Source organism: Pseudomonas imperatae (assembly GCF_057128625.1).
Genome location: NZ_JBSKHP010000016.1, coordinates 1 through 176,996 on the forward strand (window position 1 = coordinate 1; position 176,996 = coordinate 176,996).

Below are 176,996 nucleotides of genomic sequence, written 5' to 3' on the forward strand. Positions count from 1 at the left end.
TTGGAATATCGCAACGACCAGAAGCCATGGGCTAACTCACCAGCAACTTGAAAGTGTTTTTACACACTCTGGGCCGATTGCTGTCTTTCATGAAGGGCCGCAATGGGTCGATAGCGGCCATTCTCGACCGGCCGCAATCAACCCATAGCGGACATTGTTGAATCATGGTTTTCTGATCAAACGGCTGAAAGAAATTGAGCTCAGGCATTGAAGCCCACAACAGCTGCATTGCCTTGGCGAGATCCGCCGGCGCGTATCCACTGAGGGTAAGCCCGCACTGCTGTGCGGGCGCTTGAAACGATCAGAAATTTTCCAGAACGATCTTGCCCCTAGCCTTACCGCTTTCAATGACCGAATGGGCGCGCTTGAGGTTCTCGGCGTTGATCGCACCGAAGTGTTCGCCGAGGGTGGTTTTGAGAACACCATCATCGATCAGCTGCGAAACACGTTCGAGTAGCTGATGCTGCTTGAGCATGTCCTCCGTCTTGTACAGCGAACGCGTAAACATGAGCTCCCAGTGCAGCGAAAGAGACTTGCGCTTGAGCGGCATGACATCCAGCTGGGCGGGGTCATCGATCAGTGCGAGCTTGCCTTGTGGCCGAAGCACTTCCACTAGCTGAGGAAGGTAGGTGTCGGTATGCGTCAGGCTGATCACATAGTCGACTGGATTGAGCTTGAGCTCCTCCAGCTGAAGGGGAATCGACTGAGAGTGATCAATGACATGATGGGCCCCCAGCTCCTTGACCCAGCCTTGGGTTTCAGGCCTTGAGGCAGTGCCGATGACAGTCAGTTGTGTAAGCTTGCTGGCAAGCTGAATCAGGATTGAACCAACGCCACCAGCAGCTCCGATAACCAGCAGGCGTTGATCCTTGCCACCATTCTCTTCAATACCTAGGCGGTCGAACAGCAATTCCCAGGCGGTGATAGAGGTAAGCGGCAAGGCGGCGGCACTGGCGTTGCCCAAGCTGCGAGGTTTGTGCCCCACGATGCGCTCATCCACCACGTGAAGCTCGCTGTAGGTGCCGGGCCGGTCAATGGCACCGGCATAGAACACTTCATCACCGGGTCGGAACAACTTAACCTCAGCACCTATCTCACGGACAACGCCGACAGCATCCCAGCCGAGCACCTGTGGATGCTCTCCGCCACGGCTTGCCCGGACTTTTGTATCAACCGGGTTCACAGCAATAGCTCTGACCTCCACCAGAAGATCCCGAGCACCGGGTTTGGGCGTGGGTAGTTCCGCGTCATAAAGTGATTGCGGATCTTGGATAGGCAAACCGGATTGGGTGTAAACGACAGCCTTCATTGGCTCTACCTCTTTCGAATTCAATAAGTGGGTGCAGGCTGTTCGCTTCGACTCACACAACAAACAACCTGAGGGGAACCAGACCTTCTCACTCGGAATGAAAACGTTGTGGAGCGTCCGTGACCAGGTGGGCTCGCTCCACTCAACCATCATTTGCTAGGAGGGAAATCAATCTCTGTCACGGCCACGTTGTTCAGGTAGTTGGTCAGTGTGAGCAGAGAAACCTGGGCGATCACATCGACGATCCTGGTGTCATCTAGTCCAGCCTCTCGCGCCGCCGCCAATTGAGCATCGCTTAGCTGGCCTCGGCTCAACGTCACCACCCTGGCCAAGGCCGCAACACCGTCGAGCGTTCCGGCACGTGCAGCCAACAAGGCATTCGCATCCAAGCCTGCTTTGCCGCCAAAGAAGCTGTGAGCGGCAATGCAGTAGTCACACCCATTGACTTCCGATGCCGCCAGCGCCACTACCTCACGTTCGCTGGGACTCAAACTGTTCTTGTTCAGCGCCTGCGAAAGCGCGAGATAGCCGGCGAGAGCAGCAGGTGAGTGGGCGAGGGTCGCGAAAGCATTTGGAATGAAACCCAGGCCCTTTTCCACACCTTGTAGGGCGGCTTGGGCAGCCGTAGGAGCTTGGTCGAGCGTCAGTGCATGGATGCGAGTCATGATGCTGTTTCCTTCGCGGGTTATCACTTGGCGTTGTAGCGTGGAGCAAGCTGGTTGCTGGAGAGCTCGCTGAACATGGCTTGCCGGCTGGCTTCATAGCGTTCGAACGATTGCAGGTCGTGCATCGAGGGGATGGAGATCAGCACACCGTCGTCAAAGTCCTGCAGGGCGCCGTCCACCAGATCATGGGCAGACATCACGATGCCCGGATCCAGATTCTCGATAGGCAAGCCGCCGATCTGCCAGAAGTCAGTCGCGGTGGCCCCTGGCAGTACCGCCTGGGTCTTGATGCCTTTGTCCGCAAGTTCTTTGTTCAGAGACTGGGTAAATGCGGTCACATAGGCCTTGCTACCGCCGTACACGCCGTTCAAAAGCTCCGGTGCCAGGCTGACGATGGACGAGATGTTGATAACGGCACCTTGCTTGCGTGTCACAAACCCTGGGATGGCTGCATAGGTAAGCCGGGTTAGAGCGGTGACGTTGAGGGTAATCATTTCGGCCATACGCTCCACGTCACTTTCCAGCAGGCTGGTGTGGGTGCCAATGCCGGCATTATTTACCAGCAGGGTAATCGTGGCGTCTTCACGCAGTTTGCGTTCAACCTTTGCCAAGTCCCCTGCGTTTGCCAGATCTGCCGGAAACACCTCTACGTTCTGGTTGGTTTCCATGGTGAGCCGGCTGGCAAGCGTGTTGAGGCGCTCCCGATTACGAGCGACCAGCACCAAGTCATAACCCCGACGTGCCAAACGTTCCGCGTAGATTGAGCCGATGCCGGTTGAGGCACCGGTGATGAGGGCGGTGCCTTTGGATTGCTGTGTCATGGTCATGCTCCATTGTTTGGATGTGGAGCCATGATGCAGAAGGTCGCTTTCGTCTTAAACGACACATATGATGCGCTTTTAGGACATCGAGCAATGGAGCTCCAACCATGCACCGGGTCGGCTATCTCATCACTGAAGGTTTCCAGGTCATGTCGCTGGCAACCCAGGCCGTATTTGAATTCGCGAACATCGTAGCGGGCGAAACGGTTTATAGGATTCAGAATTTTTCCATCGAGGGCGGCACAGTGCGCTCGTCGCTCGGGATGTATATGGACACGCTACCGCTGGGAGCTCCTAGTTTGGCCGACACCTGGATGATCACGGGGACACTGACCCCGCTGACGCCGCCGAGTGAGGAGGTGCTGGCCAGCGTGCGAGGATTTGCCGACGGCGCTCGACGCACTGCGGGTCTATGCACCGGCTGCTTCGTCTTGGCTCAGGCAGGTGTACTGGAAAATCGTCGAGCCACTACGCACTGGGCCTACGCAAAAAAACTGCGTGAGCTGCACCCGAACATCCAAGTCGAAGAGGATCGGATCTTCATTGTGGATGGGCAGATCTGGACGTCCGCTGGCATGACTGCCGCCCTGGATATGGCGCTTGGCATGGTGGAAAAGGATCTGGGAATCGAGATGGCCAAGTCGGTGGCTAGAAAACTCGTAATGCATCAGCGCCGTTCCGGCGGACAATCCCAGCACTCTGAGTTGCTGGCACTTTCGCCTAAATCAGATCGCATTCAGAGCGCGTTGGATTACGCACGTAAGAATCTGGCCCGTCCGCTGAGTGTCGAGGAGCTTGCAGATGCTGTGCATCTAAGCCCCCGCCAGTTTACTCGTGTGTTCACCGCCGAGACTGGACAATCACCCGCCAAGGCCGTGGAAAGTCTGCGCCTTGAGGCTGCCCGCTTGATGATCGAGCAGAGCCGACACAGTTTGGATGTCGTAGCGAAAGAAACTGGCTTCAGGGATCGCCGGCATATGCGTGAGGTTTTCATTCGTGGCTATGGCGTACCTCCCCAAGCTGTGCGAAGGGACGCCAGGCGTCTGGTATCGGCTTGACGGCAAGGGCCACCTGGGTGGCCCCTTTCCCTTAAGCGGATGTGAAGGCAGCGAGATGGTGAGCCGCAGCCACCGGATACTGCATGTGCGGCCCGTGGCCTGCACTGGCAAAGCTCACAAGCGTCAATGTCGGAAGCTGGCGGCTCAAGGCATACCAGTTTTCAACCGGGAAGACGATGTCGTGATCAGCGCCCAAATGAAGCACGGGGACAGTGGTGCCTTTCAGCGCATTCAACACCGCCTCAGCCGGGAAGACCGGGTTTTTGGGGCCCTCTCCAAGTTGCTGGGCGGCCCAATCGACCGGGACTTGAGGGCTACGCTCCTGCGTCCTTGCAGAGAGACGCTCCCAAGCCCTTTCAGCTGCTGCTCGGCTGACACCAGAGGCTGGTTCGAAGAACAGATTTACGAAATCCTCGAAGTCATTTTCTCGACGAGCCATTTCGTAGAACAGCGCTTCACCGGGTTTTGCCAGGAGCCCAGGAGGAGTGGTGCCAATCAGCACGGCATGGCTTATCAACTGTGGCACTTGGGCCAGTACAACCTGAGCTGCAATGCCTCCAAGTGACCAGCCACCGATGACGACCTTACCGAGCTGCAGCGCTTGAATGAGTTCGATAGCGTCCTTCGCCAGTGCTCCAGGGTTGTAGCTGGGAGAGCCGCCTGATTGGCCCAGTCCGCTGTAGTCAAAAATGGTTACTTCAAAACCGAGTTCGGCAAGGTTATCCAGAAACAGCGGATCCCAGTCGTCCATGGTGCCGCGATAGCGAACGAGCAGTACGAGGGGCTGGCCGCTGCCGATGGTTCGATATGCCAATCGACGGTCATTCAAGTCGATGAATTTAGTCGGGGCATTAACGCTGAGCGATGTAGCAGTCATGGTGGGCACATCCGTGATGGTGGGGTTTGAGCAATCCTGACCTACCACCTGATGGCCTTAAACGTCGTTTAGAGGCGTGATTCGAGACATATGCTTCGCGGTCTGCAGCCCATCGTAATCGCGGGCGTTACGGCTGCGGGACAGAAGAAGATGACGACATGAGCGACTGCTTTTGACCGATTGTTGCCTGTCACGAAGGGCCGCAACCGACCCAAAGCGGCCGGTCAGCACCGACATAAATCGGCCAGAAGCTGCCCTTCCCCCCGACGGCAAGGCTCAGCCACGCGCTGTAGCCGCTGCCAGTGATATTCAAAAAATCTTGATGGGTATGGTGGTAACCAACCGCAATTCGTCATAGTTACCGTCGACCTGCCCTCCTCTTGCCCTGTGGTGAAACCACGCGGGGCGTAATGTCATGTTTTTGAGCGCGCCGGACTGAACAACGTATTTGACGCTAACACCCACCTCCCAATGGCTCGCACCGTCCAGGCTCCGAACCCCATACCCCAGGTGCGCTCCATTGCGATCACCGTCGTAGTGAGTGCCATCAATATCCCAACCGCTGGCATACCACGTAGTGAAACTGAGCCCCGGTGCTCCAAAGGCGGCCATATCCAAGCCATACCGAACCATGGCTGCTTTTTCGTTAGGGCCGTTAAAGTCAGAGTAATATTGTACCGGGTTGTAGTTCCCTACCGTTTCCTGGGGGTAATCGAAAAACTCATTACCCAATACTTGCTGGTAGCCCACGCCGAGTAAATGCGGACCGAAAGTCAGCGTTTGCGAGATACTAGCGGAACTGTTGTCAATATAGCCCAACTGGCGACTGCCTTGGTCATGAGTACTATAGTAAGCAAGTTTCGTTTGCAACCCCCATTTACCGACCGCTCTAACGGCCGTTAGCCCTGCATGGTACCGATCCCATGCATTTTCATAGCGATTGAAATATAGACTGCCACTCACCCCGTTCCAGGGCAACGTGTCGAGACCTGCAATGAACACGCTATCCCCCGCGTATTTAGGGTTGCCGTAGGTACTCACAAACCGGTCCGCATTAGAGCTGGTTCGACCCAGTACCCGATCAAACCAAGCCATCTGCGCGTTCATACCTGGAATATCAGAGGACTTGACTTGTATACCTTGAAAGGTGGGTGGAATTGCCCGGTTGTCCTTGGGCCAAAGCACGGGGGTATTTACGCTGAATCTTCCTGCTTTAATTTCAGTCCCGCTCACCCGCATCCGTATATCAGCTACCCCAAGGTGGCCCCAATTATCGACAGGCGTACCATTGTTCTCTACAGGGATTCGATCGCCGCCACCCGCCACGCGCCCTTTACCGCGCTCCAGCAGTGTTGCGCCATAAAAAGATGCATCAAAGCCAATACCTATAAGACCCGGTGTCCATCCGGTGACAAGGTTGAGCATCGCGCCCTGCACCCAAGAAGTACGCCGACTTGTAAGCTCTTTCTGGCTCCCTTTCGGAATGCTCAGCGAGCTGCCACTAAGCGTCCGCTGTTCGGCGAAGAAATTGCGCAGGTCCAGTGTCAGGTGCGCGTCGTCGATAAAGCCGTTTTCAAGAGTCTCGGACGCCTGTGCGCACGAGAAACACAGGGTAGGGAAAAGCACAGCTATAAGCTTTCTCATTACCGCTCCTACTGCATTAGATTAAACGCATGAGGGCAGATAAAAGCGGACGCAGCATTGCCTCGGGCGGCACTCTCCGCAGACATCTTCGTTATTATTTTTGTGGGCGCGACAAGAATTCGACGTGACCGGAGAGTTCACTATAAAGATCCTGCGCGCCGATCCAACTCAAAAAAAATGATCATAATAGACAGGTGTTATCAAAAGCTGCGAAAACCAATCGTTATCGCGATAGCTAAAAGCGATATCAGCCTGGCACCAATGCTGCCTCATTTTCAGTTGAGTTAGGCGTAAACAAGGAAGGATTTCTTTACATGAAGCTTCACCAGTTACGAGCGTTACTAGCCGTTGCAGAGAGTGGCAGCATCCACGAAGCCGCCAAGGTGGTGCATATTTCGCAACCTGCCCTCTCCAAAAGCATTAAGGATCTAGAAGAGGATCTGGGCGTCCCCCTGCTCATACGCTCCAACCGTGGTATCACCGTCACCGGTTACGGGGAACGTTTGGTGGATCGCGCACGCCTGATCGTGGGGGAAACCCGCAAAGCGAGAGAGGAAATCACTTTCCTGAAAGACTCGCAGGGCGGGCGAGTATCGATAGGGGTAGCACCGGTAACCCCCACCCCGGAATTTGTCAGGTGCATCCAGCAGTATCGCCGTCGTAACCCCACCATCAACCTGCAAATCACCGAACTGCGACCTGCGCAGCTGATGAGTGGAATGCGTCAGGGTACGCTCGACATGGCCCTGACCAGCCAGCCGCCAAATCGGACGCTGGAGGGGTTCGATTGGCATCATTTGTACCATCAGGAAATGACCATCGCCGTCCGCGATGGTCATCCCAGAGCCAACGTCAGGCGCTTGAGTGAGCTGCTTGAGGAGGAATGGTTAATCCCTGACCCTGTCGACGTGTCTCTTGCGGCAGACATGTTCCAAGAGAGTGGACTGCCCCTGCCACCACGCATCATCGAGTGTTCGTCGCTGCTCCTGTATGCCGAGCTGGCCATGTCCCTGGACGCCATCAGCTTCTGGTCGCACCGGGCCTTCAATCTTTCGGTGATACGCAAAAACATGGTGCCCTTGCAACTGGATGACCCCATCCCCTCTACGGATATCTCAGTGGTTTCAAGGCCAACGTCCTTGATGTCCCCTCCGGTACGTAACCTGGTCGAGGACCTTATCTGGGCCTACCAATCAAGAGGCGCTCAATAACCGGCCGCTATCAGAATCGAAATTGATGATTACTCAGTCCGATTATCAGCGGGCATGCTGGCCTACCTTCGAATTCAAGGAGATACACAATGGGTAGCCCAGCAAAACTGATTCCGGAAATTGTGGAGTGGCAAGACGAATTCGCCAAGATTCGCCAAGACTTCCACCAGCATCCCGAACTGGGTTTCGAGGAACAGCGAACCAGTGCAAAAGTAGCTGAACTGCTGGCCCAATGGGGCTATGAGGTTCATCGTGGCATTGGCGGTACTGGCGTCGTTGGGGTATTACGCAAGGGCAGCGCGCCGCGTAGCATCGGGATCCGTGCGGACATGGATGCGCTGCCTATCAACGAAGTCGGGACCTGTGGTTACCGCAGTAGCACCACGGGAAAAATGCACGCCTGCGGCCACGATGGCCATACCGCCACCCTGCTCTGCGCAGCCAAGTACCTGGCCCAGCACGGTCAATTCAACGGCACCCTCAACCTCATATTCCAACCTGCCGAAGAACTGCTCGGCGGTGCTCGCGCCATGCTGGATGATGGGCTGCTGGAGCGCTTCCCCTGTGATTCGTTGTTTGCCTTGCATACCGCACCCGGACTCGCGCTGGGGCATGTGCTGATTTGCGAGGGAGCCCTGACCGCCTCTTCAGATCGGGTGAGCATCACCTTGACCGGGCAAGGTGGGCATGGCGCCATGCCGCACAAGACTCGCGACCCCATCATTGCTGCGGCCGCGCTGGTGGGTGCGCTGCAAAGCATCGTCTCGCGAAATGTACCGGCCAGCGAGGTGGCGGTGATCACCGTGGGCGCGATCCAGGCCGGAGAAGCCGCCAACGTAATTCCGGACGAGGCGCTGCTGCGCCTGAGTGTAAGGGCTACCAAGCCAGACATTCGAGATCTGCTCGAGCAACGCATCGGCGAGACCGTCCACGGTATTGCGGCGGCGCATGGGGTATCCGGCAATATCCATTACGAGCGCCTGGTACCCGTGCTGGTGAATGAAGCAACGGCCACCCAGCGCATCCTGGATGTCGCCCGGGACGTGTTCGGCGCCGAGCGGATCGTGACGCGGGTGCCCAGTGGCTTCCTCGGCAGCGAAGATTTCGCCTGGATGCTGCAGGAACGTCCCGGCTGCTACGTCGCGCTGGGCAATGGCACGGCCGGCGCCAATGGCTGCTCGGTGCACAACCCCGGTTTTGATTTCAACGACGAAGCCATCGTCTACGGCGCTAGCCTGTGGGCGCAACTGGTTGAAACGTCATTGGCTGCACAATAAGGAAAAGACTTATGCGCCCTTCTCGCCGCGCTGTTGTGGTGGTACTGCTCATGCTGGTGATGATGCTGAGCATCGTCGATAAAACCATCTTTGCCTTCGCTGGCCCGAAAATCATCGATGAGCTGCAACTGAGCCCTGTCACCTTCGGGTTGATCGGCAGTTCTTTCTACTGCCTCTACTCGATCAGTGGAGTAGTGGTAGGTTTCCTGGCCAATCGCGTGCCAACCCGGTGGATCCTGGTGGCGATGGCCATTGTCTGGATGATCTCCCAGGTGCTCACCGGCCTCAGCCAGACACTGATGGCATTGGTCATCGGGCGCCTGCTGCTGGGTGCAGGTACGGGACCTGCAACCGCCGTCAGCCAACACGCCTGTTTCAAGTGGTTTGATGCGCAGAACCGGGTAGTCCCCTCTTCTCTCATCCAGGCCGCGATCATGCTCGGGGCGCTAACAGGTGGCATTGGCTTGCCCCTGGCTATCAGCTGGGTGGGCTGGCGCGGCGCCTACTTCATGCTGGCCGGCGCCAGTGTCATCTGGATGGCCGCCTGGATGATTTTCGGTGCCGAGGGCAATCGCGGCATCGCCGTGCAGCATGTCCCACCGGGGGAAGGCAACTACCGCCGTCTGCTGATGAATCGTACCTACCTGTGGATTACCCTGCTGGGCTTCCTGGGGTACCTGCCCAACGCCCTCGCCTACAGCTGGATACCCGTCTACATGCAGAAAGGCCACGGGCTCACCCCCATGGAAAATGGCTACCTTGCGGTGCTGGCGACCAGCCTGATCCTGGTGGTGAACCTTGTCGTGTCACTGCTGGCCCGAAGGGCCGCCCTGCGGGGCGCATCGCTGCAGGCCACCCTGGTGGCGATACCCATGGTTGCTTCGGTGTTGGCGGGCGTGGCGTACGTCGTACTCGTGCTTCATCACGGCAGCCGGGCATCAAGCATTGCCATCTACTGCGTGGGTGGGGTGCTGATCAACATTCTGCCCACGTTCAGCAATGCCATCGTGGCGCACATCGCACCGCCGCAAAAACGTGGCTCGATGTTAGCCATCCACTTGGGGGTTTCGACAAGTGCGGGCATCCTCGCGCCGTGGATTGTCGGGCAGATGGTGGCGCATTTTGGTGGAGACATCGTCCATGGCTTTGAGGTGGCGCTTGCCGGATTCGGCGTCGCCATTGTCGCTGCGGGCATGATTGGCTTGCGCATGGTGCAGCCTGAGAAGGCTCGGCAGGCATTGGCAGCGGGCGAGGAAACATCTGCCTACCCGCTGAACACAGCGCCAATTTGAAATCAGCGGCTTCAAGCCGGCAGGGTAGCGTGACCCGGGCGCTATCGCACCCTGGCATGGCCGCCATGCCAGCGCCGTATTGGCGGCTGGCGGCGGTGCCTTCTAGAGTGAGCGCCTTGAGCACAACAAGGACCCTTTCATGCTGCCTCGACGTTCGCCACACTGCCTGCTGGCGTTGGCGCTGATGACTCCACTGGCCGCAGTTGCGACCCAGCCTGCCGCCAGCAAGGCGCCTACCCCCTTCACCCTGCAAAGCAACCAGCAATGGCTCAAGCGCCTGCCCTTCGACAATACCGCTGACTTCGACGCAGCGCGCCGAGGGCTGATCGAGGCGTTCGACGGCACCGTGCGCAACGCCGACGGCCAGCCGGTGTGGGACCGCGCCAGTTATGATTTTCTGGATGGCGCGCAGGCGCCAGGGTCGGTGAACCCCAGCCTGTGGCGAATCGCGCAGTTGAACAACATCGCCGGGCTGTTCCAGGTCAGTGACCGCATCTTCCAGGTACGTGGCCTGGACCTGGCCAACATGACCATCGTGGAAGGCGACAGCGGCCTGATCGTCATTGATCCGCTGCTTTCGGTGGAAACCGCCCGCGCAGCAATGGCCCTGTACTTGAAGCATCGGCCAGCCAAGCCGGTGGTGGCGGTCATCTACACCCACCCGCATATCGACCATTTTGGCGGCGTGCGCGGGGTCATCGACGAGGCGGACGTCAAGACCGGCAAGGTCCAGGTGATCGCCCCGCAAGGGTTCTTCGAACACGCGGTCAGCGAGAACGTGCTGGCCGGGCCGGCCATGAAGCGCCGCGCCCAGTACATGTACGGCAGCCTGCTGCCCCACGGCGACCAAGGCCAAGTGGATGCAGGCCTGGGCAAGGGCGTGCCGAGCGCACCCACCGTCAGCCTGATCGCCCCGACCCGCGAAATCACCCAGCCGTTGGAAACCATCGTTCTGGATGGCGTGACCATTGAGTTGCAACTGACGCCGGGTACCGAGGCACCGGCGGAGATGAACCTGTACTTCCCGCAGTTCAAGGCACTGTGCCTGGCGGAGAACGCCACCCATACCCAACACAACGTATTGACCCTGCGCGGCGCCCTGGTGCGCGACCCCAAGGTGTGGGCCCGTTACCTGGACGAGGCGCTGGTGCGCTACGGCGACCGTGCCGAGGTGGAATTCGCCCAACACCACTGGCCCACCTGGGGTGGCGCCAACATCCGCGCATTCATGGCCGACCAGCGCGACCTGTATGCCTGGCTGGACAACCAGACCCTGCGCCTTATCAATCAGGGCCTGACACCCGACGACATCGCCGCGCGCCAGGCCACCCTGCCCCCCAACCTGGCCAACAAGTGGTATACCCGCGACTATTACGGCTCGCTGAGCTTCAACGTACGCGCCGTCTACCAACGCTACATGGGGTTCTATGACGGCAACCCTGCCCACCTTGACCCGCTGCCTCCGCAGGCCGCCGGCCAGCGCTACGTGCAAGCCATGGGCGGCGCCGAGCAAGTGCTGGCCAAGGCGCGCCAGGCATTCGCGGCCGGGGATTACCGCTGGGTGGCCGAACTGGTCAATCACCTGGTCTTCGCCGAGCCCGGCAATACGCAGGCGCGCCAACTGCAGGCCGACGCCCTTGAGCAATTGGGCTACCAGAGCGAAAACGCCACCTGGCGCAACGCCTACCTCACCGGCGCCCAAGAGCTGCGCCAGGGCATAGCCCCGCCAGCTGCCAGCGGCAACGTGGTCGACATGGTGCGGGCGCTCACACCGTCGATGTTTTTCGACTACCTTGCGGTGCGGGTGAATGCTGAAAAAGCCGCCGACACCAACCTGACCATCAACTGGCGCTTCACCGACCTGGACGACAGCTATGCGTTAACCTTGCGCAACGGCGTGCTCACCCATCGCGACCACTGCCAGCACCCGCAAGCCGACGTGACGGTGGCCATGAGCAAGGACACCCTGGACCGGATTGCCTTGAAGCAGACCGGCTTCCTCAAGCAGGTGCTGACGGGCGGCATTGCCATCAGCGGCGAACGCTTCAGCTTTTTGCGCTTCATGGCGCAGCTCGATGAAGCCGATGGCCGCTTCAACATCGTTACCCCATAGAACGCCGGTGTTCAGCGCACGCCATAGCTGCGCAGCGCCCCCGGCGAGAAGTACGAGACGCTGGCCGGTGTGTCGAACGCATACGGCCGGCGCTGCTCGTTGGTCAGCCCTGAAACGTGGTAGCGACCGTTGTTCAGGTCGTAGGTCACCTCCACCGCGTTCAGCGCCGCCCCCGCTGCCACATGGTAGTAGGTGTGGGCTTCGGCGGTACGCCACAGGTGCCCCTGGCGGTCGTAGTAATCTGCCTCGACGATCGCCCAGGTGTCTTCGTCCAGATAGTACCGACGCTGCCCGTAGAGATGCTGCGCCCCAGGCTTGAGCGTGGCCACCAGCTCCCACACCCGGTGCAGTTCATAGCGCGTGGCCTGTGCTGCCAGGTGGCCAGGTTGCAGCAGCTGGGCATAGCGCAACGTGGGCGAGGCCAGGCGGTAGCTGTTGTACGGCACGTATAGCGGCTTCTTGCCCAGCAGGTGCCAGTCATAACGGTCTGGCGCACCGTTGAACATGTCGCGGCTGTCGGCAGTGCGCAGCCCGGCGGTGCCCGGCGCCGTGCTGTCATAGTCCAGCCCCGGCGCACGACGCACCCGACGTTGGCCGGCACTGTAGACCCAGGCCAGGCGTGGCTGAGCCACCTGATCCAGGGTTTCATGCACTACCACCGCGTCACCGGCCACACGCGACGGCGCAGTGACCTGCTGGCTGAAGTAATACAGCACATTGTCCGCCTCCCCTGGCGCCAGCCCTTGCACCGCGTCGCTGCGGGCAAACCGCTGGCGGGCGCTGCTGATGACGAAACGGCCGGTGCGCTGCGGTGTGGCGCTGTCCGCGACCTGGCTGAAACTGGCATTGCGGCTGCGCGTCAGGTGATTCCACAGCACCTCCAGTCCCGTGGTCGGCAGCGGGAATGCCACTGCGCCGCTGAAGCCCTGCACGCCATTGCCATCGTCGCTGAGCCGCGCACGCACAGCATTAATGGCGGCCCAGCGTTGCAGGGCGGCTGGCACGCCAACGCTGCGGTGGCTGCGGTAGACCGGCAGGCGCCAGGTGTCGGGATAGCGCTGGAGCAGCGCGATCTGCCCGGCGCTGAGTTGCCCCTGATAGGCCTGGTAATTGGCGGCGGTGATGGTGAACAGCGCGGTCTCGTTGGCATAAGGATCCAGGGGCGTGCCGTTGGCCGACATGGCTGCGGCCTCCTGGCCAAGGCCACCCTCCCACGGCGGGATGCGCCCGTCGGCGCTGCCAGCACGCTCGGCGCCCACCGGGGTCAGGTCTGCCTGCAGCCGTGCTGCCTGGCGAGCGTCCACCGCCGCCATCGCAGGGTCTGCCACCATCAGCACCGCGGCCATGCATATCAGTCGGTTCATCGGCATTGCTCCTGTTCAGAATGTGACACCCAGGCCAAGCGCCACATAATCACGGTCACCGCGAATGCCGTAGTCGCCATCCACGTAGTTGGTGTATGAAATGCTCGCTGTGTAGGTAGCGCTCAGCGCGGCGTCCACGCCCACGCTGATGGCCTTGTTGCCCTCGCTGAAGGCCGAGCCCTCGGCTGGCGAAGTGCCCTTGACGTCGTGGGACCAGGACAGACTGGGACGCAGGTCAACGCCTGCGAAAATGTTGGGGTAGGTCCAGGTGGCGCGCAGCCGATAGCCCCAGGCGAACGGCGTCACGAAGCCGTCGTCATTGCAGTGATCAGGGGTCTTCGATGACGCCAGGCATAGCGCATTGTTCGCCAGCTCGCCACTGCCGAAGGTGCCGGAACGGCCATAGCGCGGCCCATCGCGTCCCTCCAGTCGAGCGACATGAGTGACGCCGGCCTCCCCCACCAGCACCAGTTGGTTGGCGCCCATCACTTGGCTGAAAACGTGAATCGCGGAAACCTGGGCCTGCGTCACCGGCTTGCGGCGGTAGCCGTCGTATACCGTGCTGTCCCGGTCCGGGCGCAAGCCGTCGGCGTTGAGCGGTGAGCGGCTGGCGTTGATCAGAGATTGGATCAGGTCATTGCCATTGAGCTGCACCGGCAGGTTGGGGCGGTAGCTCAACTCGCCTTGCAACGCCGTCCCCGTACGCAAGGTAGTGGCGAACGAAACGCCCAGCAGGTGGATATCCTCGGGGTACTGGGCCAGATACCGGGAGGTCCCCAGACGCAGGGCCGCTACCAGCGACTGGCCGTTGGCCGATGACAGGAAGGCCGAACAGCCCCCCCTTGCCACGCCGATGTTGCTGCACAAGCCGGAGGCAAAGCCGGTGTTGCTGTAGTACGGGCTGCTGACAGTGCCCAGGTATGGTACGCGACTGTGGTAGTTGGCGGCGTAGACGCCGAACTCGGTATCCAGGGCGCCCACATACCAGTGCAGCGCAGCGCCGAACTGGCCGCTGTCGCGAGGGTCGTCGTCACTGGCGCGGGGAATGCGAATGCCTTCCTCGGTCAGGTTGACCCCGAACGGTGTCAGCCCTGCCAGCGCCGCGGCGTTGCCACGCAATTGCGCGCCCACGTCCAGGCCGCTGCAACCCGGGGGGATGAAGTCGTTACTGGAGAAAAACGTGCCGCAGTTATCCAACTGGGTCTTTTCCCAGCCCAGTTGATAGAACGCATCGAATGACAGGTTTTCAGTGATGTTCTGCGTCAGGTAGAACAGGTTGACCGGCACCAGCGCGTCCTTGACCTCGGCACCCGGGCGGCGAATGGCGGACTGGTTGAACGGATTGATTACGTTCAGGCCGCCCTGGATGAAGGTGCTCTCGCCCCAGTTCACCACCTGCCGCCCCAGCCGCGCCGAGCCGGGCTGGCCGCTGACGTCGTACCGGTAGTAGCCGAAGGCGTCAAGCCACTGGGCACCGCTGGATCGGGCAGCAGTGTCGCGACCTTGGTTGTCGACGTCCTTGAAGCGCTGGCTTTGCTCCTGCAGCACGGCGTCATACCAATAGGTGCCACGCAGCACCAAGCCCATGTCACCGCGACGCAATTCAAGGTCATGAGTGCCTCGGTACAGCCGCGAAAACTCGTCGCCGGCGCGGAAATTGCGCCTGCCATCATCGCTGTTGGCGCTGTTTTCCAGCGCCGCGCTGGGGTGAGTGGTGGAGAAGGCGGTGCTCACTGACAGTGACGAATCCAGCTGGCCCTCGACCTCGCCCCACTGCCATTGCAGGGCGTTGGCGGACGGCGTCAACAAGCCTAATGAAAGCAGGACAACGGGCTGGCGCAACGCGCCGCGCAGGGAGAATGCCATCACTCTTTTTCCTCGTATTCTTGTGCTTATTCGAGAGTGAGAACTGATGATGGGCGCGACAGGCGACTGTCGTTCAAGCGTATCCGGTGGTCCGGTGGAAGATCATTCACCTCACTGCTGCAGGGTTCCCCGGGATAGGGGGTTCAGCGATACTAGGAGCCCCGTCCGCGTGCCACAAATAGCGTCTTCGGATGGGCGCCATAACGCTTCGGCATAGCCACGGAACGCACACCCATGACCCTCAAGCAGCTTCGCTACCTGATCGCCATTGCCGAGGCCGGCAGCTTCTCCGCCGCCGCCCGGCGCGCCTATATCGCCCAGCCAGCCCTGAGCCGGCAGATGGGGCTGCTGGAAAGTGAGCTGGACATGCAGTTGCTGGCCCGGCAGCACGACGGTATCGACCTGACCGATGCCGGGCGGCAGTTGTATGAAGTGGCGCGCACCGTGATCCAGATGCTCGATTCGGTCAAGGACGAGCTGCGCTCCAGCCGCGGCGCGCCCATGGGCCACGTGGCCATCTCGATTCCAGCCACGGCCTCGGCGCTGCTGTTGCCCAGCATGATTGCCCAGGCCGAGCAGAAATTCCCCGGGGTCAGTTTGACCGTGCGCGACGGCCTGAGCCACGAAGGAGGCCAGGCCATCGAACTGGGCAAGGTCGATTTCGGCGTGGTGCCTAACGCCGAGGAACTGCAGGACGTAGTTGCCGACCCGGTGTTCAGCGAGGACCTGTATTGGGTGGGCCCGCCCGGCATTGGTGGCCCCATCACCTTGGCCCAAGCGGCGGCGACACGGCTGGTGATGCCGCCGCGTGCCCTGCACCTGCGGCGCCGATTGGAACAGGCAGCCATGGAGGCCGGGGTGGCGCTCAACTGTGTCTACGAGCAACAGTCGGCACCCGGCATCGCCAGCCTGGTGCGCGCCGGGCTGGCAGCAACCATCAGCAACTGGCCGCCGCTGGAAGAACTGCTGGCCCCCACCAGCGCGCGCCTGATCATCGAGCCGCGCATCACCCGCACCGTGTCCATTGCCCATTCACTGCACAAGCCGCTTTCGTTCGCTGCCGCCTGCCTGCGCGACCTGGTGCGCGGATTGCTGGTGGAGGCGGTAAGCGATGGGCGCTGGCAAGGCACCCTCATCGAACGCAGCGAACCGTAGGAGTCGGCCTTGGCCGCGTTCCAGATGCAGCAATCGTCTTGTGGGGGCTGGCTCGCGAGCTTTTAGGGCCTCAACGGCTCGCTGGCAAGCCAGCTTCCACACCTGTCGCAGCAACTGCCTTGAAACCGCAATGGAGGCGACGCGGTCGACAGCCCCTAGCAAGCTGCCGAAAGTGCGGTCAGGGCACGCGGCCTGGCGGCCGCTGCTAAGGATGCTGGGGGGCAGCACGGGGCTGCTGCGTGGCGGGGGGGTGACACAGGCGCTGGCGACTGCGCCCGGGGTTGAGGTAGCGCAGCCCCAGCAGGCCTGCCGTCACCAGCACGGCACCGCATACCAGGAAACCTTGGGCAAACCCGGCAGGGTGCGCGGCACCGGCGCCCTGTACCAGCAGGCCGGTGATGACAGGCGCCGCCAGGCCAGCCAGGGACGCCACGGCGTTACCCATGGCGAGGATACCGGCACGCTGCTGGCTGGGGGTGAACTCCGCCAGCATCGCTGGCCCCACCGAGTACATCACCAAAGCCAGCCCCCCGCTTAAGGTCAGGCACACAATACGCGCCGGTACCGCCAGCGTTGGCACGAAGAGCGCTGCCGACAGCAGCCCGCTGGCGATCAGACACAGGGACACGAACACCCCTCTTGCCTGGCGCGAGGGCACCCCCCGCCGCACCAACCGCTGGGACCACCAGGCCATGAACAGGCTCAGTGGCGTGGTCACCAACACGAATAGCACGAACAGCCGCCCGGTGTTGATCGGATCAATGCCAAGGCCGCTTTCCAGGTAGCTGGGCACCCAGGTCAAGGTCAGCGCCAACGACCAGTTGGCCGCAAAATGACACAGGTAATTGCACAGCACCGTGGCATCGGCCAACAGCCGGCGGTAAGGCAGGGGCTGCTCCGACGTCCCATGCGGCCGGTGATCAAGGCTGCCTTCACGCCCCACCCGCCACCAGAGCAGGCACCATACCGCCCCCAGTACCGCCAGCACGGCGAAGTTGGCACGCCAGCCAACATGCAGGCTGACCCAGGGAATCATCGCCCCCGCCACCAGCAGGCCCAGTGCACTGCCCGTGTGCAACAACGCCACCGGCAGGCTACGCCGATCATTGGCGAACCATTTGTACAACGCGTGAGTGGCCACCGGCGAACAAGGCCCCTCGCCCACCCCCAACAACACCCGGCAGGCCACAATCGCCCACATCGAATTGACCAGCAGCATAGGCAGTTGAAGCAACGCCCAGGAAGCGCCCATCAATAGCAACAGCATGCGCGTAGGGCGGCGGTTGGCCACGAACCCGCCCGCCACCGCCGATAGCGCGAACAGCCAGTGCAACGCCCCGCCCACCAGGCCGAACTGGCTTGGGCTTAGCCCCAGCTCGCGGGACATGGGCACGGCCACCAGGCCGATGACGACCTTGTCGAGAAAGTTGACCAGCATCAGCAAGGCCAGCAGCACCGCAATGGTCCAGGCGGAGCCCGGGCGAGGAGGACGTTGTTCGTGGGTCATGGCAAGCTCTCGTTCTTGTTGTTATCGGGGTAGCCTGGCAGTCACTCAGGCATGAGAATGCCCTTGGCGATGGTGTTGCGCTGAATCTCGCTGGTACCGGTCAAGATCCGCATCATGCGCGTGGCGCGGAAGAGCCACTCCACCGGGTGCCCCTGGATCAAGCCGGCGCCGCCATGCACCTGCACGGCGCGGTCGGCGATCCTAAATGCGGCTTCTGACACGAACAGCTTGCACATGGACGCCTCGGTGCGAATATCACCTCCCTGGTCATGGTTAGCCGCCGTCGCGTACACCAACGCGCGCGCCGCCTGCAACTCAGTGGCCATGTCGGCGACCAGGTGGCTGACCGCCTGGAACATGCCGATCGGCTGGCCGAATTGGCGCCGGCTGCGTGCGTGCTCGACACTCAGGTTCAACGCCAGGCCGGCCCAGCCCAGCAGGGTCGCGCCGTGCAGCAAGCGGTTGACGGTGATACGCCCCATAGCCAGGCGGAACCCGGCGCCCTCCTCGCCGATGCGGTTTTCCACTGGCACTCTCACCGCTTCAAGGACGATATCGCCGTGGCTGCCGTTGCCGGACATCACGCCATAATCACTGTTGACCTGCACGCCGTTCGCCTTGAGGTCCACGAAGAACGCCGAGATCCCCTGGGCGCCGCGCGCAGGGTCGGTCACCGCCAGCAACACGGCGACGTCCGCATGGGGTGCGCCGGAAATGTAGCGCTTGGCACCGCTCAGTACGTAATGATCACCCTCGCGGCGCGCCTGGGTCTGGATGGCACTGGCGTCAGACCCGGCCTCGGCCTCGGTCAGGGCGAAGCACACCGCCTTCTCGGCCCTGCACACCGGCTGCAGGAACACCTCGATCTGGTAAGGGCTGGCAACCTTGAAAAGATGTCCAATGCGCGGTGGCCCCGATAGCTCGCCCAGCACATGGGGCGCCAATTGGGAGCCGGTAAGTATCGCGCTTTCCTTGACCTGGCACAGCTCAGCGGTGGTCAACCCCGCCCCGCCCAGGGCCTGGGGCAGCATGAGGGTATAGAAACCGCGACGACACGAGCGCGTCCATACGTCCTGGAGCACCGCGCGGGGCACGGGCTGGCCCCAACTCAGGCCCTCGAAGCGCTCCAGTGGCAGGATTTCGTCACGGATGAAACCGCCGACGGCCGCGATGAGTTCGCTGACCTTGGCATTGGGCTGCTGCATGGGAAGTCTCCGTCGAATTAAATGCGGCGTTCGCTGTGCTGCCAGTAGGCGTCGCGGATCAGGCGGCGCACGACCTTGCCATTGGGGTTCTTCGGCAGCTCGCTGACGAAGTCCACGGCACGGGGTTTCTTGAAACCTGCCAGGGCGCGGGCGCAATGCTCGATAATGGCCTCGGCACTAAGGTTGGCCCCCGGCTTGAGCACGACCACCGCCTGCACCGCCTCGCCCCATTGCTCATGGGGTACGCCGACCACCGCGGCTTCGAACACCTCGGGCAGGCTGTAGAGCACCTGCTCCACTTCGGTGGGGTACACGTTGAAGCCACCGGAAATGATCATTTCCTTCTTGCGGTCGACGATGAACACGTAGCCCTGTTCGTCCACGGTAGCCAGGTCGCCCGTGAGGTAGTACCCGTCGCGCATCACCTCGGCGGTCAAATGCGGCGCGCGCCAGTAACCCTGCATCACGTCCGGCCCCTTGACCACAATCTCGCCGATCTCCCCGGGCCGCACATCCTGGAAAGCCTCGTCGACCACCCGCAGGTCGGTATCGAAATAGCAGCGCCCGCACGACGCAAGGCGGCGTTGGTCGTTGACCTCCACCAAGTGGTCCTGTTCGGTCAGCACCGTGACCAGCGAGCACGTCTCACCCGCGCCGTAGCCCTGGGCCAAAATCGGCCCGAACAACTCGATAGCACGCTTGACCAGCGCCGGAGCCATGGGCGCGGCGCCGTACATCACCAAGCGCAGGCTACTGAGGTCAAAGCGCTGCACCTCGGGGAAATTGACCAGCCGATTGATCATGGCCGGCACCAGGAAAAGCCGGGTGACCCGCTCCCGTTCGATGGTCTGCAGCAACAACTGGTCATCGTAGCGCTCCAGCAACAGGTTGCAGGCACCAACGGCCAGCAGCGGCATGATCTGCATGCCGCTGGCATGGGTGATTGGCCCGACATGGGCCATCACATCACCGGGGGCCGCGCGGCGCGTCGGGCTGGCGATGCTTTTGCGGATCAATGCCTTGCGGTTACCGAAGCTGAGCATGGCGGCCTTGAGCACGCCGGAACTGCCCGAAGTGTAATGCAGCACTGCCAGCGCCTCGTCGGCCGGGTCGCTGTACACCGGGGTCGGGCTACCCAGTGCCAGCAGGTCGGCGTACGGCAGGTCGCCACCCTGCCCCAAGGACACGATCAGCGTCAGCAACGGCAGCTCGGCGCGGCGCTCGGCCACGGCCTGGGCGAAGCCCTCGGCCGCGATGAGCACGGTACTGCAGGAGTCGACCAGCACCTGAATTACCTCGTCCAAAGACAGTCGGGCGTTGATCGGCACCTTGACGCAGGCGCTCTTGTAGCAGGCGATTTCCGCCTCTACCAGTTCCGCGCGGTTGGCGGCCAGTATGGCCACATGGGCGCCCCGCGCCACGCCACGCGCATCCAAACCGGAGGCCAGAAGGTTGCTGCGTTGTTCGAGCTGGGCGAAGGTCAGGCGCTGGAAGCGGTCGACCACGGCCAGCGAGTCAGGCCAGAAAAGCGCACTGCGGCTGATCAGATTTCCAAGGTTCACGTCAGGAGTCTCGTCGCCAGGAAAGGATTGACCGATCCTAGCGACTCATGCACTGGTGGGGCCAATACCCCTTCCTGATGCGCGCCATGCCGTTTCTGGCTGGCCGGCGACAGTGCCGTCCTGAACGATGGCCGCTGGTGTCTACCTCAGATAGTCGCTGGCAAGCTTCACCCAGCAGTCGGCGCCCAGGCGGATAAGCTCGTCATTGAAATCGTAATGGGGGTTGTGCACCGAACAGCCGTGGTATTCCCCTTCCCCATTGCCGAGCATGAAATAGCACCCCGGGACTTCCCCCAGCATCCACGCGAAATCCTCGGTGCTCATGATGATCGGCGCGTTGCTCCAGATGCGCTGTGGGTCCAGCAAGGGTGCGAGGCTGTCATGCAACAGCTGCGTTTCGACCGCGTGATTGACCAGCACAGGAGCCAGGTGTTCGATGGTCAGGTCAATCCGTACCCCAAACAGGTGCTCATGGCCTTTGGCAATCTGCTCAAGGCTGGCGCACACCTTGTCCAGCGTGACCTGGGCATCGGTGCGCACCCCCACCAACATCGTTGCCTCGTTGGGAATGATGTTGTACACGGTGCCAGCCTGCACGGCACCGATGCTGATGACTGCACGCTCATGCACCGACAGTTGCGTGGTCTTGATGCCCTGTATGGCGTTCACCAGGCTGGCGACGACACTGATGGGATTGATCGCCCGCTCTGGCATCGCACCGTGACCACCCTTGCCGTGAACCCGCAAGGTGGCCCTGGATGACGAGGCCATGGTCGGGCCCGGCTGAATCAGCGCCGAGCCCACCGGATAGCCTGGCATGTTGTGCAGGGCGTAAACGGCGTCACAGGGAAACCGGGTAAACAGACCATCGGCGATCATGCTTTTTGCGCCGCACAGCCCCTCCTCATCGGGTTGGAAGATCAGGTTCAGGGTGCCGCGCAAATCCGCCTTGAGTGCCAGGCGCTGCGCCGCCGCCAGCAAAATCGCCGTATGACCATCATGCCCGCAGGCATGCATGCGTCCCGGGATTTGGCTTGCGTGCTCGAAAGTGTTGTTTTCCTGCATGGGCAGCGCGTCCATGTCGGCCCGCAGGCCCAGGCGCCTGCCGCCGGGGGCGCCATGCAGCACGCCCACCAGGCCATGGCCACCGACGTTGCGATGAACCTCATAGCCCCAGCGCTGCAAGCAGTTGGCGACCATGTCCGCGGCTTCGGGCGTGTCTGCGCCAATCTCGGGGCGGCGGTGCAAGGCGTGGCGCAGCGCGATGAACTCATCCAGTTCGCCAGCCGGTGTTGTGGTGTGTAAGGTCATGTCGGTAAGTCCTTTTTTAATTAATCGCGGCCGGGGTGCTCTTTGATCAGGCACAGGCACACCAGGCTGATTGCCCCGCCGATGTACAGGTAAAACAGCGGCGCCATGGGGGTGCCGAACGCGGCGATCAACGAGGTGGCAATCAAGGGAGAAAACCCACCGAACAGCGTCACGCCAAAGCTGTAGCTCACCGAGCACCCCAGCGCCCTGTTATGCCGTTGGAAGGCTTCGGTGATCAGCGCGAAAAACGCACCTGACCCCAGGCAGCTGGGTAGCGACTGGATTGCCATCATGACCATGGCCACGGTCAGGCTTTGGGTATGTGCCAACACCCAGAACGTCACGCCGGACAACGCCAGCGAACTTGACATGGTGCAGGCGATCAGGCGCTTGCGCAGTTGATACCGATCGGCCAGGCGGGCGGCCCAGGGCGCGATGAGCGCACCGCAGGCCGCCGCGACGCACGGGATGACCATGGCACTGCTGGCCGGGTAGTGCAGCGCCGTGACCAGGTAGGAAGGCATGTAGAAAATAAACAGGTACATGCCGATGGTGGTGCTGGCCATGAGCCCCGTCGTGAGCAGGGTGTTGCGCACGTCCAGCCGCGCATGCAACGCCTGCTTGGCGGTCACCTGCGGCGCCGCTTCAAACGTTTCCGGCAAATAACGGCGGATGAACCAGCCCACCGGCCCGATTACAAGGCCTAGCATGAAGGGCAGGCGCCACCCCCAATCGTTCAAGGCGTCGCTGCTCAGTGAGCGAGTGACCAGCAAGCCAACGCCGGCGCCCAGCAACGCGGCGTAGGATTGACTGGCACCCTGCCAGGCCAGGTTGCGGCAGCGCCGTGCCGGGTTGCTGGCTTCCATCAGGAACACCGACGCCGTACCGATTTCCCCGCCCGCGGAGAATCCTTGGGTCAAGCGGCCCAGCACCAGAATCAGCGTGCCGAGAACCCCCGCCTGGGCAAACGAGGGCGCGAAAGCGATCATCGCCGTGCCCAAGGTCATCAAGCTGATCGTCAGGCTGAGTGCCGCTTTGCGGCCCCGCGAGTCGGCAATACGACCAATCATCACCGCGCCAAGGGGGCGCATCAAAAAGCCGATACCGAAGGTCGTCAGTGACATCATCAGCGATGCCAGCTCTGACTGCGCGGGGAAGAAGTTATGGGCTATGACCACGGCGAAAAAGCTGTAGATCGTGAAATCGTACATCTCCAACGCGTTGCCAAGGGCACACGCCAAGGTGGCACGTCGGGCAATGACGCTCGGGCCTGCGGCATGGTCGTGGTGTAGCAGCGCTGCTTGCGCGTGCGAACTGCTCATGCGGTGTCTCCAAGGTTGATAGGGGTGGCAGGACGACTATCGCGCAGCGGTTTGGAGACAACACATGCCCGTTTTTTTGGCAGTTACCAAAATTGCATATTGCCCACAGACAGGACACGGCGTCGTGGTGGTAACCGCGCTTTGGCGGTGCATGCCAGCTAAGTGATGCGTCATGGGTGGGCGCCGAACCAGCCAAGAGCGAGCTCCAACGTAGCACTTGCGCCCGGGCCGACGCTTGGTTGGACACTGGGGCGGGCTGCTGCTGGCAGAAAATAGCCAAACGGCATCGGCCTGAAAAAATGTAAATATTGTGACAACCCACGCATCGGCAACTCTAGGCCCGTCTACCAGCCCAGAGGAATCAACGATGCGTCGACCTGCCGCCATGCGTACTGCTGTCGTCACCTTCACGGCCCTGCTAACCGGCCCGTTTGCCCAAGCTGACGGCTTCCCCGGCCTGGCCAGGGTGTTACCGGGTTTCGGGCCCTACGGGTTCGACAAAGGCTACGATGAGCAATTTAGGCTTTATGGCACGCTGGACGTATTCGCCGGTTATCACGACTCCGATCATCACGCTGGGTACATGCTGGAAGGCGGCGGTGCATGGACCAACAAGGTCGGGCTGTATTACCGCACACCCGTGGCGCCCGACACTGTGCTGGAACTGGACGCCGAGGAGGGCCTCAACCTCAATGGCCAGGCGTTCGACCAGCACTGGAAGGACATCAGCGCACCGCGCCTGGCGGTCGTCGCGCTGCGCAGCAAGGCCTACGGCAGACTGGAGGCGGGCAAGACCTACGGCACCGGCACACCGACCACCGTGGACCCGTTCTTCGCCGTGTACGGCTCGCCCTACACCTACCTTGCCAGCGCCCCTTATGGCAAGGGCAGCTACTACAGCGATGCCAGGCCCAAGCATACCCTGGCCTACACTACCCCCGCCTGGCTGGGGCTGACCCTGCGCACGGCCCTGCAGTTTGGCTTCAACGACGCAGCCGACGCCGGCAAAACCGTGAGGGGCAAGGGCGTGATGCTGACGCACACCACCACGCGAAGCCTGTTCATGATGTCCTACAACGATGTTCTCAGCGACCCTTGGGACGACCAGGGGGTCAGCCGCCAAACCCATAACTACTTCAAGAGCACCACGCTGTTCTACGACTTCGGCCCCGTCTCGGCTGACCTCAACTGGCAGCGCCAGACTGTGGACTACCCCACCACGCCCACCATGACGGCGATTACCCTGGGCATGGTGGCGCCGGTGGGCAAAGCCGATGTCGCCCGGCTGGTATGGGTGCACCGTCACCTCAGTGCTGATGAGCAGGACGCAACCGGTGCGATGCTGGGCTACGACCACTTCATCAACCGGCACTGGGCAATTTACGGGCGCCTGGGGGCGATTAAAAATCAACCCAGAGCTTATGTGAGTTACGCAGGCATTCCGTTGGAGCAAGGCGGCGATGACCCGCAGAACCTGGCCATCGGCACTTACTACCACTTCTGATGCCACCGCCTGCCTGAGTCCTGGCGCCTGGGGGCTACTGCTGGCGCAACACACGCTTGAGGTTCAGAAACAAATCCCGGGCGGGAGTGGTCAACGCATTGCGATCTATGCTGACCAGGAAGATCGGGTAGTCCGGTATGCTCTCCCCCAGCTTGACCTCGACGACGTGATGGGGCTGACCGCCCGGGAAGATGCCCATCTGCCCCAATTCGCTGAGTGTGATGAATGCCCCGGTTCTGAGCACCATGCGGATGGCCAGGATGATCGATGAGCACTCGATGATGGTCTGCGGAAGGCGAATGTCGTTGGACTCGAACATCTGGTAGAACTGCGACGAGGCATTGTCGACCTCGTCCAGGCTTACCCACTTGGCATGCTGCAACTGACGGAGCGAATGCACATGGCGCAAAGGGTTGTCGCTATCGCAGAACACCCGTCCGCGAATCTGCCCCACCGGTTCCCAGTCAAGGTTCAGCCGCATCGCGTTCTGTTGCGACGTCAACGCGAAATCCAGCGACCCCTCACGTAGACGGTGCAGGATTTGACTGGGGCGCAATTCCACCAGCTTGATCCTCATGCGCGGGTTCTTTTCCTGGAACTGAGCCACGCACTCGTCCACCCCTGCAATCACCGCCGTGAGTGAGGTTACCCCAATCGTGATCTCTCCCACCGTAGTCTCGGTGATGTTCTCGGCCTCGATCTGAAGACGCCGTACGCTTTCCACCGCCAATTGCGCGTGGCGGATCAAGCGCTTGCCCTCGTCGGTCAGCGACATGCCCTTGTACGAGCGCTTGAGCAGGCTCATCCCCAGCAAACGCTCCAGCTCCTTGATGGAGCGACTCAAGGCAGGCTGGGTCACATGCAGAATCTGCGAGGCCTCCTGGATGCTCCCCGTCTGATCGATCGCTACCAACGCCTTGATCTGTTGCAGTTTCACTCATGGCTCTCCAATTCTTGTTGTGTGGGTTGCGCCAGGCAAAAAGCGTACCTCAATTAACAGGTTGGCGGTGCCCAGGGTACAGTGACGCGATCAAAAAGCCCGCAACGGGACGGGACAAGTATTGGTTGCAGCGACTGCCGCAGGGTTCGCGGGCGCTGCTAAGCCGCGTATCTACAGTGTGGTTCACGACCCGCGCAGCCTGCGGTGGCGCCCATTGCAGTTGATCGTGGCATTGAATCGAAGAACTTCAGAAAAGCGACGTCAAGACCGCCCCTTGCAAAGACCTTCTCTCGTTCAAGTCCTCATCTGGAGTACACTGGATACCCCCCACAGCCACCCGGGCCTGCAGTCAGAAATCGCCATTCTCGATCTCGGATCCACGTGGTGCGACTGGGGGTACCAGTGGGGGTATCTTTTCGATTTTTCGCGCCAAAACCCGCGTGCTAGAGCCTATTCAAAATGTTTTTTGGGGACCCCGATAGCCTGTGACCAAGTGCCACTGACTTCCATAAAACCGTTATAAAACAATAAGCTTGACTGGCAGCAGCAGGACCGGCGCACGCCTGCCCAGCTGCTTCAGGTTGCGCTTGGCGCCTAGCCTAGCCGGTGGTAGGCGCGGTTGAAGTACACCAGCCCCTGCCCCGCACCGCCTTGGCGGATGCCGTGCAGGGTGCAGTAGAACACGCTGTGGGTGCCCACCTCATGCACCTGTGCAATGCGGCAGTCGAAGCTCACCAGGGCTTCGTCCAACACCGGCGCACCGCTTTTCAGGGTGCTCCAGGCGGTGGCGGCGAAGCGTTGTTCCATGCTCAGGCGGCGGTCGGCAAAGGTGGCCGACAGCGCCTGGTGGGCGCCGGCCAGCACGTTCACGCACACCGCGCCGTTGGCCTTGAACGGCGCATTGGCCTGGGATGCGCGGTTCATGCACACCAGCAGCGTGGGTGGCGTGTCGGTGACGCTGCACACCGCCGATGCCGTGAAGCCATGGCGCCCCGCCGCGCCGTCGGTGGTGATGACCGACACGGCGCCCCCCAGCATTGCCATTGCATCGCGAAAGCTGCTTGCATCCACCATGCTCATGCCTCCCTCGTTGGCGTGCTCAAACCTTGACGTCGCGGCCGGCCGGCAATGCCACCACCAGCTCAAGCAACAGAATGCCCGCCAGGATCAGCACTGGCAGGTTCCAGTCGCCGGTACGCTGGTAGAGCGCGCCGATCAACAATGGCCCTGCCACCGCAATCAGGTAACCGACGGTCTGCGCCATGGCCGAGATGCGCGTGGCGGTATCGATGCTGGCCGCCTTGCCGACGAACAGGAAGGTGCCCAGCGACAACCCCGCGCCCTGGCCAAACCCCAACAGGCAGGCCCACGCCAGCACGCTGCCCACCGGCATGTACAACAGCCCCAGGGTGCCGGCCAGGCACAACAACACCGTCAGCACGATATGCGGCCGTTGATCCCGACTGCGCGCGGCCACCAATGGCGTGACGAAGCTGGCCACCATCAGGCAGATCTGGGACAGCGAGAACACCAGCGCTGCCTCGGCCAGTGTGGTGCCGCGGTCCTTGAGCAACGTGGGCATCCACGGCAGGAACACGAACAGGTTGAGCACCTGCAGGCCGAAGAACAAGGTGATCGCCCAGGCCGTGCGGTCGCGGTAGACGTTGACCGGCGCGCTGGCGTGCCCCCCATGGCCAACGACGGCCGCCTTGTGACGCAGCTGCGGCAGCCATACCAGCAGCGCCAGCAGCGCCGGCACTGCCCATAGCCCCAGGGATGCAAAGGCCCCGGGCTGGCCTGCACCCAAGGCTTGCGACAGCGGCAGCGACACACTGGCACCCAGCACCGCCCCGGCGCCGAGCATCAGCGCATACACGCCCATGACCAAGCCCATGCGTTGGGGGCCGAACCGCTTGCGGGCCAGGGCCGGCATGATCACGTTCATCACCGCGATGCCGGCACTGCCCAGCACTGTACCGGCGATCAGCGCCAGCTCGCCGAAACCGCGTAAGCCGCAGCCCAGCACCAACAAGGCCAGGGCGCCGAACAGGGCGCGCTCCTCGCCCAGCCAATGGCGCAGCTTGACCCCGGGTATGGAAAACAATCCCAGCAGCACCAGTGGCAAGGTGGTCACCAGCAGCGTCGAGCTGAAGCCCAGCTGCAGGGTCTCCAGCAGCGGCCCGACGGTGGCAAAAATCAGACGTAGGTTCAGCGACACCAGAATGAAACCCGCCCACAGCAGCCATGACTGCACCGCAGGTGCGGCAATCGCTGGCGCCGCGTTATCGGAAATACCCATGACTTTGCTGTTCATAGCGCTGCAAGCTCCACCATGACCAGGCCCTTGAGCCGCCCAGCACAAGCTTCCTGCAACGCCAAGGGGGCGTTGTCCAGGCCCTTCACCAAGGTATGCGCCAGCTGGATTCGGCCTTCGCGCTGCCACGCCTGCGCCTGCTGCAACCAGGCGTCGAACAGCGTCGGCGCATGCTCGTCGGCGCTGAAACCACGCACGGTCACGCCCTTGAGAATCAACTGGAAAGTGTCCACCTCCACCAACGCCTTCAGCGTTGCGTTGCGCGGGTTCAACTCGGCCGTCAACGCACCCAGCAGCACGCAGCGTGCACCGTGGCGGGTTTGTTCAATGGCAGCCGCCAGTTGCTCGCCGCCGACCATGTCGACGATCACGTCGATACCGTCCGGGGCGGCCACCGCCAGTTGCGTGCGGAAGTCGCCGCCGTCGCGGGTCACCACGACGTCGTAACCCAGTGCTTCGCGCATCCATTGGGCCTTCTGCTGGCCGCTGGTGGTCCCGATCACCCGGCCGGCGCCCAACAGGCGGGCAATCTGCCCGGCCATGGAGCCGATGGCGCCGGCGCCGCTGGTGACCAGCACGGTGTCGCCGGGGCGCACCTGGGCACATTCGCGCAGCGCAGCAAAAGCGGTCCAGCCGTGGCCCAGCCAGGCGGCCGGGTCGACGTCGGCGGTACCTACCCGCTTGCACTGGGCGGCCGGCACCACGGCGTATTCGCGCCAGCCCAGCGGGTGCATCACCAGGCTGCCCACGGCCAGGTCGCAGCCCGGACCTACCTGCACCACTTCGCCAAGGGCGCCATCGGCCAGGGTGTCGCCGGGGTTGAGCGGCGGGAAGGGAATGCCCTTGACCTCCTCGGCGCCCTGCTCCGCCATCAGGCGGGTGGAAATGGACACGCGGAACCAGCGGTTGCGCACCAGCACCTCGCCGGGGCCCGGGGTGCGCGCGGTGGTCTCGACAATGGCAAAATGTTCGGCCTTGAGCTCACCGCTGGTGTGGTCTATCAGAATGACCTCGCGGGACAGGCGGGTGTGTTCAGACATCGGTAATTTCCTTGTTTCAGTGGGTAAACGGCATCCGCCGCTGCGGCGCAGACCGCAACGGCAGTGCGCCCGAACGCTTCGCGGCCATTATAAAATCCGCGCCCTGCCTGCTCTGGGCGCATGCTTAGGCGATTCGGATTTAGGTTTTGGCAAAACGCGCAGGGGTCAGCGCGCCTCCAGGCCCACGGTGCGGCGCACCAGGCCGGCGCCCTCGCGGTAGTCGAAATCCAGCACCAGGCGGTCGCGCAGCAACGGTTCGCTGAGGGCGTGCTGCTCCTCGAACACCAGGGAGCGCATGGCGTGCTCGCTGGCGGCCACGTCCCACACCAGGTTCATCAGCAGGTTTTTCTCGCGGGCGCCGACCCGCTGGGTGTCGAGAAACCAGGCAAACTTCTGGCCGAACGCCGCATTGCTATCGAGGTCCTTTTCCGGGAAGCGCAGGATCAGGCCCTGGCCGCACAGCTCGCGCAGCAGATGCAGGATGCGCGGCAGCTTCTCCATGGCAAACACCCGGCCTGCCGCCAAGGCGTTGGGGCCGGGCAGCAGAATGTCGCCTTCGGACATCGTCGCCGTCTCCATGGATGCGATGCACATGCCCCGCAGGATCTCGGCGAACTGCACGATTTCGCTGACCCGCTGGCGCACCACCGGAATACCTTCCAGGCCCAGCACTTCCAGGATGACCTTGGCCAGCCCGGCGTACAGCTCGGCCTTGGTTTCCAGGCGCACCAGGGTGTACCAGTGGCTGTAGGAGGTGAACAGGTTGAAGAACCCCGCATGCGCCAGTTCCGGGGTATTGGCCGCCATGATCCGCCAGCGCGGGATGAACACGTTGTCGAACACCACCATGGCCTCGGCCTCCTCGCCCTTGGAGGTCAGCGGGTGGTCATACGCCGTGGCTCCGGGGCGCGAGACCGCTTCGCGACAGAAAATCTTCACGCCTTCGGCGTTGGTGGGCACGTAGGCCCAGAACGACTCGGCGCTATTGGCCGGGTGCAGGCTGCCAACGAAGATCTCGTTGGACTGCGGCGCGACGGTGCCCACCCCCTTGATGCCACTGATCCAGATGCCACGCTCGTTTTCACGGGTGATGCGCATCACCGCCCGGTCTGGCGCCGGCAGGTCCAGCGCGGTGCCGGTGGAGCGGGCGCGGTAGCCCTGGGGGTCGACGATGGCCTCGGACAGGTACAGGCTGTTGCGCTCGGCGTAGTCGTGATAAGCGGCGATGTTCTCCGCGTACTCGGGGCATTTCTTCTGGAAGGTGGGAATGTAGCCGAGCATGCCCACCGAGAAGCTGGCAATCATGTCCAGGCTGCGGCAATGGGTGCCCCAGGTTTTCTGCGCCACGTGGCGAATAGCGCGCCGGCGCTGGGCCAGGTCGTCCTTGCTGCGTGGCGCCATGTAGGCCGACGACGCCAGGTAACCGTCGGCGCGCCGGTAGGTCAGCAGGTCATCATTGGCGCCGGCCAGTTGCTCATCATAGATCTGCGCCACCTGGGCGATACCGCCGGCGGTGGAAAAATGCGTGGTGACATCTTCTACCTGTTCGCCCTGGTAGATCACCGTACGGTCGTCGCGCAGTGACTGCTTGAATGCCTCACCACTTTTCAGGAATTTGCGCTGGTCTTGCATGCTGTGCCCCATGGTTGCGTGCGGTTGCGGGAATGGCAGATGCCTGGGCCGGGCCCAGGCGCAATTGAGCCTCAGTCGACCGGAATGCCGGCGCGGCGAATGGGCGTGATGGGAATGCCCAGGGCCACCATCTGGCGGTAGGGGTTCATGAATTCGCGCTGCTCGGTGATCTTGCCGTTGTGCAGGTAAAACGTATGGAAGAAGTGGTTGGCGTAATGGCCGGGCTCATAGCCGGGGAAGTTGATGGCGCCCTCGCCGTCGCATTCGGCGATGAAGTAGTTGGGGTCCTGGGTCTCGAAGATCTGCACGTTGGTCCACTCCCAGTCCGGGAAGCACTCCAGCGACCAGGCGCCATGGCGCTTGAGCACCGCGTGGCTGCGCGAGACGATGGGGGCCAGGGTGTCGTTGGTCCACAGCCCGGCCGAGCCGTTTTCGGCGAACAGCTGGTAGCGGGTCAGCCGCCCCTCACCGCGTCGGCTCATGTAGTCCTCGACGGTCGCGCGGTTGAGTTCGCGCAGGGTACTTTGTTCGGCGGGCCAGGGGTTGGTGACTGCTTGCTTGCTCATGGTTGTCTCCTTGGGGTTGAAAGTGTGGTGTTGAGGGGGGCTTACCACTTGCTGAACGTGCCGTGGGCGACGATGACGCCGCTGCCGCCGACCTGGATCGGGCCGATGCGCCCGAGGCTGCCGTGCACCTGGGCGCGCATCAGCGAGGGGCGGCCAATTTCCACCCCCTGCACAATCTCGATGGCCTCGCCGAAGGCCAGGCGGTCGTGGCGAATCAGGTGCAGTGCCAGGGGCCCGGCGGCGGAGCCGGTGGCCGGGTCTTCGGTGACGCCGTAAGCCGGCGAAAACATGCGTGCGCGCCACTGCCGCCCGTGCCCGGCGAAGCAATTGATGGCCACGTCCGGCAATGGCGCCAGCAGGCGCAGGTCGGGTTTCAGGGCGGCCAGGCTGGCCACGTCCTTGAGGCCCACGAACACGTGACGCGGGCCGTTGACGTACATCTCCACCGGCAAGGTCGAGCGCTCAAGGCCCAGGGCTTCAAGCACCACATCGGCGTGCTCGTAGGCAGACCAGGTGGGCACCGGCTGGTCCATCTGCACCGCAGCCAGCGCCCCGCTGGCGTCACGTTGCAGCTGGAACGGCACGGTGCCCATGCCGGTCTCGAACTTCAGCAGCGGGCCGGCGAAGTCCTGGCCCAGCACCACGGCGGTGCCCAGGGTGGGGTGGCCGGCGAAAGGCAATTCGTTCACCGGGGTAAAAATCCGCACCCAATAATCGCCGTCCTTGCGCGGCGGGAACACAAAGGTGGTCTCCGACAGGTTCAGCTCGCGGGCTATGCGCTGCATGTCCTCGGCGCTCAGGCCCTCGGCATGGGTGAACACCGCCACCGGGTTGCCGCTCAAGGGCTGCTCGGTGAAGGCATCGGCGATGACGTAATCGTAGGTGTGCATGGTGTGTCCTTTCACATCAGGGCTGGAATGGCCGTGGCCAGGCCACGGGCGTCGCGGGTGATATGCAGCAGCGCCTCGGCCAGCAGCGCCGGGCCACGCTCGGTCAGAATCGACTCGGGATGGAACTGCGTGGAGCAGAAGCCCGAGCCGCGCAGGGCGTGCACTTCATGGCTTGCGGCATCGCGGCAGACCTCCACGCGCTGGCCGTGGTACAGCAGGCTGGGGTGCGGGTGGCGAGCACAGAAGGTGTTGTAGAAGCCCACTTTCTGCAGCGCACCGAAGTAGTCGATAGGCACCTGTACGCCCTGGTTGGGCTGCGCCAGCCGGCCGACGGGCAGGCCCAGTTCCAGGCACAGCAGCTGGTGGCTCAGGCACACCGCCATGAACGGCTTGCCGTGCGCCAGCGCCTGCCTCAGTGCAGCGCGCAGGCCATTGATGCGCCGGTCGCTGGGGTGGCCGGGGTCCCCCGGCCCCGGGCCGAATAGCGCCAGGTCCCAGTTGCCGGTCTGCACGCGCCAGTCATCGACGCTGGCGATAGACACTTTCACGCCCAGCGCCCGCAGCTGCTGGCCGAGCATTTCGGTGAAGCTGTCTTCGGCATCGATGATCAGCAACTCGCGCCCGGCCAGCTCGCGCGTAACGCTGCGACGGGCCTGGAAGTCGGCCAGCCAGAAGGTCGAGATGCCAGCGTTGCGCTGGGCCAGCGCGGCGGCGATGGCGGGCGACTGTTCCACGTCCAGCAGCGACGACTGGGTGAACGCGTTGAGAATGGCCTGGGCCTTGACCCGGCTTTCCTGCGCCTCGCTGGCGGGGTCGGAATGGCGGACGATTGTGGCGCCCACCGACACCCGCAGGGTACCGCCCTGATCGATGTCGGCGGTGCGAATCATGATGGTCGAGTCCAGCGCCACCTGCCCCGAGGCCTCGCGGCCGAACAGCGCCAGCACCCCGGCGTAATAGCCGCGGCCACAGGCCTCGTGACGGGCGATGACCCGGCAGGCGTTCTGCACCGGGCTGCCGGTGACCGCCGGCGAGAACAGGGTCTGCCGCAGGATGGTGCGCGGGTCGGCGTCGGAGCGGCCTTCCAGCACGTATTCGGTGTGCGCCAGCCGCGACATCATCTTCAACCGCGGGCCGATCACCTGCGCACCGTCGGGGCAGAACGAGGACATCATCTTCAGCTCCTCATCCACCACCATGTACAGCTCGTCGCTCTCCTTGCGGTCGTCCAGGAACTGCAGCACGCCGGACAGGGTGGCGCCGCCCACCGGGTAGCGGTAAGTGCCGCTGATGGGGTTCATGCACGCAACGCCAGCCTGCAGCGACACGTGGCGCTCGGGCGAGGCGCCGATCCAGGTGCGCTCGCCGGTGTGCACCAGGAAGGTCCAGTAGGCCTTGCTTTCCTGCTGGGCCAACTGCTTGAAGGCGGTGAGCGCGCTGCCCAGCGAATACTGCTCGATGCTGGCCTGCCAGGTGCGCTTGATGACGAAGTTGGCGCCCTCGCCGTTGCTGATTTCGTTGCCGATGATGCCCCGCACCAGCTGGGCGTAGGCGTCGTCGTCGATGTCGAACGCACCGGCGCCGATGGCCACCGGCGTGCCGGGCCATTCCTGCAGGGCGAGGTGCAGCGCCACCGTCTGCGACTCTTGCACCTGCATCAGGCGCAGGCTTTCACCGTCGTCGATGCAGTCGTAGCCGCGTTCACTGACCTGCCGGTACGGCACCAGGCTCAGCAGCCAGGGGCCGACGTGGTCGGCGGGCGGCAGCGGTATCTGGTCCAGCCGCTGGCACTCGAAGGTGGCGCCGCGCAGGATCTCCAGGGTGGGCACGCCGCCCTGCCCTGCACGAATCAACAAGGCGAACGCCCCCAGCGCCTGCGGCGCCTGGCGCAGCCGGGTGAGCAGCGAGGCATTCATGCCAGCACCTCCCCGGTGGCGACAATGCAGGCGCAGGCCTGTGCGGCATAGTTGAGGGTCGCAACGTGGTCCTGGCGGGAAAAATCAGCCACTGCGTCGCTGACGATGAACGTCTCGATGTCATGGCTGAACGCCTCGATTGCAGTGGCCAGGATACCGATGTGTGCGTACACGCCGCAGATGATCAACTGCTGCTTGCCGTGCTCGCGCATCAGCCGCAGCAGGTCGGTATTGAAGAAGGCGCTGTAGCGCCACTTGGTCAGCAGCCAGTCGCCGTCGCGCGAGGCACAGCGTACGTCGAGGTGGCGGTCCTGGGGGTCGACCTTCATGCCTTCACCCCAGAAGTCGCGCAGCAGGCCGCGCTGCTGCGGGGTCATGCCGCCAGGCTGGGCGGTGTAGGCCACCGGCATGCCCAGGGCACGGGCCCGGCCAATCAGGGTTTCGACGTTGCCCACCAGGGCCGGCGCCAGGTCCTGGGGTGGCAGCGGGCGCAGGAAGAAGCGCTGCATGTCGTGCACCAGCAACACGGCGCGCTGCGGGTCCACCTGCCACGGTGCCACGTTGGGCGCGATTTCATCGCGGTGCGGCAGGCGGTAGGACGAGATAGAGGGAATTCCAGCCATGACTCACTCCTGTTGCAAGGGAAAGGGTTAGGGTTGGCGCTGCGCTCAGGGCTGCAGGCGCGAGGCAGTCCACTGCCCCTGGGCCCACTCGTATTTGAGGCGCTTGTAGAGACGGTCCGGGGCGAACTGCCAGAACTCGACGAGGTGCGGGCGCAGGATGAACCCGGCCCACTTCGGTGGCCGCGCCAGGCCGCCAAGCGCGCCGGCGGCCAGGGCCTGCTCGCGCAGCGCCTGCTCATCGGCCAGCGGCGCGCTTTGCGTGCTGACCACCGACATGGCGTGGGACTGTGGTGGCCGCGCGGCCCACAGGGCATCGGACTGGCCGGCGCCCAGCGCCTCCACCGGCCCGCTGACGATGACCTGGCGCTGCACCTGCGGCCAATGGAACACGCAGGACGCCCAGCCGGTGGCCTGGAGGTCGGCGCCCTTGGGGCTGTTGACATGGGTGGCGAACACCAGGCCGGCGGCCGACACATCAAGGATCTGCACGATGCGGTTGGAGGCAATGCCCTGGGCGTTGGCCGTGGCGAAGGCCACGGCGGTCGGCTCGATGACTTCGGCGGCCTTGGCCTGCGCCAGCCAGGCGTGAATGGCCTGTACCGGGTGCTGGGGGGTGGCGTCGAAAATGCTCGGTGCTGCGCTGTTCATCATTGGTGCCTCATGAGGGGTGGCATGGCCTGGGCGCTGGGCGCCAGGGCCTGGTTGGCGTAGCTGATAAAGTTGAATTCGGGGCGCAGGGCGATGTGCGAGGTCAGCGTCTGCACGTCTCGCCAGGTCTTCTGCAACTGGCTGGTGCTGTAATGGGCGTGCGCGCCGCTGAGGCGGAACACGCGGTTCATGGCGTCCAGCAGCAGCTGCGCGGCAAAGGCGCCATCACGGGCGTTGCGCGCTACCTGCAGCGGGGTCAGTTCGCCCTGGTCGGTGAGCTCGCAGGCGTTGCGCAGCAGTAACCGACAGGTATCGACCGTGCTGCAGGCGCTGGCGTAGGCAATGGCCAGTTCGTTGGGCAGCGTGCTGGCGCCCAGCACCTGCGCCCACTGTTCCAGGCAGTGGCTGGCCGCGCCCAGGGCGCAGGACAGGAACAGCGCGGGGTCCGAGCCCACCGGCGAGGCCTGGTACTGCGGCCCTTGGGCGTGGCGGGCGCGGCCCTTGACCAGGTCGCTGCGGGCAAAGGTCATGTGGCTGGGCACGTGCACGTCGTCCAGGGTGATGGAGCGGCTGCCGGTACCGCGCATGCCCAGGGTCTGCCAGTCGTCCAGCACGCGCCAGGCATGGGACGGCACGGCTGCAAAGCGTGGTTCGCGCTCCTGGCCCTTGGGCTCGATCAGCACCAGGGCCCAGCGGGCGAAGTCGATGCCCGACAGGTAATGCCAGGTGCCGGAGAGGCGCCAGCCCTCTGCCGTGGTCTCTACCGTGCCGGTGCAGCGGAACGAGGCCGACAGGCGTACATCGAGGCCACGGCTCCAGATTTCCGTCTGCGCAAGGGGGGGCAGGTAGGCCGCCATGCGCCCGGTGACGGCCTGGATCACCGCGCACCAGGCGGCAGAGGGGCAGGCACTGCCAAGGGCGATGACGCGTTGTGACAGTTCGGCAAAGGTGCCGGGCTGGCCGCCCTGTTCGCGGGGCACGAAATGGCGGGCGAAGCCAGCGGCGGTCAGCGCGTCCACCACCTCTTCGGCCAGGGCGCAGCGCTTGTCGGCGCTGGACGCATGCTGGGCGGCCACGGCGCAGGCGTGATCAAGGGGTACAGGGGTGCGCAGCAAGCTGTGCTGGGGCATGGTGCAGTCTCCAGGGAAAGTCGAGGTTTATTCGGTGGGCCGGGCCTGGGGCACAGGCCGCAGTGGTTGGCCGCCGGCCAGCAGCCAGGTCAGCATCAGCGCCAGCCCGGCCAGCAGGCAGGCGAACAGGCCGGCGTAGCCCACGTGGTCGAGCAACACCCCCGCCAGCATCGGCAGCAGCGTGCGGCCAACCACGAACAGGCTGCTCTGGATGCCGTAGTCCAGGGCCGCCAGGCCAGGCCGGGCATGGTCCATCATCAGGCCGAACACCAGCCCGCCCGAGGCGCCCATCATCAGCGCCACCACCAGGGCCGCCACGGTGAGCGCCGTGGCGCCCGGGGCCAGGCCGGTGACCAGGGCCATCAAGCCCAGCGCCAGCAGGTTGCAGGCGGCGAACAGCGGTAGCGCGACCTGCGTGCCGCACCGACGTGACACATAACCGCCGGCCAGGCTGGCCAACGCCGCCGCCACGCCACCGCCGACACCGACGATGCGGGCGATGTGCTCCGGTGCGAAACCCTGGTCCAGCATCAGCGGCTTGAGGAACACCCACACGGCGCCGATCAGCGGGTAATACAGCACCAGCAGCAGCGCCCACCGGCGCTGGCCAGGCATGGCGAACCAGGCCAGCCAATGGTTGGCGCCAAGGGTGGGAGCCTGGGTAGCTGAGCCATCGAGGGCAGGCTCAGGCAGCAACGGCACCACCAGCACACCCGACAGCACCACCACCGCCAGCACTATCAAGGGCCACGCCCAGCCCAGCTGGCTGTGCAGCATCAGCATCAAGCCACCGCCGACAATCGCCCCCACCGACACCGCCGCCGAGCGCACCGCGCCGGCCCGCAGGCGCTCGGCCTCTGGCAGCAGGCGGATGGCCAGGGCGTTGATCGGCAGGTCGGCGCAGGTGCCCAACAGGCTTACCAGCATGGCCAGGCCGAACAGCACGCCATAGGGCGTGCTGCCCAGGTCATTGGCCGCCAGCACCAGCAGGCTGGCGACGTAGCCCAGGCCCAGCAGCAGCGCCCAGTTGCGGTAACTGGCGCGCCCCAGCGGCCAGCGTTCCAGCGGCGCCGCCAACAGGAACTTGGCCAGGGCCGGCAGGCCGGTAAGTTGCATCAGGCCGATCTGGGTGCCGCTCCAGCCGTGCTCGCGCATCACCAGCGGCAGGCCGATGAACAGGTAAACCAGCGGCGCGGTCAGCACCAGGTTGAGCCAGCCGAGCAGCAACTGCCGCGGCCACCACGAACGCATCTGCATGTTCATTCCTTATTTGCGCCAGGTCAGCCGCAGGCCGACTTCGCGTGGCGGGCTGTAAACCGTGTAATAGCCGGCGTTGTAGCCGACCGCGTCGTAGCGTTTGTTGGCCACATTGTTGGCGTAGGTGGCCACCTCCCAGTCACCCTTGCGGTAGCCGGTCACCAGGTTCACCAGGCCGTAGCCGTTGCGCTCGTAGCGGTTGGCGGGGTCGAGGTAGATTTTGCTGGTGCCTACCACCCCGGCCTGGGCGTACCAGCCGTTGGGCGCGGTGTAGCGCACGTCGGCGTGGCCGGTAAGCTTGGGGGCGAAGTTGTTGTAGTTGCCGGCGTAGCTGGCGGTGCCGTCCTGGAAGCTGTCGTAGGTGGTGCGGTTCCAGGCCAGGCCACCGAGCAACTGCCAGCCCTCGGCCAGCAGGTAGTCCAGGTCCAACTCCACGCCCTTGGCGGTGGCCCGCGCGGCGCTGGCGGTGTAGATCAGGCCGACCGCCGGCTGCACCTGCACCTGCATGTTGTCGATTTTCATCAGGTAGGTGTCGATGGCATAGCGCAGGCGCTGGTCCAGCACCCAGCCCTTGAAGCCGGTTTCATAGCTCCAGATTTCCTCCGGCGCGTACGAGGGGTAGTCCAGGGTGGAGACGAAGACGTTGTAGCCACCCGCCCGCACGCCGCGGCCGGCGGTGATGTACCACTGGTTCTGCGGGTTGAACTGGTACTGCAAGGTGAGCTTGGGCGAGAAGTACTCCCAGTCCTCGCTCTTGTGCGTGCCACCGGCGGGGCTGATGGCAGCGGTCATGCGCTCCACCCGGGCGCCGGCCGACAACGTCCAGGCGTCGGTAAGCGGCAGGTTCCAGTTGCTGAACAGCGCCACCGACGAGGTCTTCAGGTTCGCGCGGTAGTCGTAGAACGTCGGGCTGCGCAGGGTGAAGTTGCGCAGGTCGTTGTCGCCCCGGTCACCGTACAGGCCCACCAGCCAGTCGGCGCGGCCCATCTGCCCTTCCACGCGGAACTCCTGGGACAGGGTGCGCATGTGGTTGTCGCGGCCGATGTACAGGGTCTGCGCCGGGCGGAAGTCGGTGTCCTGCAGCACGTCGTCGTGGTAGTCGTTGTAGGCGGTGATGGAGCGCAGGCGCAGGCCCGAGTCCAATTCGTGGGAGGCATTGACCGATAACGTCTGGCCCAGCGAGTGGTTCCAACTGGGGGTGCCCGAGGCCACCTTCGCCCGCGGGTCGCCAACGTTGCCCCAGCGCGTGGCGCCGTCGTCGTAGTCCTGGCGCACGTAGCGGGCGACTATGTCGGTAGCCTCCGAAGGCGTCCAGCGCAGGCCCATGTTCAGGTCCTGGTGGTCACGGTCATCGTCCTTGCCGCCGGTGTAGGTATTGCGGATAAAACCATCCTGCTTCAGCACGGCACCGGAAATACTGCCGTACAGCGTGTCCGCCACCAGCGGCGCGCTGAGCGCGAAGCGCAGCTCGCGCTTGTCGCGGCTGCCGATGTCGGTGGACACCGTGGCGCGGCTTACCTCATCCATCGGCTGGCTGTGGATGGCGATCACCCCCGCCTCGGCGTTGCGGCCATACAGGGTGGACTGCGGACCGCGCAGCACTTCCACGCGGTCAACGTCGAGGAAGCTGTTTTCGAACCCCTGGGCCATCATGGTCGGTACATCGTCCACCAGCATCAGCATGGACGAGGCGTAGGAATGGATGCCGGCGGTGAGACCGCGCATCACCGGGGCTTCCATGCCGGCCTGGCCGAAGGGCTGGAACGACAGGCCGGGAATGCGCCCCTCCAGCTGTTCCATGGTGGTGATGCCCGACTGTTCGATGTCCTGGCCGTCGATCACCGCCACGCTGGCGGGGACTTTTTCCAGTGGCCGGTCAACCTTGTCGGCCGACACAGTCACCGCCGGGAGCACCGTCACCGGGCCGGCCACGGCCGTGTCCTGGGTGCTGTCGGCCAGCGCGGCAACCGGGTGGGCCAGCGCCGACAAGGCAAGGAAAAGGGAGCGGCGCAAGGCGCCGGAGTGGTAGTTCATGCAGTGACCCAAGGCAGTAAGGGGGGCTGATTTGTGTGGTGGCCACTATAGGAAATAAATACGAATACATCTCATTCGTTTCTTAGTCGATACGGATTCTCTGTTTGGCATTTCGGATCCGACACGCCATCATCAGCAGCATTGGAAAGGAGTCACCATGAGCTATCGCTTCACGGCCGCGGATCGGTCGGCGCCCACCCGCGTGGGCAATACCCCCTGGGTGCGCTCGCAGCTGCCCGCCGAGTTGGGCACCTGCTACACCGACCAGTTGCTGTTCGAGGACGGCCTGGCCGTGGTGTACGCCAACTACCACCCACGCCATGACCTGGTGGAAACCAGCACCCAGGAGCGCCAGCGCTCGCTGACCGTAGCCGTGGCCCTGGACGGCCAGTCCAGCAGCACCGGGGCCAACGGCCAGCGCTTCGACTTCATTTCCGGGCAAAGCACCATCGCCGCCTATGGCTGCCTGCGCGGCGAGCGCCACTACCCGGCCAACCAGGCCATCCGCCAGGTGCGGCTGATTGCCCAGGAACCGCTGCTGCACAAGTACGGCCTGATGGGCCTGCTGGATGGCAGCGGCCAGGGCAAGAACACCCACCACCTGTTCTGCGGCAAGCACGGCGCCGCTACCCAGCGCCTGGCCGAATCGTTGATCCACCTGCATGACCACGCCGGCAGCCTGCTCGACACTCACATCACCGCACTGGGGCTACTGTCGGAACAGGTGCGGCCCTTCGTGCCGCAGGAAAAAGTGACCAGCAAAGCCTGGGCGCACGACCAGGACATCATGCAGCGCGCACGCGGCATCCTCATGAGCCAATACGACAGGCCGCTGACCGTGGGCTACCTGTGTGCGGCTGTCGGCACCAACGAGTTCAAGCTCAAGCAGGGCTTCCGCACCCTGTTCGGCACCAGCCCGCATCGCATGCTCACCGATATCCGCATGGCCAAGGCCTGGGAGTTGCTGGAGACCGGGCTGCAGGTGTCGACGGTGGCGTACAGGGTGGGGTTCGCACACCTGTCCAGCTTCAGCGCAGCGTTCGAGCGCTACTACGGCCGCACCCCAAAATCGGTGCGCCCCGCCACCTCGTAGCAGCCGCAGGCTGCGTCCGGGCCTACGCGGTGGTTGCCGCCTTGAGCAACCAGACAAAGTGAGGGGCGCGCATAGGGTCGCCAACGAAGGCGGTCTTGGTCGGACGATCCATATTGACAGGAGGTTGTGGGTAGCAGCTCGAGTAGGGAGAAGAACCTGTTGGTCATCGGCGTTCAATCCTGCCGCATTGATCCTCTGCGGCAGGCGCCGTCAATGCATCACCCCCATCAACCTATACCACCCACTCGCCCACCCCAGGCGTTCGTCTATGAAACGGCGGATGGCGCTGCCGCTCTGCACCCGCGCCGGATTCCAGGGGTGGACGGCCCAGTTCGACCCGCCCCCGGCGACGGCGGGATCGGCGAAGGCATAGTACTGCATGGTCAACGACATGTTCTGGTCGGCCTTGTGAAAACCACTGACCAGCGCCGACTCCGGCACGCGCACCCCCTTGTCAGCCAGCCGATTGGCGGCCAGGCGGTACACCGGTTGCTGCCAGGGGGTTTCGCTGTGGTTAACCCAGTAACATTGTTGCGCGCCATACGCCTGGTTGCCGGTGAGTTGGCCGCCGTAATCGGCGGCCTGGGCGCACGCGGCATAGGCAGGGAAGCCGCCATGGTCGCTGACGGTCTGCAAATGGGCCACCATTACCTCCTGTAGTTTGTCGTTGTCGCTGCGGGCCAGGGTCAGCAGGTAGTCCTCGCCGCGCGCGAACGTCGTGTGGTCCAAAGCAATGCCTTGCCAGCGGCCTTCGGGCAATAGCAACGTCTTGCCGCCCAATGCCACATCGTTGGTGTACCACTTGCCGGCCACCTCCTCCGCGCTGCCCGGCGCGACGGCGGGCTTGTCACCCATCCAGCGACGCAGGGTGAAGTGATCGCCCTGGTAGCCCCCCTGGAAGGAGCTTGGATCAAGCCCTGTGATGCTTTTCAACCACGCCATGGCGCGCGGGTATTCAGCGCTCTTGGGATCATAGGCCCACTGCCCACCCGGCTGACGCGAGCAGTTTTGGCACGGCGACGCCCCATGGCTATAGACCTCCACCGGCACAGTATCGGGCACCCCCTGCACATCAGGCCCTGAATAGCCCACCGCAATCACCTTGCGTAGATCCGTGCCGGGACGCAGGGCAATCTTCCAGTTCACCGCCTCATAGGCCATCAGCACCAGCACCATCGGCGCATTGCTGCGTTCGACCTCTACGGTAATGGTGCGATATTCGGGATGCGCGGCCTCGAATTGCTCCTTGCAGTCCATGATGTGGGGGGACGGGTTATCGTGAGGCGTGCACACCTCCAACCATTTGATGCGATTGGCCCCCGAGGTCGCGGCGCCATAGACGCCGATCACATGCAGCTCGGTGTCGCTGCCGTAGGTGGTGGGCCCGACGGTGACGGGCCGGTCGAGCTCGGCGTCACGGGGCGACTGTCGCACCTGGCTGGCGACGGCGGCCGTGGCCGCCGGTTGCGCCGGCGGCGGGCTGTAGCGCCCTGCCCCCAGCGACGCCAGTGGCAGGCGCCAAGGCGCGGCCATGATCCATAGCGCCGTCATGAGTACCGTACCGCTGAACAGCCAGCGCCAGGGCGGCGAGCGCTGCCACAGGCTGTGCGCCTCGGCCATGCCTACCTCCGCTGCCCTTCCGTGGCGTGGGCGCGCACCGCCACCTGCTGTTCCTCGTCCATCAACAGCTCGACGCGCAACTGGCCAGCCTTCTTGGCCTCGATCAGCGAGTCGGCGAGCTGCTCCTCGATGGCGCGGATCAAGTCACGCGACGAGGTCAGGCGCTTCTGCCGTTGGTAGCGCGCCATCAGGGTGAGAATGATGTCGGGGTCAATGCCCTGGTCGGCCACTTGCAGGCCGTAGCCATGGATCATGTTTTCGATTTCCAGGGCGCAGACACGGGCAATGTCCAAACCTTTGAACGGCTGGAAGACGAAAATGCGGTCAATCCGGTTCAGCACTTCCGGGGCGAAGCTAGCTTCGTGCAAGGTATTGACCGCGGCGTCGCGCAGGCCGTCGGGGTCAGTGGCGAACTGCGCGGATACCTCGGCCAGGCGCTGGGTGCCGGCATTGGTGGTCAGGATGAAGATCGCCTGGGTCGTGGAGATGGCCTGGCCGTCGGAGCGCTCGGTGATGAACCCGTCGTTCCAGGCGGTCAGGAATGCCTTGAGCACGTCCGGGTGGGCCTTTTCGATTTCATCCAGCAGCACCACGGCGTCGGGTGAGTCCTGTAGCCCGGCCGTCAGCTTGCCGTAGGTGTCGGAGCCCACGTAGCCTTTGTTCATGCCCAGCAATTGCGACAGCGAATGGCTGCCAGAAGCAAACTGCGACATGTCCAGATGCAGCAACGGCCGCTCCAGCTCCTTGGCCAGGGTCTTTGCCAGGTAGGTCTTGCCAGTACCCGGCGGCCCCGCCAGCAAAAACACCCCCACCGGCTTGCCGCGCTGGGACAATGCCAACCGCCGGCGGATCTGCGCGGCAACGTCGTCGCATACCGCATCCTGCCCCACCACGCGCCGCTTGAGGGCCGCGGCCAGGCTCTTGGCGTCGATGAAGGTGGCGGCGTCGAGCTTTTCCAGGCCATCTTCCAGGGCTTGCTTGTTGGTGAGCCTGTCCAGAATATCCATAAGCGCCTCTCGGTTTAAAAAGCCCGGCAGACGCCCGGTGGCGTGCAGCCAGCCCAGTATCAGCAAGGTCCAGCCCAGCAGCGCTGCCGCGCCCAGGTACCAGCCCACTTGATGCAGCGCGGCGAGCATGGCGGCCACGGCGGCGGGTTTTGGCCAGTGGCTTTCGATGAACTGGTACAGCATCACGAAAACCATCAAAGCGAAGAACAACGGCATGTAGCGTGTCAGTCGGTTAAGCATGCCACCCCCGGGTCAAAGGCCCACGCGCAACGCCAGGCTTTGCCCCGGCGCCAGCACTGGCAGCATGACGGGACCGCTGACGGCGCGAATGCCCAGGGTGATACCCCCACCACCGTCCACGGCGCCGGTTACGGTCAGCAACCCATTGCCATCAACGGGCACGGCAAAGCGCGCGGGAGCGTGGCGCAAAGGGCAATCAATGCTGAAACCGGCGGAGGACAGCCGCACGACGTCACCGTCTTCCGAGGCAAAATCCCACACCTCGACCCACACCAAACGCGTGGCATCGCGGGCACTGGCCGGCTGCGCGGTGAGCGTGGCCTTGAGTTGGGCGCGCTGGGCGGCGTCCAAATGCATGCTGTCGAGCGCCTGATCTGTGTCCGGGGGGGCGACGGCTTCCAGGGTCAGCGGTGCCAGGTGCTCGTAGGTGCGCTGCAATTCAGTGCGCGTACTCGCCGAAAGGTGGTCCGAGGTGGCCGGCCACCAGGCGCTGAGCAACGCCCCCGTGCCCAACACCGCAAGCATCGCCAACACCGCCAGGCGGACGCGGGGCAGCGGTTGCTTCACGGTGGGGCCGCGCACGGGCGGCGCCTGGGCGGAAACGGGTTCCAAGTGTTTGCGGCTCACGGGCATCATCCTTGACAAACCTCCGCCCGCGCGCGCTGGCGGAGGCGTGCCTGCCTTGTCAAACCAAGGGGGTTCAACTCACTTTAGAGGCTTTGCGCGAAAAGGGAAATAAACGGGCTGGCGGACCAGCCACCTAGGAAAAAGGCGAGGTCTTGGGCCGTGGTGTCTATCGGTTCTACCGTCGACAGCGGTCCCGGATGCTGCCGCGATAACCCTCCTGATAACTGTGGAATTTTTGATAGCCTCATTGCAAGGGCACTCAAGCAGGTGGTTCAGATCACCCTCCGTCATTCAGACGCGCCGTCGCTTTGCGCCATGAACTGCCCCGCGCAACCAAAGCCCTAGCCGGTGATCGACCTTGTGATCGAGTTAGCTGTCACTGACCAGATTTCCACTCCAGGCGCTCACGGAACTGAGGGGGTTCCCGTCAACGCATCAGGTCGCTGATCCAGCATCGATCCATATATGGCCGATTCCATGACGATTCTCAGGGCAACGACAGGGTCAAGCACACCCTTCACCTCATGAATGATGCTGGCTGCAGCGTGGGCCGTTATGGCAGGCCAAAACCTGGTACTGGCCGGCCCCAAATGAGCAGGCCAAAGTCGTTTGCCAGGCGCCACAACCTCAGGCGCATCCCCAGTCAAACACATTGAGGCGAACGGCCACAAAAGCGTCAGCAATTGCCGCAGGGGTAGTTGCGGATAATGTTCTGCTGCAACAGAGGGCATCCCCTCTTTTTCGGAGCCTATTGCCGTTGTGACATGTGTGAATAGGTCCAGTACACGAGGCAAATATTTGGTATCCATACCCGCAGCCTCGGCGCCTCTACCCGCTACAGACCAGAGCCTCTCATTGAGGTTGGCATTACTGTCTGGGACCAGAGCGTCATACAGTGGCCTACCTTGAAAAAACTTGCCTGTGCTGGCTGCAACGCTGCGGAGCTGTCCTAACGCAACGTCGTCCTGTTCAGCGACAAGTTTGGTGAGCAGCGCATATTGGGCGGCAAATCCCGCAATCACCCCACTTGCTGCCAAATACGTTTCCGCGTGCAGGCGCCCATTCACAGTGACCCGCCCCCGGAGGTTGTTCAGAAAGGTACCTAAAGCAAAATTACAGGCAGCAAAATCGCTTTGCCCGTCCCATGGGTAGCTCGCGCGAGGGCGGTTCTGGGGAGGTATACGGCTGTTATTTTGATCCGAGTCTTCCATGCGGTTCGGTCCAGACGAGATTGAAAAGTGCGCTGAGTATGCCAAAGCCTGTTGCTCCCAAGATGAATCTTGACGTACCTGCGTTTCACCCCGTCGGCCAAGGCTCAGCCACGCGCCGTAGCCGCTGCCGCCAGGCTGCGCTGGCCCCTGAGTACGCCAAAAATATTTCCAGTGTGGTCGAGGGCCAGCGCAGCCTACGGCAGCGGCTACAGTGCTAGGGCTGGCCGTACGCCAGGGTCTACGGTGATGGCTCCCTGCCAATCTGCTTGCCTTAGAGCTAGGGCCAGAAATTCGCGTAAACGTTGTGGCACCAGGCTTGGTCGACACGCCTCTGACCGCAGAGTGGACAGGTGCCCAAGAGTTGTGGAGAACTCGCGCGCCTATGCGCAGGGCCGCTAGCCCAGAAGACATCGCAAAAGCTGTCGTAATGCTGATCGAGTCAGACTACCTGACTGGGGAAATACTGCTATCAGACGGCGGGTTGAATCTGACCTAGCTTTAACGTACTCCAGTGGAGCATGTGAGTAGACGGGGCATCCTGTTTCGCCGAAGTGCGTCCTGGGCGGGGCTCGCGTTTTTCCGCCAATCCCTGCCACGGTTCCTCGCCTTCCCCCTGTGCGGCGCTTTGTGCGACAAATTCCCGCCCATCAGGAGCCTGCGTATCAGTCAAATCTATCCGGCGTCGCTCGGCGTGTTGGCGATGTCGCTGTATGGGGTCTTCGGTGGTATCGGCTGGCTCATTGCACTGTCGGCGCGGTGCGGCGTGCTGACCACACGGATACTCGATGATCGCCTGTGGCGCGTTCATCACCGCACTGAGCCATAACCTGCAGGGTTATGCTTTGGGTTTTCTGTTGATCGTCGCCTTCGATAAAATGTTCAACGTCTACATGCGCACGGTCCGGCAGCGGGCAATACCTCCCCAGGATTTCGGCAAGACCGTCGGCGTGATTACGCTTCTAAATAACATGTCCCAGCCGCTGGCAGGTTTGTTGGTGGCCGTGTTGGCCGCGCCTATTGGTACCCAGTAAGTCATTCTGATTCTCGCTGTGCTGACTGCGCTGCTAGGGGCATTCGCAACGTGGTGCTTTGCCCAAGGGGGCGGTCGTGCCGAGCTTTCGAGCCTCGAAGTAGAGCAAAAGGCTGGAAAGTAAATTGCGTGACCATTTGTTGAAGATTTTCAGGCAAGCGCTTTTTTCTGGATTGAGCTGGAGGACGGCGCTAGATTTGGTGGACCGTGGCTGGGTGAAAGCGCTGTCTATTCGTGACCCTAATAAAGCCGAAATTGACAGCGTAAGGATTATTCCTTACCATCCATTTCGCAGAGTCCCGGAGAACTTTCATGCCTGCCATCCACGAAATCGCCACGCTTACCTCGAAAGGCCAGGTCACCCTACCGAAATCTGTCCGCCAATTGCTCGGCCTGAATGCGGGGACCAAGATCGCGTTCGATGTCCGTGGAAGTGAAGTTGTGGTTAGCCGGGTGGAGGCCGATCATGAAGACCCTGCCATCGGCGCGTTCCTGAACGTGCTGGAGGCTGATATCCGCAGCGGGCGCAACCTCACCGCGCTGCCAGAGGACTTGGCACAGGCCATGCTGGCCAACGCGAACCACAGTGTGAACCTGGACGAAGACATTGACGGCGAGGTCGCACTTTGACGCAGCGCCATGGATGGTCACTGTTGTTCCATGAAGGTGTGACTTTACAGCTACGCAAACTGCAAGAAGCCGCCGCCCGGGCTGAACAGAACGACCCGCAGGGTTTTGAAGGCAACGCTAACGTCAAGCTGTTCCGCGCCCTGAGCCACCTGATCATGGAGGCTATCCCCGCCGACCCGGCCCGCGATGAGTTCCGTCAGGGTAATACGCTGGGCACCGCCTACCGCCATTGGCGGCGAGCGAAAATCGACAGGCGCTTTCGTCTGTTCTTTCGCTACGATTCAAGGTCCAAAATCATCGTCTACGCATGGGTCAACGACGAAAATACCCTGCGCTCCGCGGGTAGCAAATCCGACCCTTACGCTGTGTTCGAGAAGATGCTCGGACGAGGTAACCCTCCTGATGATTGGGATGCGCTGATGGCAGCGACGCGTAGCGATTGGAGCGAACCCAAGGCATAAACCGCGCAGCACCCGTTGACCACGCCCCGTAGCAGCGGCCACCAGGCCGCGTCCCAGGCACCACCGTTCGCCAGGCACACCGCTAAACCCCAGGCAATCAATCCGCCCCTCTTCCGAAAACCACAAACACATGCGTAAATACGCATATACGCACCACAACCTACGGAAGCGGCAACATGAGCATGTCCCCCCCCGCCGTATTCAAATGCCTTGGCGACGAGACCCGAGCGCGCATCATGCTGCTGGTGCGGGCCGAAGGCGAGCTTTGCGTCTGCGAGCTGATCGCCGCCCTGGAGGACAGCCAGCCAAAAATTTCCCGGCACCTGGCCCAGTTGCGGGCTTGCGGGCTGCTGGCAGACCGGCGGCAGGGCCAGTGGGTCTACTACCGCTTGCACCCGGAGTTGCCGAAGTGGGTGCTGGAGGTCTTGCAACTGACCCTGGAAGCCAACCTGCCTTGGGTCCACGGCGACCGCCGTCGCCTGTTGTCCATGGAGGGCCGCCCGGTTCGCCAGCAGGCTTGCTGCTGAAGGCCTGTAACTGACAGCAGTGCATCAGGACGGCGGGCTTTACTGAATATTTGGATATCCGTATATTCATATAATGATATCCACCCCCTGCCCCGGTACCTCGCATGTTGCCCGCGCTGCTCATCTTCGCCCTTACCATCATCCTGGTCATCTGGCAGCCAAAAGGCCTTGGCGTCGGTTGGAGCGCCACCTTTGGCGCGGTGCTGGCACTGCTCAGCGGCGCGGTGACACTGGGGGATATTCCACAGGTGTGGCACATCGTCTGGAACGCCACCGCGACCTTTATCGCGGTCATTATCATCAGCCTGCTGCTTGATGAAGCCGGGTTCTTTGAATGGACCGCGCTGCATGTGGCGCGCTGGGGCGGTGGCAGCAGCCGGCGGCTGTTCGCCTTTATCATTCTGCTGGGCGCCGCTGTATCGGCGTTGTTCGCCAACGATGGCGCCGCGCTGATCCTCACCCCCATCGTCATCGCCATGCTGCTGGCCCTGCGCTTCTCGCCGGCCGCCACCCTGGCCTTTGTCATGGCCGCGGGGTTTATCGCCGACACCGCGAGCTTGCCGCTGGTGGTGTCGAACCTGGTGAACATCGTCTCGGCTGACTATTTCGACCTTGGCTTCGCCCGCTACGCCGCTGTGATGGTGCCGGTCACCCTGGTGAGCATCGCCACCACGCTGGGCATGCTGCTGTGGTTTTTCCGCGCCGATCTGCCCCAGGTCTATGACCTGGCGCAACTGAAAGCCCCACGGGAAGCCATTCGTGACCGCGGGACGTTTCGCGCCGGGTGGTGGGTGTTGGCCGCGCTGCTGATCGGCTTCTTTGTCCTGGAGCCATTGGGGGTGCCCATCAGCGCGACCGCCGCCGCGTGTGCGCTGGTGCTGTACCTGATTGCCGCCAAGGGCCACGCCATCGACACCGGCAAGGTGCTCAAAGGCGCCCCCTGGCAGGTGGTGGTCTTCTCCCTGGGCATGTACCTGGTGGTCTACGGCCTGAAGAACGCCGGCCTCACCGATTACATCGCGCAGTTGCTCAATGTGTTCGCCCAGCACGGTGTATGGGGGGCTGCCCTGGGCACCGGGCTGCTGAGTGCAGCGCTGTCCTCGATCATGAACAACATGCCCACCGTGTTGGTGGGCGCGCTGGCGATTCATGCCGCCGACGCGCCTGGCGTGGTGCATCAGGCCATGGTCTACGCCAACGTCATTGGCTGCGACCTGGGTCCCAAGATCACCCCCATCGGCAGCCTGGCCACCCTGCTATGGCTGCATGTGCTGGCGAAAAAAGACATTACCGTCAGTTGGGGCTACTACTTCAGAACCGGGATCGTGCTCACGCTTCCCATCCTTGTCGCCACGCTGTGCGCACTTGCCTTGCGGCTCAGCCTTTGAACCCAGGACGCCCGTCATGAAAGTGCTGTTCATGTGTACCCACAACAGCTGCCGCAGCATCCTCTCCGAGGCCTTGTTCAACCACGTGGCGCCGGCTGGAATAATGGCCGTCAGCTCCGGCAGTTTCCCCAGTGGCCAGGTCAACGCCCGGGCGCTGCGCATCCTGGCTGCCGCGGGCATTGCCACCGACGGTCTGCACAGCAAGGCCTCGGATGCCTTTGAGGGCGCGCCACCGGACATCGTCATTACCGTCTGCGACCGCGCCGCCGGCGAAGCCTGCCCGGTGTATTTCGGCCCTTCGCTCAAGGCCCATTGGGGGCTGGCCGACCCTTCTGCGGTGAGCGGCACCGAGCAGCAGATCGAACAGGCGTTCCAGCAGACCCTGACCAAGATCCGCGAACGGGTAGGCGCCTTGCTTGCCCTGCCCCTGGATGCCCTGAACCGTGACGAGCTGAGCGCGGAGCTCGCGCGCATTGGCACCCTGTAAGCCAGACTATGCCGCAGCAGCCTACGGAAACCCTTGTACCGGGGCGCCTGCATCGCGGCCAAGGCCGGCTCCTACCTCGTCCAGCGTAGGTGCGGACGACGCGGCTTCACTCAGCGCCCAACCCCTTGCGGCCAATGTCATTGAGCTGGCCTACGGTGAAGCGGTCTTTCCAGCTCACCTCGTAATCCTCGGGCGGAAAGTCGTACGGCGAAGCGCCTTGCTCGAACGCCTTGAACACGTCCCGCGCGTAGCGCTGGTTCTTCGGGCACATGGGCGCCGCGGGCACGTACATCACGTTGCCCCAGCCTTGCTGGTCCTCGACGGGGGCGACGCTGTGGATCACGTCGCAGTGCCACCACACCGAGTCGCCCGCGCGGACGTCGGGGATCGCCGTCAGCCCCTTGACCAGCAACGGATGCCACCGCTCCGACACCGGCAGCACCTTGCCTGGCGCCACGCCACACAGCTCATCCTCGGGCACGTCATTGAGCAGCGGGCGCAGCAGCATATAGGCCATGGCGGCGGGGATGGGCAGCGTGTGCAGCACGCCCTGGTCCGCCTGCATGTCCGACAGCGCCGTCCAGCCCTGGAACGTGCGGAACGCCGAGCACTTGACCGTGTCCTTGTAGGCGTATTCCTCGACGTCGGTACGGTAGGCCGCATCCCACGGGTCATACGCACTGAAGTCGTTGCGGTAGATCTTGTCGAACACCTTCAGGTACGCCGGGTGCAGCCAGCGCTCCAGCGCGCCGGAATCGGTGTGCGGCCCCAGCCCCTTGGAGCGGGTACCCGGCGGACGGCGGCGCACCCGGTCCGGGTACAAGGCGTTGACGTCGGGGTTGAACCAGGCCTGGCCCTGGGACTCGGTCTTCCACAGGCGGTTCAGGAACGATTGTGCCGTGGCCATGCGTTCATGCTGGCGCAACTGCATCTGCGACGGCGACCAGTAGATGGGGAAAATTTCGGGCCTGGAGGCTTCCAGGCTGCCGAAGAACTGGTCGACCGGCCCGCGATAGGTGGCGTCGAACGCGTTGGTGTCCAGGTAATCCAGCAAGGCCTGGTCCCAGCCCAGCACCTGCTCGCGCGGGAAATGGTTCCTGACCACCAGGCAACCGCGCCGCTTGATCAGCGCCAACTGCTCGGGGGTTACCTCGCCACGGGCGATGGCGTCGTATTCCAGCACCGCCCAGCCGCACCCGGTGGCGGCTTCCTGCTCACGGATGGACGCGATTTCGCCTTCGATAAACGCACTGACTTCAGCGAACAGTGCCTCCACATCACCGATCTGTGCGCGCAGTACGCGCTTCATGGTGATCACGTTGTCTTTGTAATTGTCGGGAAGGTCGGCGCTCTCGAACGCCTGGTAGTTTTTCATGGGCTTGACTGACTCGGGTCATTGCGGTGTGAAGCCCCCCGGCATGCAGGGGCCAGCGTGTTTCCAGCGCCTGTATAGATACACTCGCCTCCGAGCAGGCGGGAGTCAGGATTGGCGCGTCTTTCAGTACAATTGTCGCGCCGGGAGCGTCTCAGGCGCCCTGAAGAAAACGTCGGCCATGCTGGCGACGAAATTCAGTTGGGGTCATGCCCTTGTGCGCCTTGAACTGACGATTGAAAAACACCACCGAGGAATAACCCACCGCCTCGGCCACCGTGGCAATGTTCGTCTCGCTTGCCAGCAGCAGCGCACACGCCCGGCCTATGCGCAGACGCGCAATGTACTCCAGCAGCGTGCCGCGGGTGTGGCGCCGGAACATGCGGTGGAACGCCGAGACGCTGACGCACGCCATCTCGGCCAGCACCGGTACCGTGAGCGGCTCGGTGTAATGCACGTGGATATGGTCCAGCACCCGATGAAGACGCGCGTCCTCGCCCTGGGTGCCGGCAACCGCCGTCCACTGGTCAGGGGCAATAGGCTGCGCGTCGCCGTCATGAAGCAGACGGGTCAACACCTGCAGCAACGAGACCAGGCGCTGTGGGTCGTCCTGCGCGGCCATCCCTTCGATGACCGGCCGCAACTCGCGGGCAAAGCCGGGGCTGAACGTCAGGGCGCACTGGGCGGCGGCCAGCAGGTTGCGCAACCGGCCCAGCTCCGGAAACAGCCCCATCAACGACTGGGCCCAGGCCTCGGAAAACCAGATGACGAAGGCCACATGCGGCTGGCCGGGGTCGACCCCTTCGGCAGAGCACCAGCTGTGCGGCACGTTGGGCCCCACCAGGGTCAGGTCGCAATCGTCATAGGGCTGCACGTCACTGCCGATGTAACGGTGACCGCGGCTATTGAGGGTCAGGGTCAGCTCATATTCGGGATGGTGGTGCCATTCAAAAGGAATTTCGTCGTTCAGCCGCCGGTGCAACAGCGTCCAGGACGCGTTGGCTGCGGTGGGGACCTTTTCAAAACTGGGCTTCATGCAACGTGATTCCGCACAGGCATCGACTGAAAACGCCACAATTGTACCAGCTATCCGGGTCCCCGCCCCGGTGGGTGCCCAGCGCTAACGCGTCAATACCTGCGCCCCCACCTCCCGCGGCAGCTTCGCCGCATCGATCAACGCCAGCAGCCCGATGACGGCGATACCCACGAACGCCCAGTGAAAATCGCTGACCTGCAAGGCATCCCCATGCCCCTGCACTTTCATCGACAACTGCAACAGCAACGCCGATACCGCCACACCCAGCGCCATGCCCAACTGAAAGAAAAGGCTGAACAAGGTCGAGGCCTGGCTCATCCGTTCCTGGGGTATCTCGCAAAAGCCCACCGCGTTGTAGCTGGTGAACTGCATGGAGCGCGACAGCCCGCTGACGAACAACACGAACGCCATCCAGTACCACGGCGTATTCGCCTGGAACGTCAGGCAACAGAGGATCGAGGCCACGCCCACCAGCCCATTCACCACCAGTACCCGGCGCAAGCCGAAGCGCCGCATCAGCCGCGTGGTGAACGGCTTCATCGACAGGTCACCGACAAAGATCGCCAGCACCAGCATGCCCGCATCCACGGGGGACATGCCGAAGCCTACCTGCAGCAGCAACGGCAGCAGGAACGGCAACGCGGTGATCGACAAGCGGAACAGCGTGCCACCGACAATGCTGGCGCGGAAGCTGGCAATGGCCGCCGCCCCCAGTGGCAGCAACGGCGTGGGGTGCCGTCGGCAATGCCAGATGGAGGCAAAGGTCAGCACCGCCCCTGCCAGTACCAGCAGCGCGCCGCGCTGCAACTGGCCGCTGGCGGACGAGCCCAGGAATTCCAGGCCGAGGAACCAGGCGGCGCAGGCGCTGGCCAGCAACACGAAGCCCACGCCGTCGAAGGGCCGCGGCTGTGCGGGGCGGGTGTTGGGGATCAGCCGCAACGCCGCCAGGCACGCGATGATGCCCAGCGGAATGTTCAGGTAGAAAATCCACGGCCAGGCAAAGTGCGTGACGATAAAGCCGCCAATCGGCGGGCCCAGCACCGGCGCCGCCAGCCCTGGCCAGATGATGATTGCCATCATGCGCACCAGGTCCTTCTTCTCGGTGACCCGCAGCACTACCAACCGGCCTACCGGCACCATCAAGGCGCCGGCGATGCCTTGCAGCACCCGCGCCGCCACGAACCACTCAAGGTTGGGCGCCGCGGCGCAGAGGATCGACGCCAGGGTAAACAACGTGATCGCACCGGCGAACACGCCCCTGGCGCCCAGGCGGTCGGCCAGCCAGCCGCTGAGGGGAATGAAGATCGCCACCGCCAGCAGGTAGGCGCTGATGCCCACGTTGAGGCTGACCGCCGCCTCGCTGAAGTCCTTGGCCATCTGCGGCAAGGCCGTGGCGATGACCGTGGCGTCGAGGTTCTCCATGAAAAACGTGACCGCCACCAACAGCGCGATCCAGGTGGCGCGGCGAGCGCCGGCGGTTGAGTCGACGCTGCGGGTATCCAGGGTTGTTGAACTGACCACGGGTCTTCGTCCTTAAAGCAGTAGTGTTTGAAAACGCGGCTAGCCCGGCCACCGCATCAGATCCAGTATTACTCCAGCGGCACGGTCAAGTGATCAATCACCGGGCGGGTTTGCGGGCGCACACCACGCCACCATTCAAAGGCCTCGGCGGCCTGCTCCACCAGCATGCCGACGCCATCGGCCAGGCGCTCTACGCCGGCTTCCCTCGCCAGCCGCAGGAACGGCGTAAGGCCCTTGCCGTAGGCCAGTTCATAGGCCAGCAAAGCACCGTCGAACACCTCGGCGGTCACCGGCGGCAACTCACCCGTGAGGCTGGCCGACGTGGCGTTGACCACCAGGTCGAAGCGTTGACCGGCCAGCGCCTGGTAGCTGCTGACGTGCACGCGCTCATCGTTCACTTCCGCAGCCAGGGCATGGGCCTTGGCCACATGGCGGTTGGCGATGACCACCTGCGCCGGCCCCGCCGCCAGGAACGGCAGCAACGCCCCGCGCACCGCACCGCCGGCGCCCAGCACCAGCACCCGGCGGCCGGCCAACGGCACTTGCAGGTTGTGCTCGATGTCACGCAGCAGGCCGATGCCGTCGAAGTTCTCGGCGTAGACCTTGCCGTGTTCGAACTTCAGCGCGTTGGAGGCCTTGGCCAGGGTGGCGCGCTCGCTGCGCGCATCGGCCAGCTCATAGGCGCGCAATTTGAACGGCGCGGTGATGTTCATGCCGCGCCCGCCGCCGTCGCGGAAGCCCAGCACCTGGGCTTCGAAGCCTTCCAGTTCGCCTTCGATGGCGCCGTATTCAAGGTCCTGCTCGGTCACCTCGGCAAACAGGCCATGAATCAGCGGCGACTTGGTGTGGTTGATCGGGCGCCCGATCACGCTATAACGGTCTGTCATTGTTCACCTCCATGAGAAAACAGCACGCCGTCGGCCTGCATCGCCGCGATTTCGTCCGCGCTGAAGCCCAGTTCGGCCGCCACCTGGGCGTTGTGCTCGCCAAGGTCGGGGGCCACCTGATGGATCGTGGTGTCGCAGTCGGAGAAACGGAACGGCAGGTTCGGCATGCGCAAGGTACCGTAGCGCGGGTGCTGTTGCTCTACGACCATATTCCGCGCCTTGATCTGCGGGTCGGCGATGACCTCGTCAATGCGTTGCACCTTGGCGCTGGGCACGTCGATCTCGTCGAGCAACGACAGGATGCGCGCCACCGGGTTGGCGGCGACCCAGGCCTTCACCGCCGTGAGGATTTCCACCCGGTGGGTGTTGCGGCCGTTGAGGCTGTGGAACCGCGTGTCACTGCCAAAGCCTGCCGGGCCGCCATTGGCCTCCATCATCACCGCGAAGCGCTTCCAGGCATCGTCCACCTGCGCGGCGATCACCAGGTCACCGTCGGCGGCGCGGAACACGCCGTACAGGGTGGAAGTGGGCATGTCGTGGCCGGTCTGCTGGGGCACGATCTCGCCGTTGGACAGGGTGTAGCACTGCACCGCGTACTCGTGCATGGACACCAGAGTGTCGTACAGCGCCATGTCGATGTGCTGGCCGCGGCCGCTATTGACCCGCCCCAGCAAGGCGGCATTGATGGCCGCCACCGCGTGGATGCCGGTGTACATGTCGCCCAGGGAAATACGCAGCAGCGGCGGCGCTTCGCCGGGGTTGCCGACCATCTGCATGATGCCGCTCTTGGCCTCGGCGATCAGGCCGAAGCCGGCGCGGTGGGCGTCGGGGCCGGTGTGGCCGTAGGCCGAGATCGAGCAATAGACCAGCTTGGGGTTGCGCGCCGACAGCTCCGCATAGCCCAGGCCGAGTTTTTCCAGGGCGCCGGGGCGGTAGTTCTCGATGAACACGTCGGCCGAATCGCACAGCTTCTGCATGAACGCCTTGCCGCGTGGGTCCTTCATGTTGACGCTGACGCCCTGCTTGCCCATGTTCAGCTGCAGGAAGTAGCCGCTCTGGTGTTCGTCCAGGGTGAAGGCGTGTTGGCGGCCGGCGTCACCGCTGCCGGGGCGCTCCACCTTGATCACTTCGGCGCCCAGGGCCGCCAGGCAGCGGCCCACGTACGGGCCGGCGAGGAAGTGGCTGTAGTCGATGACACGAATGCCCTTCAAAGGCAGTGGCTGGCTCATGCGTGCGGTCTCCGTGGCACCATCAGGCGGTGTTCACCGCGTTGCACGACCTGGCCGTGCTGGTTGATCAATTCCGACGGCAGGACGACGATGCCCCAGCCCGGCTTGCTGTTGCTGGCACGCATGCTGCCTACGCGGAATTTCACGTGGAGCACGTCGTTGACCTTGATCGGCAACACGAAGTCCCAGGTCCAGCCCAGGCTCATGCCCGGCAGGAAGCGGTAGTCGCTCTGGGTCTTGAGGCCGTCGGCGATGCTCTGGCCGAACAGCCCGTGGGCCACCAGGCAGCCAAAGTGGCTGGCGTTGGCGTAGGCTTCGTCGACGTGCACCGGGGTGTGGTCACCGGTGAGGTCGGCGTAGGCCAGGATGCGTTCCTTGGTGACGGTGTATTCCGGGCTGGTGCATTCGTCGCCTTCACGGGCGTCGTCCCAGTATTTTTCTTGGATGGTCATGGGGCAGCTCACGAACGAGGGTTGATGGCCAAAGCCTGTGCCACACAGGCAACCGGCGAGGCTTGAATGAATTCCACCGCCAGGCCGTCGGGCAGACGCAGCCAGTTGCGGCCTTGGGGCATGACGGTGACGTCAAACTTGTGGGCCGCGGCCAGGGCGTATTCCAGGTCTTCGCACATCACGCCCAGGTGGCCGAGGCGGCCTTCGGGTGCGTCATGGTCGGGCTTGCTCATGAACTGCATGCCGCCCAGGGTCCAGTACTGGATTGGCTCCTCGACGGTGCCCTGCACTTCGCGCAGGGTCATGCCGAACACCTCATGGAAGAAACGGATGTGCCAGTGGATGTCCTTGACCCAGACGGCCACGTGTTCCACATAAGCTTTGGGAATGCTCACGACTTGGCTTCCTCTTGTTGATGGTGATCGGTCATCGCCCGTTCGATGCCCTTGATGCAGGCCACCAGGGTCTCATTGACGGGCGTGGGCACGCCGTGGCGCTGACCCCAGCGCACGACGGAGCCGTTGATGAAGTCGATTTCGGTGACCGAGCCCTTTTCCAGGCTCTGCAGCATGGAAGTCTTGAAGGCAGCGGGCAGGCCCTCGGCGGCCAGGTTCCAGGCGGCGCCAGGGTTGGTCAGGCTCAGTTGCACGCCGGCGGCAGTGGCCACGGCGATGGCTTCGGCCACCGCCGCCAGCGACACGGCCTTGAGCAGCGGCTCACTGTAGAGCTGGCCGTAGGTCAGCCGGGTGATGCCGGTGAGCGCACCGGTGGCGACGTTGACCAACAGCTTGTCCCACATGGTGCCGACGATGTTTTCGCTGACCGTAGTCGCCAGGCCGGCGCCGTTGAAGGCGTCGGCGATGGCCTGCACGCGGTCGCTGAGGCTGCCGTCCAGCTCACCGATGTAGGTGTGTTTGCCGGCCACGCCGGCGCGGATCACACCCGGCGCCAGCAGCACCCCACCGACGTAGGTCTTGCCCGCCAGCACCTTGTCGCGCCCTACCGCCTCGGCGAGGATATCCTCGTGGCCCAGGCCGTTCTGCAGCGACAGCACCAGGGTGTCGGGCCCGACCAACGCTTGGGCGCCGGCAATGGCCTGTGCGGTGTGGAAGGATTTGACCAACACCACCACCAGATCAACCGCGCCGATGAGGTCGGCGTGGGTACTGGCGCGGATCTTGACCGCGCGCTCACCGCGCTCGTCCAGGACCTTGAGGCCGTGATCATTGATCGCCTGGACATGGCCGGCGTTGCGGTTGAGCAGCCAGGTCTCGTGGCCGGCCTCGCTCAGGGTTGCGCCGATGGCGCAGCCCAGCGCGCCTGCGCCCAGAATGCATACTTTCAAGGGGTGGCCTCCGGTTGTTGTGGGGCCACTCTATGCCCGGAGGCATTGTTGAGCTATACAATGACCGCAATAGCTCTATTGTGAATTTAAATAATGGTCGACTTCCTCGCGCTTCCCGAACCCAAGCTGCTGCAGCTGTTCAGCGTGCTCTACGACACCCGCAGCGTGACCCGCGCCGCCGAACAACTGGGCCAGAGCCAACCCACCATCAGCATCTGGCTGGGGCGCTTGCGCGAGCAGTTGCATGACCCGCTGTTCGTGCGCACGCCGGGTGGCATGGCACCCACGCCCCGGGCAGAAGCCTTGATCGGACCCTGCCGTGAAGTGCTGGAATCCTTGCGCAGGCTGACCAGCCACGCGCCAGTCTTCGACCCGGCCACCGCGCAACGGCGGTTCCGCCTGTGCATCAGTGACGCCAGCCACATCACCCTGCTGCCGCGGCTGCTGGAACACCTGCGCCAGGTAGCGCCGGGCATTCGCCTTGAGGCTGCGCGCATCGACGGCAACACCGAGCGCGCCCTGGAGTCTGGCGAGGCTGACCTTGCCGTGGGCTTCGTGCCCTGGCTGGGCGGTGGCATGTACCAGCAGGTGCTGTTCCCCCAGGACTGGGTGTGCCTGAGCAACGCCAGCCACCCGCGCCTGGGCACGCCCCTTGACCTGCCGCGTTACCAGGCCGAAGGCCACGTGCTGGTCACCGCGGGTACCGGCCAGAAGCTGCTGGAAGCCGCCCTGGCGCGCCAAGGCGTCGAGCGCCAGATCATCCTGGAACTCCCCGGTTTCCTGGGCCTGGGCGCGATCATCGGCAGCACCGACCTGATCGCCACCCTGCCCCGGCATATCGGTGAAACCCTGGCCGCGGCCCATGGCCTGAGCGTGCATGATTGCCCGGTGGCGATAGAGGGCTTTGCAGTGAAGCAGCACTGGCATGCGCGGTATCACCTGGACACTGGCAACCGCTGGTTGCGCACGGTGATGGTGAAGCTTTTCAAGGCCTGAGCCGGCCTTGCCAGTTGCCGGGCAACCATTAGTAATACTTCTCACTCTCAAAATTTAAACAGCAATGAGCGAATGCTTCCCCAGGACTCGCTTTGACGTGGACGCAGCCTTCGGCAGCTGCTACGGGAAACGCTGCGGGCGGAATCCCCCATTGTTACTGGACTGGAAAAGCACTCTTTCATTATGTTAGCTAGCTAACTATCTTCAAGGACTGCTACCTTTCGCCGCACCTGAGCCCGTGATGAGGTGTATATGGAACCTGGCAGCTACCAACTGAGCATGAGCGTGCTCATGACCCCCGACAAAGCCAACTTCTCCGGCAACGTACATGGCGGCGCCCTGCTGAAAATGCTCGATGAAGTGGCCTTCGCCTGCGCCAAACGCAACGCCGGCCGCTACGTGGTCACCCTCTCGGTGGACCAGGTGATTTTCAAGGAGCCCATTCACGTAGGCGAGTTGGTCACCTTCCTGGCCTCGGTCAACTACACCGGGCGCACCTCGCTGGAAGTAGGCGTGAAGGTCATGACCGAGAACATCCACGAGCGCACCGTGCGCCACACCAACAGCTGTTACTTCACCATGGTGGCAGTGGACACCGACGGCCGCCCCTGCCCCGTGCGCCCCTTGCAGCCTAACACCCTCACCGAGCGCCGGCGCTATGCCCAGGGGCAGTTGCGCAAGCAACAGCGGCAAGAGTTGCAGGCCAAGTACGCGCAGATCCGCGAAGTGGGTGCGTTGTAGCCAACCAGAACCGTTGCCGGGACGTGTAGCGGCAGCAAAGTACACTCGGCAGCCCTGGGCAATCCACTTGAACTAAAGCCGTCGCGAGGCTCTCCATCACTACATTCAACGCTTGCTTGCCGTCAGCACAGGATGAAACTGATGAACCTCAAACACAGTGCCGGACAGGAAATAATCGCCGTCGACAAACAGGGCCAGCAGGTCCTGTTCCTGAACCCCGGGGACCTCTCAGTCCGCGCCGCCATCACCGACCTGCCATCACGGCCCCACGAATTGCTCGTCATCGAGCACCTGCGCAAGGCCTACGTGCCCATCTACGGTGACGGCGTCCACGGCGATAACCCCCACCCTAACCACCAGGTCGCCGTGATCGACCTTGATAGCCGCCGCCTGAGCGGGTTCATCGACACCCTGCCCTATGTGTCACCCCACACCGGGCGCCTGGGCCGTGATGGCCGGGTGTACCTGTGCTGTGAAAACAGCGCGACGATCCTCGTCATAGACCCTGCCCAGGACCAGATCGTGGGCCACATCCACGTCCCCTCGAAAAATGTGCACCGCCTCACGCCGCTACCGCACGCCGACCAGCTATGGGCCGAAAGCGAAGAGGATGGCCAACTCTATGCCGTCGACTTGCGCGAACCTGGCCAGGCGCCTGCAGCCCTGGCTATGCCAGGTCCCTTGAACGGCATCGACGCATCACCACGCCATCCGTGGGTAGTGGCCACCGCACAGGATCGGCCGGTGCTGTACGTCGTCGACACCGAGCAGCACCGCCTGCTGCGCACCCTCGAACTGCCTGGGCACCAGCGCCCCGGGCAGGTGGTGCGCTTCAGTGCCGATGGCCGAATACTGGCGGTGATGGGTGACTTTGAACCGGTGGTGAGTTTTTTCGATGAGCATCTGCAATGGCTGTTCAACGCCGAGCTGGGTGACAAGCCGTTGGACGGGTGCTTCAGCCCGGCGCAGGATTACTTGCTGGTTGCCAATGAAAACGACGCCACTGTGAGTGTGGTGGACATTGGCAAGCGCAGCACGGTTGGGCATGTGCCGGTGGGCGATGGGTGTGAAATTCTTGCTTATTTCCAGCGCGGGACCCCTGAATGAGTAGCCGCTTGGCCCGGCCAACCCTCTCGATGGCCGGGCCAAATGAATTCCACTCGTCACCGAGCTTCCAAAACACGCTCACCCACCAAACGGGCCCGGGGCTGTTTCGCCTTGATCTTGAACCAGATGGCATAAAGCGCAGGCAAGAACACCAGGGTCATGATCGTCCCACCAAACGTGCCACCGATCAGGGTATAGGCCAAGGTGCCCCAGAACACGGATTGGGTCAGCGGGATAAACGCCAGCACTGCCGCCATCGCCGTCAACAGCACCGGACGCGAGCGTTGAATGGTCGCCTCCACCACTGCGTCATATGCCCCCAGCCCCTGCGCCTGGTTGGTGTGAATCTGGCCAATCAGAATCAGCGTGTTGCGCATCAGGATGCCTGCCAGGCCGATCAGCCCGATCAATGCATTGAAACCGAATGGCTGGTGGAAGAGCATCAAGGTCGGCACCACCCCGATCAGCCCCAACGGCGCGGTGGCGAGCACCATGGCCATGGCCGCCAGCGAGCGCACCTGGAAGATGATCACCAACATCGTCAGCAGCAGCATGATCGGAAACAGCGGTGCGAGGGCGTCATTGGCTTTACCCGCTTCCTCGATCGCCCCCGCCATTTCGATCCGGTAGCCGGAGGGCAGTATCGCGACCAGTGGCTGGAGTTCGTGCCACACCACCATGGAGACGTCCGGGGGTTGGGTGCCGTCGGCAATATCACCCCTGACGGTGAGACACCTGCGTTTGCGATCTGCCAGAGTATTACCCGCCAATCCCGCCCCCCCTGGAAGGCCAATTCTTGATCCGTTTAGCCCAAGCCAACGATGAGCCTGCCATCAGACACTGCGCCGAGCAGGCCTACGCCCGCTATGTACCTGAACTGGGGCGCAAGCCCGCGCCGATGACTGCCGACTTTGCCGCGCAAATCGCGGCGGGGAGCGTCTACGTGGCGACGGATGAACACGCCACCCTCGAAGGGTTTGTGGTGTTCTATGCCGAGGACGGTCATGTGCTGCTGGAAAATGTAGCCGTGCTGCCCAGCGCAGCAGGACGTGGGGTAGGTAAATCACTGATCAGCTTTTGTGAACATGCCACCCGACAGCTCGGGATGAATGCGGTGCATCTTTATACCAACGAGAAGATGACCGACAACCTCTCGATGTACGCCAAGCTTGGGTATGTTGAAGTGGGGCGACGCACCGAGCAGGGTTTCAAGCGCGTCTATTTCGAGAAAAGCCTGGGGTGAGGATGCCAAAGGCATCGACGCCGCCAGGCTGCGCCGGCCCCCGTTACGCTGAAGATCTCCAGCGTGATCGAGGACCGGCGGCAGCTACAGGCCGCCGCTGCTTCTATTTGCCGGACGGCAACGCATAGGCGATCAGGTAGTCACCCATCTTGGTCCCGAACGACCCGTGCCCGCCGGCCATGATCACCACGTACTGCTTGCCATTGGCCTCATAGGTCATTGGCGTGGCCTGGCCACCGGCCGGCAGGCGCGCTTGCCACACCAGGTCGCCGTTGGTGACGTTGTAGGCGCGGATGTAGTCGTCCTGGGTGCCCGCCATGAACATCAGGTTGCCTGCGGTCGAGATTGGGCCGCCCAGCATGGGCACGCCGATCTTCAGTGGCGGCAGTTGAATGCCTGGCAGGCTGTCGCGCACTGTGCCGATCCGTTTGCGCCAGGCCACCTGGTGGGTCTTCAGGTCCACGCCGGCGACATAGCCCCAGGCAGGCGCCTTGCAGGGCAGGCCCAGGGGGGACAGGAACGCGTTGATCTCCACGCCGAAGGGCGTGCCGTATTGGGGCTGGATGCCCATCTCGGTGCCCGAGCTGCCACCGCTGTCGCCTTCTTTAGGCCACAGCGGGTTGTTGGGGCCGCGAGGGATCAGCTTGGACACGAACGGCAGGGCCATCGGGTTCATCAGCGCCACCTGGCGGTCGGGGTTGACCGAGATGCCGCCCCATTCGAACACGCCCAGGTTGCCCGGGAACACCAGGGTGCCCTGCTCCGACGGCGGCGTGTACTGGCCCGCGTAGGACAGGCGCTTGAAGATCACCCGGCACATCAGCTGGTCGAACATCGTGGCGCCCCACATGTTCTTGTCGGTGAGGGTCTGCACGGAGGTCAGGTTCAACGCCGAGCGTGGCTGGGTCGGGCTGGCGCGGTCACCGGGCGCGGCCTGGGTCGAGGGCACCGGCACTTCGCTGATGGGCACGATGGGCTTGCCGTCGCGGCGGTCGAACACGAACAGGTTGCCGGCCTTGGTCGGTACATAGACGGCCGGCACTGCTTCGCCCGAGGCGACCTTGACGTCGGCCAGGGTAGGCTGCGACGGCACGTCCATGTCCCAGAGGTCGTGGTGGGTGGTCTGGAAGCTCCACACCAGCTTGCCGGTGGTGGCATTCAAGGCCAGGATCGAACTTGAGTAACGCTCCATGACCGCGGTGCGGTTGCCGCCCCAGATATCCGGCGTCGGGTTGCCCGTGGGGATGTACACCACGTCGGTCTTGGCGTCATACGCCAGCGGCGCCCAGGCGTTGGGGGAGTTGTTGACCAGGGTATGCCCGTCGCCCGGCACGGCGTTGGGGTTTTCTGCGCCGGTGTCGAAGATCCAGTGCAACGCGCCGGTATTGACGTCGTAGCCGCGCAGGGCACCCGAAGGTTCATGGACGGACAGGTTGTCGGTCACCGAGCCACCAATCACCACCGTGGTGCCGGTGACCACGGGCGGTGAGGTCGGCTCAAGGCCACCCGGGTAGGCATAGGGTTGCATCTGCTTGAGGTCCAGCTCGCCCTTGTTGGCGAAGTCGCTGCATGGCTTGCCGTTGTCGGCGTTGATGGCGAACAGGCGGCCATCGTTCACGGGCAGGAACACCTTGCGCGGGCACTCGCTTTGTACCGGTGCGGCGCTGGCGAGGCTGGTGGCGAATTCGGCGGTGTTGGCGCTATCGTAGTACGCCACGCCGCGGCAGGTCAGGTGCTGGAACGAGGGGTCGCCCTTGAGCTTGGGATCGAACCGCCATTTTTCCTTGCCCGTTGTGGGGTCCAGGGCCACCAGGATCTGGTGGGTGGTGCAGATGAACATGTTGTCGCCAATCTTGATCGGCGTGAGTTCGTTGGTGGTCTCGCCCGAGTCATTCGCGGTCTTGCTTTCGCCACTGCGGAAGGTCCAGGCGACTTCCAGGTTGGCCACGTTCTTTTCATTGATCTGGTTCAGCGGCGAATAACGGGTGCCCGCCTGGGTCCTGCCGTAGGCCGGCCAATCGCCTGGCGCCACCCCTTCGATGGCCTGGGCCTCGGCGGGCTGTGACGCGGCAAGGGTACCGTTGATTTCCTGCGGGTCGTTGAAGATCGAGTAGATCAGCACGGCGATCGCAAACGCCAGGGTCACCACCAGGAAGGTCCTGCCGGCGCGCAGGTCGGCAACGAACCCGCGGGTCACGGCAGGCACCAGCAGCCAGATGCCCAGCACGCCCAGGATGTCCAGGCGCGGCACCAGCGCCCAGAAGTCCGAACCGGCCTCCCACAGGCCCCACAGGGTGGTCAGCAGCATCAGTGCGCCATACAGCCACAGCGCCGCACCGGAGCCACGCTGCAGCAGCAGTGCGAACACCAGCAGCGCCACGCCTGCGATGACATAATAGAAGGAGCCGCCCAGCACCGTCAGCCAGACCCCGCCAAGCAGCAGGGCCAACCCGATCAGGGCGGCGACGATCACCGTAAACGTTTTCAGACCTGAAGCTGTACCGGGGGTGTTCATGGTCGTGTTTTCTCCAGTCCGCAGGCCAAGGGTGCAGACATGATCGACGATAGTGTCTAGTGATCGTAGTTGAACGGCCCCTACTGTCCAGCCAACACCGCCAATCCCCCTCGTCACCAACGCCGCGCAGCCCCAGCGACTCCGCGCTGGTCAAGACGCAGCCTTCGGCAGCTGCTACGGGAATGCGCGCAACCGGTACACCTGTAGCAGCAACTGTCTTTGTGGGAGCTGGCTTGCCAGCGAGTTTTCAGGGCCTCAACAGCTCGCTGGCAAGCCAGCTCCCACAGGATGTAGCAGCGGCCGCAGGCCGCGTCACGGGCGCCGCGCATCGCTGCGGGTTGCTCCCGCCAGCATGTACCGGTGGAATTCGCGCAGATTCACCAGCGCCTGCAATGCAGCGGCATGCTGCATGGCGTGGAGGTCCCCACTGAACCGCTGCTGGCGGGTGAATATCTGTGTCCCTCCCGCGCTGACGAAGCCCCAGGCGAAACCTACGGTGCCGTCATCGCCATCGCACAACCCGGTGGTCGCAATCACGGCGTTGGCAGGGCTGTCGCGTAGCGCACCGAGGGCCATTTCCCGGGCGACCTCCGGGCTGGTCACGTTGAAGTCCCTCAGGGTCTCGGCACTTACGCCCAGAAGCCTGTGCAAGGCGTGCGGCGAATAAATGACAGAGCCGCTCTCGACCACATCGCCGCAACCTGCAACGTCGGCAAGCAGCGCAATGATTCTTCCAGCCGTCCCCGCCTCAGCCGTGGTCAAGTACAGCCGGTGCTGGCGGAGGTAGTCGACGACCTGCTGGGTGATTTTCGTGCCTGTCATACAGTGGCCATGTGATCTGGCCCACGGCCGTATCCGCAAGCACCTGTTCCTTTACCTGAGATCATCGGATAGCGGTGTCTCCTGATCGGGCGCCGGCACCTCTTCGTTGGGCGCCTCACCACCCTCCTCGTCCGGTTCATGGGGACGCCTGAGCGGGTCAAGATCATTGGGGTTGTCGGGGTCCAGGGACGGTTCGTCCGTGCCGGGCACAGGGGCCGGTGTTTCATAGGGCAAGCTTGAGTCGTCAGCCATACGCACCTCACCGTTCAAAGCCCGGGAACCCCGGGCCATATCCATTTGAAATGGCCCCCCAGGCAAGGTGCGCCCCAAAAGACGAATGGCACCTCCCGCCACCACCACGGTGCACCGGCAGACGCCGCCGTGTTATACAAGCCTGTTTCACGCCCGGAACAGCTGTAACGGTTCACGTCCATAACCCCTCACAAAGTTATACAACGGCACACTTTCCGCACATATATCTGTATAACTTTTAATTCCACTTATCGGGAACAAACGCAACTTAATCCCCCTCCCTTCACAACACGCAGCGCGCATCTAAACTCAATAAACCCTGTTAGCCAACTGTAGAGGTGCAACATGAGACAGCGTGGCGAGAAGTATTGGGAATGGGTGGATGCACAACAACATAGCCGTAGCCATGCAGAGGAACTTTCGAACGGCAAGGAAATAGACGTGGGCGTGCGCCTCTCCACCACGGGCGCCATCCAGGTGTTTATCGGCGTGTATGACCGGTCTGGCGCAGCCGTTTTCGAGGAATACATCCGCCATTCAACCGCCGACAGCCTCAGCGAAGCGCTGCTGGCTGGGGTGGAGCGCGCCCGCTGGTTGGCGTCGAGCTTGCCCCGGGCGTGCACAGGCTGATGCCCCGAGCGTTGTGATTTGAATCTCGATTACCCGCCAACCACCACCGGGAGGTGCGCGACCATGCGCATGCGAGGGCCAAGTTATTATCAGTGGGCAGACAGCCAGCTGCCCAACTTTTCCCATGTGGAAGAGTATGGCGCGGACGCCCATATCGATGTTGTCGTGCGTTCATCCCGACAAGGCATCACCCAACTTTTCCTGGGTATTTACAATTCATTCGGCATGACGCTGGTCGAAGAATACTTCGACGCCCTGCCCGACCTGAATACCACCCAGGCCATGCAATGGGGCATTGCCAGGGCGAAGGCATTTGTTGACGGGGCAGCGACCCGAAAGGTGGTGCTGCTCAGCGCCGTGCGCAACGGCGGGCACGGTCAGCCGTGTGGGCACTGAGGCGCACCCGCCGCAGCGCCGACGCGCAGCAACCAGCGCTGCCCGGCCCACGCCACCACCATGAGCACCGCCAGGGCGAGCATCACCGCCCGGTACCCTGACAGCAGCGCGTCGGGGGCGACCGCCTGGGCCGGGCCGGTGTAGTGCCGCAGCAGGCTCACCCCCAGCGCCAGGCCCAACCCGCCACCGACGTTGTGCAGGGTCATCAGCGAACCCACCGCCACCGAGCCGAACCGCTCGGGCACCGCGCTCACTCCCAGCACCGTGGACGGCCCCAGCAGGCACGCCCAGCCCAACCCCATGACGGCAAAGGCGGCCACTACGGATGGCAATGCCGTGCTGGCCGAGAAACCGATTTGCAGCAGCGCCGAGCCCGCGAACAGCAGCAGCCCGATCTGGATCAGCGGCCCTGCCCCCTTGCAATCCACCCAGCGGCCGACCCAGGGCGACAGCAATGCCACGCCCAAGGTGGTGGGCAGCAACAGCAGGCCGCTGGCTTGCACGTCGGCGCCGCGCACCTGGGTCAGGTACAGCGGCATGACGAAAAACGCCACGCAGTAGAAGACCGCCAGGCTGAAGCTGGCCAGCACCGCGGCCACGAAGCGCCGGTTGGCGAACAGCTGCAGGTTGATGATGGGCGCGCCGACCCGCAACTCCACCCACACGAACAGCGCCAGCGCGACAACGGCCACGGCCAGCACCCCCAGGCTTTGCGGCGACGCCCAGCCCCAGCTGTCGCCCTGCACGATCAGCAACACCAGGCTCGGCAGGCCGACCAGCAACAGCACGGCCCCTGCCCAGTCCAGGCCCTGGCCCTGATCGTCGGCGCGCGATTCGTCGACATTGACCGCGATCAGCAACAGGCTCAGCAGCACGAAGGGCACGTTGATGAGGAAGATCCACGGCCAGCCGAACGCCTGGGTCAACACACCGCCCAGCACGGGGCCCACCGCCAGCCCCACGCCGTTGAAACCGAACAGCACGCCGAACGCCTTGCCCTGTTCATGGGCGGCGAACGCCTGCGCCACGATGGCCCCCGACGCGGTGTACAACACCGCGCAGGCCAGGCCCTGGGCCACCCGGGCGGCGATCAGCAAGCCTGGCCCCTGGGCCTGCCCGGCCACCACGGAGGCCACCCCGAACACCGCCAGGCCAATGCACAGCACGCGCTTGCGGCCGTGCAGGTCGGCCAACCGCCCCACCACGACCATGCAACTGGACATGGCCAGCAGGAAGCCGTTGATCACCCATTGCAGGGTGCTGACCGGCACGCCCAGCTGGCCCTGCAGCGCCGGCAGCGCGGTGTTGACGATGGTGAAATCCACGCACCCCAGGAAACTGGCGATGCTCACGCCCGCCAGTGCCCACCATTTGCGATGATCGTTTGCCGCGTGGCGCATGCCTGACTCCAAGGAGGACCTGATTGCCCGTGTGGGTGCGGTGCCGTGGTCGGCTGGGCGATCTTAGGATCCAAAGCAGGCAGCGCCAAATACCTAATGCGCATAAGCTCATGCGGGGCGTGGCTGAAGCGCGGTGCTCCCCCTGTGCGCGGGGCGTTTGCTGACCATGCAATACAGCGCCGCAGCCAGCAGCAAGCCCACGCCCCAACTGATGTCCGCCCCCAGCCAGCTCGCGACGAAGCCGGTGTAGAACGAAAACTTCATGAAGGGCACCGTGCCGATAATGGACACCGCGTACACCGCCAGGGTCCGTCGATTGAAGGCGCCGTACTGGCCCTTGGGGTCGTACAGTTCGCCTACCTCGTAGTGCCCCCGGCAGACCCAGTAGTAGTCGGCCAGGTTGATCGCGCTCCAGGGAATCAGCAAATACAGCTGGCCAATCAGAATGTCCTCGAAGAAGCTGTCAAACCGGTACTGGGTGGCGATGGCAATCAAGGTCGCCGCCACGGTCAACCCGGCCATCACCCAGGCTTTCGAGGCAGCCGTGACGTGCCGCAGCCCGCCAAAGGCGCCGACGATGGTCACCGACGACATGTAGGCGCTGTACAGGCACAGCACGTTGTACTGAATGACGCCGAGGGCAATCACCCCCAGCGCCACCGGCGCCCAGGGGCCGAAGAGCATGGCAATGGCGGTGGCCGGGTCGCCCCCCAGTGCGGCCGGGATCGCCACGGCCAGCAGCGCGCCCAGCGCCATCATGGCGAACGAGCCCAGTGCGCAGCCGCAATAGGTGGTCCAGAACGTGGCGCGGGTGTTGACGTTGGCCGGCAGGTAGCGCGAATAGTCGGCCACGTAGGGGCCGTAGCCAAGGGTCCAGGAGGCCGCTTGCGCGATCACCAGGTTGAAGGCGGTCCACGAAAACACCTTGCCGGTCGCCGTGGCCGGTGCCACGCCGCCGGGGTGCAGCAGGATCAACACCAGCGCACAGCCGAACACCAGCGTCGACAGCAGGCTCATCCACGCCCCCAGGCGATGGATCAGCTCATAACCGACAAAACCGATGACGAAGGTCAGCACGCCCACCACCACGATGGCCTGGTTGTCGCTGATGTGCAGCAGCGCCTTCAAGGCATCGCGCATCAACACGCCACTGGCGGCCAGGAACAGCACCGCGGCCACCACCATCACCAGCAACGGGATGGCCGCGCCATAGACACCAAACTGCGCCCGGCTCTGGATCATCTGCGGGACACCCAGGTGCGGGCCTTGGGCGGAGTGCGCGGCCATGAACACGGTGCCGACGAGGTTGCCGACCAGCAGGCCCAGCACCGTCCAGGCCAGGCTCAACCCCGAGGCAATCCCCAGGGTGCCGACCATCAGGGCGGTGATCTGGAAGTTGGAGCTGAACCAGATGGTGAATAACCGTGCTGGGGTGCCATAGCGCTCAGCGTGAGGGACAAACTCGATACTGCGTTTTTCCAGCTGCACGACCGTCTCCTGTTCCATTTTCCTGATTATGCTCAAGGTGTTGGAGCAGCATGGGCCTGATGGCGAACCTCTCTTAGCTATCAGCGACCGCGGGGGGGCATGCGGGGCCTGGGACGCAGCCTGCGGCAGCTGCTACGGGGTGGCGGGTGCTATCCTGCATGATTGCGGAGAAGAACAAGGCATTTGCCCAGCCCATGAACACGAAATATGAACAATCGCCGTTGCCTGAAGACCTGCGCGTGTTCCTCACCGTCATCCGCAAGGCCAGCTTTGTCGGGGCGGCAGAGGAACTGCAGCAGTCGCCGGCGTACGTCAGCAAGCGCATCAAGGTGCTGGAAAACGTGCTGGGGACCAGGTTGCTGCACCGCACCACGCGCCGCATCGCCCTGACCGACACCGGCGTGCGCGCGCAGCAGTGGGCGGAGCGCATCCTCGATGACATGGACGACTTCATGGGCGAACTGAGCCAGGTGCGCAAGGCGCCCCGTGGGCGGGTGCACCTGTGCAGCAGCTTCGGCTTCGGGCGCAACTACGTGGCGCCGGCCATCGCCGACCTGGCCGTGGCCTACCCCGACCTGGAAATTCGCCTGGATGTGTTCGACCGGGTGGTGGACATCGTCGCGGAGGGCTTTGACCTGGAGATCCGCGTGGGTGATGACCTGCCCGGCCAGCACATCAGCCGCCAGCTGGTGGCCAACCGGCGGATCATTTGCGCGACGCCGGAGTATCTGGCAAAGCGCGGCACGCCGCAGACCCTTGAAGACCTGGCCCACCACGACTGCCTGGTGCTCAAGGAGCGCAACAACCTGTTCGGCGTGTGGCAGTTGCGCACCGCCAAGGGCGATGAAACGGTGCGCGTCAGCGGCCAGCTCTCGTCCAACAACGGCGAGATCGTGCTGCAATGGGCGTTGGCCCACCAGGGCCTGCTGCTGCGTTCGATGTGGGATGTGAAGCCGCTGCTCGATGAGGGCCGACTGGTGCAGGTGTTGCCCGATTGCAGCCAGAGCGCCAACGTCTGGGCGGTGTACCCGACCCGCCTGGCCGAATCGGGCAAGCTGCGCGCCTGCGTGGAATTCCTGGAGCGCTGGTTCAGCCGCCTGCAGGCGGACTGAACCCAGGGTCATCAGGCCAGCCAGGGATTGGCTTGCAGGTGCCGCGCCTCGAACGCCCGGATGGCATCGCTGCGCTGCAGGGTGCTGCCAATGGCATCCAGGCCCAGCAGCAACGCCTGCTTGCGCAGCGCATCGATCTGGAACGCGAGCACCCGGCCATCCCCCAGCAGGATGTGCTGGGCTTCAAGGTCAATGGCGATACCGGCGGTGTGTGCGTCACTGACCACCGTGCCTAGCTCCTTGAGCTGCGCAGGCGTCAATTGAATGGTCAACACGCCGTTGCGTTGGCAGTTGTCATGGAAGATCCCGGCAAAGGTGGTGCCGATCAAGGCACGAATCCCCAACTGCTTCAGGCCCCACACGGCATGCTCGCGGCTGGAGCCGCAACCGAAATTGGGCCCCACCACCAGGAACGCGGCGCGGTTCCAGGGCGCCTGGTTGAGCACAAACTCCGGGTTGGCACTGCCATCGGCCAGGAAGCGCAGGTCGAAAAAAGCGCCGCGGTCGAGCCCGCTGCGGTCGATGCCCTTGAGGAACTGCTTGGGCATGATGACGTCGGTGTCGACGTTGGCGGCCAGCATCGGCGCCGCTATCCCTTCCACGTGATTGAACGGTTGCATGCTCACACCTCCAGCGCCAGGGAACGCACGTCGACCAGATGCCCGGCGACCGCCGCCGCGGCGACCATGGCCGGGCTCATCAGATGGGTTCGGGCGCCCGCCCCCTGGCGGCCCTCGAAGTTGCGGTTGGTGCTGGACGCGCAGCGGTCACCGGGGCCGAGCACGTCATCGTTCATTGCCAGGCACATCGAGCACCCCGACTGCCGCCATTCGAAGCCGGCGTCCCTGAACACCTGGGCCAGCCCCTCGGCTTCCGCCTGGTCACGCACCAGGGTCGAACCCGGCACGATCATCGCCCGCACGCCCCTGGCCACCTGCCGCCCGCGCACCACGCGGGCAGCGTCGCGCAGGTCCTCCAGGCGGGCGTTGGTGCAGGAACCGATAAAGGCATGGCTGATGGGGATGCCTTCCAGCGCCGTGCCTGGCTGCAGGTCCATGTAGCGCAAGGCGCGCTGCAGGTCCTGGCGCAGGATCAGGTCCGGCTCCGCCAGCGGGTCAGGCACCCGGCCGGTGATGGCGGCCGCCTGGTCGGGGCTGGTGCCCCAGGTCACCATGGGTTGCAGGTCGGCGATGTGCATCACCACCTCCTGGTCGAAGGTGGCGCCGGGGTCGGTGAACAGCCGTTGCCACTGCGCCACCGCGGCGTCCCACTGCGCGCCCTGGGGAGCACGCGGCTTGTCCCGCAGGTAGGCGTAGACCTTGTCGTCGGGCGCCATGAAGGCGCCGCGGGCACCCGCCTCCACCGCCATGTTGCAGATGGTCATCCGCGCCTCGACACTGAGGGCGCTGATGGCCGGCCCGGCGAATTCGATGGCGTAGCCGGTGGCCCCCGCGGCGCCGATCTGGCGAATCAGCGCCATGATGATGTCCTTTGACACCAGGCCAGGCCCGGGCTCGCCCTCGACGGTCACGCGCATCGTTTTCAGGCGCTTGTAGACCAGGGTCTGGGTGGCCAGCAGGTGTTCGATTTCCGAGGTGCCGATGCCGAAGCCGAAGGCCCCCAGCGCGCCATAGGTCGTGGTGTGGCTGTCGCCCGCGGCCACTACCATGCCCGGCAGGATAAAGCCCTGCTCGGGCGCGACCACGTGCTCGATGCCTTGGCGCTTGTCCAGCACATCGAACAGTTCGATGCCGAAGTCACGGCAGTTCTGCTCGAAATAATCAACCTGCAGCGCGCCTCCCGCATCCGCCATCACGGCGCTGCGCGCAGGCGCGGTGGGGTTCACGTGGTCCACCACGCACAAGGTCGCCGAGGGGCGCCAGACCTGGCGGCCGGCCTCGCGCAGGCCGCTGAACGCCTGGGGGCTGGTGTATTCGTTGGCCACCTGGCGGTCGATATACAGCAGGACATGGCCCTGGTCGTCCAGCGCGCAGACGGTGTGGGAGTCGATATGCTTCTGATACAGCGTGCGTGGGAGGGTCATCGCCGGTATGTACCTTGTTGTCCAGGGCCTGAGGCATCAGGGTCGCTGCAGTGCAGCGTCGGCAACAGGATAGCGCGGTGAAAATACCCATCAATGGGCCATCAGTGCATCCTTGGTTCACGATTTGTGCATGATGGGTTGGGGACGCCGCCTGCGGCAGCTGCTACAGGGGGCACCGTCGGAGCCCAGGCCCCGAGGGCGATGAACATTTCCATGTTGGCGCGCGACAGCTCCCAGTGGTCGGCCGACGGGTCCAGGCGCTGCTCCATGTCGGGTCGCGCGACCGGTAGAAGGCCACGAACCGCCAGGTAAGGACCGCTCACAATGCCCCCAAGGGCTGAAGCTCGCGAATCAGCTCGATCAACAACCGCAGCCCCACCGGCAGCTGCCGACGGCTGGAATAGTACAGGTGGAACCCAGGCGCCACGCTGGCCCAGTCATCCAGCACGCGCACCAGTTCGCCGGCCTGCACCCACGGCGCCACCACCGGTTCCGGCACGTACATCAGCCCCCCGCCGTTGCGTGCCAGGGCCACGCCTACGCGGGTCTCGTCGATGGTCACGGCGCCCGGCACCGCCACCGCCAGTTGCTCGCTGCCGCGCTCGAATTCCCACTCGTACATGCGGTCGTTGCCCAGGCGGATGCGCAGGCAGCGGTGCGCCGCCAGGTCCGCAGGGTGCTGCGGCACGCCGAAGCGCCGCAGGTAGGCGGGCGAACCCACCACCACCCAGCGAATGTCCGGCGACAGCGGCTGGGCAATCATGTCCTCGGGCACCGTGCCGCCGTAGCGGATGCCGGCGTCGTGGCCGCCGCCGATCACATCGACCATGCGGTTGGTCACTGTCAGGTCGACCTCCACCTGCGGGTAACGGTCGTTGAACACCGGCAGCACCGGCCCCAGCAGCAGGTCGGCGCCATCGCTGAGGATGTTCAGACGAATGCGCCCCGCCGGCTCGTCGCGAAAGCGGTTGAGCGTCTCCATGGCCTGGCCAATGGTCTCGATGGGCCCGTCGATCATGCCGTGCAGTTCCTCGCCGGCCGCGGTCAGGGTCACGCTGCGGGTGGTGCGGTTGAGCAGGCGCACGCCCAGCCGCGCCTCCAGGCCCTTCATCGCATGGCTGAGCGCCGAGGCGCTGATCCCCACCTCCAGCCCCGCGCGGCTGAAGCTCTGGTGGCGGGCGATGGCCAGGAAATAGACGAAGTCGGCCAAGTTGGCGCGGCTGATGTGCATGGTGGGCTCCTGACCGTGGTGAAGGGGAAATGCAACGGCCAGTCTACCGGGGCAACCCGCCGTGTATTACTGAGCCTAGCTCAAAGCACCCATGAGCAGCACTCATCGCCTGATCCGATACACGCAAGCCCGCCACGCATTGCCGATTTGTGCTACTTCCCGCCCGGTGCCCTGCCCTAGAGTCGAGACGTGCGGGCCTGCCCCGCCACGCCAACCGACTGCAGGAAGGAGCCGCCAGTGCTCCGTCGAGGAATTCCATCATGTTCAACGCGCTGTCCCGCTACCAACCCAAACCCGTCGCCCGCCTGGCCCTGGCCATTTCCCTGAGCCTGGCCAGCCTGCCGTGGTGGCTGCCCGAGGCCAGCGCCCACGGCGGCGCGGCGGAGATGGTGCCGCTGCAATCGACCCTGGAAGACTTCGGCGCCAGCGTCAAATGGGACGACTACGCCGATGTCTTCGTCATCGCCAAGGACGGCGCCTACGTCAAGGTCAAGCCCAACACCCGGGTGGCCATGCTCAACGGTAAGCGCATTGAGCTGCAGGTGCCGGTGGTGTTCAAGGGCAAGACCGCGTACATGTCCCACGACTTCATCAACGAGGTGTTCCAGTCGGGCCTGGACAAGACCTTCGTGGTGGAAACCCGCCCGCACCCGCTCAACCCGCTGAGCGCCGCTGAAATCAAGACCGCGGTGGACGCCATCAAGGCCTCGCCCCACTACCAGGGCAATTACCGCTTCACCGAGATTTCCCTGCACGAGCCGGCCAAGGACCAGGTGTGGAAGTTCGTCTACACCGGCAACCCGGTCACCGACCCGCGCGAGGCCAACGTGGTGGTGCTGGACGGCAAGCACGTGATCGAAAGCACCGTCGACCTCAAGACCCGCCAGGTGCTGTCCTGGAAGCCGGTAGTCGGCGCCCACGGCATGGTGCTGCTGGACGACTTCACCGCCGTGCAATCGATCATCGAAGGCAGTGACGAGTACGCCCAGGCCTTGAAAAGCCGCGGCATCAATGACGTCAAGAAGGTGGTGACCACGCCGCTGACGGTCGGGTATTTCGACGGCAAGGACGGCCTGGCCCAGGACAAGCGCCTGCTCAAGGTGGTGAGCTACCTGGACGTGGGCGACGGCAACTACTGGGCGCACCCCATCGAGAACCTGGTGGCGGTGGTGGACCTGGAGCAGAAAAAAGTGGTGAAGATCGAAGATGCCGGGGTCATCCCGGTGCCGATGAAACCCACGCCCTATGACGGCCGAGGGCGCAAGGCCGCCACGGTCAAACCGCTGGACATCACCGAGCCTGAAGGCAAGAACTACACCATCACCGGCAACAGCATCCACTGGCAGAACTGGGACCTGCACCTGCGCCTGGACTCGCGCGTGGGCCCGATCCTGTCCACCGTCACCTACGACGACAAGGGCACCAAGCGCAAGATCATGTACGAAGGCAGCCTGGGCGGCATGATCGTGCCCTACGGCGACCCGGACGTGGGCTGGTACTTCAAGGCCTACCTGGACTCGGGCGACTACGGCATGGGCACCCTCACCTCGCCCATCCAGCGCGGCAAGGACGCGCCGCAGAACGCCGTGCTGCTGGACGCCACCATCGCCGACTACACCGGCAAGCCAACCACCATCCCCCACGCCATGGCGATTTTCGAGCGCTACGCGGGGCCGGAGTACAAGCACCAGGAAATGGGCCAGCCCAACCTGTCCACCGAGCGGCGTGAGCTGGTGATCCGCTGGATCAGCACCGTGGGCAACTACGACTACATCTTCGACTGGGTATTCCAGCAGAACGGCACCATCGGCATCGACGCCGGCGCCACCGGCATCGAGGCGGTCAAGGGCGTGAAGAGCAAGACCATGCACGATGCCACCGCCAAGGAGGACACCCGCTACGGCACGCTGATCGACACCAACATCGTCGGCACCACCCACCAGCACATCTACAACTTCCGCCTGGACATGGATATCGACGGCGAGAACAACACCCTGGTGGAGGTGAACCCCGTGGTAGTCGGCAACGACCGTGGCGGGCCGCGTACCAGCACCATGCAGATCCAGCAGCAGAAAGTGACCAATGAACAGGCCGCCGCGCAGAAGTTCGACCCGGCCACCGTGCGCCTGCTGAGCAACCCCAACAAGGAAAACCGCATGGGCAACCCGGTGTCCTACCAGTTGATTCCGTACGCGGGCGGCACCCACCCGGTGGCCAAGGGCGCCAACTTCGGCAAGGATGAATGGCTGTACCACCGCCTGAGCTTCATGGACAAGCAGATCTGGGTAACCCGCTACAACCCCGACGAGCGCTACCCGGAAGGCAAGTACCCGAACCGCTCCGACAAGGACACCGGGCTGGGCCAGTACACCCAGGACAACCAGTCCATCGACAACACCGACGACGTGGTGTGGCTGACCACCGGCACCACCCACGTGGCCCGTGCCGAAGAATGGCCGATCATGCCGACCGAGTGGGTGCACATGCTGCTCAAGCCGTGGAACTTCTTCGACGAAACGCCGACGTTGAACCTCAACGCCCCCAAATAACCTGTAGCAGAAACTGCCTTTTGTGGGAGCTGGCTTGCCGGCGAGTTTTTGGCCCTCAACAGCTCGCTGGCAAGCCAGCTCCCACAGTGGTGATGCGGGGGTCAGCGCAAGCCGCCGAAGCGGCGGTAGAAACTCTCCCCCGCCTCGGGCAACGGCCCGTCGGCGGTTTCCATCACCGTATTCAACCAGGCCTCGGCCTGGGCATAGATCAACCGGTAGATATTGCGCGCCAACTGCCGCGCCGCACGCCCTTCCCAATCCCCCGGCAGCAACTCGTCCGGCAATTGCGGGTCGCGCAGCAGCAGCTTGCGGTACTCGTGAATCAGCAGCGTACGGGCCAGGAAGCATTCCTCCGGGTCCAGGCTTTCCTGCTCGCGCAGCGCCTGCCACAGGGGCCGGAACAACTGGATGAACTCACTGTAATGCGCTGCCAGCTCCTCGATGTTCCAGCTCTCCTTGACCTGCAGGCGCAACGCCTTGGAGGCCATCACGTCCTGCGCCGTGGTCTCGAACACAATGGTGTCTTCCAGCGCGCCCAGGTCCGCCAGGGTGGTGTTGAGGTCGGCGCGCTCGATGCGCGGGCTGGCCAGCACGGCCGGGGCCACGGCGCCGAAACCCTGCCACTCCAGTTCCTCGCGCACTTCCTTGCGCAGCGGCGCCGGCAGCTGGGTCAGCATCACCAGGCACCAGGCACCGTCCCAGGCCGGCGGCGTGGCGCTGTACACGCGCTTGAAGGCCTTGTCGAAGCGCCGGCGGCCAGTGCCGGTCAGGCTGTAGTCACTGCGCCGGCCGACCTTTTCGGCGCTCAGCCAGTTCTCCTTGGTCAGGCGGAAAATAGAGGTGCGGATCAGCCGTTCGTTGATGCCCATGGGCTCCAGCAGGCGGATCAGGCTACCCAGCCAGACCCGGCCGCCGTGGGGTTCGATGGCATCGCCATACAGGGTGACGATCAGCGAGCTGGCGCGAATCGGCACCTGTTGCTGGAACCGCGCGATCAGTTGATTGAGTGGCGTAAGCGACGACATGGGCAGTCCGTGCAAGGCAAAGGGGCAAATATACCGACAGCCGGCCCCTGGGGGCCACTGTCAGTATCACTTCGAAGCGTTTTTGGGCTGGTGCTGGCTGACCTGCAGGCGCGGGCGATCGTCTTCCACCTGGGCCAGCGGCGGGCACTCGCGCAGGCCTTCCAGGCAACGACGGGCCAGCGCCTGATATTCGCGGGTGCCAGCCTGCTTCCACGCCACTTCCTGGTCGCCCAGCACACGCTTGACGCTGGCCGGGCTGCCCACCACCAGCGATTGTTCCGGGCACTCGAACCCGGCCTTGACGAAGGCCGTGGCGGCGACGAAGCTGCGGGCACCGATGCGCGCGTTGTCCATCACCACCGCGTTCATGCCCACCAGCGCGTCCGCACCGATATGGCAGCCGTGCAGCACCGCGCCGTGGCCGATATGGCCGTTGCGCGCCACCACCGTGTCGCTGTCGGGGAAACCGTGCATCACGCAGGTGTCCTGCAGGTTGGCGCCCTCCTCCAGCACGATGCGGCCGAAATCGCCGCGCAGGCTGGCCAGCGGGCCCACGTAGCAGTGAGGGCCGATGATCACGTCGCCAATCAGCACCGCCGTGGGGTGCACGTAGGCGCTGGGGTCGACCACCGGGGTCAGGCCGTCGAGGCGGTAGCAGGGCATGATGGCTCCTTATCGAGTATTGTGGCACGATATTAGTGCTTATTGTTATGTTTTTTGTATCACATAATCAGTGAGGGCGACCATGAGTATTTCCCCTGACGCGGCGTTCGACGGCTGGCTGCACGCCATCAACCGCATCTGCGACCGCTTCGACGGCCAGGCCACGGGCGCCGGCTTCCAGGGCCGCATCGTCGAACACCGGCAAGGCGCGCTGAAAATGAGCACCGTGCACGCCGCCCAGGCACGCCTGGTCCGCCAGCACCGCGAGGTGCAGCAGAGTGGCGAGCATCATTTTTTCGCGGTGTTCCAACTCGAAGGCACGGCGCAGATGCGCCAGGGCGAGGTGCGCGAAACGCTGCAGCCGGGCGACATCATGTTCATCGACAACCACTGCCCCAGCGCCTTCGACTACCAGGGGCCGGCGCGGCAATTGTCGCTGATCGTGCCGCATGCGCGGGGCCAGGGCCTGCTACAGCCTGGCCAGAAAGTAGCGAGTGGTGTGCCGGTCGCCGGCCTGGCCACCCAGTTGTTGCTGGGCACTCGGCTGCGCGACGACCTTTCCCAGGGCGAAAGCGAGGCCGTGCTGGACGCGATCCTGGGCCTGCTGCGCCCCGCCTTGCTACACAGGGACATGGACGAGGACAGCCAGGCCAAGGCTTACCGGCGCTGCGTGGCGTGGATCGAGCAGCACCTGGGCGATAGCGAGCTGACCCCTGAACGCGTTGCCCATGAATGCGGCATGTCCCTGCGGGGCCTATACCGCGCCTTCGGCCGCCACGGCGCCAGCGTCGCCCAGCACATCCGCGACCGCCGCCTGGACCGCTGCGCGCAAAACCTGCGCGACGGCACCCCCAGCACCAAGCTCGCCGCCCTGGCCTACCAGTGGGGCTTCACCAACAGCAGCCACTTCAACACCGCCTTCAAGGCCCGCTTCGGCGTGGCGCCCGGCGAGTATCGCCGCCGCCATTGACCCACCTTCCCGTAGCAGCGGCCGTCAGGCCGCGCCCGAAAGCGCCGTGGTATTGCCAAGAAAATGCGGAAAGGCCGGACGCCGCCTGGCGGCAGCTGCTACGGGAGCCAGTAATCATATGGCCCTGATAAACAGCCGGCGTAGGACCAAGCCCAGCAACAATGTCAGAGCCATCTGAAACTGTCGATTGCACAGGTTTTGCGCTTGTCCCAAGCCGCCAAGGGCAATAACGTCCGCGTAATTCTGGCGGACGAACGGGTTTCCGCCTCGGCAAAAGAGGCTACTGTATGTACACCTGTAAATACAGGACCACTCATGAAATTTGAGTGGGACGAAGATAAGCCAAATCAACCTGCAAAAACATGGGATAGATTTCAACGATGTCCCAGAGCTATTCAACCATCCGCTTTTGACGATGCGCGACGATCGCTTCGGCTATCTGGAGGAGCGCTGGATCAGCCTGGGAGCGCTTCGAACGTTTGTCAGCGTGGTTGTTCACACCGAGCGGCGCCAAGGCATCATTCGAATCATTTCGGCACGCAAGGCCACTCGGCAGGAGGCAAAACGATATGTCCAAAGCATCAAGAACTGACTGGCAGCGACTCGCAGCCCAAACCGACGAGCAGATCGACACATCGGACGTTCCGGAACTGGGCGACGCTTTTTTCAAGAACGCAGAGCTGCACATCCCCCCCAAGCAAGCGGTCACAATACGCCTTGACGTGGATGTGCTGGAGTGGTTCAAGGATCAGGGCAGCGGTTACCAAACCCGCATAAATCAGCTACTGCGGCTGTATATGGAAGCGCACAAGCGCTAACGCCCCCCGTAGCAGCGGCCGCAGGCCGCGTCCACAGGCGCCGCGTTGCTGAAGAAAGCTGCCCAGATCAGTGACGTATGCACACCGACTTGGTTTCAGTGAACGCCTCCAGCCAATCGGCGCCAAAATCACGCCCGGTGCCCGACTGCTTGAAGCCACCAAACGGCATGTTGGCATCGATCAGCGTATGGCTGTTGACCCATACCGTGCCCGCTTCGATACGCGGGGTCAGGTTCATCGCCGCGTTCAGGTCGCGAGTCCACAGGCTGGCGGTCAGGCCGTAGTCGGAGTCGTTGGCCAGGGCCAGCGCCTGCTCCACGTCGTCCACGCGGCTCAGGCACAGCACCGGGCCGAACACTTCCTCGCGGGTCAGCTTGAGCTGGTCGTCGGGGTTGATCACCAGCGTCGGCGACACGTAGAAGCCATTGCCGTCCGGTGCCTTGGCGCCACTGATCAGCTCGGCATCCTGGCGGCGCGCGTCCTCCAGGTACGCCAGCACCTTGGCCTGGTGGGGCTGCGAGGCCAGCGGGTTGATCTGGAACGTCGGGTCCATGCCCGGGCCGACGCTCAGCCCCTTCACCGCCCCTTCGAACGCCGCCGCCACCTGGTCGAAGATCGGCGCCTCCACGTAGATGCGCGAACTGGCCGCGCACACCTGGCCCTGGTTGAGGAAGCTGCCCATCATCAGGCCTTCCACCACCTGCTGGATGTCGGCGTCCTTGAGCACGATGGCGGGGTTCTTGCCGCCCAGCTCCAACGTGATACGCGTCAGCCGATCGACAGCGCTCCTGGCGATACCCTTCCCGGTCGCCGTGGAGCCGGTAAAGCTGATTTTGCTGATCAACGGGTGGGTGCTCAGCACCCGGCCGCACACGCCGCCGCTGCCGGTCACCAGGTTGAACACGCCCGGCGGCACCCCGGCCTCGGTGGCCAGTTCGGCCATGCGCATCAGGGTCAGCGGGGTGATTTCCGACGGCTTGATGACGATGGAGCAGCCCGCCGCCAGCGCCGGCATCACCTTCCACATGCCAATCATCAGCGGGAAGTTCCACGGCACGATGCCGGCCACCACGCCCACCGGCTCCTTGCGGGTAAACGCGGTGTAGCGCGCGCCGTCCGGCACCGGGATGGACAAGTCCAGGGTGCGCCCCGACAGCTTGGTGGCCAGGCCTGCGGTGTAGCGCATCCAGTTCAGCGTGCTGCCCACCTCAAAAGCACGGGCGATGGCGATGGACTTGCCCTGCTCCAGGGTTTCCAGCTGCGCCAGCTCCTCGGCGTGCTGCTCCAGCAGGTCGGCGTAGCGCAGCAGGATGCGCTCGCGCTCGGCCGGCAGGCGCCGTGACCACACCCCGGAGGTGAAGGCCTTGTGGGCCGACTGGACCGCACGGTCTACATCGCTTGCGTCGGCGTCGGCGGTGGCGGCGATCTGTGCGCCGGTGGCCGGGTTGTACACCGGCAGGTTGCCTTCGCCGCGCGCGGCTACCCAGGCGCCGTCGATGTAGAGGCCGTGCTGGCGGCCGAGGAAGGCGGTGACACTGTCGAGGGGGTAAACGGTTTGACTGGCCATGGGGGGTGTCCTTGCTGAAAGGGGCGTGCGACCAGCTTAAGCAAACCGGCGAGGCGCCAGTTTCCCCTGCCTGCCAATTCAATTTCCCAGCCTGCCACACCCCCCGTAGCAGCGGCCACCAGGCCACGTCCGGCCACAACGCGGTCTTCCTGCAAAACCGTGGGACCTGGGACGCGGCCTGGGGCCGCTGCTACGGGGCCAAGCAACAATTGAGACACGGTATTGTATTTTTGATATTGTTTTTGTGTATCGCATTGTGATTATACTGAGCCCATCGGCCACCCCAGCCGCTCCAATAATCAGCCCGGCCACGATAGCCGGGCACACCCGTGAGGCCTGCCCATGCCTGCACTGCTTGTGGTCGAACAGGTGGACGCCGTCCGCCTGGTCACCCTCCACCGCCCCGAGGCGCTGAACGCGCTCAATACCCAACTGCTCGCCGAGCTGGCCGCAGCACTGAGCGACGCCGAGCAGTGCCCGGACACCCGCGCCGTGGTGCTGACCGGCAGCCGCAAGGCCTTTGCCGCCGGTGCCGACATCAAGGAAATGGCCGAACGCGACCTGGTGGGCATCCTCAATGACCCGCGCGTGGCCTCCTGGCAGCGCATCACCGCCTTCACCAAGCCCCTGGTCGCCGCCGTCAATGGCTATGCCCTGGGCGGCGGCTGCGAGCTGGCGATGCACGCCGACATCCTGATTGCCGGGCGCGACACGCTGTTTGGCCAACCGGAAATCAACCTCGGCATCATGCCCGGCGCCGGCGGCACCCAGCGTTTGTTGCGGGCCGTGGGCAAGTCCCTGGCCATGCAGATGGTGCTCACCGGCGAGCCCATCGGCGCCCGCCAGGCCCTGGAGGCCGGGCTGGTCAGCGAAATCACCGAGCCGGAATTCACCGTGGAACGCGCCCTGGCCATCGCCCGGCGCATTGCCGAGAAGGCGCCGCTGGCCGTGCGCCTGGCCAAGGAAGCGCTGCTCAAGGCCCAGGACACCGACCTTGCCAGCGGCCTGCGCTTCGAACGCCACGCCTTCACGCTGCTGGCCGGCACCCAGGACCGCGACGAAGGCATCCGCGCCTTCCAGGACAAGCGCCGCCCGCAGTTCCGCGGGCAGTAACCCATCCGTTCACCCTCCAGGGGCACCCCAGCCATGACCTTCGAAACCATCGTGTTCGCCATCGACGACGGCGTCGCCTTGCTCAGCCTCAACCGTCCCGAGCAACTCAACAGCTTCAACGCCCAGATGCACGGCGAGGTGCGCGAAGCCCTCAAGCGCGTGCGCCAGGACGCCAGCGTGCGCGTGCTGCTGCTGACCGGCGAAGGCCGCGGCTTCTGCGCAGGGCAGGACCTGGCCGACCGCAACGTCGCCCCCGGCGCCGACGCGCCGGATTTGGGCCAGTCCATCGAGCAGTTCTACAACCCGCTGATCCGCGCCCTGCGCGAGCTGCCGCTGCCGGTGGTTTGCGCGGTCAACGGCGTGGCCGCCGGCGCCGGCGCGAACATCCCGCTGGCCTGTGACCTGGTGCTGGCGGCGCGCTCGGCCAGCTTCATCCAGGCGTTCTGCAAGATCGGCCTGATCCCCGACTCGGGCGGCACCTGGGCGCTGCCACGACTTGTGGGCATGGCCCGCGCCAAGGCCCTGGCCCTGCTGGGCGAACGCCTGAGCGCCGAACAGGCCGAGCAATGGGGCCTGATCTACCGCTGCGTGGATGACGACGCGCTGCGCGACGAAGCGCTGAAACTGGCGCGCCACCTGGCCACCCAGCCCACCTACGGCCTGGCGCTGATCAAGCGCAGCCTCAACGCCAGTTTCGACAACAGCCTGGACCAGCAGTTGGAACTTGAACGCGACCTGCAACGCCTGGCCGGGCGCAGCCACGACTACCGCGAAGGCGTGGCCGCGTTCATGGCCAAGCGCCCCGCCGCGTTCAAGGGGAACTGAGCCATGGCCGCATTGCCCTTGTCCGCCGAAGTGGCGGTGATCGGCGCCGGTGCCATGGGCGCCGGCATCGCCCAGGTGGCCGCCCAGGCCGGGCACCCGGTGAAGCTCTACGACAACCGCACCGGCGCCGCCGCCCAGGCCATCGCCGCCATCGACCAGCGCCTGGGCCAGCGGGTGAAGGCCGGCAAGCTGGCCGACAGCGCCCGCCTCGCCTGCCTGGCCAACCTGCACGCCTGCGACGCCCTGCCCGCACTGGCCGACGCCCGCCTGGTGATCGAGGCCATCGTCGAGCAACTGGCGGTCAAGCGCCAACTGTTCGCCGAACTGGAGCGCCTGTGCGCGCCCGACTGCCTGCTGGCCAGCAACACCTCGTCGCTGTCCATCACCACCCTGGCGGCCGAGTTGGCACACCCCGAGCGCTTCGCCGGCCTGCATTTCTTCAACCCGGCGCCGGTGATGGCGCTGGTGGAAGTGGTCAGCGGCCTGGCCACCGCCGAGCACACCGCGCGCACCCTGCATGACACTGCCAGCGCCTGGGGCAAACGGCCGGTGCACACCCGCTCAACGCCGGGCTTTATCGTCAACCGCGTGGCCCGGCCGTTCTACGCCGAGAGCCTGCGCCTGCTGCAGGAAGGGGCCGCCGACAGCGCCACCCTCGACGCCCTGCTGCGCGAGGCCGGTGGCTTTGCCATGGGCGCCTTCGAGCTGACCGACCTGATCGGCCACGACGTCAATTACGCGGTGACCTGCTCGGTGTTCGACGCCTATTACCAGGACATGCGCTTCCAGCCCTCGCTGCTGCAGAAGGAGCTGGTGGACGCCGGGCGCCTGGGCCGCAAGAGCGGCCAGGGCTTCTACGACTACCGCGACGGCGCGCAACGGCCGCTGCCGCACACCCTGGCCAGCAGCGCCACGGTGCAGCACTGCGTGGCGGAAGGCCTGCCGCCGCTGCTCGACGGCCTGCTGGCACGCCTGGAAGCCCAGGGCGTGCAGGTGACCCGCCGCCCCGGCAACGGCCTGCTGCGCTGCGGCGACGCCGTGCTGGCCCTGTCCGACGGCCGCATGGCCAGCCAGCGCGCCCTGGACCACGGCCTGCAACACCTGGTGCTGCTGGACCTGGCCCTGGACTTTGCCACGGCCACGCGCATCGGCATCAGCCGGGCAGCCGCCACCTCGCCCGCCGCCATCGACCAGGCCGTGGCCCTGCTGAACCGCGCCGGCCTGGCCGTCAGCGCCCTCGCCGACAGCCCCGGCCTGTGCGTGCTGCGCACCGTGGCCATGCTCGCCAATGAAGGCGCCGACGCCGCGCTGCAAGGCGTGGCCTCGGCAGCCGACATCGACCTGGCCATGCGCGCCGGCGTCAATTACCCGCGCGGGCCGCTGGCCTGGGCCGACGCCCTGGGGCTGGACACGGTCGTGGCCGTGCTGCAGCACCTGCAGGCCGCCTACGGCGAAGAGCGCTACCGCCCCTCGTTGCTGCTGCGCCGCTGCCTGGCGCAAGGGAGAAACCTGCATGACTGAAGCCACCGCCCGCGACCTGGCCCAGCAATGCGCCATGGCGCTGCTGGAACGCGACAATGCCAGCCACGCCCTGGGCCTGCACCTGCTGGACGCCGACGCCGGCTACGCACAGCTGACCATGACCGTGCGCCCCGACATGCTCCAGGGCCACCGCACCTGCCACGGCGGCTTCATCTTCGCCCTGGCCGACTCGGCGTTCGCCGTGGCCTGCAACAGCTACGACCTGGCCACCGTGGCCCAGGGTTGCAGCATCGAGTACATCGGCGCGGTGCCGGTGGGCGACGTGCTTACCGCCACCTGCCACGAACTCAGCCGTCGCGGCCGCACCGGCACCTACGACGTGCGCATCGAAAACCAGAACGGCCAACTGATCGCCCTGTTCCGGGGCAAGTCCTACCAAGTGCGCGGCACCGTGCTGACGCCGGAGAACCCTCATGACTGATGCCCTTATCATCGACGCCGTGCGCACCCCCATCGGCCGCTACGGCGGCGCCCTCAGCGGCGTGCGCGCCGACGACCTGGGCGCCGTGCCCCTGCGCGCCCTGCTCGAGCGCCACCCGCAGGTGGACTGGAGCCAGGTGGACGACGTCATCTATGGCTGCGCCAACCAGGCCGGCGAGGACAACCGCAACGTGGCGCGCATGTCGGCGCTGTTGGCCGGCGTGCCGGTGAGCGTGCCCGGTACCACCCTCAACCGCCTGTGTGGCTCGGGGCTGGACGCGGTGGGCACGGCAGCGCGGGCGATTCGCAGCGGCGAGACCGGGCTGATGCTGGTGGGTGGCGTGGAATCCATGTCCCGCGCGCCACTGGTGATGGGCAAGGCCGAGACGGCGTTTTCGCGCCAGGCCGAGCTGTTCGACACCACCATCGGCTGGCGCTTCGTCAACCCGCTGATGCAGGCGCAGTACGGCATCGACTCGATGCCCGAGACCGCCGAGAACGTCGCCGCGCAGTTCAACATCAGCCGCGCCGACCAGGACGCCTTTGCCCTGCGCAGCCAGCAACGCGCCGCCGCCGCCCAGGCCAACGGGCGCCTGGCACGGGAAATCGTCGCGGTCAGTATCGCCCAGCGCAAGGGCCCGGCCAAAGTCGTAGAGCACGACGAGCATCCGCGCGGCGATACTACCCTTGAGCAACTGCACAAGCTGGGCACGCCGTTCCGCGCCAACGGCAGCGTCACCGCCGGCAACGCCTCGGGGGTCAACGACGGCGCCTGCGCGCTGCTGCTGGCAAGCCCGCAAGCAGCCGAGCGCTACCGCCTCAAGGCCCGTGGCCGGGTGCTGGCCATGGCCACCACCGGCGTCGAGCCGCGCATCATGGGCATCGGCCCGGTGCCCGCCACGCGCAAGGTGCTGGAGCGCGCCAACCTGGCCCTGGCCGACATGGACGTGATCGAACTCAACGAAGCCTTCGCCGCCCAGGGCCTGGCCGTGCTGCGTGAACTGGGCCTGGCCGACGACGACCCGCGGGTGAACCCCAACGGTGGCGCCATTGCCCTGGGCCACCCGCTGGGCATGAGCGGCGCGCGCCTGGTGACCACCGCCCTGCACCAGCTGGAACAGACCAATGGCCGCTACGCCCTGTGCACCATGTGCATCGGCGTCGGCCAGGGCATTGCCTTGATCATCGAACGCCTGTAAGCCTATGCACAGCCCGCCCTGCTGCGGGCCGGACACTCACACAAGAACAATTCGAGTGAAACCATGAACATGCACCTTGACCCTGAAGCCTTGCTGGACCCGTTCGAAACCGCCAGCGTCGACCAACTGCGCGAACACCAGCTGCAGCGCCTGCGCTGGAGCCTCACCCACGCCTACCAGAACGTGCCGCTGTACCGCCAGCGCTTCGACGCCCTGGGCCTGCACCCCGACGACCTGAAGTCGCTGGACGACCTGGGCCGCTTCCCCTTCACCGGCAAGAACGACCTGCGCGACAACTACCCCTACGGCATGTTCGCCGTGCCCCAGCACGAGGTGGTGCGCCTGCACGCCTCCAGCGGCACCACCGGCAAGCCCACCGTGGTGGGCTACACCCAGAACGACATCGACACCTGGGCCAACATCGTCGCCCGCTCGATTCGCGCCGCCGGCGGCAAGCGCGGCGACAAGGTGCACATTTCCTACGGCTACGGCCTGTTCACTGGCGGCCTGGGCGCCCACTACGGCGCCGAGCGCCTGGGCTGCACGGTGATCCCCATGTCGGGTGGGCAGACCGAGAAACAGGTGCAGCTGATCCGTGACTTCAACCCCGACATCATCATGGTCACGCCCTCGTACATGCTCAACATCGCCGACGAGATCGAGCGCCAGGGCATCGACCCGCAGAAACTTGCCCTGCGCCTGGGCATCTTCGGCGCCGAACCCTGGACCGACGAGTTGCGCGGCGCCATCGAGCGCCGCCTGGGCATCGTCGCCCAGGACATCTATGGCCTGTCGGAGATCATGGGCCCGGGCGTGGCCATGGAATGCGCCGACAGCCGCGGCCACCCGACTATCTGGGAAGACCACTTCTACCCGGAAATCATCGACCCGGTCACCGGCCAGGTGCTGCCCGACGGCCAGTTCGGCGAGCTGGTGTTCACCTCCCTGAGCAAGGAGGCCCTGCCGATGATCCGCTACCGCACCCGCGACCTCACCCGGCTGTTGCCCGGCAGTGGCCGGCCGATGCGGCGCATGGACAAGATCACCGGGCGCAGCGACGACATGCTGATCATCCGCGGGGTCAACGTGTTCCCCACCCAGGTGGAAGAGCAGGTGCTGAAAATCAAACAGCTCAGCGAATGCTACGAGATGCACCTGTATCGCAACGGCAACCTCGATTCGGTGGACGTCCACGTGGAACTGCGCCCCGAACAGCAGCACCTCGACACTGCCCAGCAGCAGGCCGTGTGCAACGAGCTGAGCAAGCAGATCAAGACCTACATCGGCATCAGCACCCGCGTGCTGCTGCAGCCGCTGCACTCCCTCAAGCGCTCGGAAGGCAAGGCCGCCCACGTCTTCGACAAACGCCAGTAACCCCGTAGCAGCGGCCGCAGGCCGCGTCCTTCCCCTCACCCCGCGGTGTACCTGCTGCACCGCAGCGCCCATGACGCGGCCTTGCGGCCGCTGCTACGGGATTCGTTTGCCTCGGAAACGTGATACGGAAATTTATTTGATACGCATATTTTGTATTTGATATTTAATTCTGTATCACTTATAAAATAGCCATGCCCCCTCATGGCGGAGACCCTTCATGTACGCACAGCTAGTGGAAACCGGCGTCAAGCGCCTCAAGACCCTCGACGAGATGGACGCCCAGGAACGCGCCTTCCAGGCACGTATCGACGCTGAAATCAAGATTGAAGCCAAGAACTGGATGCCCGACGCCTACCGGCAAACCCTGATTCGCCAGATCTCCCAGCACGCCCACTCGGAAATCGTCGGCATGCTGCCCGAAGGCAACTGGGTCACCCGCGCGCCGACGCTCAAGCGCAAGCTGCAGTTGATGGCCAAGATCCAGGACGAAGCCGGCCACGGCCTGTACCTGTACAGCGCCATGGAAACCCTAGGCGCCGATCGCGATACAGAAATTGCCAAGATGCACGCCGGCAAGGCCAAGTATTCGAGCATCTTCAACTACCCCACCCTGAGCTGGGCCGACATGGGCGCGGTAGGCTGGCTGGTGGATGGCGCCGCCATCGTCAACCAGGTGGTGCTGCAGCGCACCTCCTACGGCCCCTACGCCCGGGCCATGGTGCGCATCTGCAAGGAAGAGAGCTTCCACCAGCGCCAGGGCTACGAAATGCTCCTGACCATGATGCGCCACGGCACCCAGGCCCAGAAGGACATGGTGCAGGACGCCATCAACCGCCTGTGGTGGCCGGCACTGATGATGTTCGGCCCCAGCGACGAACACTCGCCCAACAGCGCCCAGTCCATGGCCTGGAAAATCAAGCGCCAGGGCAACGACGAACTGCGCCAGCGCTTCGTCGACCAGACCATCCCGCAACTCGAACTGCTGGGCTGCACCTGCCCCGACCCGGAGCTGAAATGGAACGCCGAGACCGGCCATTACGACTTCGGTGCCATCCAGTGGGATGAATTCCACGAAGTGCTCAAGGGCAACGGCCCGTGCAACGCCGAACGCGTCTCCACCCGCAAGCAGGCCATCGAGGACGGCGCCTGGGTGCGCCAGGCCGCCGTGGCCCACGCCCGCAAACATCACAACAAGAACGCCGCCTGAGCTGGAGAAACCCCATGTCCGACTGGACCCTGTTCGAAGTCTTCGTGCGCAGCAAGCACGGCCTCAACCACAAGCACGTGGGCAGCGTGCACGCCGCCGATGCAGTCATGGCCATCGAGAACGCCCGCGAGCTGTACACCCGACGCAGCGAAGGCGTGAGCCTGTGGGTGGTGCCCTCGGCGCTGATCACCGCCTCCTCGCCGGACGACAAGGAGCCGCTGTTCGACCCGGCCGACGACAAGGTCTACCGCCACGCCAGCTTCTACGAACTGCCGCCCGAAGTGGGGCACATGTGAGGCCGACCATGAGCATCGAACACGACCTGACCCATTACCTGCTGCACCTGGGTGACAGCGCCCTGATCCAGGGCCAGCGCCTGAGCCAGTGGATCGGCCACGCGCCGGCACTGGAAGAAGAACTGGCCCTGGCCAACGTCGGCCTCGACCTGATCGGCCAGGCGCGCCACTGGCTGGAGTACGCCGCCGAGCGCCTGGCCGATGGCCGCGATGCCGACGCCCTGGCTTTCCTGCGCAACGAACGCGAGCTGCGCAACCTGCTGCTGGTGGAACAGCCCAACGGCGATTACGCGGTAACCATGCTCAAGCAGTTCTTCTACGACGCCTGGCATTTGCAGGTGCTGCACGGGCTTGCCGGTACCAGCGACGCGCGCATCGCCGGCATCGCCGCCAAGGGCCTGAAAGAGGTGACCTACCACCTGCGCCGCTCCGCCGAGTGGGTGGAGCGCCTGGGCGACGGCACCGAGGAAAGCCACGCGCGCATGCTGGCGGCGCTGCCCAAGGTCTGGCGCTTCACCGTGGAACTGGTCAACCCCAGCGCCGCCGAGCAGCGCCTGGCGGCCGCCGGGCTGATCGGCGACCCCCTGGAGGTCGCAGCGGCGTGGCGCGCCAAGGTCGCCGACGTGTTCGCCCGCGCCACCCTGCCGCTGCCCGAGCCCGCCAGCCCGTTCTACCTCGACGGCCGCGAGGGCCTGCACAGCGAACACCTGGGCCTGCTGCTGGCCGAAATGCAATACCTGCCGCGAGCCTACCCCGATGCAACCTGGTGAGCTGATCGTCAGCGACCGGGGCGCTCGGCCGCAACAGGCCGGCGACCTGGCCCAGGCCTGGGCCGTGCTGGACCAGGTCATGGACCCGGAGGTGCCGGTGGTCAGCGTGGTGGCCCTGGGCATCGTCCGCGACCTGGCCTGGGAGGCCGGGCATCTGCAGGTGGTGGTCACCCCCACCTACTCCGGCTGCCCGGCCACCGAGGTGATCGAGGGCGACATTCGCGACGCCCTGGAACAGGCCGGTTTCCCCGCCCCCAGCCTGCAACGCCAGCTGACCCCGGCCTGGACCACCGACTGGATCACCCCCCAGGGCCGCGAGCAGCTACGCGCCTACGGCATCGCCCCGCCCGAAGGCAGCACCAGCAAGCGCACGCTGCTGGGCCAGGCGCCGCAGGTGTTGTGCCCGCAGTGCGGCAGCGCCCACACCGAGCTGCTCAGCCAGTTCGGCTCCACGGCCTGCAAGGCGCTGTACCGCTGCGTCGAATGCCGCGAGCCGTTCGACTATTTCAAGTGCATCTGATGGCTACCGGAGAACAACAATGAGCCAGTTCCACAGCCTGACCATCAAGCAGGTCCGCGCCGAGACCCGCGACGCGGTGTCTATCGTGTTCGACGTGCCGGCCCACCTGCAGGACGAATTCCGCTACACCCAGGGCCAGCACCTGGTCATGCGCACCCAGCTGGATGGCGAGGAAGTGCGCCGCTCCTACTCCATCTGCACCGGGGTCAACGACAACGAGCTGCGGGTGGCGATCAAGCAGGTGGCCGGCGGGCGTTTTTCCGCCTACGCCAACCAGCACCTGCAGGCTGGCCACCAGCTTGAGGTGATGCCGCCCGCCGGCGAGTTCAGCGTGCCGCTGGACCCGGCGCGCCACGGCAGCTACCTGGCGGTGGCGGCCGGCAGCGGCATCACGCCGATCCTGTCGATCATCAAGACCACCCTGGAACACGAGCCCCACAGCCGCGTCACCCTGCTGTACGGCAACCGCTCCAGCTCCGGGGCGCTGTTCCGCGAGCAGCTGGAAGACCTCAAGAACCGCTACCTGCAACGCCTGAACCTGGTGTTCGTGTTCAGCCGCGAGCAGCAGGACGTGGACCTGTACAACGGCCGCATCGACGCCGCCAAGTGCCAGCAACTGTTCAGCCGCTGGGTCGACGTGAAAACCCTGGACGCCGCGTTCATCTGCGGCCCCCAGGCCATGACCGAGACCGTGCGCGACCAGCTCAAGGCCCATGGCATGGCCGCCCAGCGCATCCACTTCGAGCTGTTCGGCGTGGCCGACGACGGCCACAAGCGCGAGGCCCGCGAAGCGGCGCGGCAACTGGACTCGGCGGTAAGCCAGGTCACCGTGATCAGCGACGGCCGCGCCCTGGCCTTCGACCTGCCGCGCAACACCGTCAGCGTGCTGGACGCCGGCAACGCCATCGGCGCCGAGCTGCCCTATTCGTGCAAGGCCGGGGTGTGCTCGACCTGCAAGTGCAAGGTCATCGAGGGCGAGGTGGAGATGGACGCCAACCATGCCCTGGAGGACTACGAAGTGGCGGCGGGTTATGTCCTGTCCTGCCAGACCTTCCCCCTCAGCCAGAAAGTCGTCCTCGATTTCGACCAAGTCTGACACCCCCGTAGCAGCGGCCGCAGGCCGCGTCCCCTGCCACCACGGTGCCCCCTGACGCCGCCTGGCGGCAGCTGCTACGGGCTCATGCCCTGTTTGTTTGTGGAGATGCCTGATGACCCCCACCCTGCAATCCTTCATCGCCGGCCGCTGGGTCGGCCAGCACGGCGCGCAAACCCTGCGCAGTGCCCTCAACGGCCAGCCCCTGGCGCGCACCCACGAGGACACCCTCGACTTCGCCGAAGCCGTGGACCACGGCCGCCGCGTCGGCAACCATAGCCTCGCCGCCCTTGACTTTCAGCAGCGCGCCCAGCGCCTCAAGGCCCTGGCGCTGTACCTGGCCGAGCGCAAGGAACAGCTCTACGCCCTGTCCCACCACAGCGGCGCCACCCGCGCCGACAGCTGGATCGACATTGAGGGCGGCAACGCCACGCTGTTCAGCTACGCCGGCATCGGCAGCCGCGAGCTGCCGTCGGGCAACGTGGTGCACGAAGGCCCGGCGTTCCCCCTGGGCAAGCTTGGCCAATTCGCCGGCAGCCACATCCTGGTGCCACGCGGCGGCCTGGCGGTGCACATCAACGCCTTCAACTTCCCCATCTGGGGCATGCTGGAAAAGTTCGCGCCGTGCTTCCTTGCCGGCATGCCCTGCGTGGTCAAGCCGGCCACGGCCACCAGCTACCTGACCGAAGCGGTGGTGCGGCTGATGGATGAGTCCGGCCTGTTGCCCGCCGGCAGCCTGCAGCTGGTGATCGGCAGCACCGGCGACCTGCTCGACCGCCTGCAAGGCCAGGACCTGGTGACCTTCACCGGCTCCGCCGACACCGCCGCCAAGCTGCGCGTCACGCCCAACCTGATCCGCCATTCGGTGCCTTTCACCGCCGAGGCCGACTCGCTGAACTGCGCCATCCTGGCCCCGGACGTGACCCCGGACGACGAAGAGTTCGAGCTGTACGTGAAGGAAGTGGTGCGCGAAATGACCACCAAGGCCGGGCAGAAGTGCACCGCCATCCGCCGCACCATCGTCCCGCGCCAACACCTGGACGCGGTGGCCACGCGCATTCGCGAGCTCCTGGCCAAAGTGGTGGTCGGTGACCCCGCGGTGGAAGGCGTACGCATGGGCGCCCTGGCCTCCCACGCCCAGCAGCGTGACGTCGGCGAGCGCCTGGCGCTGCTGCAGCAAAGCTGCGACACCCTGTTCGGCACCGCCGACGGCTTCAGCCCGCGTGGCGAGGGCGTGGCCGAGGGCGCGTTCTTCGCCCCCACCCTGCTGCTGGCCCGCGACGCCCACGCCGAAGGCGGCGCCCATGACATCGAGGCGTTCGGCCCGGTGAGCACGCTGATGGCCTACGACGACCTGGATGAAGCCCTGGTGCTGGCCGCCCGCGGCAAAGGCAGCCTGGTCGCCAGCCTGGTCACCAGGAGCCCGCAGATTGCTGCCAAGGCCATCCCGGCCGCAGCCGCCTGGCATGGCCGCCTGTTGGTGCTGGACCGCCACGCTGCCGTCGAATCCACCGGCCACGGCTCACCGCTGCCGCAGCTCAAGCACGGCGGGCCGGGGCGTGCCGGCGGTGGTGAAGAGCTGGGCGGCCTGCGCGCCGTCAAGCACTACCTGCAACGCGCGGCCATCCAGGGTTCGCCGACCATGCTGGCGGCCATCACTGGCGAGTACGTGCGCGGCGCCGACGTCATCGAAACCGAAGTGCACCCGTTCCGCCGGCACTTCCAGGACCTGCAAATCGGCGAGTCGCTGCTCACCCACCGGCGCACCGTCACCGAGGCCGATCTGGTGAACTTCGGCTGCCTGTCCGGCGACCATTTCTACATGCACTTCGACGAGCTGGCGGCGCGCCGCTCGCAGTTCGGCCAACGCATCGCCCACGGGTACTTCGTGCTGTCGGCCGCCGCCGGGCTGTTCGTCTCCCCGGGCGAAGGGCCGGTGCTGGCCAACTATGGCCTGGACACCCTGCGCTTCATCAACCCGGTGGCCATCGGCGACACCATCCGCGCACGGCTGACCTGCAAACGCAAGATCGACCAGGGCAAGCAGAGCCCGCAGGGCATCCCGCAGGGGGTGGTGGCCTGGGACGTGGAAGTCACCAACCAGCGCGATGAAGTGGTGGCCAGCTACGACATCCTGACCCTGGTGGTGAAGCGCGAAGGCTGAACCTTGGTGGGAGCTGGCTTGCCAGCGAGCTTTTGAGGCACGAAAAGCTCGCTGGCAAGCCAGCTCCCACCTGATGTTCGCGCCCCAATTGTTACCGTCACGGTCGCTGCGGGGGCCGTGATGGTGCATTCAGAAACATCTTGCAACACTCTCACGGACGAGAGCTTTCCCAGGCCTGTTGAAACCGCTCTAGTTCAGGGTTTTCAACAGGTTACTACGCCTACTCACAACCGGCACGGCAATTGCAATTTCAGTCCCAACCCTCATCCAGCAGGTTGCCTGATGCAGCAGTTTTTTCAGTCCGCCGACATGTCCGAACACGCCAGCCACCTCACCGGCTGGGACCAGCGCTATGACCAGCTGAGCAGCGGCCCGCTGGACGCCGCGCTGTGGGTGCGCGACGTCGGCGCCATCCGCCTGTTCCGCGAGCGGCTGAGCCAGGCCGCGATCCAGCACATGCAGCTGCCGCGCGACCACCTCAACCTGATTCTGCCGCTGGTGTGGCCACAGGGCGGCAGCGAGCAGAAATGGCTGCTCGATGGCCTCAACCTGCTGCCCAACCAGCGTGAATTTCGCACCGTCACCGGCGCCGGCATGGACGTGCTGGGGCTGTCCATTCCCTACGCCGAACTGGCCGATGTGCTGAGCGACGCCACCCTGGCCCGCTGTCGCGCCAGCCAGGCGGTGCAGGGCGTGGCCCTGCCGGCGTTGGCCCACCGGGGTGCCTGCCGCGAACTGGTGGCGTTGCTGGGCAGCCACGCCGACCAGTGCATCAAGCCGCGGCTGCTGGAACTGACCGCCAGCCTGCTCGGCGCGCTGGACGGACAGCCCAGCCACCAGCCCAGCTTCACCACCCGCCAGTACATCGTGCAGCGTTGCCACGAGCTGGTGATGGAAGACCCCCACGGCACCGCCAGCCTGGTGGAGCTGTGCAGGCGCCTGAAGATTTCCCGGCGCACGTTGCAGTACAGCTTCCAGAGCGTCGCCGACGTCAACCCCGTGCAGTACCTGCGCTCGGTGCGCCTCAACGAGGCACGCCGCGCCCTCACCCGCCAACCCCAGGCGCGCATCAGCGACATTGCCGCGCAATGGGGGTTCGAGCACACCAGCTACTTCTGCAGCCAGTACCACAAGCTGTTCGGCGAAAAACCCTCCGACCGCCGCAGACCCAGCCCCCCGTAACAACAACTGTCTTTGTGGGAGCTGGCTTGCCAGCGAGTTTTTAGGGCCTCGACAGCTCGCTGGCAAGCCAGCTCCCACAACAGCCGCACCTCAGCCCCCCTCGCAGTTATACCGGGTATGCACCACTATCTGCGTAAACCCCGGCGCCGCGCGGCTGCCTTCCACCGCGCCGCGTATCCAGCGCGCCGCCGCGGCCAGCTCACCGGCGAAGTCGTGGGAAATGACGTAGTCCATCACCCCGCTTTCCAGCATCGCCCGGGTGTGCACTGTCAGCTCATGGCCGACGAAGATCGGCCGCTGCGCAACTGGCACCGTGGCGATGGCCTGGGCCACGCCGCGGTTGGCGCCGGCCACGTTGTAGATGGCCGCCGGGTAGTCATGCTTGGAGAAATAGCGCATCAGTTGGTCGGTGGTGGTCTGCGGGCGATCGTCGGACATCATTCGTTCATCGATCTTCAGGTACGGAAAATCCGCCCGCAGCACCCGCCGGAAGCCCATCTCGCGCTCCTGCTGGCAACGAAACGGCATGCTGTTCACCAGCAGGATCTTCGCCGGCGCACGCGGCAGCCCATTGCCTATCAATACACCCGCCACGCTGCCGGCGGCGTACTGGTCGTTGCCCACGTAGGCGCTGCGGTTGGAGTTGGGCAAATCGGTGGTCAGGCACACCACGGCAACGCCCTGCCCACATAGCGTGCGAATGGCGCGGTTGATGGCCGGGTGCTCGCGCGACACCACGATCACGCCGTCGGCCGACGCCCCTTCGGCCTGCACGCGGTCGGCGAAGGCCGCCGGGTCGACCTGGCTGGTGGGCACGTACACGCCCTGCACCACTACCCCCGGCATCGAGCTGTTCACCACCGCCTCGGCCTGGGCCAGGGTGGCGTTGAAGGTCTCGCCCGAATCGCAGAACAGCTTGATCTGCAACGTGGCGCGGCCCTCGGCCAGGTCGTGGCGCAGTTTCTCCAGCGCCGCCAGCACCTTCAGGCGCGTGCCCTCGCGCACGCCGGGGCGGTTGTTCAGCACCCGGTCCACGGTGGCCGGCCCCACCCGCGCGACCCGGGCGATGTCCTGCACCTTGGGGCCCTTCCATACCTGTCCCGGTGTTGCGCCGCCCATGCCATCTCCCCGTTGATGTATTTCCCATCAAGAATAGGCCTATGGCTCAACTATTCCAGCACCTGGCGAAAAAACCCTCACGCCTGATTTGATTGAAATCACATCAGAAAGTGACCTTCGTGCTCGTTGCCGGCTGGTTTGGCGCTGCTGATAATCGGCCCACAACAACCACAACAAACCGATCAGGTACGCGAACATGAGCATACGCATCGCCGTCATTGGCGCCGGCATCATGGGCCAGGATCACGCCCGCATCATCGCCCGCGAGGTGCCCGGGGCCACCCTGCAATTGATCTGCGACCCCTCCCCTGGCCGTGCCCGCGCCGTGGCCGACCAGTTCGGCGCCGTCGACGCCAGCCACGACCCACTGCACGCCATCGCCCGCGCCGACGTCGACGCGGTGATCATCGCCAGCCCCGACGACACCCACGCCTCGCTGGCCATGGCCGCCATCAGCGCCGGCAAACCGGCCCTGTGCGAAAAACCCCTGTCGCAGAGCCCGGACGAGTGCCTGGCGGTGATCGACCGGGAGACGTCCCTGGGCCGCCAATTCATCCAGCTGGGCTTCATGCGCCGCTTCGACCCCTCTTATCGGGAAATGAAGCACGCCCTGGACACCGGCCTGATCGGCCGCGCGGTGATGATGCACAACTTCCACCGCAACGTCGAAGCGCCGGCCAACTTCAGCGGGCAGATGGCAATCAGCAACTCCGCCCCCCACGAGTTCGACGTGGCGCGCCACGTGCTGGGCACCGAGTACAGCGCCATCGCCGTGTTCCAGCCCGCCCGCAGCTCCAGCACAGGCGTCGGTGCGCCGGTGTTCATGGTGCTGGAAACCCGCGACGGCCACCTGGTGAACATCGAGGTCAACAACAACGCCGCCTACGGCTACGACGTGCGCGGCGAACTGGTGGGCGAGCAAGGCTCCATCGAGCTGGCGGCGCCGGTGCAGGCCCGCGTCAACCGCCACCTGCACGGCGGCCACCGTTACGCCGCCGACTGGCGCCCGCGCTTTGCCGACGCCTACCGCTTGCAGGACCAGGCGTTTCTTGAGTTCGTCACCACCGGCGTGTTCCCCGCCCAGGCGGCCAACGCCTGGGACGGCTACTGCGCCGCCAGCGTGGCCCAGGCCGGCATCCAGGCCCTGAACGAGGGCCGCCGGGTCACCCTGCACAGCCTCGCCACCCCTGCCCTTTACCTGCCACGCCAAGGAGCACGTCCATGAAACTGGGATTCGTCACCGACAGCCTGGGCGGCGTGCCCTTCCAGGACGTGCTCGACCACGCGCAACGCCTGGGAGTCTCGGGCCTGGAGATCAACACCGGCGGCTGGTCCACGGCGCCGCACTTCAACCTGGCGCAGATGCTCGGCAGCACCGCCTCACGCCGCGAGCTCAAGCGCAGCTTCGAGACGCGCAACCTGGAGATCATCGCCCTCAACGCCAACGGCAACCCGCTGCACCCCACCCAACCCGAACAGGGCCAATGCCTGAAGGACACTATTCGCGTGGCCGGCGAGCTGGGGGTCAAGACCGTGTGCACCATGTCCGGCCTGCCCGAAGGCCAGGCCGGCGACCGCATGCCCAACTGGGTGGTGGCGTCGTGGCCGCCGGAAACCCAGGCCATCCTGCGCTACCAATGGCAGGAGCGGCTGCTGCCGTTCTGGGCGGAGATCGCCGCGCTGGCCAAGGAAAACGGCGTCGAGCGCATCGCCCTCGAGCTGCACGGCAGCCAGTGCGTGTACAACGTGCGCTCGCTGCTGCAACTGCGCGCGGCCATCGGCCCGCTGATCGGCGCCAACCTCGACCCCTCGCACCTGTTCTGGATGGGCGCCGACCCGTTGGCGGCCGCCGAAGCCCTGGGCGAGGCGATTTACCACGTGCACGCCAAGGACACCCTGCTCAACACCCCGGTGCAAGCGGTCGACTCGCTGCTGGAAAACGGCTCGCTGATGGACATTGCGGCGCGCAGCTGGTCGTACATCACCCTCGGCTTCGGCCATGGCGAGCAGTGGTGGCGGCAGTTCTGCTACCGCCTGAAAATGGCCGGCTATGACGGCTGGCTGTCGGTGGAGCACGAAGACGTGCTGCTCAACAGCCTTGAGGGCCTGGAGAAATCCATCGCCCTGCTGCAAGGCGTGATGCCGGTCGCCGCCGCCGACTTCAAGCCCCAGGCCATCTGACCTAAACCACGCCGTGGCGGGCAACCCTGGACGGGCGGTGTCCAGGGTTGCACACGCCACCCATCGCCCGCAGAATGGCTCGTCATGCCGCAGCCGCTTCCGCGAGGTTCTTTCTTGTACGCCAAATCCCTGCATATCTACGACTTCAAATGCTACGGCAAGGCGGTCCTGCGCCTGCAGTACCCGGGGCGTACTGGCAAGGGCGTGTCGGCGTTGAAGAATGTCAACCTGATACTGGGAGACAATGGCGGCGGCAAATCTTCCATCCTGCGGGCGCTGGCCATCGCCGCACTGGCGCCGGCGCTCCTGGACTCCGGTTTCGTACCGTACCGCCTGGTACGGCGGCCGGCCCTGGGGCAGGCCCCGGTCAAGGAATGCCTGCTGAAAATCGAGGCCGTGGCCACCGGCGAAGACTACTCGCCAGCCGCCCCCCGCAGCCGCAAGCTCGAACTGCTGGCGCGCCTCGAACCCCGCGGCCCGAAAGGCAGCCAGGACCGCCTGCACCTCGACAGCACCCCCGACTCCCCCATCGCCCGCCTGCTGGAGGACGACACGTCGCCGGCATTTTTCATGGTGGGCTATGGCGCAACGCGCCGGGTCGAGACCGATGACTATTCGCCCAGCAGCGCGCGCCGTTCCCGCGGCCTGCGCTACCAGCGCCTGGCCGGGCTGTTCGAAGACCAGGTGGCGCTGCGGCCGTTGCAGCCGTGGCTGGGAAAACTGCAATCGCGCAACCCACAGCGGTTCAACCGGGTGATCAACCTGCTCAACAGCGTGCTGCCGGGCAACGTCTGCTTCACCGGCGAGCAGGATGAAGAAGACGAGCAATACCTGTTCCTGTTCGATGGCGTGCCGACCCCATTCACCTCGCTTTCCGATGGCTACAAGGCCTTCATCGGCTGGGTGACCGACCTGCTGGGGCACCTCTGCGACGTGACGCCCGAGGGCAAGGCCATCGACGAGATTCCCGGCATCGTGCTGGTGGACGAGATCGACCTGCACCTGCACCCGGAATGGCAACGCAGCGTCGTGCCCTCCCTGGCCGCCGCCTTCCCGCAGCTGCAGTTTGTGTTCACCTCCCACAGCCCGCTGGTGGCCAGCACGGTAAAACGCGAGAACGTGTTCATCACCGACACCGCGCCCGGCGGCACCGCCACCGTCCGGCAGCTGGAAGAGCACGTCTACGGCAGAAGCATGGAGCAACTGCTGCTGTCCTCCTACTTCGGCATGCAGACCACGCGCCCGGAGGCCTTCCAGGCGGACGGCGAACAACTGTTCCGCAAGGCTGCCGAGGGCGACGCGAACGCCGCGCTGGATTTCCTGGCCCAGCTTACCCAAGCCGCGCCGTTACCTTCCGACCCGGATGAACGCAAGGGTGGGAAGCGGCAGGAATGATCAAATACTCCATCACACCGGCAGCCCTGGAGGATGCGATCGAAGCGGCTGTGCCCCGATGGTCGAGCAACGCCGCCAAACGCGCCCGCAAGCTGGTGCAACTGGGGGCTTTCCAGGAGAAAACCTCGATCTGGAGCCAGGTGAAACCTGTCTACATGAAGGTGCAGTTCAACAAGTGCGTGTTTTGCGAGCGACAATTCGAGAGCCCCCAGTACGGGACCATCGAGTTTGACCTTGAGCATTTTCGGCCGAAGTCATCTGTCCTGGCGTGGCCGGATCCCAGGAAGCACCCGCAGCTCGCCTATTCAGTCGCGATGGGGGACGCAGCACCAGCAGGTTATTTCTGGCTAGCCTATGACCCACTCAACTATGCCGCGTCCTGCAAGGTGTGCAACACCACGTTCAAGCTCAACTATTTCCCCGTCGCAGGCCCGCGTGGCGCGGTCAATTCGACGACAGCCGAGCTTGCGGCCGAAGCACCGTACCTGTGCTATCCCCTCGGCGCCGATGGCGAAGACCCGGAAACCCTGGTCACCTTCATCGCCACCGTTGCAGTTCCAGCCCAGGCCGATGGCCCCGGGCGGTTGCGCGGGCAGATCATCATCGACTTCTTCGGGCTCAATAAGCGCGAACAACTGCACCGTGACCGGGCACGCATGCTGGCCCTGTTCGGCCCTGCACTGCTGGCGCAGGCCCAAGGCACCGCCAGCGCCTCGGACCTGCGGCTCATCGCCAGCATGACCGAGGCCAATCTGCCGCATTGCAGCTGCTTGCGCGCCTACAAGCAGCTATGGGCACGCGATGCCGCGCTTGCCCAACGGGTCTTCGAGCAGTGCCGCGAATACATGTTTAGCGAGGCAGGCACTGCGCCTCCTTACGACCACGATCGCGCCGCAAGCATCGGCTGAACCGGCGGCCTAGCCCGCTGCCCGATAACGCTCGGCCGGCTGCGCCTGGCGCAGATTCGACAGCAGCAACCGCCGCGCGCCATCCAGCGCGTCCCAGCGGTCGGCCACGTGCAGCGGCGGAATGGTCACCAGTTCACGGCGGTCGTAGCCCACCAGCGCGGCGTCCACCAGGTCTTCGACTTCCATCACCTCGGGCAAGGTGCTGATGTCGATGCCCGAGTGCTGCCAGATCTCGGTGCGGGTGGCGGCGGGCAGCACGGCCTGCACGTACACGCCCTTGGACCCCAGTTCCAGGTGCAGGCCCTGGGACAGGAACAGCACGAAGGCCTTGGTGGCGCCGTAGACGGTCATGTTCAGTTCCGGGGCCAGCCCCACCACCGAGCCAATGTTGACGATGGCGCCTTCACCCGTGCGCGCCAGGCGCGGGGCTATGGCGGCTGCCAGGCGGGTCACCGCGGTGACGTTGAGGGCCAGCAGGCTGTCGATGGCGGCGGCGGTTTGTTGGGTGAAGCCGCCTGACTGCCCGGCGCCGGCGTTGTTGATCAGCACGCCAATGGTGGCGTCTTCGGCCAGGCGTTGCTCCACGCGCGCCAGGTCTTGGGCCTGCGTCAGGTCGGCCTGCAGCACATCGATGTTGACGCCGCTTTCGTCACGCAAGCGGGCCGCCAGGGCATCCAGGCGCTCCTTGTTGCGGGCCACCAGCACCAGGTCGTGGCCGCGGCGGGCGAAACGTTGTGCATAGGTGGCGCCGATTCCGCTGGACGCACCGGTGATCAAAACAGCTGGAAGCTTGCTCATGAGGTCCTGCTCCTGGGTTGGACGTGCTGGGTTAGTATTGAATTTATGATGATGACTGAAATCTAAACCGTCAAGCATTTTGATGTCAACCAACATCAATGTATACTGACGGGCAGTCACTCCCCCATTTGTGCAGGCACGAACATGAAGGTCACCAAGGCCCAGGCGCAGGCCAACCGCGCGCACATTGTCGCCACCGCCGCCACCCTGTTCCGCGAGCGCGGCTACGACGGCGTCAGCGTGGCCGACCTGATGGGCGCCGCCGGTTTCACCCATGGCGGCTTCTACAAGCATTTCCGCTCCAAGGCCGACCTGATGACCGAGGCCGCGGCTTGTGGTTTCGCCCAGACCGAGGCGCGCACCGGCACGGCCGAGCGCGCGGCGTTGATCAAACAGTACCTGTCGCGCGAGCACCGCGACGGACCCGGTGATGGCTGCACCATGGCCGCGCTGTCGGCCGATGCGTCGCGCCAGCCGGCGGAGGTGAAAGAGGTGTTCGGGCAAGCGATCGAGCGCTCGCTGGAGCAGGCGCAAGGTGAAGCCGCGCGGGCCAGGCGCATCAACGAGATGGCGCACCTGGTGGGGGCCATCCTGCTGTCCAGGGCGTGCCCGGACGATTCGGCGCTGGCGGACGAGATTCTGCAGGCGTGTTGCGCGCAGGCGTTGGCGGGGTTGGCTTCGTAGTGCGTGGACGCGGCCTGCGGCCGCTGCTACAGGGGGCAAAAAACTGCGTTGCATTGAGGGCCTCAACAGCTCGCTGGCAAGCCAGCTCCCACAACGGTGTTTCACATCCCCTGTAGCAGCGGCCGCAGGCCGCGTCCGGGACGTTACTGGCCCCCCACGCGGTACACGCTGATCAGCACTTCATGCTCGCTGATGCCATCGATGGTGCCGGTGAAGATGTAGTCGTTCAGCCACGCATGGGCCCCCGGCGCGGTCTTGAACGACGGCACGGTGCGGCAGTAGAAATCACTCTCCTGCATATCCTTGATCGCAAGGCCCTTGGCCTTTTTCGCCAGTCCCGACTCGTTGAGACGCCAGATGCCGGCGTTGTTGATGATGATCACCTGGCCGTCGTCGGTCTTGAGCCGGTACAGGGCGTTGATGTGGGTGACGCCGTCGTCGCGGGTCACCGACATGTCGGCGCCGCCCGGCACCACGGTGCCCTTCATGCCCTTGCCGGTGAAGGTGCCGCCGATGATCGGGTAGTTGATGCGCGCGCCGTCCGGGCCCTTGCCCATGTCTTCCTGGGGGCCGAGCTGGACGTCGATCTGCATCACCAGCTCGTGGGTCAGGCGGTCAGGAATACGTTCCTTGAGTTCAGCCGCCATGGACGGCGCAGCCAGGGCAGCCGCGAAGGCGATGCCGGTCAGGGTCTTGAAAGTAGTAAGCATTGTATTTCCTCAGTTCAAAGGGTCGGGACGGCAAGGTTGTTTGAGCAGCGCGCCACAGGCCGGCCGGGCCGCTGGCACTGCTACCCCGGTGAGTTCACCCAGCACCAGGCGCGAAGGGTGCGCGGCGTCGTGCAGCACGCTGTTGCGGCTGGGGATGGAGAAGTAATCGAAGCCATAGCCGCCGGTGCCGGACGGCGTGTCCACCCACAGGCGCAGGCGCGAGCCCTTGCGGAACGGGTGCGAGAACGGCGGTATTTCCACCCGGCCCAGGGCGGGCACGTTGGGCAGCATCGGCTGGATGCCGTCCGGGTCGTCCAGCAACCAGGGGCGCAGCGCGGTGGAACGCGCCTCATCCAGCTTGCGCAGGGACATGCGCAGCCAGCCGCGCTGCACGAACACCTCCTGGCCGTCGGGGCGCACTTCGGTGACGGTCACCTGCAGGTCGGTGTCCGGCGCCAGGAAGGTGGTCAGCCACAGGTCGGCGCTGGCGGTGCCGTAGGTCAGCAGGTCACGCTGCAGCGGTGCGCTGGTGTAGGCCAGGCTGCCCTGCTTCCACACCGGGTGCTGCGCGCCCCAGGCGTTGTCGTTTAGGTAGGTGTTCACCTCCGGGCCGGGGATGGGGTAGTTGTAGCTGTCCGGGGCACCGCCGCCCTGCCCGTGCTCCACCAGGCTGCCGTGCTCGCCCAGGGCGAAGGTCACCGGCTGCACCGCCAGGGGGAAATGGTCGCGCTCGATGGTCCAGCCTGGCCGCGCGGTTTCATTGGGTTCATGGCGGCCGCCGTCGCGCTTGTCGGCCACGGTTTCCTGCCACACCTCCACGCGCGGGGTGTGCTCGAAGCCGTTGGCCTTGCCTTTGACGAAGTGATCGAGGAAGGCGATCAGCTTCTGCCGGAAGCGCTCCGACTCATACAGGTTGTGGCCGCCGCTGGACTCCACCAGCCACAGCTGGTTGGGGTCCAGGCGCTCCTGGTAATAGCCCTCGCGGGCCAGCACGGCCTCGTCCTGCCAGCTGTGCATGGACAGCACCGGCACCTTGATGCGCGCGGCCTGCTCGCGCGGGCTGCGCTGGTTGGCCCAGGCGTCGCGCAGCGGGTGGCGCAGCAGGTTGTACATCAATGAAGTGCTGACCACCTTGGCCTGGTTCTGGGTGACCTGGGCCAGGCAGCGCTCATCGTTTTCGGCCTTGGCGCTGGCCTTCACCGCGTCCCAGCGCATGTCCACGAACCAGTGCCACGAGGTGGTGAACGCCTGGTTCGGCACCCCGCCCGGCGCCCAGCTGTCGCTGCGCGCATCGCCGATCACCATGCCCGGGGCGATGGCCTTCAGGTGCGGTGGCTGGGCGGCGGCCGTCATCAACTGCGACATGCCCGACCACGACCAGCCGAACATGCCGATGTCGCCGTTGGACCAGGGCTGCGCGGCGGCGAACTCCACCGCGTCGCGGCCGTCCAGGCCATAGGCCGGGCCCAGGAAATCGAAGGTGCCCTGGCTGCAGCCGGTGCCACGGGCCTGCACGCCCATCACCGCGTAGCCCTGCTCCACCAGTTGCTTGTCGGTGGCCACCGAGAAGGTTTCGTTGTCGTGCAGGTACGCCGGGCCGCCGATGCTGCCCGAGTCATAACCGCTGTAGCGCACCACCACCGGGAAGCGCCCCTCGCCCTTGGGCAGCAGCACCGAATAGCGCAGCTGGGTGCCGTCGGCGGCGGCCAGGTAGCCGGTCACGCGCTTGCCCCAGAACGGCTGCCAGCTGCGCGCCGGCCCCTCCTGGGCGCCGGGTTCGGCGGCCTGCACGGCCACGCTTGCCAGCAGCGACAGGGCCAGCGCACAGGTGATGTGATTGAATTTTTTCGCGAACATGGAAGGCCTCGACCTGCACAGTGAAAGACGGCTCAAAAGGATTTGGTCACGGACGCGACCACCGTGGCGGAACAGTCGCCGGCGCTGCCGAACGCCGAATAACATTCGGCCCTGGACAGGTCGGTATCGATGTAGGCCGCCTTCCACAGCAGGCCCAGGAACGGCTTGCTCAGCGACACGCCCCAGTCGCGGTAGGTGCTGCGGAACGAGCCGTCGCCGGCCTGGTAGGCCTGGTCATCGTGGGTGTCGGTGTAGCCGTAGCGCAGGTTGAGCAGGGTCTGGTACGGCAGCGGCACGTTGTATTCCACCCAGGTGATGAAGCGGTCGTTGTCGCGCGGCTTGATCACCACGCCATAGGGCGCCAGCTGCGCGGCCAGGGCCTGGCGCGCCGGCGGGTTCTGCAGGTTGCTGGAATACTTGAAGCCCAGCGTGGCGCCGTAGACGCCGAACGTGCCGATCCATTCGTTGAAGTTCACCCAGCTGTCCTTGGGGTAGTCGTAGGCCACGTAGGCCAGGGAAAAGCGTGTGTTCTGGCTCAGGGGCCGGGCAATGCCGGCGTAGTAGTCGAACTCCCGGCGCGTGGCCGTGCCGAAATCGACGTTGGTGGTGAACACCCCGGCGAATAGCCCGCTGGGCTTGTGCACCAGGGTGGCCGCGGTCAACAGCGCCGGGTTGCCCTGGGTCAGCGAGAAACCGCCCACCCGGTAGTCACTGGCGGCGGTGGCGTCGACGTTGAGCATCACCTCCGGGGTCAGGTCAAAGGCCTGGCTTGGCAACGTGCAGCTCGCACTGGCGAGCCCCACGGCCACGAATACCCACTTGTTCATGTACTTCTGCTCCGTTGTTTTGTTTGAAATGGCAGAAAAGTTCAAGCGACAGCTGTTTTGTTTTTGGTGTGTGAATGTTGCGGGTGCAGCGGTGCCCGGGCCGTGCTCGGGGAGCCGGCCGTGCTGGTTAACGGGTGAACGGGGTCAGACGTCCGAGCGGATGCGGTTCCACAAGCGCGTGATCAGGCGCTGCACCTTCAGCGACGGCGGCTCTATCTGGAACAGCAGCCCGCGGTCCTTGTCCGGCACGAACAGGTTTTCCTCGGCGCGCAACGCCGGGTCTATCAGCGGCGTGCTGGCCGGGTTGGGGTTGGGGTAGCCGATCTCGTTGCTGACGCGGGCGATCACCGCAGGCTGTAGCAGGAAATCCATGAAGGCATGGGCCTGCACCAGGTTCTTCGCGCCCTTGGGAATGACCATGTCGTCCGACCACATCAGCGTGCCCTGGCGTGGCAAGGCCAGGCCGATGTCATTGCCGTTGTGCGCCGCCTTGGCCATGTTGCGCGCCGCCAGCATGCCGCCCGACCAGCCCAGGGCCACGCAGATATCGCCATTGGCCAAATCCTGCGGGTACTTGGCCGAGTTGAAGTAGCGCACGTACGGGCGTATCGCCTGCAATAGCGCGGTGGCCTTGTCGTAGTCGGCAGGGTTGCTGCTGCTGGGGTTCAGGCCCAGGTAATTCAGGGCGATGGGGAACACCTCGCTGGGGCTGTCGAGGATGGCCACCCCGCACTGGCTGAGCCTGGCGATGTTCTCGGGCTTGAACAGCAGGTCGTAGTCGCGCATGTCCACGCCCTTGCCCAGCACCGCCTCGACCTTGGCCTTGTTGTAGCCCAGCAGCGTGCTGCCCCACAGGTACGGCACGGCGAAGCGGTTGCCCGGGTCCAGGCCTTCACGTTGGTGCATCAGCACAGGGTCCAATTGCTGCCAGTTCGGCAGTTGCTGGCGGGCCAGCGGCAGCACCGCCCCGGAGTTGATCAGCGTCGGCAGCTGGCTGCTGCTGGGGAACGCCACGTCGTAGCCGGAGTTGCCGGTCAGCAGCCGCGCTTCAAGGGTCTGCGGGCTGTCGAAGATGTCGTAGATCACCTCGATGCCGGTGCGCTGCCTGAAGTCTTCAAGCACGTCCTTGGGCAGGTACTCGATCCAGTTGTAGATGCGCAGCTGGCCGCCGATGGGTTCGGCCCGGGCGCCCAGCCCCGCCACCGCGCACAGCAGCCCGGCCAGGCTTGCGGATAACAAGCGTTTCATCGAAAGACTCCAGCAAAGGTCAGGGTCACAGCGCGGTTGCCAGCGCCCGAATCAGGCGCAGGGTGTCGACGTCCAGCACGCTCTCGGCCACCGGCAGCGAGGACTGCTTGACGATGACCACCTGGCGGCTGAAATCCACGTAAAGGTACTGGCCATGGATGCCCACCGCCAGCAGCGCCTCGCCGGGGTACACGTACCACTGGCTGCGGTAGGTGGCGCCGGGGCTCCACTGGGCGAACGCCGGGTTGGCGGCGTACACCGCCGGGTCGCCGCCGGCCAGCACGTTGTCAATCACCTGTCGCGGCAGCAGGCCCTGGCCGCCGGCCAGCAGCATGGCGCCGAAGCGGGCCATGTCGCGCAGGGTGGCGTTGAAGCCTGCGCCGGCGACGTTGCGGCCCCAGGGGTCGGCGATGAAGAAGCCGTCGCGGTCACAGCCCAGGCCCTGCCACACCGTGCTCAACTGCTGGGCGCAGCTGACCCCGCTGGCGCGCTCCATCACCCAGGCCAGCGCCTCGGTAGTGGCGGTGACGTAGTGGAAGAAGCCGCCGTGCTCGCCGTTCTTGCGGGTGGCGGGCAGGTATTCGTACAGCGATTGATAGGCCGCCTGCACGTCGGCGGGTGGCAGCGTCAGGCCGCAGGCGTAGCCGAACTGCGAGCTGCCCGAGCGCGGGTCGTCGTAGACCTCGTCGTAATCGATGGCCACCGCCATGTCCAGCAGCTGCCGCACCGTGGCGTCGCCGAAGGCGCTGCCGGCCAGCTCCGGCACGTAGGCCGTGGCCAGCGCCTGCTCCACCAGCACGCCCTGGCGCACCAGGTCCTGGGCCAGCAGGCCGATCAGCGACTTGGTCACCGAAAACATGATGTGCCGCTTCATGGGCGCGTGGCCGTTGAAATAGCGCTCCTGCACCACCGCCCCCGCCTTCATCACCAGCCAGCCGTCAGTGCAACTGGCCAACAGGTGCTCGTGCAGGCCCACGCTGGCCCCCGAGGCGCTGTGAAACTGAAAGTTTTCAAGCCGTGGTTCGCCCTGGGGCAGCGGTTGCGCCGGCGCCTGGCCACGGGGAACGCTGATGCTGGGGCGAATACGGCCCAGGTTCAGGAACGCCCAGCGGTTGTACGGCGGCTGCATGAAGTTGTGCCAGGTGACGCGCGCCGCTGGCTGCGGCGGAAAGCCCTGCATCAACGCCGGGTGCGGCTCGGCGTCGGTGGCAGCGTAGGCGCTGCGCAAGGCCTGGTGAAAATCGGTGCTCATGAACGCTTCCCTCTGTCGTGATGGGAATAGTTTTATTGCGATAAAACGTTTTAGTCAAATAAAACATTTGCCTCGACTAATCCTTCGATTAGAATCAAGCACTTAAACCTTCGGGGTGCGGGAGACGGCATGAGCGGATTGCGGGAAAGGCAGAAGCAGCAGCGGCGAGAAGCCATTCTCGAGGCGGCGCTGGGTTTGTTCGACGACCAGGGGTTCGCCGCCACCACGGTGGAGCAGATAGCCGAGCGCACCGGGGTGTCGATCCCCACGGTGTTCAACTACTTCGGCAGCAAGCAGGACATTCTGCTGGCGGTGGTGGAACAGGCCGACCTGCGCGCCGTCAACGATGCGCAGCTATCGATGCCGGCGTTCGATAACGCCGTGGACGCCATGTGCCACCTGGAAGCGCTGATTGTGCAGCACGAACTACAGGTGCTGCCGCCCAGCATCTGGCGCGAGCTGCTACCGCTGGGGCTGGTGGGGCCCAAGCCTGCGACCGTGCTGCCGCTGAACGCGCGGCTGGTGGAAGAGATAGCGCGGCTGCTGCACGACCTGCAGGCGCGCCAGTTGTTGAGCCAGGCCATCGACGTGGACTTCGTGGCGTACTTCCTCAACGACTACAGCTCGATGCAGTTCATGCGCCTGGTACAGGAAGACCCACCGGACTTCACCGCGCACCAGGCGCGGGTGCGGCAGATGACGCAGATGCTGTTCGACGGCTTGGCGCCGCGATGATGGGAGCCGCGTATGGTATGGGTATGGCCTCTCCCCACGAAAAGGCAACCGCGCGACGTCAGGTATTACGCGATCGCCTTTTCGCGGGTAGAACCCGTTCCCACAAGGGCGCGGCGTGGCAGCAACTGTCTTGCCCAGTTAATGACGTCCGACCACGCCGCGTCCTGCCTGAAGCTGCGCGGCGCCCGTGACGCGGCCTAGAGCCGCTGCTACGTCCCGCTGCCTGCGCAGCCTACTCCACCCTGATGATCTCCAAATACTCCATGGAAAACTCTATGGGTGGCCGAACCTCATTAATTCCAACTACATACGCGGAGAGCAAACGGATCGTCGAGTTAACATCCACCCGCCCGGTATACGTCGCCCATTGCACGGAGCCTGGCGCCTCAATCAAAACTTGCTGCGGGGACAAAATACGAAGCGCATCCCCTGCCTCGCCGGTTTTGTAACGAACGGTAACTTCATAAGCCCCGGCCATCACATTTATATCCACAAGGGCGATCGAGGCATAGTCATTAAAGTTGACCACAGCCAAATGCAACGCATGGCCTTCTGGGCTGCTCACCCGTTCAAGCCTGACTCCCGGAGGGTAATAGGGATACCAGCCCTCGAGATCAAACTCGAAGTCCCAGCGAAGTGACGGAGCCCGCTCTTTTACTGTTACAGTCCAACGGGGGGATACCTCGCTGTCGCCATACATCGCTCTTGCGGTGAACACGTGAACCGCTACTGACAACCCACCCACAGTCAAGTGCCAGGTGCCATCGGCGTTGACCGTGGCGATACCTAACGGAACACTCCCATCGAATAGTTGTACTTGTCGACCGGGACTGGCGCTACCGCTGAGGATCAGTGATGTCGCTGAAGTACTGCCTGGGTTCCCGACCGGCCGGCCCTCGGGGTCGACAATGGATGTAATAGCCAGCCCTGGACCTGCCAGCGTATGCACGCGGTAATCGTGCATGACGAAGTTGACAACGCCAGCATCACTACCCTCTATTGCTACTTGCATGCGCAAGGTCAGGGTACTGCCGTTGCGCAACGCCCGTAGGCGACTAATTGGGATAGGCCGGGTTACCCCACTTGAAGCAGTCACCGGCAGGTTATTCGCCAGCGTTATGACCGTACTGGTGCCGTCCGTCAACACTCCTGTCGCCTCCAGCGAATACTTCTGCAGCAACGGAACAATAAACGGCCATGCCGCCACCGTAGCCGTGGCATCCGCGGTCAATTGCGACACGTCCAACTCATCCGTGCCACCTGCTTCCAGAATAGTGGGGCGCGGCAATGCGCTCGGCGCTATCGCCAACACCTGCAACGGCGTGGGCAAGGAAGTACCAATCGCCTCCCCACCGGCATTACGAAACACCGCATAATCCACCTTTACGGCTTCGCCCAGTGCCGCCGCAAGAAACTCCCGCGGCACCACCGCCTGTACCTGCCCATCGATGGTCACGAACACCCATTGCATATACGACGGCGGTGCTCCGGCCACCGTCCATAATCCGGCCAGCATATTGCCTATCTTTAGCCGCGCATCAGTTACCGTGAGCGTCGCGGTGTTTTCTTCATTGCTCGTACCCGGCTTGATAGGATTCAGCGTGGTAACCGAGGTGCCTGTCGCATCACGCATCAGCGGCGCTGGCCACGGCTCCCCAACGGCTTCGCCGATGACGTCAATCCGCAGGTACCTGGACGGTCTGGCTGGCGTAGTCCCTCCCGCATCCTGCACCCCATAGGAAACATACGCATACCCCCCAGCAATGGCCACCGCCTTGGCATTGGGCACCGTGAAAGTCAATAATCCCGGCACGTTGGCTACCGTCAAAGCCTGTTCGAATGCCTCTGGCTGACCCGTTGAGGTTTGCCCATGCCACCGAACCACTACCCGGTCACCCAGCACAAAGCCTGGCAGGAAGGTTTCCACGTACACGTACACGTCGTTGATGCCCAACTCGGCCAACCGCAACACGCCTCCGGGGGCCTCCTGTACCGTTGGCGCCGGCAGCGCATTCACGTTTGCGTGCACGAATACAAGCGTAATAACCGACCAGTGCCGGTCGTCAGTATCCTGCGAGACATTGTTGACCTGGTCGTATACCCGATAAAAAACCATCAGGTCCCGGCCGTCACCACCGTGCTCAATCACCGCAGCGGTAATGTCGATCTCGATGTGGCGTCCCACCTCGCCCGGGAGCACCGTTCGTGGCTGCAGTGCAAAACCGTTCCAGCGCAGGTCGATGACGTCGTAGCTGGCCATGTTTTCATAGGGGCTGATGGTGACCTTGAAGCCGGCTTGGGCATCAGCCTCGCTGACGCCGTCGTCGATGATGTGCGACGGCAGCACGGGTGCAAACAGATTCTGGTGCTGCGGTGCAGGGTCGTGGTCGATGCCGCCGGGGCGCGTCAGTTTGATCCGATAAAACCGCGGCCGTGCCTCCTCCGGTGAGTCCGCGGAACGAGTCACGGTGTAATGGATGGAGATGGTTTGGTCGGTGCCCGGCATAAACGTGCCGTAGGGAATGTGCAGGTTGACAGCGACATCGGGAACGACCACGAAGTCGGTCAACACCAGAACATTGTCGAAATACACCCTGATTTCATCATTTTCTTTCATATTGACGTAGGGTTCGACCACCACCAGCAAGCCGGTAATCGGGCTCACCAGATTCAGGCCAATGCCTCCCAAGGTTTCGTTGATGTCCAGCGAGGCGGGAATCACCAATTTGAGTAACGTCCGTGGACTGTGATCTGGGGCAGACAGGGTTGTGCCACTGTCGGTCGACTGGCCGGGGACTCTGGGGTGGATTAAAGGCAGGTTTTTTTGTAGCAGTGGATTGAAAACCATGATCTGCAACTCCGCAGTAGCTGGAGCGCTGATTGGGCACTATTGGCGGGTGTCCAACAACTGTAAGAACTGACAGGTGGGCCGGGGGCCTTATGCGGTCGGCGCAGCAGCCACTGCCTGGCCCAGTACTGCATCCATTACATCCCCCTTCCTTTCTACAGCGCTACATAAGCGTAAAATCAGACACACCTTCCTGCTCACTGAAAAACTATACCCACTGTCATTTCTAACAGGTGACGGAAAAAGATAAGAGCCCTACCCTGTCGACTCGCAACTTCCTTCAGGAGTTACAGTGTCATGAACATCCCCAGTGACTCAACCAATACCGTCCTCCATGAAATATTCGACAACCTGGCAACTCAGGAAATACTCCCCAACCTTCCTCTCAGGCTACCTGGCTTCACGATTCACTATCGCTATCAAACCGCTCCTAACAATGACAAGCTATGGATTGCAGAAACGCCACATTGGGTGAACGGCCCTCATGAGAATATGCGAGAGCAAAGTCTTTTTGTCGAAAACGAAGGGCTAAATATTGTAGAACTCTCGTTTCACACGCCCCAGCAACGCGTTTCATTTTACTATTTCTGTGGCCACCCGGGAGGCCGTGTTTACGCCTATAACGCAGCCAATGAGATAGTCAGCTCTTTTATCATGAGTACAATGTACCTGCACCAAGCTATTATCCAGGAACCCAACATGGTACGTCTTGTGTTCCAGGTTAATTACAATTGTGCATTTGACAACTTCACCTTGGAATACTGAGCACTCAACCAACCATCGGCCTGTTGGCGGGACTGCTGCCTGGTGCCGGAAGACCCACCGGACCTGACCGCGCACCAGGCGCAGGTGCGGCAAATGACGCAGATGCTGTTCGACGGCTTGGCGCCGCGGCCCACTACCGCGTAGCAGCTGCCGCAGGCTGCGTCCGGACAACCGCGGTGCCTTTGGACGCGGCCTGCGGCCGCTGCTACAGGGGTCCTGCGATATACGCGAGGGGTGATGCTGCCAGCCCCATACGTTCACACCACGTAATCCACCTGGTGCCGCGCGATGCGGCAGTCGCCCAGGGCGCGTTTTACCCGCAGGTGCTCGGGGTGGGTGGCGTAGGCCGCCAGGGCCTGGGCCGAGGCGAACTCGCTGTACAGCACCACGTCGCAGGCGTAGTCGATACGACTGAAGTCCACCCCCACTTCGATCTTCAGCAGCCCCGGAATCAACCCCGCCAGCCCTTCGAACTGCTCCTTGAGGAACTGGCAGGCCTGGCGGTTGCGCTCCGGGGTGTCCCCCGCCAGGTTCCACATCACGATATGCTTGACGGTCTTGTCATCCATGGCCTCAGCCCTTGTTCTTCTGGTAAACATCCACGAACACGGCGGCCAGCAGCACCGCCCCCTTGATCATCTGCTGGTAATCGATACCGATGCCCATGATCGACATGCCGTTGTTCAGCACGCCCATGATGAACGCGCCAATCACCACGCCCACCACCTTGCCCACGCCACCGGAGGCCGAGGCGCCGCCGATGAACACCGCGGCAATCACGTCCAGTTCAAAGCCGGTGCCGCCGCGCGGGGTGGCGCTGTTCAGGCGCGCGACGAAGATCAGCCCCGCCACCGCCGCCAGCACGCCCATGTTGACGAAGGCGAAGAAGGTCACCCGCGCGGTGTTGATGCCCGACAGCCGCGCCGCCTTGAGGTTGCCGCCCACCGCGTACACCCAGCGGCCGATCACCGTGCGGTTCATGATGAAGGTGTACAGGCCAATCAGCACGCTCATGATCACCAGCACCGTGGGGATGCCACGGTAGGTGGACAGCAGGTAGCAGAAGTACACGATCAGCGCGGTGACCACGCCGTTTTTCAGGGCGAACACCAGCATCGGCGCCACGTTGCCGCCACTTTTCAAGGTACGCAGGCGGCTGCGGTATTCGATCACCCAGAACGCCACGGCCACGGCGATGCCCAGCAGCAGCGAGGTGATGCGCAGCTGTTCATGGCTGAACAGTTCCGGCACGAAGCCTGAGCTGATGGCCGAGAACGCCGGCGGGAACGGGCCGATGGACTGCCCCTGGGAGATGGCAATGGTAGCGCCGCGGAAAATCAGCATGCCCGCCAGGGTAACGATGAACGACGGCATGCCCCACACCGCCACCCAATAGCCCTGGGCTGCGCCGATCAAGGCACCGGCCAGCAGGCAGATCAGGGTAACGGTGAAGAAATCGAGGCGGTACTGCACCATCAGCACTGCGGCGATGGAGCCGACCACGCCCACCACCGAACCGACCGACAGGTCGATATGGCCGCAGACGATGACCATCAGCATGCCCAGCGCCATCACCACGATGTAGCTGTTCTGCAGCAGCAGGTTGGTGAGGTTCAGCGGTTGCATCAGCGCACCGCCGGTGGCCACCTGGAAGAACACCATGATGACAATCAGCGATACCAGCAGGCCATATTCGCGCGCGCCGCGCTTGAACGAGGTCAGGGGGCCGGGTTTGGAAGAGAGAGGCAGGCTGGCTTCACTCATTGGATCACCTCGTTTTTCATGATTGCGTGCATGATTTTTTCCTGCGAGGCGTCGGCGGCGAGGAACTCGCCCACGAAACGCCCTTCGTTCATCACATAGATGCGGTCGCAGGTGCCCAGCAGTTCAGGCATCTCCGAAGAGATCATCACCACCGCGCGCCCTTCGCTGACCACCTGGTTGACCACACCGTAGATCTCGTACTTGGCGCCCACGTCGATGCCGCGGGTGGGCTCGTCGAGGATCAGCACCTTGGGGTCGGAGAACAGCCACTTGCCCAGTACCACTTTCTGCTGGTTGCCGCCCGAGAGCTTTTCCACCGACTGGGTCACGTCCGGGCTGCGAATACGCAACCGCGCGCGAAAGCCGTCGGCCACCGCCGTCTCGCCCAGTTCGTTCATCACCCAGCGCCGCGACACGGCGGCCAGGTTGGCCATGGAGGTGTTGTGGGTGATGCTGTCGCCCAGCACCAGGCCGGCCCCCTTGCGGTCTTCGGTGGCGTAAGCCAGGCCCTGGTCGATGGCCTTGCGCACAGTGCCCAGGTCCACCTCGCGGCCCTCCAGACGCGCCGTGCCACGCACGTTGACACCGTAGGAACGGCCGAACACGCTCATGGCGAACTCGGTGCGGCCGGCGCCCATCAAGCCGGCGATGCCCACCACTTCGCCGCGGCGCACGTGGAAGTTGATGTTGCGCACGCGGTCGCGCTCGGGCCGCTGGGGGTCGCCCACCGACCAATCGCGCACCTCGAACAGCGTCTCGCCAAGGGCCGGCACGCGCGTGGGGTAGCGGTCGGACAGCTCGCGGCCGACCATGCTGCGCACCACCCTGCCCTCGTCGATGCCGTCGGCGCGGCAGTCGATGACGTCGACGGTGCTGCCATCGCGGATCACCGTGATCTCATCGGCCACCCGGCCTATCTCGTTGAGCTTGTGCGAGATGATGATCGAGGTGATGCCGCGCCCCTTCAGCTCCAGCATCAGCCGCAGCAGGGTGTCGCTGTCTTTCTCGTTGAGGCTGGCGGTTGGCTCGTCGAGGATCAACAGGCGCACGTCCTTGGCCAGCGCCTTGGCAATTTCCACCATTTGCTGCTGGCCGATGCCCAGGTTGCCCACCAGGGTCTGCGGCCGTGCGTCCAGGCCCACCCGCGCCAGCAGGTCGCGGGCCTTGAGGTGCGCCGCGTCCCAGTCGATCACGCCGTGGTGGGCGATCTCGTTGCCCAGGAACAGGTTTTCGGTGATCGACAGCATCGGCACCAGCGCCAGCTCCTGGTGGATGATGCAGATGCCCAGCGCCTCGCTGTCACGCAGGCGCTGGAAGGTGCGCGGTGCACCGTCGAAAATAATTTCACCGTCGAAGCTGCCGTGGGGGTAGACGCCGCTGAGGATCTTCATCAGCGTCGACTTGCCGGCACCGTTCTCGCCGCAGATGGCGTGGATCTCGCCCGCGCCCACCTTGAGGTTGACACCGCTCAGCGCCTTCACCGCGCCGAAGCTTTTGCGGATGTCGCGCATCTGCAGAATCATTGCAGCTGCGCCTGGGTGTAGAACTTGGTGTCGTCCACCAGCACTTTCTGCCAGTTGCCGCCGTTCACCAGTTGCGGCGTCAGCAGCTGGGTGGGCACTACCATGGAGCCGTTGTCATAGGAGGTGGTGTCGTTGACGCTGACCGCCTTGCCGCTGAGCTCGGCGTCCATCATCTGCGCGGCAGCCCCGGCCAGCGCGCGGGTGTCCTTGAAGACGGTGGAGGTCTGGTCGCCGCGGATGATCGACTTGACGCTGCCCACTTCGGCGTCCTGGCCGGTGACGATCGGCATCGCTGCCTTGCCGCTGCCGTAGCCCACGCCGCGCAGCGAGGACACCACGCCGTTGGCGATCTGGTCGTTCATGGCCAGCACGGCGTCCAGGTGCGCGGTGCTGTAGAAGGCACTGAGCAGGTTGTCCATGCGCGCCTGGGCCAAGGCCCCGTCCCAGTTCGGCGTGGCCACTTTGTCGATGGCCTGCTGGCCGCTGCGAATCACCAGTTTGCCGCTGTCGATGTAAGGTTTGAGCTGCGACATCACCCCGGCGTACACCACGTGGGCATTGTTGTCGTCGGTGGAGCCGGCGAAAATTTCCAGGTTGAACGGGCCCTTGCCTTCCTTCAGGTGCAGCGCATCGACGATGGACTGGCCCTGCAGCACACCGGTGCGGTAGTTGTCGAAGGTCACGTAGTAGTCGAAGTCCTTGGAATTGCGGATCAACCGGTCATAGCTGATGACCTTGATGCCCTTCTCCTTCGCCTGCTTGAGCACGTCGGCCATGGTGGTGCCGTCGATGGGCGCGACGATCAGGCCCTTGATGCCCTTGACCATCATGTTTTCGATTTGCGACAGCTGCGTGGGCGCCTCGTACTGGGCGTATTGCAGGTCGGTGTCGTAGCCCAGCTGCTTGAGCGAGTCGACGATGTTGGCACCGTCCGACACCCAGCGCGCCTCGGTTTTCGACGGCATGGCGATGCCGATGGTGCCCTTGGTGTTGGTTTCCTGTTTGTTGCAGGCGGCCAGTGCCACCCCCAGTATCACGACAGCAGCGGCCTTGATGAATGTATGCATGGCGTCCTCGACTTTGTTGTTGTGGTTTTCTCGGGCATGCAGAGCCCCAGTCGGCTCGAAATCAATCGGGCCGAGCGGGCACTTCGCGTACCGGGACTGCGGGTGGTGTTACAGCGCCAGGGCGACTTCCTGGCCGTTGGCATCAGCGGACTCGAACAGTGCCTCGAGGATCACGTTGATGTCATGGGCCTGGGTGGCCGGCACGTTGGATGGCGCGCCGGTATACACCGAGTGCATGAAGGCCGCGGCTTCGCGGTCGAAATACACCGGGTTGCCGATCTCGGCGATTTCCGGCGAATAGACGGTCTTGCGCACCGCCCAGATCTCCGGGAAGCTGTTTTCGTTCCAGTGGGTCCAGCCCTGCTGGTGGCCGTTCTTGCCGTCGTGGTACAGCTTGTACGAGGCCGGCATGGGCGTGGAATGCATCACGCCGTGGGTGCCGTAGGCGGTGATGTCCCAGCTTTCGGTCCAGGGCATCGGGTCCCAGGACATGAAGTCGATGGTCACCAGCTTGTCGTCATAGTTGAGCACCGCGCCCACGGCATCTTCGCGGGCCGAATCGCTCATCTGCCCGGCGAACTTGGTGATGCGCGCGTTCACTGATTTCGGCTTGCCGAAGTGCAGCAGGATGCGATCGATGGTGTGGCAGCCGATCACGTAGAACGCGCCGCCACGGTCGCCCGGCTGCTTCATGTGGTTGGTGTCGGCCTCGTCGTGGGAGCAGCCGGCGTGGGCGCGCACCTGCAGCACCTTGCCGATCTCGCCGCTCTGCAGCACCTGCTGCATCTTTTCCACCGACGGCGCGTAGCGCCAGCAGTAGCCCACCTGGAACAGGCCGCCGGTGCGTTCGACGGCTTCGACGATACGCTGGGTGTCCTGGGTGCCGCGGCCGGCGGGTTTTTCGCACAGCACTGCCTTGCCGGCTTCCAGGGCCTCGATGGCCCACTCGGCCATCAGGTAGCTCTTGGGGTGCACCAGCACGATGTGCACGTTGGGGTCGGCGAGGATCGCTTCCTTGCTGCGCGGCTGCACGTCCAGTGCGTCGCAGAACGGCTGCAGCAGCGGCGTGTCGTCGTAGGCGCCGTGGAACTGCACGTTGGCCAGGCGCTTGAAGGCCTTGACGCGGCCCGAGGTGTGCGGGTGGGTAATGCCCAGGCAGGCCACGCCGATTGGGGTGCCGCGCTCACGTTGGTAAGTCATGGTTGTTCTCCTGTTATCCGCGGCTTAAAGCTTGACCGTGCGGCCGCTGGCCACCGATTCCACGCAGGCGTCGGCCAGCTTCAGGGCTTTCAGGCCATCCTGCACGGTGGTAGGCAGCGGCTTCTTGTGCACCAGGGCGTCGATGTAGGCTTCCAGTTCCGACTTGTAGGCCTGCTGGTAGCGTTCCAGGAAGAAGTTCAGCAGCGGCTCGCGGGCATCGGTGACGTCCTGGCTCCAGCGGCGGATGGTGGTGGGCCGCAGGTTGTCCATTTGCAGCATGCCCTTGGCGCCGAACACCTCGATGCGCTGGTCGTAGCCGTACACCGCGTTGCGGCAGTTGTTGATGTGGCACTGCTTGCCCGAGGCGGTTTGCATCTGCACCATGGCGGTGTCGTAGTCGTCGTACTTTTCCATCATGGCCGGGTCGATCAAGCGGCTGCCGATGGCGTTGATTTCCACCGGCTCCTCGCCCAGCAGCCAGCGGCCGATGTCCAGGTCGTGAATGGTCATGTCGCGAAAGATGCCACCCGAATGCTGGATGTAGTCTTCGGGGGCCAGGCCAGGGTCGCGACTGGTGATGACTACTTGGCGCACTTCGCCGATGTCGCCGGCGTCGATGGCAGCGCGCATTTCGGCGAAGGTGCTCTCGAAGCGGCGGTTGAAGGCCAGCATCACGCGGCCGTTCAGGCGCTCCACTTCTTCCACCGCGGCCAGGCTCTTGGCCATGTCCAGGTCGATGGGTTTTTCGCACAGCACCGCCTTGCCCTGGCGCACGGCGCGCAGCATCAGGTTGATGTGGGTGTGGGTGGGCGTGCCGATGACGATGGCGTCGACGTCGGCGCGGTCGATGGCCGCCTCGCAATCGGTCATGGCTTCGGCGCCCAGCTCATCGGCCAGGCGCGAGGCGGCCTCGGCGAAGGGGTCGGCCACCACCACCAGTCTGGCCAGTTTGCTCGCGGCCACGTTGGCTGCGTGGATCTTGCCGATACGGCCTGCGCCCAATACTGCGATACCTACCATGTTGTTTCTCCTGAAAACGCTGTTGTTTGTATGTGTGGGAGCTGGCTTGCCAGCGAGCTGTTGAACGGCTGAAAAGCTCGCTGGCAAGCCAGCTCCCACATTTTTTTCAGAACTTGATGTTTTCAAACTGCGCCATGGTGGTGTCGAAGGCCCGCTTGGCCGCGACGTCCAGGGGCAGCTTGCGCAGCTCGGCGCTGATCAGCTCCACGCCCCACGGGCCGCGGTAGCCGACGTTGACCACTTGCTGAATGAACTCCGGCACGTCCAACTGCCCTTCCCCACACAGCTTGCGGTGGTGGGTGGAGTCGTTGAAGAACGACTCGACCACCGCATGGTTGGCGTCGTCCAGCTCGATGGACTTGATCAGTTCCAGCGGGATCTTGCTGATTTCGTCGAAGCTCATGCCGCCACGGGCCACGTGCCAGGTGTCCACCAGCAGGCCGCCGTTGGGGCGCACGCCTTCGGTGACGGCGATGGCGCGGTCGATGGTGTTGACGCTGGAGAACGGCAGGAACTCGATCACCACGTTGGTGCCGTAGGGGGCGGCGGCATCACAGAGGATGGCAAAGGCATCACGCATGCGTGCCACGTCAGGTGGGCCTTCCTCGAACAGCCCGCCGGCCACTTTCAGGCTGCGCGCGCCCAGCTCGCCGGCTATTTCCAGCAGCTCGTCGCGAATCACGTGGGAGGCTGCCAGCACGTCACCTTCCAGGTGCCAGTCGGTCAGGAACTCGACTTCCACGTGCTTGATGCCGTTGTCCTTGAGAATGTTGCGCACGGTGGAGATGCCCAGCTTGGCGACGTTGTGCACCAAGTCCGCGTGCACCAGGCCCATGCCGCGCCAGCCGGCCTTGGCCGCCGCCTCGGCACGCGCCTGCAGGGAAAACGGGCTGATCTCGCTGGGCGCGCCGGGGTAGGTATCACCGGCCAGGGTCCAGTAGGCTGCAAGCAGTTCAACGTTTTTGTCGGGCATGTCGATCACTTTTGATTGTCGTTGAAGATCGGGTCGAGGTATCAGGCCGTAGTCAGGACGAAGTCCCAGTTCACGGCCAGGTAAGGCACTTGCAGGTCGTAGCGCTGGGCCGTGGCCGCGTCGCTCTGCGTGGTGAATTCGGCGATCAGCTCTTTCTTCACGCCGAACACCGTGTCCTCGTGCAGGTACGGGCAGTCGGGGGTGAAGATGTGGGTAATGACCTGGTCGTAGCCGGGCGCGGTGACGATGAAGTGCAGGTGCGCGGCGCGGTTGGGGTGGCGCCCCAATTGGCCCAGCAACTTGCCCACCGGGCCGTCGGCCGGAATCGGATAATGCCGTGGCTTCACCGTGCGGAAGGCGTAGTAGCCGTCGGCGTCGGTGGTGAACAGGCCGCGCAGGTTGTACTCGGGCTGCACGCCCTTCTGCTGGACGTCGTAGAATCCGTCGTCGTTGGTCTGCCAGATGTCCAGGGTGGCGCCGACAATCGGGTTGCCGTCGGTGTCCAGCACCCGGCCGCTGACCAGGGTCGGCTCACCTTTGCCGTCCAGGCAGATGTTGGCGCCGTTCTCGTAGCGCGGCGCGTCAGCCACGTAGAACGGGCCGAGGATGGTGTTGGGGGTGGCGCCACTGGGGCGGCGGTGGTTGATGGCGTCCACCAGCATGGTCACGCCCAGCACGTCAGACAGCAGAATGTATTCCTGGCGCCAGTCAGTGCACATGTGGCCGGTGCTGGTGAGAAATTCGATGGCCTTGAACCACTCTTCGTGGGTGGGCTCGATTTCCTTGATGGCCGCGTGCAGGTGGCGGGTGATGACGGACATGACCTCGCTCAGGCGCGGGTCGGCTTCGGCGGTGATGCGCGCGTTGACGATCTCGGCCGAACGCTCTTCCTCGAAGAGCCCGCCTACGGGCGTGTCGGTGTTCAGGTGAGCAGTCATGGCTTGATGTCCTTGATCATTATTGTGGAAGGCCGGTGGTCGGTGTCAGCAGGCATTGGCGTTGGCACTGGCGCGGCGCCAGGTGCGGCCGCCCAGGCGCTGCTGCATGAATTGCTCGATCTGCTCCAGGGTCATGCCCTTGGTCTCTGGCAGCCACAGGGTGCAGAACACGATGGAGCCGATGTTGATGACGGCGAACAGGAAGAAAGTCATGCCGCCCATCACGCTGAGCATCAGCGGGAAGGCGAAGGCGACGACGGCGTTGAACAGCCAGAAGATGCCGACGCTGATGCCGTTCATCAAACCGCGCACGTGGGTGGGGAACAGTTCGGACATCAGCAGCCAGTACACCGGGCCGATGCACATCTGCATGAAGAACAGGAACATCAGCACGCCGCCCAGCGCCAGGTAGCTTTGCAGCAGCGAGTGGGGCATGAAGTTCATCACCACGCCGAGGAAGATCTGCGCCAGCACCACCACGGTCAGGCCCAGCAGCAGGATCGTGCGCCGGCCCAGGCGGTTGATCAACCACATGCCGATCAGCGTCGCCACCACCGCCACCACGCCGTTGCCGATGGTGGCGATCAGTGCGGCGTGGGTGCCCATGCCGGTTTCCTTGAGGATCATGGGGGTGTAGTACATGAAGGCGTTGACGCCGGTGAACTGGATGATGAAGCCCAGGGCGATGCCGATGCCCAGCAGCTTGAGCAGCCAGGGCTCGGCGAGCTTGGCCAGGCTGCCGCCATGGCGGCGCTCGACGTCGCACTGGGCGATGATTTCCTTCAACTCACGGTCCACTTCGCGGTGGGTGTCGCGAATGCCCAGCAAGGTGGCCTTGGCTTCGTCGATGCGGCCCTTGCTGACCAGCCAGCGCGGCGACGACGGCACGAAATGCATGCCCACGTACAGCAGCGCCGCCGGAATCAGCGCGATGGCCAGCATGTAGCGCCACACCTGGGGGCTGTCGAACAGGTGCACCAGGCCGGCGCTGGCGATGTAGGCCAGGCATTGGCCGGAGACGATCATCAGTTCACTCTGGCACACCAGCCGGCCGCGATGCTTGGGCGCGGCCAGCTCGGCGATCAGCACCGGCACTGCCGACGAGGCGCCGCCCACGGCGATGCCCAGCACGAAACGGGTGGCGACCATGCTCCACAGGGTGGGCGACAGCGCGGTACCCAGGGCGCCCAGGGCAAACAGCACGGCCAGGGCCTTGAGCACGCCGAGGCGGCCATAACGGTCGGAGAGTTGGCCGGCGAACAGTGCGCCGAAAGCGCCGCCGAAGATCAGTGCCGAGGCCACCAGGCCTTCGGACATGGGCGTAAGGCCCAGGCCGCCCTGGGCGGGTTCCAGGGCCATGAATGGCAATGCGCCGGAGATGACCCCGGTGTCGTAACCGAACCCCAACGAGCCCATGGTGGTGATGGCGGCAATGCGCCAGAGGATTTTCGCGGACGCGCCAACGGCGGCGGTTTGGTTACTGGACATGAGGTCAACCTTTATTGAATTTATGTGTACGCTCAGTGGGGAGGAGATTACTGCGATTGAATTGGAAAAAACATGCCGCAATGGCAAATGTGTTTTCCATCTAGTGGAAAACCGCGCCGCCCTCCCCCAACGGCGCGCATTGCCGTGCAGGCGCTCTAGAACCGGGCCTGCACCTTGAGGCCGGCGATCAGCGCGGCATCCACCTCACGCACGCCGCCCGGGTTCTTCACGTATTGCAGGTTCGGCCGCACCGTCAGCCAGTTGGTCACGTGCACGCCGTAATAGATCTCGCTGCTGGTCTCGTTGTATTGCAGCGGGATATACCCCGGGTCGTTGTAGTCGCTGACGCCGTTGGCCTGGTTCTGCAGCCGCGCGCGCTCGCGGTAATCGGCGTTGGTGTGCACCTGGGCGATACCTATGCCCAGGTCATCCAGGGGGCGGCTGTCGAGCAGCCCCTTGTAGACGATGCCGGCCTGGATAAAGTGGTCAACCTGGCTTGTGGCCTTGTCGTGGTGGGTGAAGTTGGCGAACACCGACAGGCCGCGCTTGGGGTCGCCGTCGCGCGCGGTCAGTTGCTGCTGCACCACCAGCCAGTAACCGTGGCGGCTGCCATGTTCCTCGAAGGCCTGGCCGGTCAATGGCTGAGGGTTGCCGTTGCGATCTTCCAGCACGTCGTTGGCGTTGGCGCTGCTCTTGTAGTAGCCCAGGCGGTACTCGCCAGGCAGCGAGTTGAAGGTGGGGCTCCACACCAGCTCCACCGGTATCAACGCACCCTGGGTGCCACTGCCGCTCAGCTTGAAGCCGTTGCCCACTTCAAGGTTCGACGGGTTCTGCTCGAACACGCCGACCTGCGCGTACCATTCGGGCGCGAACTGGTAGCGTGTGCGAATGGCCCACTGGCTGACGGGCCAGTTGTACCAGATGTCGCCAATCCAGTTGGCCGCCTGGGCACCGCAGAACGGCGTGCTCTGGAAGTCGCAGGGAAAACTGTTGAAGTCCGAGCCTTCGTCGAAGCGGCCGGCCTTGATGTCCAGGGCACCGTCGAACCAGGCCTTGCTCATCCACATCTCGGTGAGACGCCAGGTCTGGCCGCGGCCGTACACTTCCTGGGACGAGGAATAGCCACCGGTGCGCGGGTCGGCGATGCGGTCATTGGTCAGGTTTCGGCCGTCGCGTTCGGTGATGGTCAACTGGAAGCGGGTACTGTCCCAGCCCAGCAGTTTCTGCAGGTCGGCCTTGACGCCCACCGCGTACTGCTCGGTCCAGCGTGCGGTGTGGTCCTTGTCGTAGCCCCCGTGGGCGTTGGCGGCCATTTCGCCGGTGTAATTGAGCTGTACATCCACCCCTTGGTCCAGCCAACCGCTGCGCGCCCCACCCCAGTCCCCGGTCATCCAGTGGGAGTCGGCGGCAAACGGTTGATTATCGGCACAAGCCAGCCCGGGAATCAGCAGGCAAAGGCTGACCGCAACCGTGCTTTTGGCAAAGTCTTTCATGCGTGACGTTTCCTTGTTGTTGGTCTTGTTATTAACGTGCGGGCGAAGTGAAGCCGGGCGCCATTATTGCCCTGGGCAAATACGAATAAATGGACCAGGCCCCGTGGCTGCTGGGGTTCGCCGCTTCCCAGCGCCACGGATCATAGGGGGGTGAAGTTCGAGTGAATACCCGTTGAAAACTTAAATGTGAATTCCGCCACGCGGAAAACTGGCTAACGGGTCCAATAACGCTCGTGTTCGTGTTTATTGAAATCGGCCAGCAGGAATTCAATGAACACGCGCAACTTCGCCGGCATGTAGCGCCTGCTCTGGAATGCCATGTTGATGGTCAGCCGTGGCAAATCCCAGTCGTCCAGCACCGGTATCAGCCGCCCCGCCACAAGATCGGCGTTGATGATGTACTTGGGCTGCACCAGGATGCCGCCGCCGGCCAGGGCGGCAGCGCGCACTATCTGGCCGTCGTTGGTTTCCAGGATCGGCTCGGCCTTGAACGCCGCCTCTTCCTTGCCTCGGGTGAAGCGCATGGTGCGCGGCTGGTTGGCGTGGCTGTAGATCAGCAGGTCATGGTTGGCCAGGTCGTCGATGGACCTGGGCGTGCCCTTGCGCTGCAGGTAGCCGGGGGACGCCGCCAGCACCCGGCGGGTCTCGGCCAGGCGGCGAATGGTGATGTTGGAGTCCGGCTCGTATTCCTTGGTGCGGATGGCCAGGTCGATCTCGCTGTCGATGATGTCGAAGTAGCGGTTCTCGCCCAGCAGCTTCACGGTGATGTGCGGGTACAGCTTGCGGAACGCCGGAATCAGCGGCGCGATGTGCAGCATGCAGAAGGAAATCGACGAGGTGATGGTCAGCGTGCCCACCGGCTGCACCAGCGATTCGCTCAGCGAGGCCTCGGCTTCCTTCAACTCGCCCAGCAGGCTTTTGCAGCTGGTATAGAACTGGTGGCCGGAATTGGTCAGGGCCAGGCGCCGGGTATTGCGGTCGATCAGCCGCGTGTTCAGGCGCTGCTCCAGCGCCACCAGGTGGCGGCTGGCGGCGGCGTTGGAAAGGCCCAGAATCTCTGCCGCCTTGCTCAGGGTGCCCACTTCGGCGGTCAGTACAAACAGCTCAAGTTCGGTCAGGCGGTCCACTGTGTACGTCCTTTTTATTTTTTCACAGGTGAAATAAAGAATTCCGCGAGCGGCCTTTTCTTACATCCTGCGGAACTATAACGTGCGGCGCTACAGGCTGAGAAGCGTGCTGCCCCGCAGGAGTGACGATGCGCGATTTGGACGAAACCACCATTACCCAGGCAGTGCTGGCCTATAACCGCGGCACCGGCGATGCGCGCCTGTGTGAGCTGATGACCAGCCTGGTGCAGCACCTGCACGCCTTCGCCCGGGACATCAAGCTGACCGAAGCCGAATGGCGCCAGGGCATCGAGTTTCTTGGCCAGGTGGGCCAGGTGGCGCCGGCCAGCGAGGAATTCGCGCTGCTGTCCAACGTGTTGGGGCTGTCGACCCTGGTATTGGCGCAGAACGAGCGCAAGCCGGCGGCCTGCACCCAGGCCACCGCCTTCTACGTAGCCCCCGGCCCGAGTGCCGTGCTGCACGACCTGGGCGCCGACATCAACCCGCACCTGGGCGGCCCCAAGGGCTACGTGCAGGGCGTGGTACGCGACGACAAGGGCGCCGCCGTGCCCTACGCCGAACTGCACCTGCGCGTGGCCGGGGTGGAGGCGCTGCTGCAGGCCGACGACCAGGGCCGCTACCATTTCAGCACCTCGTTGCCCGGCAGCCAGCAAGTGCGCCACGACGGCCCGGTGAACCAGCTGCTGAGCGTGCTCAACCGCCATGCCTGGCGCCCGGCGCACCTGGCGTTTTCGGTAAGCGCCAGCGGCTACCAGCCGCTGACCACCCATGTGTACCGTGAAGGCGACCCGTACCTGGACTCGGACGCGCTGTTTGCCGTGCGCCCGTCGCTGATCACCCAGTGGCAATGCCAGCCGCCAGGCGCCACGCCCGATGGCGGCCACAGCGACGAGGTGTTCTACACCCTGGCGTTCGACTTTGTCCTGGCGAAACACGCCTGAACCCTGCCCCTGGAGGCCCCCTTGCACGACGATCACGCTGCCATTGCCGCGCTGGAACACCAGCGCTACCAGGCCATGCGCCTGGGCGACCTGGACACCTTCGCACGGCTTGCCCACCCGGACCTGGTCTACGTGCATTCCAATGGCGTCAGGGACACCCTGGCCGCCTATCTGGAAAAGTGCCGCCAGGGCCTGTACCTGTACCACCGCATCGACCACCAGGTGCACGAGGTGCGCCGCCTGGGCGACACCGCCCTGGCGTTCGGCGAGATGACGGCCGACATCACCTCCCACGGTGTCGCCAAGACCCTGCACAACCGCACGCTGAGCGTCTGGCTCAACAGCGGCGGGCAATGGGCGCTGGTCGCCTACCAACCCACCGCCGTCTTCCAGCGCCCCGTCACTTCTCAAGGAGACCTGCCCCATGTCCACGCCCCCATTCGTCTATAACGGCCAGCCGTCACGCGTCATCTTCGGCCAGGGCTCGCTGCAACAGCTGGAGGCGGAGATCGACCGCCTGGGCGCCAAGCGCGCGCTGGTGCTGTGCACCCCCGAACAGCGCGCCCAGGCCGAGCACATTGCGCAATTGCTGGGTAACCGCGCCGCCGACATTTTCGACAAGGCGGTGATGCACGTGCCCATCGAGACCGCGCGCGAAGCCCGCGAAGTGGCCAGGCGCCTGGGCGCGGACTGCGCCGTGGCCATTGGCGGCGGCTCCACCACCGGCCTGGGCAAGGCCATCGCCATGGATTCCGGCCTGCCGATTCTGGCCATTCCCACCACCTACGCCGGCTCGGAGATGACCCCGGTGTTCGGCCTCACCGAAAACGGCCTGAAACGCACCGGCAAAGACCCGCGCGTGCTGCCGAAAACCGTGATCTACGACCCTGAGTTGACCGTCAGCCTGCCGGTGGAAATGTCCATCACCAGCGGCATGAACGCCATCGCCCACGCCGCCGAAGGGCTGTACGCCCAGGACGGCAACCCGGTGATGTCGCTGATGGCCGAGGAAGGCATCCGCGCCCTGGCCGCAGGCCTGAAAAGCATCCACCGCGACCCCGCCGACCTGGCTGCCCGTGGCGACTGCCTGTACGGCGCCTGGCTGTGCGGCACGGTGCTGGGCAACGTCGGCATGGCCCTGCACCACAAGCTGTGCCACACCCTGGGCGGCAGCTTCAACCTGCCCCACGCGCAAACCCACACCATCGTGCTGCCACACGCCATCGCCTACAACCAGTCGGCGGCGCCGGCGCTGTCGCGCATCAGCCGCGCGCTGGGCGTGGACAGCAGCCCGGCGCAGGCGCTGTTCGACCTGTCCAGCTCGCTAGGCGCGCCCACCCGCCTCAAGGACCTGGGCCTGACCGAGGCCGACCTGGACCGCGCCGCCGATATCGCCCTCTCCAACCCCTACTGGAACCCGCGCGCCATCGAGGCCACGGCCATTCGCCAGCTGCTGCAGGACGCCTACGACGGCGTGCGCCCGCAGTAATCAGTACGGCAGGTTGAACGGGGTGACGATCTGCACCTGCGAGGGTGCGATGGGCCCCGTTTTCCACACCCGGTGGTACTGCAGGATGTGCAGGAACACGTTGCGTGCATCCACCTGCAGGTTGTGGTCGATGACCGCGGCCATCTGCTGTTCTTCCAGCAACTGGCGGTTCTCCTCGTCCAGGTCGTGGCCGATGAATACCTCCAGCGGCCGCCCGCACGCGGCGAAGGCGTCGACGATGGCGCGGTTGCCGCCGCCCACGCTGTACACCGCGCGCAAGCCGGGGTGCTGGGCAAGCGCGGCGGTGACCCGCTCGCGGGTGCGCTCGTACACCCCATAGCCGCCGCTGATATCAACCACCTGCACGTGCGGGGCGTGGGCGCGCAGCCACATGCGCAGGCCCATCTCGCGCTCCTCCTCGCCGCGGAACAAGGCGCTGCCGATGACCACCGCCACCTCCTGTGCCTGAGGCGCCAGCCAGCGGGACAGCAGGTAGGCGGCGGTCTGCCCGGCGGTGCGGTTGTCCATGCCCACATAGCCGATGCGCTCGCTGTGCGGCAGGTCGGTGACCAGGGTCACCACGGGAATGCCGGCGGCGCTTAGCTGCTTCACCGCCTGGTTCACCGCCGGCTCGTCGGCGGCCTTCAGCACCACGCCCTGGCTGCCGGTGTGCAGGCAGCGCAGCAGCTGGTCGTGCATGGCCTGGGGCTCGATTTCCTCGAACAGGTGAAAGCGCGGGGCAATGCGGAACGGCGCCAGGCTGCCCAGCTGCTGGGTGATGGCCGCCTGCACGGCGGCGCTGAAGCGCTTGGGCGTGTGCATGATCACGTCGACATGGAAGGTGCGGCCCACGGCCAGGCCGTTCTGCTCCTGGGCCTCCAGTTCGCCCAGGGCCTGCTCGATGCGCCGCTGGGTCTGGTAATGCACGCTGCCGCGCTGGTGCAGCACGCGGTCGACGGTGGCCTTGCTGACCCCGGCCTGGGTCGAGAGCTGCTTGATGGAGAAGTGCCGGGCGCGTTCGAGAAGGGTCATGGGCGTGAGGTTTTTCTGAGGTCTTTTTGGGCTTTGACGAGGTCAGCGCAATGCTAGTCTCAGTTTCGCCAGGCGTCGAGCCAGGGCAGCACAACAACAAAAAACCAGGAGCAAACCCATGGCAGCAGCTGACCTCAACCGCCCCTTCCACGGCCAGTATTTCGTCGTCACCGGCAGCACCCAGGGCCTGGGCGCCGCCGTGGCGCATACCCTCGCCCAGCGTGGCGCCGCCGGCCTGATCATCTGCGGCCGCCGCCAGGCCGAAGGCCAGGCCCAGGTGCAGGCACTCGCCCGGCTCGATTGCCAGGCGCACTTCGTGCAGGCCGACCTCGAACGCGTGGAAGACTGCCGCGCGATCATCCAGGCCGCGCGCACCCACTTCGGCACCCTGCACGGGCTGGTCAACTGCGCGGGCATGTCCGACCGCGGCACCATCCTCGACACCTCGCCCGAGCTGTTCGACCGGCTGTTCGCGGTGAACGTGCGCGCGCCGTTCTTCCTCATGCAGGAAGCCATCAAGCTGATGATCGGCCAGGGCGTGGCCGGCGCCATCGTCAATATCCAGAGCATCGTCGGCCACGGTGGCCCGGCGTACCTGTGCCCCTACTCCACCTCCAAGGGCGCGCTGGCGGTGCTGACCAAGAATGTCGCCTTCAGCGCCCTGCGCAACCGCATCCGCGTCAACGGCCTGAACATCGGCTGGATGGACACGCCCCACGAGGACGAGATCCAGCGCCGCTACCACGGCGCCCAGGACGGCTGGCTGGAACGGGCCGAGCAAGGGCTGCCGTTTGGCCGCCTGCTCAAGCCTGAAGAAGTAGCGCGCAGCGTCGCCTACCTGCTGTCCGCCGAGTCGGGAATGATGACCGGCACCGTGCTCGACCTTGAGCAAGGCGTAGTCGGCTGCGGCGACGACACCGCACCGCGCCCCAGCAGCCCGTTGACCTTGCCGGAGGGCGCCTGATGAACAGCCCATCGGTATTCGTGCGCAGCGACGCCGTGCAGCTGCAGGACTTCAGCCGCCTGTGCGAACAGCAGGCGTTGCCCCGGCACTACCCGCTGTGCTCGGAGGTGCAGGCCAACGTGCCCATCTACCAGGCACACACCCTGCGCGACGCCGAGCGCGGCGCGGTGCTCGACGAGCTGCACCAGTTGTTCAGCCAGGGCCCGGGGGTGATGGTGGTGCGCCAGGCCTACACCGACCTGGCAGTGGTGGACCGCCACAGCGAGGTGTTCGACGCCATCTTCGCCGAAGAGGCAGCCCAGGGCGTGGCAGCCGACCATTTCGCCAAGGCCGGCAGCAACGGGCGCATCTGGAACGCCTTGCAGAAGGCTGCGCTGCAGTCGCCGGCCTCGTTCATCGAGTACTACGCCAACCCGCTGCTGGGGCTGATCGCCGAGGCCTGGCTGGGCCCGGACTTCCAGGTCACGGCCCAGGTCAACGTGGTGCACCCCGGCGGCCAGGCGCAGCAGCCGCACCGCGACTACCACCTGGGCTTCCAGGTGCCGGAAGTGGTGGAGCGCTTCCCGCTGCCGCTGCACGTGCTGTCCCAGTACCTGACCCTGCAGGGCGCCATCGCCCATTCGGACATGCCGCTGGACACCGGGCCGACCCTGCTGCTGCCGTTTTCCCAGCAGTACCCGCTGGGCTACCTGGCCTGGCGCCGCCCGGAATTCATCGAGTACTTCCAGGCGCATGCGGTGCAGCTGCCGCTGAACAAGGGCGACCTGCTGTTCTTCAACCCGGCGCTGTTCCACGCGGCCGGCACCAACCGCACCGCCGACCGCCAGCGCATGGCCAACCTGCTGCAGATTTCCTCGGCGTTCGGCAAGCCCATGGAGGCCCTGGACCGCGAACGCATGATGCTGGCGCTGTACCCCTGCCTGCTACAGCAGGTGCGCGACCAGGTGCTGAGCGCTGAGCAGGTGGCGGCGGTGGTGGCCTGCACCGCGGACGGCTATTCGTTCCCCACCAACCTCGACACCGACCCGCCCCTGCACGGCCTGGCCCCGCAGACCGGGCAACAGCTGATGCTGGCGGCGCTGGCCGAAGGCTGCAGCGTGGCCACTTTTACCGAGCGCGTGCAGCAATTGCGCGACAAACGCCGGGCCTGAACTTCCTTCCAACAATAACGATAAAGCGGATCTACCCATGAAAAAACAAATGCTCGCCGTGCTGTTCAGCGCCCTGCTGTCCCCCCTGGCCATGGCCGATGTGCGCATCGGCATCAGCATCGCCCAGGTGGATGATGTGTTCCTGGCGCAGATGCGCGACTACATGGCCGCCCACGGCAAACAGCTGCAGGGCGTGACCCTGCAGTTCGAAGACGCCCAGGGCGACGTGGTGCGCCAGCTCAACCAGGTGCTGAGCTTCACCGCCCAGGGCATGGACGCCATCATCGTCAACCCGGTGGACACCGCCGCCACCGCGAAAATCACCGAAGACGCGCAAAAGGCCCATATCCCGCTGGTGTACGTCAACCGTCGCCCGGAAACCCCGCAGTTGCCAGTGGGCGTGGGCTACGTGGGCTCGGACGAGGTGAAGGCCGGAGAAATGCAGATGCGCTACCTGGCGGACAAAATGGGCGGCAAGGGCAACCTGGCGATCATGCTCGGGCTGCTGTCCAACGACGCCACCCACAACCGCACCCGCGGGGTGAAAAGCGTGCTCAAGGACTACCCCAATATTCACGTGGTGGAAGAGCAGACCGCCGACTGGCAGCGCAGCAAGGCCATGGACCTGATGAACAACTGGATCGTCTCGGGCAAGCAGATCGACGCCGTGGCCGCCAACGCCGACGAGATGGCCATCGGCGCCGCCATGGCCATCCGCCAGGCCGGCCTGCAGCCGGGCAAGGACATCCTGGTGGGCGGCAGCGACGGCGGCCCGGCGGGCCTTGAAGCCATCAAGAAGGACGACCTGAGCGTGACCGTGTACCAGGACAACAAGGGCCAGGCCTACGGTTCCATCGACCTGGCGCTGAAGATGGTGCGCAAGGAACCCTACCAGGCGGAGCTGACCATCCCCTACCAGCTGATTACCAAGGCCAACTACCAGCAGTTTGTGAACCCCTAGCGGTTACCGGGGCGCCTCGGTCTATACTGGGGCTGCTTCCCCCGTACAGCCGACCGGGCAGGACACGTGAAATCGACGACACTCATCACCGCGTTGCTCTGTCTGTTGCTGGGCCCACTTGCCAAGGTCGCCGCCGCCGAGCCTTACCGGGTGGTCACCGAAGAGTGGGCCCCGTACAACTACCTTGAAAACAATCAGCTCACCGGCATGACCACCGATGTGGTCCGGGCGATCATGGCGCTGACCGGGGATGACTTCCAGGTGCAGCTGCTGCCCAGCATGCGCAGCACCCATGCCCTGCAGACCCGCCCCCGGACCATCATGTTCTCGCTGTTCCGCACCGCCGCGCGCGAGCCGCTGTACAAATGGGTCGGGCCTATCGTCGAAGAGTCGATCTACCCCTACCAACTGGCCAGCGCGCCCCAGCAGCTCGACTCCCGCGAACAGCTGCTGCACGCCCCGCAGATCACCACCCGGCAGGCCGGGCTGGTGCCTGAACAGCTGGAGGCGCAGGGTTTCGGCAACCTCGACAAGAGCGCCGCCAGCAACCTGCAGCTGTACCGCATGCTGCTGGCCGGCCGCACCGGCATCATCATCGGCGACACCGCGGCGGGCGTCGCGTACTACAGCCAGGTGCTGCACATTGCCCCGGGCACCTTGCGGCAGATCCCCGTGGAGCTGTATCGCTCATCACTCTACATCGCCTTCAGCCAGGACTCGGATGACGGGCTGGTGGCGGCGTGGGGCCGAGCCCTGGAACAGCTGCGGCAGTCGGGCGAGCTGGCGCGAATCCAACGCCGTTACATTGAGCGCTGACCAGTCTACCAGCGGTACGGAAAGCGGCCGTTGCTGCGCTTGATGGCGTTGCCGCGCCAGCGCAGGTACAGGCCCCGCACCAGAATGGCTTCCAGCTGGGCAACCATCCACGGGCTGTACAGGAACGGCGTGGCGCTGGCGCTGCTGAGCACGGTCTCGGCCTTCACCCATTGCCACTCCATGACCTCGTCAGGCGCTGGCAGCGGCGCGTCGCGGGTCACCGCGCGGAACACCTCGACGCCTGCACACGCAGGGTCCGCCGGCTGGCTGAAGTCGTCCATCAACAGCTCCACCTGCTCCACGGCAATGCCCAGCTCGCAGGCCGACCTGCGCAGCAGCGCCTGGTCCAGCGCCTCGCCTGGCTGGGCGTGGCCATGCAGCGAGTTGCTCCACACCCCCGGCCACACGCGCTTGCCCAACGCGCGGCGGGTAATCAGTACCCTGCCCTGGGCATCGAAGATGTAGCAGGAAAAGGCCTTGGCAACTTGCGGTGTGTGGAGGGCGTGCGTGGGCATAAGAACTTCGCGTAATCGGACAAGCCTGCACGATGAACGCAAATGAATGGGCAATCCATTCACTAAAGGGTGCATCATTGATAAGCCCCCGCTTATGAATCCCGTAGCAGCTGCCGCCAGGCGGCGTCCTGGGCCCTGCGGTGTTGCCATGACGCGGCCTGCGGCCGCTGCTACGGGAACGCGTGTACATGGTCGCGATGCAGACGACGCGGTTTCAAGGCGTTGCTGCTACGGACTGTGGGAGCTGGCTTGCCAGCGAGCTGTTGAGGCCTTGAAAACTCGCTGGCAAGCCAGCTCCCACAAAGACAGTTGCTGCTACAGTGGTGCGACGTGCATGGCCTGCGCATTGCGCCCTCAAGGAGAACCCCTTCGCTCATGATCATTTCGGCTGCCACCGACTACCGCGCTGCGGCGCAAGCCAAACTGCCGCCTTTCCTGTTCCATTACCTCGACGGCGGCGCCTACGCCGAGCATACCCTGCGGCGCAACGTCGACGACCTGGCCGACATCGCCCTGCGCCAGCGGGTGCTGCGCAATATGGCCGAGCTGAGCCTGGAGACCCAGTTGTTCGGCGAGACCTTGAGCCTGCCAGCGGCGCTGGCGCCCATCGGCCTGTGCGGCATGTTCGCCCGGCGCGGTGAGGTGCAGGCGGCGAAGGCGGCCGATGCCAAGGGCATTCCGTTCACGCTGTCGACGGTGTCGGTGTGCCCCATCGAAGAAGTGGCGCCGGCCATCAAGCGGCCCATGTGGTTCCAGCTGTACGTGCTCAAGGACCGCGGCTTCATGAAGAATGCCCTGGAGCGCGCCCGGGCCGCGGGGGTTACCACGCTGGTGTTCACCGTCGACATGCCGGTGCCCGGCGCGCGGTATCGCGACGCGCACTCGGGCATGAGCGGCCCCAACGCGCCGCTGCGGCGCATGCTGCAGGCGGTCACCCACCCGGCCTGGGCCTGGGACGTGGGCTTGCTGGGCCGGCCCCACGACCTGGGCAATATCTCCACCTACCGCGGCCACCCCACCGGCCTTGCCGACTACATCGGCTGGCTGGGCAGCAACTTCGACCCGTCGATTTCCTGGAAGGACCTGGAGTGGATTCGTGACTACTGGCAGGGGCCGATGGTGATCAAGGGCATCCTCGACCCCCAGGACGCCCGCGACGCGGTGACGTTCGGCGCCGATGGCATCGTGGTGTCCAACCACGGCGGTCGCCAACTGGACGGTGTGCTGTCCAGCGCCCGCGCGCTGCCGGCGATTGCCGATGCGGTGAAGGGCGAGCTGGCGATACTGGCGGACTCGGGGGTGCGCAACGGGCTGGACATCGTGCGGATGATTGCCCTGGGGGCCGACACGGTGTTGCTGGGCCGCGCGTTCATCTATGCGCTGGCCGTCGCCGGCGGTGCCGGCGTGAGCAACCTGCTCGACCTGATCGAAAAGGAAATGCGCGTAGCCATGGTGCTGACCGGCGCGAAGTCGATCAAGGAAATCACCCGCGAGTCGTTGGCCGCCACCGCCTTCGCCGCCGCCCCGTAGCAGCGGCCGCAGGCCGCGTCATCGGCGACGCGTTGGACCTGACACGCCCCGTGGTGAGGACGCCGCCTGCGGCAGCTGCTACAGGGGGTGTTTGAGCAGGGCCAGCATGCGTTCGACGTCGGCGCGCTGCTCCTTGCCGCCGGGCACGAACGCGCAATACGGGTGCCCCAACTGCAACGACGCCGTGGACAGGGCAATCAACCGCCCCGCCTCCAGGTCCGGCGCGGCCAGGGCCTGCTGCCCCAGCGCAATGCCCATGCCCAGCCGCGCCAGGGTCACCGACAGGCTCGACAGCCCCGACCGCCGCCCCAGCGCCGGGTCTGGCGAGTGCTGCACCTGCCGCGCTGCGAACCAGTCGCTCCACGTAGGGTGCGAGGCGTAATTGGCGCCCCACTGGGTGTGGATGAACAGACTGGGGGGCAACTGACCCAGGTCGAACTGCGGGTTGCCGTGGCGGTACCACAGCTCTGGCGTGCACACCGGCACCACCTGGTCGTGAAACAACGGTACCGCCTTGCACGCCGGATAATGGTAGTCGCCGTAGCTGACGCGAATATCCACGTCATGCCGGGCCAGGTCCACCGGGTCGTCCTCCACGCGCACGTCCACCGACAGCTGCGGGTACACCTCCAGTAGCCGCGCCAGGCGCGGGGCCAGCCAGCCCTCGGCGAGGGAAAACGGCACGCTGACGATCAGCCGCGTGCGCACCTCGCCCTCCAGGGTGCGCAGGGTCATGCTGGCGATTTCGCCCAGGGCCCGGGCGGTCTGCGGGTACACCGCAAGGCCGGCATCGGTCAGCGCCAGGCGGTTGCCGCTGCGGGTGAACAGCTTCTTGCCGAAGTAATCCTCCAGGTGGCGGACCTGCAGGCTCACGGCCGCCGCCGACACCCCCAGCTCGCTGCCAGCCAGCACAAAGCTGCCCAGCCGGGCAGCCACTTCAAAGGTACGCAGGGCATTCAGCGGTGGCAGGCGCATGGGGCTTTCCCTCCAGTTTTTCTGCGGGAAGCCTAACAATTTCTGCCGTTGTTGCTAAGTTTTTCTCGGGTTACGGTGGCTCCATCGTCAAACGCGAGGTCCATCATGAGCAGCATCATTGATCTTCAGCGCTACCCCCTGCACCAGCCCGGCAGCGACGCCTGGCACAAACTGGTCAACGAGTCCCGCGCGCAGTTGCAACAGCACGGCATGTTCAGCCTGGAAGGCTTCATTCGCAGCGACGCGGTGCGCGATGCCGCCCAGCAGATCCAGCCGGTGATGGACCGTGAATCCCACACCCACAGCCGCACCCACAACATCTACTTCAAGCCGAGCATCGATGGCCTGCCCGCCGACCACCCGGCCCTGCGCCAGGTGGAAACCGTCAGCCACACCCTGTGCGCCGACCAGCTGCGCGACAGCCTGGTCAGCGAGGTGTACGAATACATGCCGCTGGTGACCTTCCTGGCGGCGGTGATGGACAAGCCCCACCTGTACCTGATGGCCGACCCGCTGGCCCGGGTCAACGTGATGAGCTACCGCCACGGCGAAACCCTGAACTGGCATTTCGACCGCTCCGAATTCACCACCACGCTGATGCTGCAATCGCCCGCCGAAGGCGGCGAGTTCCAGTACCGCACCGGCCTGCGCAGCGCCGATGACCCCAACTACGCCGGCGTCGCCGAACTGCTGGAAGGCCGCGACCCGCAAGTGCAGACCCTGGCCCTGCAGGCCGGCACCCTCAACGTGTTCCGCGGCAAGCACACCGCGCACCGCGTGACCCCGGTGCGCGGCGACCGCGAGCGCATGGTGGCGGTGTTCTCCTATTACGAAACCCCCGGCGTGCTGTTCAGCCCCGAGGAACAACTGGGCTTCTACGGGCGCACCGCCTGAGCCCAGCGCGTTAGCACAATAACAACAGCGTCAGCACCTTTTGCCCCTGCCGAACCACTCGAACTTCTGGGGAAACACATGAACGCGATCAGCCGTAACACCCGTACCCTTGTCACCTGCTGCCTGCTCGGCAGCGCCCTGCTAACCACGGCCATGGCCAACGCCAAGGAATGGACCCAGGTGCGCGTCGCCACCGAGGGCGCCTACGAGCCCTGGAACACCACCCTGCCCAGCGGCGAAATTGCCGGCTTCGAACCCGAGCTGCTGAGCAACCTCTGCGCCCGCGTGCAGCTGGACTGCAAGTTGCAGGCCCAGGACTGGGACGGCATGATCGCCGGCCTCAACACCGGCAAGTTCGACATGCTGATGGACGCCATCGTCATCACCCCGGAGCGCCAGGCCATCGTCGACTTCTCCCGCCCCTACGCCGCCACCCAGGGCGTGTTCGTCAGCGCCACCCCGGCGCTGATCGCCAGCGCCCCCAGCGACACCGTGGTCAAGCTGGACGGTGACGCCGCCCACGACCGGCCGACCATCGAGGCGCTGAAAGCCCTGGTGAAAGGCAAGACCATCGGCATCCAGTCAGGCACCGCCTACACCGATTTCATCGAGAAGAACTTCGCCGACGTCGCCACCGTGCGCGTCTACAAGAAGTCCGGCGAGCACATGATGGACCTCAACGCCGGGCGCATCGACTTCGCCTTCGATGACGTGACCTTCTTCGCCTCGGCGCTGCAGAACCCCGACAACCAAGCGGTGCACATGGTTGGCCCGAAGATCGGCGGCGCCATCTGGGGGCCCGGTGAGGCGCTGGCCTTCCGCAAGAGCGACGGCGACCTGAAGGCGCGCCTGGATGCGGCGCTGACAGAAGCCCTGGCCGACGGCACGGTGCAGAAACTCTCGCAGAAATGGTTCAAGGCCGACGTCGCGCCCTGAACCCGCTTCATGGCAATTTCTTAATAATTGCCCCGGAACACCCGCGGCGCTGCGCACTCAGACTCAGGAACCTACTTGAATCCAGGAGTGCGCAGCATGCCCACCGCAGCCGATTACATGGTCAACACCCTCAAGCAAGCCGGCGTCCAGCGCGTCTACGGCGTGGTGGGCGATTCGCTCAACGGCTTCACCGACGCCCTGCGGCGCCTGGGCGGGCTGGACTGGGTGCACATGCGCAACGAGGAGGCCGGCGCGTTCGCCGCCGGCGCCGAGGCGCACCTGACCGGCGAGCTGGCGGTGTGCGCCGGCAGTTGCGGCCCGGGCAACCTGCACCTGATCAACGGCCTGTTCGACTGCCACCGCAGCGGCGTGCCGGTGCTGGCCATTGCCGCGCACATCCCCAGCAGCGAAATCGGCATCGACTACTTCCAGGCCACCCATCCCGAAAGCCTGTTCAAGGACTGCAGCCATTACGTGGAGCTGGTATCGCGCCCCGAGCAACTGCCGCAGATCATGGAGCGGGCCATGCGCGTAGCGGTCAGCCGTCGTGGCGTAGCGGTGGTGGTGATCCCCGGCGATGTGGCCCTGGCCGCACTGGACGCGCCGGTAAGCCAGTGGCTGGCGCCCAAGCCGCCCGTGGTAGTGCCCCAGGCAGCGGAAATAGACCAACTGGTCCATTTACTGCAATCGGGCCAGCGCATCACCCTGCTGTGCGGCGCCGGTTGCGCCGGCGCCCACGCCGAAGTGGTGGCCCTGGCCCGCCAGCTGAAGGCGCCCATCGTCCACGCGCTGCGCGGCAAGGAGCACCTGGAATATGACAACCCTTATGACGTGGGCATGACCGGGCTGATCGGCTTCGCGTCAGGCTTCAAGGCCATGAAGGCCTGCGACACCCTGCTGATCCTGGGCAGCAACTTCCCCTACCGGCAGTTCTTCCCCGAGCACGCGCGCATCGCCCAGATCGACCTGCAGCCCGAAGCCCTGGGCAACCGCTGCCCGCTGGCCCTGGGCATGATCGGCGACGTCAAGCACACCTTGCAGCAGCTACTGCCGCGCCTGCCCGAGCGCACCGACTCGGCGCACCTGGACCAGGCCCTGGCCGACTACGCCAAGGCCCGCAAGGACCTCGACGGCCTGGCCGAAAGCGGCCCCGGCAGCAGCACCATTCACCCGCAATACCTCAGCCGCCTGGTCAGCGAAATGGCCGCCGAGGACGCCATCTTCACCTGCGACGTGGGCACCCCCACTGCCTGGGCCGCGCGCTACCTGAAAATGAACGGCAAGCGCCGCCTGGTCGGCTCGTTCAACCACGGTTCCATGGCCAACGCCATGCTTCAGGCCATCGGCGCCCAGGCCACCTACCCGGGGCGCCAGGTGGTGTCGATGTCCGGCGACGGCGGTTTCAGCATGATGATGGGCGACTTCCTCACCCTCAGCCAAGCCAACCTGCCGGTGAAGGTGATCGTGCTCAACAACGGCACCCTGGGCTTCGTCGAGATGGAGATGAAGGCCAGCGGTCTGCCGGACGTGGGCTGTGAACTGAAGAACCCCGACTTCGCCGCCTTTGCCCAAAGCATGGGCATCAAGGGCATCCGCGTGGAACGGCCACAGGACCTGGAAGGCGCCCTGGCCAATGCTTTCGCCCATGACGGGCCGGTGTTGGTGGACGTGGTCAGCGAGCGCCAGGAGCTGATCATCCCACCCGAAATCACCGCCGCCAACGTCAAGGGGTTCGGTCTGTTCATGCTGCGCGCGGTGCTGGATGGGCGGGCCAAGGAATTGGTAAACCTGGCAAAGACCAACTGGTTGCGCTGAAGAAATCCATCGTTTATCCGGGCCAGCGCAGCCTTCGGCAGCGGCTACGGCGCTGCGCCCGCCTTCCTTCTTTGCACGCAAGTGCCTGTTTTCATGACCATTCGGTTGAATTTCGACACCACAATAGTATTATCCGCGGCCCCTACACTGGCTGATTCACCATGACCTTCCCCTGCAACGTCGCTCCGGCGTACTTCCATTCCTCCAAGCATAAATAAGACCGAGAGCCATTTCATGACCGGCACTGCCACTGCCAAACCAGAGCTGAACTCCCTTGCCACCGGCAACGTCCAGCGCCTGAGTTTTTTCGTTTTCTCGCTGTTTTTCATTTTCGGCAGCATCACCAGCCTCAATGACGTGCTGATCCCGAAACTCAAGAGCCTGTTCAGCCTGACCTACGCCCAGGCCATGCTGGTGCAGTCTTCGTTCTTCCTGGCCTACGTGATTGCCTCGATTCCGGCCGGCCTGCTGCTGGCGCGGGTGGGCTATATGCGCGCCGCAGTCATCGGCCTGCTGACCATGGCGGCCGGCTGCCTGATGTTCATCCCCGCCGCCCTGGTGGGCGTGTTCGGCGCGTTCCTGGGTGCGCTGTTCGTGCTGGCCATCGGCGTGACCATCGTGCAAGTGGTGGCCAACCCGCTGATCAACCTGCTGGGCCCGACCGACACCGCCAGCAGCCGCGTCACCTTCGCCCACGCCTTCAACTCGCTGGGCACCACCGTGGCCCCGTACCTGGGCGCCATCCTGATCCTGGGCACGCTGAACGCCGTCGACCCGGCCAGCCTGTCGCCCCAGGCGCTGATCGCCTTCCTGGCCGAAGAAGCCCAGGTCATCAGCCACACCTACCTGGGCATCGCCCTGGCGCTGGTGGCAGTGGCGCTGATCGTCTGGCAGCAGCGCAAGCAGCTGCCGCCGACCATCAACCCCGAAGCCACCAACCCACTGGCAGCCCTGAGCCTGCTCAAGCGCCCGCGCTTCGCGTTCGGCGCCGCCAGCCTGTTCTTCTACGTGGGCGCGGAAGTGGCCATCGGCAGCCTGCTGACCAACTTCCTGATGCAGGACAACACCTTCGGCTTCAACGCTGAACTGGCGGGCAAGCACGTGGCCTACTACTGGGGTGGCGCCATGGTCGGCCGCTTCATCGGCGCCGCGCTGCTGCGCCGCTTCGCCCCGGGCAAGGTGCTGGCCTGCGCCGCCGCCTGCTCCATCAGCCTGATCCTGCTGGCGGCCAACAGCCACGGCGCCGTGGCCGGCTGGTCGATCCTGGCGGTGGGCCTGTTCAACTCGGTGATGTTCCCAACCCTGTTCGCGCTTGCCTGCGCCAACCTGGGTGCGCGTTCCGCCGAAGGTTCGGGGCTGATCTGCTGCGCCATCGTCGGCGGCGCCATCGTCCCGCCGCTGACCGGCCTTGTGGCCGACTTCAGCACCCTGTCGTTCTCCCTCGCGGTACCGGCGGTGTGCTACGCCGCCATCGCCGGCTACGGCTGGTACACCCGCAAGCCCGCCTGATGTAACCCCGTAGCAGCGGCCGCCGGCCGCGTCCTGCACCTGACACCCGCGTGCAGCGGACGCAGCCTGCGGCAGCTGCTACGCGAATCCGTACCCCCCCATCAATTGTCTGTAGCAGCGGCCACAGGCCGCGTCCTGCCCCCCCAGATCATTGCGCCCCCCGCAACGCTGCTTTGATCGATCCCTCGTTAATTTCCAGTGCCAGTCGTCGTACCCTGCCGCGGCAAGTTTTCCCGTCCCGAACCACTGGCGTTACCTGCATGACATTAGCGTACCTGGATTCCTACCGGCTCATGACCCAAGCGCGTGGCACGCTTGAGCGCACGCTGAGCCAATGCCTGGCCCCCCTGGGGCTGACCCTTTCGCAGTTCACCCTGCTCGACCAGCTGGTGCAGCACAAGACCAGCGTGTCGATGCACCTGAGCCAGCAGCTGGGCATCTCGCTGTCGGGCGTGACCACCCTGGTCGACCAGCTGGAACGCAAGCAATGGCTCGAGCGCCTGCACCACCAACCCGACCGGCGCCGGATAAAACTCAGCCCCACCCCCGCCGGCAACGAGGTCCATGCGCGCGCAACCGCCCTGCTGGCACGACTGCCCGACGAGGCTGAGCGCGTTGTGCCGGGGGCTTATTTCGAAGCGTTGAACGTGATGTTGCGGGCGTTTTGAGCCGCCCCCGCCCGCCTGCGCCGTAGCCGCTGCCGTAGGACCCACCGTAGGACGCTTCTGATTCGTCCCGGCCAGCTTGTGAGGGCCTGGTTGCCCCCGTAAGCTTTTCCTGTCACCTGCCCCCAACCATCGGCACCTGGGCTGCGCTGGAAGAGGATGAATCACCATGAACGGAAGCATCGACTGCAAACGGCATTTCAAGACGCCTTCAGCCGCCGTGCTCAAGCGTAGTGAACCCAACCGGGGCAACTGCCGCCCAGGTTCCAACCCGTCGGGAGGAAACGGCATGGAAAAGCGCATCGAACAACTGGAGCACACCTTGCCCGAGATTCGCGACAAGCTCACCCGCGTGGAAGGCAAGGCCGATTCGATCGAAAAACATGGCGCCACCAAGGCCGACCTCGCGGGCATGGAGTCGACGCTGATCAAGTGGCTGGTGGCCACCGCCTTCACCCTCACCGCACTGGCCAGCGCCATGACCTTCGGCATCGCGCGCATGCTCAATGGCTGAACAGGGCCAGGCCCGCCCGGCGGCCTTCACCGGGCGGGCGGTAATTTTCTGTTACTCTTCTGCGGTTTACACGCTCACCGCACAAAGAGAACCGAGAATGCAGCAAGCCAAGCTGAACCGTTGGTACGCCGGGGTGCTCACCCTGCTACTGCTTTGTACCACCTTGCCAGCCTTTGCGCAGTCCAGTGCTGCCCCGTCACAGACCGCAACCGCCCTGCCGACGCTGGCCGACGGCGCCACCCTGGAAACCCTCAACGACCAGCTCGACCTGATTCGCCAGCGGGTCACCGGCAGCGCCAACGACGACCAGCTGTCCACCCTGCGCCAGGCGGCGCTGCAGGTGCAGAAGCAGGCGGACGACCTCAACACCCAGCGCTCGGTCAGCATCGAGCACCTGGACGACCAGCTCAAGGTCATCGGCCCACTGGTGCCCGACGAGGCGCCCACCCTTACCGCCCAGCGCCAGGCCCTGACCGGCAAGCGCAACGCGCTGGTGGACGACGAGAAACAGCTGACGGCCCTGAGCCAGTCGGCCCGCGACCTGGCCACGCAGATCGTCAACCTGCGCCGCGGCCTGTTCAACTCGCAGATCAGCGCCCGTTCGGCCAGCCCGCTGAGCCCGACCTTCTGGTCTAATCTGATCCGCCCCACCGACGACGACGTGCGCCGCCTGAGCAGCCTGGCCCAGGACGTGGGCAACGGCAGTGCCGCGGTCATGGCACCGCAGGCCCGCTGGTTCTTCCTCGGCGCGCTGGTCGTGGCCGTGCTGATCTGGACCAGCGGCCGCCGCCTGCTGGAACGCCTGCTGGCCTGGTCGATGACCCGCTTCCTGCCCGAAGGCCGCCTGCGCCGCAGCGCCCTGGCGCTGAGCGTGGGGCTGACCACCGTGCTGACCATCGGCGTCTCGGCGCAGGTGCTGCACTGGGGCATCACCGGCAACGCCGACCTCAGCGCCAACGTGGTCAACCTGCTGGACCAGATGATGACCCTGGCGATCTTCTGCGCCTTCATCGTCGGCCTGGGCCGCGCCATGCTGATGCTGCGCCGGCCTTCGTGGCGCCTGCCCAACATTGCCGATGAAATCGCCAGCGCCCTGGGCCCGTTCCCGAAACTGCTGGCCCTGGCGCTGATGCTGATCGGCACCCAGGAACGCATCAACAGCGTCATCGCCAGCAGCCTGGCCTTGACCGTGGCCGTCAACGGCCTGACCGCCCTTGTGGTCTCGCTGATCGCCTTCTGGGCGCTGGTGCGCTACCACCGCAGCCACCACCAGTTCGAGGTGGAACGTCCCACCGGCTTCCCCGCACTGCTGCCGCTGCTGCTCGGCACCTGGGTGGGCGTGATCCTGCTGGCCCTGGTGACCGGCTACCTGACCCTGGCCTACTTCCTCACCGTGAAGATGCTGTGGATCAGCGTGGTGGCCACCAGCGCCTACCTGCTGATCGCCTTCTTCGGCGACCTCTGCGAAACCCTGCTGTCGCCCAAGGAACCCGGCGGCCTGGCCCTGGCCTCGGCGCTGGGCCTGTCGCAACGCCACCAGGCCCAGGTCAGCACCCTGCTGGCCGGCGTGGGCCGCACCCTGCTGCTGTTCTCCGGCATGCTGCTGGCGTTCATGCCCTCGGGCTCCAGCCCTGCCGAGATCCTCGAGAGCTTCACCCTGCTGGACCTGGGCGACAAGCCCCTGGGCGGCCTGAAAGTGCTGCCCGGCGACATCCTGCTGGCCCTGGCCCTGCTGGTCGGCGGCCTGCTGGGCATTCGCATCCTCAAGGCCTGGCTCACCGAGCGCCTGCTGCCGGAAACCACCATGGACGCCGGCATGCGCGCCTCCCTGGTGACCCTGGTGGGCTACATCGGCTACGTGCTGCTGGCGATCATGGTGATGTCCACCCTGAGTATCAGCCTCACCAACCTCACCTGGGTGGTCAGTGCCCTGTCGGTGGGTATCGGTTTCGGCCTGCAGGCGATCGTGCAGAACTTTATCTCCGGCCTGATCCTGCTCACCGAGCGCCCGGTGAAGGTAGGCGACTGGGTCAGCCTGGCCGGCGTTGAGGGCGACATTCGTCGCATCAACGTGCGCGCCACGGAAATCCAGATGTCCGACCGTTCCACGGTGATCGTGCCGAACTCGCAGTTCATCACCCAGAACGTGCGCAACGTGACCATGGGCAACGCCCTGGGCGTGGTCGGCATCACCCTGACCCTGCCGCTGGACACCGACGTGCTGAAGATCCGCGAGCTGCTGCTCAACGCGCTGAACGCCCATGAGTCGATCCTCGATGCGCCGGCGCCGTCGGTGTCGTTCAAGGACCTGACCGCCAGCGGGCTGATCATCAGCGCCAGCGGCTACGTGAACAGCCCGCGTTCGGTGTCGGGCGCGCGCAGTGACTTGCTGTTTACCATCCTTGGCCAGCTGCGCGAGATGGGCGTGGCGCTGTCTTCGCCGCAGAGCATGCTGCTGATCAACGACGAATCCAGCAAAGCCCCCCTCCCCCTGTAACAGCGCCCCCAGCCGCGCCCGGCATCCCTCGCCGGGCGCGGCACACACAGGCGCGTTGCGTACGACGCGCTTGTGATCTGCTTGTGATCTGCTTGTGATCTAGCTTTTGATCTTGATCTGGCTTTTGACCTTGATTGTATGCCCCGTAAAGCGCCCGGGCCGACTGGAGGCGTCGATCAACGGGCTGCCCGAAGGGCCGAGGCCGCAGGCCGAAGAGACGGTAACCCGCAGGCTTCTATAGCGGGTGCCGTCTGCCCGTTGATCGGCGCCGGAAGGAGGGGACCCGTAGCGCAGCGGAGGGCCCAAGCAGGGGCAAGCCCTTTTTGGTGACTTTTTGGGGCGACTGCCAAAAAGTTACTCGCCGTAAGGGCGAAACGGTCGGTGATCGCACCACGAAAATGGATATGTTCGAAATCGCCGAAGCGGGATTCGAAAGCCCTATGTATATCCAGCATCCAGGGTGATGCCACTTCACCTTTCCGGCCTTACGCCGGCTCACTTTTTGTCAAACGCCCGGTGTGCCGGCCCAGACAAAAAATAAGCAAAAAAGGCTTGCCCCTGCTTGGTCCCTACGCTTCGCTGCGGGTCCCCTCCCTCCGGCGCCGATCAAGCGGACGACGGCCCGGAATAGAAGCGTCTCCGGTTCCGTCTTCCTCGGCTCCGCCTCGGACCGCTTGCTCGACGCCTCCAGTCGGCCCTGGCGCTTTACGGGGCACACAATCAAGATCAACGGCCGCACGGGATCAAGATCAAACGCGGCTCGCGGCGTTTCCTGGGCGCGGCTGCGCCGCGCCGCGCCGCGCCGCGCCGACAACCGGACCTCCCCCCGCCCTTCCATTATTAGATTCACTGTGTAATATTATTACCATAATATAAACACCATCCCCGAAAAACACGAGGCCGCCCGCCATGGACGCTCACGTCACCCCCGCGCCCGAAACCCTCACCGCCACCCCTGGCGCCAGTCGCAAGCAAGCCCTGCGCCTGGGCGTGCTGACCCTCGCCGTGCTCGGCGCCTTGGCCTACGCCGGCCACTGGTGGCTGGCCGCCCGCTTCATCGAGGACACCGACGACGCCTACGTCGGCGCCGACGTGACCGTGATCAGCGCCAAAGTGCCCGGCTACATCACCGACGTGGCGGTGCAGGACAACCAGTTCGTCAAGGCCGGCGACCTGCTGGCGCGCATCGATGTGCGCGACTACCGCACCGCCCTGGCCAAGGCCGACGGCGCCGTCGCGGCCCAGCAGGCGACGCTGGTCAACCTCGACGCCACCGAACAGCTGCAACAGGCGGTGATCAACCAGGCCCGCGCGCAGATCGACGCCGCCGACGCTGAAGCCCAGCGCGCCGGCGACGACCACGCCCGCTACCAGACCCTGGTACGCAGCCAGGCCGTGTCGGTGGAAAGCGCCCAGCGCGCCGACGCCACCTGGAAGACCGCGCGCGCCGACCGTGCCCGCGCCGAGGCCGGCCTGCAAGCCGCGCGCCGCCAACTGGACGTGATCGACAGCCAGCGCGGCCAGGCCCGCGCCGCGTTGCAGCAGGCCCAGGCCGAGCGCGACCAGGCGCAGCTGAACATCGGTTACACCGAGCTGCGCGCGCCGGTGGACGGCTACGTCGGCAACCGCCGTGCACGGGTGGGCGCCTACGCGGCCGCCGGCAGCCAGCTGATTTCGGTGGTGCCGGCCAAGGGCCTGTGGATCGACGCCAACTTCAAGGAGGACCAACTGGCGCGCATGCAGGTGGGCCAGGGCGTCAGCATCCGCGCCGATATCCTCCCAGGGCGTGTGTTCCATGGCCACATCGACAGCCTGGCGCCGGCCACGGGCGCGCAGTTCAGTGTGCTGCCGCCGGAGAACGCCACCGGCAACTTCACCAAGATCGTCCAGCGCGTGCCGGTGCGGGTGCGCCTGGACAGCAGCGACGCCGAGTTCGGCGCCCTGCGCCCCGGCCTGTCGGTGACCGCCCGGGTCGACACCCAGCAGCACGCCGGCCACGATGACGTTGCCGTGGCCAGCCGGCCATGAACAGCCCGCTGCCCACCCTCAGCACCGGCCAGAAGGTCGCCGCCTTCGCCACCATGTGCGTCGGCATGTTCATCGCCCTGATCGACATCCAGATCGTCTCCGCCTCGCTCAAGGACATCGGCGGCGGCCTGTCTGCCGGCGCCGACGACACCGCCTGGGTGCAGACCGCCTACCTGATCGCCGAAATCATCGTCATCCCCATGTCCGGCTGGCTGTCACGGGTGATGAGCACGCGCTGGCTGTTCGCCGCCTCGGCGGCCGGCTTCACCCTGACCAGCCTGCTGTGCGCGCTGGCCTGGAACATCCAGAGCATGATTGCCTTCCGCGCCTTGCAGGGCTTCTTGGGTGGCTCGATGATCCCGTTGGTGTTCACCACCGCCTTCATGTATTTCACCGGCAAGCAGCGCGTCATCGCCGCCTCCACCATCGGCGCCATCGCCTCCCTGGCGCCGACCCTGGGCCCGGCGGTGGGCGGCTGGATCACCGACATCTCGTCCTGGCACTGGCTGTTCTACATCAACCTGCTGCCGGGGCTGTTCGTGACCTTCGCCGTACCGATGCTGGTCAAGGTCGACCGCCCCAACCCCAGCCTGCTCAAGGGCGCCGACTACATCGGCATGGCGCTGATGGCGGTGTTCCTCGGCTGCCTGGAATACACCCTGGAGGAAGGCCCGCGGTGGAACTGGTTCAGCGACAGCACCATCGCCACCACCGCCTGGATCGCCGCGGTCAGCGGCGCGCTGTTCATCTGGCGCTGCCTGGAAATACGCGAGCCCATCGTCGACCTGCGCGCCCTGGGCGAGCGCAACTTCGCCCTGGGCTGCCTGTTCTCGTTCATCACCGGCATCGGTATCTTTGCCACCATCTACCTCACCCCGCTGTTCCTGGGCCGGGTGCGCGGCTACGGTTCACTGGACATCGGCTTGGCGGTGTTCACCACCGGCATCTTCCAGCTGCTGGCGATTCCGGTGTACGCGTTGCTGGCCAACCGCGTCGACCTGCGCTGGATACTGATGCTGGGGCTGTCGCTGTTCGCCCTGTCCATGTGGGATTTTTCGCCCATCACCCACGACTGGGGCGCCAAGGAACTGCTGCTGCCCCAGGCCATCCGCGGATTTGCCCAGCAGATGGCGGTGCCGCCGGTGGTCACCCTGACGCTCGGTTCCTTGGCCCCTGACCGCCTGAAACTGGCCTCGGGCCTGTTCAACCTGATGCGCAACCTGGGCGGCGCCCTCGGTATCGCCGCCTGCGCCACGGTGCTCAATGACCGCAGCAACCTGCACTTCCTGCGCCTGGCCGAGCACCTCAACACCCGCAACGAAAGCATGAACAACTGGCTCGAGCAACTCACCCTGAACGCCCAACTGCTGGGCCAGAACAGCCTCGACGCCAGCCAGACCGCCTTGCGCCAGCTGTGGGCGCTGACCTGGCGCGAGGCACAGGTGCTGACCTACGCCGATGCGTTCCTGATGATCATGGCCTGCTTCATCGTCGCCACGGCGCTGGTGCCGCTGATGCGCAAGGTGCAGCCGCCGCAACAGCCCTCGGCCGACGCCCATTGATCGCGCTTGTCACCGCTGCGGAAACCGTGCAACTATCGCCCCATGAATATCTGCTGCTCAACCAACCGACATCAACACGGCCCCTGCTTCGGGTGCCGCGGTTGCTTGCGCTCATCGTTTGGTCAGTACCCCGTTTGCGGCTGCTGACCACCCGCTGACACAACCCCAAAGGCGCCTCCGGCGCCTTTTTTATTGCCTATGAAAAACTGGAGAGCAACACAATGACCATGCTGCGTGGAACACGAATTGTCACTGGCGAGGAAGCGGCTACCCTGCGGGACATGGAGGCTCGCTTCCGGAGCTATCTTCATCGACGCCGGGGCTGAGGAGGCCATTGTTCCCGCACTGTGGGGGCAGGATACGTTTATCGAAAAGGCCGGCGGCAGCGAAATCATCGGCCAAATGTGGGCCTTTGATGACAAGGCCGGGCGGCCCTGCTGCCTCATCCCTGAAGCGACTGCGTTGTTCCAGGAACGCAACGACTGGTTGCTGGGCACGCGCAAGGAAGCGATGTTTTTCTACGTTGCGCGTTGCTATCGGTATGAGCGCCCGCAAGCAGGCCGCTACCGGGAATTCACCCAGCTGGGGCTGGAGATCCTGGGGCCATCACCGGCTTTGGCCTTGCAGCGCAGCCAAGCTATCTGCACCGGTTTCCTGGATACGCTGGAGCTTGATTACGAGCTGAATGTGGGCGTCAAGCGCGGCTTGAGCTATTACGTTGACGGCCAGGGCTTCGAGGTGCGCTGCCCTGCGTTGGGCGCCCAGCAGCAGGTGGTGGGTGGCGGCGCATACCGCGAGGGCGCAGGGTTTGGCATCGGCCTGGAACGGCTGGTGCTGGCCACCTCCACACCGCGCCCGTAGCAGCGGCCAAAGGCCGCGTCCCAGCCGCCGCGAAGGTGCAGGCCAGCGCCGGACGCAGCCTTCGGCAGCTGCTACGAGCGTTAGCGTTGGGGGGCGACCAGGCGGAATTTGATGGCGATGTCGTCCGAGACCACCGTGTCCGCCCATTCGCCCTTGCCGATGTTGAAGTCGCTGCGCTTGAGGGTCAGCTCGCCCTCGAAGATGCCGATGCCGCCTTCGGCCTTCAGGTGAAAGGGCACGGTCACTGGGCGGGTGATGCCGCGCAGGGTGAGGTTGCCGGTGACCTGGTAACGGCTGTCGCCCAGGGCCTGGGTGGCGGTGGATTCGAAGGTGGCCTGGGGGTTGGCGGTGGTGTCGAACCAGGCCGGCTTGCGCAGTTCGGTGTTGGCGGTGTCGCTGCCGGCGTCGATGCTGGCCAGCTCGATGACCAGCCGTGAATGCGCAGCCTCGGGGTGCTCGGTGTCGAAGCTCAGGCTGCCGACGAAACGCTTGAAGGTGCCGTAGGTCCCCGAGCCCATCTGGTTGAAGGTGAAGCTCAGGGTGCTGGCCGTGGGGTTGACGTCGGTGTATTGCGCCGCCTGGATGGCAGGGGCGAGAACCAAGGCTGCCCAAAAGGTGCAACACAACAATCGTTTCATGGCACACCCCTGACGCACGGCACACCTTTCACTGTAGCCGCTGCCGACAGGCTGCGCTGGCCCTTGTCCACACTGGAGGTCTCCAGCGTAACTCAGGGCCAGCGCAGCCTGCGGCAGCGGCTACGCACGCATCGGTGTGGGGTTACATCAGCAATTCGCCGCCGCCCGTGGCGGTCTTGGCCAGGCCGGCGATCACCCGTTCGCCGGTTTCCGCTGCCAGTTCCTGGTACCAGGCCTGGGTGGCCTGCGGCTCACCGCCATGGGTCACCTGCGACCGCGCGCGGGCACGCTGCATGATCTGCGCGGTGCGCTCGGCGCGCGCAGCGTCGTAGCGTTGCAGGGCGGCGTCCAGGCCGACGCCATCGTCCAGGCAGCGCGCCAGCACCCAGGCGTCCTCCATGGCCTGGCAGCCACCCTGGCCCAGGTCCGGGGCCATGGGGTGGGCAGCGTCGCCGAGCAGCACCACGCGGCCTTTGACGAAACTGCTGATGGGCGCCATGTCATGGATTTCCACCCGGCTGACGATGGCCGGGTCCAGGCGCTCGATCAAGCGCTGCACCGGAGCGGCCCAGCCGCTGAAGTGGCCGGCCAGGTCATCGCGGTAGGCCTCGCGCTGGTTCGCCGTGCCGGCTGGCAACGGCACGTCGAAGAAGAAATACAGCTGGCCGTTGCCCATGGGCATCAGCGACACGCGCTTGTGCTCGCCGACGAACTGCGTCCACTCGCCTTCAGGCGCCAGGTCGGCAGCCGCGTCGATGCGGCCGTTCCAGTTGACGTAGCCACAGTACTCGCGCTGCACCTCGCGGCCCACCACGTGGTTGCGCAGGCGCGAGTGCGTGCCGTCGGCCGCCACCACCAGGTCGGCCTTGATCTGCTGGCCGTCGCTGAAGGTCACCCGCACGCCGTCGTCCAGCGGCTCGACCGTTTCATAACTGACCCCTAGCGTCACGTGCTGCGGCCCGCAGGCTTGCAGCAGGATCGCCTGCAAGGCAGTGCGGGCGATCGGGCAGGCGCGCTGGCCGACGGTGTCATACAGCGGTTCCAGGCTGAAGCGGGTCAGCAACTCGCCTGCCGCGGTGCTGTAGCTCATGCCGCGCATGTCGCCGCTGGCCGCCTTGATCGCCTCGTCCAGGCCGAGCTTGGCCAGCACATTGACACCGTTGGGCCAGATGGAAATGGCCGCGCCGGCCGGGGTCAGCTGCGGCACCCGGTCGAACAGCCGCACGCGGTGGCCGCCGCGCTGCAGGGCGATGCCGGCGGACAGGCCACCGATGCCGGCGCCGATGATGACGATGTCGAGGGGGCGGGAAGTTGGGGACATGGCGAAGTACCTTGATAACAAACCTGATCGATTGGTCAGGTATTGCAGGTTGCTTGCCAGCTTTGCCAAACGGCACATGAAGCTTGTGCCAGAGCCCTCGCGGGCCTGTGTACGCGGGGCGCCAGGGGGGCACATGGCCCTGCGCGAGCGCAGGCAGAAATGCCACACGGTGGAGCGCCCGCGACGAGGGCGCCCCACGCCAGGGCATCACCGCGCCGGTTGCAACAGCTTGAACTGGCGCTGGTACTCGTCCGTCACCTCGCGCGCCTCGCTGTTGCTGGTCACCACCCTGGGGGTAATCAGCACGATCAGTTCGGTGCGCCCCTTGCTGCGCGTGGTGGCGCCGAACAGCCAGCCCAGGCCGGGAATGGACCCCAGGTACGGCACCTTGTTCACCGTCTCGGCGTTGTCCTGCTTGATCAATCCGCCCAGCAGCACGGTCTGGCCGCTCTGCACCGCCACCTGGGTGGCGATGGAGCGCGTGGAGATCCGCGGGTTGACGTCGGCGCTGGTGGTGGTGCCGGCGTCGCTGACCTGCTGCTTGATGTCCATGTACACCAGGCCGCCCGGATTGATGCGCGGCACCACGTCGAGAATCACCCCGGTCTGCACGTATTCGACGCTGCTCAAGGTGGTGTCCGAGGCAATGGTGTTCACCGTGGTCTGGCTGATGGGAATGTCGTCGCCCACCTGGATCTGCGCCTGCTGGTTGTTCATCACCACCAGCGATGGCGCCGACAGCACCTGGGTCTTGCCACTGGACTCCAGGGCATGGATGGCCACCTGCAGGTTGTTGCCAACGAACGAATAGAACAGCGCGTCGGTGGCGCCCAGCCCTGCCCCGCCGCTGCCCAGCGCGCCCTGGCTGCCACTGACGTTGCCGATGCCGGTGGTGGTGGAATTGCCGGCCAGGCGGCCCAGGTACCACTGCACACCCAGGTCCAGCTCGCCGGTCAGCGACACCTCGAGGATGCGCGTCTCGATCTGCACCTGCATCGGCGGGTTGTCCAGGCGGCGGATGGCGCTTTCAATCTCGGCCCACTGGCTGGGGCGCGTGCGGATCAGCAACTGGTTGCTGCTTTGCTGGGCGGTGATGCGGGTGCTGTCGTCAAGGCTCTTGCGGCCGTTGGTGCTGGTGTCGGTGTTGTCGGCTTCGTCAGCGCCGGCGGCGGCCGTGCCCTGGGCCTGTTGGCCATAGCCCTGGGTTTGGTTGGTGGCGCCCTGGATAATCGGGTTGTTGCTGCCCTGGCCGATGGCGTTGCTGCGGCTCAGGCTGCTGAGCCCGCCGGCGCCCATGCCGCCGTTGCTGCCGATAGGCGTGCCCAGGGTAGTAGTGGTCAGGCCGGGCGCCACCTCGGCGGCGGCCTCGTCCTTGATCGCGCCGCTGCCGTAGATCTGCCGCAGGTACTTGGCCAGGTCCGTGGCCTTCATGTTGCGCACGTCGTACACGTACAGCTGCGGCTCGTTGCCGCCGCCGTTGTCGATGGTGCGAATCCACTCGCCCACCTCCTGCAGGTACTGCGGCTGCGAGGAAATCGCCACCACCGAATTGGTGCGTTCGATGGGCATGAAGCGCAGCATGCCCGCCAGGGGCGTGCCGCTGTCGGGGCCGAAGACCTTCTGCAGCTCGGGCATCAGTTCCGCCACCGTGGCGCGTTGCAGGCCGAACACGCCGATGGACATGCCGCGCAGCCAGTCGACGTCGAAGGTGTTGATGCTGGCCTGGTAGTTGGCCAGTTCGTCGCTGGTGCCGGCCATGCCCAGCACGTTGCGCGCCGGGTCCACCAGCAGAAAGGCGTTTTCCCGGGCGAACGGCTTGAGCAGTTTCTGCATCTCGGTGGCCGAGATGAAGCGCAGCGGGAACAGCCGCACCGACAGCCCCGCCGCCGGCTGGCGCAGGTCCATGGACGGCACCAGCTGCCCGGCAACCGCCTGGCTGGCCGGCAGGATCAGGTAGCGGTCGCCCTGGCGGATCATGGCGTTGTTGGTCCAGGACAGCAGCGACTGCAGGATGGCCATGGATTGCGCCTTGTCCACCGGCTTGGAGGTGGAGAACGACACGTCGCCGGTCACGCCCTGGGCAATGCTGTAGTTTTCCTGCAACAGGTCGCCCATGATGGTGTTGATCACGGCGACGATGGACTGGTTGTTGAAGTTGAACATCACCCCGCCGCTGCCGTCGCCCTGGCGCGCCGCGCCGGGGGCCGCCACCGGCAGGCCGACGCTGTTGCCCGGGCCCTGGACGAAGCGCTGGTTGCCCTGGATGATCTGCCGCTGGCCGCCGCTGACCGTGCCCGGCGGGTTGGCCACCGGTGGCGGGAGCGGGCTGGGCGGCACCGGCCCGCGCTGGTCGCCGGTGCCGCGCAGGGCCTCGCGTTCCAGGCTGTAGTCGTTGTCCAGGCTGTGCGGTGCGGTGGAACAGGCAGCCAGCAGGAACAGGGCGAGCAGGACCGGAACCAAGGATGATGGCATATTCAATGACCCCCGGGGGCAGGCGGCAAAGGCGCGGGCACGTTTGGCAGTATGGACGACGGTGCCGGCTTCATCGGCATATTTGGCAGGCGCGGCGCCGGCAGTTGCAGGCTGCGGCGCTGGCCATCTAGCTCCAGCTGCACCGCCTGGGCGTCGACGTGCAGCAGGTGCCAGCCGTTGGCCAGTTGGGCACCCTCGCGCAGGCTCAGGTCGCGGCCATCGGCCTGCTTGAACAGCGCCCGGCGCACGTTGCCGTCGATCACCACGCCGGTCAGGCGCAGGCCATTCAGGTCCGGGGCGGCCTGGGCGGTTTGTACAGGCTTGTCCGGCGCGCGGTCGGGGCTGAACAGTGGGCTCTGCCAGGTGTTGCCCAGCTGCTGCAAACCGGGCGCCTCAGGCAGGGCCGGGGCATCGGCGGCGGCCACCGGCGCCTGGCGCACCTCGGTCGCCGGCCACTGCGGCTGGCTGCCCACGCCGTTCCACAGCCACGCCAGGGCGGCCGCCAGCACCAGCGCCAGCAGGGCCAGCGCCTGCACCAGCGGCCGGCGCCAGGCCCTCATTGCGCCGGTGCCTCGGCAGGCGTGCCAGCGGGCGCCGCCGCCAGGTAGCCACTGACCAGCAGGTGCACCACCAGCCGCCCGGCGCCACCGGCGGGTGGGGCGTTGGTGGCGCGGTGCACGTTCATCTCGTCGACGAACAGCAGCGGCTGCGCCGCCTCCAGCTGCTGCAGCAAGGCGGTCAAGGGTTCGATGCCGCAGTCCAGGTCCAGGCTCAGGCGCACCTGGCGAAACGGCGCCGTGGCCTGGTCCTGGGTGACGATGGGCATGCGCTGGGTCAGCTGGCAGCCGGCGCCGCGGCCGGCCAGCGCCTTGATGCGCTGGGCGACGTTCTGCATCAGGTCGGCGGCCACCGCGCTGGGGTCGTCGCCGGCCAGCAGGCCGACGTCGTCACCCTGGGCGGCCTGCAAACCCTGCTCCAGGGCCGGGCGCTGAGCCAGCAGTTGCTGGTAGCGCTGGCGCTGCTCGGCCAGGGCCTGGGCCTGGGCGTCGAGGTCTTGCCCGGGGGCGATGTACAGCGGCCAGATCAGCAGCGCATACACCAGCGCCAGCAGCGCCGCCAGCAGCAGCCAGGCGCCGAGGCGCCGCTCATGGGGCGTCAGGGTGCGGCGCATCGGCGGCCTCCCCGCGCGCCCGGGCGCGCATGTAGAAACGGTCGCGGCCGCTGGCCTCGTCAGGCTGGATCACGCCCTGGTACTGGGCCTCCACCAGGTGCGGGCAGCCCTTGATCTGGCCGATCAGGGCGCTGGCGCGGGCGCTGAAGCCGGCCAGGTCGACCTGGCCGTCGGCGTGCACCTCCAGGCTCTGCAGCCAGGTATCGGACGGCAGGCAAGCGGTCAACTCGCTGAGCAGCAGCGCCCGGCCCGGCTGGGCATGGCGGCGCTTGCCAAGGAACTGCGCGGCGCCCTGGGCAGCGTCCAGCGAGGTGCGCAGCGCCGCCACCTCGCCGGCCTGCTGGCGCAGGGCCTGCACCTCGGCATGCATGGCGGCCACGGCCAGCCCACGGTTGTGCAGCCACACCGCCGGCAACGCCAGCGCCAGCAGCAGGCACAACAGCGCCAGCCCGGGCACCAGGTAGCGGCCGCGGCCGCTGGCGGCCGTCTGTTGCGCGCGCGGCAGCAGGTCCAGGCCGGTGGGCTGGCCGTGGTCGTCGAGCACTTCGATGCCGTCCAGCACCAGGCCCTGTTCGTTGCACTGGGCCAGGCACTGCTGCAGCCACTCGCGGCGCACCAGCGCCAGGGTCACCCACAGCTGCTCGGCGTCCACCGCCTCGCGACGCACCACGTAGTGCACCTGGTCGGCTGTAAAAGGGGTAAAGCGGTCCAGCTCGAACTGCATCACCTGGGTCAGGTCGCGGGCGGCCGCCAGCGGCAGGGCCAGGCGCTGCACCAGCACGTGTTCGGCGGGCAGGTCGAGAATAACCCGCTCGCCCACGGCCAGCGCCTGGGCCGGCAGCGGCCAGGGGCAATGCCGGGGCGCGCGGCCTGGTTGCAGGCCGCGGCGCACGGCGCCAGGCAGGCTGGCCAGCAACTCCCGGCCCCAGGCATGCATGAACGCCTGCGGCGGGCTGCCCTGCCAACGCCCCTTGAGCCGTTCCTGCCAGAGCCACAGGGACACTGCACGCATGGGCCGGGGTCTCATTCGTTGTAGCGCACGATACGGAACGGCCGCGCGCTGTCCTCCATGCCTGACAGTAGCACCGTGCTGTCGATCACGGCGGTGAATCCGTCGGGCAGTCGTGCCTGGCTGCGAATGTTCAGCACCTCGCCGGCATCGGCGCCCAGGCCGGTGACCCGCGGCAGCGCCAGGGCCTGCTGCAGCGCCGGGGTGGCGAAGGCCGGGTCGGGGCCTTCCTGGCCGCTCCATACCGTGACCTGCGGCAGCAGCGCCTGGTATAGCGCGGCGTTCATGCCCGGCAGGTCACGCAGCTCTTCCAGGGCACGCAGGGGCGGCTGGTTGTCGCCGCGACGTTGCTCCAGCGCCACCGCCAGGGCCCGGCCCTGGGCCGGCGAGGCGCCCAGGGCCTGGGCCAGGCGGGCAAAGTCGGCGGCCGGCGCAGCGTTGAGGTCGAGCTTGCCGCGCTCGCTGCGCACGCTCACCAGCAGCTGCGCATCATCGAACTGCAACGCCCGCACGCGGCCGTCGGCCTGCCAGCGGCGCTGGCCATCCTGGTCGCTCAGGGCGCGCACCGCCAGGTTCAGCCCGGCCTCGGCGGCCAGGCTGGCGCGGCTGTGCTCGCGTTGCCACAGGCTCAAGCGCGCCTGCTGGCGCACCTCCACCACCAGCCCTGCCAGCAGCATGGCCAGCAGCGCCAGCGCCCACAGCACCAGCAGCAGCGCCATGCCCCGCTGCCGGCGGTTCATGGCGCCCCCTGCTGGTCGCTGAGCTCCAGGCGCAGGGCGACGACCTGGGTGGCCCAGGGCACCGCGCCGGCGCTGGCCAGGTCAATGCGCACGGCCTGGGGCAACCGCGCCGGCCAGGGCCAGCGCGGCAACCAGGCGGTGGCCTGGCCACGGTCGTCGCGGCCGCGGTAGCTCAGGCGCAGGTCGCGGACATCGTCCAGCAACACCTGGGGCTGGCCCCAGGGCCGCAAGCCGCCGCGCAGCAGCTGGGCAAAGCGCACCTGCAAGGCCTGGTGGCCGCCCTGGGTCACCAGCTCTATGGTATGAACCTGGATGCCACCGCCCAAGGCGCTGTTGAGCCCGGCGGCGAACACCAGCCGCTGGGGCTCGCCGTCGAACACCCGCACCTGTTCGCCTTCGGCGGCCGCCACGTCCACCGGCAGCGCCCCTTGCAGCGCCCGGTGCAGGAAGTCCTGGCTGGCGCGCACCTGTTCCAGCCGCTGGCTGTAGCGCTCGCCCTTGAGCAAGGCGCGGTTGGCACCGATCAGCGCCGTGCCCACCAGGCCCAGCAGCACCGCCAGCAACGCCAGCGCCAACAGCATCTCCAGCAGGGTGAAGCCCTGGGCCCGGCGCTTCATCGGCCGGCTTCCAGGGGCGGCTGGCCCTGCACCGCCAAAGTGCTCAAGTGCAGGCTGCGCGGGCCTTCGCGCACCTGCAGGTCGAGGCGCAGCAGCGGCAGCAGGTTGGCCGCGCCGGGCTCGCGGCTGATGCGCAGGCGCCAGGCCACGCCCGCCTCCACGCCCTGCTGCTCGCCCACCTGCCAGGGCTGGCCGCGCCAGGCGTCGATCAGGCTGCGCGCCACCAGGCTCAGGTGGTCGTTGCCGCGCACCTGCTCAAGGGTCCGCGCGGCTTGCCCGAACGCCACCAGCAACACCGTGCAGCCGAGGGCGAACACCGCCAGCGCGGCGAGCATTTCCAGCAGCGTGAAGCCGCTGCCGGCGCGCTTCATGGCAGCGCCTGCAGGCGCACGTCGCCCAGCAGCCAGCCGACGTCGATGCGCCAGGCCTGCGCGCCCCGCGCCAACAGCAGGTGGCCGCCGCTGGAGCTGCCATCGGGGAAGAACGCCACCGCCGCGCCCAGGTCGGCAGCGGTGGTCAGTTGCAGGCCGAGGTCGGCCGGCCAGTGCCCCAGGGCCTGCCCCGGCGCCTGGAAACGGTGGCCTGGCAGGTCGAAGCGCACCTGCTGGGGCAGGCCGCTGAGCACCGACTGGGTGCGCGCCTGGCGCAGGGCGCCGACGATGTCGCGCAGCGCCTGGCGCTCACGCGCCGCCTCCAGGCCACGGCCCAGGCCGAAGCTCAGCACGCCCAGGGCCACGGCCATCAGGACGATGACCAGCAACAGTTCCAGCAGGGTGAAGCCGGCGGCTTTCATTCCCAGTTCCCCAGGTCGGCGTTGTAGCCCTCGCCGCCCGGCTGGCCGTCCTGGCCGTAGAAGATCAGGTCGAAGGCGCCATGCTGGCCGGGGTAGCGATAGCCGAAGGGGTGGCCAAACGGGTCCTTGAGGTCGGACGGCTTGGCGTAGGGCCCGGCCCAGTGGCTGGGGCCGGCGGGCCGCTCGATCAGCTGGTTGAGGTCGCGGGGCGGCGTGCCCATGTCCAGGGCGTAGTTCTCGATCTGCATCGACAGGCTCGCCAGCTGCGCCTTGCCGGCGCCGTACTTGCCCTTGTCGACGTTGCCCCCTACCTGCCGCACCACGATGGTGGCGACGATGCCCAGCAGCACAATCACCGCCAGCATCTCCAGCAAGGTGAACCCACGCGTACGTGACAGCCTCATGGTCAGCCCTCAGATGTTACTGGTCAGGCTCATCAGCGGCAGCATGATGGCCAACATGATGAACGCCACCAGCACCGCCATGACAATGGTCAGGGTCGGCACCAGGGCGGCGAGCAGCCGCGCGATGCTGCGGCGCGCCTCGGCGTCGAACACTTCGGCCACCTTGAGCAGCATGCTGTCGAGCTGGCCGGCCTCCTCGCCCACCTCGATCATCTGCAACGCCAGCTCCGGCAGCACGTTGTCGCCAGCCAACGCCACAGCCAGCGCGCCACCGCCCTTGACCTGCTCGGTGGCGGCCTCGACCTGGGCGCGCACCGCGTGGTTGCTGGCCACCGCGCAGGCGATCTTCAGCGCCGCCAGCAACGCCACGCCGTTGCGCAACAGGGTGCCCAGGGTGCGCGCCAGGCGCGCCGCTTCCAGGCGTTGCAGCAGCCCGCCCAGCACCGGCCAGCGCAGCAGGCGGCGGTCCCAGCGCAGGCGCACGGCGGGCCGCTGCCAGGCGCGCCGGCCCACCAGCGCCAGCACCACCAGCGCCGCCAACAGCAGCAGGCCGAAGCGGTTGAAGAATTCCCCCAGGGCCAGTATCAGCTCGGTCACCAGCGGGATCGGCACGCCCAGGTCCTGGAAGATCGGCACGAACTGCGGCACCACGTAGGCCAGCAACAGCACCAGCGAACCGAGCACGCCCACCACCAGGAACGCCGGGTAGATCAGCGCGTTGATCACCTCGCCGCGCAGCGCCTGGCTGCGCTCCAGGTAGTCGGCCAGCTGCTGCAGGCTGTCCTGCAGCGCCCCACCCGCCTCGCCGGCACGCACCAGGCTGAGGTACAGCGGGCTGAACTGCGCCGGTTCCTGGGCCAGGGCCGCCGACAGCGGCTGGCCGGCCTTGACCCGTTCGCGTACGCGGCCCACCAGCGCGCGCACCGGCGCCTGGGCCTTGCCCGGCTGGTGCATGAGAATGCCCAGGGCACGGTCCAGGGCCAGCCCGGCGTTGAGCAGAATCGCCAGCTGCGCGGTAAACGCCACCAGCGCCGCGCCGCCCAGGCTGCGCCGTGGCTGCCAGGCCAGCCAGCGCTGGCCTGCCGGCTCGATGTGCAGCACCAGCGCGCCCTGGCGCTGCAACTGCGCGGCCAGGGCCTGCGGGTCGGCAGCCTCCAGCACGCCCTGGCGGGCGCTGCCATCGGGGTCGAGAATGCGGTAGCGGAATTTGGCCATGGGCGCCGGTCACTCGCTGCGCGTGACGCGCAGCACCTCTTCCAGCGACGTGGTGCCGGCCAGCGCCTGGCGCAGGCCGTCTTCGTACAGGGTGCGCAGGCCGCCACGGCGGGCCGCCTGCTCGAGGGTGGCGGCGTCGGCGTGGTTCATCAGCAGCCCGCGCAGTTCCTCGTTCATCACCAGCAGCTCGGTGATGGCGCAACGGCCGCGGTAACCGCCGCCGGGGGCATCGGCGCGCGGCCGGTACAGCAGGATCGGCCGCTGCTGGGTGAACCGTTCCAGGCCGTGCTCGGCCACCAGCGCCGGCGGCGCCTCGAAGGCCTGCGCAAACTGCGGGTCGAGGCGGCGCACCAGGCGCTGGGCGAGAATGCCGATCACCGTCGAGGCGATCATGTAGCTCTCCACGCCCATGTCCAGCAGCCGCGTGATGCTGGCGGCGGCGCTGTTGGTGTGCAACGTGGACAGCACCAGGTGGCCGGTGAGCGAGGACTGGATGGCGATGCGACAGGTCTCCAGGTCGCGCATCTCGCCGATCATGATCACGTCCGGGTCCTGGCGCACGATGGAGCGCAGGGTGGCGGCGAAGTCCAGGCCGATGGCAGGCTTGACCTGGATCTGGTTGATGCCTTCGATCTGGTACTCCACCGGGTCTTCGACGGTGATGATCTTGCGTTCGCTGGTGTTGAGCCGGGTCAACGCGGTGTACAGGGTGGTGGTCTTGCCCGAACCGGTGGGCCCGGTCACCAGCAGGATGCCGTGGGGCCGTTCCAGCATGCCCAGGAAACCCTCCAGGCGTTCGCCGTCGAAGCCCAGGCTGGGCAGGTCGAAATTCACCGTCTGGCGGTCCAGCAGGCGCATCACCACCGACTCGCCGAAGCTGGTGGGCACCGTCGACACCCGCAGGTCCAGCTCGCGGCCCTGCATGCGCAGCATGATCCGACCGTCCTGGGGCAGCCGGCGCTCGGCGATGTCCAGGCGCGCCATGATCTTCACCCGGCTGATCACTGCGGGCGCGGAGGTGGCGGGCGGCGCTTCGCCGTCCACCAGCACGCCGTCGATGCGGTAGCGCACCTTGAACTGGCTTTCGAAGGGTTCGATGTGAATGTCCGAGGCGCGCTGTTCCACCGCGCGTTGCAGGATCAGGTTGACCATGCGAATCACCGGTGCTTCGCTGGCCAGGTCCTTGAGGTGTTCGATGTCATCGGCCTGGCCGCCGGCGTCGCCGTCGAGGTTCTCGATCAGGCTGCCCATGGCCGAGCGGCCCTGGCCGTAGTAGCGCTCGATCAGGCTGTCGACGTCGCTGCGGGTGCCCACCCGCCGCTGCACCGCGCACTGGCAGGCGAACGCCACGGCGCGCGCGGGGTAAGGGTCGGCGGGTTCGCTGAGCAGCAGCTGCAACTGGCCGTCGACCCAGGCCAGCGGCACCAGGTGGTGGTGGCGCAGGAAACGTTCGCTCAGGCCCGGCAGAGGCTCGAGGCTGGTGGGTGCGTCATCGGCGGCTTGCAGTGGCAGCTGCAGCACCGCCGCCCAGCCCCGGGCCATTTCCGCTTCGCTGACGCTGCCCAGCCGCGTCAGCAGGCCCGGCAACGCCGTGTGCAGGCTGCCCTGGGGTGCCAGCCGGGTGGCCCGCTCAAGGTCGCCGGGCTTGAGACCCGCGTGCTCGCCCAGCCACCGGCACAGCGCCGCAGTTACTTCGCCATCAGGGCTTGGTGGCGCCGCTCTGGGCGGTGGGGCGCCCGCCCTTGAAGTCGTCGCCATGTTTGTTGCCCGCCGCCTTGCTGTCGTGGGTCTGGGTCAGGACGGTAGCGTTCGGGGCGCCCGACGTGTTGTCGGTATCGTCGCCACGGCTCAGGCCGGAAACAGCCAACAGCGGAACAACCAGCACTATCATCGTGGATATTTTCATTACAACCTCCAACTTAGTTAGCTAGGCAATTACACCGGCACTTCACCCTCCTCTGGATAATTATTGAAACAGCACTCACCTTAGACCCCGCACCGCAACTTGGCAACTTCACCACTCATACTCCAATGATGTAGCCGGCGCCTGCCTCAGACGAATTTATAATAACCGTTGCGCTGCAACTGTTTGACAGCCCCGGCGGATGGGAGTCCTATTCAACCGGTATAAAAAAGCAAGACCTCTGCCAGTGTTCGCATTGGCGCCGGATAACGAGGTGGGTAATAACGGATCCAATAAGCAACTTACAGCGCGGCCAATAATAATTATCCGCCAGCCTCTGACAGGCATTAATACTGGATTCTGTTTCACCCAATTAACAAAGTTTGCCCTCGTTGACTTTATTACACCCGGTTCTCCCTGGAGGCCCGCGCGTGGGAGTAATTAAAATGAGAAGCACACACTCGCCCAGACTTGCCACTTCATTGACCTTGCTGACCCTGGCCATTGCCCAATGCCTGGCGACCCAGGCCTGGGCCCGCACCGCGCAACAGGCCGACGCCCTCGCCCAGCAGACCGTGAGCCAGATGACCCTGGAGGAAAAACTCGCCTACATCGGCGGCACCGGTGGCTGGGACATCAAGCCCCTGGCCCGCTTCAACCTGCCGCAAATCTACGGCGCCGACGGTGGCCTGGGGGTGCGCTACACCAGCCAGGGCAACGACCAGGGCGTGGTCTACCCCAGTGGGCCGAACCTGGCGGCCACCTTCAACCTGCGCCGCGCGGTGGATTTCGGCCGGGCGCTGGGCTATGACACCGCCAGCGGCGGCTACAACTACATCACCGGCCCGGGCATGAACATCTACCGCATGCCCTACGGCGGGCGCAATTTCGAATACCTGACCGGCGAAGACCCGTTCCTGGGCGCCAGCATGGCCCCGGCGGTGATCAACGGCATCCAGTCCCGCGGCATCTGGGCCGACGCCAAGCACTACGCGGCCAACGACCAGGAAACCAACCGCTTCACCCTCAACGAGACCATCCCCGAACGGGTGCTGCGGGAAATGACCCTGCCGCCGTTCGAGTCGGCTGCCAAGAACGGCAAAGTGGCGTTGATGATGTGTTCGTTCCAATTGGTGAACGGCGATCATGCCTGCGAAAGCCATCACCTGCTGCGCGAAATACTCAAGGACCAGTGGGGCTTCCCCGGCTTCGTGCAAAGTGACTATGCGGCCATTACCGACGGCTTGAAAGCGGCCCAGGCCGGCGCCGATATCGACATGTTGTTTGGCACGCAAATGAACAGTACTGTGCTGACCCCCTACATCAATAGCGGGGTACTGAGCGTCGCCACTATCGACGACAAAGTGCGGCGCATCCTGCGCGAAATCTACCTGTTCGACTTCGACACTTATGTGCCGCCCACCACCCACGACATGGATAACCCGGCCAGCAACCAGGCCTCGTTGAACGTGGCCCGCGAAGGCATTGTGCTGTTGAAAAACCAGAACAACCTGTTGCCCCTCAACCGCAATACCGTGAAAAAAGTGGCGGTGGTGGGCGTACTCGGCAAATACGCGCCGCCCACCGGTTTCGGCAGCGCCTATGTGTCGGCGCGCAACTATGTCAGTGAAGTCAGCGGCATGGCGCAAGTGGCGCCGCAAACCCAGGTGACCTTCCTCGACGGCCTGTCCCTGGACCCGGCCGCCGCGCCCTGGACCCACCTGGACACCGACGGCACCACCTCGGTGGCGGGCATGACCGCGCAGTACTACACCACCACCGACTGGAGCGGCACGCCGGCCGCCACGCGCACCGACACCTTCGTCAACCTCAACTGGGACAGCGACACCAACCTGCCCACCAACGGCGACACCTCCAGCACCTCGATCCGCTGGACCGGGCGCATCACCCCCACGGTCAGCGGCGACCAGGTGTTCAAGGTGCGCGCCGACGGCGTCATCCATCTGACTGTCAACGGCCAGGAAATCATCAACAACGGCGATGGCACGCCGCTGCCCGACAACAGCATCCCGCCCACCATCCCGCAGTACGCGAAGATCACCCTGCAGGCCGGGCAGACCTACGACGTGGTGCTGGAATACTCCCGTCGCCCCAACTACATCGCCAGCCTGGGCGGCTACACCGGCGTGCAGATGAGCTGGGCCTCGCTGACCGCGCCCAGCGACATCAGCAGCTATGACGCAGTGCTGGTGGCCGCCGGCAACAGCAACGAATACGAGGGTGAAGGCTTCGACCACATGTGGGAGCTGCCTGAATTCCAGGGCCAGCTGATCCAGAGCATCGCCAGCCAGAACCCGCACACCATCGTCGCGCTGCATGGCGGCACGGGGCTGAAAGTCAGTGACTGGGTGGACCAGGTGGGCGGGCTGCTGCACGCCTTTTACCCGGGCCAGAACGGTGGGCAGGCGCTGGCCGAAATTCTGTACGGGCAGGTCAACCCGTCGGCCAAGCTGCCGATCAGCCTGGAGCGCAATATCCAGGACAACCCGATCTACAGCTACTTCCCCAACTTCGACAACGAAGGCACCCTCACCCAGATCAGCTATGCCGGTGACCTGGAACTGGGCTACCGCGGCTACGAGAAAAAAGGCACGACGCCGCTCTATCCGTTCGGCTATGGGCTGTCGTACACCCAGTTCCGCTACTCCAACATCCGCGTCAACCCGTCGGTGGCGTTCGGCAACAACCCGGTCCGGGTCTCGTTCAACGTCACCAACACCGGGCGGCGTGCCGGGGCCGAGGTGGCCCAGCTGTACGTCGGGCAGCGCAACCCACGGCTGGAACGGCCGATCAAGGAACTCAAGGGCTTCCAGAAAGTGCTGCTGCAACCGGGGCAGAGCCGTCGCGTGACCATCGAACTCAATGGTCGCTCGCTGGCGTACTACAACCCGACCCGCAGCACCTGGGTGATTGATGCCGACACGTTCAACATCAGCGTCGGCTCGGCGTCCAACGACATCCGCCTGAAAGCCAAACTGGTGAGCCCGTACCGGCAGCAGTTGTCAGTGACCAACAGCAACCCGCTGCCGCGTTCGGTGCAACAGGCCGCCCAGGTCAGCGCCCGGCAGCTGCGCATGAGCGCAACGACCGACCAGGCCAGTGGCGATGAACTGGACACCCCAGCCATCTCCACTGACACCAGCACCCCAGCCACCACCACGACCACCGGAGGCAGCAGCACCCAGTAGGCAATGACGGCCAGGCCCCGCGCAGCCCCCTCAGGGCTTGCGTGGGGCGAACCGTTCCAGGAACTGGTGCGCCAGGGCGTGGTACAGCGACACCGGGGCGATCCAGCCCGATATCGCGGCTGCCATCAGCGTGGTGCCGAGCATGGGAATGGCCAGGTCCGGGCTGTGGGACAACTCCAGCACGATCACCGAGGCCGTCAGCGGCGAGCGCGTGACGCCGGCCAGGTAGGCGCCCACGCCCAGCAACGCGCAGGTCTGCAGGTTGAAACCGGGCAGCCAGGCCAGCAACGGCGCGAAGGCGGCGCCAATGCTCAACGACGGCGAGAACAGCCCGCCCGGGATACCGGCCAGGTAGGACACCACGTTGGCCAGGAACTTCCACAGCAAAAAGCTGCTGCCGGTGACCGGCTGGCCGTCGAGCAAGGCATGGGTTTCCTGGTAGCCAGTGCCGAACACGTGGTTGCCGGACACCAGCCCCAGCACCGCCAGCAACAGGCCACAGGCGCCGGCAAAACGCACCGGCCCACGTTCGCGCAGGGCACACAGGCGGCCCAGCCAACCCGTGCGTGCTGGCAGCACCAATTTGACGTAGACCCCGCCCAGTACCCCACCCAGCACCGCGCACACCGGCACCTCGCTCCAGCCCCAGCCGGCGGGCAGGTGGCCGCCCACCTCGCCGAAGTAGGCGTAATGGCCCATCAGCCCGAGGGTCACGGCGCCGCCGATCAGCACGGCAGTCAGCACCAGGCCGCTGAAGCGCTGCTCAAAGGTACGGCTCAGCTCTTCAATGGCGAACACCACCCCGGCCAGCGGCGTGTTGAAGGCCGCGGCGATGCCCGCTGCGCCGCCGGCCAGGATCAGCCCGGCCACCGTGCGGCGGCTGTGCAGGCCCAGGCGTGTGCCGAAGGCGTGCAGCACTGCCGCGCCCAGGTGCACCGTGGGGCCTTCGCGGCCCACGGAACCGCCCACCAGCAGTGCCCCCAGGGTCAGCAGCATGCGCGCCGCCGCCACCGGCAGGCCCAGCACGCGGTTGCGGAAACTGCGCGACGGCAGCTCCAGCGCGGCGATCACCTGGGGAATGCCGCTGCCCTTGGCGCCGACGAACCAGCGCTGGGTGACCCAGGCCAGGCCGGCGAAGCCCAGGGGCGTGACCAGCAGTGGCGCCCAGGGGGCGATCGCCAGCAGGCGCTGGAACAGGGCGAAGGACTGGTCCGCCAGCCAGGCGAAGGCCAGCGCCACCAGGCCCACCAGTAGCGCGCCGACCCAGAAGACGGCGCGCTGGCGGCCGGTGCGCCAACGTGAGCGCAGCAGGCGTCGGCCGCGTTGCATGGGCGACGACAGGGTGGGGTTCGCAGCAGAGGGCTTGAGCATGGGGCGCCTGGCGGTGGCAGTCAAAGTGCCTAGTATGCCAGCCGTGCGGGGGATGTTCAGTGAAACGCGAATGCGTGGGGAGTGGAGACGCGGCCTGCGGCCGCTGCTACGGGGTTCGCGCACGCAATCCACCGTAGCAGCGGCCGCATGGCCGCGTCAGGGGCGCTTACACCAAGGCGCTGCGGCGCTTGAGCTCGCTGTTGAGAATGAAGTCATTCTCGGAGTAATCGACCGGGCAGTCGATCACGTGCACGCCCGGGGTGGACAGGCACTGCTCAAGCAGCGGCAGGAAGCCTTCGGCGCTTTCCACGCGGTGGCCCTTGGCACCGTAGGACTGCGCGTACATCACGAAGTCCGGGTTGCCGTAGTCCAGGCCGTAGTCGGTGAAGCCCATGTTCGACTGTTTCCAGCGGATCATGCCGTAGCCGTCGTCACGCAGGATGATGACGGTGAGGTTCATCTTCAGGCGTACCGCGGTTTCCAGTTCCTGGCTGTTCATCATGAAGCCGCCGTCGCCGCACACGGCCACCACCGGACGGTCCGGGTACACCAGGTGCGAGGCCATGGCCGACGGCAGACCGGCGCCCATGGTCGCCAGGGCGTTGTCCAGCAGCACGGTGTTAGGCTTGTGGGCCTTGTAGTTGCGCGCGAACCAGATCTTGTAGATGCCGTTGTCCAGCGCCACGATGCCTTCCGACGGCAGGGCGCGACGGACGTCGGCGACCATGCGCTGCGGGTAGATCGGGAAGCGGTTGTCGTCGGCGCCTTCGGCGATCTGCGCCTCGTTGGCCTCGCGGATGGTCATCAGGCGGCTGAAGTCCCAGTGCGGCTGCGGCTCCAGGGCTTCGCTGATCTGCCAGACGGCGTTGGCGATGTCGCCCACCACCTCGATCTGCGGGAAGTACACCGGGTCCACTTCAGCCGAACGGAAGTTGATGTGGATGACTTCGGTACCGCCACGCACCATGAAGAACGGCGGCTTCTCGATCACGTCGTGACCGATGTTGACGATCAGGTCGGCAGCCTCGACAGCGCGGTGCACGAAGTCACCGGCCGACAGCGCGGCGTTGCCCAGGAAGCGCGGGTGGCGCTCGTCGACCACACCTTTACCCATTTGCGTGGTGACAAATGGCACGTTGGTCTTGTCGATCAGCTGGCGCAGGACCTTGGCGGTCATCTTGCGGTTGGCGCCGGCGCCGATCACCAGGATCGGGCTGCGGGCAGCCTTGAGCTTGGCCACGGCGGCCTCGATGGCCTTGTGCTCGGCCAGCGGGCGGCGGTGCAGGCTCGGGGTGATCGGCATGCTGTCGGTCTGCTCGGCAGCGATGTCTTCAGGCAGCTCCAGGTGCACGGCACCCGGTTTTTCTTCTTCGGCCAGGCGGAAGGCTTCACGCACGCGCGACGGGATGTTGTCGGCGGAGGCCAGTTGATGCGTGTACTTGGTCAGTGGTTGCATCATGCCGACCACGTCCAGAATCTGGAAGCGGCCCTGCTTGGACTTCTTGATCGGCTTCTGGCCGGTAATCATCAGCATGGGCATGCCGCCCAGGTAGGCATAGGCGCCGGCGGTCACCAGGTTGGTAGCGCCCGGGCCGAGGGTGGACAGGCTGACGCCGGTCTTGCCGGTCAGGCGGCCGTAGGTGGCAGCCATGAAGCCGGCCGATTGCTCGTGGCGGGTCAAAATCAGCTTGATCGGCGATTTGCGCAGGGATTCAAGCAGGTCCAGGTTTTCTTCACCTGGAATACCGAACACATATTCGACGCCTTCGTTTTCCAGGCATTGAACGACGACATCTGCGGCCTTGGCCATTTTTATTCCTCAAATCTGGGCATGCGGATGCAGCCCGGGGTCCGTCATTGGCCCCGGGGCTGGGAGTTGCCGGCATAGGTTAGCCGTTACTGGGCGCGGGGGCGAGCCCGGATGTTGGTACACGCACAATTGAGTGTTCGGTCAACAAACACTCTGGCCCCCAGTGCCCAAAAAGTAGGCATTACGCAGGGCCTGGGCGGCGGTTTCGGCTGCCGTTTCGCTGGCTGCATGCACCCAGCCCAGGGGGCGCTGGCGGCCCACCGCTTCGCCCACGAATGCCAGGTCGCGAAAACCGACCGACAGGTCCAAATTGTCGTCAGGGTGGCGACGGCCGCCGCCCAGCAGCACCACCCCCATGCCTACCGCACGGGTGTCGATGGCCTCGACCTGGCCAGACGCGGCGGGCCATACCGGCCGCTGGACCGGCGCCTGGGCCAGATAGATGCCTGGGCGCTGCACCAGGTCGGCCGGGCCGCCGAGCGCCGCCACCATCTGCTGGAACCGCGCCAGCGCCGCGCCGCTGTGCCAGGCGTGCAGCAGTTGCTCGCGCGCCGCAACGGGGTTGTCCGCCCTGCCCGCCGCCACCAGCGCCTCGGCGCCCAGCGCCAGGGTCACCTCCCACAACCGCGGGCTGCGCACCTGGCCCTGCAGCAGGGCAATGGCCTCGGCCACTTCCAGGGCGTTGCCGGCGCTGCGTGCCAACGGCTGGCTCATGTCGGTGACCAGCGCGCGGGTGCGCACCCCGGCGCCGTTAGCCACGGCGACGATGCTGTCGGCCAGGGCCTGGGCATCCTGGGTGGCGACCATGAAGGCGCCGTTGCCGCTTTTTACGTCCATCACCAGCACGTCCAGCCCGGCCGCGAGTTTCTTGGCCAGGATCGACGCGGTGATCAGGTCGATGGACTCCACCGTCGCGGTCACGTCGCGGATGCCGTACAGGCGGCGATCCGCCGGCGCCAGGTCGGTGGTCTGGCCGATGATGGCGCAGCCGACCGCGGCCACTACCTCGCGCAACTGCAGGGCACTGGGCTGCAGGTTGTAGCCGGGGATGCTCTGCAGCTTGTCCAGAGTGCCACCGGTGTGGCCCAGGCCGCGCCCGGAAATCATCGGCACGTAGCAGCCACAGGCGGCCAGCAACGGCGCCAGCACCAGGCTGACGCAATCGCCGACGCCGCCGGTGGAATGCTTGTCCACCACCGGCCCGGGCAGGCTCCAGCGCAGCACCTGGCCGGAGTCGCGCATGGCCGTGCTCAGGGCAATGCGTTCGTCCAGGCTCATGCCGCGTATGCACACCGCCATGGCGAACGCCGCCACCTGGCCCTCGCACAGGCTGCCGTCGGCGATGCCGGCGACAAAGCGCTGGATATCGCCGCTGGCCAGCGCGCCGCCGTCGCGCTTGCGGCGGATGACCTCCTGGGCCAGCCAGCCATCAGTTGCCGCTGCACACACTTCTACAGGTTGCGACTGCATGTACGCCCTCCATGGAAACACTTCACCGGTAAAACAGCTGCCAGACGATAACCGGCGGCACGCCGCCAGGCCAGATCAGAATTGATAGCCGACGCCGAAGTAGTAGCCCCAGCCGGTGGAACGGGCGTTGAAGTTGCCGTCGCCGAAGTTCAGCTCGGTGCCGTCCTTCCACTGCCCGCCGTTGTGGAAGTAGCGCCCGGCCGCCATCAGCCGCAGGTGCTTGAAGTTGTACAGCAACACGTTGGTGGCCACGGTGGCGTTGGCGGTGCGCGTGGCGCCGGCCTCTTCGTGCAGGTCGGAGCCGAAGTCGTAGTTGGTGAAGCCGATGTAGGTCAGCGAGGCGCCGTTGCCGAAGTGCTTGAGCGGCAGGATGTATTTAAGCTGCGCGCGGTAGCCGTCCCAGCTGTTCTCGTTGGCGGCGCCATAGTTTTCCCATTGCCGCCGCGCGTACAGGTTGGCCGAGAGGATCACCGGGGTGCCGGTCTTGATGTCGGTGCCCAGGCCGCTGTACAGGGTGTTGGCGCGGTCGGCCCTGGTGTGGCCCATGTCGTAGATCCAGTCGAACGCCAGGTAGAACTCCTTGAAGGGCCCGAAGCCGAGCTTGTGGCCCGTCAGTTCGTCGATGGAAATGCGCGGCTCGTGCTCCATGAACACCGGCGAGCCCTTGTCCCATTCGCCGCTGTCATGGCTGTTGCCGATGCCCAGCACCTTGGGCGCGTCGATGTAGCCGTACAGCTCGTACGGGCCCTTGCGGCCGTAGTACTCGTATTCCAGGTAGATGTCGTCGGAAGGCCGCGGGCCGAAGCTGATGTCCTTGCTGCCGATCAGGGTGACGTCCTGGTTGAACCAGGGCGTGTCCTCGGGCAGCGGGTTGGCGGCCACCGACGGGCCGGTGGCGGCCCAGGTGGTTGGCGCAGCCGCCAGGGTCAATGCGGTAAAGGCCCAGACACGCGGGAAAGAACAGTGCTCCACAATCACTTCTCCATAAGTAGCTGCAGGCAAATGCCTTGGCATGACCGGGTTCAGCGATAGCAGGATGTGTGCCAGGGGAATAAGGCGTTGCGGATCAAGTGGATAGCAAAAAGGCGCGGTTGATTTTTACCAAACGGTCTGGTGTGGAGCACTCGGTTTGTGCGCGCTGCGCCGTGTTGGCGCAGCGGCTGGGACGCGGCCTGCGGCCGCTGCTACAGGGGTTCCGCACACACCCCGCATCCCCACGAAACCCCGCCTATCCCCGTAGCAGCGGCCAAAGGCCGCGTCAACAGGCACCGCGTATCCTCAGGGCTTGAGCAACTGCATCTGCTGCCGGTAATCATCGGTGGCCTGCCGCGCATCGTCGGCGCTGGCGACCACGCGCGGGGTGATCAGCACGATCAGCTCGGTGCGGTCTTTCGCCTTGCTGGTGCTGCCGAACAACCAACGCAGGCCAGGGATACGGCCCAGGCCCGGCACGCTGGACACGCTCTCGCTGTTGTCCTGCTTGATCAGCCCGCCCAGCAGCACGGTCTGGCCGCTCTGCACCGCCACCTGGGTAGACACCGAGCGCGTGGAGATGCTGGGGTTGGGCTGGCTGGTGGTGACACTGCTGGTGTCGGCGTCGCTCACCTGCTGCTGCACGTCCAGGTACACCAGGCCGCCCGGATTGATGCGCGGGGTGACGTCGAGAATCACCCCGGTCTGCACGTACTCGACGCTGCTCAAGGTGGTGTCCGAGGTGCTGGTGTTGACCGTGGTCTGGCTGATGGGAATGTTGTCGCCCACCTGGATCTGCGCCTGCTGGTTATTCATCACCACCAGCGACGGCGCCGACAGCACCTGGGTGCGGCCACTGGTTTCCAATGCGTGCAACGCCACCTGGAAGTTGCTGCTGACAAAGGAATAGAACGCCGTGTCCGTGGACCCCAGCCCTGCCCCGCCACTGCCGAGCGCGCCTTGGGAACCGCTGCTGTTGGCCACCGTGGTACTGCTGGAATTGCCGGCCAGCTTGCCCAGGTACCATTGCACGCCCAGGTCCAGCTCGCCGGTGAGCTTGACCTCGAGGATGCGCGTTTCGATCTGCACCTGCAGCGGGCGGTTGTCCAGGCGCTTGATCGCCGCCTCGATTTCCTTCCACTGCGCCGGGCGGGTGCGCACCAGCAGCTGGTTGGTGCCTTTCTGTGCAGTGATGCGCACGCTGTCTTCCAGGGTTTTCTGCGTGCCCTGGGCAGCGGCGCCGTTGCTGTCGTCGGTGCTGGCGTCAGTGTCGCTGTCGTCGTCACCTTGCGCCGTTTGCCGGGTGGCGGCCTGGGTCGTCAAACCGGCCGTGGCGGTGCTGGCGCCGCTGCTGCCGTTGAGCGACGACAGCGTGGTGGTGCGCAGCCCCGGCGCGACCTTGGCGGCGCTGTCGTCCTTGACCTGGCCGCTGCCGTAGATCTGCCGCAGGTATTTGGCCAGGTCCGTGGCTTTCATATTACGTACGTCGTACACATACATCTGCGGCTCGTTGCCACCGCCCTCGTCGATGGTCTTGATCCAGTCGCCCACCTCCTGCAGGTAGGCCGGCTGCGGCGAGATGGCGACGATGGAATTGGTGCGCTCGTTGGGCATGAACTTGACCATGCTCGCCAACGGCAGGCCGCTGTCGGGGCCGAACAGCTTCTGTAGCTGCGGCATCAGCTCGGCCACCGCGGCGTGCTGCAGGCCGTAGACGCCAATGGACATGCCCTTGAGCCAGTCGACGTCGAAGGTGTCGATGGTGTCCTGGTAGTTGGCCAGCTCCTGCGGCGTGCCGGCCAGGCTGAGCACGTTGCGCGCCGGGTCCACCAGCAGGAAGGCGTTGTCGCGCACGAACGGCTTGAGCAGCTTCTGCATCTCGCTGGCGGCGATGTATTTGAGCGGGTACAGCCGCGCCGACAAGCCGCTGGTGGGCGCCGCCACCGGCATCTCCGGCACCAGCTTGCCGGCCACCGCCTGGGCGGCGGGCAGGATCACGTAGCGGTCGCCCTGGCGGATCATGGCGTTGTCGCTCCACGACAGCAGCGTCTCGAGGATGGACAGCGCCTGCTGCTTGTTCACCGGTTTCGAGGTGGAGAAGCTGACGTTGCCCTTCACGCCCTGGGCAATGCTGTAGTTGGCGTGCAGCAGGTCGCCCATCACCGTGTTGATCACCGCCTCGATGGGCTGGTCGGTGAAGTTGAACATGATGTCGCCCGCCCCGCCCTCCGCTGCCTTGGCCGGCGCCTGGGGGCGGATGAAGCGCTGGTTGCCGCTGATGATCTGCCGCGCGACCGGCGCCCGGGCCGCCGGCGCGGGGGCGTCGATGACCGCTGCGCTGGGCGGCAGCACCGGCCGTTGCGCGCCGGTGCCGGCCAGGGCCTCGTGCAGCAGCGCCGGGTCGTTGGCCAGTTCATGGGGTTGCCCGGCGCAACCGGCCAGGGCCAGCGCAGCCGCCAGCCCCAGCGAGGGGGTGCGCAGGCGCGCGGCGATGGGGGTGAGGCGATAGGTGTGGGTCATGGTGCCGTTACGTGTGGAAGGGTAATGGGGGGCGTTGCAGCCGACGCCGGCAGGCGCGGTACGGGCAGGCTCAAGGTGCGGGCCTGGCCCTGGCGCTGGAACGTGGCGCTGGTGGCCTCGACCTGGTCCAGCACCCAGCCGCTGTCCAGCGCGGCGCCGCGGGCCAGCTTCAGCGAGCGCTGGTCGGCCAGGCGCAGCAGCGCCCAGCGGGCCTGGCCGTCGACCACCACGCCGCTCAGGCGCACGCCGTCCAGGGTCTGCGCCGCGGCAGCCTTGGCGACATCGGGCTGGCGGCCTGGGCTGAACAATGGCTGCTGCCAGGCGATCATGCGCTGGGCCTCGGGCAGGTCGACCATGGCCGGCGGCGGCGCAGGCGGTGCTGGCACAGGGGCCTTGCCCTCGGCGGGCAGCCAGGCCACGGCGTGCTCCTGGTCCAGCCAGGCCCAGGTCAGCGCGGCCAGCAGCAGTGCATTGATTGCCAGCAACAACAGGCGCTTGTGGCTCATGGTCGTGGCTCCTTGGCGGCGGCAGCGCCAGTCAGGTAGCCGCGCAACAGCAGCTGCACGCTCAGGCGCCCTGGGCCGCCGGCCGCCGGGGCGTCGTTGTTGCGGTGCACGCTGAGCGCTTCGACGAACAGGTACGGCTGGCCATATTCCAGGCCGTGCAGCAGTTGCATCAGCGGTTCGCTGGCGCAGGCCAGGGTCAGGCTGACCTTGACTTGCCGGTAGGCCTGGCCGCTGTCGGCCTCGGGCACGATGGGCATGCGCTGGGTGACTTCGCAGCCAGGGCCCAGGGCGGCCACGGCCTTGACCCGGTCGACGGCGGCCTGCATCAGGTCAGCTGCCGCGGCGCTGGGGTCGTTGCCGGGCAACAGGCTGCGCCGCGCGCTGGGGTTTTGCCGGGCCTGGGCCAGCGCCGCCTGCAACGCCGGTCCCTGGGCCAGCACCTGGGCGTAACGCTGATGCTGGGCCTGCAGGGTGGCGGCCTGGTCGGCCAGCTCGGCCATCGGCGCGCTGAACCAGCTGGCGACCAGCAGTTGCCAGGCCGCCCACAGCAGCAATGCCAGCACGGCCAGGGCGAGGATACGGCGCTCATTGCGCGTGGGTTGACGGCGCATCGACGGCCTCCTGGGTGAGGTGGGCCACCAGCGAAAAGCGCTCGTTGCCGGTTTGCCCGTCCGGCTGTATCACGCCCTGAAAACGCGGGTCCTGCAGGCTGTGGCAAGCATGGGCGCGGGTGATCAAGGCGCTGGCATGCCTGCTTTGGCCGCTGATGTTCAGCTCGCCGCCATCGCGCACCTCCAACTGTTCAAGCCAGGTGTCGTCGCCCAGGCATTGGGTGAGTTCGGTCAGCAGCGCCGTCACGGTCGGCCGCGCCTGCTTGAGGCGCGCCAGGTAGCTGGCAGCGCCCTGGGTGTCAGTGAGCTCGCGGCGTTGTTGCTCCAAGGCCTGCACCTGCTGGCGTTGCTGCTGCACCTGGGCCTGCATGCGCGCGACACTGGCCTGGCGACCGTTCAGCAGCACCAGCATCAGCGCCGCCAACGACACCACCACGCCCAGCGCCAGCATGCGGTTGAGCCAGGCGGCAGGCGGCTGTGGGCGCAGCTCGGCCGGCAGCAGGTCGAGGCCCTGTGCATCGACGCCGACCACCGCCAGCCCTGCCGCGTGGCAGTGCTCGAGGATGGCCCGCAGCCGCTCGCGTTGGACCGCCACCAGCCGCACCTGCGCCGTGTCGCCGCGCTTGCGCTCGACACGCGCGACGAACTGCACCTGCTCGGCCGGGTAAGGCGTGTAGCGGTCGATCTCGAAGGCCAGCACCCGCTGCAGATCCGCCGTGGCCGCCACGGGCAGGCTGATGGTCTGCGCCATCACCTCCTGGGCAGGCAAGGCCAGCACGGCCGGCAGGCGCCGGTCGAAGGTGTCGGGCAGCGGCCACGCCAGCCGTTGCGTCAAGGGCGCCGAAGCCAGGCGCGCACGCCACGCGGGCGGCAGCAGGCCGTGCAGTTCGTCGAGCCACAGTTGCAGCCAGCGCCGCGCCAGGCTGGCCTGCCAGCGGCGGTGCAGGTCGGCGAGCGGCCGAGGGAGTGCGATCAGGTTCATTCTTGCCAGCGCAGGACCCGGTATGGCCTGGCGCCCTCCTTCGCGGTGATCAACATCAGGGTTACCTGCAAGGTGGCGTGGTAGCCGCTGGGCAGGGTCGCCTGGCTGACCACGGTGAAAATCTGCCCAGGGTCGGCGCCGCTCAAACGTACGCGCGGCAGGCCCAGGGCCTGGGCCAGTGGCGGCGGCGCCAGTGCCGGGTCGGGTTGCGCCTGGCCGGCCCAGACGGTTACCCAGGGCAAGGCGCAGTGGTACAGCGCGTAGCTCATGCCCGGCAGCTCGCGTAATTCGTCCAGGGTGCGCAGCGGCACGGGGCCGTTGCGCTGCCGTTCCAGGGCCTGGAGGGCCGACTCGGGTGCGCCGCCGCAGGCCTTCAGCAGCCGTCGCACATCGGCCAGGGACGCGGCGTTGAGGTCCAGCTTGCCGCGCTCGCTGACCACGCTGACCGCCAGTTGGGCGCCATCGAAGGCCAAGGCGTGCACCGCGCCATCGGCGTGCCAGCGCGCCTCAAGGTCACGCCCCTGCAGGGCCATCACGGCCTGCCCCAGGCCGGCCTCGGCGGCGAACAGCGCCTGGGCGTTGGCCGCCTGCCACAGCGCCTGGCGGTGCTGCAGTTGCACGGTGCCGGCCAGCGCCGCCAGCAAGGTGCCCAACAGCGCCAGCACCCACAGCACCAGCAGCAGCGCCACGCCGCGTTGGCGGTTCATGGCGCCGCCTCGCTGGCCAGGTCCAGGCGCAGGCTGACCTGCTCGCGCACCCAGGGCACCACGCCACGCAGCGTCGCCTCGATGCGCACCGCGCGCGGCAGGCGCTCGGGCCACGGCCACTCCGCCAGCCAGCCGCTGTCCTTGGCCAGGGGCGACAGCCCGCGGTAGCTGAAGGCCAACTGTTGTACCTCGCGCAGCAGCACCTGGGGCTCGCCGAAGGCGCTCAGGGCCTGGCCGTCGAGCCGGGCCAGGCGCACTTGCAACTGCTGGTGCACCAGGCTCAGCTGTTGCTGGTACAGGCCGCCGCCAATCGAATCCGGCAGCGGCGCATAAAAGGTCATGGCAGCGGCGTGGCCGACAAAGCGCGCCGGCTTCGCCGTGACGTCGCCCTGGGCCACCGGCAGCGCCTGGCCAATGGCGCGGCGCAGAAAGTTCTGGGCCGCGCGCACCTCGTCCAGGCGCTCGCTGAACACCTGCGCCTTGGCCACGGCGCGGTTGGCGCCCACCAGCGCCGTGGCTACCAGGCCCAGCAGCACGCCCAGCAGGCTCAGCACCACGAGGATTTCCAGCAAGGTGAAACCGCGTTCACGCCTCACGAGCCGCGCACCCGCAAGGTGCTGAACTGCGCCTGGCGGCCGTCGGCCTTCAGGGTCAGTTGCAGGCGAAACAGCCGCGCCGCACCGGCCACCGACGGCACCTGGCTGACGTCGCAGACCCAGGCCACGCCTTGCCACTGGCCCTGGTGCCGGCCGCTGGCCAGCGGGCCTTCGCCCAACTCGTCCATCAGCGAGCGCGCCGCCAGGTTCAGCCGGTCGCTGCGCGCGCTCTGCTGCAAGGCCCGCGCGCTTTCGCCAAAGGCACCCAGCAGCACGGTCGCGCACAGCGCCAGCACCGCCAGCGCCGCGAGCATTTCCAGCAGGGTGAAGCCGCGTTGGCGGTTCATCGCAGGTCCCGCAGGCGCACGTTGCCGGTCAGCCAGGCGACGTCGATGCGCCACTGGCGCTGGCCTTGGGTGATCAGCACGTTGCCGCCACTGGCACCGCCGTCAGGGTAGAACTCGAACCCGGCACCCAGGCCGTCGGCGGTCTGCAGGCGCACCTGCCAATCACTGGGCCAGTGGGCCACGGGCTTGCCCGGCGCCTGCACGGTGCGGGCGCGCAGGTCGAAACCGGTGCGCGCCGGCTGGCCGCTGACAATCGCCTGCACCCGCGAGGCGCGCAGGGCATCGACCATCTGCGCCAGCGCCTTGCGCTCGCCGGCGCTGTGCAACCCACGCTGCAAGCCGTAGCCCACCAGCCCCGCGGCCACGCCGATGAGCACGATGACCACGAGCATTTCGAGCAGGGTGAAGCCGCGGGCGCGCTGCATGGTTATTCCCAGTTGCCCAGGTCGGCGTTGTAGCCTTCGCCGCCCGGCTGGCCGTCCTGGCCGTAGAAGATCAGGTCGAAGCTGCCGTGTTCGCCGGGGAAGCGGTAGCCGAACGGATGGCC

General features: G+C 65.3%; 158 protein-coding genes and 4 pseudogenes. 65 read left to right on the forward strand and 97 right to left on the reverse strand.

Features of this window, described 5'->3' with window-relative positions:
* Positions 1 to 301: 301 nt before the first annotated feature.
* From ACWKWX_RS20020 to ACWKWX_RS20030, 3 genes are all read right to left on the reverse strand, one after another.
* Positions 302 to 1,309: a zinc-binding alcohol dehydrogenase family protein gene (locus tag ACWKWX_RS20020; protein WP_483828667.1), complete on the reverse strand. Its 1,008-nt coding sequence runs from the start codon at positions 1,307 to 1,309 to the stop codon at positions 302 to 304.
* Between the two features lie 149 nt (positions 1,310 to 1,458).
* Positions 1,459 to 1,974, reverse strand: a complete 516-nt coding sequence (locus ACWKWX_RS20025; RefSeq protein WP_483828668.1) for a carboxymuconolactone decarboxylase family protein — start codon at positions 1,972 to 1,974, stop codon at positions 1,459 to 1,461.
* A gap of 23 nt (positions 1,975 to 1,997) precedes the next feature.
* On the reverse strand, positions 1,998 to 2,795 hold the full coding sequence (locus ACWKWX_RS20030) for an SDR family NAD(P)-dependent oxidoreductase (protein ID WP_435424630.1): 798 nt from the start codon (positions 2,793 to 2,795) through the stop codon (positions 1,998 to 2,000).
* Positions 2,796 to 2,902: 107 nt separating this feature from the next.
* Here ACWKWX_RS20030 and ACWKWX_RS20035 point away from each other — a divergent pair, with 107 nt between their 5' ends.
* Positions 2,903 to 3,853 carry a GlxA family transcriptional regulator gene (locus tag ACWKWX_RS20035; RefSeq protein WP_049276379.1) on the forward strand — a complete coding sequence of 317 codons (951 nt, stop codon included), beginning with the start codon at positions 2,903 to 2,905 and terminating at the stop codon, positions 3,851 to 3,853.
* A 31-nt stretch (positions 3,854 to 3,884) separates the two neighbouring features.
* Here ACWKWX_RS20035 and ACWKWX_RS20040 read toward each other — a convergent pair whose 3' ends face one another.
* Together ACWKWX_RS20040 and ACWKWX_RS20045 are read right to left on the reverse strand one after the other, a co-directional pair.
* Positions 3,885 to 4,730: an alpha/beta fold hydrolase gene (locus tag ACWKWX_RS20040; RefSeq protein ID WP_435424629.1), complete on the reverse strand. Its 846-nt coding sequence runs from the start codon at positions 4,728 to 4,730 to the stop codon at positions 3,885 to 3,887.
* Positions 4,731 to 5,039: 309 nt separating this feature from the next.
* Entirely contained in the window at positions 5,040 to 6,374 is a 1,335-nt protein-coding gene (locus ACWKWX_RS20045; protein WP_483828669.1) for an OprD family outer membrane porin, read from the reverse strand.
* A 314-nt stretch (positions 6,375 to 6,688) separates the two neighbouring features.
* Here ACWKWX_RS20045 and ACWKWX_RS20050 point away from each other — a divergent pair, with 314 nt between their 5' ends.
* From ACWKWX_RS20050 to ACWKWX_RS20065, 4 genes are all read left to right on the forward strand, one after another.
* Complete coding sequence (locus tag ACWKWX_RS20050; RefSeq protein ID WP_483828670.1) at positions 6,689 to 7,585, forward strand: LysR family transcriptional regulator; 897 nt, start codon at positions 6,689 to 6,691, stop codon at positions 7,583 to 7,585.
* Positions 7,586 to 7,674: 89 nt separating this feature from the next.
* Positions 7,675 to 8,862, forward strand: a complete 1,188-nt coding sequence (locus ACWKWX_RS20055) for a M20 aminoacylase family protein (RefSeq protein WP_483828671.1) — start codon at positions 7,675 to 7,677, stop codon at positions 8,860 to 8,862.
* 11 nt (positions 8,863 to 8,873) lie between these two features.
* The gene (locus ACWKWX_RS20060; protein ID WP_483828672.1) at positions 8,874 to 10,154 is read left to right on the forward strand and encodes an MFS transporter; all 1,281 of its coding nucleotides are present in this window, start codon (positions 8,874 to 8,876) and stop codon (positions 10,152 to 10,154) included.
* Positions 10,155 to 10,293: 139 nt separating this feature from the next.
* Positions 10,294 to 12,267 carry an alkyl/aryl-sulfatase gene (locus tag ACWKWX_RS20065; RefSeq protein WP_483828673.1) on the forward strand — a complete coding sequence of 658 codons (1,974 nt, stop codon included), beginning with the start codon at positions 10,294 to 10,296 and terminating at the stop codon, positions 12,265 to 12,267.
* Between the two features lie 11 nt (positions 12,268 to 12,278).
* Here ACWKWX_RS20065 and ACWKWX_RS20070 read toward each other — a convergent pair whose 3' ends face one another.
* Entirely contained in the window at positions 12,279 to 13,598 is a 1,320-nt protein-coding gene (locus ACWKWX_RS20070) for a DUF1329 domain-containing protein (RefSeq protein ID WP_483828768.1), read from the reverse strand.
* A gap of 48 nt (positions 13,599 to 13,646) precedes the next feature.
* The gene (locus ACWKWX_RS20075; protein WP_483828674.1) at positions 13,647 to 15,497 is read right to left on the reverse strand and encodes a DUF1302 domain-containing protein; all 1,851 of its coding nucleotides are present in this window, start codon (positions 15,495 to 15,497) and stop codon (positions 13,647 to 13,649) included.
* Positions 15,498 to 15,731: 234 nt separating this feature from the next.
* Here ACWKWX_RS20075 and ACWKWX_RS20080 point away from each other — a divergent pair, with 234 nt between their 5' ends.
* Complete coding sequence (locus ACWKWX_RS20080; protein ID WP_483828675.1) at positions 15,732 to 16,652, forward strand: LysR family transcriptional regulator; 921 nt, start codon at positions 15,732 to 15,734, stop codon at positions 16,650 to 16,652.
* Between the two features lie 205 nt (positions 16,653 to 16,857).
* On the opposite strand, the gene ACWKWX_RS20085 is transcribed toward ACWKWX_RS20080, so the two are convergent.
* The 5 genes from ACWKWX_RS20085 to ACWKWX_RS20105 all read right to left on the reverse strand — a co-directional run bounded on the left by ACWKWX_RS20085 (position 16,858) and on the right by ACWKWX_RS20105 (position 23,559).
* Positions 16,858 to 18,159, reverse strand: coding sequence for an MFS transporter (locus ACWKWX_RS20085; protein ID WP_483828676.1), 1,302 nt, complete (start codon positions 18,157 to 18,159; stop codon positions 16,858 to 16,860).
* A gap of 41 nt (positions 18,160 to 18,200) precedes the next feature.
* Positions 18,201 to 19,364, reverse strand: coding sequence for an acyl-CoA dehydrogenase family protein (locus ACWKWX_RS20090; RefSeq protein ID WP_483828677.1), 1,164 nt, complete (start codon positions 19,362 to 19,364; stop codon positions 18,201 to 18,203).
* Between the two features lie 17 nt (positions 19,365 to 19,381).
* Positions 19,382 to 20,926, reverse strand: a complete 1,545-nt coding sequence (locus ACWKWX_RS20095; RefSeq protein WP_483828678.1) for an AMP-binding protein — start codon at positions 20,924 to 20,926, stop codon at positions 19,382 to 19,384.
* A 141-nt stretch (positions 20,927 to 21,067) separates the two neighbouring features.
* Positions 21,068 to 22,237, reverse strand: coding sequence for an amidohydrolase (locus ACWKWX_RS20100; RefSeq protein ID WP_483828679.1), 1,170 nt, complete (start codon positions 22,235 to 22,237; stop codon positions 21,068 to 21,070).
* Positions 22,238 to 22,257: 20 nt separating this feature from the next.
* The gene (locus tag ACWKWX_RS20105; protein WP_483828680.1) at positions 22,258 to 23,559 is read right to left on the reverse strand and encodes an MFS transporter; all 1,302 of its coding nucleotides are present in this window, start codon (positions 23,557 to 23,559) and stop codon (positions 22,258 to 22,260) included.
* Between the two features lie 385 nt (positions 23,560 to 23,944).
* On the opposite strand from ACWKWX_RS20105, the gene ACWKWX_RS20110 reads away from it, so the two are divergent.
* Positions 23,945 to 25,063, forward strand: a complete 1,119-nt coding sequence (locus tag ACWKWX_RS20110) for a porin (protein ID WP_483828769.1) — start codon at positions 23,945 to 23,947, stop codon at positions 25,061 to 25,063.
* A 34-nt stretch (positions 25,064 to 25,097) separates the two neighbouring features.
* Here the strand turns inward: ACWKWX_RS20110 and ACWKWX_RS20115 are convergent, their stop codons facing one another.
* The 13 genes from ACWKWX_RS20115 to ACWKWX_RS20175 all read right to left on the reverse strand — a co-directional run bounded on the left by ACWKWX_RS20115 (position 25,098) and on the right by ACWKWX_RS20175 (position 40,053).
* The gene (locus ACWKWX_RS20115; RefSeq protein WP_483828681.1) at positions 25,098 to 26,000 is read right to left on the reverse strand and encodes a LysR family transcriptional regulator; all 903 of its coding nucleotides are present in this window, start codon (positions 25,998 to 26,000) and stop codon (positions 25,098 to 25,100) included.
* A 597-nt stretch (positions 26,001 to 26,597) separates the two neighbouring features.
* A complete protein-coding gene (locus tag ACWKWX_RS20120) occupies positions 26,598 to 27,077 on the reverse strand; it encodes a flavin reductase (protein WP_416427598.1) in 480 nt (159 codons plus the stop codon).
* 25 nt (positions 27,078 to 27,102) lie between these two features.
* Entirely contained in the window at positions 27,103 to 28,317 is a 1,215-nt protein-coding gene (locus ACWKWX_RS20125; RefSeq protein ID WP_483828682.1) for an MFS transporter, read from the reverse strand.
* Entirely contained in the window at positions 28,314 to 29,357 is a 1,044-nt protein-coding gene (locus tag ACWKWX_RS20130; protein ID WP_416424180.1) for an MDR family NADP-dependent oxidoreductase, read from the reverse strand. Before ACWKWX_RS20130 ends, ACWKWX_RS20125 begins: the two co-directional genes overlap by 4 nt.
* 165 nt (positions 29,358 to 29,522) lie before the next feature.
* Positions 29,523 to 30,989 (reverse strand): 4-hydroxyphenylacetate 3-hydroxylase N-terminal domain-containing protein, encoded by a 1,467-nt coding sequence (locus tag ACWKWX_RS20135; protein ID WP_483828683.1) that lies wholly within the window; start codon positions 30,987 to 30,989, stop codon positions 29,523 to 29,525.
* Positions 30,990 to 31,060: 71 nt separating this feature from the next.
* Positions 31,061 to 31,555 (reverse strand): PhzA/PhzB family protein, encoded by a 495-nt coding sequence (locus ACWKWX_RS20140; RefSeq protein ID WP_416424178.1) that lies wholly within the window; start codon positions 31,553 to 31,555, stop codon positions 31,061 to 31,063.
* Between the two features lie 41 nt (positions 31,556 to 31,596).
* Positions 31,597 to 32,445, reverse strand: coding sequence for a PhzF family phenazine biosynthesis protein (locus tag ACWKWX_RS20145; RefSeq protein WP_416424177.1), 849 nt, complete (start codon positions 32,443 to 32,445; stop codon positions 31,597 to 31,599).
* A gap of 11 nt (positions 32,446 to 32,456) precedes the next feature.
* Positions 32,457 to 34,361, reverse strand: a complete 1,905-nt coding sequence (locus tag ACWKWX_RS20150; protein ID WP_483828684.1) for an anthranilate synthase family protein — start codon at positions 34,359 to 34,361, stop codon at positions 32,457 to 32,459.
* The gene (locus ACWKWX_RS20155; protein ID WP_483828685.1) at positions 34,358 to 34,984 is read right to left on the reverse strand and encodes an isochorismatase family protein; all 627 of its coding nucleotides are present in this window, start codon (positions 34,982 to 34,984) and stop codon (positions 34,358 to 34,360) included. Before ACWKWX_RS20155 ends, ACWKWX_RS20150 begins: the two co-directional genes overlap by 4 nt.
* A 45-nt stretch (positions 34,985 to 35,029) precedes the next feature.
* Positions 35,030 to 35,635 (reverse strand): pyridoxal 5'-phosphate synthase, encoded by a 606-nt coding sequence (locus tag ACWKWX_RS20160; RefSeq protein WP_416424174.1) that lies wholly within the window; start codon positions 35,633 to 35,635, stop codon positions 35,030 to 35,032.
* Positions 35,632 to 36,762 carry an acyl-CoA dehydrogenase family protein gene (locus tag ACWKWX_RS20165; RefSeq protein WP_483828686.1) on the reverse strand — a complete coding sequence of 377 codons (1,131 nt, stop codon included), beginning with the start codon at positions 36,760 to 36,762 and terminating at the stop codon, positions 35,632 to 35,634. Before ACWKWX_RS20165 ends, ACWKWX_RS20160 begins: the two co-directional genes overlap by 4 nt.
* Positions 36,763 to 36,789: 27 nt before the next feature.
* Positions 36,790 to 38,019 carry an MFS transporter gene (locus ACWKWX_RS20170; RefSeq protein WP_483828687.1) on the reverse strand — a complete coding sequence of 410 codons (1,230 nt, stop codon included), beginning with the start codon at positions 38,017 to 38,019 and terminating at the stop codon, positions 36,790 to 36,792.
* A 9-nt stretch (positions 38,020 to 38,028) separates the two neighbouring features.
* Positions 38,029 to 40,053, reverse strand: a complete 2,025-nt coding sequence (locus ACWKWX_RS20175; RefSeq protein WP_483828688.1) for a TonB-dependent receptor — start codon at positions 40,051 to 40,053, stop codon at positions 38,029 to 38,031.
* A 157-nt stretch (positions 40,054 to 40,210) separates the two neighbouring features.
* On the opposite strand from ACWKWX_RS20175, the gene ACWKWX_RS20180 reads away from it, so the two are divergent.
* Positions 40,211 to 41,146 (forward strand): helix-turn-helix transcriptional regulator, encoded by a 936-nt coding sequence (locus ACWKWX_RS20180; protein WP_416424170.1) that lies wholly within the window; start codon positions 40,211 to 40,213, stop codon positions 41,144 to 41,146.
* Positions 41,147 to 41,356: 210 nt separating this feature from the next.
* Here ACWKWX_RS20180 and ACWKWX_RS20185 read toward each other — a convergent pair whose 3' ends face one another.
* The 4 genes from ACWKWX_RS20185 to ACWKWX_RS20200 form a co-directional block, all read right to left on the reverse strand.
* A complete protein-coding gene (locus ACWKWX_RS20185; RefSeq protein WP_416424169.1) occupies positions 41,357 to 42,766 on the reverse strand; it encodes a hypothetical protein in 1,410 nt (469 codons plus the stop codon).
* Positions 42,767 to 42,768: 2 nt separating this feature from the next.
* A complete protein-coding gene (locus tag ACWKWX_RS20190) occupies positions 42,769 to 44,013 on the reverse strand; it encodes an AAA family ATPase (protein WP_416424168.1) in 1,245 nt (414 codons plus the stop codon).
* Between the two features lie 12 nt (positions 44,014 to 44,025).
* Positions 44,026 to 44,640, reverse strand: coding sequence for a hypothetical protein (locus ACWKWX_RS20195; protein ID WP_483828689.1), 615 nt, complete (start codon positions 44,638 to 44,640; stop codon positions 44,026 to 44,028).
* Positions 44,641 to 45,044: 404 nt separating this feature from the next.
* A complete protein-coding gene (locus ACWKWX_RS20200; protein WP_483828690.1) occupies positions 45,045 to 45,851 on the reverse strand; it encodes a hypothetical protein in 807 nt (268 codons plus the stop codon).
* Positions 45,852 to 46,113: 262 nt separating this feature from the next.
* Between ACWKWX_RS20200 and ACWKWX_RS20205 the strand changes: the two are divergent.
* The 7 genes and pseudogenes from ACWKWX_RS20205 to ACWKWX_RS20235 all read left to right on the forward strand — a co-directional run.
* Positions 46,114 to 46,347: pseudogene (locus ACWKWX_RS20205) on the forward strand (SDR family oxidoreductase); the annotation flags it as partial.
* Positions 46,348 to 46,401: 54 nt separating this feature from the next.
* Positions 46,402 to 47,005, forward strand: a pseudogene (locus tag ACWKWX_RS20210) (hypothetical protein); the annotation flags it as partial.
* A gap of 188 nt (positions 47,006 to 47,193) precedes the next feature.
* A complete protein-coding gene (locus tag ACWKWX_RS20215; protein WP_416424165.1) occupies positions 47,194 to 47,511 on the forward strand; it encodes a type II toxin-antitoxin system PrlF family antitoxin in 318 nt (105 codons plus the stop codon).
* Positions 47,508 to 47,972 carry a type II toxin-antitoxin system YhaV family toxin gene (locus tag ACWKWX_RS20220; protein ID WP_483828691.1) on the forward strand — a complete coding sequence of 155 codons (465 nt, stop codon included), beginning with the start codon at positions 47,508 to 47,510 and terminating at the stop codon, positions 47,970 to 47,972. Before ACWKWX_RS20215 ends, ACWKWX_RS20220 begins: the two co-directional genes overlap by 4 nt.
* A 176-nt stretch (positions 47,973 to 48,148) precedes the next feature.
* Positions 48,149 to 48,499 carry a metalloregulator ArsR/SmtB family transcription factor gene (locus ACWKWX_RS20225; protein WP_483828692.1) on the forward strand — a complete coding sequence of 117 codons (351 nt, stop codon included), beginning with the start codon at positions 48,149 to 48,151 and terminating at the stop codon, positions 48,497 to 48,499.
* Positions 48,500 to 48,603: 104 nt separating this feature from the next.
* Entirely contained in the window at positions 48,604 to 49,887 is a 1,284-nt protein-coding gene (locus ACWKWX_RS20230; RefSeq protein ID WP_483828693.1) for an arsenic transporter, read from the forward strand.
* A gap of 16 nt (positions 49,888 to 49,903) precedes the next feature.
* Positions 49,904 to 50,374, forward strand: coding sequence for an arsenate reductase ArsC (locus tag ACWKWX_RS20235; RefSeq protein WP_483828694.1), 471 nt, complete (start codon positions 49,904 to 49,906; stop codon positions 50,372 to 50,374).
* A 106-nt stretch (positions 50,375 to 50,480) separates the two neighbouring features.
* Here ACWKWX_RS20235 and ACWKWX_RS20240 read toward each other — a convergent pair whose 3' ends face one another.
* The 8 genes from ACWKWX_RS20240 to ACWKWX_RS20275 all read right to left on the reverse strand — a co-directional run bounded on the left by ACWKWX_RS20240 (position 50,481) and on the right by ACWKWX_RS20275 (position 58,216).
* The gene (locus tag ACWKWX_RS20240; RefSeq protein WP_473006627.1) at positions 50,481 to 51,749 is read right to left on the reverse strand and encodes a DUF1479 domain-containing protein; all 1,269 of its coding nucleotides are present in this window, start codon (positions 51,747 to 51,749) and stop codon (positions 50,481 to 50,483) included.
* A gap of 151 nt (positions 51,750 to 51,900) precedes the next feature.
* Positions 51,901 to 52,782, reverse strand: a complete 882-nt coding sequence (locus ACWKWX_RS20245) for a helix-turn-helix domain-containing protein (protein ID WP_483828695.1) — start codon at positions 52,780 to 52,782, stop codon at positions 51,901 to 51,903.
* Between the two features lie 84 nt (positions 52,783 to 52,866).
* Complete coding sequence (locus tag ACWKWX_RS20250) at positions 52,867 to 54,285, reverse strand: MFS transporter (protein ID WP_483828770.1); 1,419 nt, start codon at positions 54,283 to 54,285, stop codon at positions 52,867 to 52,869.
* Positions 54,286 to 54,371: 86 nt separating this feature from the next.
* Positions 54,372 to 55,190: a shikimate dehydrogenase gene (aroE, locus tag ACWKWX_RS20255; protein ID WP_416424157.1), complete on the reverse strand. Its 819-nt coding sequence runs from the start codon at positions 55,188 to 55,190 to the stop codon at positions 54,372 to 54,374.
* Positions 55,187 to 56,419, reverse strand: a complete 1,233-nt coding sequence (locus tag ACWKWX_RS20260) for a CaiB/BaiF CoA transferase family protein (protein ID WP_483828696.1) — start codon at positions 56,417 to 56,419, stop codon at positions 55,187 to 55,189. The genes aroE and ACWKWX_RS20260 overlap by 4 nt, the downstream gene beginning before the upstream one ends.
* Positions 56,416 to 56,871: a MaoC family dehydratase gene (locus ACWKWX_RS20265; RefSeq protein ID WP_416424155.1), complete on the reverse strand. Its 456-nt coding sequence runs from the start codon at positions 56,869 to 56,871 to the stop codon at positions 56,416 to 56,418. Before ACWKWX_RS20265 ends, ACWKWX_RS20260 begins: the two co-directional genes overlap by 4 nt.
* Positions 56,872 to 56,879: 8 nt before the next feature.
* Positions 56,880 to 57,266, reverse strand: coding sequence for a VOC family protein (locus tag ACWKWX_RS20270; protein WP_416424154.1), 387 nt, complete (start codon positions 57,264 to 57,266; stop codon positions 56,880 to 56,882).
* A complete protein-coding gene (locus ACWKWX_RS20275) occupies positions 57,263 to 58,216 on the reverse strand; it encodes a ketopantoate reductase family protein (protein ID WP_473006621.1) in 954 nt (317 codons plus the stop codon). Before ACWKWX_RS20275 ends, ACWKWX_RS20270 begins: the two co-directional genes overlap by 4 nt.
* Positions 58,217 to 58,309: 93 nt before the next feature.
* Between ACWKWX_RS20275 and ACWKWX_RS20280 the strand changes: the two genes are divergently transcribed.
* The 3 genes from ACWKWX_RS20280 (at position 58,310) to ACWKWX_RS20290 (ending at position 61,060) form a co-directional block, all read left to right on the forward strand.
* Entirely contained in the window at positions 58,310 to 59,212 is a 903-nt protein-coding gene (locus ACWKWX_RS20280) for a LysR family transcriptional regulator (RefSeq protein WP_483828697.1), read from the forward strand.
* Positions 59,213 to 59,464: 252 nt separating this feature from the next.
* Positions 59,465 to 59,953 carry an acyl-CoA thioesterase gene (locus tag ACWKWX_RS20285; protein WP_483828698.1) on the forward strand — a complete coding sequence of 163 codons (489 nt, stop codon included), beginning with the start codon at positions 59,465 to 59,467 and terminating at the stop codon, positions 59,951 to 59,953.
* A gap of 132 nt (positions 59,954 to 60,085) precedes the next feature.
* Positions 60,086 to 61,060, forward strand: coding sequence for a YncE family protein (locus ACWKWX_RS20290; protein WP_483828699.1), 975 nt, complete (start codon positions 60,086 to 60,088; stop codon positions 61,058 to 61,060).
* A 56-nt stretch (positions 61,061 to 61,116) separates the two neighbouring features.
* Here the strand turns inward: ACWKWX_RS20290 and ACWKWX_RS20295 are convergent.
* Positions 61,117 to 61,791 (reverse strand): annotated as a pseudogene (locus tag ACWKWX_RS20295) (efflux RND transporter permease subunit); the annotation flags it as partial.
* Positions 61,792 to 61,856: 65 nt separating this feature from the next.
* Between ACWKWX_RS20295 and ACWKWX_RS20300 the strand changes: the two are divergent.
* Complete coding sequence (locus ACWKWX_RS20300) at positions 61,857 to 62,303, forward strand: GNAT family N-acetyltransferase (protein ID WP_473006617.1); 447 nt, start codon at positions 61,857 to 61,859, stop codon at positions 62,301 to 62,303.
* Between the two features lie 103 nt (positions 62,304 to 62,406).
* On the opposite strand, the gene ACWKWX_RS20305 is transcribed toward ACWKWX_RS20300, so the two are convergent.
* Positions 62,407 to 64,818 carry a glucose/quinate/shikimate family membrane-bound PQQ-dependent dehydrogenase gene (locus tag ACWKWX_RS20305; RefSeq protein WP_483828700.1) on the reverse strand — a complete coding sequence of 804 codons (2,412 nt, stop codon included), beginning with the start codon at positions 64,816 to 64,818 and terminating at the stop codon, positions 62,407 to 62,409.
* 312 nt (positions 64,819 to 65,130) lie between these two features.
* The gene (locus ACWKWX_RS20310; RefSeq protein WP_483828701.1) at positions 65,131 to 65,640 is read right to left on the reverse strand and encodes a CinA family protein; all 510 of its coding nucleotides are present in this window, start codon (positions 65,638 to 65,640) and stop codon (positions 65,131 to 65,133) included.
* A gap of 597 nt (positions 65,641 to 66,237) precedes the next feature.
* Between ACWKWX_RS20310 and ACWKWX_RS20315 the strand changes: the two genes are divergently transcribed.
* Together ACWKWX_RS20315 and ACWKWX_RS20320 are read left to right on the forward strand one after the other, a co-directional pair.
* Positions 66,238 to 66,522, forward strand: coding sequence for a hypothetical protein (locus tag ACWKWX_RS20315; protein ID WP_483828702.1), 285 nt, complete (start codon positions 66,238 to 66,240; stop codon positions 66,520 to 66,522).
* A gap of 63 nt (positions 66,523 to 66,585) precedes the next feature.
* Positions 66,586 to 66,918 carry a hypothetical protein gene (locus tag ACWKWX_RS20320; RefSeq protein WP_416424145.1) on the forward strand — a complete coding sequence of 111 codons (333 nt, stop codon included), beginning with the start codon at positions 66,586 to 66,588 and terminating at the stop codon, positions 66,916 to 66,918.
* Here the strand turns inward: ACWKWX_RS20320 and ACWKWX_RS20325 are convergent.
* Both ACWKWX_RS20325 and ACWKWX_RS20330 read right to left on the reverse strand, forming a co-directional pair.
* Entirely contained in the window at positions 66,900 to 68,318 is a 1,419-nt protein-coding gene (locus ACWKWX_RS20325; RefSeq protein ID WP_483828703.1) for an MFS transporter, read from the reverse strand. The genes ACWKWX_RS20320 and ACWKWX_RS20325 overlap by 19 nt on opposite strands.
* A 108-nt stretch (positions 68,319 to 68,426) precedes the next feature.
* On the reverse strand, positions 68,427 to 69,806 hold the full coding sequence (locus ACWKWX_RS20330; RefSeq protein ID WP_483828704.1) for a purine-cytosine permease family protein: 1,380 nt from the start codon (positions 69,804 to 69,806) through the stop codon (positions 68,427 to 68,429).
* A gap of 194 nt (positions 69,807 to 70,000) precedes the next feature.
* On the opposite strand from ACWKWX_RS20330, the gene ACWKWX_RS20335 reads away from it, so the two are divergent.
* Positions 70,001 to 70,918, forward strand: a complete 918-nt coding sequence (locus ACWKWX_RS20335) for a LysR substrate-binding domain-containing protein (RefSeq protein ID WP_483828705.1) — start codon at positions 70,001 to 70,003, stop codon at positions 70,916 to 70,918.
* Positions 70,919 to 70,929: 11 nt separating this feature from the next.
* On the opposite strand, the gene leuD is transcribed toward ACWKWX_RS20335, so the two are convergent.
* The 3 genes from leuD to ACWKWX_RS20350 form a co-directional block, all read right to left on the reverse strand.
* Complete coding sequence (gene leuD, locus ACWKWX_RS20340) at positions 70,930 to 71,544, reverse strand: 3-isopropylmalate dehydratase small subunit (RefSeq protein ID WP_483828706.1); 615 nt, start codon at positions 71,542 to 71,544, stop codon at positions 70,930 to 70,932.
* Positions 71,541 to 72,962: a 3-isopropylmalate dehydratase large subunit gene (leuC, locus tag ACWKWX_RS20345; protein ID WP_483828707.1), complete on the reverse strand. Its 1,422-nt coding sequence runs from the start codon at positions 72,960 to 72,962 to the stop codon at positions 71,541 to 71,543. Before leuC ends, leuD begins: the two co-directional genes overlap by 4 nt.
* Before the next feature lie 319 nt (positions 72,963 to 73,281).
* Positions 73,282 to 74,193, reverse strand: coding sequence for a LysR family transcriptional regulator (locus tag ACWKWX_RS20350; protein WP_416424137.1), 912 nt, complete (start codon positions 74,191 to 74,193; stop codon positions 73,282 to 73,284).
* A gap of 260 nt (positions 74,194 to 74,453) precedes the next feature.
* On the opposite strand from ACWKWX_RS20350, the gene tynA reads away from it, so the two are divergent.
* Positions 74,454 to 76,742 carry a primary-amine oxidase gene (tynA, locus tag ACWKWX_RS20355; RefSeq protein WP_483828708.1) on the forward strand — a complete coding sequence of 763 codons (2,289 nt, stop codon included), beginning with the start codon at positions 74,454 to 74,456 and terminating at the stop codon, positions 76,740 to 76,742.
* Between the two features lie 101 nt (positions 76,743 to 76,843).
* On the opposite strand, the gene paaX is transcribed toward tynA, so the two are convergent.
* Both paaX and paaY read right to left on the reverse strand, forming a co-directional pair.
* Positions 76,844 to 77,767, reverse strand: a complete 924-nt coding sequence (gene paaX, locus ACWKWX_RS20360; RefSeq protein WP_483828709.1) for a phenylacetic acid degradation operon negative regulatory protein PaaX — start codon at positions 77,765 to 77,767, stop codon at positions 76,844 to 76,846.
* Positions 77,768 to 77,833: 66 nt separating this feature from the next.
* Positions 77,834 to 78,430, reverse strand: coding sequence for a phenylacetic acid degradation protein PaaY (gene paaY, locus ACWKWX_RS20365; protein ID WP_483828710.1), 597 nt, complete (start codon positions 78,428 to 78,430; stop codon positions 77,834 to 77,836).
* 82 nt (positions 78,431 to 78,512) lie between these two features.
* On the opposite strand from paaY, the gene feaR reads away from it, so the two are divergent.
* From feaR to ACWKWX_RS20380, 3 genes and pseudogenes are all read left to right on the forward strand, one after another.
* Complete coding sequence (gene feaR, locus ACWKWX_RS20370) at positions 78,513 to 79,400, forward strand: transcriptional regulator FeaR (RefSeq protein ID WP_483828711.1); 888 nt, start codon at positions 78,513 to 78,515, stop codon at positions 79,398 to 79,400.
* Between the two features lie 315 nt (positions 79,401 to 79,715).
* A pseudogene (locus tag ACWKWX_RS20375) lies at positions 79,716 to 79,992 on the forward strand (BrnT family toxin).
* Positions 79,970 to 80,218 carry a BrnA antitoxin family protein gene (locus ACWKWX_RS20380; protein WP_416424132.1) on the forward strand — a complete coding sequence of 83 codons (249 nt, stop codon included), beginning with the start codon at positions 79,970 to 79,972 and terminating at the stop codon, positions 80,216 to 80,218. Before ACWKWX_RS20375 ends, ACWKWX_RS20380 begins: the two are co-directional and overlap by 23 nt.
* A gap of 67 nt (positions 80,219 to 80,285) precedes the next feature.
* Here the strand turns inward: ACWKWX_RS20380 and ACWKWX_RS20385 are convergent, their stop codons facing one another.
* Positions 80,286 to 81,785 (reverse strand): aldehyde dehydrogenase family protein, encoded by a 1,500-nt coding sequence (locus tag ACWKWX_RS20385; protein ID WP_483828712.1) that lies wholly within the window; start codon positions 81,783 to 81,785, stop codon positions 80,286 to 80,288.
* 342 nt (positions 81,786 to 82,127) lie between these two features.
* On the opposite strand from ACWKWX_RS20385, the gene paaF reads away from it, so the two are divergent.
* The 13 genes from paaF to ACWKWX_RS20450 all read left to right on the forward strand — a co-directional run bounded on the left by paaF (position 82,128) and on the right by ACWKWX_RS20450 (position 95,490).
* On the forward strand, positions 82,128 to 82,898 hold the full coding sequence (gene paaF / locus ACWKWX_RS20390; RefSeq protein ID WP_483828713.1) for a 2,3-dehydroadipyl-CoA hydratase PaaF: 771 nt from the start codon (positions 82,128 to 82,130) through the stop codon (positions 82,896 to 82,898).
* A gap of 33 nt (positions 82,899 to 82,931) precedes the next feature.
* Positions 82,932 to 83,723 (forward strand): 2-(1,2-epoxy-1,2-dihydrophenyl)acetyl-CoA isomerase PaaG, encoded by a 792-nt coding sequence (gene paaG / locus ACWKWX_RS20395; protein WP_483828714.1) that lies wholly within the window; start codon positions 82,932 to 82,934, stop codon positions 83,721 to 83,723.
* Between the two features lie 3 nt (positions 83,724 to 83,726).
* On the forward strand, positions 83,727 to 85,244 hold the full coding sequence (paaH, locus tag ACWKWX_RS20400; RefSeq protein WP_483828715.1) for a 3-hydroxyacyl-CoA dehydrogenase PaaH: 1,518 nt from the start codon (positions 83,727 to 83,729) through the stop codon (positions 85,242 to 85,244).
* Positions 85,237 to 85,686: a hydroxyphenylacetyl-CoA thioesterase PaaI gene (paaI, locus tag ACWKWX_RS20405; RefSeq protein ID WP_416424127.1), complete on the forward strand. Its 450-nt coding sequence runs from the start codon at positions 85,237 to 85,239 to the stop codon at positions 85,684 to 85,686. Before paaH ends, paaI begins: the two co-directional genes overlap by 8 nt.
* Positions 85,679 to 86,884 (forward strand): 3-oxoadipyl-CoA thiolase, encoded by a 1,206-nt coding sequence (pcaF, locus tag ACWKWX_RS20410; RefSeq protein ID WP_483828716.1) that lies wholly within the window; start codon positions 85,679 to 85,681, stop codon positions 86,882 to 86,884. Before paaI ends, pcaF begins: the two co-directional genes overlap by 8 nt.
* Positions 86,885 to 86,947: 63 nt before the next feature.
* Positions 86,948 to 88,258: a phenylacetate--CoA ligase PaaK gene (gene paaK / locus ACWKWX_RS20415; RefSeq protein ID WP_483828717.1), complete on the forward strand. Its 1,311-nt coding sequence runs from the start codon at positions 86,948 to 86,950 to the stop codon at positions 88,256 to 88,258.
* A 217-nt stretch (positions 88,259 to 88,475) separates the two neighbouring features.
* Entirely contained in the window at positions 88,476 to 89,465 is a 990-nt protein-coding gene (gene paaA, locus ACWKWX_RS20420) for a 1,2-phenylacetyl-CoA epoxidase subunit PaaA (protein WP_416424124.1), read from the forward strand.
* Between the two features lie 14 nt (positions 89,466 to 89,479).
* Complete coding sequence (gene paaB / locus ACWKWX_RS20425; protein ID WP_416424123.1) at positions 89,480 to 89,761, forward strand: 1,2-phenylacetyl-CoA epoxidase subunit PaaB; 282 nt, start codon at positions 89,480 to 89,482, stop codon at positions 89,759 to 89,761.
* Positions 89,762 to 89,769: 8 nt separating this feature from the next.
* Positions 89,770 to 90,531, forward strand: coding sequence for a 1,2-phenylacetyl-CoA epoxidase subunit PaaC (gene paaC / locus ACWKWX_RS20430; protein ID WP_483828718.1), 762 nt, complete (start codon positions 89,770 to 89,772; stop codon positions 90,529 to 90,531).
* Positions 90,518 to 91,051: a 1,2-phenylacetyl-CoA epoxidase subunit PaaD gene (gene paaD, locus ACWKWX_RS20435; protein WP_416424121.1), complete on the forward strand. Its 534-nt coding sequence runs from the start codon at positions 90,518 to 90,520 to the stop codon at positions 91,049 to 91,051. Before paaC ends, paaD begins: the two co-directional genes overlap by 14 nt.
* Before the next feature lie 19 nt (positions 91,052 to 91,070).
* Positions 91,071 to 92,147 (forward strand): 1,2-phenylacetyl-CoA epoxidase subunit PaaE, encoded by a 1,077-nt coding sequence (paaE, locus tag ACWKWX_RS20440; RefSeq protein ID WP_483828719.1) that lies wholly within the window; start codon positions 91,071 to 91,073, stop codon positions 92,145 to 92,147.
* Between the two features lie 112 nt (positions 92,148 to 92,259).
* On the forward strand, positions 92,260 to 94,308 hold the full coding sequence (gene paaZ, locus ACWKWX_RS20445; RefSeq protein ID WP_483828720.1) for a phenylacetic acid degradation bifunctional protein PaaZ: 2,049 nt from the start codon (positions 92,260 to 92,262) through the stop codon (positions 94,306 to 94,308).
* 282 nt (positions 94,309 to 94,590) lie between these two features.
* Entirely contained in the window at positions 94,591 to 95,490 is a 900-nt protein-coding gene (locus tag ACWKWX_RS20450; RefSeq protein WP_483828721.1) for a helix-turn-helix domain-containing protein, read from the forward strand.
* Between the two features lie 90 nt (positions 95,491 to 95,580).
* On the opposite strand, the gene ACWKWX_RS20455 is transcribed toward ACWKWX_RS20450, so the two are convergent.
* The gene (locus ACWKWX_RS20455; protein WP_473006588.1) at positions 95,581 to 96,609 is read right to left on the reverse strand and encodes a LacI family DNA-binding transcriptional regulator; all 1,029 of its coding nucleotides are present in this window, start codon (positions 96,607 to 96,609) and stop codon (positions 95,581 to 95,583) included.
* 196 nt (positions 96,610 to 96,805) lie between these two features.
* Between ACWKWX_RS20455 and ACWKWX_RS20460 the strand changes: the two genes are divergently transcribed.
* The 4 genes from ACWKWX_RS20460 (at position 96,806) to ACWKWX_RS20475 (ending at position 101,093) form a co-directional block, all read left to right on the forward strand.
* A complete protein-coding gene (locus ACWKWX_RS20460; protein WP_483828722.1) occupies positions 96,806 to 97,834 on the forward strand; it encodes a Gfo/Idh/MocA family oxidoreductase in 1,029 nt (342 codons plus the stop codon).
* Positions 97,831 to 98,790: a sugar phosphate isomerase/epimerase family protein gene (locus ACWKWX_RS20465; protein WP_483828723.1), complete on the forward strand. Its 960-nt coding sequence runs from the start codon at positions 97,831 to 97,833 to the stop codon at positions 98,788 to 98,790. The genes ACWKWX_RS20460 and ACWKWX_RS20465 overlap by 4 nt, the downstream gene beginning before the upstream one ends.
* Before the next feature lie 114 nt (positions 98,791 to 98,904).
* On the forward strand, positions 98,905 to 100,185 hold the full coding sequence (locus tag ACWKWX_RS20470) for an AAA family ATPase (protein WP_483828724.1): 1,281 nt from the start codon (positions 98,905 to 98,907) through the stop codon (positions 100,183 to 100,185).
* Positions 100,182 to 101,093 carry a hypothetical protein gene (locus ACWKWX_RS20475; RefSeq protein ID WP_483828725.1) on the forward strand — a complete coding sequence of 304 codons (912 nt, stop codon included), beginning with the start codon at positions 100,182 to 100,184 and terminating at the stop codon, positions 101,091 to 101,093. The genes ACWKWX_RS20470 and ACWKWX_RS20475 overlap by 4 nt, the downstream gene beginning before the upstream one ends.
* Before the next feature lie 9 nt (positions 101,094 to 101,102).
* Here the strand turns inward: ACWKWX_RS20475 and ACWKWX_RS20480 are convergent, their stop codons facing one another.
* Positions 101,103 to 101,891: an SDR family NAD(P)-dependent oxidoreductase gene (locus tag ACWKWX_RS20480; protein WP_483828726.1), complete on the reverse strand. Its 789-nt coding sequence runs from the start codon at positions 101,889 to 101,891 to the stop codon at positions 101,103 to 101,105.
* A gap of 144 nt (positions 101,892 to 102,035) precedes the next feature.
* Between ACWKWX_RS20480 and ACWKWX_RS20485 the strand changes: the two genes are divergently transcribed.
* A complete protein-coding gene (locus ACWKWX_RS20485; RefSeq protein WP_483828727.1) occupies positions 102,036 to 102,575 on the forward strand; it encodes a TetR family transcriptional regulator in 540 nt (179 codons plus the stop codon).
* A 143-nt stretch (positions 102,576 to 102,718) separates the two neighbouring features.
* On the opposite strand, the gene ACWKWX_RS20490 is transcribed toward ACWKWX_RS20485, so the two are convergent.
* The 5 genes from ACWKWX_RS20490 to ACWKWX_RS20510 all read right to left on the reverse strand — a co-directional run bounded on the left by ACWKWX_RS20490 (position 102,719) and on the right by ACWKWX_RS20510 (position 108,469).
* Positions 102,719 to 103,285 carry a DUF3237 domain-containing protein gene (locus ACWKWX_RS20490; RefSeq protein ID WP_416424109.1) on the reverse strand — a complete coding sequence of 189 codons (567 nt, stop codon included), beginning with the start codon at positions 103,283 to 103,285 and terminating at the stop codon, positions 102,719 to 102,721.
* A 9-nt stretch (positions 103,286 to 103,294) separates the two neighbouring features.
* Positions 103,295 to 105,142, reverse strand: coding sequence for a CocE/NonD family hydrolase (locus ACWKWX_RS20495; RefSeq protein ID WP_416424108.1), 1,848 nt, complete (start codon positions 105,140 to 105,142; stop codon positions 103,295 to 103,297).
* A 32-nt stretch (positions 105,143 to 105,174) separates the two neighbouring features.
* Positions 105,175 to 105,969, reverse strand: a complete 795-nt coding sequence (locus tag ACWKWX_RS20500) for a TorF family putative porin (RefSeq protein WP_473006578.1) — start codon at positions 105,967 to 105,969, stop codon at positions 105,175 to 105,177.
* 144 nt (positions 105,970 to 106,113) lie between these two features.
* On the reverse strand, positions 106,114 to 107,217 hold the full coding sequence (locus ACWKWX_RS20505; protein WP_483828728.1) for a polyamine ABC transporter substrate-binding protein: 1,104 nt from the start codon (positions 107,215 to 107,217) through the stop codon (positions 106,114 to 106,116).
* A 25-nt stretch (positions 107,218 to 107,242) separates the two neighbouring features.
* Complete coding sequence (locus ACWKWX_RS20510; protein WP_483828729.1) at positions 107,243 to 108,469, reverse strand: serine hydrolase domain-containing protein; 1,227 nt, start codon at positions 108,467 to 108,469, stop codon at positions 107,243 to 107,245.
* A 129-nt stretch (positions 108,470 to 108,598) separates the two neighbouring features.
* On the opposite strand from ACWKWX_RS20510, the gene ACWKWX_RS20515 reads away from it, so the two are divergent.
* On the forward strand, positions 108,599 to 109,204 hold the full coding sequence (locus ACWKWX_RS20515; protein WP_483828730.1) for a TetR/AcrR family transcriptional regulator: 606 nt from the start codon (positions 108,599 to 108,601) through the stop codon (positions 109,202 to 109,204).
* Between the two features lie 232 nt (positions 109,205 to 109,436).
* Here the strand turns inward: ACWKWX_RS20515 and ACWKWX_RS20520 are convergent, their stop codons facing one another.
* The gene (locus tag ACWKWX_RS20520) at positions 109,437 to 112,052 is read right to left on the reverse strand and encodes an Ig-like domain-containing protein (protein WP_483828731.1); all 2,616 of its coding nucleotides are present in this window, start codon (positions 112,050 to 112,052) and stop codon (positions 109,437 to 109,439) included.
* Between the two features lie 297 nt (positions 112,053 to 112,349).
* Here ACWKWX_RS20520 and ACWKWX_RS20525 point away from each other — a divergent pair, with 297 nt between their 5' ends.
* A complete protein-coding gene (locus ACWKWX_RS20525; RefSeq protein WP_483828732.1) occupies positions 112,350 to 112,817 on the forward strand; it encodes a hypothetical protein in 468 nt (155 codons plus the stop codon).
* Between the two features lie 257 nt (positions 112,818 to 113,074).
* Here the strand turns inward: ACWKWX_RS20525 and ACWKWX_RS20530 are convergent, their stop codons facing one another.
* The 11 genes from ACWKWX_RS20530 to ACWKWX_RS20580 form a co-directional block, all read right to left on the reverse strand.
* Positions 113,075 to 113,386, reverse strand: a complete 312-nt coding sequence (locus tag ACWKWX_RS20530; RefSeq protein WP_416424101.1) for a Dabb family protein — start codon at positions 113,384 to 113,386, stop codon at positions 113,075 to 113,077.
* A gap of 4 nt (positions 113,387 to 113,390) precedes the next feature.
* The gene (gene mmsB / locus ACWKWX_RS20535) at positions 113,391 to 114,581 is read right to left on the reverse strand and encodes a multiple monosaccharide ABC transporter permease (protein WP_416424100.1); all 1,191 of its coding nucleotides are present in this window, start codon (positions 114,579 to 114,581) and stop codon (positions 113,391 to 113,393) included.
* Positions 114,578 to 116,104 carry a multiple monosaccharide ABC transporter ATP-binding protein gene (gene mmsA / locus ACWKWX_RS20540; RefSeq protein ID WP_473006570.1) on the reverse strand — a complete coding sequence of 509 codons (1,527 nt, stop codon included), beginning with the start codon at positions 116,102 to 116,104 and terminating at the stop codon, positions 114,578 to 114,580. The genes mmsB and mmsA overlap by 4 nt, the downstream gene beginning before the upstream one ends.
* Positions 116,101 to 117,171 carry a multiple monosaccharide ABC transporter substrate-binding protein gene (gene chvE, locus ACWKWX_RS20545; protein WP_416424098.1) on the reverse strand — a complete coding sequence of 357 codons (1,071 nt, stop codon included), beginning with the start codon at positions 117,169 to 117,171 and terminating at the stop codon, positions 116,101 to 116,103. The genes mmsA and chvE overlap by 4 nt, the downstream gene beginning before the upstream one ends.
* Positions 117,172 to 117,279: 108 nt before the next feature.
* Positions 117,280 to 118,371, reverse strand: a complete 1,092-nt coding sequence (locus ACWKWX_RS20550; RefSeq protein WP_483828733.1) for a Gfo/Idh/MocA family protein — start codon at positions 118,369 to 118,371, stop codon at positions 117,280 to 117,282.
* A gap of 24 nt (positions 118,372 to 118,395) precedes the next feature.
* Entirely contained in the window at positions 118,396 to 119,391 is a 996-nt protein-coding gene (iolG, locus tag ACWKWX_RS20555; protein WP_475504744.1) for an inositol 2-dehydrogenase, read from the reverse strand.
* Between the two features lie 106 nt (positions 119,392 to 119,497).
* On the reverse strand, positions 119,498 to 120,364 hold the full coding sequence (locus ACWKWX_RS20560) for a sugar phosphate isomerase/epimerase family protein (protein WP_473006567.1): 867 nt from the start codon (positions 120,362 to 120,364) through the stop codon (positions 119,498 to 119,500).
* A 41-nt stretch (positions 120,365 to 120,405) separates the two neighbouring features.
* On the reverse strand, positions 120,406 to 121,302 hold the full coding sequence (locus tag ACWKWX_RS20565) for an intradiol ring-cleavage dioxygenase (RefSeq protein ID WP_483828734.1): 897 nt from the start codon (positions 121,300 to 121,302) through the stop codon (positions 120,406 to 120,408).
* A gap of 45 nt (positions 121,303 to 121,347) precedes the next feature.
* Positions 121,348 to 122,790 (reverse strand): sugar porter family MFS transporter, encoded by a 1,443-nt coding sequence (locus ACWKWX_RS20570; RefSeq protein ID WP_483828735.1) that lies wholly within the window; start codon positions 122,788 to 122,790, stop codon positions 121,348 to 121,350.
* 155 nt (positions 122,791 to 122,945) lie between these two features.
* Positions 122,946 to 124,283: a carbohydrate porin gene (locus ACWKWX_RS20575; RefSeq protein ID WP_483828736.1), complete on the reverse strand. Its 1,338-nt coding sequence runs from the start codon at positions 124,281 to 124,283 to the stop codon at positions 122,946 to 122,948.
* 212 nt (positions 124,284 to 124,495) lie between these two features.
* Entirely contained in the window at positions 124,496 to 125,410 is a 915-nt protein-coding gene (locus tag ACWKWX_RS20580; protein WP_416424091.1) for a LysR family transcriptional regulator, read from the reverse strand.
* Between the two features lie 128 nt (positions 125,411 to 125,538).
* Here ACWKWX_RS20580 and ACWKWX_RS20585 point away from each other — a divergent pair, with 128 nt between their 5' ends.
* From ACWKWX_RS20585 to ACWKWX_RS20595, 3 genes are read left to right on the forward strand one after another with little or no spacing between them, the layout of a single operon-like run.
* Positions 125,539 to 126,351 carry a dioxygenase family protein gene (locus tag ACWKWX_RS20585; RefSeq protein ID WP_483828737.1) on the forward strand — a complete coding sequence of 271 codons (813 nt, stop codon included), beginning with the start codon at positions 125,539 to 125,541 and terminating at the stop codon, positions 126,349 to 126,351.
* Positions 126,352 to 126,372: 21 nt separating this feature from the next.
* Complete coding sequence (locus tag ACWKWX_RS20590) at positions 126,373 to 126,801, forward strand: nuclear transport factor 2 family protein (RefSeq protein ID WP_483828738.1); 429 nt, start codon at positions 126,373 to 126,375, stop codon at positions 126,799 to 126,801.
* Positions 126,776 to 127,840: a maleylacetate reductase gene (locus tag ACWKWX_RS20595; RefSeq protein WP_483828739.1), complete on the forward strand. Its 1,065-nt coding sequence runs from the start codon at positions 126,776 to 126,778 to the stop codon at positions 127,838 to 127,840. The genes ACWKWX_RS20590 and ACWKWX_RS20595 overlap by 26 nt, the downstream gene beginning before the upstream one ends.
* Here the strand turns inward: ACWKWX_RS20595 and ACWKWX_RS20600 are convergent, their stop codons facing one another.
* Positions 127,841 to 128,872 (reverse strand): LacI family DNA-binding transcriptional regulator, encoded by a 1,032-nt coding sequence (locus ACWKWX_RS20600; protein WP_483828740.1) that lies wholly within the window; start codon positions 128,870 to 128,872, stop codon positions 127,841 to 127,843.
* 118 nt (positions 128,873 to 128,990) lie between these two features.
* Here ACWKWX_RS20600 and ACWKWX_RS20605 point away from each other — a divergent pair, with 118 nt between their 5' ends.
* The 4 genes from ACWKWX_RS20605 (at position 128,991) to ACWKWX_RS20620 (ending at position 132,764) form a co-directional block, all read left to right on the forward strand.
* On the forward strand, positions 128,991 to 129,836 hold the full coding sequence (locus ACWKWX_RS20605) for an SDR family oxidoreductase (RefSeq protein WP_483828741.1): 846 nt from the start codon (positions 128,991 to 128,993) through the stop codon (positions 129,834 to 129,836).
* Complete coding sequence (locus tag ACWKWX_RS20610) at positions 129,836 to 130,987, forward strand: phytanoyl-CoA dioxygenase family protein (RefSeq protein ID WP_483828742.1); 1,152 nt, start codon at positions 129,836 to 129,838, stop codon at positions 130,985 to 130,987. Before ACWKWX_RS20605 ends, ACWKWX_RS20610 begins: the two co-directional genes overlap by 1 nt.
* 37 nt (positions 130,988 to 131,024) lie before the next feature.
* A complete protein-coding gene (locus ACWKWX_RS20615) occupies positions 131,025 to 131,948 on the forward strand; it encodes a sugar ABC transporter substrate-binding protein (RefSeq protein ID WP_473006556.1) in 924 nt (307 codons plus the stop codon).
* 66 nt (positions 131,949 to 132,014) lie between these two features.
* Complete coding sequence (locus ACWKWX_RS20620) at positions 132,015 to 132,764, forward strand: substrate-binding periplasmic protein (protein WP_483828743.1); 750 nt, start codon at positions 132,015 to 132,017, stop codon at positions 132,762 to 132,764.
* A gap of 5 nt (positions 132,765 to 132,769) precedes the next feature.
* On the opposite strand, the gene idi is transcribed toward ACWKWX_RS20620, so the two are convergent.
* Complete coding sequence (gene idi / locus ACWKWX_RS20625; protein WP_416424082.1) at positions 132,770 to 133,279, reverse strand: isopentenyl-diphosphate Delta-isomerase; 510 nt, start codon at positions 133,277 to 133,279, stop codon at positions 132,770 to 132,772.
* A 375-nt stretch (positions 133,280 to 133,654) separates the two neighbouring features.
* On the opposite strand from idi, the gene lldD reads away from it, so the two are divergent.
* Positions 133,655 to 134,809, forward strand: coding sequence for an FMN-dependent L-lactate dehydrogenase LldD (lldD, locus tag ACWKWX_RS20630; protein WP_416424081.1), 1,155 nt, complete (start codon positions 133,655 to 133,657; stop codon positions 134,807 to 134,809).
* A 78-nt stretch (positions 134,810 to 134,887) separates the two neighbouring features.
* Here the strand turns inward: lldD and ACWKWX_RS20635 are convergent, their stop codons facing one another.
* Positions 134,888 to 135,784 carry a LysR substrate-binding domain-containing protein gene (locus ACWKWX_RS20635; protein WP_483828744.1) on the reverse strand — a complete coding sequence of 299 codons (897 nt, stop codon included), beginning with the start codon at positions 135,782 to 135,784 and terminating at the stop codon, positions 134,888 to 134,890.
* 105 nt (positions 135,785 to 135,889) lie between these two features.
* Between ACWKWX_RS20635 and ACWKWX_RS20640 the strand changes: the two genes are divergently transcribed.
* From ACWKWX_RS20640 to ACWKWX_RS20685, 10 genes are all read left to right on the forward strand, one after another.
* Positions 135,890 to 136,678: a HalD/BesD family halogenase gene (locus ACWKWX_RS20640; protein ID WP_483828745.1), complete on the forward strand. Its 789-nt coding sequence runs from the start codon at positions 135,890 to 135,892 to the stop codon at positions 136,676 to 136,678.
* A 78-nt stretch (positions 136,679 to 136,756) separates the two neighbouring features.
* A complete protein-coding gene (locus ACWKWX_RS20645; RefSeq protein WP_483828746.1) occupies positions 136,757 to 137,614 on the forward strand; it encodes a transporter substrate-binding domain-containing protein in 858 nt (285 codons plus the stop codon).
* Positions 137,615 to 137,710: 96 nt separating this feature from the next.
* On the forward strand, positions 137,711 to 139,429 hold the full coding sequence (gene poxB, locus ACWKWX_RS20650) for a ubiquinone-dependent pyruvate dehydrogenase (RefSeq protein ID WP_473006551.1): 1,719 nt from the start codon (positions 137,711 to 137,713) through the stop codon (positions 139,427 to 139,429).
* 234 nt (positions 139,430 to 139,663) lie between these two features.
* Positions 139,664 to 140,938, forward strand: coding sequence for a sugar MFS transporter (locus ACWKWX_RS20655; protein ID WP_416424076.1), 1,275 nt, complete (start codon positions 139,664 to 139,666; stop codon positions 140,936 to 140,938).
* 293 nt (positions 140,939 to 141,231) lie between these two features.
* The gene (locus ACWKWX_RS20660; protein WP_416424075.1) at positions 141,232 to 141,606 is read left to right on the forward strand and encodes a MarR family winged helix-turn-helix transcriptional regulator; all 375 of its coding nucleotides are present in this window, start codon (positions 141,232 to 141,234) and stop codon (positions 141,604 to 141,606) included.
* Between the two features lie 286 nt (positions 141,607 to 141,892).
* The gene (locus ACWKWX_RS20665; RefSeq protein WP_416424073.1) at positions 141,893 to 142,117 is read left to right on the forward strand and encodes a hypothetical protein; all 225 of its coding nucleotides are present in this window, start codon (positions 141,893 to 141,895) and stop codon (positions 142,115 to 142,117) included.
* Between the two features lie 97 nt (positions 142,118 to 142,214).
* Positions 142,215 to 144,614: a DUF3772 domain-containing protein gene (locus tag ACWKWX_RS20670; protein WP_483828747.1), complete on the forward strand. Its 2,400-nt coding sequence runs from the start codon at positions 142,215 to 142,217 to the stop codon at positions 144,612 to 144,614.
* 909 nt (positions 144,615 to 145,523) lie between these two features.
* Positions 145,524 to 146,642, forward strand: a complete 1,119-nt coding sequence (locus ACWKWX_RS20675; RefSeq protein WP_416424071.1) for an HlyD family secretion protein — start codon at positions 145,524 to 145,526, stop codon at positions 146,640 to 146,642.
* Positions 146,639 to 148,204 (forward strand): DHA2 family efflux MFS transporter permease subunit, encoded by a 1,566-nt coding sequence (locus ACWKWX_RS20680; RefSeq protein ID WP_483828748.1) that lies wholly within the window; start codon positions 146,639 to 146,641, stop codon positions 148,202 to 148,204. Before ACWKWX_RS20675 ends, ACWKWX_RS20680 begins: the two co-directional genes overlap by 4 nt.
* A 234-nt stretch (positions 148,205 to 148,438) precedes the next feature.
* A complete protein-coding gene (locus tag ACWKWX_RS20685) occupies positions 148,439 to 149,065 on the forward strand; it encodes a class-II aminoacyl-tRNA synthetase family protein (protein ID WP_483828749.1) in 627 nt (208 codons plus the stop codon).
* An 80-nt stretch (positions 149,066 to 149,145) separates the two neighbouring features.
* Here ACWKWX_RS20685 and ACWKWX_RS20690 read toward each other — a convergent pair whose 3' ends face one another.
* The 14 genes from ACWKWX_RS20690 to ACWKWX_RS20755 all read right to left on the reverse strand — a co-directional run bounded on the left by ACWKWX_RS20690 (position 149,146) and on the right by ACWKWX_RS20755 (position 161,351).
* Positions 149,146 to 149,703 carry a YceI family protein gene (locus ACWKWX_RS20690; protein ID WP_483828750.1) on the reverse strand — a complete coding sequence of 186 codons (558 nt, stop codon included), beginning with the start codon at positions 149,701 to 149,703 and terminating at the stop codon, positions 149,146 to 149,148.
* Between the two features lie 142 nt (positions 149,704 to 149,845).
* On the reverse strand, positions 149,846 to 151,024 hold the full coding sequence (hpxO, locus tag ACWKWX_RS20695) for an FAD-dependent urate hydroxylase HpxO (RefSeq protein ID WP_483828751.1): 1,179 nt from the start codon (positions 151,022 to 151,024) through the stop codon (positions 149,846 to 149,848).
* Between the two features lie 207 nt (positions 151,025 to 151,231).
* Positions 151,232 to 153,496 carry a type II secretion system secretin GspD gene (gspD, locus tag ACWKWX_RS20700; RefSeq protein ID WP_483828752.1) on the reverse strand — a complete coding sequence of 755 codons (2,265 nt, stop codon included), beginning with the start codon at positions 153,494 to 153,496 and terminating at the stop codon, positions 151,232 to 151,234.
* 2 nt (positions 153,497 to 153,498) lie between these two features.
* Entirely contained in the window at positions 153,499 to 154,056 is a 558-nt protein-coding gene (locus ACWKWX_RS20705) for a hypothetical protein (protein WP_483828753.1), read from the reverse strand.
* Positions 154,053 to 154,667, reverse strand: a complete 615-nt coding sequence (gene gspM, locus ACWKWX_RS20710) for a type II secretion system protein GspM (RefSeq protein ID WP_483828754.1) — start codon at positions 154,665 to 154,667, stop codon at positions 154,053 to 154,055. Before gspM (ACWKWX_RS20710) ends, ACWKWX_RS20705 begins: the two co-directional genes overlap by 4 nt.
* Positions 154,642 to 155,679, reverse strand: coding sequence for a PilN domain-containing protein (locus tag ACWKWX_RS20715; RefSeq protein ID WP_483828755.1), 1,038 nt, complete (start codon positions 155,677 to 155,679; stop codon positions 154,642 to 154,644). The genes gspM (ACWKWX_RS20710) and ACWKWX_RS20715 overlap by 26 nt, the downstream gene beginning before the upstream one ends.
* A gap of 11 nt (positions 155,680 to 155,690) precedes the next feature.
* On the reverse strand, positions 155,691 to 156,416 hold the full coding sequence (locus tag ACWKWX_RS20720; RefSeq protein WP_473006540.1) for a type II secretion system minor pseudopilin GspK: 726 nt from the start codon (positions 156,414 to 156,416) through the stop codon (positions 155,691 to 155,693).
* Entirely contained in the window at positions 156,413 to 157,033 is a 621-nt protein-coding gene (locus tag ACWKWX_RS20725) for a type II secretion system protein GspJ (protein ID WP_416424062.1), read from the reverse strand. The genes ACWKWX_RS20720 and ACWKWX_RS20725 overlap by 4 nt, the downstream gene beginning before the upstream one ends.
* Complete coding sequence (locus tag ACWKWX_RS20730; protein ID WP_483828756.1) at positions 157,030 to 157,404, reverse strand: type IV pilus modification PilV family protein; 375 nt, start codon at positions 157,402 to 157,404, stop codon at positions 157,030 to 157,032. The genes ACWKWX_RS20725 and ACWKWX_RS20730 overlap by 4 nt, the downstream gene beginning before the upstream one ends.
* Positions 157,401 to 157,826 (reverse strand): GspH/FimT family protein, encoded by a 426-nt coding sequence (locus ACWKWX_RS20735; protein ID WP_473006538.1) that lies wholly within the window; start codon positions 157,824 to 157,826, stop codon positions 157,401 to 157,403. The genes ACWKWX_RS20730 and ACWKWX_RS20735 overlap by 4 nt, the downstream gene beginning before the upstream one ends.
* Positions 157,823 to 158,230, reverse strand: a complete 408-nt coding sequence (gspG, locus tag ACWKWX_RS20740; protein WP_483828757.1) for a type II secretion system major pseudopilin GspG — start codon at positions 158,228 to 158,230, stop codon at positions 157,823 to 157,825. Before gspG ends, ACWKWX_RS20735 begins: the two co-directional genes overlap by 4 nt.
* A gap of 9 nt (positions 158,231 to 158,239) precedes the next feature.
* Positions 158,240 to 159,445: a type II secretion system inner membrane protein GspF gene (gene gspF / locus ACWKWX_RS20745; protein ID WP_483828758.1), complete on the reverse strand. Its 1,206-nt coding sequence runs from the start codon at positions 159,443 to 159,445 to the stop codon at positions 158,240 to 158,242.
* A gap of 9 nt (positions 159,446 to 159,454) precedes the next feature.
* A complete protein-coding gene (gspE, locus tag ACWKWX_RS20750) occupies positions 159,455 to 161,203 on the reverse strand; it encodes a type II secretion system ATPase GspE (RefSeq protein WP_483828759.1) in 1,749 nt (582 codons plus the stop codon).
* Positions 161,145 to 161,351, reverse strand: coding sequence for a hypothetical protein (locus tag ACWKWX_RS20755; protein WP_416424056.1), 207 nt, complete (start codon positions 161,349 to 161,351; stop codon positions 161,145 to 161,147). The genes gspE and ACWKWX_RS20755 overlap by 59 nt, the downstream gene beginning before the upstream one ends.
* Before the next feature lie 443 nt (positions 161,352 to 161,794).
* On the opposite strand from ACWKWX_RS20755, the gene ACWKWX_RS20760 reads away from it, so the two are divergent.
* The gene (locus tag ACWKWX_RS20760) at positions 161,795 to 164,557 is read left to right on the forward strand and encodes a beta-glucosidase (protein WP_416424055.1); all 2,763 of its coding nucleotides are present in this window, start codon (positions 161,795 to 161,797) and stop codon (positions 164,555 to 164,557) included.
* A 30-nt stretch (positions 164,558 to 164,587) separates the two neighbouring features.
* Here the strand turns inward: ACWKWX_RS20760 and ACWKWX_RS20765 are convergent, their stop codons facing one another.
* The 13 genes from ACWKWX_RS20765 to ACWKWX_RS20825 all read right to left on the reverse strand — a co-directional run.
* The gene (locus ACWKWX_RS20765; RefSeq protein WP_483828771.1) at positions 164,588 to 165,886 is read right to left on the reverse strand and encodes a chloride channel protein; all 1,299 of its coding nucleotides are present in this window, start codon (positions 165,884 to 165,886) and stop codon (positions 164,588 to 164,590) included.
* 208 nt (positions 165,887 to 166,094) lie between these two features.
* Complete coding sequence (locus ACWKWX_RS20770; RefSeq protein ID WP_416424054.1) at positions 166,095 to 167,738, reverse strand: acetolactate synthase large subunit; 1,644 nt, start codon at positions 167,736 to 167,738, stop codon at positions 166,095 to 166,097.
* A gap of 141 nt (positions 167,739 to 167,879) precedes the next feature.
* Entirely contained in the window at positions 167,880 to 169,208 is a 1,329-nt protein-coding gene (gene deoA, locus ACWKWX_RS20775) for a thymidine phosphorylase (RefSeq protein ID WP_483828760.1), read from the reverse strand.
* 75 nt (positions 169,209 to 169,283) lie between these two features.
* Positions 169,284 to 170,180 carry a nucleoside-specific channel-forming protein Tsx gene (locus ACWKWX_RS20780; RefSeq protein ID WP_483828761.1) on the reverse strand — a complete coding sequence of 299 codons (897 nt, stop codon included), beginning with the start codon at positions 170,178 to 170,180 and terminating at the stop codon, positions 169,284 to 169,286.
* Between the two features lie 306 nt (positions 170,181 to 170,486).
* Positions 170,487 to 172,700 carry a type II secretion system secretin GspD gene (gspD, locus tag ACWKWX_RS20785; RefSeq protein ID WP_483828762.1) on the reverse strand — a complete coding sequence of 738 codons (2,214 nt, stop codon included), beginning with the start codon at positions 172,698 to 172,700 and terminating at the stop codon, positions 170,487 to 170,489.
* Positions 172,697 to 173,206 (reverse strand): hypothetical protein, encoded by a 510-nt coding sequence (locus ACWKWX_RS20790; protein ID WP_416424050.1) that lies wholly within the window; start codon positions 173,204 to 173,206, stop codon positions 172,697 to 172,699. The genes gspD (ACWKWX_RS20785) and ACWKWX_RS20790 overlap by 4 nt, the downstream gene beginning before the upstream one ends.
* The gene (gspM, locus tag ACWKWX_RS20795) at positions 173,203 to 173,817 is read right to left on the reverse strand and encodes a type II secretion system protein GspM (protein WP_483828763.1); all 615 of its coding nucleotides are present in this window, start codon (positions 173,815 to 173,817) and stop codon (positions 173,203 to 173,205) included. Before gspM (ACWKWX_RS20795) ends, ACWKWX_RS20790 begins: the two co-directional genes overlap by 4 nt.
* Positions 173,792 to 174,799, reverse strand: coding sequence for a type II secretion system protein GspL (locus tag ACWKWX_RS20800; protein ID WP_483828764.1), 1,008 nt, complete (start codon positions 174,797 to 174,799; stop codon positions 173,792 to 173,794). Before ACWKWX_RS20800 ends, gspM (ACWKWX_RS20795) begins: the two co-directional genes overlap by 26 nt.
* Positions 174,796 to 175,506 (reverse strand): type II secretion system minor pseudopilin GspK, encoded by a 711-nt coding sequence (locus ACWKWX_RS20805; protein ID WP_483828765.1) that lies wholly within the window; start codon positions 175,504 to 175,506, stop codon positions 174,796 to 174,798. The genes ACWKWX_RS20800 and ACWKWX_RS20805 overlap by 4 nt, the downstream gene beginning before the upstream one ends.
* A complete protein-coding gene (locus tag ACWKWX_RS20810; protein WP_483828766.1) occupies positions 175,503 to 176,102 on the reverse strand; it encodes a type II secretion system protein GspJ in 600 nt (199 codons plus the stop codon). The genes ACWKWX_RS20805 and ACWKWX_RS20810 overlap by 4 nt, the downstream gene beginning before the upstream one ends.
* Positions 176,099 to 176,449 (reverse strand): prepilin-type N-terminal cleavage/methylation domain-containing protein, encoded by a 351-nt coding sequence (locus ACWKWX_RS20815; RefSeq protein ID WP_483828767.1) that lies wholly within the window; start codon positions 176,447 to 176,449, stop codon positions 176,099 to 176,101. Before ACWKWX_RS20815 ends, ACWKWX_RS20810 begins: the two co-directional genes overlap by 4 nt.
* Positions 176,446 to 176,874, reverse strand: coding sequence for a prepilin-type N-terminal cleavage/methylation domain-containing protein (locus ACWKWX_RS20820; protein ID WP_473006527.1), 429 nt, complete (start codon positions 176,872 to 176,874; stop codon positions 176,446 to 176,448). The genes ACWKWX_RS20815 and ACWKWX_RS20820 overlap by 4 nt, the downstream gene beginning before the upstream one ends.
* A 2-nt stretch (positions 176,875 to 176,876) precedes the next feature.
* Positions 176,877 to 176,996 (reverse strand): type II secretion system protein GspG (locus ACWKWX_RS20825; RefSeq protein WP_483828772.1); only part of this gene is annotated, 120 nt, incomplete at its 5' end.

Coding starts and splice junctions, on each gene's coding strand:
- ACWKWX_RS20245 (WP_483828695.1), bottom strand. CDS start 52,782: ATGAAGCCCAGTTTTGAAAAGGTCCCCACCGCAGCCAACGCGTCCTGG.
- ACWKWX_RS20070 (WP_483828768.1), bottom strand. CDS start 13,598: ATGGTGGCAGACCCTGCGATGGCGGCGGTGGACGCTCGCCAGGCAGCA.
- chvE (WP_416424098.1), bottom strand. CDS start 117,171: ATGCATACATTCATCAAGGCCGCTGCTGTCGTGATACTGGGGGTGGCA.
- ACWKWX_RS20320 (WP_416424145.1), top strand. CDS start 66,586: ATGCGCATGCGAGGGCCAAGTTATTATCAGTGGGCAGACAGCCAGCTG.
- ACWKWX_RS20190 (WP_416424168.1), bottom strand. CDS start 44,013: ATGCTTAACCGACTGACACGCTACATGCCGTTGTTCTTCGCTTTGATG.
- ACWKWX_RS20670 (WP_483828747.1), top strand. CDS start 142,215: ATGCAGCAAGCCAAGCTGAACCGTTGGTACGCCGGGGTGCTCACCCTG.
- ACWKWX_RS20110 (WP_483828769.1), top strand. CDS start 23,945: ATGCGTACTGCTGTCGTCACCTTCACGGCCCTGCTAACCGGCCCGTTT.
- ACWKWX_RS20760 (WP_416424055.1), top strand. CDS start 161,795: ATGAGAAGCACACACTCGCCCAGACTTGCCACTTCATTGACCTTGCTG.
- ACWKWX_RS20120 (WP_416427598.1), bottom strand. CDS start 27,077: ATGGTGGATGCAAGCAGCTTTCGCGATGCAATGGCAATGCTGGGGGGC.
- gspM (WP_483828763.1), bottom strand. CDS start 173,817: ATGCGCCGTCAACCCACGCGCAATGAGCGCCGTATCCTCGCCCTGGCC.
- ACWKWX_RS20765 (WP_483828771.1), bottom strand. CDS start 165,886: ATGCAACGCGGCCGACGCCTGCTGCGCTCACGTTGGCGCACCGGCCGC.
- ACWKWX_RS20180 (WP_416424170.1), top strand. CDS start 40,211: ATGAGCTATCGCTTCACGGCCGCGGATCGGTCGGCGCCCACCCGCGTG.
- ACWKWX_RS20230 (WP_483828693.1), top strand. CDS start 48,604: ATGTTGCCCGCGCTGCTCATCTTCGCCCTTACCATCATCCTGGTCATC.
- ACWKWX_RS20055 (WP_483828671.1), top strand. CDS start 7,675: ATGGGTAGCCCAGCAAAACTGATTCCGGAAATTGTGGAGTGGCAAGAC.
- mmsB (WP_416424100.1), bottom strand. CDS start 114,581: ATGAGTGAAGCCAGCCTGCCTCTCTCTTCCAAACCCGGCCCCCTGACC.
- ACWKWX_RS20755 (WP_416424056.1), bottom strand. CDS start 161,351: ATGAAAATATCCACGATGATAGTGCTGGTTGTTCCGCTGTTGGCTGTT.
- ACWKWX_RS20495 (WP_416424108.1), bottom strand. CDS start 105,142: ATGTTCGCGAAAAAATTCAATCACATCACCTGTGCGCTGGCCCTGTCG.
- ACWKWX_RS20575 (WP_483828736.1), bottom strand. CDS start 124,283: ATGAAAGACTTTGCCAAAAGCACGGTTGCGGTCAGCCTTTGCCTGCTG.
- paaG (WP_483828714.1), top strand. CDS start 82,932: ATGACCTTCGAAACCATCGTGTTCGCCATCGACGACGGCGTCGCCTTG.
- ACWKWX_RS20090 (WP_483828677.1), bottom strand. CDS start 19,364: ATGCAGCAGCCCAATGCCAAGGTCAGCGAACTCATCGCGGCCGTCGGC.
- ACWKWX_RS20130 (WP_416424180.1), bottom strand. CDS start 29,357: ATGTCTGAACACACCCGCCTGTCCCGCGAGGTCATTCTGATAGACCAC.
- ACWKWX_RS20800 (WP_483828764.1), bottom strand. CDS start 174,799: ATGAACCTGATCGCACTCCCTCGGCCGCTCGCCGACCTGCACCGCCGC.
- gspF (WP_483828758.1), bottom strand. CDS start 159,445: ATGGCCAAATTCCGCTACCGCATTCTCGACCCCGATGGCAGCGCCCGC.
- ACWKWX_RS20645 (WP_483828746.1), top strand. CDS start 136,757: ATGAACGCGATCAGCCGTAACACCCGTACCCTTGTCACCTGCTGCCTG.
- ACWKWX_RS20560 (WP_473006567.1), bottom strand. CDS start 120,364: ATGCCCGACAAAAACGTTGAACTGCTTGCAGCCTACTGGACCCTGGCC.
- ACWKWX_RS20175 (WP_483828688.1), bottom strand. CDS start 40,053: ATGAACTACCACTCCGGCGCCTTGCGCCGCTCCCTTTTCCTTGCCTTG.
- paaK (WP_483828717.1), top strand. CDS start 86,948: ATGAACATGCACCTTGACCCTGAAGCCTTGCTGGACCCGTTCGAAACC.
- ACWKWX_RS20665 (WP_416424073.1), top strand. CDS start 141,893: ATGGAAAAGCGCATCGAACAACTGGAGCACACCTTGCCCGAGATTCGC.
- paaD (WP_416424121.1), top strand. CDS start 90,518: ATGCAACCTGGTGAGCTGATCGTCAGCGACCGGGGCGCTCGGCCGCAA.
- ACWKWX_RS20720 (WP_473006540.1), bottom strand. CDS start 156,416: ATGAACCGCCGGCAGCGGGGCATGGCGCTGCTGCTGGTGCTGTGGGCG.
- ACWKWX_RS20530 (WP_416424101.1), bottom strand. CDS start 113,386: ATGGATGACAAGACCGTCAAGCATATCGTGATGTGGAACCTGGCGGGG.
- ACWKWX_RS20225 (WP_483828692.1), top strand. CDS start 48,149: ATGAGCATGTCCCCCCCCGCCGTATTCAAATGCCTTGGCGACGAGACC.
- ACWKWX_RS20680 (WP_483828748.1), top strand. CDS start 146,639: ATGAACAGCCCGCTGCCCACCCTCAGCACCGGCCAGAAGGTCGCCGCC.
- ACWKWX_RS20640 (WP_483828745.1), top strand. CDS start 135,890: ATGAGCAGCATCATTGATCTTCAGCGCTACCCCCTGCACCAGCCCGGC.
- ACWKWX_RS20325 (WP_483828703.1), bottom strand. CDS start 68,318: ATGCGCCACGCGGCAAACGATCATCGCAAATGGTGGGCACTGGCGGGC.
- ACWKWX_RS20805 (WP_483828765.1), bottom strand. CDS start 175,506: ATGAACCGCCAACGCGGCGTGGCGCTGCTGCTGGTGCTGTGGGTGCTG.
- idi (WP_416424082.1), bottom strand. CDS start 133,279: ATGCCCACGCACGCCCTCCACACACCGCAAGTTGCCAAGGCCTTTTCC.
- ACWKWX_RS20790 (WP_416424050.1), bottom strand. CDS start 173,206: ATGAGCCACAAGCGCCTGTTGTTGCTGGCAATCAATGCACTGCTGCTG.
- ACWKWX_RS20150 (WP_483828684.1), bottom strand. CDS start 34,361: ATGAATGCCTCGCTGCTCACCCGGCTGCGCCAGGCGCCGCAGGCGCTG.
- ACWKWX_RS20715 (WP_483828755.1), bottom strand. CDS start 155,679: ATGCGTGCAGTGTCCCTGTGGCTCTGGCAGGAACGGCTCAAGGGGCGT.
- ACWKWX_RS20160 (WP_416424174.1), bottom strand. CDS start 35,635: ATGATGAACAGCGCAGCACCGAGCATTTTCGACGCCACCCCCCAGCAC.
- ACWKWX_RS20725 (WP_416424062.1), bottom strand. CDS start 157,033: ATGAAGCGCCGGGCCCAGGGCTTCACCCTGCTGGAGATGCTGTTGGCG.
- ACWKWX_RS20690 (WP_483828750.1), bottom strand. CDS start 149,703: ATGAAACGATTGTTGTGTTGCACCTTTTGGGCAGCCTTGGTTCTCGCC.
- ACWKWX_RS20165 (WP_483828686.1), bottom strand. CDS start 36,762: ATGCCCCAGCACAGCTTGCTGCGCACCCCTGTACCCCTTGATCACGCC.
- ACWKWX_RS20100 (WP_483828679.1), bottom strand. CDS start 22,237: ATGACCTTACACACCACAACACCGGCTGGCGAACTGGATGAGTTCATC.
- ACWKWX_RS20515 (WP_483828730.1), top strand. CDS start 108,599: ATGAGCGGATTGCGGGAAAGGCAGAAGCAGCAGCGGCGAGAAGCCATT.
- ACWKWX_RS20085 (WP_483828676.1), bottom strand. CDS start 18,159: ATGACCCACGAACAACGTCCTCCTCGCCCGGGCTCCGCCTGGACCATT.
- ACWKWX_RS20570 (WP_483828735.1), bottom strand. CDS start 122,790: ATGTCCAGTAACCAAACCGCCGCCGTTGGCGCGTCCGCGAAAATCCTC.
- ACWKWX_RS20020 (WP_483828667.1), bottom strand. CDS start 1,309: ATGAAGGCTGTCGTTTACACCCAATCCGGTTTGCCTATCCAAGATCCG.
- leuC (WP_483828707.1), bottom strand. CDS start 72,962: ATGACCCTCCCACGCACGCTGTATCAGAAGCATATCGACTCCCACACC.
- ACWKWX_RS20520 (WP_483828731.1), bottom strand. CDS start 112,052: ATGGTTTTCAATCCACTGCTACAAAAAAACCTGCCTTTAATCCACCCC.
- ACWKWX_RS20155 (WP_483828685.1), bottom strand. CDS start 34,984: ATGGCTGGAATTCCCTCTATCTCGTCCTACCGCCTGCCGCACCGCGAT.
- ACWKWX_RS20135 (WP_483828683.1), bottom strand. CDS start 30,989: ATGCAAGACCAGCGCAAATTCCTGAAAAGTGGTGAGGCATTCAAGCAG.
- paaF (WP_483828713.1), top strand. CDS start 82,128: ATGCCTGCACTGCTTGTGGTCGAACAGGTGGACGCCGTCCGCCTGGTC.
- ACWKWX_RS20045 (WP_483828669.1), bottom strand. CDS start 6,374: ATGAGAAAGCTTATAGCTGTGCTTTTCCCTACCCTGTGTTTCTCGTGC.
- ACWKWX_RS20460 (WP_483828722.1), top strand. CDS start 96,806: ATGAGCATACGCATCGCCGTCATTGGCGCCGGCATCATGGGCCAGGAT.
- ACWKWX_RS20315 (WP_483828702.1), top strand. CDS start 66,238: ATGAGACAGCGTGGCGAGAAGTATTGGGAATGGGTGGATGCACAACAA.
- ACWKWX_RS20770 (WP_416424054.1), bottom strand. CDS start 167,738: ATGGCCAAGGCCGCAGATGTCGTCGTTCAATGCCTGGAAAACGAAGGC.
- ACWKWX_RS20735 (WP_473006538.1), bottom strand. CDS start 157,826: ATGAAAGCCGCCGGCTTCACCCTGCTGGAACTGTTGCTGGTCATCGTC.
- ACWKWX_RS20585 (WP_483828737.1), top strand. CDS start 125,539: ATGCGCGATTTGGACGAAACCACCATTACCCAGGCAGTGCTGGCCTAT.
- ACWKWX_RS20815 (WP_483828767.1), bottom strand. CDS start 176,449: ATGAACCGCCAACGCGGCTTCACCCTGCTGGAAATGCTCGCGGCGCTG.
- ACWKWX_RS20610 (WP_483828742.1), top strand. CDS start 129,836: ATGAACAGCCCATCGGTATTCGTGCGCAGCGACGCCGTGCAGCTGCAG.
- ACWKWX_RS20025 (WP_483828668.1), bottom strand. CDS start 1,974: ATGACTCGCATCCATGCACTGACGCTCGACCAAGCTCCTACGGCTGCC.
- ACWKWX_RS20500 (WP_473006578.1), bottom strand. CDS start 105,969: ATGAACAAGTGGGTATTCGTGGCCGTGGGGCTCGCCAGTGCGAGCTGC.
- ACWKWX_RS20310 (WP_483828701.1), bottom strand. CDS start 65,640: ATGACAGGCACGAAAATCACCCAGCAGGTCGTCGACTACCTCCGCCAG.
- ACWKWX_RS20200 (WP_483828690.1), bottom strand. CDS start 45,851: ATGGAAGACTCGGATCAAAATAACAGCCGTATACCTCCCCAGAACCGC.
- paaB (WP_416424123.1), top strand. CDS start 89,480: ATGTCCGACTGGACCCTGTTCGAAGTCTTCGTGCGCAGCAAGCACGGC.
- paaY (WP_483828710.1), bottom strand. CDS start 78,430: ATGCCCTGCTACCGCCTCGACGGCCTGACCCCGGTGGTCGACCCCAGC.
- ACWKWX_RS20565 (WP_483828734.1), bottom strand. CDS start 121,302: ATGACTGCTCACCTGAACACCGACACGCCCGTAGGCGGGCTCTTCGAG.
- ACWKWX_RS20820 (WP_473006527.1), bottom strand. CDS start 176,874: ATGCAGCGCGCCCGCGGCTTCACCCTGCTCGAAATGCTCGTGGTCATC.
- ACWKWX_RS20260 (WP_483828696.1), bottom strand. CDS start 56,419: ATGAGCCAGCCACTGCCTTTGAAGGGCATTCGTGTCATCGACTACAGC.
- ACWKWX_RS20465 (WP_483828723.1), top strand. CDS start 97,831: ATGAAACTGGGATTCGTCACCGACAGCCTGGGCGGCGTGCCCTTCCAG.
- ACWKWX_RS20105 (WP_483828680.1), bottom strand. CDS start 23,559: ATGAGCAGTTCGCACGCGCAAGCAGCGCTGCTACACCACGACCATGCC.
- deoA (WP_483828760.1), bottom strand. CDS start 169,208: ATGCAGTCGCAACCTGTAGAAGTGTGTGCAGCGGCAACTGATGGCTGG.
- paaZ (WP_483828720.1), top strand. CDS start 92,260: ATGACCCCCACCCTGCAATCCTTCATCGCCGGCCGCTGGGTCGGCCAG.
- ACWKWX_RS20145 (WP_416424177.1), bottom strand. CDS start 32,445: ATGCACACCTACGATTACGTCATCGCCGATGCCTTCACCGAGCAGCCC.
- mmsA (WP_473006570.1), bottom strand. CDS start 116,104: ATGATTCTGCAGATGCGCGACATCCGCAAAAGCTTCGGCGCGGTGAAG.
- ACWKWX_RS20480 (WP_483828726.1), bottom strand. CDS start 101,891: ATGAGCAAGCTTCCAGCTGTTTTGATCACCGGTGCGTCCAGCGGAATC.
- ACWKWX_RS20605 (WP_483828741.1), top strand. CDS start 128,991: ATGGCAGCAGCTGACCTCAACCGCCCCTTCCACGGCCAGTATTTCGTC.
- ACWKWX_RS20285 (WP_483828698.1), top strand. CDS start 59,465: ATGGAACCTGGCAGCTACCAACTGAGCATGAGCGTGCTCATGACCCCC.
- ACWKWX_RS20030 (WP_435424630.1), bottom strand. CDS start 2,795: ATGACACAGCAATCCAAAGGCACCGCCCTCATCACCGGTGCCTCAACC.
- ACWKWX_RS20050 (WP_483828670.1), top strand. CDS start 6,689: ATGAAGCTTCACCAGTTACGAGCGTTACTAGCCGTTGCAGAGAGTGGC.
- paaC (WP_483828718.1), top strand. CDS start 89,770: ATGAGCATCGAACACGACCTGACCCATTACCTGCTGCACCTGGGTGAC.
- gspD (WP_483828752.1), bottom strand. CDS start 153,496: ATGCCATCATCCTTGGTTCCGGTCCTGCTCGCCCTGTTCCTGCTGGCT.
- ACWKWX_RS20335 (WP_483828705.1), top strand. CDS start 70,001: ATGAACACGAAATATGAACAATCGCCGTTGCCTGAAGACCTGCGCGTG.
- ACWKWX_RS20350 (WP_416424137.1), bottom strand. CDS start 74,193: ATGCACATCAGCCGCGCCAACTTGGCCGACTTCGTCTATTTCCTGGCC.
- ACWKWX_RS20080 (WP_483828675.1), top strand. CDS start 15,732: ATGACCCTCAAGCAGCTTCGCTACCTGATCGCCATTGCCGAGGCCGGC.
- ACWKWX_RS20280 (WP_483828697.1), top strand. CDS start 58,310: ATGGTCGACTTCCTCGCGCTTCCCGAACCCAAGCTGCTGCAGCTGTTC.
- poxB (WP_473006551.1), top strand. CDS start 137,711: ATGCCCACCGCAGCCGATTACATGGTCAACACCCTCAAGCAAGCCGGC.
- paaA (WP_416424124.1), top strand. CDS start 88,476: ATGTACGCACAGCTAGTGGAAACCGGCGTCAAGCGCCTCAAGACCCTC.
- ACWKWX_RS20455 (WP_473006588.1), bottom strand. CDS start 96,609: ATGGGCGGCGCAACACCGGGACAGGTATGGAAGGGCCCCAAGGTGCAG.
- ACWKWX_RS20215 (WP_416424165.1), top strand. CDS start 47,194: ATGCCTGCCATCCACGAAATCGCCACGCTTACCTCGAAAGGCCAGGTC.
- ACWKWX_RS20660 (WP_416424075.1), top strand. CDS start 141,232: ATGACCCAAGCGCGTGGCACGCTTGAGCGCACGCTGAGCCAATGCCTG.
- ACWKWX_RS20305 (WP_483828700.1), bottom strand. CDS start 64,818: ATGAACACCCCCGGTACAGCTTCAGGTCTGAAAACGTTTACGGTGATC.
- ACWKWX_RS20125 (WP_483828682.1), bottom strand. CDS start 28,317: ATGAACAGCAAAGTCATGGGTATTTCCGATAACGCGGCGCCAGCGATT.
- ACWKWX_RS20675 (WP_416424071.1), top strand. CDS start 145,524: ATGGACGCTCACGTCACCCCCGCGCCCGAAACCCTCACCGCCACCCCT.
- paaI (WP_416424127.1), top strand. CDS start 85,237: ATGACTGAAGCCACCGCCCGCGACCTGGCCCAGCAATGCGCCATGGCG.
- ACWKWX_RS20385 (WP_483828712.1), bottom strand. CDS start 81,785: ATGGCCAGTCAAACCGTTTACCCCCTCGACAGTGTCACCGCCTTCCTC.
- ACWKWX_RS20705 (WP_483828753.1), bottom strand. CDS start 154,056: ATGAGGGCCTGGCGCCGGCCGCTGGTGCAGGCGCTGGCCCTGCTGGCG.
- ACWKWX_RS20060 (WP_483828672.1), top strand. CDS start 8,874: ATGCGCCCTTCTCGCCGCGCTGTTGTGGTGGTACTGCTCATGCTGGTG.
- ACWKWX_RS20505 (WP_483828728.1), bottom strand. CDS start 107,217: ATGAAACGCTTGTTATCCGCAAGCCTGGCCGGGCTGCTGTGCGCGGTG.
- ACWKWX_RS20730 (WP_483828756.1), bottom strand. CDS start 157,404: ATGAAGCGCGCCGGCAGCGGCTTCACGCTGCTGGAAATGCTCGCCGCG.
- ACWKWX_RS20450 (WP_483828721.1), top strand. CDS start 94,591: ATGCAGCAGTTTTTTCAGTCCGCCGACATGTCCGAACACGCCAGCCAC.
- ACWKWX_RS20065 (WP_483828673.1), top strand. CDS start 10,294: ATGCTGCCTCGACGTTCGCCACACTGCCTGCTGGCGTTGGCGCTGATG.
- ACWKWX_RS20380 (WP_416424132.1), top strand. CDS start 79,970: ATGTCCAAAGCATCAAGAACTGACTGGCAGCGACTCGCAGCCCAAACC.
- ACWKWX_RS20170 (WP_483828687.1), bottom strand. CDS start 38,019: ATGCAGATGCGTTCGTGGTGGCCGCGGCAGTTGCTGCTCGGCTGGCTC.
- ACWKWX_RS20525 (WP_483828732.1), top strand. CDS start 112,350: ATGAACATCCCCAGTGACTCAACCAATACCGTCCTCCATGAAATATTC.
- gspE (WP_483828759.1), bottom strand. CDS start 161,203: ATGGCGACGACTTCAAGGGCGGGCGCCCCACCGCCCAGAGCGGCGCCA.
- ACWKWX_RS20490 (WP_416424109.1), bottom strand. CDS start 103,285: ATGCTTACTACTTTCAAGACCCTGACCGGCATCGCCTTCGCGGCTGCC.
- hpxO (WP_483828751.1), bottom strand. CDS start 151,024: ATGTCCCCAACTTCCCGCCCCCTCGACATCGTCATCATCGGCGCCGGC.
- gspG (WP_483828757.1), bottom strand. CDS start 158,230: ATGAGGCTGTCACGTACGCGTGGGTTCACCTTGCTGGAGATGCTGGCG.
- lldD (WP_416424081.1), top strand. CDS start 133,655: ATGATCATTTCGGCTGCCACCGACTACCGCGCTGCGGCGCAAGCCAAA.
- paaH (WP_483828715.1), top strand. CDS start 83,727: ATGGCCGCATTGCCCTTGTCCGCCGAAGTGGCGGTGATCGGCGCCGGT.
- gspM (WP_483828754.1), bottom strand. CDS start 154,667: ATGCGCCGCACCCTGACGCCCCATGAGCGGCGCCTCGGCGCCTGGCTG.
- iolG (WP_475504744.1), bottom strand. CDS start 119,391: ATGGTAGGTATCGCAGTATTGGGCGCAGGCCGTATCGGCAAGATCCAC.
- ACWKWX_RS20290 (WP_483828699.1), top strand. CDS start 60,086: ATGAAACTGATGAACCTCAAACACAGTGCCGGACAGGAAATAATCGCC.
- paaE (WP_483828719.1), top strand. CDS start 91,071: ATGAGCCAGTTCCACAGCCTGACCATCAAGCAGGTCCGCGCCGAGACC.
- feaR (WP_483828711.1), top strand. CDS start 78,513: ATGAGTATTTCCCCTGACGCGGCGTTCGACGGCTGGCTGCACGCCATC.
- ACWKWX_RS20240 (WP_473006627.1), bottom strand. CDS start 51,749: ATGAAAAACTACCAGGCGTTCGAGAGCGCCGACCTTCCCGACAATTAC.
- ACWKWX_RS20185 (WP_416424169.1), bottom strand. CDS start 42,766: ATGGCCGAGGCGCACAGCCTGTGGCAGCGCTCGCCGCCCTGGCGCTGG.
- gspD (WP_483828762.1), bottom strand. CDS start 172,700: ATGACCCACACCTATCGCCTCACCCCCATCGCCGCGCGCCTGCGCACC.
- ACWKWX_RS20595 (WP_483828739.1), top strand. CDS start 126,776: ATGTCCACGCCCCCATTCGTCTATAACGGCCAGCCGTCACGCGTCATC.
- ACWKWX_RS20040 (WP_435424629.1), bottom strand. CDS start 4,730: ATGACTGCTACATCGCTCAGCGTTAATGCCCCGACTAAATTCATCGAC.
- ACWKWX_RS20635 (WP_483828744.1), bottom strand. CDS start 135,784: ATGCGCCTGCCACCGCTGAATGCCCTGCGTACCTTTGAAGTGGCTGCC.
- ACWKWX_RS20550 (WP_483828733.1), bottom strand. CDS start 118,371: ATGACTTACCAACGTGAGCGCGGCACCCCAATCGGCGTGGCCTGCCTG.
- ACWKWX_RS20475 (WP_483828725.1), top strand. CDS start 100,182: ATGATCAAATACTCCATCACACCGGCAGCCCTGGAGGATGCGATCGAA.
- aroE (WP_416424157.1), bottom strand. CDS start 55,190: ATGACAGACCGTTATAGCGTGATCGGGCGCCCGATCAACCACACCAAG.
- tynA (WP_483828708.1), top strand. CDS start 74,454: ATGTTCAACGCGCTGTCCCGCTACCAACCCAAACCCGTCGCCCGCCTG.
- ACWKWX_RS20075 (WP_483828674.1), bottom strand. CDS start 15,497: ATGGCATTCTCCCTGCGCGGCGCGTTGCGCCAGCCCGTTGTCCTGCTT.
- pcaF (WP_483828716.1), top strand. CDS start 85,679: ATGACTGATGCCCTTATCATCGACGCCGTGCGCACCCCCATCGGCCGC.
- ACWKWX_RS20600 (WP_483828740.1), bottom strand. CDS start 128,872: ATGACCCTTCTCGAACGCGCCCGGCACTTCTCCATCAAGCAGCTCTCG.
- ACWKWX_RS20140 (WP_416424178.1), bottom strand. CDS start 31,555: ATGAGCAAGCAAGCAGTCACCAACCCCTGGCCCGCCGAACAAAGTACC.
- ACWKWX_RS20265 (WP_416424155.1), bottom strand. CDS start 56,871: ATGACCATCCAAGAAAAATACTGGGACGACGCCCGTGAAGGCGACGAA.
- ACWKWX_RS20485 (WP_483828727.1), top strand. CDS start 102,036: ATGAAGGTCACCAAGGCCCAGGCGCAGGCCAACCGCGCGCACATTGTC.
- ACWKWX_RS20510 (WP_483828729.1), bottom strand. CDS start 108,469: ATGAGCACCGATTTTCACCAGGCCTTGCGCAGCGCCTACGCTGCCACC.
- ACWKWX_RS20235 (WP_483828694.1), top strand. CDS start 49,904: ATGAAAGTGCTGTTCATGTGTACCCACAACAGCTGCCGCAGCATCCTC.
- ACWKWX_RS20035 (WP_049276379.1), top strand. CDS start 2,903: ATGCACCGGGTCGGCTATCTCATCACTGAAGGTTTCCAGGTCATGTCG.
- paaX (WP_483828709.1), bottom strand. CDS start 77,767: ATGTCGTCGCTTACGCCACTCAATCAACTGATCGCGCGGTTCCAGCAA.
- ACWKWX_RS20655 (WP_416424076.1), top strand. CDS start 139,664: ATGACCGGCACTGCCACTGCCAAACCAGAGCTGAACTCCCTTGCCACC.
- ACWKWX_RS20615 (WP_473006556.1), top strand. CDS start 131,025: ATGAAAAAACAAATGCTCGCCGTGCTGTTCAGCGCCCTGCTGTCCCCC.